This is a genomic window from Mycobacterium scrofulaceum, from assembly GCF_001667885.1.
Lineage (GTDB): Bacteria > Actinomycetota > Actinomycetes > Mycobacteriales > Mycobacteriaceae > Mycobacterium > Mycobacterium scrofulaceum_C.
The window spans coordinates 1-165,168 of sequence record NZ_LZJW01000087.1 but is presented as its reverse complement, the minus strand read 5'-3'; the positions used below and the strand labels follow the sequence as shown (position 1 = coordinate 165,168).

Below are 165,168 nucleotides of genomic sequence, written 5' to 3'. Positions count from 1 at the left end.
CGAAGGGCCCGAGCGGCCTGGAGGTGCTGGCCTCGGAAACCGACCCGGCCGTCTCGGAGGCGTTCAGCGCCGAGGACTACACCCGCGTCCTGGACGTGCTGGAGCGGTTCTACGGCCTGGTGCTCACCGACTGCGGCCCGGGGTTGCTGCACTCGGTGATGTCCTCGGTGCTCGAGAAGGCCGACGTTCTGGTCGTGGTGAGCTCGGGATCCATCGACGGGGCGCGCAGCGCGTCGGCGACGCTGGACTGGCTGGACGCGCACGGCCACGAGGAGATGGTGCGCAACTCGATCGCGGTGATCAACGGGGTGCGGTCGCGCACGGGCAAGGTCGACATGAACAAGGTGGTCGACCACTTCGCCCGCCGCTGCCGCGCGGTCCAGGTGGTGCCGTTCGACCCGCACCTCGAAGAGGGCGCCGAGATCGAGCTGGATCGGCTGAAGCGGTCGACGCGCGAGGCGCTCACCGAGCTGGCGGCCATCGTCGCCGACGGGTTTCCGGGGGATCAGCGCAACCCCGGGATCGCGTAACGCCTCAGCGGGGGTTGTTGTCCCCGTGGCCTAACCGCCGCAAGAACTCCGGATCGTCGTCGGGCCCGATCACGCGCGTCTTCGGCCGGTGGATTTGCGACCGCGCCGTACGCCAGCCAACGTAGATCAGCGTCCCCAAAATCAGGACGAGCAGCAGGTAGAGCACTCAACACCTCCTCGGACGAATATACCCGCGCCGTAGGCTCTCCCTGTGCCAGAAGGAGCCAGCGACAACAGCCCCGGGGACCGCGCGGACGAGGGCCGGGCGCCGGGCGCCGGCCGCCGGGTGATGATCGACGTCTCGCTCTACGCGGCGGCGCGGCTGCTGCTGGCGGTGGCGCTCGCCGCCGCCATCTACGGGGTGGCGCGCCTGATGGGGGTCAGCCAGTTCCCGATCGTGGTCGCCGCGTTGTTCGCGCTGATCATCGCGATGCCCCTGGGCATCTGGCTGTTCGGCCCGCTGCGCCGCCGCGCCACCGCATCGCTGGCGACGGCCGGCGAGCGCCGGCGCCGGGAGCGCGAACAATTGCGGGCCCGGCTGCACGGCGACCCGGCCCCCGACGAGCCCGCCACCGATCAGTAGTTGGGCATCCGCACGACCTGCGCGGCATAGCTGAGGCCCGCGCCGTAACCGATCAGGAGGGCCAGATCGCCCGGCTTGGCCGCCCCGGTCGCCAGCAGCTCGGCCATCGCCAGGGGGATGGAAGCCGCCGACGTGTTGCCGGTGTGCTCGATGTCGTTGGCGACGACCGCGTCCGGCCGCAGCTCCAGGCTCTTGGCCAGGACCTCGTTGATGCGGCTGTTGGCCTGATGGGGCACGAACACGTCGATCTCGTCGGGCCGCACACCCGCCGCGTCCATCGCCTGCCGGCCGACCTTGCCCATCTCGAACGCCGCCCACCGGAACACCGCGCTGCCCTCCAGCCGCAGGAACGGGCGGGGCCCGGTGGGGGCGTCCATGTAGTCGATCCAGTCGATGTCCTGCCGGATCGCCAGCGCCTGTTCGCCGTCGCTGCCCCAGACGGTCGGGCCGATGCCCTGGTCGGGCGTCTCGCCCACCACCACGCCCGCCGCGCCGTCCGCGAAGATGAAGCAGTTGGTGCGGTCCTGCATGTCCACCGTGGGGGACAGCTTCTCCGAACCGAGGACCAACACCGTGGCGGCGGTCCCGCCGCGGATCATGTCGGCCGCGACGCCCAGCGCGTAGCCGAAGCCGGCGCACCCGGCCGAGACGTCGAACGCGGGCACGCCCGTGGCACCCAAGGCGGCGGCGACGGCCGGGGCGCACGCCGGGGTCTGCAGGAAATGCGTGCTGGTCGCGACGATCACGCAGTCGATGTCGGAGGGGGTCAGCCCCGCGGTCGCGATCGCCTGCCGCCCGGCCTCGGTGGCCATCGATGCCGCGGATTCGTCGCGGGCCGCGAATCGGCGGGTTTTGATCCCGGTCCGGGAGAAGATCCACTCATCGGACGATTCGATGTTCTCGCATATCTCGTCGTTGGTGACGATCCGTTCGGGGCGATAGGCCCCGACGCTGAGCAATCCGATGTTTCTCGGTCCACTGGTCGCGGCGATCTGCTTCACTGCTGTCCCCGATCGGTGTTGTCCATGAACGGCCGTTGATCGCGGGCCGACCACCCATTGTTATCCGATCCATCGCCGGCGCTGGGCAGTACCGACACATCCGGGAAGTCAGCGGGCCAGCGCCAGGGCCGCCGCCACCGCGATCGCCCAGGCCACCATGGCCAGACCGGTGTCGCGCAGCACGGGAATCAGCTCCGGTCCGCCGCGCCCCGACCGCACCGGGCCCACCGCGCGCAGCGCCAGCGGCGTGGCCACGAATCCCACGGCGCACCACGGCGTCGCGGCCAACAGCACCAGAGTCAACACCCCGGCGGTCGCCAGCAGCGCCTGGTACAGGGTGCGGGTGCGGGCATCACCCAGCCGCACCGCCAGCGTGATCTTGCTCGATTGCGCGTCGGTCGGAATGTCTCGCAGGTTGTTGGCCACCAGCACCGACGACGACAGCGCCCCGATCGCCACCGCCAGCGTCAGCCCCACCCAGTCCACCCGCAGCGCCTGGGTGTACTCGGTGCCGAGCACGGCCACCAGCCCGAAGAAGACGAACACCGCGACCTCGCCGAAACCCGCGTAGCCGTAGGGTTTCGAGCCACCCGTGTACAGCCACGCGCCGGCGATGCACACCGCGCCGACGGCGATCAGCCACGGCGCGCTGACGAGCGCCAGGGCCACACCGGCGACCGCCCCGACCGTCAGGCTCGCCACCGCGGCGGCGAGCACCGCCCGCGGGGTGGCCAGCCGCGAGCCCACCAGGCGCATCGGGCCGGCCCGCTCGTCGTCGGTGCCGCGAACGCCGTCGGAGTAGTCGTTGGCGTAGTTGACCCCGACGGTCAGCGCGACCGCGACGGCCAGCGCCAGCAGCGCCTTCCACCACACCGCGGACCCCAGCCACGCCGCCGCGCCGGTGCCCGCGACCACCGGCGCCACCGCGTTGGGCAGCGTCCGCGGCCGCGCACCGGAGATCCACTGCCCGAAATTGGCCACGATGACATCCTGCCAGCACCCCATCCGGCGCCCTGCCCCCACGATCGGGTGCGGGCCATGCACCACAATGGTCGGATGCTCGGAGTCATCGGCGGCAGCGGCTTTTACACGTTTTTCGAGTCCGACACCCGCGCCGTCGACGTCGACACCCCGTACGGTCCGCCGAGCGCGCCGGTCACCGTCGGCGCCGTCGGGGGCCACGAGGTCGCGTTTCTGCCCCGGCACGGGACCAGCCACCAGTTCTCGGCGCACACCGTGCCGTACCGGGCCAACATGTGGGCCTTGCGCAAGCTCGGGGTGCGACGGGTCTTCGCGCCCTGCGCCGTCGGCAGCCTCGACCCCGCAAACGGTGCGGGCGCCGTCGTGGTGCCCGATCAGCTGGTCGATCGCACCAGCGGCCGCCCCGACACCTACTTCGATTCCGGCGGCATCCATGTCGACTTCGCCGACCCGTACTGCCCCAGCTTGCGCGCCGCGGTGACCGGCCTGCCGGGCGTGGTCGACGGCGGCACCATGGTGGTGATCCAGGGGCCGCGGTTTTCCACGCGGGCGGAAAGCCGGTGGTTCGCCTCGGCGGGCTTCTCGCTGGTGAACATGACGGGCTACCCGGAGGCGGTGCTGGCCCGGGAACTCGAAATGTGTTACGCCACAATTGCTTTGGTCACCGATCTGGATGCCGGGGTGTCGGCCGGTGAGGGTGTGACCGCCGTCGAGGTGTTCGCCGAATTCGAGAAGAACATCGGGGGATTCAAAAACCTGGTGCGCGAGGCGATCGGCCGGGTGGCCGGCGAGCGCAACTGCACGCACTGCCTGCCGCACACCGGGGTCACGCTGCCGGTCGAGCTGCCATGAGGGTGTTGCTCACCGGTGCGGCCGGTTTCATCGGTTCGCGGGTGGACGCGGCGCTGCGGGCGGCCGGCCACGACGTGATCGGCGTCGACGCGTTGCTGCCCGCGGCGCACGGCCCGAATCCCGTGCTGCCGCAAGGCTGTCACCGCGTCGACGTCCGCGACGCCGACGCGTTGGCGCCCCTGCTGGACGGGGTGGACCTGGTTTGTCATCAGGCGGCGATGGTCGGTGCGGGCGTGGACGCCGCCGATGCCCCCGCCTACGGCGGCCACAACGATTTCGCCACCACGGTGCTGCTGGCGCGGATGTTCGCCGCCGGGGTGCGCCGCCTGGTGCTGGCCTCGTCGATGGTGGTGTACGGGCAGGGCCGGTACCACTGCGGGCGGCACGGGGACGTCGACCCGCTGCCGCGGCGGCGCGAGGACCTCGACGCCGGGGTCTTCGAACACCGCTGCCCGATCGGGGGCGAGGAGCTGGCTTGGCGCCTCGTCGACGAGGACGCCGCGCTGCGGCCGCGCAGCCTGTACGCCGCCAGTAAGACGGCGCAGGAGCACTACGCATTGGCGTGGGCGGAGTCGACGGGCGGGTCGGTGGTGGCGCTGCGCTACCACAACGTCTACGGTCCCGGCATGCCGCGCGACACCCCCTATTCCGGGGTGGCGGCCATCTTCCGGTCGTCACTCGAAAAGGGCCAGCCGCCAAGGGTTTTCGAGGATGGCGGTCAGATGCGCGATTTCGTCCACGTCGACGACGTGGCCGCGGCCAACGTGGCGGCCACCCGGCACACGGACGGGTTCACCGCGGTCAACGTCTGTTCGGGGCGGCCGGTCTCGATCCTCGAGGTGGCGGGCGCGCTGTGCGATGCGCGCGGCGGATCGCTGGCACCGGTGATCACCGGCCAATACCGCAGCGGCGACGTGCGCCACATCGTCGCGGACCCCACCCGGGCGGCCGAGGTGCTGGGTTTCCGGGCGCGCATCGACCCGGCCGAGGGGCTGCGGGAGTTCGCGTTCGCCCCGCTGCGCTGAGCGTTCTACCCCTGTGGCGGCCGGTAGATCTTGGGTTTCTGCAGGGGAATCTGGCGCGTCGCGGAATCGTCGCCCCGAAAGATCCGGGGGCCGGTGCTGATCCGGGTGGTCGCCGCGGCCGACGGCGCGGTGGCGCGGCCCACCGGGACGCGCGGCCTCGGTCCGGCGGGAGCGCCGCCCGCCGGGGCGGCGGCCTTGCGGGCGGCACGGCGGCGGCGCAGGCGCCGGCCGCGCAGCTGCCCGGTGACGATCGCGGCTCCCAGGATGCAGAGCGCGAGGCCGCACAGGGCCACGTCGAAGGTGCTGGTGATCTGCTGGGCGAGGTTGTTGCCGTAGACCGGGTGCTGCGCCGGGGACGTCGGGGAGTCCGCGAACCGCGGTGCCAGCACCACGCCCACCACCACGCGCGCGACGCTCAGCGTGGCGACCAGCCCGCACAGCGACGAGATCAGCCGGGGGGAGCGGGCGGCGTCGGCCAGGTTGATACGCAGCCAGATCGCGAGAAGTGCGGTGGCCAGATCGAAACCGGCCAGCACCACGCTGTCGTAACGCGAGAAGGGGTAGTTCAGGCTCACGGAGACGAAGAGGTCGGTCATCCGCATCACCATCGACCCCAGGGCCCATACGGCGATGAGCAGCAAGCCGTTTCGGGCCGCCACCCGCCAGGCGCTCTCCTCGGCCCCGGTGGTGTTCCGGTGGCCGAACAGGGTGCGCGGCGCGAACACGGCCGCGGCCGCCGCCCACGCCAGGTAGCCCTCGAACCCGACCCCGGCGGTCGACGTGTTCTGCGCGATGCCGTGGAACGCGTCGATGTCGCGCCCCAGCGGCAGGATCCACACCAGGGTCCCGGCGACCAGCGTCGAGACTCCGAGCGCGACGGTGGCCAGCCGGGCTGACCTGGTGCTGCGGAGCAACCACCTGGCCGCCACCAGCACGGCCACCAGCGCCACCACGCCGTACACCACCGCCGTCACGATGACCGCGACGTTCTGTTTGCCGAATTCGGCTGCGCCGGCGGGGCTTTGCAGCGCGTAGCGCACCCGCCAGTACAGGTTGACGCCGAAGCTGAGCACCGCCAACACCATCGACGCGTAGCCGATGAAGCGGGCGGACCGCAGCCAGCCGGTGTGCTCGTCGCCCTCGGGAACCGGTCCCGAACGGGCGCCCACGCTCAGCGCTTGCGCGCTCAGCAGGCAGCCGGCGATGCCCACCCACGCCCCGGGCCCCACGCCGCCCGGCACGGTCACGGTGCCACCGAAGCGGACCGTCTCGAACACGTCGAACCCGACGAAGGCCAGCACCAGCAACACGTAGGGGATGTTGAGCGCCAGGCGCAGCCGGCCCGCCGTGGCCGGGTTGAACCGCGCTCCGGACGTCCGCCAGGAACCGGCCACCGCGACGGCGGCGAGGGACAGCACGGTCACCGCCAGCAACACGGCGAACAGGATCGGTTTGCTGCCGGGAATCCCCACGCCGAAGTACAGATTCCACGGCAGCAGCAGGGCGACGGCGAGCAGGGCGACGGCGGTCAGGTCGCTGACCAGGTGCCGGCGCCGCGTCGGATCAGGCGGTGTCGCCGGAGCGCTCGGGGCCGGGCGGACGATGCGGGTGGTCTCCTGCGCCTGTCCTCGAATGGGGCCGGTAGGCGCGTCGTCACTGCTCTGGCTCACCATGCCCCCCGCAAATCAAGGACGCGCAATATTCTTCGTTCGGACGCCGTGGCAGATTCCCTGGCGACCGTCCTGTCGTTCGAGAAGCTGGTTACGCTGCGCTATAGGCAAAGCTTGTCGCCCGAATAACGGATACTGCCAACGGTATCGCAAGTGTAATGATGCCGGGACATTGCTGGTCGTGGGGTGGCCAGCCGAAGGAGAACCGGGATGGACGTCGTGTTGGGGGTCGCGGTGACGGGCCCCGTCGCGCGCTTGGCGCTTGTCGGGCCGGGCGCCGACGTGATCGACCAGTCCGTCGTCGACCTGGAGGACAACCCGGTCGGCAAACTCACCGAGACGGTCGCCGGCACCAATCGCATTCTGGTGGAAGAGAACCACCGGCTGGTCGGCACCCGGGTGTGCTGGGGCGACGAGACGCTGGCGGGCCAGCTGCGGCAGGCGCTGGAAGGCTCCGGCGTCCCGAACGTCGCGGTGCTTTCCGAGTCACAGGCAGTGACCGCCCTGATGCGCGCGGCCGGTCGCCCCGGCGCCGCGCTGGTGATGGACGACGCGACGGCGACGCTGTCGGTGCCGGGTGCGGCCGATGACCAGGACGCGCCGCCGACCGTGCTGGCCCGGGAGGCCCTGGCCGGCGGCGACGCCACCGCCATGTTCAACACGATGATGGCCCAACTCAGCGCCCGGCCGGACGCCCCGGGCGAGGTGTACCTGGTGGGCGCTTCTCCCGAGCTGACCCAGGTCGCCGAGCAGTTCCGCGATGCGTCGACCATGCGGGTGCAGGTCGACGACGACCCGTCGTTCGCGCTCGCCCGGGGCGCGGCGATGGCCGCGGCCGCGCAGGCGGGATTGTCGGCCGGGGACGCGACGGCGATGGCTCCGGCGGTGGGGCTCACCGGCGACGAGACCGCGATGGCGCCGGCCGCGGGCCCCACCGGGGACGAGACGACGGTCGTGCCGCCGCCGGCCGCGGAGGAGCCGCAGCTGGCGTACTCGATGACCGAGGACGCCGAGCCGTTCGCGGGCGACGAGTACGACCCCGAATACGACGGATACGACGACTTCGACCAAACCGAGGCCATCCCCTCGCGGCTGAGCCGCCGGTCCCTGGTGGTCGGCAACGCCGTGATCGCCTTCGCGGTCATCGGTTTCGCGTCGCTGGCCGCCGCGGTGGCCATCGCGGTGCGTCCCACAGCGAGCCAACAGCCGGTGGTCGGCCACCAGAACGCCGCCCCAGGCAAATTCATGCCGTTGCTGCCGACGCAGCAGCAGGCGCCGGTGCCCCCGCCCCCGCCCGATCAACCCAACGCCGGTTTCCAGGGCGGCGTCATTCCGGACGCCAACGGTCTGCTCCCGGCCCAGGGCACAGCGCCCGGTGTCGGCGGGCCGGCCGCGCCGGCCGCGCCGGTGTCGCCCGGCACGCCCGGCTTCGTGCCCAACCCCGATCCGGGTGTGCCACTGCCGATCCCGGTCATCGTGCCGATCCCGATATATCCGCCGCCCCCGTACAACCCGCCGACGACCACAACACCGACCACGACCACGACCACCACGACGACGACCACGACCAGCACGACACCGACGACCGCGACACCCAGCACCACCACCACGACCACCACCGAGCCGACAACGACGACGCCGACGACCACGACGTCGCCGCACGTGATCACGACCACGACTCCGCCGACGAGCACCAAGGAGCCGTTCACGTCGACGCAACCCCCGACCACCGCGGCGCCGCCGAGCACCCACGAGAGCACGGCGGCACCGCCGCCGCACACACAGACCCAGCAGCCGCAAACCCAGCAGCCGCAGACGCTTGTCCCGCAGCAGCCGCACAGCCGTCACGGGTTCTGACCCGCCCATGCCCGACGCCGTCACGGTGGTGCTGCCCTGCCTGAACGAGGAGGAGTCGCTGCCGGCCGTGCTGGCGGCCATCCCCGCCGGGTATCGGGCCTTGGTGGTCGACAACAACAGCACCGACGACACGGCCGCGGTCGCGCGTCGGCACGGCGCCGAGGTCGTCGCCGAGCCGCGCGCCGGGTACGGCTCGGCGGTGCACGCGGGCGTGGAGGCCGCGACCACCCCGATCGTGGCGGTCATCGACGCCGACGGCTCGATGGACGCCGGTGACCTGCCCCGGCTGGTAGCCGCGCTCGAGCAGGGCGCCGACCTGGTGATCGGCCGGCGCCGGCCGGTCGCGGGTCTGCACTGGCCGTGGGTTGCCCGGGTCGGCACCGTGGTGATGAGCTGGCGGCTGCGCACCCGCCACGGATTGCCGGTGCACGACATCGCGCCGATGCGGGTGGCGCGGCGCGAGGCGCTGCTGAACCTCGGCGTCACCGACCGGCGATCGGGCTACCCGCTGGAGCTCTTGGTGCGCGCGGCGGCCGCCGGTTGGCGCGTGGTGGAGCTGGACGTCAGCTATGGTCCCCGCACCGGCGGCAAGTCGAAGGTCAGCGGTTCGCTGCGGGGCAGCGTCACCGCGATCCTGGACTTCTGGAAGGTGATCTCGTGACACTGCCGGTGACGCTGCTGGTGGTCGCCAAGGCGCCGGAGCCGGGCCGGGCCAAGACCCGGCTCGCGGCGACGGTGGGGGACCTGGTGGCCGCCGAGATCGCCGCGGCCGCGCTGCTGGACACCCTGGACGCGGTGGCCGCCGCCCCGGCGGCGAATCGGGTGGTGGCCATGACCGGCGATGTGGACGCCGCGGCCAACGCCGCCGAGATCCGGCAACGGCTGCAGACCTTCACGGTGATTCCCCAGCGCGGTGACGACTTCGCCGACCGGCTGGCCAACGCCCACGCCGACGCTGCCGACGGCTACCCGGTGGTGCAGATCGGGATGGACACCCCGCAGGTGACCGCCGACATGTTGACCGACTGCGCAAGCCGGCTGCGGGAGGCGGCGGCCGTGCTGGGCCCGGCCGTTGACGGCGGCTGGTGGGTGCTCGGTTTACGCAGCCCGGCGGCGGCCGAATGCCTGCGCACCGTGCCGATGTCGCAGCCGGACACCGGATTGCTGACGTACCGGGCGTTGCACGACATGGGAATTGAGCCCTACGCGGCGCCGCTGCTCGCCGACTTCGACTTCGCCGACGACGTCGCCGCCGTGCGGGCGGCCTGCCACCCGTCCAGCCGCTTCGCGGAGGTCACCCGCGCGGCGGGCCTGTAAGAACCGCGCCCGGTCACCAATTCGTGACGATGAGGGTGTTCAGCAGCACGGCCCCGGCGGCGTTGACCGCCAGCCACACCCGGTGTGACCGGACTTCCAGCAGCGCGGGCGCCGCCGTGAGCCAGACGGTGAAGGGCAGCCAGATCCGCTCCACCTCCGCCTTGCTCAGCATGCTCAGATCCGCGCACGCGATGGCGGCCAGCACGCCCAGCAGCAGCAGGTGAAACCCGGAGCGGCGACGGATGGCCGCCGCGTCGAACACCCGGCTGACACCGGCGACGCTGCCCAACCCGATCGCACAGACGACGGACGCCAGGTTGGCCCAGCCCCAGTACGGAAACGGGCGGTCCTTGGCGATGCCCTGCCAATAGCGTTGCTGCACAAGGTTGTAGCCGTCGAACCAGTAGAACCCCGCCACCGCGAAGGTGGACGCCACGGCCACGGCCGCCAGCGTCGCCGGGCCGAGCGCGCGCAGCGCTGCGCGCCAGTCGGCGGCCGAGGCCAGCACCGCCAGCGCTGGCAGGCCCATCAACATCAGGCCGTAGTTGCAGAACACGCCCCAGCCCAGCAGCAGCCCCGCTGCGGCGGCCACCCAGGCGGGGAAGCGGACCGGCCGGTGCACGGCCACGGCCAGCAGTGCGATGCCCCACGCCGCCACCCCGGCGAAGTAGCCGTCGGCGGACACCGCGACCCAGATCGCCGTCGGCGCCACCGCCACGAACGGCGCTGCGCGCCGCGCGGTCTGCTCGTCGGCCAGCGCGCGGACGGCGATGAGCACCGCGGCCGCCGCGCTGGAGCCGGCCAGCAGGCACAGCAGCCCCGCCCAGGCGCCCCCGTGCAGGCCGATCCGGTCCAGCCAGACGAACGTCAGCAGCGCTCCGGGCGGATGCCCGGAGACGTGGGTGGTCCAGGAGTTCGGTTGGTAGTCGACGATCCGGCTCGCGAACGTGCGCAGCGTGGCAGGGATGTCGGTGATACCGGGCACCTGCGACAGGTACTCGTCGCGGGTGGTCAGCCGGCCGGCGAAGCCGCGCTGCCAGCCGTCGATCATCGCCAGCGCGAAGGCCCACCCGCACGCGGTGGCCCACGTGCCCAGCGTCAGGAAGCGCCACGAAAGGCGTTGCGCCACAAGCGGTCCCCACGCCACCGCGGCGACCGCGATGGCGATGGCCGGCCCGGTGCCCCAGCTGGCGTGGATTTCCCAGGCGCCGAAGATCGGTGCGGCCCCGGTGTGCGTGCCGAACCGTTCCTGGCCGACGTCCGTGCGCGGGCGCACGCCCCAGTGCAGCCGGGGCAGCACGAACGCCGCGCCCACCAGCACCGCGCCGACCGCGACGGCCACCGACTCCCGACGTGCCACCCTCACGGTCGACCAGCCTATTGATCGGCCGAACCGGCGAACCGGCGCACCAACGCCGCCCGGTCGACCTTGCCGATGCCGCGCCGCGGCAGCGCGTCGACGACGTGCAGCTCGCGCGGCGCGGCGGTGGCGTCCAGGGCCGCCGCCACGTGCGCGCGCAGCACCTCCAACGGCGGCACCGGGTGGCCGTCGGCCACCACGATCGCGGCGACCACCCGCTGGCCCAGCCGGTCGTCGGGCAGGCCGAACACCGCGCAGTCCCCGACGGCGGGATGGGTGCCCAGCGCGGCCTCGACCAGTTGCGGCAGCACGGTCAACCCGCCGGTGCTGATCGCGTCGTCGGCGCGGCCCAGCACGGTCAGCACGCCCGCCTCGTCGACGGCGCCGAGGTCGTCGGTGCGGAACCAGCCCGGCTCGGCGAACGGGTCGGGTTCGACCGGGTTGCGGTAGCCCTTGGCCAGCGTCGCGCCGCCGAGGACGACGCGCCCGTCGGACGCCACCCGGACCAGGACGCCGCGCAGCGGCACGCCGTCATAGACGCAGCCGCCCGCCGTCTCGCTCATCCCGTAGGTGCGGACCACGGCGACGCCGGCCGCCGCGGCGGCGTCGAGCACGCCCTGCGGGGCCGGGCCGCCGCCGAGCAACACGGCGTCCAGTTCGGCGAGCGCGGCGGCGGCCGCCGGGTCGGTCAGCGCCTTGGCCAGCTGCGTGGCCACCAGCGACGTGTACCGCCGGCCCGGCCCCAATCGCCTTATCGCGCCGGGCAATTCGGTGACATCGAAGCCGGTGGCGACGTCCAGCTCGACGGGGCGCGAGCCGGCGAGCGCACTGCGCACCAGCACCTGCAGCCCGGCGATGTGATGGGGCGGCAGCGCCAGCAGCCAGCTGCCCGGACCGCCCAGGCGGTCGTGGGTGGCCGTCGCGCTGGCCGTCAGCGCGGCCGCGGTGAGCAGCGCCCCCTTGGGGGGGCCCGTGGTCCCCGAGGTCGTCACGACCAGGGCCACGTCGTCGTCGATGGTTTCACCGACCCGCAGCCCCGCCGCCAGCGCATCCGAGTCGGGCGCGAGGGCGACCAGAGCGGGGTCGCGCCCGTCCAGCACGCGTTCGAGGGCGGGTAACAGCGACGAGACGGCCGAGCCCGGCGGGACGGTGAGCGCGCGCAGTAGGGCTATGCGGGGTCCTCGACCTCGTCCGCGTCGTCGAACGGCCAGCCCTGGGCCGCCAGCCGCACCCGTACCCGCTCGACGTCGTCGGGCGAGGGCAGGTTGTCGGTGATCTGCGTGATCAGGACGCCGATGTCGACGTCGTCGAACTCGCCCCGGCTGATCAACTCGCAGGCGACGGCCTTGACCTCGTCGTTGGACAGCCGGCGGGCCAGCAGCGCGAGCACCGGGAAGGTGTCCGTCGGCGGCACGCCTTCGGGGTATCCCGCGCGCAGCCACGAGACGATCGAATTGAGAAATCCGTTCACGCTGTTCCAGCTCCCCCCGGTGTCCGGCTCGGTGACGCGGTGGGCATCACTCGATGCTACTTGGGCTTGGCTCCGAGGAAGGCGGTGCCGGTGTGGTGGGCGATGAAGTCCCGGGAGATGTACGCCAGGGCGAACGCGATGACCACGATCACCAGCGCATAGATCAGCCAGGCGAGCGCCAGTAGTGCCGGATTCTTCTGCGGTGAGCCGCCCTCGGTGCCGACCTGTCCGGCGCCGACCGCGTGGAACCGCAGCCCCAGGGCGAACAGCCCCGGCAAGGCGGCACCGGCCAGCATGGAGAAGATCAGGATCTTGAGGGAGGCCTGGTAGTTGAACCAGTCGCTGAAGTGACTCATCAAGCGTTCGCCTTCATCGTGGGGTCGTCGGAGTCGTACCGGCGAGAGGTGCCGCTGCCGTTCGTCGGGTGAACGTCAGTTGGCGGGTGGTGGTGGGCATCCTCGGCTTCGAGCCCGGCGGTCAGGTCGCCCTTCCATTCGGCGTTGACGTTCTTGTGGTCGACCTTGACCTTGCGCGACCGGATGTAGATGGTGGCGGAGACCGCGACCAGCATCGCGAAGCCGACGATAGCGCCGGGGTAGCCGCCGATGTAGTGCACGATCCAGTAGGTGACCGCGCCGACCAACCCGGCCAGCGGCAGCGTCACCAGCCAGGCGACGCCCATGCGGCCGGCGACGCCCCAGCGGACTTCGCCGCCGGGCTTGCCGAGCCCGCTGCCCAGCACCGAGCCGGTGCAGACCTGGGTGGTCGACAGCGCGTAGCCGAAGTGGGTGGACAGCAAAATCACCGCGGCCGAGGACGATTCGGCCGCCATGCCCTGCGGCGAGTTGATCTCGACCAGCCCCTTGCCCAGGGTGCGGATGATGCGCCAGCCCCCCAGGTAGGTGCCCGCCGCCATCGACACCGCGCAGGCCCCGATGACCCACAGCGGCGGCGCAGCGGTGCTCTTGCTGATCGACCCATAGGACATCAGGGCCAGGAAGATGACGCCCATCGTCTTCTGGGCGTCGCCGGTGCCGTGCGCCAGCGAGACCAGCGACGCCGAGCCCCACTGGCCGTACCGGAAGCCGGCCTCGGTGCGGCTGCTGTCGAGGCCCCGGGTGACCCGGTAGACCAGCCAGGTCGCGATGGCTCCGACCGCGATGGCCAGGATCGCGGCGACGACGGCGGGGATGAGCACGTGGGACACCAGGCCCTTCCAGATAACGCCGTGCCCGCCGACGGCCGCGATCGTGGCGCCGACGATGCCGCCGATCAGGGCGTGCGAGGAGCTCGAAGGGATGCCGAGGAGCCAGGTCAACAGGTTCCACACGATGCCGCCGACCAGGCCGGCGAAGACCAGCTCCAGCGTGACGATGTGCCCGTCGATCAAGCCCTTGGCGATCGTGGCGGCGACGGCGGTGGACATGAACGCGCCCACGAGATTGAGCACCGCGGACAGCGCGACGGCCGCCTTGGGCTTGAGCGCGCCGCTGGCGATGGAGGTCGCCATCGCGTTGCCGGTGTCGTGGAAGCCGTTCGTGAAATCGAAAGCCAGTGCCGTGATTACGACAATGATCAGAAGGAACAATTGGATGTTCACAGCGCCCGATTCTGGTGGTAGGGGGATTCCATTGTCGAATGCAGCGAGACCTGAATCGCGGGTGTATTTTGAGTCGTCGCCAGATGTTACCTCTCAGTTAACCGGAATTTCCCTGGCGTTCACCCCGGGTGTCGCGCCGAAGCGGGTGGTCGGGCGGGATCTGAACGAAGATCAGCGTGATTCCGTCCGGGTCGGTCACGTGCATTTCGTATAGGCCCCAGGGCTCTTGACGCGCCTCGCGGGCAATCGCCACGCCCCGGCTCCGCAACTCGGACTGGGTCGCCTCGATGTCGCGCACCTGGAGCCACAGGGCGCCGGGGAAGGGGCCCCGGGAGTGGTCCGGGGAGCCGTAGCCGGCCAGCTCCAGCAACGACTGCCCGGCGAAAAAGACTGTGCCCGCTCCGTATTCGCGGGCGATGGCTAATCCGATCTGGTCCCGGTAGAAGGCCAACGATTGCTCATAGTCCGCCGGCCGGAACAACATCCGGCTGGCCAGGATCTCCATGGTGTCGTGTCTATCACACGAGCCGCGCTCAGCTACTCCTCCGCGCGGTTGGGCTGGATGCTTTGCCGTTGCATGATCGCGTTGACCAAGCGGGGACCGAAGGTGTCCAGGGCCTTGGCGGCGATCGCCATCCGCGGCGCGATCCGCACCGGCCGGGTGCGGGCCGCCGTCAGCATCCATTCGGCGGCCTCCTCCGACGTGAGCGCCGGCATGCCCTCGTACGCCTTAGTGGGCGCGATCATCGGGGTCGCCACCAACGGGTAGTACAGCGTCGTCGAATGCACGCCCCGGTGGCCCCATTCGGTCTCCACGACGCGGCTGACCCCCGACAGCGCCGCCTTCGACGCGTTGTAGACCCCGAACAGCGGCGACGCCTCCGACAGCACCCCCCACGTGGAGACGTTGATGACGTGACCGTCGCCGCGCTCGAGCATTCCCGGCGCCAGCCCGCGGATAAGCCGCAGCGGCGCGTAGTAGTTGAGCGCGATGGTCCGCTCGACGTCGTGCCAGCGCTGAAGCGACTCGGCCAGCGGCCGCCGGATGGACCGGCCGGCGTTGTTGATCAGGATGTCCACCCCACCGAGGCGCTTCTCGACGTCGGCGACCAGCGCGTCGACGGCGTCCAGGTCGGAGATGTCGCACGGCAGGGCGAGCGCGCTGCCGCCCGCCGCGGTGATGCGTTGCGCGAGCGCGTCGAGCAGGTCCTCACGCCGGGCGACGACGGCCACCGTCGCGCCCTCGCGGGCCAGCAGCTCGGCCGCGGCCTCGCCGATGCCCGAGGACGCCCCGGTCAGCAGGATGCGCTTGCCGTCGAGGTCGACCGGCTTGATGGCGGGCCGGTTGACCAGCACCTGCGGGGCCATCGGCGGCCGCATGGTGGCCAGCACCAGCTGGTCGGTCAATCGGCGAAGGGGGCTCTTGCTCACGGGGGGAGTCTAGGGGCGGCCCCGGATCCCACGAGCGTCACGCCAGCGTGACGCCAGGCGCAAGGCGCTCAGAAGTAGCGGGGGAACCGGCTCCAGTCCGGCGGCCGCTTCTCCAGGAAGGCGTCGCGACCCTCGACGGCCTCGTCGGTCATGTACGCCAGCCGGGTGGCCTCGCCGGCGAACAGCTGCTGACCCACCAGCCCGTCGTCGAGCAGGTTGAAGGCGAACTTGAGCATCCGTTGCGCCTGGGGCGATTTGGCGTTGATCTCGGCCGCCCACTCGATCCCCGCCCGTTCCAGGTCGGCGTGGTCGATGACCGCGTTGACCGCGCCCATGTGGTGCATCTGCTCGGCGGTGTACGGGCGGCCGAGGAAGAAGATCTCGCGGGCGAACTTCTGGCCCACCTGACGCGCCAGGTACGCGCTGCCGTAGCCGCCGTCGAAGCTGCCGACGTCGGCGTCGGTCTGCTTGAACCGGGCGTGCTCGCGGCTGGCCAGGGTGAGGTCGCACACCACGTGCAGGCTGTGCCCGCCGCCGGCCGCCCACCCGTTGACCAGGCAGATGACCACCTTGGGCATGAACCGGATCAGCCGCTGCACCTCGAGGATGTGCAGCCGCCCGGCGCGGGCGGGGTCCACGGTGTCCGCCGTGTCGCCGCTCGCGTACTGGTAGCCGGAGCGCCCGCGGATGCGCTGATCGCCGCCCGAGCAGAACGCCCAGCCGCCGTCCCTGGGCGACGGCCCGTTGCCGGTCAGCAACACCACCCCGACGTCGGGCGACATCCGCGCGTGGTCGAGCACCCGGTACAGCTCGTCGACGGTGTGCGGGCGGAACGCGTTGCGCACCTCGGGGCGGTCGAACGCCACCCGGACCGTCGCGTCGCTGACGTGGCGGTGGTAGGTGATGTCGGTCAGGCCGTCGAAACCGTCCACGGGCCGCCAGGCCTGTGCGTCAAATGGGTTGTCAGTCAATGTTTTCGAACTCCTAAGCCGGGTCCAGGCGGAACACTGCGCAGCGGCCGGCCAGGGCCTCGAACTCCTCTGGGCGGCCCTCGGTCACCAGCCCCGCCCGCTTCATGAAGCCGACGCCCGTCGGCACCTCGGTGGGGAAGAGCCGCAGGATCGGCCGCGCGTCCTCGGGCGGCAGCTCCGCCATCCGCACCTTCTGGACGTGCCGGCCGCGCGCGATCGTCGCCTCACCGGCGGCCCGCGCGTTGGCCACCCAGTCCGCGCCCGGGAACCCCGCGACGACGTACTGCCGGCCGTCGACGGTCATGGGGGTCACCGGGGTCGAGCGCGGCGCGCCGGACTTGCGGCCGGCCACCGTCAGCACGACGGGGCTCTCGCCGCCGAAACTCATTCCCAGCCGCGACATCTGGATGAAGACCTTGTTGGCCGGCTTCAGCCACCACGGGGGCTTGATCGGTTTGCCGCTTCCCATACCCAGCGACGTTACCTCTGGAACGACTCCACGCTGTGGGGCTGGGGCTCGGTTGTGCCGATGGCGTCCAGCCGTTCCAGCGCGTCGGGATCCAGGGTGACGTCGCCCGCGCCGAGGTTTTCCTCGAGATGCCCGACGGATCGCGTGCCCGGGATCAGCAGCGTGTTCGGCGCGTGCGCCAGCAGCCACGCCAGGCCGACCTGGGCGCCGGTGACGCCGAGCCGGCCGGCGATCTCGGCCACCACCGGATGGTCGGCGACCTTGGGAAAGCCCGGCAGCGACGAGCCCAGCGGGAAGTAGGGCACCCACGCGATGCCCTGGTCCGCGCAGAGTTGCAGGGCGGCTTCCTGCGAGCGGTCGAGCAGGCTGTAGGAGTTCTGCACGCAAACGATGCCCGCCGGCAGCGCCCGCCGCACCACGTCGGCCGGCACGGCGCTGATGCCGATCGCACCGATCTTGCCCTCGTCGCGCAACGCGATCATCTCGGCAAGCTGGTCGTCGACGTCGACGTTCTGATCGCCCTCGGCGGCCACGCCGGGCCCGAGGTCCATGCGCCGCAGGTTGACCACGGGGACGCAGTCCAGGCCGAGCTGACGCAGGTCGTCCTCGACGGCGGCGCGCAGCTCGGCGGGCTTTTGCGCCGCCGCCAGCGGTATCGGCGCCTCGCCGGTGAAGCGCGCCCCGACCTTGCTGACGATGACGAGGTCGTCGGCGTAGGGGAACAGCGCCGCCCGGATCCGGCGGTTCACCTCACCGGGGCCGTAGAACGAGGCCGTGTCGATGTGGTTGACGCCGAGCTCGACCGCGCGGCGCAGCACCGCGGCCGCGTCCTCGACGGATGGGGCGTCGAACAGTTGCATCGCGCCGTAGCCGATGCGGGCGACGGTCGACCCGCCGATGCTGCCGGGTCCGCCGGGCCGTGGTGTGTTCGTCATGGTGCTCCCTCGTGTCACACTGGAGAAAATGCGGAGGATCCTCCGCTTATTGGAGCGTAGCAGAAACGGAGGTGCCTCCGCTTGGCTGAGGTCCGATCAGACGCGCGCCGGAATCGCGAGCGACTGCTCGACGTGGCGACGGCGGCGTTCGCCGCCGCCGACGGGCGATCGGTGTCGCTGGAGGCCATCGCGCGCGAGGCGGGCGTCGGGATCGGCACGCTGTACCGCCATTTCCCCAATCGGGAGGCGCTCGTCGAGGCGATCTACCGCGCCGAGCTCGCCGAGGTGGCCGCGGCCGCCGAACGGCTGCTCAAGCGGCATCGGCCCGAGGCGGCGCTGCGCCGCTGGATGGACCGCTACGCGTCATTCGTGGCCGCCAAGCGTGGCATGGCCGAGTCGCTGCAGGCGATCTTCGCCTCCGGAGCGATGCAGGCCGGCCAGACCCGCGAGAGCATCGTCGGCGCCGTCGACCTGCTGTTGCGGGCAGGCGCCGCGGACGGCAGCCTGCGCCCCGACGTGCAGGCCGACGACGTGGTGTCCAGCCTGATCGGCATCTTCCTGGCCAGCGGCTCGCCCGAGCAGACCGGCCGCATGCTCGACCTGCTGGTGGCCGGCATCGCCGCGCCCCGAACGTGAAACTGGTTTCACGCTCGACCTCGAGCGTGAAGTTAACTTCACACTCGGCGACACAAACTCAGCCGACCGCGCGGCCCGCGCCCTCCCAGAACCGCGCGCGCACGGCCTTCTTGTCGGGCTTGCCCAGCGCCGTCACCGGCACGGAGTCGACGACGATCACCTGCTTGGGTGACTGCACCGAACCCTTGCGTTCCTTGACGGCGGACTGGATCTCCACGGTCACGCGCGCCACCGACTCCTCGTCGGAGGGATGGTCGGGCCGCAGCACGATCACCGCGGTGACGGCCTCGCCCCACTTCTCGTCCGGCGTGCCGATCACGCACACCTGCGCGACGGCCGGGTGCTCGGCGACGACGTCCTCGACCTCGCGCGGGAACACGTTGAACCCGCCGGTGACGATCATGTCCTTGACCCGGTCGACGATGAACCAGAAGCCGTCCTCGTCCTCGCGGGCCATGTCACCGGTGTGCAGCCAGCCGTCCTTGAACGTCTTCGCGGTCTCCTCGGGCAGGTTCCAATAGCCGCCGCTCAAAAGCGGCCCGGACACGCAGATTTCGCCCACCTCGCCCTGGGGCACCGGCTTTCCGTCGGCGTCCAGCAGCGCCGTGCGGGCGAACAGGGTGGGCCGCCCGCAGGAGGTGAGCCGCTTTTCGTCATGGTCCTTCTTGGCCAGATACGAGATCACCATCGGGGCTTCGGACTGCCCGTAGTACTGGGCGAAGATCGGCCCGAAGCGGCGGATGGCCTCGGCCAGCCGCACCGGGTTCATTGCCGATGCGCCGTAATAGACCGTCTCCAGCGAGGACAGGTCGCGGGTGTGCGAATCGGGGTGGTCCATCAGCGCGTAGATCATCGACGGCACCAACATGGTCGCGGTGATCTTCTGCTCCTCGATCACCCGCAGCACCTCGGCCGGGTCGAACTTGGTCAGCACCACCAGCTCGCCGCCCTTGATGATCGTCGGCACGAAGAACGCCGCCCCGGCATGCGACAGCGGGGTGCACATCAGAAATCGCGGGTTCTCCGGCCACTCCCACTCCGCCAGCTGGATCGTGGTCATCGTGGTGATCGACTGCGCGGTGCCCAGCACACCCTTGGGCTTGCCGGTGGTGCCGCCGGTGTAGGCCATGCCGCCGATGTGATCGGGCGGAAGCTCGGCCGCCACCAACGGCTTCGGCGGATACTTCGCGGCCTCGGCCACTAGGTCCACCGCGGAATCGCCGAGCGCCTCGGGGACCGGGCCGATGGTGAGCACCTGCTTGAGCCCGGGGACCTTCTCCAGCAGGCCCAGCGCCCGCTCGACGAACATCGGGTTGGGGTCGATGATCAGCGACGTCACGCCGGCGTCGTTCAGCACGTAGGCGTGGTCGTCCAGGGAGCCCAGCGGGTGCAGCGCCACGCGCCGGTAGCCCTGGGTCTGGCCGGCGCCGATGATCATCAGCACCTCGGGCCGGTTCAGCGACAGCAGCCCGACGGTCGCGCCGGTGCCCGCACCCAGCGCCTCGAACGCCTGGATGTACTGGCTGATGCGCTCGGCGAGCTGTCCACCGGTCAGCGTGGTGTCGCCGAGATGCAGCACCGGCTTGTTCTTGTTGCGCTTGAGCGCACCGACGGTCAGGTGTCCGGAATGAATGGGATGGCGCAGCAACTCGTCACTCATGGCCCAAGACTAGAACGTGTTGCAGTTTTAGTCAGCCACCCCCTCGAAAGAGACGCCTAGGGGTCGGGCTGGGCGAGTATGCGCTGCCACCGTTGTCGCCCCCTCGGCGTGAGGCCGACGTCGCGGGTGTCGGGCCACTCCTCGATTTCCGTGATTGTCTGTTCGCACCATGCGATGACATTTCGGTAGAACTCGGCGATGAACGTCGCCTCGGGTTCCACGAGGTGAAGCCGTTCCGGAAAAGGTCCACCCGTGTGCAGGAGCTCTTCGATGAGCGCCTTGCCCTTGGCATGCATCTCGCGCGCCTCGCGCGCGGTGGCTTCGAGTGACTCGCGCAGGTCGTGCTTGGTTGCCTGGTCTCCGAGAAACAGCCGGAGGAATCCCTCGGCTTCGATCACCGGCACGGCGGGCCGGGTGCCGAACCAGTCCTCAAGTGCCGCACGGCCTTCCGGGGTGATGGTGTACCGAGTGCGTTGACGGCGACGGCCCTCGACTGTCTCGGCGTTGGCGTGACCGCGCTCGACGAGCCGCTTGAGCTCCGCGTACAGGTGAGCCTCCGACCGCGGCCAAAAGAAGTGCACGCCGCGTTTGATCTGGGCGACGATCTCGTACGCCGTCCACGATCTGATGCCGAGCAGACCGAGAAGCGCGAAAGATGTCGTGGTGGGGTTCGAGGCCATCCCTTGACAATACTCAATCCTGGAGTAATTTAACTCCAAACTGGAGTATGGAGGGCAGGATGACCGCCACCGACTACGTCGCGCTTGTCGACACCACCCGGGACGAACTGAGGGATCGCATCGGGCGGGCGCGGGACCGCTTCGACCGGTTGGTCCGCATCGCCGACCCGCATGCCCCCGTTCCCGGCTTGGACTGGACCGTTCAGCAGGTCGTCGCTCACGTGCTGTCGGTCGCGCACCGCTACCAGGCGTTTGCTGAGGGACGGGACTTCCGCCGCGCCGCCTACCCGCGCGAATTGGACGAAATCAACCGCGCCGAGCTCAACGCGTTGTTGGCGCCGGTCCGCGAAATCGCCGACCAGATCAGCGATCTCGCCCCCGTCATGGACGCGTTATTCGATACCTGCTCGAACGAGCTTGTGTACGAGGCCCATTGCGGCGCATTCGCGGACGGCATCACGCTGCAGACAAACTGGCTCGGTGAGTTGATCCTCCACGGGCGGGACGTCGCGCGGGCGACCAGGACCCCTTGGGAGGTTGAGGAACGCGACATGCTGCTCATCGCACGCGGTCTCATGCAGCTTGGCGAGGGGCCGGGATACGTGCGCGCGGGGTTGCCCGCCGGCACCGATGTCTGCGTCGCCTTCAAGCTCCCCGGTGCGCGCCCTTATGTGATCCGTATTCACGACGGTGCCGCGGAAATGCGCGGGCGCCGGCCCGCCGATCGCCCGGACGCCGTGCTCAGGATGCCCGCTTCGACATTGTGCGACATGCTCTACCAGCGCATCGGTCCGCTGACCGCTGCCCGCAGGGGCCTGATGATCGTCGGCGGGCGCCGGCCGTGGAAGGCACTCAAGCTGCAGTCCTGTTTCGAACGACTATGACACCCCGGATCACTAGGATCCCTGCACATGGCCGCCGCAGACCTCGTCGTCACCGGAACCGTACTGACCGTCGACGAAAAGCGGCCCACCGCCGAGGCGCTCGCCGTCGCCGACGGGCGCATCGTCGCCGTAGGCAGCCGCTCGGAAATCGAGGCGTACCTCGGCCCGGACACCCGGACCCTCGACCTCGGCGACGGCTGCGTCATGCCCGGATTCGTTGAGGCGCATGGTCATCCGCTGATGGAGGCCCTGGCGCTCTCGGACCGGATCGTCGACATCCGGCCCGTCACGCTGCCCGCCGCCGACGACGTCGTCGCCGCGGTGCGCCGCGAGGTCGCCGCCAGGGGAGCGGACGGCGCCTACCTGAACGGCTGGGACCCGCTGCTGCAGTCCGGGTTACCGCAGCCCACGCTGGCCTGGCTGGACGAGATCGCGCCGGACGGGCCGCTGATCATCATCCACAACTCCGGGCACAAGGCCTATTTCAATTCGCCCGCGGCCCGCCGCGCCGGCCTGACCCGCGACACCCCCGACCCCAAGGGCGCCCGGTACGGCCGCGACGCGCACGGCGAGCTGGACGGCACCGCCGAGGAGACCGGCGCGGTGTTCCCGTTGCTGGCCGGGGCCATCGCGCCCGGCGACTACCCGGAGATGCTGCTCGCCGAATGCGCGCGGCTCAACCGCGCCGGCCTGACCACCTGCTCGGAGATGGCGTTCGACCCGGCGTTCGGGCCGGTGGTCGCGCGGCTGCGCGACGAGCTGACGGTCCGGCTGCGCACCTACGAGATCTCCAACCCGCAGATGCGCACCGACGCCGCCCCGGGCCAGGGCGACGACATGCTGCGCCAGGTCGGCATCAAGATCTGGGTCGACGGCTCCCCGTGGGTCGGCAACATCGCCCTGTCCTTCCCGTACCTGGACACCGACGCCACCCGCACCATCGGCGTGCCGCCCGGTTCGTGCGGCCACGCCAACTACACCCGCGAACAGCTGAGCGAAATCGTCGGCGCCTACTTCCCGTTGGGCTGGCCGATGGCGTGCCACGTGCAGGGCGACGCCGGGGTGGACACCATCCTCGACGTCTACGAGGAGGCGCTCAAGCGCCACCCGCGCGAAGATCACCGGCTCCGGCTCGAGCACGTCGGCGCCATCCGGCCCGAGCAGCTGCAACGCGCCGCCGACCTCGGCGTCACCTGCAGCATCTTCGTGGACCAGATCCACTACTGGGGTGACATCATCGTGGACGGCCTGTTCGGTCCCGAACGCGGATCCCGTTGGATGCCAGCCGGTTCCGCGGTCGCCACCGGCATGCGCATCTCCTTGCACAACGACCCCCCGGTCACCCCCGAGGAGCCGTTGCGCAACATCAGCGTCGCGGTCACCCGGACTGCGCCCAGCGGCCGGGTGCTGGCGCCCGAGGAGCGGTTGACGGTCGACCAGGCGATCCGCGCACAGACCATCGACGCGGCGTGGCAGCTGTTCTCCGACGACGTGATCGGCTCGCTGGAGGTCGGCAAGTACGCCGACCTGGTGGTGCTGTCGGCCGACCCGCGGACCGTGCCGCCCGAGCAGATCGCCGACCTCGAGGTGCGCGCGACGTTCCTGGCGGGCCGCCAGGTCTACGGCCGGTGACGCCCACGCGCCCGCCCCGCCTGCAAGACCTGGTGGACCGCCTCCACGTGGTCGCGTTGCCAATGCGGGTGCGGTTCCGCGGCATCACGACCCGGGAGGTCGCGCTGATCGAGGGCCCCGCCGGCTGGGGGGAGTTCGGTGCCTTCCTGGAGTACGCGCCGCCCGAGGCCGCGCACTGGCTCGCCGCCGGCATCGAGGCCGCCTACCGCCCGCCGCCGCAGCCGCGGCGCGACCGCATCCCGATCAACGCCACCGTCCCGGCCGTCGACCCGGCCCGGGTGGGCGAGGTGCTGGCCCGGTTCCCCGGCGCCCGCACGGCCAAGGTGAAGGTCGCGGAGCCGGGTCAGACGCTCGCCGACGATGTCGACCGGGTCAACGCCGTGCGCGAACTCGTGCCGACCGTGCGGGTCGACGCCAACGGCGGCTGGAGCGTCGACGAGGCCGCCCGGGCCGCCCACGCCCTCACCGCCGACGGCCCGCTGGAATACCTCGAGCAACCGTGCGCGACCGTGGACGAACTCGCGGCGCTGCGTGCGCGGCCGGACATGCCGGACGTGCCGATCGCCGCCGACGAAAGCATCCGCAAGGCCGATGACCCGCTCGCGGTCGTGCGCGCCCGCGCCGCCGACATCGCGGTCCTCAAAGTCGCTCCGCTGGGCGGCATTTCGGCCATGCTGTCGATCGCCGCGCAGATCGACATCCCGGTGGTGGTCTCCAGCGCGATCGACTCGGCGGTGGGGATCGCGGCCGGGCTGGCCGCGGCGGCGGCCCTGCCGGTGTTGCGCCACGCCTGCGGACTGGGCACCGGCGGGTTGTTCGTCGACGACGTCGTCGACGTCGCCCCGCCCGTGGACGGCACCCTGGCGGTCGGGCCGGTGACCCCCGATCCGGCGCGGCTGCGGGCGCTGGCCGCGCCCCCGGAGCGGCGGCAGTGGTGGATCGACCGGGTCACGGCCTGCCACCCGCTCCTTGTACCGTCGTCCGAGTGATCAACCTGGCTTACGACGACCGCGGCTCCGGAGAGCCCGTGGTGTTCATCAGCGGCCACGGCGGCGCCGGGCGGACCTGGCACCCGTATCAGGTCCCCGCGTTCCTGGCGGCCGGCTACCGCGTCATCACGTTCGACAACCGCGGGATCGGCGCCACCGAGAATGCGCAGGGCTTCTCGACGCAGACCATGGTCGCCGACACCGCGGCGCTGATCGAAGGGCTGAACGCCGCCCCGGCCCGCGTCGTCGGCATGTCGATGGGCGCGTTCATCGCCCAGGAACTCATGCTGGCCCGCCCGGAACTGGTGCACTCGGCGGTGTTGATGGGCACCCGCGGCCGGATGGACAAGGCGCGCCAGTTTTTTCGCGACGCCGAGGCCGAGCTCTCCGACGCCGGGGTCCAGCTGCCGAACTCCTACGACGCGAAAATCCGCCTGCTGGAAAACTTTTCGCGCAAGACGCTCAACGACGACGTCGCCGTCGCCGACTGGATCGCGATGTTTTCCATGTGGCCGATCAAGTCCACCCCGGGCACGCGCTGCCAGCTGGACGTCGCCCCCTACACCAACCGGTTGCCGGCCTACCGCAGCATCGCGACCCCGGTGCTGGTGATCGGCTTCTCCGACGACGTGCTGACGCCGCCCTACCTGGGGCGCGAGGTCGCCGACGCGCTGCCCAACGGCCGGTACGTGCAGATCCCCGACGCAGGCCACCTCGGGTTCTTCGAGCGCCCCGACGCCGTCAACGACGCGGCGCTGAAGTTCTTCGCCAGCAACTAGGCCCGCGCCCCACGTCGGCTTTCCGGGCGAACCAGCCCGCCAACTCCACGTTCGGCCCCAGGTCGGGGGGTTGTGACAGGCTGTAGGAGTGAACCCCTCGACGACACAGGCCCGCGTCGTCGTTGACGAGCTGATTCGCGGCGGCGTCCGCGACGTGGTGCTGTGCCCCGGGTCGCGCAACGCGCCGCTGGCCTTCGCGCTGCACGACGCGGACCGCGCCGGCCGGATCCGGCTGCACGTCCGCATCGACGAGCGCACCGCCGGCTACCTGGCCATCGGGCTGGCGATCGCCGCCGGCGCCCCGGTGTGTGTCGCGATGACGTCGGGCACCGCCGTGGCCAACCTCGGGCCGGCCGTGGTGGAGGCCAACTACGCGCGGGTGCCGCTGATCGTGCTGTCGGCCAACCGGCCCTACGAGATGCTGGGCACCGGGGCCAACCAGACCATGGAGCAGCTCGGTTATTTCGGCACCCAGGTCCGCGCCGCCATCAGCCTGGGCCTGGCCGAGGACGCGCCCGAGCGCCTCGACGCCTTCAACGCCACGTGGCGGTCGGCCACTTGCCGAGTCCTGGCGGCCGCCACGGGATCTCGCACCGCCAACGCCGGCCCGGTGCAGTTCGACATCCCGCTGCGCGAACCGCTGGTGCCCGGTCCCGAACCCCAGGGCGCCGCTGTGCCGCAGGGGCGGCCCGGCGGGCGGCCGTGGACTTACACGCCGCCGGTCACGTTCGACCAGCCGTTGGACATCGACCTGTCGCCCGACACCATCGTCATCGCCGGGCACGGCGCGGGCGTGCACCCCAACCTTGCGCAGTTGCCGACGGTCGCCGAATCGACGGCGCCCGCCCCGGAAAATCCGCTGCATCCGCTGGCCCTGCCGCTGCTGCGCCCGAAGCAGGTGATCATGCTGGGGCGGCCCACCCTGCACCGCCCGGTGTCGGCGCTGCTGGCGGATCCTAAGGTGCCGGTGTACGCGTTGACCACCGGGCCGCGCTGGCCCGACGTCTCGGGCAACTCGCAGGCCACGGGGACGCGCGCGGTCACCACCGGAACCCCCAATCCGGCCTGGCTGAAGCGCTGCGCGGAGGTGAATCGGCACGCCAACGAGGCGGTGCGGGGCCAGCTCGAGGCGCACCCGCTGACCACCGGCTTGCACGTGGCGGCGGCCGTGGCGGACGCGCTGCGGCCCGGTGATCAGCTGGTCCTGGGGGCGTCCAACCCGGTCCGCGACGCGGCCCTGGTCGGCCTGGACACCCACGGCATCCGGGTCCGCTCCAACCGCGGGGTGGCCGGCATCGACGGCACGGTGTCCACCGCGATCGGGGCCGCGCTCGCCTACGAGGGGCGCACCGTCGCGCTGATCGGTGACCTGACGTTCGTGCACGACAGCTCCGGGCTGCTGATCGGGCCCACCGAGCCGACCCCGCGCCAGCTGACCATCGTGGTCTCCAACGACAACGGCGGAGGCATCTTCGAGCTGCTCGAGCAGGGTGACCCGCGGTTCTCCGACGTGTCGTCGCGAATCTTCGGAACGCCGCACGACGTCGACGTGGGTGCGCTGTGCCGCGCCTATCACGTCGAGAGCCGCCAGATCGAGGTCGACCAGCTCGGCGCGGCGCTCGACGAACCCGCGCCCGGTATGCGGGTGCTGGAGGTCAAGGCCGACCGGTCGTCGCTGCGGCAGCTGCATGCGGCCATCAAGGCGGCCCTTTGAGGATCTCGTGAACCAGCTGAAAAGGTTGCTGCACATACTGATTCATGGCCGCAGCGATAAGCCGCCCAACACCCGATCGCGGATCGCGTTGCGCTGGGCCCGCATTGCGGTGCTGATCGTGACCGGCCTGGTCACGCTGCAGTCGGTCTTGCTGGTCGCCGGCGCCTGGCGCGACGACCTTGCGATTCAACACAACATGGGGGTGGCGCAGGCCGAGGTGCTCAGCGCCGGGCCGCGCCGCTCCACCATCGAATTCGTCACACCCGAACGGGTCACGTATCGCCCGGAGCTCGGCGTGTTGTATCCGTCGCATCTGGCCACGGGCATGCGGATTTACATCGAGTACAACAAGAACGACCCCAATCTGGTTCGGGTGCAGCACCGCAACGCCGGGCTGGCCATCATCCCGGCCGGCTCCATTGCGGTGGTGTGCTGGCTGGTTGCCACCGTTCTCCTGGTAGTCCTGGCGGTGCTCGACAAGCTGCTGGATCGCAGGCCCGAGGCGAAGATCACACCCGCCTAGCTGGGGTTGGAACCGTCCGACCAGCAGATTTCGCGCGACGTATGCCCGCAGGCAACCTTCGCGACAGCCGGCGCTGACACCGTAGTGGTGTGCGCGTTGCCATCGTCGCCGAATCGTTCCTGCCGGAAGTTAATGGTGTCAGCAACTCGGTGCTCCGGGTACTCGAGCATTTGCGCCGGACCGGTCACGAAGCCCTCGTCATCGCCCCGGACACTCCGCCCGGTGTGATGCCGGCGGATCGCGTCCACGACGGAATCCGCGTGCATCGGGTTCCCTCGCGGATGTTTCCGAAGGTCACCACCCTGCCACTGGGCGTGCCGATGCCTCGGATGCTCAGCGTGCTGCGCGGATTCGACCCGCACGTGGTGCATTTGGCCTCGCCGGCTCTGTTGGGGTATGGCGGTGTCAAGGCGGCCCGCTGGCTCGGGGTGCCCACCGTCGCCGTGTATCAAACGGACGTACCGGGTTTCGCGGCGAGCTATGGCATCCCGATGACATCGCGGGCCGCGTGGGCCTGGTTCCGGCATCTGCACAGCCTGGCCGACCGCACCCTGGCACCGTCCACCGTGACAATGGAATCGCTTGTCGCACACAGGTTTCCGCGAGTTCACCACTGGGCGCGCGGCGTCGACGTGCTGCGGTTCGCCCCGTCGGGGCGAGACGAGGCGCTGCGGCGCCGTTGGTCACCGCAGGGCAAGTCGATCGTCGGCTTCGTGGGGCGCCTGGCTCCCGAGAAGCACGTCGAGCGGCTGATTCCGCTGGCGGCGCGCGACGACATACAACTCGTCATCGTCGGTGACGGCGTCGACCGACCCAAGCTGCAAAAGGCAATGCCGACAGCGGTTTTCACCGGCGCGCTGTACGGCGACGAACTCGCCGCGGCGTACGCCAGCATGGATGTCTTCGTGCATCCCGGCGAGCATGAGACGTTTTGCCAAGTCGTGCAGGAAGCGCTGGCGTCGGGGTTGCCGGTGATCGCCCCCGACGCCGGCGGCCCACGCGACCTCGTCACGCCGTGGCGCACCGGTTTGTTACTGGGCGTCGACGAGTTCGAGGCGAGGTTGCCCGCGGCCGTCACCCATTTGATCGACGAACGCCACCGTTACGCCCTGGCGGCCCGGCGCAGTGTGCTCGGCCGCAGTTGGCCGGTCATCTGTGACGAGCTGCTCGGCCACTACGAGGCGGTGCTGTCGCCGTTCGCCCGCAGGCGGATGTTCGCCAAGCGGTACGCGCAGGGCGGGTAGGCGGCGGCCGGCCCCACCAGCCTGGCAGCGGCCCTCGGCGGCCGGAAGCCAGCGCGTTTTCGGCCCAGCGGGCCGTTCTCCGGCCATTTTCTGGGTCGCGGGGTCAGAATGGGCCTGATAGGAGGGGCCCATATGTCGTCCCATTTGGAAGTCTGGAAGCCGTCGGGGCGGGAGCTGATCGCGCTGAGCGGCGAGCGAGTGACCCTCGGCAAGTCCTTGACCAATGCGGTGTCGTTAGAGCACGACCCGACCGTGTCGCGGGTGCACGCAGTTCTGGAGAATTTCGGGCAGGCCTGGTCGGTGCGGGACTTGGGTAGCCGCAACGGCACTTACGTCAACGGCGAAAGGATCGCTGCGGAACGGCTCCTGCGGTCGGGAGACGAATTGCGGTTGGGCAGTTCACGGTTGGTCTTCTGGATGACCAAAGGGGCTGACGATGCCCCGGGTGATCAGGAGACCGAAACCGGCAAGTCCATCCTGCGGCCGCCGCGGATGACCGCGCGCGAACTCGAGGTCCTCAAGGTTTTGTGCCGGCCCTTTGTCACCGATGACCCGTTTCCCGAGCCTGCATCGGTTCGTCGGATGGCGCAGGAACTGTTCGTCACGGAAGCGGCGGTCAAGCAACACTTGCAGCACCTGTACGACAAGTTCGGCATCACGGCGGAGGGAGATCGCCGAGTCCGGCTGGCCAACGCTGCCATTCGCCTGGGGGCCGTCAACCGTTCCATGCTGCGTGACCGCCGGTCGTAGCAGAAGTGAGAGCGCGGGAGCTACCGGGACCGGCCGTGTGACTTGGACAGTTCGTCGAGCAACCCGCCGCCCAGCATGGCGACGGCGTTGAGGGCACTGCGGCGGTATCCGTCGCAGGTGGGGCATGATTCGATATGGCGCGCAATGCGTTTCCGCATCAGGACGGTGAACTGGTGGTCCCAGCCGGACAGCTCCGCAGCCAGCTGCGGGCATCCGTGCTGGGAAGCGTGGCGGGCCACCAACAGTGCGCCCAGCGAGCGTTCGATGGTGTCGCGCAGTCGCTGCAGGACCTTCTTGGTGGAGTCGTAACTGATGCCCAGGACATGCGCGAGCTCGGTTCCGGTTGCGCCGTGGCGGTAGGCGAGCTCCAGCACCCGGCGGTCGCGCTCGCACAATCCGTCGGCCGCCTGGGTGATCAGTTGACGGAGTTCGTTCTGGGCCGTCAGCGTAAACGGTCCCGGACCGGTCGCCGCGTCATCGGGCAGTTCGTCACATGCGGCCTCGCGGCGGCGATCCGACAGGGTCCGCAGCGCGCTGCGGCGGGCGATGGCGTAGAGCCAGGGCCGCAGCTTGTCCGCGTCACGCAGCTTGGGCAGCTCCGTCGTGGCGGTGCAGAAGACGTCCTGCACGCAGTCGGAGGCGGCGTCGCGGTCACGCAGCATGCCGACGCAGTAGGCGTGCAGTGGGGCTGCGTAGCGGTTGTAGATGCCGGCCAGCGCCGCGCGATCACCGGCCGCCGCGGCCCGGGCGAGGTCCGCATCGCTGACGATGCGGTTGTTCGGCAGTGTGGTCATCGAAGTCATGACTGAAATGCTCGGCCATTATCGGGGATCGGGTAATTACCGTGGGGGCCAGTTTTCCGCTCCCGGAGGGGAAGGGTTTCCTACCCATTCGGTAAGGGTTCCGCTTGCGGCAAATCGAGTACCGGCGTACTGGAGACAGCCGGTGGGCACGGCGGGATCATCGGATCACCAAGGGTTTCCGAGCCGACACCCTGACGGCTCGGTGGTACAGAAAGGACTCGCAAGGATGGTCACGACGCGCGCGGAGGCGGCGGAGTACGTCAAGGATGCGGGAGGGTTGAAGCTCGTCGTCTACGGGGCCGACGGGCGCGAGGTCGCGGCGATGTTCGTGCAAGGGTCGGTGACGTATAACCCCGAGGAATCGACCTTCATCGCCGTCGCCGAGGACGGCCACCCGGTGGGCGAGCTGTTCGTCGACGAATCGGTCGATTACGACGAGAACATCGACGCCTTCGTCATTCGCACCGCTCGCTAGTCTCGGTGGTGTCGCGACGAGCGATGGCGAAGGCTCTGGCCATTAGGGGTGGGGCGCCGACGTCCGTCGCTCGCTACCCCTGGGCCAGCTCGGCGACGGGCTGCCATTCCTCCCAGGTGCGCAGCCGGCTCTCATAGTCGGCCTTGGCCGTCTGCAGCGGCGACGACCCGAAAAACACTCGCAGCGGCGGCTTTTCGGCGTCGACCACCTTCAGCAGCGCCGCGGCCGACGCCTCCGGATTGCCCGGGCTGGCCCAGCGCTTACTGCGCTCGGCCTGCACGGCGGCGCGGACTTCGTCGTAGGCCGGCAGCGGGTCGGCGTGCTTGGCCGAATCTCCGGCCCAGTCGGTGTCGAAGCCGCCCGGCTCGATCAGCGTGACGTGCACGCCGAACGGGGCGACCTCCTGGGCCAGCGCCTGCGAGAAGCCTTCCAGGGCCCACTTGGACGCGTGGTAGATGCCGACCAGCGGGAACGCGGAGATGCCGCCGATCGAGGACACCTGGATGATGTGGCCGCTGCCCTGCTCGCGCAGATACGGCAGCGCGGCCTGGGTGATCCACAGCGCCCCAAAGACGTTGGTCTCGATCTGATCCCGGGCGTCTTGTTCGGAGAGTTCCTCGACGAACCCGAATTGCCCGTAGCCGGCGTTGTTGACCACGATGTCCAGGCGGCCGAAGTGGTCGTGCGCCTGCTTGACCGCGGCGAAGTCGGCGTCCCGATCGGTGACGTCCAGACGGATCGGCAACAGCGCCTCGCCGTATTTCTCTTTCAAGTCCTCGAGCGAGGCGGTGTTGCGGGCCGTGGCGGCGACCTTGTCGCCGCGCTCCAGCGCCGCGATCGCCCATGCGCGTCCGAACCCTCGCGATGTCCCGGTGATAAACCAAACTTTTTCAGTCACGCAGTGTTGCAACGCCGCCGCCACCGCGTAATTCCCAGGCGGTAGCGTTTCCTTCGTGAGTCGCGCGGCGTTGGACAAGGACCCCCGGGATGTCGCGTCGATGTTCGACGGCGTCGCCCGCCGGTATGACGTGACCAACACCGTGCTGTCGCTGGGTCAGGACCGGTACTGGAGGAGCGCAACCCGGTCGGCGCTGGAGATTGGACCCGGCCAGCAGGTGCTGGACCTGGCCGCGGGCACCGCGGTGTCGACGGTCGAGCTGAGGAAATCGGGTGCGTGGTGCGTGGCGGCCGACTTCTCGGTCGGGATGCTCGCGGCGGGCGCCGCGCGCGACGTCCCGAAAGTCGCCGCCGACGCCACCCGACTGCCGTTCGGTGATGACGTATTCGATGCCGTCACAATCAGTTTCGGGTTGCGCAACGTCGTCGACCCGCAGGCGGCGCTGCGCGAGATGGCCCGCGTCACCCGGCCGGGCGGCCGATTGGTGGTGTGCGAATTCTCCACGCCGACCAATGGGCTGTTCGCCACCGCCTACAAGGAGTACCTGATGCGGGCGCTGCCGCGGGTGGCCCGCGCGGTGTCCAGCAATCCCGACGCCTACGTGTATCTCGCGGAGTCGATCAGGGCGTGGCCGGACCAGTCGCACCTGGCGCGCGACATCTCCCGGGCCGGGTGGGCGGCCGTGCGGTGGCGCAACCTGACCGGCGGCATCGTGGCATTACACGCGGCCTACAAGCCGCTGCGCTGAGAACGCGTTAGTGGGTGCCGGCCCGCTGAACGAAGCCGACCTGGTCGGGGCAGTAGTGGTCCACCGCGGCCCCGAGGAACTGGAACGCCTGGCCCTGGGTTGTGCCCCGCGGCAGGTTGTGCTGGATGAAGTTGGCCGACTTGTACGGGTCGCCGTCCACGCCGCGGCCGATCCGGTCGCAGGTGATTTTGCCCAGCCAGGCGAGCTGGTCCTGCGGCTGGTAGATGCCGAAGCCGTTGACCGTGTTCTTGAACGGGGCGTCGTAGTCGTTCGACGGCGGCGGCGAGGCCAGCGCCGGCGCGGCCAGCGCGACGGCGGCGGCGGCCAGGCCGCCGATAGTAGCCAGCTTCGTTCCCTTCATTAGCCGGACTATACACCGCTGTGTTGAAGCGCGCGGAAAATTGTTGACTCCCGCGACCCGGCCGGAAGCCTTTTCCTGCACGTCAACGCCTCAGCTGAACGGCACCCGGCGATCGATCAGCCGCGACAGCCGGCCGCCTCCGCGCCAGGCCCGCGCGACCCAGTCGGCGTCGTCGTCGGTGACCAGGTTGGCCATCACCCGGACGGCGATCGTCATCAGCTTGGGGGAGCGCATCGCGATCGGTCCGGTCGCGGGCAGGAAGCGCTGAAAGGTCAGCAGCAGCGCCAGCCGGCGCGCGACCGAGAATCCCCGGCCGTAGTGCTGCTGCAGCAGCGAGGGCCACACCCGCGACAAGTCTTGAGACAGGCCACGGCAGTCCAGCAGCTCGGCGGCCAGCCGTCCGGTCTCCATCCCGTAGTCGATGCCCTCCCCGTTGAGGGGGTTGACGCAGGCCGCGGCGTCGCCGATCAGCATCCAGTTGGGTCCGGCCACCCCGGACACCGCGCCGCCCATCGGCAACAGCGCCGACGACACGGCCCGCGGCGGCCCCGTGAAGCCCCATTCCTCGCGGCGCAGGTCGGTGTAATAGTCGATCAGCGGGCGCAGGGCCAGGTCGGCCGGCCGCTTCGACGTCGACAACGCTCCGACGCCGATGTTCACCTCGCCGTTGCCCAGCGGGAAGATCCAGCCGTAGCCGGGCAGCACCTTGTCGTCGGGTCCGCGCAGTTCCAGGTGCGACGTCAGCCACGGGTCGTCAGCGTGCGGGGTGGCCAGATACCCGCGCGCCGCGACGCCGTACACCGTCTCCTGGTGCCACCGCCGGCCCAGCTTGCGGCCCAGCGAAGACCGGGCTCCGTCGGCCACGATCAGCCGCCGGCATCCCACCTCCGAACCGTCGGCCAGCGTCAGCGACACCACTCGCCCAGACGAATCATGATGCACCGCAACGGCTTTGGTGCCCAACGTCATTCGCGCGCCGGAGTCCTCGGCGACTTTGCGGATCCGGTCGTCCAGCTCGAGTCGGGCCACCGCGCTGCCGGTCGAGGGGAACGAGGGTCCCGGCCAGTCGACTTGCACCTCGCCGCCGAACCCGCTCATCCGCAGGCCGCGATGCCGGATGCGGGTGTCCAGCCAGTCGCCCAGGCCGAGCCGTTCGCACTCGGCGACCGCGCGCGGCGTCAGCCCGTCACCGCAGGCCTTGTCCCGGGGGAAGCTGGCGGAGTCGATGACCAGCACGTCGTGGCCCGCGCGCGCCGCCCACGCGGCCGCGGCCGAACCGGCGGGTCCGGCGCCCACGACCACCAGGTCGGCTTTCGTCTCCACGCTCACCAGTATGTTGGTCGGGTGAGTACTCCGGCGACGGTGGTGGCGGGCATCGACTTCGGCGACCCCGCCTTCGCCGCCACGGTCCGCGACGGCGTCTGGCGCATCGAACAGCTGATGGACACCGAGCTGCGCAGCGCCGACGAGGTGATGACCGACTCGCTGACGCACCTGTTCAAGGCCGGCGGCAAGCGATTCCGGCCGCTGTTCACCGTCCTGTCCGCCCAGATCGGGCCGTCCCCCGACGCGCACGAGGTGACGATCGCCGGCTCGGTGATCGAGCTGGTGCACCTGGCCACGCTCTACCACGACGACGTGATGGACGAGGCGGAGGTGCGCCGCGGTGCGCCCACCGCGAACGTCCGCTGGGGGAACAACGTCGCGATCCTGGCCGGCGATTACCTGTTTGCCACCGCGTCGCGGTTGGTGTCGCGGCTCGGCCCCGAGGCGGTGCGGTTGATCGCCGAGACGTTCGCCCAACTGGTGACCGGGCAGATGCGGGAGACGCGCGGGCTGACGGGGCCGGCCGAGGGCGCCGACCCGATCGAGCACTACCTGAAGGTGGTGTACGAGAAGACCGCCTGCCTGATCGCCGCGGCGGGCCGGTTCGGCGCCATGTTCTCCGGCGCCGACGCCGAGCAGGTCGAGCGGCTCAGCCGGCTCGGCGGCATCGTGGGCACCGCCTTCCAGATCTCCGACGACATCATCGACATCGACAGCGATTCGCACGAGTCCGGCAAGCTGCCCGGCACCGACGTGCGCGAGGGCGTTCACACGCTGCCGATGGTCTACGCGCTGCGCGAACCCGGGCCGGACGCGGCGCGGCTGCGCGAGCTGCTGGCCGGGCCCATCGACGACGACGAGGCGGTGGCCGAGGCGCTGACGCTGTTGCGGGCGTCCCCGGGGATGGCCAGGGCCAAGCAGACGCTGGCCGAATACGCCGGGCAGGCGCGCGACGAGCTGGCCCTGCTGCCCGACGTCCCCGGCCGGCGGGCGCTGCAGACGCTGGTCGACTACACCATCAGCCGGCACGGGTAGCGCGTCGGGGAACCTTGGCCGCCGTTTCAGGCGTTCAATTAGCGATAGTTGATGGTCCAAGGAGGAACCGATGACCTGGCATCCCCATGCCAACAGGCTGAAGACCTTCGCCCTGTTGGTCGGTATGTCCGCGTTGATCGTGTTTGTGGGCTCGCTGTTCGGCAGGACGGCGATGTTCCTGGCGGTGCTGTTCGCCATCGGCATGAACGTCTACACGTACTACAACAGCGACAAGCTGGCACTGCGCGCGATGCACGCACAGCCGGTGTCCGAGCTGCAGGCCCCGGTGATGTACCGGATCGTGCGCGAGCTCGCGACCGCCGCGCACCAGCCGATGCCCCGGTTGTACATCAGCGACACCAACGCCCCCAACGCGTTCGCGACCGGCCGCAACCCCCGCAACGCCGCGGTGTGTTGCACCACCGGCATTTTGGGGATCCTCAACGAACGCGAGCTGCGCGCGGTCCTGGGTCACGAGTTATCCCACGTTTACAACCGCGACATCCTCATCTCCTGCATCGCCGGAGCGATGGCGTCGATCATCACCGCCCTGGCGAACATGGCCATGTGGGCGGGCATGTTCGGCGGCAACCGGGACGGCGAGAATCCCTTTGCGCTGCTGCTGGTTTCGCTGCTGGGCCCGATCGCCGCCACCGTGGTGCGGCTCGCGGTGTCACGGTCGCGTGAGTACCAGGCGGACGAATCGGGCGCGGTGTTGACGGGCGACCCCCTGGCCCTGGCGTCGGCCCTGCGCAAGATCTCGGGCGGTGTTCAGGCGGCCCCGCTGCCGCCGGAGCCGCAGTTGGCCAGCCAGGCGCACTTGATGATCGCCAACCCGTTCCGCGCGGGTGAGCGGATCGGTTCGCTGTTCTCGACGCACCCACCGATAGAGGACCGCATCCGCCGGCTGGAGGCGATGGCGCGGGGCTAGCCGAAGCATGATCGCTTCGCGGAATTTGATATCGCCCGCGATATCAAATTCGACGAGAGCCATATGGTTCCGGAGACAGCCGGGTTTCTGGGGATGAGTGACTCCCGGATTTGATATCGCCCGTGCTATCACATTGCGCGTGAACCACTACACCTACCGCGCCCAGTGGTTGCCCGACTACAGCGAATACCTCGGCGTCTGCGTCGAATTGCCGTACCTGAGGCGTGAGGCGCCGACAGCCTCCCAGGCCGTGGCGGCCATCGAGGAGGCCGTCGCTGAGCATGTCGAAGTGCTCCGCGCCTGCGGCGACGCCGTTCCAGAACCGCTTTCCGAGCGCCGCCACAGCGGGAGATTCCTGGTGCGAACCTCACCGGAGTTGCATGCCCGCCTCGCCCTGGAAGCCGGCGAGCAGGGGGTGCCGATGAACCAGTGGATCGTCCAAAAGCTCAGCGGGAGGGCTCCAAGCGACACCTTCGGGCTCTCCGGGTGGGATTGAGCACGCCACTCAGGCGGCGGCCTCGGGCCTTTGGGCTTCGATGACCGCACTCGGATCCTTGCGAGGGGCATGGCCCGTCTCGAACCTTCCGCGGATGTTGACGGTGCCGCCGTTCGCCTCGTGCTGGCGTTGCCAGTCGCTGATCGTCTGATGCGCCGCGTGGTCCAGGTAGTGCACCGAAACATCCACGGTGACAACCGTTCCGGTGGGAACCGACGCCAGCACCCGGGTGAGCCGCGGAAGCGCGAGGAACGTGCACGCGGCACCCTCGATCTGCACCCGCCACTCGTCGTCGACGGACGCGGCCTCCACCTTGGCCCGGATCACCCGCCAGCCGGTCAGCGCGATGGCCAGCGCCAGGCCGATCATCACCCCGTGCAGCAGGTTGAGGAAGACGACGCAGACGGCGGTCACCAGGTACACGGCGAGATCGCCGTGCTTCATCGCGGTTTCGATGTGCGCCGGCTTGAGCAGCTGCATGCCGATGACGATGAGCAGCCCGGCGAGCGCGGCGGTGGGGATTTCGTCGACCAGCCCGGCGAACGGGATGGTGAACAGCAGGATCCACACGCCGTGCAGGAAGGCCGAGGCGCGCGACTTGGCGCCGGCGTTGACGTTGGTCGAGCTGCGGACGATCACGCCGGTGACCGGGAGCCCGCCGATCGTGCCCGACACCATGTTGGCGGCGCCCTGCCCGAACAATTCGCGGTTGAAGTCGGTGCGGGGCCCGTTGTGCATCCGGTCGACCGACACCGCCGACAGCAGGCTTTCGACGCTGGCGATGAGCGCGACGGTGATCACGCCGATGGCGACCGCACTCCAGTCATCGTGGGGAATGTCGGGCAGTTGCAGCGCGTCCAGCGGCGAGCCCTCGAGGTCGATCCGGCGCACGTGGAACGGAAAGACGACCGATATCACCGTCACGACCACGATCGCGACCAGCGGGCCGGGAACGCGGCGCACCTTGGCGGGAACCCACCGCCAGCAGACGAGGATCGCGATCACCAGGGCGCCCAGGATGACCCCGGGCCGGTGCGCGCCGATGATCTGCCCCGGCAGCTCGATGACGTTGTGCCAGGCCGTGCTCTTGGATTTCCCGCCCAGCAACACATGCGCCTGCTGCAGCGCGATCGTGATGCCGATGCCGGCCAACATGGCGTGCACGACCACCGGCGAGATCGCCAGTGCCGCCCGCGCGACCCGGCTGAGTCCTAACAGCACCTGCAGTGCGCCCGCAGCGACAGTAATGAAACACGTTACGCCCCAACCGAAGTCAGAAACCAAGTCGGCCACCACCACCGTCAGACCGGCCGCCGGGCCGCTGACCTGTAGCGGTGACCCGCCGATCGCGCCGACCACGATGCCGCCGACGATGGCGGCGATCAGGCCGGCGAGCACCGGGGCGTTGGACGCGATCGCGATCCCCAGGGACAACGGGAGGGCGACCAGGAAGACGACCAGCGACGAAGGCAGGTCGTGCCGGATGATCGATCGCACCTTGTCTTTGCGTGAGCGCTCGCCCTGGTGAGGTTGGTTGCCGAGCCGTTCGATGTTTTGCATCGGTCGCTTCCCTCGTTAGGTGTTAGCGGGGGATGTTCCGATGTCCGCCCTTATTGTGCTTGATTACGTCGACGTAAACTCTTGGCGCACAAACGGTTACGACCCGGCCGGACCCACGCTGGCACGGCCGGGAATCCCTGGCTGCTGCATCGACGGTATTTTGCTGGCAAACGGAGGGTCAAGCGAACGGGCCGGGCCCATAGGGAATGCAAAGATTTGAATTACGCGGCGTCAGACCGCCACTTCAGAAGCCCGAACCGTGGACCTCGTGGCCGGGAACCTCGGCGATCAGCCCGTGGTAGGCCTGCTCGACGGTCGACCCGTGGTTGATCACCGCGTCGACCTCCCGGGCGATCGGCATGTTCAGGCCGAATTCGTTGGCGAACTCCATGATCACGCTGGCCGCCTTGACCCCTTCGGCCACCTGGTTCATCGACGCGATGATCTCGTCGATCGGCTTGCCGGCACCGAGTTGTTCGCCGACGTGACGGTTGCGGCTGCGCTGGCTGGTGCAGGTGACGATGAGGTCACCCAGGCCGGCCAGGCCGGGGAAGGTCTCGGGGTTGCCACCCAGGGCCACGCCGAGCTTGGTCATCTCGCGCAGCGCGCGGGCGATCACCAGCGCGCGGGTGTTCTCCCCGATGCCCAGCGAGTAGCCCATGCCGACGGAGATCGCGTAGACGTTCTTCAACGCGCCGGCCATCTCGACCCCGATGACGTCGTCGGTGGTGTAGACCCGGAAGCGTCGGGTGCGGAACAACCCCGAAAGCCGGGTCGCCAGGTGCTGGTCGGGCATGGCCAGCACCGCGGCGGCGGCGTAGCCCTCGCCGACCTCACGCGCGATGTTGGGCCCCGCCAGGATGCCCGCCGGGTGACCGGGCAGCACCTCCTCGATGATCTGCGACATCCGCATGTTGGTGCCCTGCTCGAGGCCCTTGACCAGTGAGACCACCGGCACCCAGGGCCGCAGTTCCTTGGCCAGCTCGCTCAGCACGCCCCGGAAACCGTGGGAGGGAACGCCCATGACGACGACGTCGGCGCAGTTGGCCGCCTCGGCGAAGTCGGTGGTGGCGCGCAGCGTGTCGCTGAGCACCACGTCGTTGCCGAGGTAGCGGCTGTTGCGGTGGTTTTCGTTGATGTCCTTCGCGGACTCCTCCGAACGCACCCACTGCAGCGTCGGTCCGCGGCGCGCACAGATGGACGCGACCGTGGTTCCCCAGGAACCGCCACCGAGGACAACGACGTTGGGTTCGCGCATCTGTGCTGCCATGGCGATCAGCGTATTGCCGACATCGAAGATTTAGAAGCAGTTCACCCGGCGAGTGCCCGGTCGGACGCCCGGCCGAACACCATCGCCTCCTCGATGCGGTCAAAGCGGTAGTCGATGGCGTCGGCCAGGTAGTTCTGCCGGACGTTCCACGGCCGCTTGGTTCCCGACTTCGGCAGCGCGTGCACCGAGCGCAGCACGTAGCCGGCGTTGATGTCCCACGACGGCTTCTCGGTCATCGGTTCGTTGCCGCGGTGCGGGTAGGCGTGTGTGTAGCCGTGAGCGGCCATGTGCGCCAGCAGTTTTGCGGTCGCCCGCGCGGTGATGTCGGCGCGCAGCGTCCACGACGCGTTGGTGTAGCCGACGCACCAGAACAGGTTCGGCACGTCCTCGAGCATGTGCGCCTTATAGACGAAGCGGTCGTTGGTCTTGATCTCGTTGCCGTCCAGGCTGATCGCGGTCCCGCCCAGGGCCTGCAGCTGCAGCCCGGTGGCGGTGACGATGATGTCGGCGTCGAGGTGCCCGCCGGATTTGAGCGCGATGCCCGTCGCGTCGAAATGGTCGATGTGGTCGGTGACCACGTCGGCGCGGCCGGTGCTGATGGCGTTGTACAGGTCGGCGTCGGGGATCAGGCACATCCGCTGGTCCCACGGGTTGTACCGCGGCTTGAAGTGGGTGTCGACGTCGTAGCCGGCGGGCAGGCTGCTGATCGCCTTGCGTCGCAGCAGCCACCGCACCAGCCCGGGCGCCTTGCGGGACAACGCGAAGAACACCGCCTCGGTCAGCGCGCTGTACATCCGGACAACCAGGTGGGCGGGCCTGCGCGGCAGCACTTTACGCGCGACGGCGGCGACTTTGCCGTATTTCGACGCCGAGATGAGATAGGTGGGCGAGCGCTGCAGCATGGTCACCTTCGCGGCCCGATCCGACAGCGAGGGGAGCAGGGTGACCGCGGTGGCCCCGCTGCCGATCACCACGATCCTCTTGCCGGTGTAATCCAGGTCTTCCGGCCAGTGCTGCGGATGCACCACGGTGCCGCCGAACGTTTCGATGCCGGGGAACTCGGGGGTGTAGCCCTCGTCGTAGTTGTAGTAGCCGCTGCCGAAGAACAGGAACCTGCCGCGGTAAAGCTTGCGTGCGCCGTCCTGTTCGACGGTCACCGTCCAGGTGTCGGTCGACGAATCCCAGTCGGCCGAGCGGACGTGGCTGTTGAAGCGGATGTGGCGATCGATGCCGTACTTGTGCGCGGTGGCGGCCAGGTATTCGCGGATGTGCACGCCGTCGGCCACGCCCTCCTTGCGGGTCCACGGCTCGAACGGAAAGGACAGCGTGAAAATGCTGCTGTCCGAGCGCACCCCGGGGTAGCGGAACAGGTCCCAGGTGCCGCCGATCCGCGCGCGCCGCTCCAGGATGGTGTAGGTCAGCTGTGGGTTGCGTTCGCTGATCCGGTAGGCCGCATCGATGCCGGAGATGCCGGCGCCGACGATGATGACGTCGGAGTAGTCGGCCTCGGTAGGGATCATCGTGGACCTCCGTTACGTCTACCTATTGTTCGCGAGCGTAACGCCACGGCGAAAATCGGCGCCCAATTTCGCCATGGCGTTACACGCGAGCCCTACCGGTAGTTGACGAACTGCAGCGCGACGTCCAGGTCGGCCTGCTTGAGCAGCGCCTGGACGGCCTGCAGGTCGTCCCGCTTCTTGCTGGTGACCCGGATCTCGTCGCCCTGGATCTGGGTCTTGACGCTCTTGGGTCCCTCGTCGCGAATCAGCTTGGTGATCTTCTTGGCGTTCTCGCTGCTGATGCCCTGCTTGATGGTGCCGCTGACCTTGTAGGTCTTGCCGGAGGCCTGCGGTTCGCCGGCGTCGAACGCCTTCATCGAGATGTCGCGGCGGATCAGCTTCTCCTTGAACACGTCGACGGCCGCCTTGACGCGTTCCTCGGTGGACGACGTCAGCTCGATTGCCTCGTCGCCCTTCCACGCGATAGTGGTGTCGGTGCCGCGGAAGTCGAAGCGAGTGGCCAGCTCCTTGGCGGCCTGGTTGAGTGCGTTGTCGACCTCTTGGCGCTCGACTTTGCTGACAATGTCGAACGATGAGTCCGCCATTCGATCCGTCCCTTCATCCGGTGATGGCCGTTTGTGCTTTGTCTACCCCCTCGTTGTAACCTGTCTGGCGGCAGGTTGCCCGAGCGGCCAATGGGAGCGGACTGTAAATCCGTCGCGAAAGCTTCACAGGTTCGAATCCTGTACCTGCCACCAAGCTTCACTCAGAGCGCGGGCTTCACGGCTTTCGGCTCGTCGATCCTGACGTCGCGGCCGGCGCCCGCCGACACGGTGGCGGCCTCGCCGCGAGCCAGCCCCACCGTCGCGACGATCACCAGCGCCGCGGCCACCGCCAACACCACCCAGTCGAAGCCGTGGGCGTCCAACGTCTCACCGAGCACGGTGATGCCGAGGACCGCGCCCACGATCGGCTTGGCGGCGATGATCGTCGGCAATGAGGCGGTCAACGCGCCCGCGCGGTACGCCGACTGGTGGATCACCATCCCGGCCGCCCCGCAGAACACCCAGCCGTACACCTCGGGTCTGGTCCACAACTGGTCTGGGTTGTGTTCGAGGATGTCGACGACGCCCTTCATCAGCACCGCGAAGACGGCCAGCAACGAACCGGCGACCGCCGCGAGCAGCAACGCCGCCACCGGGCGGTCCGACCAGATCCGGGCGCCGGCCATTGCCAAGAGCAGCGGCGGGGCTATGGCCAGGGCCACGATCAGCCATACGTGGGCAGCGGCGCGCTCCTGACCGCCCGCCGGCTGGCCGACCGCGATGACGACCACCAACGCCGCGGTGAGCACCACCGCCCACAGCCACTCCTGTCGGGTGACCGGGTGGCGGCTCATCCGCGCGTAGATCGGCAGCGCGAACAGCAGTGACGTCACCTGAAGCGACATCACCAACAGCACGGACCCCTGGTCCAGGGCGGCGGCCAGCAACACGTAGCTGGCGATGTCGCCGAGACCGCCCATCCACCACCGGGTATCGCGCAACAGCATGCCGAACAAGGCGAGGTGGCCGACGGGTTTGTCGGTGACCTCCTGCGCCGACCGCTGACGAACCACGTTGCCGACCGCCGACGCCAGCGCGGCGCACAGCGCAAGGATCGCCGCAATATCAGCCCTCGACATGCCACCAATCTAGTCGGGCTACGGCAAACCGCCCGCCGAGCGTTTTCATAGCGGGAAAGCAGTGCCCGTGAGCTGCTCGGACAGGTCCCACAGCGCCTTGGCGGTGCCCGCCCGCTTGGCCGGCCAGTTACGCCAGGTCGGCTGGGTGCGGCCGTATAGGCCGAAGCGCGGCCCGACGAACGTGTCCCCGGGCAGATCCTGCGAGACCGCGTAGAGCGTCTGCCTGGCCCCGAAGTCTGCGTCGGTGGACACGATCCGGTCGACGGCCAACACCGCCGCGTCGCCCAGCTTGCGTCCCGAGTTGCCCTGCAGGTTCGTGTGCGACCAGCCGGGGTGCGCGGCCAGCGCGCGCACCGGAGAACCTACCGCGTCCAGGCGCCGCTGCAGTTCGCTGGTGAAGAGCAGGTTGGCCAGCTTCGACTGGCTGTAGGCCAGCCACGCCGAATACGGGCGGGATTGAAAGTTCAGGTCTTTGAGACTGACGTAACCGAAGAGGTGCATCAGCGAGGACACCGTCACCACCCGGTCGGTGAGCCGGGGCAGCAGCAGGTTGGTCAACGCGAAGTGGCCGAGGTGATTGGTGCCGATCTGGCCCTCGAAGCCGTCGGCGGTCACCGCGTGTTGGGTGGCCATGATGCCGGCGTTGTTGACCAGCACGTCGACGGTCGCGATCTCGTCGGCGAAGCGCCGCACCGAGCCCAGGTCCTGCAGGTCGAGGTGGCGCACCTCGATGTCACCGGCCATCCGGTCGGCGGCGGCCTTGCCCTTCTCGGTGTTGCGCACGGCCAGGACGACGCGGGCGCCGACCCGGGCCAGTTCGCGGGCGGTCACTTCCCCCAGTCCGGCGTTGGCGCCGGTGATCACGACGGTGCGTCCGGCGAAGGAGGGTAGGTCTGCTGCGGTCCAACCAGGCATGCAGCCCACCCTAACTAGGTGATCCCACCCACCGGAACGCCGCAGGTATCGTGCGTGGGATGGCCGATGGAACTGGACGCCGCGGATGTATCTAGGGGTCATCGTCAATCCGCTCGCGCGCCGGAATCGGAAGGTGCGGGGCGACCGGGTCGCCGAGTTGCGCCGCATCGTCGGCCCGTGGGGCGAGGTCCACGAAACCTCCTCGATCGAGGAGCTGGGCAAGACCCTGGACCGGCTCCATCCGCGGGTCACGCATCTTGTCGGCGACGGCGGCGACGGCGCGCTGCACTGGTTGATCAATGAAATCGAGCGCTGCGAAGAAGATCCGGAACGCTGGCCGGCGTTCGTGCCGTCCAACGGCGGCAGCGTCAACGCCGTCGCGCGCAAGGCGCGGGTTCGCGGGCGGCCCGATGCCGTCGTCCGCGCGCTGGTGGCGGCCGCGCAGGCCGACCGGCCCCCGCCCGAAATCCGCTTGGACACCCTGCAACTCGACGGTGAGACGGCGGATGGCGCGGCGTTCCATCGCCTGTGTTTCGGGCTGGCGGCCGGGGGAGTCGGCAACCGGTTCTACGACATGTATTACGGAAAGCCCGACCACGGTCGGACCGAAGTCGCCCAGGTGATCGGTCGCTCCTTCCGTGATTACCTCGCTTCCAAGGTCGGCCTCGGCGGCGCGAAGTCGTCCAACTATGCGTCGGTGTTGTTCGCCCCGACGCGCGCCCGCGTCGTCATCGACGGCGAGGAGGTTCCGTCGCGCACGCACCGCGTGTTGCACGCGGGCGCGATCGACCTGCGGATCGGGGGGCCGTTCCGGCTTTTTCCGAAGGCCGAGAACCCCGGCGCGCTGCATTTCCAGGCCGGCGAGATACGGCCCTCGAGGATCGTGGTCCAACTGCCCGCGGCGCTCACCAGCGGCACGCTGCGTGGTCCCGGGGTGCGCGACGTCAACGGCCGCGAGATGACCATCGAGGCCGAGGGTGAGCCGCTGTCGCCGATCATCGACGGCGAACGGTTCGTCGGCATCACCCGGTTGGTGGCCCGGGCCGGCCCACGCATCCGGGTGGCGCAGCCGGGCTGACTTGGTGGCTCAGTAGGTCAGCAGCGGCTTAGTGGCTCACGTCACTTTATCGCCCTAAAAGAACCACCGTGGGGCCGCACATATTTGCCCTTTGCGGTGGGAATACGAAATGCACCCCGCATTGCGCCGAAGTAACCACGGAAGAAGTCCTGATAATTGGAAATACGTAACTCAGTATTCCCGAGTTTGCGCACCGTCTACCGAGGCAAAAGCGCTGGTGGAATGCCAAACTGAAATACTGATCTCCGTAGTGACGGATCTCATGATGTCCCGTGCGCGGCGGTAGTTAAGCCTATCCTGTGAGATTAATGTGCGGTGGTCGAAAATGGCCCTCCTCGCTTTGCTTGACGTCCAGCAGCGGCGCTACATTGGGTTATCAATTGATCCGAAAGTTCTTATCGCTCATAGTTGACCCGGAAGGGGGTGGCTCCTGCGATGGAGACGCTCATAGATCATCTGCACCTGCGCGAAGCCCAGACACCGGACAAGACCCTCTTCCGCTTCGTCGACGAAGAGGGCCGCGAACTGGAGCACTACACCTACCGGAGCTTCTCCGAGCGGACGCGCGAGCTGGCCGCGTACCTGTCGACCGAGGCCGGCCTGCGGCCGGGCGATCGGGCGCTGCTGGTCTACCCGCCCGGGCTGGAAATGATCGCGGCGTTTTACGCCTGCGCGCGCATAGGGGTGATCGCGGTGCCGGTCAGCCCGCCGCTGCCGATGTCGTTCGAGTCGGGGCTGGCCAAGCTGAGCTTCATCGCCCGGGACTGCCAGGCGAAGGCGGTGCTGTCGACCAAGCAGTTCGAGTACGACTACCGCCTGCTGCTCAATCATCTCGACGCCGGCTCGCCATGGGCCGACGCCCAGCGACCGCCGGAGCTGCCCTGGTTCGGCACCGACGGCACGCAGGAGTTCGGCGGCGCCCACGTCCCCGACACCCCGGGGCCGGTGCTGTTCCTGCAGTACACCTCCGGCTCCACCAGCGACCCGAAGGGCGTGGTGGTCAGCCACGCCAACGTCATCGCCAACGCCTCGGCCTTCGCGGGTGGCGAAGTGCTGGTGAGCTGGCTTCCGCAGCACCATGACATGGGCCTGATCTCCGCCTACCTGTTCATCCTGCTGGTCGGCGGCACCACGCACGCCATGTCGCCGCTGGACTTCCTCAAGCGGCCTTCGGCGTGGCTGCGGCTCATCAGCGACGTGCGCGCCACCCACACGCCCGTGCCCAACTTCGCGCTTGAGTTGTGCCTGCGCGAGGACAAGCTGCCCACCTCCGAACTGCACGGGATCGACCTGAGCAGCCTGGAGAGCATCGTCGTCGGCGCGGAACCGTTGCGCGCCAGCACCTTTGCGCGCTTTCGGCAGCGCTTCGCCCCCTACGGACTGGAGCCCAACGCGCTCACCGGCGCGTACGGCATGGCCGAGAACACCTTGATCGTCTCGCTTCGCGGGCGCCAGACGCTGGCGCTGAACAAGCGCGCGCTGGAGCGGAACCTCGCGCGGGTCGAGAAGGCTCAGCCGGAGAACAGCAACCAGGCGCCGGTGGTGAGCTGCGGCAAGCCGATCGACGGTAACGTGGTCCGCATCGTCGATCCCGAAACCGGCGAGGCCCTCGGGGAGGGCCGGGTCGGCGAGGTCTGGCTGGACGGCCCGTCCAAGGGCGGCGGCTACTGGAATCGCCCCGAACTCACCGCGGAGGCGTTCGCGGCCCGCATCGCCGGCGACGCCGAGCACAGCTATCTGCGAACCGGCGACCTCGGCTTCCTCTACGAGGGCGAGCTGTTCGTCTGCGGCCGCAGCAAGGATCTGATCATCGTGCGCGGCGTCAACTGCTACCCCTCCGACATCGAGGGCATCGTGGAGCGGTCGGCCCCCCAGGTCCGCGGCGGCTGCGTCGCCGCGTTCGCGGTCGAGCACGACGACCAGGAGGTCCTGACCGTGGTGGCCGAGGTGCGTGACGCCGACGCGCTGCCGGACGGCAAGGCGCTGGCGCGGGCCATCCGCCGGCACGGCCACATCGACCCGCACGCCATCGCCTTCGTGCCGCCGCACAGCATCCCCAAGACCACCTCGGGGAAGATCCGGCGGTCCTCGACGCGTCAGCTCTGGCTGGACGGCAAGCTGCCCGTCCTGTCGAGCTACACGCATCAGGCCCACCACTGGGCGGAGACCAACCCGGGCCCGCTGGACCGGTTCCGCAACCTGATCGAGAGCTACGACCTGACCGGGCAGGAGGACTGCTCGTTCGCGGATCTCGGCATCGATTCGCTGGCGCTCGCCGAGCTGCGCGCCGACCTGCAGGCCCTGCTGGAGGAACATGGCGCCGGGGAGCTGGCCGAGGAGGTCAACACGCGCCTGCTCCAGCGGCTCACGGTGGCCGAATTCTTCCGGCTGATGCGGCAATTCTGTGAGGAGTCCGGCCAGCCGCTCGATGCCCTGCGCCAGGCGCTGGACCAGATCGCGACGGAGTACGAGGCCTACGAGGTCGCCCGGATGCGGGCCGACGCCCAGCTGCCCCTGCCGGCACTGCCGCCGGCGCGGTCGGGCACGCCCAGTGACATCCTGCTGACGGGGGCGACCGGCTTCCTGGGGCCGTTCCTGGTCGCCAGCCTGCTCGGCCGGACGTCCCTCACCGTGCACGCGCTGATTCGCGCCACGGATTCCGCGCACGGCCTGGACCGCATCGTCGCGTCGCTGCGCCGGGCCCAGCTGTGGACCCCGGCCCTGGAAGCCGAGGTCCGGGCGCGGGTGCGCGTGGTCTGCGGCGACCTCGCCGAGCCGCAGCTCGGCATCGGCGAGGAGGGGTTCCGTCGCCTGGCCGAGAGCGTCGACGCCATCCTGCACAACGGCGCCCTGGTCAACTACGTGCGGACCTACGACGCCCTGCGCCCGGCCAACGTGATCGGGACGCACGAGCTGCTGCGCCTGGCGATGACCGCGCACCGCAAGACCTTCCACCTGGTCTCCAGCACCTTCATCTACGGGTGGAGCGTCAAGCCGGTGGTCGGGGAGTCCGACGCGAACCTGGAGATGAACGCCCTGGACTTCGGCTACTCGCAGACCAAGTGGGTGGCCGAGCAGCTGGCCTTCGCCGCCCAGCGGCAGGGGCTCGACGTGCGCGTCTTCCGGCCGTCGCTGATCTCGCCGACCGGCGCGGGCTTCGGCAGCGGAGACGACATCCTGGTGCGCACCGTGGCGTTCATGATCGAACATGGCATCGCCGCCAACGCCCTCAACCAGCTCAGCCTGCTGCCTGCGGACCTGATCGCCGATCACATCGTCGCGCTGATGGACCTGCCGGCCGACCAGGGCACCGTGTTCAACATGACCGCGGACGACTACTACAACCTGATGGACATCACCCGTGTCCTCTCCGAGCGCTACGGCTATCGCTTCGACTACCACGACATCCCGGAGTTCGCCGCCGAGATGAATCGTCGGTGCACGACGCGGGACCCGATCTACCCGCTGGTCGACTTCCTCACCCGGTCGGCGGACAAGATCGCGGCGATGCGGGACAAGCGCTACGGCAACTCCCAATACCAACGTGCGCGCGAGCTGGCCAAGGTCCGCCTGCGTGAGCCGGCGCTCACCGAGACGGTCGAGAATCTCGTCCGGTTCTTGCGCAGCGAGCGCCTGATCACCGAGGCTGAGGCGGAGGCGCAACGCAGTGCCTAACCGCGCGCGAACCACCTAGGGGGTCCACCATGTTCACCGTCGACGACCAGGCGACGGGCCCGCATGACGCCTCGCTCGACCACGAGCGGATCGTTCTGCAGGCGCGCGACGTCGAGTTCGACTGGGCGACGCTGCCGTTCTACTACGTGCCGAACGAGCCGTTCACCACGCACTTCTGCAACGTGCTGCACCTGCTGCTGCCCGCCGGCGAGGAGTTCATCGTCGACGCGTTCAAGAACGCGCTGCCGCTGATCAAGGACGATCAGCTCCGGCTGGACGTGCAGGGCTTCATCAGTCAGGAGGCCATGCACTCGCAGGCGCACTCCGGCGTGCTGGACCACTTCGCGGCCAAGGGTGTCGACGTCACGCCGTTCACCGACCAGATGGCCTGGCTGTTCTCCCAACTCATCGGCGACCGGCCCGGGTGGGGCCGGCGCCGCAGGCAGAGTTGGCTGCTCGAGCGGGTGTCGATGGTGGCGGCCCTCGAGCACTACACCGCCATCCTGGGCGAGTGGATCCTGGACACCCCGCAACACGACGCCTTCGGCACCGACCCGGTGATGCTCGACCTGCTGCGCTGGCACGGGGCCGAAGAGGTCGAGCACAAGGCGGTCGCGTTCGACACCATGAAGCACCTGCGCGGCGGCTACTGGCGCCAGGTGCGCACCCAGCTGTTGGTGACGCCGGCGTTGCTGTGGTTGTTCGTCCGGGGCGTGCGGTTCATGTACTCGGTCGACCCGTACCTGCCGCCGGGCACCAAACCCCGCTGGCGGGACTACTTCAGCGCGGCGCGGCGGGGCCTGGTGCCCGGGCCGTTCCAGTTCCTGCGGGTCATCGGCGCCTACTACACGCCCAGCTTCCATCCGTCCAAGCTCGGCGGGGTGGGCCGCGCGGTCGACTACCTGGCCCGCTCGCCCGCAGCCCGCGCGGCGCACTGAGCCTCGGGGGCAGGCGAATGACTCAGTCCAGCACCGTAACAGCGTCCGACGGCGTGTCACTGGCCGTTCACGCCCACTCGCAGATCGACCCGGGGCGCCCGACGATTCTGGCGATCCACGGCTACCCAGACAACCACCACGTGTGGGACGGTGTCGCCGACGCGCTCGGTGGGCGCTACAACTTCGTGGCCTTCGACGTCCGGGGCGCCGGCGACTCGTCGAAGCCGGCAAGGCGCACGGGATACCGGCTGCCGCAACTCATTTCGGACATCGGCGCGGTGATCGACAGTCTCGGGGTGAACGAGGTTCACCTGATCGCCCACGACTGGGGTTCCATCCAGGCCTGGGCGGCGGTCACCGACGAATCGGTGATGGGCAAGGTCGCCTCGTTCACGTCGATCTCCGGCCCGCACCTGAACTATGCGGGCAAGTTCCTGCGGTCGGCCCGCTCGCCCCGCGGCGTGTTCGACGTCCTCAAGCAGGCGGTCGCCTCCACCTACATCTGGTTTTTCTTGTGCCCGGGCGTGCCGGAGCTGGCGATCTGGTCCCGGGCGACCGTGGCGGTCTTCGCGGCGGTTGAACTGATCGGCCGACCGCGCGGGACCGGTCGGGGGCGCGCGGCGACCACCCGATCGACCCGCGACTATGTCAACGGGCTCAACCTCTACCGCGCCAACATGCCCGGGCCGTTCCTGGCGCCCGGCAAGGAACTGCCGCCGACCAAGGTCCCGGTGCAGGTGCTGGTGGCGCGGAGGGATTATTTCGTCTCGCCGCCCCTGCAGCGGTTCACCGGCGCGATACCGCCCCACGGCAGGGTCGTCGAGATCGCGGGCGGGCACTGGGTGGTGTCTTCCCATCCCGACGTCATCGCCCGGCTCACGAGCGAGTGGGTCGAGCAGACCACCGTTGGTCAGACCTAGGATAACCGCTGTGGCACAGACTATTTGGGGCAGCAGACCCGCCGATCTGTACGGTCGCCGCAAACGCGATCGCCTCTACACGGCGTTGTGGGGCGTGGGCACGCTCTTCGGGGGTTTGGCGTCGGCGTCGCGCTGGGACCCCTCGCGGGTGGTGCCGGTGCGGCGGACCACTGCCGCTGTGGTCACCAAGCGTGAACTGCTCACGCCCGACGTCGTCGCGCTGACGCTCGCCGACGCGCAGGGCGGGTTGCTGCCGTCGTGGACTCCCGGCGCGCACATCGACATTCGGCTGGCTTCGGGCCGCCGCCGGCAGTACTCACTGTGCGGTCCGCCCGGGCGGCGCACCGACTACCGCATCGCGGTGCGCCGGATCGCCGACGGCGGCGGCGGCTCGATCGAGATGCACGACACCTTCGACGTGGGCGACACGATCGAGTTCGAAGGCCCCCGCAACGCGTTCTATCTGGTCACCGACGAGCGCGAGGTGCTGTTCGTGATCGGCGGCATCGGCGTGACACCGATCCTGCCCATGATCTCGCTCGCCCAGCAACGCGGAATCGATTGGCGCGCGGTGTATGCCGGCCGGAGCCGGGAGTACATGCCGCTGCTCGACGAGGTGTTGGCGGTGGCGCCGGAGCGGGTGACCGTGTGGGCCGACGACGAACGCGGCCGCGTGCCCGCCGCCGGGGAACTGCTCGCCGATGCCGGGCCGACGACGGCCGTCTACGTATGCGGCCCGACCGCGATGCTGGAGTCGGTGCGCACGATGCGCGACCAACATGCCGACGCGCCACTGCATTACGAGCGATTCGGGCCGCCGCCCGTCGTCGACGGCGTCCCGTTCGAGCTTGAGCTCGCCCGCTCGCGACGCGTGCTCAGCGTGCCGGCGAACCGGTCGGCGCTGGACGTCATGCTCGACGGCGACCCGACGACCGCCTACTCCTGCCAGCAAGGGTTCTGCGGCACCTGCAAGGTGAAAGTGCTTGCCGGCGAGGTCGATCGCCGCGGGCGCGCCGCGGAGGGCGACGGCGAAATGCTGGTCTGCGTGTCGCGGGCCAACGGTGATCGCCTGGTCATCGACGCCTGACAACCGGCCTCAGGTCCAGGGGCCGGGGAAGTGGCCGTCCTGATCCTGCACCATCACGATGTCCTTGCAGTCGCCGTTGAGGGCCACGGCGTTCTCACCCCGGCATATCAACGTCCAGCCCGAGATCCGGGCGAACGGCCGGACCGACCAGGTGGTCGCGATCGGCTCGGTGGCGGGCAGCGCGAGGACGGCGAACGTGTTGTTGACGTTGGTGATGTAGAGGTGATCTTCGAAGAACGCCAGTTTGGAGATCGACATCTTCTTCGCGTCGTCACGCGTCTTCAGCAAGTCCCACTGCTGACTGCGTAGGTTCCACACGCCGAATCCGAACGTCGAACTGTCCGAGTCGTGGCCGTCGACAAACAATTTGCCGCCGGACAACGTCGCGGACAGCCCGCCGCCGGGAACGCGATCGGAGTCACCGACCTTGATGACGGCCTTCGCGTTCAGGTCGTAGAACATCGTCGACAGCACCGGCGGGTTGTAGGAATCCCAGTGCGTGATCTTCACCAATTTGTCCGGGCCATCGGACAATTCGGCGTCGACGCTGCGGATGTCGTTGTCCTGATAGATGGGCTCGCCGCCGGGCCGGCGCAGCTCGGCGCCCGACGTCTTCGCGGGGTCGGTGTTGCGTTGAAACGCCAGGACGTCCTGCCAGGCGCGACCAGACTGCGGATCGGTCCACGGCATCGACAGGTCACCGCCGGACAGGATGACGGTCCGGGGCGGCGAATTGGGGGAGTGCCCGTCGGTGAAGGCGTTGATCCACGCCACGCCCGACGCGGTCGAGGACAACGCCCAGTCCTTCGGGGCGGTCAGCTTGAGCTCCGGTGCCGGCGGCTGCAATTCCTTGGTCGCCAGCGGTTGGCCCGCCTTGAAGTCGTAGGCGTACGCGGTCGCCTTGGTGACCGCGGGTTGTTGGGCCTGGGCGGGTTTGACGGTCGTGACGAGGTAGACGACTCGCATGTCCTCCGCCGTGCCCGTCAGCGCGCAGATGGCGCCGGTGAGATTCTCACCGGCGGGAACCACCGGGAGGGCCGGCGCCACGTATTGCCCGGTCTTGGGATCGAATATTTTCGGGCGAATGTCGTCGAGTGCGGATTTGCTGTCGGAAAACTTTTCCGGGCACCCGAAGTACGCCGTGCCGCCATAACTTTTCCAGTCCTTCTCCAACGGACCGGTGATGGGCGCGGGTGCGGCGACGGCGCTGGGGGCGGATTTCGGCGAAGACGTCGAGGTGGTGGGCGTCGCTGCGGGAGGGGACGCGGTTTCCGAACACGACACGAGGGCCAGGCAGGCGACCAGTGCGGGCAGGGCAAGCCCGAATTTGGGCACAGTTTGCCCTGGAAACGCACGCATCGAAAACCCCCGTTAAGTTCGTGTAACCAGTGAGCGTAAAGCGGGCCGGGACCAACCGCGACTTGTGTCAGGCCGGTCTTCGTCACACCGGGCCCGCCGACCGGTTATCGGTCGAAGTCGATGGGCAGGCTCTTCGGGCCGCTCAGGCTCACCATCGGCTTCCACGGGACGGGCCCGGCGATGCGCGGGTTCAACAGCCGGCCCGCGAGGACGTTCAGCGCTTCGGCGATCTCGCGCCGGGCCAGGTTCGCGCCCAGGCAGTAGTGCACACCGCCGCCGAAGGTCAAGATGGGCGGGGCGTCCTCGCGGGTGATGTCGACGCGGTCCGGGTCGTCGTACACGGCGGGGTCGCGATTGGCGGCGGCGGTGTTCACCAGGACCATCGTCCCGGCGGGGAACAGGTAGCCGTCCAGCTCGGCGTCCTCGACGACCAGGCGCAGGGTGCCGCCCGCGATCGGCGAGTGGCGCATGGTCTCCTCGACCGCGGGCATCGCCAGCTCGGGCCGCTCCTTGAGCAGGTCCCATTGCTGCGGGTGCTCGCAGAGGACCTGCACCGACGCGGCGACCTGGTTGCGGGTGGTGTCGGTCCCGGCCAGCAGCAAGCCGCCCGCCATCATCCGCAGTTCGGCGGCGGTGAGCCGATCGCCGGGAAAGGTCGGGTCCTCGGCGCGGATCAGGTCGGAGAGCAGGTCGTCGGTCAGGCTGTGCCGCCGCCGCGCCACCATGTCGTCGACATAGTCGTCGAGCTCGCTCCAGGCCCGCATGACGACGGGCTCGACTTCCCGGATGTCGACGGTGAAGCTGAAGGCCTTGAAAACGTCGTCCGCCCAGGACGAAAACCGCTGCCAATCCTCGCGCGGGGCGCCGAGCAATGCGCAGATGATCGGCACCGGGTAGGGACGCGCGAGGTCGGCGACGACGTCGCAGCGTCCCGCGTCGATCACCTCATCGACGAGCCCGTTCATCACGTCGACCATGGTGTCGTGCAGCCGCAGGGTCGCGCGCGGGGTGAAGGCCTTGGACGTCAGGCTGCGCAGCCTGCGGTGCTCGTCGCCCTCCAGGCACAACAGGCTGTTGATCACCTTGTCCCACAACGGACCCGACGTCACGCCCTGGGCCAGCAGGTTGATCCCCGGCGGGATCTGGAATCGCGCATCGCGAAGCACCGAGCGGACCAGGTGGTAGGAGAGCACCTCCGGGCCGTGCGGCCCCATGGCGACCGGGGCATGCCGCTGCGCGGCCTGCAGGCGGGGATAGACCTCGGCGGGGGTTTCCTCGGGGTGGTACGCCAGCGTCGGCAGATCGGCGTCGAAAACGCTTGTGGGGACGGTACCGACGGCCATGACGGTCTCCTCGAGGCCGCGCGGGCAAAGGCGCTCGCGACAACTTTCACACAATGTATGACCGGCCTAGCGCGCTGTCAACGATAGCGGTGGCGCGGGTCGCCGCTCGCCATACGTCGGGCTAAAAATGTTTGGTCGCGGGAAGCGCGGCTACCCGTTCCTCATCGCACCGACCAATCGGCCGCCGATCAGCAGGACCGCGAACACGCCGCCGGTGATCCCCGAAATAAGCAGTGGCAGTTGGCCATTCGAACCCCACAGCGCACCGGCCCACAATCCGGCCACCAGCACGGCCAGCCCGACGCCGCCCTGAAACACGCCCTGCGCGCTGGCCTGATGCTCCTGGTCGACCAGCCCCGAGATCCACGCCTTGCCGACACCGTCGGTGCAGCCGGTGAACAGCCCGTAGGCGCCGATCAGCAGCCACGCCGTCACGGCGTCGGTGGTCAGCCCCAGCCCGATGTAGCCGACCGCGAAGAAGGCCAGCCCGATGCCGAACAACGCCGGCCTGCCGATGCGGTCGGCGAGCGACCCGGCCGGGTAACTGGACAGCGCGTACACCGCGTTGTAGCCGACGTACGCCAGGATCACCCCGACCACCGAGAGCCCAATTTCGTTGAGCCGCAACAACAACAGCGCGTCGGGAAAATTGACGACGCTGAAGGCCACCAGGAGTGCGGTCACCCGCCAGTACGGCCGCGGCAGCGAGCGCACACCCGCCCACATCGACCGCCGCCGCTCCCGCGGCGCCCGACGCCCGCGCTCGCGCACGGCGAAAACGAGCGCCACGGACAGGACGGCGGGCACGATGGCGACGTACAACAACGGGGTGATGCGGTGGTCCAGCAGCTCATAGCCCACCAGCCCGAGCAACGGACCGACGACGGCGCCGAAGGTGTCCATCGCGCGGTGGAAGCCGAAAACCCGGCCGCGAACGGCGTCGTCGACGTCGGCGACCAGCAGTGCGTCGCGCGGCGCGCCGCGAATGCCCTTGCCGAGCCGGTCGACGACGCGGCCCGCCAGCACCCCCGGCCACGCCGCGGCCATCGCGATGATGATCTTGCCGAGCGCGGCCATCCCGTAACCGGTGGCGATCAGCGGGCGCCGCGCGAATCTGTCGCCGAGTGGCCCGGACGCGAGCTTGGTCAAGGAGGCGGCACCCTCGGCCGCACCCTCGACCGCCCCCACCACCGAGGGCGGCGCACCCAGCACGGCCGTCAGATAGATCGGCAACAGCGGGTACAACAGCTCGCTGGCGGTGTCCTGCAGGAACGAGACGCCGGAGAGGACCCGCACGTTGCGGGTGAGCCAGTGCGGCCCCGCGTCGGTGTCAGTCTTGCGCACGCAGCCGCACCATCCGCGTCGTCGACGTCTCGTCCAACTCGACCACATCGGAGCGCGATCGCAGGAAATCGCTGAACGACCGGAACCCCAGCGACCGCTCGCTGAACGACGGGTCCATCCGCTTCATCTGCGCCTTCACCGCGGAGTTGTGCAGCCAGTCGACGTCGTCCCTTTCCAGGCCGATCTGCAGCGCGCGCGTCAGCAGCGCCGTGGCGGCGGCCTGGGGATCGGGCGGCTCCGGTTCCTCGGGTGGCGACTCCTTGGCGCGCCCGGAGCGCCGCTTGGCCGGCTTGGCGTCGGCGTCGGCGGCGTGCGGTTCGAGCGCGGGCACCCCCGGCAGGGAGTCATAGATGACGAACTCGTCGCAGGCCGCCGCCAACGCCCGGCTCGACGCGCCGGCCACCCCGATCCCCACCACGTAGCGGCCGAGCCGCTTGCAACGCTGGGCCAGCGGGATGTAGTCGGAGTCACCGGCCACGATCACCACGTGGGTGAGGTCGGGCAGCCGGAACATGTCCTCGACGGCGTCCACGGCCAGCCGGATGTCGGCGCCGTTCTTGCCGTAGGCCGCCGCGGGGAACAGCTGCACCAGGTCCACCGCGCGGGCGACCAGCTGCCCGCGGTACCCCGCGTTGATGTCGGCCGACCAGTCCGCGTAGGCGCGCGTGAGCACCAGCGTCCCGAACGACGACGCGAAGTCGAGGATGGCGCCGACGTCCACGGTGGCCCGGCCGAGCCGCTCCCCGTACTGCTCGAGCCCCTTCGCTTTGTCCCGCTGGAAGGAGTTTCGCCCGTGGACCTGGTCGTATCGCGAGATCACGATGTTGTCGAAGTCGAGGTAGACGGCCACGCGGGCCGCAACCGGTTCGGTCATGCACTAGATCATCGCTGAGGTCTGCGGCACGGCGGCGGCCGGAAGCGGTTTTCATCACAGATTCGCCCCGCCGGGGTCCTAAACGGCGCCGGAGCGGGTACACCGGGGCCATGAACGAGTTGAAGTTCCTCGAGCTGCACGGCGATCGGGTCGCCTACCGCGACGAGGGTGAAGGCGAGGTGCTGCTGCTCATCCACGGCATGGCGGGCAGCTCGGAGACGTGGCGGTCGATCATCCCGCCGCTGGCGAAGAAGTTCCGGGTCATCGCCCCGGACCTGCTCGGCCACGGCGAGTCGGCGAAGCCCCGTACCGACTACTCGCTGGGCGCGTTCGCGGTCTGGCTTCGTGACCTGCTCGACGAATTGGGCGTCAGCCAGGCCACCCTGGTCGGCCAGTCGCTCGGCGGCGGCGTCGCGATGCAGTTCGTCTACCAGCACCCCGACTACGCCAAGCGGTTGATCCTGATCAGCAGCGGCGGCCTGGGCCCCGACGTCGGCTGGGTGCTGCGGCTGCTGTCGGCGCCCGGAGCGGAACTGGTGTTGCCGATCATCGCGCCCAAGCCGGTGCTGTCGGTCGGCAACCGGCTGAGGTCGTGGCTGAAGAGCGCCGGCATCCAGTCGCCGCGGGGTGCCGAGCTGTGGAGCGCCTACTCGTCGCTGTCCGATGGCGAGACGCGGCAGTCGTTCCTGCGGACGCTGCGGTCGGTGGTGGACTACCGCGGCCAGGCGGTCAGCGCGCTCAGCAGGCTGCGGCTGCGGGAGAACCTGCCGGTCATGGCGATCTGGGGCGAGCGGGACGGCATCATCCCGGTCGATCACGCGTACGCCGCGCACGAGGCCCGCACCGACGCCCGGCTCGAAATCCTGCCCGATGTGGGCCACTTCGCACAGGTCGAGGCGCCGAACCAGGTGGTGGAGCTGATCGAAGACTTCATCGCGACCGGCGACCGCCACGAGACGGACAGCACCGAGCTGCGCATGTGAGCCGGAAGGCCGGCAAAGGCCTCCGCTTCAGCGCGCCGGCCGGTCGTAAAATCGGGGGCGATGCGCAAAGCCGCGCGTTCCACGCTCCCGCCGGGTCCGCCGTTGCCCCGGGTCATCCAGGCCGCGTTGATGCTGCACCGCGGTTCGCATTTCGTTGCCGCCTGCCGGCGTCGTTACGGGAGCGTGTTCACGCTGCGCGTCGCGGGAATGGGGACGCTGGTCTACTTGGGCGACCCGGCGGACATCAAGACCGTGTTCGCCGGCGACCCGCGCATTTTCCATGCCGGCCAAGCCAATTCGATACTCGGCGGGCTGTTGGGCGAGAGCTCGCTGTTGGTGATCGACGAAGACGTCCACCGGGATCGGCGCCGGCTGATGCTGCCGCCCTTTCATCGTGACGCCGTCGCCCGCCGGGCCGGCCTGATGGCCGACATCGCCGCCGCGAAGATCGCCGACTGGCCGGTGGGGAAAAGCTTCGCGGCCGCCCCCAAAATGTCGGAGATCACCCTCGAGGTGATTCTGCGGACGGTCATCGGCGCCACCGACCCGGCCCGGCTCGCGGCCCTGCGCGCGATCATGCCCCGGCTCCTCACCGTCGGCCCCTGGGCGACTCTGGCGCTGGCCAGGCCGGAGCTGCAGCGTTACCTGCCGTGGCGGGCGCTGCGTCGGCGAATGGCGGAGGCCGACCGCCTGCTCTGCGCCGAGATCGCCGAGCGCCGCGCCGACCCCGACCTGGCCGGGCGCACCGACGTGCTGGCCATGCTGGTCCGCGCCGACGAGGGCGCGCACCCGATGTCCGATCGGGAGCTGCGCGATCAGCTGATGACGTTGCTGGTGGCCGGGCACGACACCACCGCGAACGGGTTGTCCTGGGCGCTCGAGCGGCTGACCCGCCATCCGCCCGTGCTGGCCAAGGCCGTGGCCGCCGCCGAGGCCGCCGCCGCGGGCGATCCGGCCGGCGACGAGTACCTCGACGCGCTGGTGAAGGAGACGTTGCGGATCCGTCCGGTGGTCTTCGATGTGGGCCGGGTGCTCACCGAACCCGCCGACGTGGCCGGCTACCGGCTGCCGGCCGGCGTCATGGTGGCCCCCGGAATCGGGCTGGTGCACAGCGCCGCCGCGGTGTACCCGGATCCCGACCGATTCGACCCGGACCGCATGTTGGGCGCCACGCTCACCCCGACGACCTGGTTTCCGTTCGGTGGCGGCAACCGCCGCTGTCTGGGCGCCGGTTTCGCGACGGTCGAGATGCGCGTGGTGCTGCGCGAGATTCTGCGCCGGGTCGAGCTGTGCACCACGACCGCGGCCGATGAACGCCAGAGGCTGAAATTCGTTGTCCTGGTGCCACATCGCGGCGCCCGCATTCGCTTGCGGGCGATCAGGGACGCGCCCGCCGCGACGTCCGCCGCCGGGTCGGCGGCGCGCGAGCCGGCCGCCGTGGTCCCGGCTAGTGCGTCACCAGCGGTCGCGCGCCGCGGTAATCCACCTGCCAGTGCTTGATGCCGTTGATGAACGACGACCTCAACCGCTCGGGCTCGGCCAGCGGCGTCAGGTCGGGCACGTGGTCGGCGAGCGCGTTGAACATCAGGTCGATCGTCATGCGCGCGAGGTTCGCGCCGATGCAGTAATGCGCCCCGGTCCCGCCGAAGCCGACATGCGGGTTCGGGCTGCGCAGGACGTTGAAGGAGTACGGCTCGTCGAAGACGTCTTCGTCGAAGTTCGCCGAGCGGTAGAACAGCACCACCCGCTGGCCCTTGGTGATGCGGACGCCGCCGAGTTCGGTGTCCTCGAGCGCGGTGCGCTGGAAGGCCGTTATCGGTGTCGCCCAACGGATTATCTCGTCGGCCGCGGTCTTGGGTCGCCGCGCCTTGAACAGCTCCCACTGCGCCGGGTGGTCGGTGAAGGCCATCATGCCCTGCGTGATCGAGTTGCGTGTCGTCTCGTTGCCGGCGACGGCCAGCGTGACCACGAACATGCCGAACTCCGCCTCCGACAGGTGCTGCCCCTCGGCGTCGGCCCGGATCAGCGCGGTGACGATGTCTTGATCGTTCGGGCCGGGCTCTTCGCGCCTACGTGCGGCCAATTGCATTGCGTACCACATCAATTCACCGGCCGACGTCAACGCGTCGTTGCCCGCGAACTCCGGGTCGTCGCTGCCGATCATGTTGTTGGTCCAGTCGAACAACTTGTGGTAGTCCCCCTGCGGAACGCCGAGCAGTCCGCAGATGGCCTGCAGCGGTAATTCGCAGGCGACCTGGCGGACGAAGTCGCCCGAGCCGCTCGCGGCGGCCTCGGTCACGATGCGCCGCGCCCGCTCGGAAAGCTCGGCCCGCAGCCGCTCCACCGCGCGGGGCGTGAAGGCCCGCGAGACGATCTTGCGCAACCGGCTGTGCTGCGGGTCGTCCATCATGATCATCGACGCCCGCCCCGCCTCAATCTGGCCCGCGGCCAAGTCTTCTCGATAACGGGGCACGATCGACTTGCTGGCCGAGGAGAAGACGTCGCTGCGCAACGAGACGTCGCGGACGTCGCGGTGCTTGGTGACCACCCAGTAGCCGCCGTCGCCGAAGCCGCCCGCATCGGGCGCCTGCCGGTTCCACCAGATCGGTTCCGTGGCGCGCAGTTCGGCGAACTCCCGCACCGGCAGCCGGTGGGCGTAGATCTCGGGGTCGGTGAAATCGAAGCCCGGCGGCAGGTTCGGTGCGGCCATCGGATTCTCCTGGCGACTATTGGGATCGGTAGCAAACCCGACGTGTCCTACTGCCAGCACCATAAAGCCGAGCCTGGAAGAAAAGAAGCCTTTATGAAAATCACAGCGATAGTGGCGGGCGGCCTCGTCGCCGGCGCGCTGGCGACGGCCGGTTGCGCGCAGGCCGAGGTTGCCGCCGCGCCCGTCGGAAGCCGGGTCTACGCGTCGGCCCCCGCCCCGCCGGCCGATCCCGAGGCGGAGGTCGCGGAGTTGCAGTGGCAGGTGAACGACCTGCACGACAACTGGGACAACCTCACCCCGGCGGACCGCCAGCAACGGCTGAAGCAGCTGCAACAGCAGGCCACCACGGTGTCCAACGACGTGCAGAATCTGCCGCCCGCCCAACGGCCCGGCGTCGAAATGCGGCTGTTGCAAACCATGCTGGCGCTGTTCGACCTGGTGCGAAAGGCCCAGGGGCCCAACCAGCCGTGCTACTTCCCGGCGTGCCTGCCCGGCCTCTGAAACCCGTCGGTGTGAAACTCGGCCGCGGCGGTTTCGCGCCCGCCGAGGTTGGTGGCCGCGGTCACGATGGCCCGCTCGATCTGGCGCAGCGCGTGCACCGCGGTGAGGAGCCGGCGGGTGTCGGGCAGTGGTTGGCCCGCTGATCCGGCTTCGCCGTCCCGTTGCCGGGCCAGCGTTTCGGCGGCGTCGAGCTCGTCGGCCGCCGAGACCATGGTCGGCGCGCGGCCACTGCCGATGGCGGCGGCCAGCGCGTCGATGTTGGCCCGCGTCTGGGCCGCGGCGGCCGAGAACGCTTGGGCCAGTTCGAAGGTGAGCGCTTGCGAAACCATCGGCTCCTGGTATCGCTCGCTGCTGCGTGCCAGGCTGCGCCCGTACCGGTCGCACGCCGCGAAGATCCGCAGGGCCCGGCGAATGCTGCGCCGGCCCGCCAGGCCGGCGACGCCCGCCAGCAGCGGCTTGGCGGTGACGCGGAACTGCTGCAGATCCCGGTCCAGCTGACGTGCCTGCTCGGACGGGCTCCCGCTCGCCTCCGCACCGAACATCGCGGCGGTGGACGCCTCGACGAGCGCCGAGAGGCTGGCGAGGAACGTGCGGGTGTCGTCGCGGATCGCGGCCCGGGTGTGCGTCGGCAGCACCACGACGGCCACCGTGGCTCCGATGACCGCGCCGAGGGCGGTCTCTTCGATCCGCAACATCAACACGCCGAACGAGAATTGGCCGAGCAGGCCGTACAGCAGCGCCAGCATCGTGGTGATCCAGAAGGTCATCAGGCTGTAGGTGACCGTCATGAAATAGAAGGCGCAGAACAGGCAGACGAAGATGCCGGCGAGGGCGGCCGTCCTGTCGCCGGCCAGCAGCGTGGCCACCAGCACGCCGCAGGGCACCCCGAGCAGGGTGCCGAGCAGGCGTTGCCAGCCCTTGGTCAGGGTCTCACCCCACGAGTTGGTGCCGGCGAAGATGACGAACGCGGCGATCACCGCCCAGTACCAGCGAGCGGGTGACACCAGCTCGCCCGCGACGATGGCCAGCGACGCGGCGACGGCGACCTGGATGGCTTGCCGGGTGGTCGGCCGCAGGCCCCGCGCGGATGCTTGTTCGGCGGGCTCGGCGGGCGCCTCCGGCGGTGGGCCGTCGGCGGCCGGCGGCCGCTCGCTGTCCGCGCTCCCCAGGTTGCCCGCGGCGCCGGTCGCCGCGCGGTCGACGACGGCCCGCACGTCGGCGGTCGCTGTGGCGGCGTTGATGATCGCCAGGGCGAGGCGGCGCACGGCGGCGCCGCCCGGCTCCTCATCGGCGGCACCGCACTGCTCGTCGAGCAGCCGCTGCGCCCGGGCGGCGGCCTGCCGGAGGCCGTCGGGCTCGGGCAGGCGGATGGCCCGCGCCAGCCGGGCGAGCGCGTCGACGAGCGCGACCCGCGTCGGGGCGGGTATCGCGCCCGGGTGTTCCGACATCAGCGCCGCGGCCCGCCGGCCGGCCGTCGCCACCCACTCGATGGCCAGCTCGGCGTCCAGCAGCCAGGGGGCCAATTGCTCGGCGGTGACGCCCGGCCACAGCATGGCGGGGTCGGCCTTGTCCTCGATCTGCGCCTGCACCATCAGGGCGGTCTCGTTGAGCCGAGTGGTGCGCGCCCGCATGCGGCGCCGGCGCCGTTCGTCGAGGCGGCCGGTGCGGACGGCGTCGGCGGTCGTGTCGACGACGATCGCCATCCGCGCCCGCAACGCCCGGATGGTCGCCCGCAGCACGCGTTCCGGCCGATCGGGCATGACGTAGGTCGTCATCACGAACGTGCACACCGTGCCCACCGCGACCGCCCCGATCATCCAGGGCAGCTCCGAGACGCTCGCCCGCAGATACAGCGTGAAGAAGTAGCACATGAACGCGACCATGCCCAGCGCCCGGCCGCGCGCCCCGAAGCGGCGGATGTAGGCGGCGGTGAACACGACGAGCACGAACACCGCGTCGCTCACCACCTGATGGGGCGCGAGCGCCGCCGCGGCCGCGATCGACACGGCGGCGGGCAGGGGCAGCAGCGCCATGGTGATCCGCTGCTGCCGCGGGTCGGGCTCGTTGACCGATCGCGAGGCGACCATCGTGATCACGACGCCCAGCAACGCCACGGTCAGCGGCTGCCCCGTCGCCCGGGTCAGGGCGTAGAGGACCAGCAGGGAACAGCCGAGCGCGGCCGTCGTCCGCGTCGCCATGCGCAGCCGCAGCAGGCCCGGGTCGGAGCCGACCACCCAGTTGCGGCCCTGTTCGTACAAGTCGGTGATCGCGCGCCCCCCTTCTGGCCTGCTGAACGCATCATGGATTACCCGGCACAAGCTAGTCTTCGACATCGTGACAGCGCCGACGCGGGCCCGGCTGGCCGACGGCCGTGACCTGCTCTTCTTCGCGCTGCCCGGGCACCGTCCGGCGCCGGTCGAAGACCGCAGGCCGCTGCCGGCGCGCGACGCCCAGCGGTCCGAGCTGCGGTTCGACCAGACGACCGGGCAATGGGTGATCGTCGCCGCGCTGCGCCAGGACCGCACCTACAAACCGCCCCCCGACCAATGCCCGCTGTGCCCCGGCCCGACCGGGCTGACCAGCGAGGTGCCCGCGCCGGACTACGACGTGGTGGTCTTCGAAAACCGGTTTCCCAGCCTGTCCGGGTCCGGCCCGGCGCTCGCGCCCGCGGGTGACGGCTTCGTCTCCGCCCCGGGGCACGGCCGCAGCGAGGTGATCTGCTTCTCCAGCGATCACACCGGCTCCTTCGCCGGGCTGGACGCCGCGCACGCCCGGCTGGTCATCGAGGCGTGGCGGCACCGCACCGCCGACCTGTTGGCCGCGCCGGGCATTGAGCAGGTGTTCTGCTTCGAGAACCGCGGCGAGGAAATCGGGGTGACGTTGACCCACCCGCACGGCCAGATCTACGGCTACCCGTATCTGACGCCGCGCACCGCCGCCATGCTCGAGCGGGCCGGCGACCACCGAAAGCGCCACGGCACCAACCTCTTCGGCGACCTGCTCGCCGGCGAAATCGCCGACGGCAGCCGAATCGTCGCGCGCGATGCCCTGTTCACCGCGTTCGTGCCGTTCGCCGCGCGGTGGCCGGTCGAGGTGCACATCTACCCGAACAGGTTCGTGCGCAACATCGTCGAACTCGACGAGGAGGAACGGGACGGCTTCGCGCGGATGTACCTGGACATCCTGCGGCGATTCGACCGGATGTATTCCTCACCGCTGCCCTACATTTCGGCGCTACACCAGTACGCCGACACCGATGCCCAGGCCGACGGCTACTTCCACGCCGAGCTGATGTCGATCCGCCGCAGCGCCACCAAGCTCAAGTACCTGGCGGCCTCCGAATCCGCGATGGACGCGTTCATCAGCGATGTCACGCCCGAAAGCGTGGCCCGGCGGCTGCGCGAGCTCGGATGACCGTCCGCTACGCCGCGCCAGGGCGGATCAACCTGATCGGGGAGCACACCGACTACAACCTGGGGTTCGCCCTGCCGATCGCCCTTCCGCAGCGCACCGTGGTGACGTTCACGCCCGACGGCGGCGATGCCATCACCGTGGGCAGCGACCGCGCGGACGGTTCGGTGCGGATCGCGCTGGACACCGCCCCCGGCGACGTGTCCGGCTGGGCCACGTACGTGGCCGGCGTGGTGTGGGCGCTGCGGCAGGCTGGCCACCCGGTGCCCGGCGGCGCGATGCGCATCACGAGCGACGTGGAGATGGGGTCGGGCCTGTCCTCGTCGGCGGCGCTGGAGTGCGCGGCGCTGGGCGCGATCGCGACCGGCGCGGGTGTCCGCATCGACCGCATCGAGCAGGCGCGGCTGGCCCAGCGCGCCGAGAACGACTACGTCGGCGCCCCCACGGGCTTGCTTGACCAGCTGGCCGCGCTGTTCGGCCGGCCGGCGACGGCGCTGCTGATCGATTTCCGCGACCTGACGGTCGAGCCGGTGGTTTTCGACCCGGACGCCGCCGGTGTCGCGCTGCTGCTGATCGATTCCCGCGCCCGCCACAGTCATGCCGGCGGCGACTACGCCGCGCGCCGCGCGTCGTGCGAGCGGGCGGCCGCGGACCTCGGGGCGCCGTCGCTGCGCGAGATCGGTGACCGCGGGCCGTCGGACCTCGCCCCGGTCCGCGACCCCGTCGACGCCCGCCGCGCCCGCCACGTGCTGACCGAGAATCAGCGGGTCATCGATTGTGTTGCCGCCCTGAATGATTCAGACTTCGCCGAAGCCGGGCGGATCTTCTGTGCCTCGCACGCCTCCATGCGGGACGACTTCGAGATCACCACCGCACACATCGACCTGATCGCCGACACCGCGGCGCGGGCCGGCGCGCTGGGCGCGCGGATGACCGGCGGCGGGTTCGGCGGCTGTGTGATCGCACTGGTGTCGGCCGACCGTGCCGGCGCGGTCGGCGAGGCGGTGCGAGGGGCGGTACGCGACGCCGGTTTCGAGCAACCGGTCATCGCCCGAACCCGCGCGGCCGCCGGCGCGGGACCGTGCGATTGACCCGAGCCGGTCCGACACGGGCCGTTCCGTATTTCGCGGCCATAGCTGTAACGCGGCGCCGGATAGCTGTAACGTAACGGCTATGCCGGGGATGACGTGCGCGGTGTGCGGGGCGGGTTTCTCGGCCCGGGCCGATGCCGTCTACTGCTCGTCGGCCTGCCGGCAGAAGGCCCACCGCGTTCGAGCGGCGCGCCGCACGGCCGCGCTGCGGGAGACCCTGCGGCGCGGCGCGGCGACCGACGCCGGCGCGTCTTCGGCCGCCACCCGGTCGCTGCGGCTCTCGGTCGCCAGCTCCATGCAACGTTCGCGGCAGCAGGTCGACCGGTCGCGCGAACTATGCCGCGTGTCCGCGTTGCGGCTGCAGGAAAGCGACGCCATCCGGAAGGCGTCGCTCGAAGGGAGGGCGTGGTGGGCGGCAAAGTCGGAGACGGGGCGTGCGCTGTGGCGTGGGAATTAGACGGCCAGACGGCGGCGGTTGAGCAGGCCCTGGCCGGCGGCACGCCGCAGCGGGCCGGCTGGTTTCGCTTCTATTTCGAGGACCAGCGCTGGGAATGGTCCGACTCGGTCTACCGGATGCATGGCTACGAACCCGGGGCGGTGAGTCCCACGACGGAGCTGGTGATCGCTCACAAGCATCCGGCCGACCGCAACCAGGTGGCCGCCACCATCAACGACATGATCGAGCGTCGGCAGGCGTTCAGCACCAGGCACCGCATCGTCGACGCCCGCGGCAACACCCACGAGGTCGTCGTCGTCGGCGATCAGTTCTGCGACAGCGACGGCGAGGTCATCGGCACCCACGGCTTCTACGTGGACGTCACCACGACGCGCAGCCCCAAGCGCGAGGAGAAGATCAGCGAGCAGGTGGCCGAGATCGCCGAGCGCCGCGGCGCCATCGACCGGACCAAGGGGATGTTGATGCTGGTCTACGGCGTCGACGAGCTGGGGGCGTTCAACCTGCTCAAATCGTTGTCCCAGGTGCACAACATGAAGCTGGCCGTGCTCGCCGATCAGATCGCCAGGGACTTCTGCGAGGTGGGCAACGAGGTCATCGCGTCGCGCTCGCGGTTCGACCAGCGCCTGCTCAGCGCGCACCAGCGGGCGTCCGCCGCCGACGAGTAGCGGCTATCCGCTGGGCGTCAGGCGCACCGCTCCCAGGTGCATCCGGTCGACCGCCTCGGCGAACTCGTCGCGGGTCGGTATGCGGTGATCGCGAAACTTCAGCCCGATCATCCGTTGCGCGCGCTGGACGCCGTAGGACTCGGCGCAGCGCAGGAAGAGGTCGGACACGATGGCGCGGTCGCGGATGAGCTCGCCGCGCATCGCGGTCGTCTTGCCGTCGTAGACCACCTGAGCGGGCGCGCCGTCGCGAAAGTTCTGCTTCCAGGGCGCGCCGGTCAGTGCGTAGAGCTGACCGTCAATCACGTGGGCGCTCAACGGAATCGAGAACGGCCGGCCCGTTTTTCGCCCGGTAAAGCTCAGCACCATCAGCTGCTTGCGGGCGGGACCGGCGAGCGTGGTGCGCAGCAGGAAACCCAGCATCGGGTTGACGATGCGCATCAGCGCCGACGGTGGGTGTCCGGCGTCTATCGCATGCGACTGCTCTGCCATGCGCTTACCGTAAGGCCAATCGCGTGCCCGGCCTAGGGCCGAGGGGATGCCGTCGCGGAGGGATCTCCGCGACGGCAGCACGGTCCTCGGTCAGGGCGTGATGGTGGTCTGGTCGTCGATGATGTTGGTGGCGTCCATCAGCGGGCCCTGGTCGGCCTGCGGGCCCTCGGCGTTGAGCTGCAGCACGTACACCGCGCCCTGGCCGGGGATCACCACCGTCTTCTGCGCGATGACCCGGGTGGCGCCGTCCTTCTGATACGTGCCGCTGAGCTGCCAGGCCTGGAAACCGCCGAGCGTGGACGCCACACCGTCGCCGGTGCCCTGGTATCCGGGCAGGTTCTGCACCTCGCCCGGGGCGTACTGGATGATCTTCGCCGGGTCGACGTTGCCGGCCAGCTTGGAGAACAGCGCCGAGACCGTCGGCGGGTCGGCGGGATTGGTGGGCTGGGTCAAGACGATGCCGCCATACGACGTGCCCGCGTTCTGGTTGATCTGCCAGCCGTTGGGCACCGGCAGGTCGACGCTCGGGCCGGGATCACCGTGATGAATGGGGGTCTCGGTGATGTGGTTGTCCTTCACGTAGTCGGCGATGGTGTATTTGGCCTTCGCGGCCGGTGCCGCGCTGGTCGCCGACGACGTGGTGGACGTTGAGCTGGATGTGGTCGTCGATGTCGTCGATTGATTGCCGGATTTATGGTCGCCGCCGCAACCGACGAGCGCCAAACTGAGCGCCACGGAAATGGTTGCTGTTGTCAAATGTTTCATCGATCCAATCTCCCGAAAATTGGGGCCGGTACCAGCGCCGGCCACGCCGAGATGACAGTAGCCGAAATGGCACCCGGGTTTGCCGATATTTTTTTGAACTTTTCCGGCGGCGGTGCGATCGCCTAAGCAAATCGTTATGCAATTCGGCGGGAAAACGGCCACTCAATACACAGTTGTCCAGTAAGAGACAGGTATGCGGGCACGAAGGACCATCGTCGCGATTCTCGCGGCGTCGGTCGTCTTCATCGCGTTCATCGCCGCGGCGCCGCCGATGGCCTACGACGGCGAGCCCGCATTGGTGACCAACCCGGTCGACCATGTCGCCACGCTCATCGGCACCGGGACGGGCGGCCGGACGGTGGGGGAGATCAACAACTTCCCGGGCGCCACCGTCCCGTTCGGAATGGTGCAGTACTCACCGGACACCGTCGGCAACTACGCCGGGTACAACTACGACAACCCGCGGGCCAGCGGGTTCAGCATGACCCACGCCTCGGTCGGTTGCGCGGCATTCGGCGACATCTCAATGTTGCCGACCGGCAACGGAATTGGCATGCAACCGTGGAAGTCCTGGGAACGGATCGCCCACGACGACACCGAACAGGGCGTGCCGGGCTATTACACGGTGCGGTTCCCGGAGACCGGGGTGAAGGCCGAACTCACCGCCACGACGCGCACCGGTGTCGGCCGGTTCAGCTACCCGCGCAACGGCCGCCCCGCCGTGCTCCAGGTGCGTTCCGGCGCGTCGCTGGCGGGCAACTCGCGCGCGACCATCCAGATCGGCGAGGACAACACGACGATCACGGGCTGGGCCACCAGCGGCGGGTTCTGCGGCAAGAACAATGCGTACACGGTTTATTTCGCAATGAAATTCAACCAGCCGTTCACCGCTTACGGCGCATGGGACGGCTTCGCCGTTTATCCCGGCGCCCGCAGCGCGAATTCACCGTACAGCGGCGGGTACGTGCAATTCCCGCCCGGCGCGGTGCTCGAGGTGCGGACCGCGATCTCCTACGTCGGCATCGACGGCGCGCGAGCGAATTTGGCGGCCGAGGGTGGCGCGAGCTTCGACGACGTGCGCGGCGCGGCGTCGAGGGAATGGAACGCCAGCCTGTCCCGCGTCGCCGTCGCCGGCCGCAACCTGGACAACCTGAACACCTTCTACACCTCGCTGTACCGATCTCTGCTGCACCCCAACACCTTCAACGACGCGGACGGGCGCTACCTCGGGTTCGACGGCGCCGTCCACTCGGTGGCCGCGGGACGCACGCAGTACGCCAACTTCTCCGACTGGGACACCTACCGCTGCCTGGCGGCGTTGCAGGCGCTCCTTTTCCCCGACCGGGCGGCCGACATGGCGCAGTCGCTGGTGAACGACGCCGAGCAGAGCGGCGCGCTGCCGCGCTGGGCGTTCGCCAACGCCGCGACCGCGGAGATGAGTGGCGACAACGTGGTACCGCTCATCGTGAATTTGCACGCGTTCGGGGCGGAGGACTTCGACACCCGAACCGCGCTGCGCTACATGGTGAATGCGGCCACGAAGGGCGGGGTCGGACTCAACAAGTACGTCGAGCGGCCGGGCATCGCCACCTATCTGGAGCGCGGATACGCGCCCTTCACGCAGGAATTCGGTCTCGACGGCTGGATCGCCGACGCGTCGATCACGCTGGAATGGTCGGTCGACGACTTCGCGATCTCACGATTCGCGGACTGGCTCGGCGAGCAGGCCACGGCCGCCGAATTCCAAGCCCGGTCGCAGTATTGGCAGAACCTGTTCAACCCGAGCACCGGTTACGTCTCACCGCGCACCTGGACCGGATTCTTCCGCGACGGCCCGGGCTTCGTCGAGCCGCAGTCGAGTTTCGGCCAGATCGGCTACGACGAGGGCAACGCCGCGCAATACGTCTGGTGGGTGCCGCACAACGTCGCCGGCCTGGTGACCGCGCTCGGCGGCCGGGACGCGGTGGCCGAGCGCCTCGACGCCTTCACCGAGAAACTCAACGTCGGGCCGAACGAGCCCTACCTGTGGGCCGGCAACGAACCGGGGTTCGGGGTGCCGTGGCTGTACAACTACATCGGCCAGCCGTGGAAGGCCCAGCGCACGGTCGACCGGGTGCGCGGCCTCTTCGGCCCGACCCCCGACGGCGAGCCCGGCAACGACGACCTCGGCGCGATGGCCAGCTGGTATGTGTGGGCGGCGTTGGGCCTCTACCCGAGCACACCCGGGACGGCGATCCTCACCGTCGGCGCACCGCTTTTCGACCGCGCGGTGATCGCGCTCCCGGGCGGCAAAGCCATCCAAATCTCGGCGCCCGGCGCGTCCGGACCGTACCCCCTCAAGTACATCAGCGGCCTGCGCGTCGACGGCCGTGCCACCGATAACACGTGGCTGCCCGAGTCGTTCACCCGCACGGGTGGCGAACTGGCCCTCGCGCTGGCCGCCTACCCGGACAAACATTGGGGCACAAGCGAATCGTCGGCGCCGCCGTCCTTCGGCGCCGGCGGTTCGGCGATAACCGTGAACGTCCCCAACCCCGTCGTCACGATCGCACCGGGAAGCACGGGCACGGTGAGACTCGACGCGCAACGCATGGCCGGCGACGGTGGTTACGCGATCACCGGCGCCGCCTCGGACCGCGGAATCACCGTGACTCCCACGGCGGGCCAGTTCTCCGCCGACGGGTCGGCGACCGTCGATATTCCGATCGCGGTCGCACGGTCGGTGCCCGAGGAGTACTACCTGGTGAACCTGACCGCTACGGTAGGCGAAAGCGCACGCAGCTCAACGATTCTCGTGGTCGTGCAGGCCGGAAGCGAGTGAGTGCGCTCGACGCCCTCAGACCATCTCGTTCTTGGTCAGCCACCGCATGACCGGCCAGCCGACGAACACGGGCAGCCAGCAGGTCAGCACCCGGTAGAGCAGCACGGACGGCACACCGACGGCCGCCGGCACGCCGAAGGCGGCGAGGCCACCGATCAGCGCCGCCTCGACGGCGCCGACGCCGCCGGGTGTCGGCGCGGCGGAGGCCAGGGTCCCGCCGACCATCGTGACCACGGTGACGGTGACGAATGTCGTGCCGCCGCCGAAGGCTTCGACACTGGCCCACAGCGCCAGCGCGGCGCCCAAAGTCGTTCCCGCGCAACCGAGCAGGATCAGCGCCAGTCGCCGCGGCTCGCGGGCCAGCTTGACCAGGTCGCCCGTCACCTCGTTCAGCTTCGGGCGCACCTCGGTGGCCAGCCAGCGCCGCGACTTCGGCACGAACAGCAACGTGCCGAGGATGCCCAGCGCCACGCCGCCGATCAGGTACAGCATCGTGGCGCTCGGCACGAAGTGCGACAGGTGCATCGACGCGCCGGCGACCACGCTGAAGAAGATCAACAGCAACAGGTGCACGATCACCTGAACGGCCTGCTGCAGCGCGACGGCCGCGGTGGCTCGCATCGCCGACAGCCCACTCTTCTGCAGATATCGGGTGGACAGCGCGAGCCCGCCGACGCCGGCGGGCGTGGTGGTCGCGGCAAAAGTGTTGGCCACCTGGACGAATGACAGCCGCCAATAGTTGACCGTACCGTCGGTGCAGGCCCACAAAGCCGCGGCGGCGCCCAGGTACGTCAGGGCCGACACCGCCAGCCCGAGCAGCGCGTACCACCAGTTGGCGGACCTCAGCTGCGAGAAGAACGTGGGCGCGGTGCTGACGAAGGGATACGCGACATACACCAGCGCGCCGAAGAGCACCAGCTGAATCAGCTGGCTGCGGCTGAACCGGGTGATGGTCTCGGTCTTGATCTGGTCGGCGCCGGTCTGGCGCTTCACCTCCGCGCGGGCCGCCGAGATGACGGCGCCCGCATCCGAAACGGACTTTCGAATCGTCCGCGGCACAGCCACTTTCGTCAATCGGCGCGACGCGCTCAGGATGGCGTCCCGGTCGAACGCATCGATGGCCGCCGCCACCGCCGATTTGGGGTCATACAGCGCCGAGGTGGTCACGAGTAGCTGCGCGATGTCGGATTGCAGTTGGGCGTCGGTGGCGCCGTATTCGGCGTTGTGGAAGCCACCGAAGCGGACGGAGCCGGCATCGACGGTGATCTCGTTGCCGCGCAGATCGCCGTGGGCGATCTGCTGGTCGTTGAGGCTCCGCAATGCCTCCCACACCCGGCCCACGGGCGTCGACTGCGCGCAGCGATTGAGCGGCAGCCCGTGGGGCGGCTTGTGCGAGTAGAGAATCCAGCCGCGGTCGAGGGTGGCGACGGCGATCGTCGAGGTGTTGGCCAGGTCAACCTCGCCGATGGCGATCGTCATCAGCGCGCGGTGCTCGACGGCGCGGCGCATCGAGGCCACCAGCGGCGCGGTCTCGGTGTCACGCAGCCGCAGCTTGATCCAGAGTTGCCGCAGTGTGCCGCCGCTGCGCTGGTGCGGTCCGTACAGCTCGACGACCGCGGCGCCGTCGGGCTCCGCACATCCGGCCGAGAGGACGAGCGGCCCGCGGCCGGCGGGCCGGACCACGGTGAGCCGCGTGACCACGAACCCGCGCCTGGCCATCGCGCGCACCGCGGCCTCCAGCGGCACCTCGAGCGCGGGGGTCCCGACCACCAGCACCACCAGGGAGCCGACGAGCCAGCCGACCGCCAGGCCCAACAGGGCGCGGGCCGGCACGATGGCGCTGACCACCAGGTGGATCGGCACGAAGGCCAGCAGCAGCGCCCACCACCATCGCCGCCACCGCGCCGGCAACCACGGCCCCGAGACGGTCAGCACCGCCGCCAGCATGCCGATCCACCGCGGATCGTCGAGGAACTGGCCGAGCACGGTCTGCAGCCGTTCGGAGAGGTCGAAGTGCCAGCGCGGCGCCGAAAACCCGTTGCCGCCAATCGACAGCGGGAGCGCCGCCAGCACCGCGGCGGCCGCGTACGCCCCGAGCAGCTTCCACTGCCGGCCGACGATGAGGCCGATCAGGATCATGAACGGCAGGGCCAGGATCGCCACGCCGTAGGCGAGATACACCAGATCGGCCTGCCGCGGGGAGAGCACACCCACGATCTGCGAGATGGACTTTTCCAGCGCGTCCCACTGCGGCCGGGTGATCAGCGAACTCGTGATCACCACCGCGAGGAACGTCGCGCTCGCCGCGAGCCGCAGGATGTCGTTGGTGCGCCGGGTCAGCGGCTGCAGCAAGCTGCCGGAAACGCTGACCTCGCGCCCGTCGACTCGCATGGTGATCCTTCGGATCCGTTCGGCGCCGCAAACAATTGCCGCTTGCCGGCTCGCGGACAACTTAACCGGATAGCCGGTTGAGCGACAGCTCCCACCCATCCGGCGCGCGTACGGTCGAGTATGTAGGCGAACTATCGATTCGAGGGGACGCGCGTGGCCAGGACCGAGGACGACAGCTGGGAGATCACCGAGAGCGTGGGGGCGACGGCGCTGGGCGTGGCGGCGGCACGCGCCGCCGAGACCGACAGCGAGAACCCACTCATCTCCGACGAGTTCGCGCGGGTGTTCCTGCACGCCGCCGGCGAGGGCATGTGGAACTGGTTCGCCGCTCCCAACCTGCCCGACCAGATCGCCCAAGCCGAACCCGACCTGAAGCCGCGGATGCAGGGGATGGTCGACTACATGGCCGCGCGGACGGCGTTCTTCGACAAGTTCTTCACCGACGCCACCCGGGCCGGCGCGCGGCAGGTGGTGATTCTGGCCGCCGGCCTGGACTCGCGGGCCTGGCGCCTGGGGTGGCCCGACGGCACCACGGTCTACGAGCTGGACCAGCCGCGGGTGCTCGAGTGGAAGCTGTCGACGTTGCGGGACAACGGTGCCGAGCCGACCTGCCGCCTGGTGCCCGTCCCGGTCGATCTGCGCCACGACTGGCCGGCGGCCCTGCGGCAGGCCGGGTTTGACGCCTCGGCGCCCAGCGTCTGGTCGGCCGAGGGATTGCTGCCGTTCCTGCCGGCGGCCGCCCAGGAGCTGTTGTTCGAGCGGGTCCAGGCGCTCGCCGCCCCCGGCAGCCGAATCGCCGTGGAGGCGCCGGGCCCCGACTTCCTCGACGAGGCCGGCCGCGAGCGGCAGCGGCAGACGATGCAGCGCGTCCGCGACCTGATGGCCGAACTCGAACCGGAACGCGACATCCCCGACGTCGCGGACCTGTGGTACTTCGAGGAGCGCGAGGACGTCGGCGAATGGCTGTCCCGCCACGGCTGGGAGGTGGCGGTCACCCCGGCCGAGGAGCTGATGGCCAGCTACGACCGCAGGCCCCCGCAGGACATCGAGGGCGCCACACCCCAGACACTGTTCGTGGCGGCCGAACGGACCGAAAGGAATCAAAGCGCGAGATGAGCACAGCCAGAAGCGATGACGACAGCTGGGAGATCACCGAGAGCGTCGGGGCCACGGCGCTGGGCGTGGCGTCGGCGCGCGCCGCGGAGACGCGAAGCGAGAACCCGCTGATCTCCGACCCGTTCGCGCAGGTCTTCCTCGACGCCGCCGGCGACGGGGTGTGGAACTGGCACTCGGCCCCCCAGCTGCCGGACGAACTCATCGAGGCCGAACCCGAGTTACCGCTGCAGATGCAGGCGATGGTCGGCTACATGGCCTCGCGGACAGCGTTTTTCGACGAGTTCTTCCTCGCCGCGACGCGCGCCGGGATCCGCCAGGCGGTGATCCTGGCCTCTGGCCTGGACGCGCGGGCGTGGCGGCTGTCCTGGCCGGACGGCACGACGGTCTACGAGCTGGATCAGCCCCGGGTGCTGGACTTCAAATTGTCGACGCTGACCGAACACGGCGCGGAGCCGGCGTGCAACCGGATCGCGGTCCCGGTGGACCTGCGCCACGATTGGCCGACGGCGTTGCGCGAGGCCGGTTTTGACCCGTCGGCGCCCAGCGTGTGGTCCGCCGAGGGACTGATGCCGTACCTGCCGGCCGCCGCCCAGGAGCTGCTGTTCGACCGTGTGCACGGGCTCGCCGCCCCCGGCAGCCGGGTGGCCGTGGAGGCGCTGGGACCGAGATTCCTCGACCCGGAGTTCCGCGCGAAGCGCCGCGAGCGGATGGATCGGGTCCGCGCGCTGATGGCGCGGGTGGACCCGGGCCGGGAGGTGCCGAGGACCGACGAGCTGTGGTACTTCGAGGAGCGCGAGGACGTCGGCGACTGGTTCCGCCGCCATGGCTGGAGCGTGACGGTCACGCCGACCGACGAGCTGATGGCGGGATACGGGCGCACGGTGCCCGAGGAGGTCGCCGACGCCGTGCCGGGGAACCTGTTCGTGTCCGCGGAACGTCCGCGGGGCTAGCGGTGGGCGCGGCGAGCGACTCGACAACCCCATCAGCCTTAGCGCACCGCCCCAAGTAAGGAGCGCCCCGATGCGGGTATACCGATTCGACAACTCACGTGGACTCGACGGTCTCGAGATGAGTGACGAGCCCATGCCCGCCCCGCAACGCGGTGAACTGTTGCTCAAAATCCGGGCGGTGTCACTGAACTATCGCGACATCGCGATCCCGCTGGGGCGCTACGTGCGCGAGAGCAAGTCTGGCCTCGTGCCGTGCAGCGACGCTGCCGCCGAAGTGGCCCAGACCGGTGAAGGCGTTGATGACTACCGCCCGGGCGACCGCGTGGTAAGCGTCTTCCACCCCAGGTGGTTCGGCGGCCCGCTACCGGCGACGGCGAACTCCGACAGCTACGGCAGCGGGCAAGATGGCTGGCTCACCGAATACAAAGTGGTATCGCGGGAATCGGTGGTAGCCACGCCGGACGCCTTGACCGACGAACAGGCAGCGACACTGCCCTGCGCGGCCGTCACCGCCTGGAATGCGTTGGGCGGCCCCACGCCGATCCGCGCCGGCCAGACCGTGTTGACGCTCGGTTCGGGCGGTGTTTCCGTCTTTGCCCTGCAACTGGCCAAACTGCTGGGTGCTCGGGTCATCGCGACGACGTCGAGCCTCGAGAAAGCACAGGCCCTGACCACGTTGGGGGCCGACGATGTCATCAACTACCGCGACCACCCGCAGTGGAGTGAGCGGGTTCGCGCCCTGACCGACGGCCGTGGCGTCGATCGCGTCGTCGAAGTCGGCGGCCCCGCCACCATCGACCAGTCTCTACGGGCGGTCGGGATTGGCGGAGAGGTGACGCTGATCGGGTTCCTCAGTGAAGCCGACCCCGGCATCGATTATTTCCTCCTCAAGGGTGCCGGCGCGACAACCCGGTCGATCACGGTCGGGGACCGCAGCGATACGCAGGAGCTGGTGCGCGCAGTCGGCGCCACGGGTATGCAGCCGGTGATCGACCGGGTATTCGAATTCGATGACGCCGCAGCGGCATTCAACCGCCTGGCGGCAGGCGAGCATCTCGGCAAGATCGTCATCCGAGTGCGCTGACGGGCGTGGTGGGTCCCTTCCTGTCTCGAGCCGCTGACCGCGGGGAGGTTGTCATCTAGCGCTGCCGCCGCATTGCTCAGGTGCATCGTCGTCGCTGCCCCCTTCGTGGGCGCCGCGTGCGTGGGCGCGCCACCTCTGGAATCCGCGCCGGGCGGCGAACGCGCCGACGACGGCCGTCACGCACCACACGGCGATCGCCGCGTACGCCAACGGCGACGACCGGTTCCCGATCGACGCGCCCAGCGCGGTGTAGACGAATGCGCGCGGAACGGAACCGACGAACGATCCAATCACCATCTGCCACAAGGGGACTCCGAACGCCCCGAACGCGTAGGACGCCAGCGCATCGGAGATGCCCGGGACGAAGCGCTGGCCGACGACAGCCCACAGCCCGCGCCGCTCGATCAGCGCGTCGATGCGGTCGGCGCGCTTCGCACCCAGCAGCGCCCGGGCGCTGTCGCGCCCGGCCCGCCGGCCGATCAGGCTGGCCACGATCGCGGTGCCGACCGTCGCACCGAGCGTCACGAAGACGCCGAGGAGGGGACCGAACAGCAGCCCGCTGGCCGCGGCCAGGATCGAACCCGGCACGAACACGGCACCCAGCACGGCCGATGCCAGCACATAGGTCAGCGGCGCCGCCGGCCCCGTCGCGGAGACCACCCGCCGCAGCTCCTCCACGTGGACGACGCGCGCGATGGCCACCAGGTAGAACATCAGGAGCAGGAAGGCGACGAACACGGCGAGCCGCACGATATGGGCGCGCCGGGACGCGGGTTCGGGTGTCGGCGCGGAGCCGTCGCTGTTGTCCATGCTGACCGCGATTCTTCCGCACCGTGCGCGGTCGTCGTAGAGTGCCACACATCAGGGAGTCGCGGTCCCTGTGAGAGGCGTTCCCCGAAATGTCCGAGCACCCTGAGCCAGCGCGGGGCAAGCGGATCGTCGTCTGCCTCGACGGCACCGCCAACCAAATCGGGGCCGGCAACCTCACCAACGTCGCCAAGCTCTTCGAGATGCTGGACAAGGACGATCCGGCCGGGCAGCTCGCCTACTACGACCCCGGCGTCGGCACCTTGGCGCCCGCGTCGGCGCACTCGTCGCTGTCGCGCACGATCGACCTGCTGATCGAGAAGGCGTTCGGCCTGGGCCTGAAAGGCAATGTGGCGCAGGCCTACCGGTATGTGATGCAGCATTGGCGGCCGGGTGATGCGCTCTACATATTCGGCTTCAGCCGCGGCGCCTACACCGCGCGCGCGTTGGCCGGCATGTTGCTGCGGCCGGGATTGCTGCGGCCGGGCTCGGAGAACCTGCTGCCGTACGCGGTCGAAAAATACGCCATCAACCGCTATTTCACCCCGGACGAGTACGCCCGTTGGGCCGAGTTCGCCGGCGCGTTCTGCTGGCGTACCGAGGGCGAGCCGTTGTTTTCGACGGTGCGGCAGAACAGCCCGAATCAGGTCTGGCACCACGAGGTGCCGGTGGCGTATCTCGGTCTGTGGGACACCGTCAAGGCGGCCGGCTTCCTGCGGTTCGGCAACCTGCGCTGGCCCTACACGCGCTCGCTGCCCAACGTGGCGCGCATTCGCCACGCCGTCTCGATCGACGAACGCCGCCGTCCCTACCGCGAATACCTCGTCGAACGCCATCCGCGGGGGCTGGAGGAACGCTGGTTCGCAGGCGTGCACGCCGACGTCGGCGGCACGTTCATGCCCGACCACCGGCTCGCGACGATCGCGCTCAAGTGGGTCACCGACGGCATCGTCGGCGAACTGGCGCTCGATCCCGCCGCCTACCGGCGGCAGTGCGCGGTGACGGAGGACTTCGCCGACGCGCCGATCCACCACAACGGCAAGTTGTGGTACCTGGTCGGCTGCCGGCGCCGGCCCATGGGTCCCGACGCGCTGGTGCATCCGAGCGTGCTGGTGCGCCGTCGCGACAACCCGGGCTACTTGCCGAATCTGACCGACGAGGCGCAACGGCTCAGCGCCGACCCGACCGACTGGACGTCTCCCGCGTTGTGAAGGAGGAACCGCCATGGCACTCAGCTCGCTCACCGAGTTGGACCAATACAAGGCCGCGCCGTTTCCGCCCGGCTACCCCGAGGACACGCGGACGTTCTACAGTCCGGTCGATCGGGTGCACGAGGCGCTCAAGGCCTTGTTGACCTCGGCCAACAAAAGCATCGTGGTGGCGATGTACGGCTACGACGACGCCGAGTTGAATTCGGTGCTGCAGTCGGCGCTCAAGGACGAAAAGATGTATGTGCAAATGAGTCTCGACTCCACCCAGGCCGCGGGGAAGTCCGAGCGGGCCCTGCTGGCCCCGTGGCTCAACGACAAGATCGGCAACAGCATCGCGATCGGGCACAGCGAGAAGTCGGCGATCATGCACTTGAAGATGGTGATCATCGACGGCGTCGACGTCATCACCGGCTCGACCAACTGGTCCACCGGCGGAGAATCCAAGCAGGACAACCAACTCACCGTGATCCGGGACCCGTATGTGTGCGCGGAGGCGCGTTCGCGGATCGACATCATCCACGACGTCATGCTCAAGCAGATGGCCGCCGCGGCGCAATCCGGCGGTGCGCACTAGGGCGCGGCGCCGCCCGCAAACGATTGCAGCCGCTGGGCCAGTCCGGTCGCCCGCACCGCGCGGCGCTCGATCGCCGCCCGCACCGACGCCTCGGTACCCGACACCCGGACCTTGGCCTTCGCCCGGGTCACGGCGGTGTAGAACAACTCCCGGGTCAGTAGCCGCGAATCCTCCGGCGGCATCAGCACCGTCACCTCGTCGGCCTGGCTGCCCTGACTCTTGTGGATCGTCATCGCGTGCATGGTCTCGACGTCGGTGAGCCGGCTGGTCGCGAAGCGCAACGTTCCGGTGGCGCCGGCGATGACGGCCCGCAGCCCGTCGTCGCCGACCACGACCACCCCGGTGTCGCCGTTGTAGACCTTGAGCCCATAGTCGTTGGCCGTCACCAACAATGGCCGGCCCGCATACCACGCCGACGACGGCTGCTGACCCGTCTCCTCCGTGAGCCAGCGCTCCACCTGCCGATTCCAGTGCGACACCCCGTAGGGGCCGTGCCGGTGCGCGCACAGCAGCCGGTGCTCGTCGAGCGACGCCAGCGCCGCGTCGGTGGCGCCGAGGATCGCGGCCTCACGCACCCGCAGCGCGTGCGGGACCAGGACCGCGCGCAGCGCGTCGGTGGGACCGTCGGCGTCGAGCCATTCGATGTGCTCACCGCCGGCCCGCAGCAGCCCCATCACGCGGTCCGCGTCGCCCACCCGGATCGCTTCGGCCAACGCGCCGATCGACTCGCCGAATCGATGCGGGGTGCGCAGCGCCGCGACCCGCACGTCCGCTCGCGCCGTCAGCCCGTCGACCAGGTCGGCCAGCACCGCCCCGGCCTCCACCGAGGCCAGCTGGTCGGGATCGCCCACCAGGATCAGCCGGGTATCGGGCCGCACCGCCTCCAGCAGCCGGGCCATCATCGTCAGCGACACCATCGACGTCTCGTCGACGACGATCACGTCGTGCGGGAGCCGGTTGCCGCGATGGTGCTTGAACCGCACCGACGTATCCGGCCGCGAACCCAGCAGCCGGTGCAGCGTCGTCGCCGGCAGGCCCGCCAGCCGGCCGCGGTCCGCCGCGTCGAGCCTGCGCACCTCGGCGGCCACCGCCTCGGCGAGCCGGGCCGCGGCCTTACCGGTCGGCGCGGCCAGCGCGATCCGGGGCCGCGCCAGCCCGGCGCGCTCGGCCTGCCCGGCGAGCAGCGCCAGCAACCGCGCGACCGTGGTGGTCTTGCCGGTCCCGGGGCCACCCGTGAGCACGGTAACCGCTTGCGAGACGGCGATTTCCGCGGCCGCGCGTTGCTCTTCGTATCCCGGCGGGAAGAGTCGATCCGAATCCGGCGCGTCGCCCCGCGCGACGGGCGCGGAGAGCGCGAGCAGGTCGGCGCACACCTGCTCCTCCTCGAGCCAGTACCGGTCCAGGTACACCAGTTCGCCGAACAGCCGCAGCACCGGGGGTGACCCGAGCAGCGGGCTGGCGCGCACGGCGGCCATCCAGCCGGACGGGTCGGGCCACGGCAGGTCGGCGACGCCGACTTGCGCCGCCACCGCCCGCAGGTCCACGCACACCGAACCGCCGCGCAGCGCCCGCACCAGCAGCGCCACCGCCAACGCCACCTGCTCGTCCGGCTCGCCGGCGAGCGCCGTAAGCCGCTGCGCCACATGGACATCGGCGGCCTCGAACACGCCGGCATCGGTGTACGTCCGCAGCAGACCCTCGGCGGTGATCGCCTCCAGAGTCATGCGACGGCCCTCCCGTCGAGCAGGTCCGACAGCTCGGCGATCAACGACGAAGGCGGCCGCCAGCCGAACACCCCCGACGGATGACCGTCGACCACGGGCGTGGCCGCGCCACACATGCCGCGCACGAACAGGTAGAGAACACCGCCAAGATGCGCGTCGGGGTCGTAGCCCGGCAGGCGCCACCGCAGGAACCGGTGCAGGACAACGCTGTACAGCAGCGCCTGCAGCGGATAGTCCGAATGCAGCATCGCCTCGACCAAGCGCGGCCGGTCGTAATCGGCGGACGTCAACGGACGGTCCGGGTCCCCGAGCCAGTTGGTCTTGTAATCGACCACCACGTAGCGATGGCCCCCGGCTCCTTCGGGCACGCGCAACACGGCGTCCACCGAACCGGTCAGGTAGCCCCGCAACGGCTGCTCGCCGAGGGGGCGGCTTGACAGGCGGTCGGCGTAAGGCGCCAGCGCGTCGCCGGCTGGTAGGTGCGCTCGCAGCAACGCACCCATGTCCGCCAGCCGGATCTCGGGCGCGGCGGAACGCAGGTCGCCACCGGCGAGCGGGAATTCGAAATCCAGCTCGCGCAGTCGGTCCGGAAGCCCGATGCGCCGCAGCGTCAGGTTGCCGGCCAGCGGTCCCAGCGGCGTGTCGTGCATCGGCACCATGGCCGCCGCGAGCGCGTCGGGGGGCACGTCGACCGGCCACCACACCGAATGGGCGCGGACGTGCGCCTCCAGCTCGGCGGCCAGATCGGCGGCCAGCGGGTCGGCCGTCTCGAGCACGGCGTGCACCAGCGTGCCGAACTTCGCGCCCATCGGCAGGTCCGCCATCGGCGACGGCACCTCCGGCCCGGAAGCGTTCTGCGCCAATGGTATTTCGCCGGCCTCGTCGTCCAGCTCGGTGACCTCCGGCTCGCTGCTGACCCCGGCCTCCTCCGCGATCCGGATGAGGCCGGAGTAGGAGGTGCGCCGCCACCCGGTGTCGATGGCGCGGTGAAAGTGCCGGCTGTCGAGGTTGGTTGGCACCGGCTGCGGCGGCACGGACGGCGCGGCGGCCACCACCGACCGCTCGATCACCGGGCCGCCCGCGGCCTCCCATTCGCGCAAGCGGTCGAGGGCGTCGTCGTCGGAGATCTTCGCCGGCTCGCATCGGTCCGGCACGCACGGCTCTGCAGGCCGCCGGCCGCGCAGCAGCCGCGACAGCCCGCCGTTGGGTTCGTCGAACGCCGGTGACCACCACGCGATTACCTGCGACTGGGCCCGGGTCAGCGCCACATAGGTCAGCCGGCTGTCGTCGCTGGCGTCCTCCTTGCGGCCCAGTACCTCGACGGCCTTGAAGTCGGGGCTGTCCTTGCCGCCGATGTGCAGGCAGCGCACGCCCGTGTCGTGGAACAACACCACATCGCGGTCCTGGGTGTTGCGGTTGAACGCGAACGGCAGATACACGATCGGGTATTGCAGGCCCTTGCTCACGAACACCGTCATGATCTGCACGGCCGCCGCGTCGCTGTCCAGGCGCCGGTTGCGTTCGGGCGCGCCGGCGCGTTCCTCGCGCTGCCTGCGCAGCCAGTCGCGCAGCGCCGGCAGGCTGGAGCGCTCGCGGTGGGCGACGTCCTGCAGCAATTGCGCGATGTGGGCCAGGTCGGTCATGTGGCGTTCGCCGCCCTTGGCGGACAGCACCCGGTCGTCCATGCCGGAAAGCTGTGTGGCCTCGAAGATGGCGGCGACGCCGCGCTCGCGGGCGTGGCCGGCCCACTCCCGCAGGGTTTCCGCGACCCGGTCGGTCAGCGCGTCACCGCCGGCCGCCAGCGATTCCGCGGTCTCGCCGAAGAACATGGTGGCCGCGGCGGCGCGCACCATGCCGGGGCGGTGCGGTTGGTCGAACGCCTCCAGCAGGCAGAGCCAGTCTTCGGCCGCGTCCGAGCCGAAAACGTCGGAATCGCCGGTGTACACCGCCGGCACGCCCGCGTCGCACAGCGCCTGGTAGCAGGCGGCCGCGTCCTTGTGCTTCTCCACGATCACGGCGATGTCGCGGGCCCGCAGCGGCCTGCCCGCGAACGTCGCGCCGGCCGCCAGCAGGGCGCGGATGTCGCCGGCGAGGTCGGCGCCGATGTGGACGCGCAGCTCGTCGATCGGAAGATTCTGAATTCCGCTGCGCCCCAGCGTCGATCGCTGAACCACCCGCAATCGGAAGGGGTCGTTGTGCGGCGCGCCGGCGAGCCGGTGACCCCGATGGTAGGCGTCCACGTCGTCCACCACGATCGCGGGATCGCCGAGTTGGGCGCCGCGCAGCACCACCTGCAGGCGCTCGATGAGCGCCGCGTCGCTGCGCCAATTGGTGCCCAGCGTCTTCTTCTCACCCGCCGTCTCGGCCGCCCGCAGATACGTCACGATGTCGCCGCCACGAAACGCGTAGATGGCCTGCTTGGGATCACCGATCAGGATCAGCGTGGAGCGGCCGCTGAACGCGCGATCGATCACCTGCCACTGCACCGGGTCGGTGTCCTGGAACTCGTCGACCATGACGATCGGCCAGCGGTGGTGCATGCGCACCCGCGCGGGCGAATCGTCGGTGGCCAGCGCGTCGGCGAGCCGGCTCAGCAGGTCGTCGTAGTCGAGGACGCCCAGCCGGCGCTTGCGGGTGTCCAGCTCCGCGAGAACGTCTTTCGCGAATGCCACGCAGACGGCGGCACGTGAGCCGGGCTCGGGGTCCAACGGGCGCAGCTGCGTCGACGGGTTCTTGACGACCTCGCGCGCCAGGCGCAGCGCCTCGCGATAGGCCAGCGCCGGGTCGTCGCGCTCGCGACCGAAATGGGCGAGGTACAGATCGTCGACGATCTCGACGATCAACTCGTCCAGGCTTTCCAGCAGCGTGACGTTCGCGGTGGTGTCGCCGGCCACGCCGAGGGACTTCAGCACCAGCTGGCAGAACTGGTGGGTGGTGGCGATGGTCGCGGCATCGAAGCCCGCCAGGCCGTCGCGGAGCCGCTGCCTGCGCTCGGCCCGGTCCTGGTCCGTGCCGTCCAGCAGGTATGTCACCAACTCGTTGCCGCCGGCGGCCGACGGATCGTCGAAAGCCGCCACCGCCTCGACCATTTGACCGCGGACCCGTTCCCGCAACTCCTGGCTCGCGGCCCGGCCGAACGTGATCAGCAGCATCTGGTCCAGCGTCGCCAAGCCCTCGGCGAGGTAGCGGGTCACCAGGCCGGCCAGCGCGAACGTCTTGCCGGTGCCCGCGCTGGCCTGCAGCACCGTGGTCGACCGGTCGGCGGGCAGCGGGCCGAGCAGATCGAAGCGCTCCGTCACCTGACTCATCTCAGGGCTTCCTCTCGGCCCGCAGCATCGGCAGCCAGACCCGCGCGGCGTAGGCGCCCAACCGGGTGTCTTCGCCGTCGAACTCCTCACCGGGGCGCGCGGGCGCGATCAGGTCGGTCATCCGGGTGTTCTTGCCCCAGGCCCGCACGTGGGCCGGCTCCTCGTGCTCGTACTTCCACCGGTATTGGGCCTCGCGCAGCGGATCGTCGCCGCAATGCCGGGCGGCCGCCCACGCGTAGGACGTCTTGATGGGCAACGGAATCGGCTCCCGGCGGCCCGCGTCGTACACCGCCACCAGCTCGCGCAGCACCGCCAGGGCGTCGTCGTGAGGGCGTCCCAGCCCCTCCACCCGCGGGGTGGTGCCCCGTTTCAGGCGGCCGATGCACACCGCCGACCAGTCGCGGCCGGGATCGTGAGCGACCAAGGCCAGCAACGGAATCCACGACTCGAGCAGGTGCTTGCCGTCCAACTTGGAGTACGTCACCGACACCAGCCGCTCGCCGTAGACCGGCGACACCGTGCCCGTGAGCCGCCGCCCGGAGCCGAGATCGATGTCGACGTCATAGGCCCGGGCGTCGGCCCTGCGGTATTGCTGCGCCGCGGCCGCCAGCAGCGCGGCCTGGTCGCGGACCTCTGTCGCGGTGCGCCAGCCGAGTTGGCCGGGCGGCAAGGTGCCGCGCCGCCACTCGGCCTGCCGCGCATCGTCGGGTGTCCACCCGCGCAGGATGTCGCCCAGCATCCGGTCACCGACCGTCCACTCCTCGAGGGCATCCAGGTCGACGGGCATGGCGTCTTGCACGCCGTCGACATCCCGCGGCAGCGTGAAGTCCAGCGCGCGGAAGAAGCCCTTGACCGGATCCTTGAAGAAGCCGACCAGGTCGGCCAGGATGACGTCGTCGGCGGGCGGTGGCGGCAACGGCCCCGAGATGAACCGGGGCGCCTCGCCCCGTTCACCCGCGGCGACCCGGGCCGCCCGCAGCACCGTCGGGTCGAAGCTGAAGGGCACCTTCGGCACCAGCCTTCCCGGGATGACGTTGCGAATGTCGAAGGGCTGCAAGGGATGTTCGACCACGATTCGCGGGCGGATCTTCTCGCCCGAGACGGTCATGTCCAGCGTGTCCAACAGTTCGGCCAGCGGCACCGCCGGCGGGCGCGGTTGGCCCGAGTACTCGTTGGCCCCGGTGTAGGTGATGACCAGCTTCTCGGTGGCCGCGCCGATGGCGTCGAGCAGCAATTGCCGGTCCTCGGAACGGATGTCGCGCTCGCCGGTCATCGGGTCGCGCGCCAGCGCGTCGTCGCCGTCGACGACGCCGAGCCGCGGAAACACCCCGTCGTCGAGGCCGACGAGGCACACCACCCGGTGCGGCACCGAACGCATCGGGACCATCGTGCACACGGTCAGGGTGCCGGTGCGGAAGTTGGCCCGTGTCGGGCGTCCCGCGAGGCGTCCGTGCAGCAGCGCCCGGATGTCGGGCAGCCGCAGCGGGGTGTCCGCCCGCGGCCCGGCGTCGGCCAGCGTCGAGGCGAATTCCCGTTGCAGCTGGGCGGTCTGCCACAGGTCGGCGTCGTCCACGCGGGTCAACAGCTCGATCCCGTCGGCCAGCGCGGCCAGCCAGTCGCGCAGCGGCCTCGTTCCCGTCAGCGAGTCGACCACGCGCTGCAGCCGGGACACGAATTCGGCGAGCTGGCCGGCCAATTGGACGCGGTTGCTGCTCACATCGTCCAGCGGCAGCGTCGCGTCGATCCAGGCGTGCGAGTCGTCGGACATCGCCACGCCGGCCAGCACCCGATCGATGCCGAAACGCCAAGTATTGTGCACGAAGTCGACGTGGTAGGGCCGCCGGTGTTCCTGGTCGAACCCCCAGCGGATGTTCGCCTGGCGGACCCAGCGGGTGATGGCCTCCAGGTCGTCGTCGGTGAAACCGAAGCGGGCCCGCACCGGCGCGGCCTCGGCGAAGTCGAGCACCTCGCTGGCCGTCACCCGGCTGCCCGCCAGCGCCAGCAGCTGCGAGGCGACGCCGAGCAGCGGATTCGTTTGCAGCGGTGAGCGATCCGCGAGCCGCACCCGCAGCCGGTGCGCGGGATGCGCGCCGCGCACCACGTCGCCGAGCCCGAAGTCGGCGACGATCAGCGGCGCGTACGTCTCGATGTCCGGACACATCACCAGGATGTCGCGCGGCTCCAGCGTCGGGTCGTCTTGCAGCAGGCCCAGCAGCACCTCGCGCAGCACGTCGACCTGGCGTGCCGGCCCGTGGCAATTGTGCACCTGCACCGAGCGGTCGTCGTCGGCGAGCGTACGCCCTTGTGGCCGAACGGCATTCGCGGCGATGTCGGACTGCAGCCAGCCGAGCAGGGTGTCGGGCCGCTGCGCCGCGGGCAGGTACTCGTCGGTGTGCGGGCCGGCGGGCAGGCCGCGTTGCAGCTCGCGCAGGTCGCGCCCGAGCGTCGCCAGCAGCGGGTGGTTCACGGCGCGGTGGCCGGTGTCGGCGCGGCGTGGGATCGCCCCCCGGGCGCCGGCCAGCGCGCGCCAGAGTTCGTCGCTGGGATGCGGCAGCCACAGGTGCAGGTCGTGGTGGGCGGACAACGCGTCCAGCAGCTCCACGTCGGTGCGCGCCAACCGGGTGTGCCCGAACAGCGACAGCCGCTCCGGCAGGTCGGCCGGGCCTGTCCGGAGCCGGGTCACGGCCCGCTGATGGCGGACGTGCGGGGGATCGGCGGGCACCGCGGCCACCAGCGCCCGCCACAGCTCGGGCTGCCAGGCCAGGTCGGGGTCGAGGTCACTCGGGTCGCCGGCCAGCCAATCGGCGAGCAGCTCCGGACGCTGCCTGGCGTACGACGCGAACAGGCCGGCCAGCCGGCGCGCCACCGAGTAGCGGCGACCGCGGCGCAGCTCGGCCTCCGCCTCGGTCGACGCGAAGTGACCCAAATGCGTTGCCAGCGTGCGGCACCACGGTTCGTCCAGCGAGCAGTCGATCACAGCCAGCAGCGGCCACGCCATCGCGTCGGGTGACCACGGATCCTCGTCGGCCGTGCCGGTGAGTTCGGCGATCAGGGACGCCGGGTTGCGGAACGCGACTCCGGCGCACACCCCGTCACCGGCGCGGGAGCGGCCGAGCACATGCGACAGCCGCTGGCTGAGCCAGCGTTCAACGCCGCGCGCCGGCACCAGCACGAGTTCCTCGGTGAAGGGGTCGGTCGGTGGGTTGGCCAGCAGGGCGCCGAGGCCGTCGGCAAGGAGGTCGGTGCGTTCGGCACGGTGGAGATGAAGCGGCATCGCGGTGCCACGATAGCCCCGGACGCCGACAGGAGGGGGTTACTTGGCCAGCGTGAACTGGTTGATGTCGATGTAGCCGTCCCGGAACGCCTTGGCGCAACCGGTCAGGTACCTCATGTAGCGCTGGTAAACCTCTTCGGACTGGATCGCGACCGCCTCGCTGTGGCGGGCTTCCAGCGCCGCGGCCCACAGGTCCAGGGTGCGGGCGTAGTGCAGCTGCAGCGACTGCCTGCGGACCAGGTTGAACCCCATCTTCGACGCGTGGAACTCCACCATCTCGATCGGCGGCAGCTGACCGCCCGGGAAGATCTCGGTGGCGATGAAGTCGTTGAAGCTGGTCTGCTCCTCGGTCATCGGCAGGCCGTGCTCGACGATCTGCTCCGGTGTCAGCATGGTGATCGTGTGCAGCAGCATCACCCCGTCCTCGGGCAGGACGCGGTAGGCCTTCTGGAAGAAGTCGTCGTAGCGGTCGTAGCCGAAGTGCTCGAACGCGCCGATGGAGACGATCCGGTCGACGGGCTCGTCGAACTGCTCCCAGCCCTGCAGCAGCACCCGCCTGCTGTGCGTGGTGTTCATCGCGTCGAACATCTTCCGCACGTGCGCGGCCTGGTGCTGCGACAGGGTCAACCCGACCACGTCCACGTCGTATTTCTCGATCGCACGCCGCATCGTGCCGCCCCAGCCGCACCCGACGTCCAGCAGCGTCATCCCGGGCCGCAGGCCCAGCTTGCCCAGGGCGAGGTCCATCTTGCGCAGCTGCGCCTCTTCCAGCGGGATATCGCGCATCCGGTCGAAGTAGGCGCAGCTGTAGGTCATGGTGGGGTCGAGGAAAAGCCGGAAGAAGTCGTCGGACAGGTCATAGTGCGCCTGGACGTCCTCGAAGTGCGGCGTCAGGTTTTCAGTCATGCCGGCTACGCGCCTTTCTGATCCGGGGCCATTCAGCTGTACACGAGCCCGCGGCGCAGCTGGTTCACCATGGCTTCCCGGATGGGCCGGAATAAAACTTCTGCGGGCCCGTACGCGGGGAATTCCGACGACGTTACCCCCGTTTACCGGGCGTCAGCCCGAAACGAGGAGGAATGCATGGAGGCTTGGGACGCGATATGCGCGCGGCGCAACGTCCGGCAGTACACACCAGAGCCGGTTTCCGAAGGGGACCTCAACCGCATCGCCGAGGCCGGCTGGCGCGCGCCGTCGGCGAAGAACCGGCAGCCGTGGGACTTCGTCATCGTCACCGACCCCGAGCAGCTGCGGGAGCTGTCGACCGTCTGGCAGGGGGCCGGCCACATCGCCGCCGCGGCGGCCGCGATCGCGATCGTCGTGCCCGTGCCGCCCGATGAGCGCCGGGTGATCACCGACAACTACGACGTCGGCCAGGCCACGATGGCGATGATGATCGCGGCCACGGACCTGGGGATCGGCACGGGCCACTCGTCGGTGGGGGATCAGGAGAAGGCGCGCGCCATCCTGGGTGTCCCGGAGGACCGGCTGGTGGCCTTCCTGCTCGGCGTCGGGTATCCCGCCGACCGTCCGCTCACCCCGATCCGCAAGCCGAACCGGCGCCCGTTTTCCGAGGTGGTCCACCACGGACGTTGGTGAGCCGAAACGGCCGTAGGCTCGTCACCGTGCACGACCACCGGGGCGATTACGGAGTCGACGGCTCGTTCCACACCCTGTCCGCGCGTGGGCAGGCGATGGGCCTGGTCGCCCTGACCGGCGCGCTGGCCGGGTGGGCCGCGCTGGGCTGGGCGCGCGGCAAGCGGCTGACGGCCGCGCTGGCGGCCACGTCGGGCATCGGAATCGCTTCCAGCGCAACGCTTTACGCTTATGCGACGCGGGTCGGCAAGTTCGTGACGTGGACCGGGTGCTCGACGACCTTCACCTCACGGGCGATGAAACGGTACTCGACCTCGGCTGCGGGCGCGGCGCGGTGCTACTGGCCGCGGCCAAGCGGTTGCCGGGGGGCCGCGCGATCGGGGTGGACCTGTGGCACGCCGACCAGACCGACAACTCCCCGAAGGCCACCCTGGCCAACGCGGCGCTGGAGAACGTCGCCGATCGCATCGAGGTGCACACCGCCGACATGACCGCCCTACCGTTCGCCGACGAGAGCGTCGACGTGATCGTCAGCAACCTGGCGATCCACAACATCCCCACGCCGACGGGCCGGCGGACGGCCCTCGACGAGGCGGTGCGGGTGCTGCGCCCGGGCGGTCGGCTGGCCATCGCGGACCTTTGGGAGACCCGTCAACACGCCGCGCATTTGCGGGAGCTGGGTTGGCGAAACGTGCGGCGCCGCAACCTCGGATGGCGCATGTACTACGGCGGTCCGTGGTTTGCCACCCGGCTGGTCACCGCGACCAAGCCCTCGTGAGCGCCGGGCGGTCCCGAAGGTGCGCCGCGAGCGGCGCGTGCATGCTTGGGGGCTATGAACAGACATGAGATCACCGAGCAGATCGTCCTGTCTCGCCTGCGGCTCGGCCTGACCTGGCAACAGCTGGCCGACGCCATCGACAGGCCGGTGGTATGGACCACCGCGGCGCTGCTGGGCCAACACCCCATCCCCGCCGAGCTGGCAAGGGTGCTCGTGGACAAGCTCGACCTCGACGAGTCGGTGGTGCCCGTGCTGGCCGCGCCGCCGATGCGTGGCGGGCTGCCCACCGCGGTGCCGACCGACCCGACCATCTACCGCTTCTACGAGGCGCTGCAGGTCTACGGCGGTGCGATCAAGGAGCTGATCCACGAACAGTTCGGCGACGGCATCATGAGCGCGATCAACTTCAGCGTCGATCTGCAGAAGAAGTCACACCCGTCGGGTGATCGCGTCGTGGTGACCCTGGACGGTAAATTCCTTCCCTACCAATGCGTTTCGGCGGACGCCTGAATGCCGCCGGCCCCCAATCGGTAGGCCCGGTGCTCTGCGCCGGCACGCCGGGGCCGGTTCCGCCGAACCGGTGAAGTGACGACGCTTCGCGCGCGTGTCACACTGGCGTCGAGGAGGCGAAGGGAACGCGGTGGCGGCTTAACAGCTGCCACCGCGTTCGCCGTTCAGCTCAACAACATCTGCGGTGAGAGTTCCTTCAGCATCGCGTTGGCCCAGCGCATCTGCGCGCCTACAGGCCGAATTCGGCCTCGATGCCGTCGATCCCCGCGCGGATGGCCTTCAGTGCCTCGGCCCGGGCGCGCAGTTTGGTCGCGGCGTGGGCGTGCTGGCGCAGGCCGGCGAATTCGCGCGCGGCCTCCTCCGCGCGGCTCACCACCATCTCCGGCAGCACGATCTCGTCGACGAATCCGGCGGCCAGCGCCGTCTCACCGAAGAACGTCTTGGCCAGCCCGGCGGCCTGCTGGTACGCCGACTGCGTCAACCGCAGCTTCATGATCTCTAGGGCGGCGTACGGGATGACCATGCCGATCGCCACCTCGTTGGCCTGAATGTTGTAGGCGTGCGCGGCCACCCGGTGGTCGCCCGACGCCAGCAGGAACGCCCCCATCGCGATGGCGTGGCCGGTGCAGGCCATCACCACCGGCTTGGGATGCGACAACAGCCGGTAGGACAGCTCGAAGCCGCCGCGCAGCATGTCGATCGCCGGCTGCGCCTCGCCGGAGGTCAGGATCTTCAGATCGAACCCGCCGCTGAACACCCGCTCGTTGCCGGTGATCACCAGCGCCCCGGCGTTGTCCGCCTCGGCCCGGTCGATCGCCTCGCCCAGGGCCTGCTGCATCGTCGGGCCCAGGGCGTTGACCTTGCCGTCGTCCATCCGGATGACCGCGATGGAATCCTCGAGGCTGTAGTGAACCGGGCCGCTCATCAGTTGCTGGCTCCTTGCCGTCACGCCGGCTGGCTGTGGTGTTTGCCCAGGTCGTCCGGGGCCTCACTCCAGCGCAGGCTGACATCGGTGGGGTCGTCGAGCTGGCGGGTGCGCCAGCGGTCCTGCGTCTCCCGCACCGCGCCGTTGATCCGTTCGATCTCGCTGCGGAACACCTCGGGACGGGTTTCCTTGCTCGCGTAGTGGAAGTAGGTCAGCAGGCCGCGCAGCAGCTCCAGCTTCTGCTTCTCCCGCTTCGCCAGGTCGTGGGTGGTCATCAGCTCGATGCGCTGGACGGGCGGCAAGGAATCCCAGTCGAGCACCACCTGGGTTTCCAACGGAAGGCGGTCGTGTTCCCAGAACCGCCACCCGCGCGGGTGCTCCGGGGAGTCGAAGTAGCTGATGGTCCCGGTGAAGCGGGACTCGATGCCGCTGCCGATCTCGGCGCGGTCCAGCGCCGAGTCCCACACCATCCGCCACTCCTGGCCCGGCGCCAGGTACGGCAACTCGCGGGGAAGCCGGAGTTCGACGACGTCGGCGTAGCCGTCGGTCGCGCTCTCGTACTCGGCCACCGTCGGCGGGTTCACGAACGAGAACGTGATGTCGTACGCCGCGGTCTGACCGAAGTTCCTGACCACCAGTTCGATCACGTGCCAATCGGCGGGATGCGGTTCCATGAACATCGAGACCTGCGGGCGGGTCTGCTCCGCGGCCAGCCGACGGTTGCGGCTGATCTGCCGGTTGGTGAAGATCAGGGTGATGGCGGCGAGCGCGATCGCCGCCCATGCCGCCCACGCGATCCAGGTGCTGGATCCGACGTGTGTGATCCCGTGCCAGCTGTCCTGGATCCACCCCATGGAATCCACCCTCCGCTTATATCACAGGCCGGTTGCCGGCCCGTTGTGGTCGAGCGACCGTCAGCCGCCCATCAACATTCGCCATTGGGCGAGGTCCGCGGCGCGATACACGTAGTTGGAGCGCTTGACGTCCGACAGTGAAGCGCTCGGCTCCGCCGAATACCAGTGCCCCGGAAAGACCGTGGGGTCCCCGGGCAGGGTCGCGAGCCGCTGCAGGCTGCGGTACATCTCGTCGGAGTCCCCGCCGGGAAAGTCGGTGCGACCGCAGCCCTCCAGGAACAGCGTGTCACCGGCGACCAGGCGGCCGTCGAGCAGGAAGCACTGGCTGCCGGGCGTGTGGCCGGGCGTGTGCAGCAACTCGATCTCGATGTCGCCGATGCTGACCTTGTCGTGATCCTCGTGGGCGGTGAGGTCCCCGAGACTGATTCCGGTGACCCGCGAAACCCATTGCGCCTCATGAGTATTGACGTGCACCGGCACGGCCTTGCGGTCCAGCAGGTCGGCCAGGCCCTGCAGCGTGAAACCCATCATCGATCCACCGACGTGGTCGGGATGATGATGGGTCACCAGCACCCCGGACAGGTGCATGCCGTCGGCCTCGAGCGTGTCGATAAGGTCACCGGCCGCGTATGCGGGGTCGACCACCACGCAGTCGCCCGTTTGGCGGTCGCCGATCAGGTAGGCGAAGTTGCGCATCTGGGTCGCGACCATGTCGCCGGCGGCGAAGTCGCGGCCGGAGAGCAGTTGGCGAAAGTACAGCCGGTCCGTTGACACGTGACCAGACTAGGGCGTGCCCGAGCGGGGCCCGCAGCGCCGCCGCGAAGTTCGCCGGCCACCGTTCGCGAGCAGCGATTGTGTTCACGGCCGCTGGGTATTGTTGGCGCATGAGGAAGAAGGTCGAAATCGAGATCGACGTCGATCTGATCGACGAGGCGATCCGCCGCTTCCATTTGGCCGACGCCCGCGAGGCCGTCAATCTCGCATTGCGCACCCTGCTCAACGAGGCCGACGCCGACGAACCGGCCGAGGAGTACGACGAGTTCAGCGACCTCAGCGCGTGGCAGCCCCGGCCCGGCGGCGGCGCCGCCCCGTAGCGCCCATTGGTTTGGTCCGCTTGCGCGCCAGGCTGTACCCTCTTTTAGGCCCGCGGCAGCACGTCCGATTCGGGTGAACGGCCCCCTTAGCTCAGTCGGTAGAGCGTTTCCATGGTAAGGAAAAGGTCAACGGTTCGATTCCGTTAGGGGGCTCGGCGGACGCCGAGCAGGCGTGGGCGGCACTACCCCAAAAGGGGTGGCCAGAGGCGATGTAGCTCAGTCGGTTAGAGCGAACGACTCATAATCGTTAGGTCGCCGGTTCGAGTCCGGCCATCGCTACAACACAACAACGCGCAGTTTTTAGAGAGTTGAGAGAGAACCGTCATGGCTTCCAGTACCGACGTGCGGCCGAAGATCACCTTGGCCTGCGAGGTGTGCAAGCACCGCAACTACATCACCAAGAAGAACCGCCGGAACGACCCCGACCGCATGGAGCTGAAGAAGTTCTGCCCGAACTGTGGCAAGCACCAGGCCCACCGGGAAACCCGCTAGCGGCGCCCCACGACCGTTTATTCGCCACTGACTAGGTAGATTTTAGAGCCGTGCCGTTAAGCGAGAGCATCGTCGGGATGCATTACCGCTATCCCGACCATTACGTCGTGGAGCGGGAGAAGATCCGTGAGTACGCCGTCGCCGTGCAGAACGACGACGCGATGTTCATCGAGGAGAAGGCGGCCGCGGAGCTCGGCTATGGCGGCCTGCCCGCGCCGCTGACGTTCATCTGCGTGTTCGGCTACAAGGCGCAGTCGGCGTTCTTCAAGCACGCCAACGTTGCCGTCCAGGACGCGCAGATCGTGCAGGTCGACCAGGTGCTGAAGTTCATGGCGCCGATCGTGGCGGGCGACATACTGCACTGCGACGTCTACGTGGACTCGATGCGCGTTTCGCACGGCACCCAGATCATCGTGACCAAGAACATCATCACCAACGAGGCCGGTGATGTTGTGCAGGAGACCTACACGACCCTGGCGGGCCGTGCCGGTGAGGATGGAGAAGAGGGATTTTCTGATGCCACTGCGTGAGTTCAGCTCGGTGAAGGTGGGTGACCAGCTCCCGGAGCGGACCTACCCGCTGACCCGTCAGGATCTGGTGAATTACGCGGGCGTCTCGGGTGACCTGAACCCGATCCACTGGGACGACGAGATGGCCAAGGTCGTCGGGCTGGACACCGCGATCGCGCACGGCATGCTGACCATGGGCATCGGCGGCGGCTACGTCACCGCGTGGATCGGTGACCCCGGCGCCGTCACCGAGTACAACGTGCGGTTCACCGCGGTGGTGCCGGTGCCCAACGACGGCAAGGGCGCCGAGCTGGTCTTCAACGGCCGGGTGAAGTCGGCCGACCCGGAGACCAAGTCCGTGACCATCGCGTTGACGGCCACCACCGGCGGCAAGAAGATCTTCGGCAGGGCCATCGCGTCCGCGACCCTCGCATAGGTCCGGTCAATGGCACTGAAGACCGATATCCGCGGGATGATCTGGCGGTACCCGGACTACTTCGTCGTGGGGCGCGAACAACTCCGCCAGTTCGCGCAAGCCGTCAAGGACCGCCACCCGGCGCATTACAGCGAGGACGCGGCCGCCGAACTGGGTCACGACGCGATCCTGGCGCCGCTGACCTATGCGACGATCTTCGCCAAGCTGGTCCAGCTCGACTTCTTCCGCCACGTCGACATTGGCATGGAGACCCTGGTGATCGTCCAGGTCGACCAGCGGTTCGTGTTCTCCCGGCCGATCAAGGCCGGCGACAAGCTGTGGGCCCGGATGGACATCCACTCGGTCGACGAGCGGTTCGGCGCCGACATCGTGGTCACCAGGAACACCTGCACCGACGATGAGGGCCGGGTGGTCCTGCAGTCCTACACCACGTTGATGAGCCAGTACGCCGAGTCGGAGAACCTTAAATGGGACCCGGATTCCGGCCAGGTCGTCAGAACGGCGTAATTAGTATCTGGCTGGCGCGTCGATGTACACTCGGACCTCGGGGTTTTCCCAGCATTAGCGCGCTTTCCGGGATTCGAGCAATCGGAAGGCGCGCGTGTCATGTAAGCCCCGGTAGGTAAGCGCAGGTTGGCCTGCCAACCGCGAAGGGGCGTAGCTCAACTGGCAGAGCAGCGGTCTCCAAAACCGCAGGTTGCAGGTTCAAGTCCTGTCGCCCCTGCTGAACACGACGTCTGGCGACGATGCGGGCCTTTCCCGGCCCGGGGAGGAGCCGGACAAGAGATAGGGCGTGCCATGGTGGACACTGGAATAGTGGCCGTCCACCACGGGGCGGCCCGCGGGACACAAGCAAACTTAAGGAGCATGCGGTGAGCGACGAAGGCGATGCTGCCAACGACGCCACAAGCGACGGCGCTGACAGGGAGGACGACCGCGCGAGCGGCGGTCGGACCGCTGTGGTGACGCGGCCGCAGCGACCGACCGGCAAACGATCCCGGCAGCGAGCGGCCGACGCGGGCGAGGACGTCGACGTAGAGTCGGCGGACGAGGCCGAGGCCGCCAAGCAGGACAAGGGCGCCAAAGCCAAGAAGGCCACGAAGGGCAAGAAGCCGAAGAAGCCTGGAGACCGTTCGGCCAACCCGTTCGTCTTCGTCTTCAACTACCTCAAGCAGGTGGTTGCGGAGATGCGCAAGGTCATCTGGCCGAACCGCAAGCAGATGGTCACCTACACGTCGGTGGTGCTGGCGTTCCTGGCCTTCATGGTGGCGCTGGTCGGCCTCGCGGATTTCGGCCTCACCAAGCTCGTGCTGCTGGTGTTCGGCTGAGCGATAGATAGAGAGGACTGAAAACCGTGACTACCTTCGACGGTGACACGTCCGCGGGTGAAGCGGTCGACGTGGAAGAGCGCACCGAGGACGCTGAGACCACGGAAACCTCCGCGGCCGAAGCCCCCGAGGAGTCGACCGAAGAGGTCGACCCGGCGGCCGCGCTCAAGGCGGAGCTGCGCAGCAAGCCGGGTGACTGGTACGTGATCCACTCCTACGCGGGATACGAGAACAAGGTCAAAGCCAATCTCGAGACCCGCGTGCAGAACCTGGACGTCGGCGACTACATCTTCCAGGTCGAGGTGCCCACCGAAGAGGTCACCGAGATCAAGAACGGCCAGCGCAAGCAGGTCAACCGCAAGGTGCTGCCCGGCTACATCCTGGTGCGCATGGACCTGACCGACGACTCGTGGGCCGCGGTGCGCAACACCCCGGGCGTCACCGGGTTCGTCGGCGCGACGTCGCGGCCGTCGGCCCTGACGCTGGACGACGTGGTCAAGTTCCTGCTGCCGCGTGGCGCGACCAAGAAGGCCGCCAAGGGCGCGGCCACCACCGCCGCCGCCGCCGAGGCCGGCGGGCTGGAGCGGCCGGCCGTCGAGGTCGACTACGAGGTCGGCGAGTCGGTGACGGTCATGGACGGGCCGTTCGCCACGCTGCCCGCGACCATCAGCGAGGTCAACGGCGAACAGCAGAAGCTCAAGGTGCTGGTGTCGATCTTCGGCCGTGAGACGCCGGTCGAATTGACCTTCAGCCAAGTCTCGAAGATTTAGAACGTTAGTTAGGAAGGAACACCAACACCCATGGCCCCGAAGAAGAAAGTCGTTGGGCTGATCAAGCTGCAGATCGTGGCCGGGCAGGCCAACCCCGCCCCGCCGGTCGGACCCGCGCTCGGCCAGCACGGCGTCAACATCATGGAGTTCTGCAAGGCCTACAACGCCGCCACGGAGAACCAGCGCGGCCAGGTCATCCCGGTGGAGATCACGGTCTACGAGGACCGCAGCTTCACGTTCGCGCTCAAGACGCCGCCGGCGGCCAAGCTGCTGCTCAAGGCCGCGGGCGTGGGCAAGGGCTCGGCCGAGCCGCACAAGACCAAGGTGGCCAAGGTGACCTGGGACCAGGTTCGCGAGATCGCCGAGACGAAGAAGACCGACCTCAACGCCAACGACATCGACGCCGCCGCCAAGATCATCGCCGGGACCGCCCGGTCGATGGGCATCACCGTCGAATAGTTTCCGACACCGTGGGAGGGCCAGCTTCGGCCCGCTGCTTAACCACGACCCAACACCAGATTGGATGAATCAATGAGCAAGAACAGCAAGGCATACCGCGCCGCCGCCGAGAAGGTGGACCGCAACAACCTGTACAGCCCGCTGGAGGCGGCCAAGCTCGCCAAGGAGACCGCGTCGGCCAAGCAGGACGCGACCGTCGAGGTGGCGATCCGCCTCGGCGTCGACCCGCGCAAGGCGGACCAGATGGTCCGCGGCACGGTCAACCTGCCGCACGGCACCGGTAAGACCGCCCGCGTCGCGGTGTTCGCGGTCGGCGACAAGGCCGAGCAGGCCCAGGCCGCCGGCGCCGACATCGTCGGCAGCGACGACCTGATCGAGAAGATCCAGGGCGGCTTCCTGGACTTCGACGCCGCGATCGCGACGCCCGACCAGATGGCCAAGGTCGGGCGCATTGCCCGCGTCTTGGGCCCGCGCGGTCTGATGCCCAACCCCAAGACGGGCACCGTCACCCCGGACGTCGCCAAGGCCGTGGCCGACATCAAGGGCGGCAAGATCAACTTCCGCATCGACAAGCAGGCCAACCTGCACTTCGTCATCGGCAAGGCGTCCTTCGACGAGAAGGCCCTCGCGGAGAACTACGGCGCCGCCCTCGACGAGGTGCTGCGGCTCAAGCCGTCGGCCTCCAAGGGCCGTTACCTGAAGAAGATCACGGTGTCGACGACCACGGGCCCGGGCATCCCGGTGGACCCGTCCGTCACCCGGAACTTCGCCGAGGCCTGAGCCGCAGCAGGGCCGGCTACCCGCCGCACTCGGCGATGCGGCGCCGCAGGAACTCGCGGCCCGGCTCGGAACCGTTGACTGTCAACGCTTCTCGGTACCAGACGACGGCCTCGGCCGGCCTGCCCGCGCGCCGGAGCAGGTCGGCGCGCACCGTCGCGACGAGGTTGGAGCGGCTTAACCGGGCGTCGGGCGCCACCTCGTCCAGGGCGGCCAGGCCGGCGTCGGGACCGTCGCGGAAGCCGACCGCCAGGGCGCGGTTGGCGCGCACGACCGGCGAGTTGGTCAGCCGCAGCAAGCGGTCGTAGGCCGCGCAGATGGTGACCCAGTCCGTCCGCTCCCAGCTGGGCGCCGTCGCGTGCACCGCGGCGATCACTGCCTGCGCCAGGTAGGGGCCGCCCGATCCCTCGGCCAGCCGGAGCCGATCGAGCCCCCGGGCGATGCGGCCGCGGTCCCACCGGCGGCGGTCCTGGTCCTCGAGCGGGACCAGCATCCCGGCGTCGTCGACCCGGGTGGCCCGCCGCGAATCGTGCAGCAGCATCAGGGCGGCCAGCGCGTGGGCCTCGGGCTCCTGCGGCATCAGCGCGCACAGCTCCCCGGCGAGCCGGATCCCCTCGTCGCACAGTTCGTCGCGGATCGCCGACGGGCCGGCCGTCGACCAATACCCCTCGGTGAACACCGAATACACGCAACCCAGCACGTGCGGGGTGCGTTCGGGCAGCAGCTCGGCGGGCGGCACCCGCAGCGGAATGTTGGCGTGCCGAATCTTGCTCTTGGCGCGCGTGATCCGCTGGCCGATCGCGGCGTCGGTCTGCAGCAGCGCGCGGGCGATCTCGGTGACGGTCAACCCCGACACCAGCCGCAGCGTCAGCGCCAGTTGCGACTGGCGGTCCAGCGCGGGGTGCGCGCAGGTGAACATCATCCGCAGCTCGTCGTCGCGCACCGGCGACGGGTCGGTGTGTTCGGTGCGCGCCCGGATTTCGTCGACGTGATTTTTCAAGGCCGCCAATTCCTTTCCGGGGCGGACGGATTCGCGGCGCAGGCGATCCCGCGCCCGGTTGCGGGCGACGGTCACCAGCCATCCGCCGGGGTTGTCCGGCGGCCCGTCCCGGCCCCAGCTACGAAGCGCCTCGGCGCAGGCTTCCTGGACGGCGTCTTCGGCGATGGTGAGGTCGCCGGACCACCGCGCGAGCGCGGCGACGGCGGGCCCCCACTCCCGGCGAAAGACGCCGTCCAGGTCGGACACCGGCGACGCTCAGAGCCCCGAGAGCCCGGCCAGCTGCCGCACCTGCACCGTCGAGGCGGGGATCATCGACGCCAGCTTGACCGCCTCTTCGCGGTCCGCGGCGCTCAACAGGTAGATCCCGGTGGCGATCTCGGCGCCCTCCACGTAGGGCCCGTCGGTGATCAGCACCTCGCCGTCGCGCACCCGCACGGTCGTTGCCGTGGACCGATCGTGCAACGCGGCGCCGCCGATGATGTGATCGCCCGCGGCCGCATGCAGATCGGCGTGCTTTGCCGCCACCGCCTCCCACTCCGGCGTGCCCGGCGTGTGCGCCGATTCGGCCGGCTCCAGCAGCAGCGCGAGCCAGTCGTTGCCGGTCAGCTCGCGGGACAGCTCCACCGAGTGGACCGTGGGCCAGACCTCCACGGCACCGAACGTGGCGAGCGGGACGTCGCGCGCCAATGCCAGCGCCTCGTCGAGGTTCTCCGCTTCGAACAGGTAGAAGCCGCAGGCCACTTCCGCGGATTCGGCGAAGGGGCCGTCGGTGACCACCGGCGCATCCGGGCCGCCGGTGATGACCGCCGCCGCGGCGGCGGGCGCCAGGGCGTCCCCGGATTTGATCGCGGGGCCCGCCTTGGCGTGAAAGTTCCCCCAGGCGGCCATCGCGTCCGGGCTTTCGGGCGTGCGGTCCTGTTCCCTGCTGATCAATAGGGCGAAGTACTGCATCTCTCGTCACCTCCAGATAGCGAGCGAAGCCCCGTGCTCCACTCTCTACCCATCCGACGAACGACGCAGCCCTAATCCGACAGCGGCGGAGAAATCAGCTGACGGCTCCGGGCTTGAGGTAGGTCACCAGGCTGACGTCGAGTGCCTCGTCGGTGAAGTAGTGCTCGCACCCGCGCAGGTACTTGATGTAGCGGTTGTACACCTCTTCGGAGGTGACTTTGATGGCCTTGTCCTTGTTCGACTCGAGGGTGTCGCCCCAGATGTGCAGCGTCTTGATGTAGTGCGGCCGCAGTGAAAGCGGCTCGGGCACAACGAATCCCGCCTTCTCGCCGTGGTCGACCATCATCTGCGTGGACGGCAGGCGGCCACCCGGGAAGATCTCGGTGATGATGAACTTGATGAACCGCGCCGTCTCGAACGTCAGCTTCTTGCCGCGGGCGGCCAGGTCGTACGGGTGGTAGCTGACGCTGCTCTGCACGGTCATCCGACCGTCCTCGGGCATGATGTCGAACGTCCGCTTGAAGAAGTCGTCGTAGTTCTCGTGCCCGAAGTGCTCGAACGCCTCGATCGACACGATGCGGTCGACGGGCTCGGTGAAGTCCTCCCAGTTCTGCAGCCGGACCTCACGCGAACGGTCGCTGTCGATCGACGCCAACACCTGCTCGCAGCGGGCGTGCTGGTTCTTGGACAGGGTCAGGCCGATGACGTTGACGTCGAACCGCTCGACGGCGCGCTTCATGGTGGTGCCCCAACCGCAACCGATGTCCAGCAGGGTCATGCCCGGCTTGAGGTCCAGCTGGTCGAGGTTGAGGTCGATCTTGGCGTACTGCGCCTCTTCCAGCGTCATGTCGTCGCGGGCGAAGTACGCGCAGCTGTAGGTCCGCGTCGGGTCCTGGAACAGGGCGAAGAAGTCGTCGGAGACGTCGTAATGCGCCTGAATGTCCTCGGGAGCCGTCCGCGTCTTCGTCGGGCTAGTCGGTTGATCAGCCATTTTTCGTCTTGTTCTCCTGGATGGGGTTCGCCGCGTATTGCCCGCGGCGTGACGTGCAACGATACCGAAGTCTACTTTTCCAGCGTGAATTGGTTGCAGTCGATGTAGCCGGCGCGGAAAGCCCTGGCACAGCCGGTCAGGTATCTCATGTAGCGCTCGTAGACCTCCTCGGATTGGATATCGATCGCGTCGGCCCTGCGCGCCTGCAGGGCGCCGGCCCACAGGTCGAGGGTCCTGGCGAAGTCGGTTTGCAACGACTGGACGCGGGTGACCCGGAAGCCGGCCTTCGCCGCGTGTTCCTCGATCTTCTCGATCATCGGCAACCGGCCGCCCGGGAAGATCTCGGTCACGATGAACCGGATGAACCTGGCGACCTCCATCGTCAGCGGCAGGCCGCGCTCGATCACCTGCCTGCCGTGCAAACCGGTGATCGAGTGGAGCAGCATCACGCCGTCGCCGGGCAGCGAGGTGTGGGCGAACTTGAACAAGTCGTCGTAGCGGTGAAAGCCGAAGTGCTCCAACGCCTCGATGGTGACGATGCGGTCCACGGGCTCGCTGAACTCCGACCAGTCGCACAGCAGCGCCCGCCGCGAGCGGCCGGTGTCGATCCCGTCGAGCACCTCCTGGCAGTAGGCGTGCTGGTTTTTGGACAGCGTCAGCCCGACGACGTTGACGTCGTAGCGCTCCACGGCGCGTTTGAGCATCGAACCCCAGCCGCAGCCGACGTCGAGCAGCGTCATCCCCGGCTGGAGCCCGAGCTTGTCCAGCGTCAGGTCGAGCTTGGCGAGCTGCGCCTCCTGCAGGGTCATCTGCTCGCGGGGGAAATACGCGCAGCTGTAGGTCCGGGTCGGATCCTGGAACAGCGCGAAGAATTCGTTCGAGAGGTCGTAGTGCGCCCGCACGTCCTCCGAATTGGATCGCGTCCCTACAGCGCCGGCCGGGTTGTCAGACATCTGTCCTCCCCAGGGGCGGGCACGACAGAGGTGGCCGCCCACTCGGGGACGGTACTCGCCACGGATTCGAAACGCCGTATTTGCGCGCGCGTGCGCCGGAGTTTTTCCGGGCGGAGCGCTACTTGGTGAGCGTGTACTGCGCGACGTTCGAAATACCCTTGCGGAACAGGTCCGCGCAGCCGGTCAGGTAGCGCATGAAGCGGTCGTAGACCTCGACGGACTGGATGGCGATGGCCTCTTCGCGGTTGGCCTCCAGATTGGCCGCCCAGGTGTCCAGCGTCCGCGCGTAATGCGGCTGCAGGTATTGGATCTGCTCGATCGAGAAACCGCTGGCTTGCGCGAGGTCGACGATGTCGGGCTCGCCGCACATCTGCCCGCCAGGAAAGATTTCCTTGCCCAGGAAATGGAAGAAACGCAGATCCGACATCGTGATCTGAATGCCGCGATCCTTCCACGACGACTGCGGGTAGGTGAAAATGCTGTGCATCATCATCCGGCTGTTATCGGGCAGCGTCTTGTAGGCCCAATCCCAGAACGCGGGCCAGCGTTCCTTTTTGAAGGCGTCGAAGGCTTCGAAGCTGATGATCCGGTCGACCTGCTCGTCGAATTCCTCCCACCCCTGCAGCCGGGCCTCGGCCCGCCGCGTCGTGCCGAGGGCGGCCAGCCGCTCCTTGGTGCGGGCGTAATGGTTGCGGCTGAGCGTGATGCCGATGACGTTGACGTCGTATTTCTCCACGGCGCGGACCACGGCCCCGCCCCAGCCGCAACCGACGTCGAGCACCGTCATCCCCGGTTCGAGCTTCAGCTTGTCCAGCCCCAGGTCGAGCTTGGCCAGCTGCGCCTCTTCCAGCGTCATGTCGTCGTTCTTGTAGTAGGCGCAGGTGTACACCATGTTGGGGTCGAGGAACAGCGCGAAGAAGTCGTCTGAAATGTCGTAGGTTGCCTGCGACTCTTCGTAATACGGCTTCAGCTTGGCCATTGGTGGACCCACCTCCTTGGACAACCGTACAACCCGGCGACGTGGACTGAGATCGCAGGGGAAGCGTTTCGTTCGAGTGATTTTGGCTTAGCCGGCTTTGGCGAAGTTGGTCGTCAGCACGCCGATCACCTGATCCCACAACTGCTGTGGCAGATCATGGCCCATCCCGTCGAATAACACCAATCGAGCGCCGTCGATGGCCCCGGCCACCGCGCGGCCGCCGAAGGGCCGCATCAGCTTGTCGGCCCGGCCGTGGATCACCACGGTCGGCGCGGCGGTCCGCCGGTTGTAGCGCTTCAGGCTGCCGCTGCCCAGCACGGCGTCGAAATGCCGGGCGACGCCCCACGGGTAATAGCTGCGTTCGTAGCTTTCGATGGCCTCGGCCCGCAGCTGCTCCTCGGATGCCAGGTAGCGCCGGCTGCCGATGATCTTGCTGACCCGGATCGCGTTGTCGACGATCACGTCGCGCGGCGAGTTCGGCGCCGGGCCCTTGATGAGCGCCAGTAACTGGCGCGGCCCGGGCGGCGGCAGACCCGCCGAATTGTTGCTGGAGAAGATGACTCCGAGGGTCTTGGTCCGCTCGCGGAATCGTGCGGCGAAGATCTGGGCGATCATGCCGCCCATCGACGCGCCCACGATGTGCGCGTCCTCGATCCCCAGGTGATCCAGCACGGCCGCGGCGTCGTCGGCCATGTCCTCGAGCTTGTACGGCGCGTCGCTCGGCAGCCCCAGCCAGGAGCGGGCCAACCGCGTCACCAACGGCTGGCCGGTGCCGCGGTGCTGCGTCTTGCTCGACAGGCCGACGTCGCGGTTGTCGTACCGGATCACGCGCAGGCCGTGGCGGACCAGCCGCTCGCAGAAGGCGGTTCGCCACAGCACCAGCTGGGCGCCCAGCCCCATGATCAGCAGCACGGGCGGGTCGTCGATGTCGCCCATGTCCTCGTAGTAGAGCTTCAGGTCGCCCCTGGGATCGAAGACAGTGGCGTGCCCGGTGCGGACCTCCATCAGACCTCTTCGGATTGGTGCTCGCGGCTGACCTCGACCATGAAGTTCGCGAAGTATCCGGTCAGCTGGGGGTCGGACATCATCTGCCACTTGGGGGCCAGCAATTTCATGTACCGCTCGACGTAGAGGAACTGCTTGCCGATCAGCACCAGCTCGCGGGGCAGCTTGACGTCGTAGGCGTCGGCCAGCGCCGACAGCTGCCGCCCGATGTCGGCGTAGGACATGTCGCCCAGCGTCGACATGGTCAGCGGGGTGGCGAAGCGCTCCAGATCCTTGGCGGCCTGGGCCTCGGGCTTCATGGTGCCGACGGCGCCCATCAACACCACGATCTTGCCCGCCGCGGCGTGGTCCTTCTTGACCAGCAGTGCGTACACCAGCTCGCGCAGCAGCCAGCGGGTGCGCGGGTCGATGCGGCCCATGATCCCGAAGTCGAAGAACACGATGCGGCCCTGGTCGTCGACGTAGAGGTTGCCCGCGTGCAGGTCGCCGTGGAACAGGCCGTGCCGCAGGCCGCCCTCGAAGAGCGAGAACAGCAGCGCCTTGACCAGCTCCGTCCCGTCGAACCCGGCCTTGCGGATGGCGGCGACGTCGTCGATGCGGATGCCGTGCACCCGCTCCATCGTCAGCACCCGCTCGGAGGTGAAGTCCCAGTGCACCTGCGGCACCCGGATGTTGCGGCCCAGCGGCGAGGCGTGCAGGTGCGAGACCCACGCGTCCATCGACTGCGCCTCGAGGCGGAAGTTCAGCTCCTCGGCCAGGTTGTCGGAGAAGTCGGCGACCACGTCCTGCGCCGAGAGCCGGCGACCGAGCTTGGCCAGCTCGACGGCCTGGGCGAAGCGCTTGAGGATCTGCAGGTCGGCCGCGACCCGGCGGCGGATGCCCGGGCGCTGGATCTTGACGACGACCTCCTCGCCGGTGTGCAGCGTCGCGTAGTGCACCTGGGCGATGGACGCCGACGCGAACGGCGTCTCCTCCCATTTGGCGAACAGCTCGGCGGGGTCGCCGCCGAGCTCCTCGACGAGCAGCTTGTGCACCTCGTCGGTGTCCGCCGGCGGCACCCGGTCGAGCAGGCCGCGGAACTCGCGGGACAGCGATTCGCCGAACGCCCCGGGGCTGGACGCGATGATCTGCCCGAATTTCACGTACGTCGGGCCGAGGTCGGCGAAAGTCTGCGGGAGCTGCTTGATCACCTTCTGCTGCCACGGGCCCTTGCCCGGCAGCTTGGTGATGACGCGCGCGGCGGTGCGCGTTACTTGCCAACCGGTGACGGCCACCCGGGCCGCCTCGATCGGCAGCGGCACGCGGTCAAGCCTGGCCACGTCTCGATGCTTGGTAGAGCTCATTTAAAGCAGTCTGCCAAATCGGTGGTGTCAAGGCCCAATCCTCTAGCTCGGCCTCCAGGGTTGCACCCAGCCCTGGATCGCCCAGCCCTCCCGCGCCGCGATCAGCTCGTACATCGTGGCGCCGTCGATCGATTCGCGGACGATGTCGGCGTGCCCGGCGTGGCGGGCCAGCTCGTTGATGACGTGCAATATCACCCAGCGCACCGACCAGGCCTCCTGGTTCTTGGGGAACCACGGAATGTCCTTCGGCACGGGCACGGCGGCGTCGAGGTCCGCGGTCTTGACCAGTCGCAGCGACTCGGCGTTCTGTTCTTCGAACGCCCGGAGCAACCCGTCCAGCGTCTCGTCGGGCCTCATCACGTGCTGGTCGGCGAATTCCTGCGCGATCTGCTCGAACGGACGCGGGTCTTTCGGCGGCGCGCCCGGTGCGGCGGCGACGCGTCCCATCCAGCTGCGCTGCATCGCGGTCACGTGCTTGACCAGCCCACCGATCGACAGCGCGCTGACCGAAGGGGTGGACCGGGCCTGTTTGTCGGTGAGGCCGTGGCTGACCGCGAAGTACGCGCTCTGGTGGAATGCCAGGTACTCGTGCAGGGCGTTGCGTTCGTCGGCCACCGGCGGGGCGAGGGCGGGCATTAGCCGATCGTAGATGGCCGGCAGGCCGTAAAGTGCGGGGATGCAGCTGGTTTCGGCCCATTCGACCGAGCTGTTCGTCGGGCCGCCGGAGGCGCCGGTGCAGCTGGCGCGGGTGTCCGTCGCCGCGGTGGCCGAGCCCACGCCGATCCGCATCGACGGTGACGGCGTCAGCGGTGAGGCGGTTGCCGGGGCCGGCGACGAGCTGGTCGAGGTTCCCGTCCGGGTCGACCGCCCGGTCGCCGGGCAGCGGCGGGCGGTTCAGGCGGTGGCCGGCGGCGCCGCGCTGCCGTTCGAATTCGTCGTGGCCGAGCCCGGCTGGACCATGTTCATGGTCAGCCACTTCCACTACGACCCGGTGTGGTGGAACACCCAGGGCGCCTACACCAGCGAGTGGGTGGCGGACCCGCCTGGTCGGCAGACCAACAGCTTCGAACTGGTCCACGCGCACCTGGAGATGGCCCGTCGCGAGCCGGAGTACAAGTTCGTGCTGGCCGAGGTCGACTACCTCAAGCCGTACTGGGACACCCACCCCGAGGACCGCGCCGACCTGCGCCGCTTCCTTGCGCAGGGTCGGGTGGAGGTGATGGGCGGCACCTACAACGAACCCAACACCAACCTCACCAGCCCGGAGACCACGATCCGGAACCTGGTGCACGGCATGGGGTTTCAGCGTCACGTGCTGGGCGCGGACCCGGCCACCGCCTGGCAGCTCGACGTGTTCGGCCACGACCCCCAGTTCCCGGGGATGGCCGCCGACGCCGGGCTGACGTCGAGCTCGTGGGCCCGCGGCCCGCACCACCAGTGGGGCCCGGGCGCGGACGTCGACCGCATGCAGTTTCGCAGCGAATTCGAGTGGATCGCCCCGTCGGGCCGCGGCCTGCTGACCCACTACATGCCCGCGCACTACGGGGCGGGCTGGGGGATGGACTCGTCGGCCTCGCTCGCCGAAGCGGAGGACGCCACCTACGCGCTGTTCCGTCAGCTCAAGCGGGTCGCGCTGACGCGCAACGTGCTGCTGCCCGTCGGCACCGACTACACGCCCCCGAACAAGTGGGTCACCGCCATCCACCGCGACTGGGCCGCGCGCTACACGTGGCCACGCTTCGTGTGTGCGCTGCCGCGGGAGTTCTTCGCGGCCGTGCGCGCCGAGCTGGCCGAGCGCGGCCGCGTGCCGTCACCGCAGACCCGCGACATGAACCCGATCTACACCGGCAAGGACGTGTCCTACATCGACACCAAGCAGGCCAACCGGGCCGCGGAGAATGCCGTCCTGGAAGCCGAGCGGTTCGCCGTGTTCGCCGGGTTGACGGCCGGCGCCGAGTACCCGCAGGCCGCCCTGGCCAAGGCGTGGGTGCAGCTGGCCTACGGCGCGCACCACGACGCCATCACCGGGTCGGAGTCCGACCAGGTGTACCTCGACCTGCTGACCGGCTGGCGCGAGGCGTGGGAGCTGGGCCGCGCGACCCGCGACGCCTCGCTGGCGCTGCTGTCCCGGGCGCTGGGCGGCGACGTCGTGGTGTGGAATCCGCTGGCGCAGCAGCGCACCGACGTCGTCACCGCGCGGCTCGACGCGCCGCTCGAGGCCGGGGTGCGGGTCCTGGACGCCGACGGCAACGAGCTGCCCGCACTCGTCGAGGACGGGGGCCGGTCGGTCAGCTGGCTGGCGCGCGGCCTGCCGTCGCTGGGCTGGCGGGCCTACCGGCTCGTTCCCGGGGGCGGACCGGCCGGCTGGGAGGCGGTGCCGGGCCCCGCGATCGCCAACGGGCGCTACCGCCTCGAGGTCGACCCGGAGCGCGGCGGCGGAGTGGTTTCCCTGGTCCAGGACGGCCGGGAGCTGATCGCCGACGGCCGGGTGGGCAACGAGCTGGCCGTCTACGAGGAATACCCGTCGCACCCGACGCAGGGCGAGGGCCCGTGGCACCTGCTGCCCAGGGGGCCGGTGGTGTGCTCCTCGGAGTCGCCGGCCCGGGTGCAGGCCTACCGCGGACCGCTGGGGCAGCGGATCGTCGTCACCGGCCGGATCGGGGGGCTGCTGCGCTACACCCAGACCCTCACCCTGTGGCACGGCGTGCCGCGGGTGGACTGCCGTACCACCATCGACGAGTTCACCGGGGCCGACCGGCTGGTGCGGCTGCGCTGGCCCTGCCCGGTGCCGGGCGCCATGCCGGTCAGCGAGGTCGGCGACGCCGTCGTGGGACGGGGCTTCGCCCTGTTGCACGACGGGGACCGCTCGGTGGACACCGCGCAGCACCTGTGGACGCTGGACAACCCGGCCTACGGCTGGTTCGGCCTGTCGTCGGCGGCGCGCGTCCGGGTGGGCACCGCCGTGCGGGCGATCTCGGTGGCCGAGGTGGTCACCCCGGACGAGGCGGAGTCGGGGCCGCTGGCCCGCGAGCTGATGGTCGCGCTGGCGCGCGCCGGGGTGACGGCCACCTGCAGCGGCGCGGACAGGCCCCGCTACGGCGACCTCGACGTCGATTCCAACCTGCCCGACGTGCGGATCGCGCTGGGCGGACCGGCCCGCAACCCGTTCACCAGGGCGGTGCTGGCGCAGGCCGGTCCGGCGTACGCCGACGAACTCGACCGCCAGTTGGCGGCGACCGGCCGGGCCAGGCTCTGGGTGCCGGCCGCGACGCCGTTGGCGGCGGTGTGGCTGCCCGATGCGGACCTGCGCGCGCCGGCGGCGCTGCCGCTGCTGGTGATCGCCGGGCGCGACGAGGAGGACCTTTCCGCCGCGATCGCGGAGCTGGCCGACGACCTCGGCGACGCCGAAGTGCTCGTCACCCAGCGGGCGCCGGCGGGCATCGGCGAGTTCGACGACCGCACCGTCGCCCTGCTCAACCGCGGCGTGCCCAGCTTCGCCGTCGACGCCGAGGGCACCCTGCACACCGCGCTGATGCGCTCCTGCACCGGCTGGCCGTCGGGCATCTGGATCGACGAGCCGCGCCGCACCGCCCCGGACGGCTCGAACTTCCAGCTTCAACACTGGACGCACGCGTTCGACTACGCCCTGGTCTGCGACGACGGCGACTGGCGGCGCGCCGAAATCCCCAGCCGCAGCGCGCAGTTCGCCCACCCGCTGCTCGCCGTCACCGCGGGCGGCGCGGGCGGCGCGCCGCCCGGGACCGGATCCCTGCTGCGCGTCGAACCCGCGGGCCGGGTGCAGCTGGCCGCCCTGAAGGCGGCCGGCAACCCGCTCACGGCGGGCAGCGCCCGGCCGGTCGACCCCCGCTCGGTCGCGCTGCGCCTGGTCGAGACGACCGGGGCGGGGGCCGGCGTGGTGATCGGCTCGGACGTCGGCGAGCTCGCCGACGTCCGCGCGGCCGACCTGCTCGAAACCGCACGGCCCGGCCGCCCGCTCGAACTGCACGGCTACCAGGTGGCGACCGTGCTGGCCCGCTTCGATACGCCGCGCGCGCCGTCGGCGCCCGTCGCGCTGGCCCCGCACGCCGAAACCGCCCAGCCGTTGTACGCGCGCTACTGGCTGCACAACCGGGGCCCCGCCCCGCTGGGTGGCCTGCCGGCCGTCGCGCATCTGCACCCCGCGCGGGTGGCCGCCGAGCCGGGCGACGAGGTCGTGCTGCGCCTCACCGCGGTCAGCGACTGCAGCGATGCCACCCTGGCCGGCACCGTCACCCTGGTGTGCCCGCAGGGCTGGTCGGCCAAGCCCGACGAGCTGCCCCTCACGCTGCGCAGCGGCGACTTCCGCGAGACCGACGTGGCGGTGTCGGTGCCCGCCCGCGCCCGGCCGGGCCGGTACCCGGTCCGGGCCCAGCTCCGCATCACCGGCGACGAGGCCCCGGCCGCCTGGCGCCAGACGGTCGAGGACGTGTGCATCGTTGAGGTCGGCGCGGCCGGCGACGGGGAGCTGATCTACCTCGCCGAGGGGCCGGCCGACATCGAGGTGGCCGCCGGTGCCGCGGCGGCGCTGACCGTCACGGTCGGCAGCCGCGCCGGGGCGGACCTCGCCCTCGAGGCGCATCTGATCAGTCCGTGGGGCACGTGGGAGTGGCTGGGCCCCGCCGCGGCGGGCGCGGTCCTGCCCGCCCTCGGCGCCGCGGACCTCCGCTTCTCGGTGACCCCGCCGGCCTGGCTGGAGCCGGGCCAGTGGTGGGCCCTGGTCCGGGTCGGCTGCGCCGGCCGGCTGGTCTACACCCCGGCGGTCAAGGTGACCGTGACATGAGCGTGGTCGCGACGGTCGCGGGCGTTCCGGTCCCGGTCGACGAGGTGGACGCGGCCGAAATACGGCTGCGCGGCCGGCGGGGGGCGACCGCGCTGCCGGCCGGCGGCACCGCCGAGGGGCGTCAACTGCGGCGCTGGCTGACCCAGCTGATCGTGACCGAGCGGGTCGTCGCCGCCGAGGCCGAGGCCCGGGGCCTCAGCGGGCGGGGCGCGCCCAGCGAGCAGGAGCTGCTGCCCGACGCGACGGCCCGGCTGGAGCTCGGCAGCGTCGCGGCGGCGGTGCTGGCCGACCCCCGCGCGCGGGCGCTGTTCGCCGACGTCACCGCCGCGGTCCGCGTTTCCGACGAGGAGGTGGCCGCCTACCACGCCCGCAACCCGTTGCGGTTCGCCGAGCCGCGCCGGGATTCGGGCGGCTGGCGGGCCCCGCCCACGGCCGGGCCGCCGCTGGACGACGTGCGCTCGGCGATCGCCGCCCACCTGCGGGCAGCCGCGCGGCGCCGCGCCTTTCGGGTGTGGCTGGACGCGCGGCGGGCCGCGCTGGTGCGGCTCGCTCCCGGCTACGAGCATCCCGGCGACCCGCACCAACCCGACAACACCCACCGGCACTGACCGCGATGCTCACCCTCTGCCTGGACATCGGCGGCACCAAGATCGCCGCCGGCCTCGCCGATCCCGACGGCGCGCTGGTGCACACCGTCATCCGGCCCACGCCCGGCGGCGGCGCCGAGCAGGTGTGGGCCGTGGTCGAGGCGACGATCGCCGACGCGCTGCGTGCGGCCGACGGCGCGGTCGCCGCGGTGGGCATCGGGTCGGCCGGCCCCATCGACCTGGGCGCCGGAACCGTCAGCCCCGTCAACATCAAGGGCTGGCAACGCTTCCCGCTGCGCGACCGGGTGGCGGCCGCGGTGCCGGGCGCGCCGGTACGGCTCGGCGGCGACGGCCTGTGCATGGCGCTGGGGGAACACTGGCGCGGCGCGGGCCGCGGCGCGGATTTCCTGCTGGGCATGGTGGTGTCCACCGGGGTGGGCGGCGGGCTGGTGCTCGGCGGCGTTCCCTACACCGGCCGCACCGGCAACGCCGGCCACGTCGGGCACGTCGTGGTGGAGGACGGCGGCCCGCCCTGCGTGTGCGGCGGGCGCGGCTGCGTGGAGGCGATCGCGTCCGGGCCGTCCATGGTGCGCTGGGCCCGGGCCAACGGGTGGTCCGCCCCGCCCGCCGCCGGCGCCCGCGCCCTGGCCGCCGCGGCGGCGGCCGGGGACCCCTTGGCCCTGCGGGCATTTCGCCGGGGGGCCACCGCGCTCGCGGCGATGATCGCGTCGGTCGGCGCGGTCTGCGACCTGGACCTCGTCGTCATCGGGGGAGGAGTGGCCAACTCCGGTGGCCTGCTCTTCGATCCCCTGCGGGAGAAGCTGGCCGAATACGCCAGGCTGGACTTCCTGGCCGGTCTGCGGGTGGTGCCGGCCGAACTCGCCGGCGAGGCGGGCCTGGTCGGCGCGGCGCGACTGGCCGGCCTGCGCTGAGCGCCGGACGGCCGCCGTTTTGGCTGACGGGGAGGGGTCAGGCTATCCTGGTGCCCGATCCACCGAAGACCGTCGGTCACCGAGCAATCGGTTGAAGGTCCGGGAGCATCCCGGCGGCCCACGCAGGAGGACGAGGCAACAGCGCCGGCACGCGCCGGCGCGCAGTCACGCCCCGGCCGCATCCTGCGCCGGGGCGTTCGTCGTTCCAGCGGTGGTCACTGACGACACGTCGCATGGCTTTCACTTCAGGAGGTACGCATGGCCAGGGCTGACAAAGCCACCGCCGTTGCAGACATCGCCGAGCAGTTCAGGGAGGCGACCGCGACCCTGATCACTGAGTACCGCGGCTTGACCGTGGCCAACCTGGCCGAGCTGCGCCGGTCGCTCAGCGGCTCGGCGACCTATTCGGTGGCCAAGAACACGCTGATCAAGCGGGCGGCGTCCGAGGCCGGCGTCGAAGGCCTCGACGAGCTGTTCGCCGGGCCGACCGCGATCGCGTTCGTCACCGGCGAGCCGGTCGACGCCGCCAAGGCCATCAAGACCTTCGCCAAGGACAACAAGGCGCTGGTCATCAAGGGCGGCTACATGGACGGTCGCGCGCTGACCGTCGCCGAGGTCGAGCGCATTGCCGACCTGGAGTCGCGCGAGGTGCTGCTGGCCAAGCTGGCCGGCGCCATGAAGGGCAACCTCGCCAAGGCGGCCGGCCTGTTCAATGCTCCCGCCTCGCAGGTCGCTCGCCTCGCGGCCGCGCTGCAGGAAAAGAAGGCCGCAGAGACCCCCGCGACCCCCGCGGCCCCCGCGGCTCCCGAGGCTCCCGCCCCGGAGGCCGCGGCCCCCGAGGCCACCGAGGCGGCCCCAGAACCAGCTTCGGAAGCGCCCGCAGAGGCGCCGGAAACCCCGGCCGAAGCCGAATAAACCCCAACCGGAAATCAGGAAGGACCCACACACCATGGCGAAAATGTCTACCGACGACCTGCTTGACGCCTTCAAGGAAATGACCCTGTTGGAGCTCTCCGACTTCGTCAAGAAGTTCGAGGAGACCTTCGAGGTCACCGCGGCCGCCCCGGTCGCCGTCGCCGCGGCCGGCCCGGCCGCCGGTGGCGCCCCCGCCGAGGCCGCCGAGGAGCAGTCGGAGTTCGACGTCATCCTCGAGGCCGCCGGCGACAAGAAGATCGGCGTCATCAAGGTGGTCCGCGAGATCGTCTCCGGCCTGGGCCTCAAGGAGGCCAAGGACCTGGTCGACAGCGCGCCCAAGCCGCTGCTGGAGAAGGTCGCCAAGGAGGCCGCCGACGAGGCCAAGGCCAAGCTGGAGGCCGCCGGCGCCACCGTCACCGTCAAGTAGCTCCACGCCGAAAACCCCCCGGGACCGCCGTGTGCGGTCCCGGGGGTTTCGTCGTCCTCAGCGCCTGGAGTCCACCGACAGCGTGACGCGCTCGCTTGAATCACCCAGGGCCACAAGCAGATTGGTGAACATCGAGACGAGCACGGGCGCGACCGCCGCGCCGTCGTCGCCGTAGAACCCGGCCAGCTCCAGCATCACGAAGCCGTGCACCTGGGACCAGAACTGGGCCGCCGTGGCAACGATCGTCGGGTCGTCGTCCGGGGCACACGCGGTGATGCGGCCGGCGATTATCGACCGGCGCATGGCGCGGACCACGTGCGCGAAGCTCGGAATGTCGCGTTCGATCTCGGCCACCGTGAGGGTCAGGACGTTGCCCGCGGGGGCGTTGATGCCGTGCGCGCTGGTGCTGCCGAACATCAGCCGATACATGTGCGGGTGCTTGATGGCGTAGCGCCGGTAGGCCGCACCGATGACGAACAGGTCGGCGACCGGATCGTCCGTCTCCGGGACGGCCAGCGCGGCGTCGAACTGGCGCAGGCCCTCTTCGGCCACCTCGGCGATCAGGCCGCGCATCCCGCCGAAGTGCGTGTACAGGGCCATCGTCGACGTTCCGGCCGCGCCGGCGACCTTGCGGGTCTGCAGCGCATCGGGGCCGTTCTCGTGCAGCAGGTCGACGGCGGCGCGCAACATCTCGTCGCGGACGCTGCGCTGCCCTCGCGCCAATTCCGAAGTCATCGTTGCCATCCTCCCATCCGCGGCGTAGCGTCCCTATAACAGCGTCATATCAATGTTATAGGAGCTCAAAGATGACGGTCGCAGAAACCGCAGAAACTTCGAACCCGTATGTCGAGGGCCTGCTGGCGCCGGTGGCCGCCGAGGTGACCGCCACCGACCTCCCGGTCACCGGACACATCCCCGAACACCTCGACGGCCGCTACCTGCGCAACGGCCCCAACCCCGCCGAAGAGGTCGACCCGGCTACCTACCACTGGTTCAGCGGCGACGGGATGGTGCACGGCGTCGCGCTGAGCGGGGGCAGCGCCCGCTGGTACCGCAACCGCTGGGTGCGCAGCCTGTCGGTGTGCGCGGCCCTGGGCGAGCCGACCCCGGGCCGGCTCGACCCCCGGGCCGGCATGCTCTCGCTGGGCGCCAACACCAACGTCTTGACCCACGCCGGGCGCACCCTGGCGCTGGTCGAGGGCGGGGTGGCCAACTACGAGCTGACCGACGAGCTGGACACCGTCGGGACGTGCGACTTCGACGGCACGCTGGCCGGCGGCTACACCGCCCATCCGCACCGCGACCCGCGCACCGGCGAACTGCACGCCGTCTCCTACTCGTTCGCCCGCGGGCGGACCGTGCAGTACTCGGTGATCGACACCCGGGGGCGGGCCCGCCGGACGGTCGACATCGAGGTGTCGGGCTCGCCGATGATGCACGACTTCTCGCTGACCGAGAAGTACGTGGTCATCTACGACCTGCCGGTGACGTTCGACCCGGCGCAGGCGCTGCCGCAGGCCATGCCCCGCTGGCTCGGCCTGCCGGCGCGGCTGGCGATGCAGTCGCTGATCGGGCGCGTGCGGGTGCCTAGCCCGATCAACGCCATGATGAACCGCAGCCCCAAGCACTCCGACCGCATGCCGTACGCCTGGAACCCCGGCTACCCGGCGCGCATCGGCGTCATGCCCCGCGAGGGCGGAAATGCAGACATCCGCTGGTTCGAGATCGAGCCCTGCTACGTCTACCACCCCCTCAATGCCTACTCCGAGATGCGGGACGGCGCAGAGGTTTTGGTGCTCGACGTGGTGCGGTACTCGCGGATGTTCGACCGCGACCGGCGGGGGCCCGGCGAGACCCCCCCGACGCTGGACCGGTGGACCATCAACCTGGCGACCGGCGCGGTGGCCACCGAATGCCGCGACGATCAGCCGCAGGAGTTTCCGCGGATCAACGAGGACCGACTCGGCGTCCCGCACCGGTTCGGCTACACCGTCGGGGCGTACTTCGCCGGCGGCGCCTCCGCGTTGTACAAGCACGACTACGCCACCGGCGCCCGTGCGGTCGCGCCGCTCGATCCCGACCTTTTGCTCGGCGAGATGTCCTTTGTGCCCAACCCCGGCGCCGCCTCGGAACAACGCGCCGAGGACGACGGCGTCCTGATGGGTTACGGCTACCACCGCGGCCGAGGCGAGGGCCAGTTGGTGTTGCTGGACGCGGGGACCCTCGAGCCCGTGGCCACGGTGCATTTGCCGCAGCGGGTGCCGATGGGATTTCACGGCAATTGGGCGCCCACTGGCTAACGCGCGTCGAATAGGATCGAGGGGACCGGCGACGGCGGGATCTCAGGTCAGCCAATTTTTGCCGGCTGTGCCACGCAACCCTGATGCCGTTCAGCAAGCGTGCGCTACAGTGACTCATGCCACATAAAAGGGCAGGTGGCGGGCATGAGCGTCGACGGAAGGATCTCCCATGGGTGTCGCTATTGAGGTGAACGGCCTCACGAAGTCCTTCGGATCGTCGAGAATTTGGGAAGACGTGACCCTGGAGATCCCGGCCGGGGAGGTGAGCGTCCTGCTGGGGCCGTCGGGTACCGGCAAATCGGTGTTCCTGAAGTCCCTGATCGGTCTGCTGCGCCCCGAGCGCGGCTCGGTGGTGATCGACGGCACCGACATCCTGCAGTGCTCGGCCAAAGAGCTCTACGAGATCCGCACGCTGTTCGGCGTCATGTTCCAGGACGGTGCCCTGTTCGGTTCGATGAACCTGTTCGACAACGCCGCCTTCCCGCTGCGCGAGCACACCAAGAAGAAGGAAAGCGAGATCCGTGACATCGTCATGGAGAAGCTGCAGATGGTGGGTCTGGGTGGCGACGAGAAGAAGTTCCCCGGCGAGATCTCCGGCGGTATGCGCAAGCGCGCCAGCCTGGCCCGCGCGCTGGTGATGGACCCGCAGATCATCCTCTGCGACGAGCCCGACTCCGGTCTGGACCCGGTCCGCACCGCCTACCTGAGCCAGCTGATCCTCGACATCAACGCCCAGATCGACGCCACCGTCCTGATCGTCACGCACAACATCAACATCGCCCGCACCGTGCCGGACAACATGGGCATGCTGTTCCGGCGCAAGCTGGTCATGTTCGGTCCCCGCGAGGTGCTGCTGACCAGCGACGAGCCGGTGGTGCGGCAGTTCCTCAACGGCCGCCGCATCGGCCCCATCGGCATGTCCGAGGAAAAGGACGAGGCGACGATGGCCGAAGAGCAGGCCGCCCTCGAGGCCGGCCAGCACGCCGGCGGTGTGGAGGAGATCGAGGGCGTGCCGCCGCAGATCGTCGCGTCCCCCGGGATGCCCGAGCGCAAGGCCGTCGCCCGGCGCCAGGCGCGGGTGCGCGAGATCCTGCACACCCTGCCGCAGAAGGCGCAAGCCGCGATCATCGACGACATGGAGGGCACCCACAAGTACCGGGCGCACGAGGTCGGCGACTAGCGCGCCCGGCCGGAAAGTTCGCGATAACTTCGCGTAACTCGACGGCTCGCCCTCTTGACGACGGGCCGTAAACGGGCCAGTCTGTTGGGCAGCATGTATCCAGCGGAGAGTCGAGATGCCAGCCAGCGCCGATGTCCCTGGATGTCCTGTGCTGGACAGTTGAGGAATGCGCCGCCCTACGCTATTGTTGGACGTTGCGCTGGCTACCTCCTGCCCACCTCACCCGCCACCTGACACCGTGGTCTAAGCCTGAGCCCCCTGTAAGCGGCTTAGTTCTTTCATCGTGCGCGTGAGATCCGGACAGTTCGTCCGCCGGCCTAACCGACACAATTCGCGGCGAACGCAACCGGTGGTTCCGGTCTTCGTGAGTCGCACGAGGTGCTGGAAGGATGCATCTTGGCTGATTCCCGCCAGAGCAAAACGGATCGCCCACAAAGTTCCTCTAATGGAAGTTCCCTAAACGGCTCCGTCCCCGGAGCGCCCAACCGAGTTTCCTTCGCCAAGCTCCGCGAACCGCTTGAGGTTCCCGGCCTGCTCGACGTGCAGATCGACTCCTTCGAGTGGTTGATCGGCTCGCCGCGCTGGCGCGAGGCCGCCATCGAACGTGGCGAGCCCAGCCCGGTCGGCGGCCTCGAAGAGGTGCTGTACGAGCTTTCGCCGATCGAGGACTTCTCCGGCTCGATGTCGCTGTCGTTCTCCGACCCCCGTTTCGACGAGGTCAAGGCGCCGGTCGACGAGTGCAAAGACAAGGACATGACGTACGCGGCCCCGCTGTTCGTCACGGCCGAGTTCATCAACAACAACACCGGCGAGATCAAGAGCCAGACGGTGTTCATGGGTGACTTCCCGATGATGACGGAGAAGGGCACGTTCATCATCAACGGCACCGAGCGCGTGGTGGTCAGCCAGCTGGTCCGCTCGCCCGGTGTGTACTTCGACGAGACCATCGACAAGTCGACCGAGAAGCTGCTGCACAGCGTCAAGGTGATCCCCAGCCGCGGTGCGTGGCTGGAGTTCGACGTCGACAAGCGCGACACCGTCGGCGTGCGCATCGACCGCAAGCGCCGCCAGCCCGTCACCGTGCTGCTCAAGGCGCTGGGCTGGACCAACGAGCAGATCCACGAGCGGTTCGGCTTCTCCGAGATCATGATGGGCACACTGGAGAAGGACAACACGGCGGGCACCGACGAGGCGCTGCTGGACATCTACCGCAAGCTGCGGCCGGGCGAGCCGCCGACCAAGGAGTCCGCGCAGACCCTGCTGGAGAACCTGTTCTTCAAGGAGAAGCGCTACGACCTGGCCCGCGTCGGCCGCTACAAGGTCAACAAGAAGCTGGGCCTGCACGCCGGCGAGCCGATCACGTCGTCCACGCTGACCGAGGAAGACGTCGTCGCGACCATCGAATACCTGGTGCGCCTGCACCACGCCCGTACGGATGGCCAGGCCGCTGTCATGACTGTCCCCGGCGGCATCGAGGTGCCGGTGGAGACCGACGACATCGACCACTTCGGCAACCGGCGGCTGCGCACCGTCGGTGAGTTGATCCAGAACCAGATCCGGGTCGGCATGTCCCGGATGGAGCGCGTCGTCCGCGAGCGGATGACCACCCAGGACGTCGAGGCGATCACGCCGCAGACGCTGATCAACATCCGGCCGGTCGTCGCCGCGATCAAGGAGTTCTTCGGCACCAGCCAGCTCTCCCAGTTCATGGACCAGAACAACCCGCTGTCGGGTCTGACCCACAAGCGCCGCCTGTCGGCGCTGGGCCCAGGCGGTCTGTCCCGTGAGCGGGCCGGGCTGGAGGTCCGTGACGTGCACCCGTCGCACTACGGCCGGATGTGCCCGATCGAGACCCCGGAGGGTCCGAACATCGGTCTGATCGGCTCGCTGTCGGTGTACGCCCGGGTCAACCCGTTCGGCTTCATCGAGACGCCTTACCGCAAGGTGGTCGACGGTGTGGTCACCGACGAGATCCACTACCTGACCGCCGACGAGGAGGACCGCCACGTGGTGGCGCAGGCCAACTCGCCGATCGACGCGAAGGGCCGGTTCGAGGAGTCCCGCGTGCTGGTCCGCCGCAAGGCGGGCGAGGTCGAGTACGTGCCGTCGTCCGAGGTGGACTACATGGACGTGTCGCCGCGCCAGATGGTGTCGGTGGCCACCGCCATGATCCCGTTCCTCGAGCACGACGACGCCAACCGTGCCCTGATGGGCGCCAACATGCAGCGTCAGGCTGTTCCGCTGGTGCGCAGCGAGGCGCCGCTGGTGGGCACGGGCATGGAGCTGCGCGCGGCGATCGACGCCGGCGACGTCGTCGTCGCCGACAAGGCCGGGGTGATCGAGGAGGTCTCCGCCGACTACATCACCGTGATGGCCGACGACGGCACCCGGCACACCTACCGGATGCGCAAGTTCGAGCGGTCCAACCACGGCACCTGCGCCAACCAGTCGCCGATCGTGGACGCCGGGGACCGGGTCGAGGCCGGCCAGGTCATCGCCGACGGCCCCTGCACCGAGAACGGTGAGATGGCGCTGGGCAAGAACCTGCTGGTGGCGATCATGCCGTGGGAGGGTCACAACTACGAGGACGCGATCATCCTCTCCAACCGACTGGTTGAGGAGGACGTGCTCACCTCGATCCACATCGAGGAGCACGAGATCGACGCCCGCGACACCAAGCTGGGCGCCGAGGAGATCACCCGGGACATCCCGAACGTCTCCGACGAGGTGCTGGCCGACCTCGACGAGCGCGGCATCGTCCGCATCGGCGCCGAGGTGCGCGACGGCGACATCCTGGTCGGCAAGGTCACCCCGAAGGGTGAGACCGAGCTGACCCCGGAGGAGCGGCTGCTGCGGGCGATCTTCGGCGAGAAGGCCCGCGAGGTCCGCGACACCTCGCTGAAGGTGCCGCACGGCGAGTCCGGCAAGGTCATCGGCATCCGGGTGTTCTCCCGCGAGGACGACGACGAGCTGCCGGCCGGTGTCAACGAGCTGGTCCGCGTGTACGTGGCCCAGAAGCGCAAGATCTCCGACGGTGACAAGCTCGCCGGCCGGCACGGCAACAAGGGTGTGATCGGCAAGATCCTGCCCGTCGAGGACATGCCGTTCCTGCCGGACGGCACCCCGGTGGACATCATCCTGAACACGCACGGTGTTCCGCGACGGATGAACATCGGCCAGATCCTGGAGACCCACCTCGGGTGGGTGGCCAAGTCCGGCTGGAACATCGAGGGTTCGCCCGAGTGGGCGGCCAACCTGCCCAAGGAGCTGCAGAGCGCGGAGCCGAACGCCATCGTGTCGACGCCGGTGTTCGACGGCGCCCGGGAGGCGGAGCTGCAGGGCTTGCTGTCCTGCACGCTGCCCAACCGGGACAACGAGGTGATGGTGGACGGCGACGGCAAGGCGGTGCTCTTCGACGGCCGCAGCGGTGAGCCGTTCCCGTACCCGGTGACCGTTGGCTTCATGTACATCATGAAGCTGCACCACCTGGTGGACGACAAGATCCACGCCCGCTCCACCGGCCCGTACTCGATGATCACCCAGCAGCCGCTGGGCGGTAAGGCGCAGTTCGGTGGCCAGCGGTTCGGTGAGATGGAGTGCTGGGCCATGCAGGCCTACGGCGCGGCGTACACGCTGCAGGAGCTGTTGACCATCAAGTCCGACGACACGGTCGGCCGGGTCAAGGTGTATGAGGCGATCGTCAAGGGCGAGAACATCCCCGAGCCGGGGATCCCCGAGTCGTTCAAGGTGCTGCTCAAGGAGCTGCAGTCCCTGTGCCTGAACGTCGAGGTGCTCTCGTCGGACGGCGCGGCGATCGAACTGCGCGAAGGCGAGGACGAGGACCTGGAGCGGGCTGCGGCCAACCTGGGAATCAACTTGTCGCGCAACGAATCCGCCTCTGTTGAGGACCTGGCTTAATCACTTTTAGTTACTAAACCCGCAAGGGGAAAGGGAGTTACGTGCTCGACGTCAACTTCTTCGATGAACTCCGTATCGGCCTGGCCACCGCGGAGGACATCAGGCAATGGTCTTACGGCGAGGTCAAGAAGCCGGAGACGATCAACTACCGCACGCTGAAGCCGGAGAAGGACGGCCTGTTCTGCGAGAAGATCTTCGGACCGACTCGCGACTGGGAGTGCTACTGCGGCAAGTACAAGCGCGTCCGCTTCAAGGGCATCATCTGTGAGCGCTGCGGCGTCGAGGTGACCCGCGCCAAGGTGCGCCGCGAGCGGATGGGCCACATCGAGCTCGCCGCGCCGGTCACGCACATCTGGTACTTCAAGGGTGTGCCTTCCCGGTTGGGCTACCTGCTCGACCTCGCCCCGAAGGATCTCGAGAAGATCATCTACTTCGCGGCGTACGTGATCACGTCGGTCGACGACGAGATGCGGCACAACGAGCTGTCCACGCTCGAGGCCGAAATGATGGTGGAGCGCAAGGCCGTTGAGGACCAGCGCGACGCCGACCTGGAGGCCCGCGCGCAGAAGCTGGAGGCCGACCTGGCCGAGCTGGAGGCCGAGGGTGCCAAGGCCGACGCGCGCCGCAAGGTGCGCGACGGCGGTGAGCGGGAGATGCGCCAGCTGCGCGACCGCGCCCAGCGCGAGCTGGACCGGCTGGAGGACATCTGGAACACCTTCACCAAGCTGGCCCCCAAGCAGCTGATCGTCGACGAGAACCTCTACCGCGAGCTCGTCGACCGCTACGGCGAGTACTTCACCGGCGCGATGGGCGCGGAGTCGATCCAGAAGCTCATCGAGAACTTCGACATCGACGCCGAGGCCGACTCGCTGCGTGACGTCATCCGAAACGGCAAGGGGCAGAAGAAGCTTCGCGCCCTCAAGCGGCTGAAGGTGGTCGCCGCCTTCCAGCAGTCCGGCAACTCGCCGATGGGCATGGTGCTCGACGCGGTCCCGGTGATCCCGCCGGAGCTGCGCCCGATGGTGCAGCTCGACGGTGGCCGGTTCGCGACCAGCGACCTGAACGACCTGTACCGCCGGGTCATCAATCGCAACAACCGCCTCAAGAGGCTGATCGACCTCGGCGCGCCCGAGATCATCGTCAACAACGAGAAGCGGATGCTGCAGGAGTCCGTCGACGCGTTGTTCGACAACGGCCGCCGCGGCCGCCCGGTCACCGGGCCGGGCAACCGCCCGCTCAAGTCGCTGTCGGATCTGTTGAAGGGCAAGCAGGGTCGGTTCCGCCAGAACCTGCTCGGTAAGCGTGTCGACTACTCGGGCCGTTCGGTCATCGTGGTCGGCCCGCAGCTCAAGCTGCACCAGTGCGGTCTGCCCAAGCTGATGGCGCTCGAGCTGTTCAAGCCGTTCGTGATGAAGCGGCTCGTCGACCTCAACCACGCGCAGAACATCAAGAGCGCCAAGCGAATGGTGGAGCGGCAGCGTCCCCAGGTGTGGGACGTGCTGGAAGAGGTCATCGCCGAGCACCCGGTGCTGCTGAACCGGGCACCCACCCTGCACCGGCTGGGCATCCAGGCCTTCGAGCCGATGCTGGTGGAGGGCAAGGCCATTCAGCTGCACCCGTTGGTGTGTGAGGCGTTCAACGCCGACTTCGACGGTGACCAGATGGCGGTGCACCTGCCGCTGAGCGCCGAGGCGCAGGCCGAGGCCCGCATCCTGATGCTGTCGAGTAACAACATCCTGTCGCCCGCGTCCGGCCGTCCGTTGGCCATGCCGCGACTGGACATGGTGACCGGGTTGTACTTCCTGACCACCGAGGTCGACGGCGACAAGGGCGAATTCCAGCCCGCCGCAAAGGATCAGCCCGAGGTCGGGGTGTACTCCTCGCCGGCCGAGGCGATCATGGCCGCCGATCGCGGCGTCCTCTCGGTGCGGGCCAAGATCAAGGTGCGACTGACGCAGCTGCGTCCGCCGGCCGAGGTCGAGGCCGAGGTGTTCGGTGCCAACGGCTGGCAGCCGGGCGACGCCTGGATGGCGGAGACCACGCTGGGCCGGGTGCTGTTCAACGAGCTGCTGCCGGTGGGCTACCCGTTCGTGAACAAGCAGATGCACAAGAAGGTGCAGGCCGCGATCATCAACGACCTCGCCGAGCGTTACCCGATGATCGTGGTCGCGCAGACCGTCGACAAGCTCAAGGACGCCGGCTTCTACTGGGCCACCCGCAGCGGTGTCACCGTGTCGATGGCCGACGTGCTGGTCCCGCCGCGCAAGAAGGAGATCCTCGACCAGTACGAGGAGCGGGCCGAGAAGGTCGAAAAGCAGTTCCAGCGTGGCGCTTTGAACCACGACGAGCGCAACGAGGCGCTGGTGGAGATCTGGAAGGAAGCCACCGACGAGGTCGGTCAGGCGCTCCGCGAGCACTACCCGAGCGACAACCCGATCATCACGATCGTCGACTCGGGTGCCACGGGTAACTTCACCCAGACCCGGACGCTGGCCGGCATGAAGGGCCTGGTGACCAACCCGAAGGGTGAGTTCATCCCGCGTCCGGTCAAGTCGTCGTTCCGCGAGGGCCTGACCGTGCTGGAGTACTTCATCAACACGCACGGCGCCCGAAAGGGTCTGGCGGACACCGCGTTGCGTACCGCCGACTCGGGTTACCTGACCCGTCGTCTGGTGGACGTGAGCCAGGACGTCATCGTCCGCGAGCACGATTGCGAGACCGAGCGCGGCATCCTCGTCGAGCTCGCCGAGCGTCAGCCCGACGGCACCCTGATCCGTGACCCGTACATCGAAACCTCGGCCTACGCGCGGACTTTGGGCACCGACGCGGTCGACGAGGCGGGCAACGTCGTCGTCGCCCGCGGCGAGGACCTGGGTGACCCGGAGATCGACGCGCTGCTGGCGGCGGGCATCACGCAGGTCAAGGTGCGTTCGGTGCTGACGTGCACCACGGGCACCGGGGTGTGCGCGACCTGCTACGGGCGGTCGATGGCGACCGGCAAGCTGGTCGACATCGGCGAGGCGGTCGGCATCGTCGCCGCGCAGTCCATCGGTGAGCCGGGCACGCAGCTGACGATGCGTACCTTCCACCAGGGTGGTGTCGGTGAGGACATCACCGGCGGTCTGCCCCGTGTGCAGGAGCTGTTCGAGGCCCGCGTCCCGCGCGGCAAGGCGCCGATCGCCGACGTCACCGGGCGGGTGCAACTCGAGGAGGGCGAGCGCTTCTACAAGATCACCATCATTCCCGACGACGGGAGCGAGGAGGTCGTGTACGACAAGCTCTCCAAGCGGCAGCGGCTGCGCGTGTTCAAGCACGACGACGGTTCCGAGCGGGTGCTGTCCGACGGCGACCACGTCGAGGTGGGCCAGCAGCTGATGGAGGGTTCGGCCGACCCGCACGAGGTGCTGCGCGTGCAGGGCCCGCGCGAGGTGCAGATCCACCTGGTCCGCGAGGTCCAGGAGGTCTACCGCGCCCAGGGTGTGTCGATCCACGACAAGCACATCGAGGTGATCGTTCGCCAGATGCTGCGCCGCGTCACCATCATCGACTCGGGCTCGACGGAGTTCCTGCCCGGTTCGCTGATCGACCGCGCGGAGTTCGAGGCGGAGAACCGCCGGGTGGTGGCCGAGGGCGGCGAGCCCGCCGCCGGTCGCCCGGTGCTGATGGGTATCACGAAGGCGAGCCTCGCGACGGACTCGTGGCTGAGTGCGGCGTCGTTCCAGGAGACCACGCGAGTGCTGACCGATGCGGCGATCAACTGCCGCAGCGACAAGCTCAACGGTCTGAAGGAGAACGTGATCATCGGAAAGTTGATCCCGGCGGGTACCGGCATCAACCGGTACCGCAACATCCAGGTGCAGCCGACCGAGGAGGCCCGGGCCGCCGCGTACACGATCCCGTCCTACGAGGATCAGTACTACAGCCCGGACTTCGGCCAGGCCACCGGAGCCGCGGTTCCGCTGGACGACTACGGGTACTCCGACTACCGCTAGTCCACACAGAAAAAGCCCCGGGTCTCGGCCCGGGGCTTTTTCGTACCCGTTCGCACCCGACGCTCGCGTCGGCGGCCCTTACTACACTGGCGACGTGCTCATCGGTTCACACGTCCACAACGACGACCCGCTGGCCGCCGCCCAGGCGGACGGGGCCGACGTGGTGCAGTTCTTCCTCGGCAATCCGCAGAGCTGGAAGAAGCCGAAGCCCCGCGACGACGCCCCGACGCTCAAGGCCTCGGCCGTGCCGCTCTACGTCCACGCGCCGTACCTGATCAACGTGGCATCGGCGAACAACCGCATCCGCATCCCGTCGCGCAAGATCCTGCAGGACACCTGCGACGCGGCCGCGGAGATCGGCGCGACGGCCGTGATCGTGCACGGCGGCCACGCGGACGACGACGACATGGAGGCCGGGTTCCAGCGCTGGGTCAAGGCGCTGGACTACCTGGAATCCGACGTGCCCGTGTACCTGGAGAACACCGCGGGCGGCGACCACGCGATGGCCCGCTATTTCGACACCATCGGCAGACTCTGGGATCACATCGGCGACAAGGGAATCGGCTTCTGCCTGGACACCTGTCACGCCTGGGCCGCGGGTGAGGCGCTGGTCGACGCGGTCGACCGGATCAGGGCCCTGACCGGACGCATCGACCTGGTGCACTGCAACGACTCGAGGGACGCGGCGGGTTCGGGCGCCGACCGGCACGCCAACTTCGGTACCGGCCAGATCGATCCCGAGCTGCTCGTCGCGGTGGTCACGGCGGCCGACGCGCCCGTCATCTGTGAGACCGCCGACGAGGGACGCAAGGACGACATCGCGTTCCTGCGGGAAAAGACCGGCGGCTGAGACCCGGCCCGTGCTCGGTCGGCTCGCAACCCTCCTCGGGGTCGTCCTGCTGGTCGTGAGCTGTTCGCCGGCGCCGCCCTCGGGCTTCGTCACCGGGACCAGCCTGCACCACCTCGATGTCGGCGGACACGATCGCAGCTACCGGCTCTACGAGCCGGCGGGCAAACCGGCTTCGCCGCCGCTGGTCGTCGTGCTGCACGGCTATTCCGGGAGCGCCCGGCAGGTCGAAAGGGATTACGGCTGGGACGAATTGGCCGATTCGGCCAAGTTCGTCGTCGCCTACCCGGACGGTCTGGACCGTGCGTGGAACGTCGAGGGGGAGACGTGCTGCGGCCGGCCAGGACGGGAGGGCGTCGACGACGTCGCGTTCATCAGCGCGGTCGTCGCCGACGTCGCCAAGCACCTCGGCACCGACCCCGCCCGCATCTATGTCTCCGGTATGAGCAACGGCGGCATCATGTCCTACACGCTGGCGTGTGCCACCGACATCTTCGCCGCGATCGGTCCGGTCGCGGGCACGCAGCTGAACCGATGTCCCAATCCGCGTCCGACGTCGATCATGCACATTCACGGCACGGCGGACCGGCTGGTGCCCTACGGCGGTGGGCAGGGTTTCAGCGTCATCAACGGCCCTTCGGTACCCGACGTGAATGCGTTCTGGCGCAACGTCGATCAGTGCGCGAGCCCGTCCACCACCAGCAATGGCCCGATCACCACGTCGACGGCGGGGTGTGCCGGCGGCCGCGGCGTCACGCTCATCACGATCGAGGCGGGCGGGCACGAGTGGCCGCCGTTCGCCGCCCGCGACCTGTGGGAATTCTTCGCCGCGCACCCACGATGATGCCGTATTACAGCTCTTGTGCGGCTGTCGAAAAAATGTAACATGAGGGGCATGTCGGATACGCATGTCGTCACCAACCAGGTTCCTCCGCTGGAGAACTACAACCCCGCGACGTCCGCGGTGCTCGTCGAGGCCCTGATCCGCGAGGGCGGGGAATGGGGCCTGGACGAGGTGACCGAGGTGGGCGCGATCGCCGGTGGTCCCCAAGCCCAGCGGTGGGGCGAGCTCGCCGACCGCAATCGGCCCATCCTGCACACCCACGACAAGTACGGCCACCGGGTCGACGAGGTCGAGTACGACCCGGCCTATCACGAGCTGATGCGCACGGCGATCGCCAGCGGCATCCACGCGGCGCCGTGGGCCGACGAGCGCCAAGGCGCCCACGTGGTGCGGGCGGCCAAGATGTCGGTGTGGAACGTCGAGCCCGGCCACACCTGTCCGATCTCGATGACCTACGCCGTCGTCCCCGCGCTGCGCTACAACCCCGAACTCGCGGCGGTTTACGAGCCGCTGCTCACCAGTCGCGACTACGATCCCGAGCTCAAGCTGGCCACCACCAAACGCGGCATCACCGCCGGCATGTCGATGACCGAGAAACAGGGCGGATCCGACGTGCGCGCCGGCACCACGCAGGCCACCCCGAACGGTGACGGCAGCTACCGCCTGACCGGGCACAAGTGGTTCACCTCGGCCCCGATGTGCGACATCTTCCTGGTCCTCGCGCAGGCCCCGGGCGGGTTGTCCTGCTTCCTGCTGCCGCGCATCCTGCCCGACGGCAGTCGCAACCGCATGTTCCTGCAGCGGCTCAAGGACAAGCTCGGCAACCACGCCAACGCGTCCAGCGAGGTCGAATATGACGGCGCCACGGCGTGGCTGGTGGGCGAGGAGGGGCGTGGCGTCCCCACCATCATCGAGATGGTCAACCTGACCCGGCTGGACTGCACGCTGGGCAGCGCGACCAGCATGCGCACGGGCCTGACCCGCGCGATCCACCACGCGCAGCACCGAAAGGCGTTCGGCGCCTATTTGATCGACCAGCCGCTGATGCGCAATGTGCTCGCCGACCTGGCCGTCGAGGCCGAGGCCGCGACCATCGTCGCGATGCGGATGGCCGGCGCCACCGACAAGGCGTTGCGCGGCGACGAGCAGGAGGCGCTGCTGCGCCGCATCGGTCTGGCGGCCAGCAAGTACTGGGTGTGCAAGCGCGCCACCCCGCACGCCGCCGAGGCGCTGGAGTGCCTGGGCGGTAACGGCTACGTCGAGGATTCGGGCATGCCGCGACTGTTCCGTGAAGCGCCGCTGATGGGCATCTGGGAGGGCTCGGGCAACGTCAGTGCGCTGGATACGTTGCGCGCCATGGCAACCCGCCCCGAATGCGTCGAGGTCCTGTTCACCGAGCTGTCCGAGAGCGCCGCGGCCGACCCGCGATTGGGCGCTCACGCCGACCGGCTACGGGCCGATCTCTCCGACCTGGACACCATCGCGCACCGGGCCCGCAAGGTCGCCGAGGACATCTGTCTCGCGCTGCAGGGATCGCTGCTGGTGCGCCACGGGCACCCCGCGGTCGCCGAGGCCTTCCTGACCACCCGGCTCGACCGCCAGTGGGGCGGGGCCTACGGCACCATGCCCACGGGCCTGGATCTGGCCCCCATCCTGGAGCGTTCACTGGTAAAGGGCTGAGCCGCAACATGACTCACGCGATCAGGCCCGTCGACTTCGACAACCTGAAGACGATGACCTACGAGGTCACCGACCGGGTCGCCCGGATCACCTTCAACCGGCCGGAGAAGGGCAACGCGATCGTCGCGGACACCCCGCTGGAGCTCTCGGCGCTCGTCGAACGGGCCGACCTGGATCCCAACGTGCACGTGATCCTGGTGTCGGGCCGCGGCGAGGGCTTCTGCGCCGGTTTCGATTTGAGCGCGTACGCCGACCGCACCGGCTCGGCCGGTGGCACCGGCGGCTATGCGGGCACCGTGCTCAGCGGAAAGACCCAGGCGGTCAACCACTTACCCGATCAGCCGTGGGACCCGATGATCGACTACCAGATGATGAGCCGGTTCGTGCGTGGTTTCGCCAGCCTGATGCACGCCGACAAGCCGACGGTGGTCAAGATCCACGGCTACTGCGTGGCCGGCGGCACCGACATCGCGCTGCACGCCGACCAGGTGATCGCCGCCGCCGACGCCAAGATCGGCTACCCGCCGACCCGGGTGTGGGGCGTGCCGGCGGCGGGCCTGTGGGCGCACCGGCTGGGCGACCAGCGCGCCAAGCGCCTGCTGTTCACCGGCGACTGCATCACCGGCGCGCAGGCCGCCGAATGGGGCCTTGCGGTCGAGGCGCCGGATCCGAAGGACCTTGACGAGCGCACCGAGCGGCTGGTGCAGCGGATCGCCGCGGTGCCGGTCAACCAGCTGATCATGGTCAAGCTCGCGCTGAATTCGGCCCTGTTGCAACAGGGGGTGGCCACCAGCCGGATGGTCAGCACCGTGTTCGACGGTGTCGCCCGGCACACCCCGGAAGGCCACGCCTTCGTCGCCGACGCCACCGAACACGGCTTCCGGGAAGCGGTGCGGCACCGCGACGAGCCCTTCGGGGACTACGGCCGCCGCGCGTCACAGGTCTAACCCATGGCCCCCATGACGGCCCGATCGGTGGTGCTCAGCGTGCTGCTGGGGGCCCACCCCGCGCACGCGCGGGCCAGCGAATTGGTCAGGCTTACCGCGGATTTCGGCATCAAGGAGACGACCCTGCGGGTGGCGTTGACCCGCATGGTCGGCGCCGGTGACCTGATCCGCTCCGCCGACGGCTATCGGCTCTCCGATCGCCTGCTGGCCCGGCAGCGACGCCAGGACGACGCCATCGACCCACGGGTGCGCCCATGGGGCGGGGAGTGGGTCACGCTGATCGTGACCAGCGTGGGCGGCGACGCGCGCACCCGGGCCGCGCTGCGGAACACCATGCACGGCAAGCGCTTCGGTGAACTACGCGAGGGCGTGTGGATGCGCCCCGACAATCTGGAGCTGGACCTCGATCCCGAGATCGACGCCCGCGTGCGGGTCCTGCGGGCGCACGTCGACGACGCCGCCGAGCTCGCCGCCCAGCTGTGGGACCTGCCGGGGTGGGCCAGGGCCGGTAACCAGCTGCTCGACGAAATGTCCGCCGCGCCGGACATTCCCGCCCGGTTCGTGGTGGCCGCCGCGACGGTGCGACACCTGCTCACCGACCCCGTGCTGCCCGACGAACTGCTGCCCGCCGACTGGCCCGGCGCGCGGCTGCGTGCGGCCTACCATGACTTCGCCACTGAGCTGCTGCAGCGGCGGGAACCACTATTCGCGGAGGCAAAATGAGCGACGAAGTGCGCATCGAACGCAACGGCCCGGTGACGACGGTGATCCTGAACCGGCCGGCCGCCCGCAACGCCGTCAACGGCCCCACGGCCGCCGCGCTCTACGCGGCGTTCGACGAATTCGACCGCGACGACACCGCCTCGGTCGCCGTGTTGTGGGGAGACGGTGGAACCTTCTGTGCCGGCGCCGATTTGAAGGCCTTCGGCACGCCGGACGCCAACGCCGTGCACCGCACGGGCCCGGGCCCGATGGGGCCGACGCGAATGGTGTTGTCCAAGCCGGTGATCGCCGCCGTCAGCGGCTTCGCGGTCGCCGGGGGTCTGGAGTTGGCCGTCTGGTGCGACCTGCGGGTGGCCGAGGAGGACGCCGTGTTCGGCGTGTACTGCCGCCGCTGGGGAGTGCCGCTGATCGACGGCGGCACGGTGCGGCTGCCGCGGCTGATCGGACACAGCCGCGCGATGGACATGATCCTCACCGGCCGCGGCGTCAAGGCCGACGAAGCGCTCGCGATGGGTCTGGCCAACCGCGTCGTGCCCAACGGTCAGGCGCGGCAGGCGGCCGAGGAACTGGCGGCGCAGCTGGCCGCGCTGCCGCAGCAGTGCCTGCGGTCCGACCGGCTCTCGGCGCTACACCAATGGGGGACAACGGAATCCGAGGCAATCGACTTCGAATTCGCCAGCATCTCCCGCGTCGCCGCCGAAGCGAACGAAGGAGCGGGACGGTTCGCCGCGGGCGCGGGCAGGCACGGGGCTCCCGCAAGCTAGCTCGATCGGTTACGGTGCCAACCGCACCCGGCCGGGCGGCCCCGGCGGGGGCTCCGGATCGGCGCCGCCACTGCCGGGAGGGCCCCCCGGCGCGGGGGCGGCCGGCGGCCCCTGTTGCGGCCCAGGCTGCGGTGCCTGCTGCGGCGGCGGCGGTTGTTGCGGTGGAGACGGCGTCACGACCGGTCGGGGCGGCGCCAAGTTCTGTGCGGTGGGCGGCGGTGGCGGCGGCAGTTGGGGTGGCTCCGGCGGGGCGGTTTCCCCCACGGGCAACGCGCCGCAGCCCGCCAGGCAGACTTCGCCCGTCGGTGTCTGCGACGCGACGCCGATCACGTGCAACGCGGTGATCCGCGGCGCCGGCTCGGTCGCGCCGGGCAGGGCATTCGCCATGCCTTGGAGCGAAGCGATCTTCGGCTGATCGTTCGGGCAGTACGCCTCGACGGCGGCGGAGATGAAGCGCGCGATGGTGCGCGCGACGCGGTCGGCCGGGTAAGGGCCGCCGGACGAGTTGGCTTTGAACGCGCGTTCCCTCATGTCGTCGACCACGCCGTCCACCGGCATTCCGCCGTCGAGCTGGCGACAGACCCGATGGGCCGTGGCGATGAGGCTGGGCACGTTTTCGAGGGCGGGGATGCCCTTTTGGTCCAGCAGCGCCACGAACTGATCGTCGGGGTTGGGGTCGGCCGCCGCGGCGCCGTGGGGGAGCAGCACGACGCCGATCAGTACCGCGATGGCCGCGACCATTGCGCCGGCGCGAATGGTGGTACTGGTGAACATGCTGGGTTCCGTTCTGCCGGCATCATCATATGCCCGCGCCCCGCTCCAGGCACCTCGGCACCGCGCGGCGCGTTCAGGTGCCCGGCCGCGGCGGTCCCGGTATGAAATCGGTTGTGGCGCAACGGCGCCGCGCTGCCGCGTCCGGGAATTGCGCGAGACATAAACCATGGCGGCTCGACCCGGCGTGTCGTCGCCATGGTTTACGTGTCGCGTGAGGCCGGCCGGCGGTCAGCCGCCCTTGGTGATCGTGTTGCCCGAGCCAAGGTTGTCGACCTTGGGCGCTCCATCCTTGTAGGTGATGGTGTTGTTGAACCCGATCACGCTGATCCGGGTGTCCACCTTGTCCAGGGTGATCTTGTTGTTCGCGCCGCCGACCGTCACCGTCGCGCAGGAGCCGGTGATGGTGAGCGTGTTGTCCGAACCGCCCACGTTCAGCGACTTGCCGCTGGCGCAGTCAAGCGTCGCGGTGGTGCCCATCGACCCGTAGGTGAGCGTGTTGCCGATCTCGACCGACGCGGTGGTGCTGGCCCCGCCCGACTGCGTCGTGGTGGCCGCCCCGGCGCTTGTCGTCGTCGTCGGGCTGCTCTTGGTGGTCGTGCTGGAACCCGCGGGCGGGTTTGCCGTCGAGCTGCAGCCGGCCACCAACACGGCCGCGACGGCCGGGGCCACGGTGAGCGCGATCAGCCCCGAGGGGCGGTCAAAGATGCGGGCGGACAATGTTCCTCGATTCCCCTCGGTTGGATGGTGATGTGTTGCCGGGCCTAGCCGGGCACCTGCTGGAGCCGGTTGGTCATGCCCAGCTCGCGGCCGCGGTCCCAGAGGACCGGCGCGCCGTTGTGGAAGAACACCGTCTGGTCGTAGCCGTAGACGGTGATGTCGTGCGAGACCGAATCGGCGACGACCGTGTTGGACGAGCCCATCACCGTCACCGCGTAGCAGTTGCCCAGCGCCGTGACGTTGTTGAAGGAGCCGTTGACGAACAGCGTGGCGTCGTTGCAGTCCAGCGTCTGCTGGATGCCCTGGCCGACGATGTGGGTGTCGCCGTTCTTGGCGTGCGCGGCGGGGGAGGGGGTTGCGGCGACGGTGATGACACAGGTAGCCAGCGACCCGGCGACGGTCGTCCAGTGCACTGCGGGCCCCCTTTGTGACGGGAAATCAGCTGGACTGAGATTACGTCCATCCGGCCATGGCGGAAATAGTTTCGCGACCGGCGTCAACTAGAGTCATTAGTTAAGCATTCCGAACATCCCAAGCGAAGGGCCCGCCATGGCAGCTCAGCCCGAAACGCCGACGGCGGCCGGGCGCCCGCGCGCGGGGCGGACCGGCTCCCGCCCGGCCAAGCTGAGCCGCGAGGGCATCATCGACGGGGCGCTGACCTTCCTGGACCGGGAGGGCTGGGACGCCCTCACCATCAACGCGCTGGCGACGCAGCTGGGCACCAAGGGCCCGTCGCTCTACAACCACGTCGACAGCCTGGAGGACCTGCGCCGCGCCGTGCGGATCCGCGTCATCGACGACATCATCACGATGCTCAACAGGGTCGGCGAGGGCCGCGCCCGCGACGACGCGGTGCTGGTCATGGCGGGCGCCTACCGCAGCTACGCGCATCACCACCCCGGCCGGTACTCGGCGTTCACCCGGATGCCGCTGGGCGGCGACGACCCCGAATACACCGCGGCGACCCGGGGCGCGGCCGCCCCGGTGATCGCGGTGCTGTCCTCCTACGGTCTCGACGGCGACGAGGCCTTCTACGCGGCCCTGGAGTTCTGGTCCGCCCTGCACGGCTTCGTGCTGCTGGAGATGACCGGTGTCATGGACGACATCGACACCGACGCGCTGTTCTCGGACATGGTGCTGCGCCTGGCGGCGGGTCTGGAACGGCGCGTCACCCACGACGGCGCCCGGGGCTAGCTTTGATGGCGACGACCCGCTTCACCCGGCCGCGCCGGGCTCGCGATCGCCGCTGGGCTTCGATGGCGACGACCCGCTTCACCCGGCGGCGCCGGGCTCGCGATCACCGCTGGGCTTTGATGGCGACGACCCGCTTCACCCGGCGGCGCCGGGCTCGCGATCGTCGCTGGGCCGCCGCTTTGACCTGCGAGACCGCCGGCGGGTATTGTGGAGGCTCGTGCCTGGCGGCTTACGGCGCCTAACCGTAAGGAAGTGGATGCCGGGCGAATTCGCATGTCCACGATGCATCGGATCCCCCTCCGGTGCGCAACGCGTGCGACACACCCGGCCGCGGGGTAGTGCGACCGGGCATAACCGCAGTACGAAGACTTGAGAACCGCCGACAGACGCAAAACACGAACACAGAAAGCCGCCTAGATGCCAACCATTCAGCAGCTGGTCCGCAAGGGTCGCCGCGACAAGATCGCCAAGGTCAAGACCGCGGCCCTGAAGGGCAGCCCGCAGCGCCGTGGCGTATGCACTCGCGTGTACACCACCACCCCGAAGAAGCCGAACTCGGCGCTTCGGAAGGTCGCGCGCGTGAAGCTGACGAGCCAGGTCGAGGTCACCGCCTACATCCCGGGCGAGGGCCACAACCTGCAGGAGCACTCGATGGTGCTGGTGCGCGGTGGCCGAGTGAAGGACCTGCCCGGCGTGCGCTACAAGATCATCCGCGGTTCGCTCGACACCCAGGGCGTCAAGAACCGCAAGCAGGCCCGCAGCCGTTACGGCGCGAAGAAGGAGAAGAGCTAATGCCGCGCAAGGGGCCCGCGCCCAAGCGTCCGCTGGTCAACGACCCGGTCTACGGATCGCAGCTGGTCACCCAGCTGGTGAACAAAGTTCTGCTGCAGGGGAAGAAATCGCTGGCCGAGCGCATTGTTTATGGTGCGCTTGAGAACGCCCGGGAAAAGACAGGTACTGACCCCGTGATCACGCTCAAGCGTGCTCTCGACAACGTCAAGCCCGCGCTGGAAGTGCGCAGCCGCCGCGTCGGTGGTGCGACCTACCAGGTGCCGGTCGAGGTCCGTCCGGACCGGTCCACCACGCTGGCGCTGCGCTGGCTTGTCAGCTTCTCGCGGCAGCGCCGGGAGAAGACGATGGTCGAGCGGCTGGCGAACGAGATCCTGGACGCCAGCAACGGCCTGGGGGCCTCCGTCAAACGGCGCGAGGACACCCACAAGATGGCCGAGGCAAACCGCGCCTTCGCGCACTATCGCTGGTGATCACGCCGGCATAGTCGCCGGCGCGCACACGACAGCAACCAAGCAATCGAAAGAGTGGGAAGACTTCTGTGGCACAGAAGGACGTGCTGACCGACCTGACCAAGGTCCGCAACATCGGCATCATGGCGCACATCGACGCCGGCAAAACGACGACGACCGAGCGCATCCTCTACTACACCGGTATCAGCTACAAGATCGGTGAGGTGCACGACGGCGCCGCCACCATGGACTGGATGGAGCAGGAGCAGGAGCGGGGGATCACCATCACCTCCGCGGCTACCACCTGCTTCTGGAACGACAACCAGATCAACATCATCGACACCCCGGGCCACGTCGACTTCACCGTCGAGGTGGAGCGCAGCCTGCGCGTGCTCGACGGTGCCGTTGCCGTCTTCGACGGCAAGGAGGGCGTCGAGCCCCAGTCCGAGCAGGTGTGGCGGCAGGCCGACAAGTACGACGTCCCGCGGATCTGCTTCGTCAACAAGATGGACAAGATCGGCGCCGACTTCTACTTCTCGGTCCGCACCATGGAGGAGCGGCTGGGCGCCAACGTCATCCCGATCCAGCTGCCCGTCGGCTCCGAGGGCGACTTCTCCGGCGTCGTCGACCTGGTCGAGATGAAGGCCAAGGTGTGGAGCCCCGAGGCCAAGCTCGGCGAGAAGTACGACGTCGTCGACATCCCGGCCGACCTGCAGGAGAAGGCCGACGAGTACCGCACCAAGCTGCTCGAGGCCGTCGCCGAGACGGACGAGGCGCTTCTGGACAAGTACCTGGGCGGCGAGGAACTGACCGTCGAGGAGATCAAGGGCGCGATCCGCAAGCTGACCATCAGCTCGGAGGCGTACCCGGTCCTGTGCGGCAGCGCGTTCAAGAACAAGGGCGTCCAGCCGATGCTGGACGCGGTCATCGACTACCTGCCCTCGCCGCTGGACGTGCCCCCGGCCGTCGGCCACGCGCCGGGCAAGGAGGACGTCGAGGTCATCCGCAAGCCGTCGACCGACGAGCCGTTCGCCGCGCTGGCGTTCAAGGTGGCCACGCACCCGTTCTTCGGCAAGCTGACCTACGTCCGGGTCTACTCGGGCAAGGTCGACTCCGGCAGCCAGGTCATCAACTCCACGAAGGGCAAGAAGGAGCGGCTGGGCAAGCTGTTCCAGATGCACTCCAACAAGGAGAACCCGGTGGAGACCGCCTCGGCCGGTCACATCTACGCGGTGATCGGTCTGAAGGACACCACCACCGGTGACACCCTGAGCGACCCGAACGACCAGGTCGTCCTCGAGTCCATGACCTTCCCGGACCCGGTCATCGAGGTGGCCATCGAGCCCAAGACGAAGAGCGACCAGGAGAAGCTGTCGCTGTCGATCCAGAAGCTCGCCGAGGAGGACCCGACGTTCAAGGTGCACCTGGACCAGGAGACCGGCCAGACCGTGATCGGCGGGATGGGCGAGCTGCACCTGGACATCCTGGTGGACCGCATGCGCCGCGAGTTCAAGGTCGAGGCGAACGTCGGTAAGCCGCAGGTGGCCTACAAGGAGACCATCAAGCGCGCCGCGAACAACGTCGAGTTCACCCACAAGAAGCAGACGGGTGGCTCGGGCCAGTTCGCCAAGGTGATCATCAACCTCGAGCCGTTCACCGGCGAGGACGGTGCGACCTACGAGTTCGAGAACAAGGTCACCGGTGGCCGCATCCCCCGGGAGTACATCCCGTCGGTGGACGCCGGGGCGCAGGACGCCATGCAATACGGTGTGCTGGCCGGCTACCCGCTGGTGAACCTCAAGGTCACCCTGCTCGACGGCGCCTTCCACGAGGTCGACTCGTCCGAGATGGCGTTCAAGATCGCCGGTTCGCAGGTCCTGAAAAAGGCTGCGCAGCAAGCACAACCGGTGATCCTGGAACCGATCATGGCCGTCGAGGTCACCACGCCCGAGGACTACATGGGCGATGTGATCGGCGACCTGAACTCCCGCCGTGGCCAGATCCAGGCCATGGAGGAGCGGAGCGGTGCACGCGTCGTCAGGGCGCACGTGCCGCTGTCGGAGATGTTCGGCTACGTCGGCGACCTGAGGTCCAAGACCCAAGGCCGGGCGAACTACTCCATGGTGTTCGACTCGTACGCCGAAGTACCGGCCAACGTGTCGAAGGAGATCATCGCGAAGGCGACGGGTCAGTAAAAATCCCTGCGGAGTAATCTTGCCGGGTCATTGCAAAGCCTTGGGCGCGGCACAACTGAAAACACCAACACTGCTTTAACAAGCACCAACAAGTCCAGGAGGACAACGAAGTGGCGAAGGCGAAGTTCGAGCGGACGAAGCCGCACGTCAACATTGGGACCATCGGTCACGTTGACCACGGCAAGACGACGCTGACCGCGGCTATCACCAAGGTTCTGCACGACAAGTACCCGGACCTGAACGAGTCCCGCGCGTTCGACCAGATCGACAACGCGCCCGAGGAGCGTCAGCGCGGTATCACCATCAACATCTCCCACGTGGAGTACCAGACCGACAAGCGCCACTACGCGCACGTCGACGCCCCCGGTCACGCCGACTACATCAAGAACATGATCACCGGCGCCGCCCAGATGGACGGGGCGATCCTGGTGGTCGCCGCCACCGACGGCCCGATGCCGCAGACCCGCGAGCACGTGCTGCTGGCGCGTCAGGTCGGCGTGCCCTACATCCTGGTCGCGCTGAACAAGGCGGACATGGTCGACGACGAGGAGCTCCTCGAGCTCGTCGAGATGGAGGTCCGCGAGCTGCTGGCCGCCCAGGAGTTCGACGAGGACGCCCCCGTGGTGCGGGTCTCGGCGCTCAAGGCGCTCGAGGGTGACGCCAAGTGGGTCGAGTCCGTCGAGCAGCTGATGGAGGCCGTCGACGAGTCGATCCCGGACCCGGTCCGCGAGACCGACAAGCCGTTCCTGATGCCGGTGGAGGACGTCTTCACGATCACGGGTCGTGGCACGGTGGTCACCGGTCGCGTCGAGCGCGGCGTGATCAACGTGAACGAGGAAGTCGAGATCGTCGGCATCCGCCCCGCCAGCACCAAGACCACGGTCACCGGTGTGGAGATGTTCCGCAAGCTGCTGGACCAGGGCCAGGCCGGTGACAACGTCGGTCTGCTGCTCCGCGGTATCAAGCGCGAGGACGTCGAGCGCGGTCAGGTCGTCACGAAGCCCGGCACCACCACGCCGCACACCGAGTTCGAGGGCCAGGTCTACATCCTGTCCAAGGACGAGGGCGGCCGGCACACGCCGTTCTTCAACAACTACCGCCCGCAGTTCTACTTCCGCACCACCGACGTGACCGGTGTGGTGACGCTGCCGGAGGGCACCGAAATGGTGATGCCCGGTGACAACACCAACATCTCGGTCAAGCTGATCCAGCCCGTCGCCATGGACGAGGGTCTGCGGTTCGCGATCCGCGAGGGTGGCCGCACCGTGGGCGCCGGCCGGGTCGTCAAGATCATCAAGTAGGTCCAGTTCGCCATAGAGCCCGGATTGCCGAATGCGGCAATCCGGGCTTTATGCGTTTTACCGGGCCCGGCGCGGGCGGCTCCGCTACGATCCCCTGATAAGGGAGTCGGGGGAAGATGGCCGGGAGGTTGGATGTCCTTCGTTTTCACGACGCCTGAGTACGTCGCCGCAGCCGCGTCGGACCTCGCCAGGATCGGCTGGACGATCACGTCCGCCAACTCGATGGCGCTGGGCCCGACGTCGAACGTGCTGGCCCCGGGTGCCGACGAGGTGTCGGCCAGCATCGCGTCCCTGTTCGGCGCGCACTCCCAGGTCTACCAGGCGCTCAGCGCGCAAGCGGCGGCGTTCCACCAGCAGTTCGTCCAGCTGATGAACGGCGGCGCGGCGCAGTATCTTGCCACCGAGGCGGCCAACGCCTCGCCCCTGCAGAGTGCGGCGGCCCCCGCGTCGATGGCGGCGCAGCTACCCGCGGTGACGGCCGCGGGCGGTTCGGCGCCCGGCGTACCGGCGGGCCCCGTGGCCTCGGCGATCGCGCCCGCCTCGGCGCTCGCGGGCGCGCAGGCGCAGGCCGGCCAGACGGCGGCCGCGGCCACCGCGGGGCCGGCGGTGGTGGCACCGGCCACCACATCGGCGACGCCGGTGCGGATGGTGACGCCCGCCTACACCCCGGCCACCGCCCCCCAGCCCGCGGCGACGGCACCGACGCCGATGAACCCGCTCGCGACCACGCCGGCGCAGGTCGAGACGCCGCAGGCCGCGGCGGCCCCGGCGATGCCGGTGTCCACCGGCGGCACGCCGGTGAAAATGGTGTCGGCGCATTCGCCCGCCGCGGCGCCGCCCGCGGGGTCTTCGGAGCGCCCGGCGCCGACGGTCATCCCCAAGATCGACTGACGCCCGCCCGGTTTGCGCGTATGGCGCGCGCGGCGACAGCGCGGAAGCTAACCTGACACGAAAATCCCCAGCAAGGGTAAGGAGACACTCGTGTTGGCGCGCTATCTCAAGGCACAGTTGGTTGTTTTGCTGTGTGGCGGCCTGGTCGGGCCGATTTTCCTGGTCGTCTACTTCACCCTCGGACTCGGCAGCCTGCTGCAGTGGATGTTCTACGTCGGTCTGCTGATCACCGTCGCCGACGTGCTGATCGCACTGGCGTTGGCCAATTACGGCGCGAAGTCGTCGGCCAAGAACGCGGAGCTCGAGCAGAGCGGCGTGCTGGCGCTGGCCCAGATCACCGGGGTCACCGAGACGGGCACCTGGATCAACAACCAGCAGGTGGTGAAGGTGCACCTGCACATCGCGGGGCCCGGCTTCCTGCCGTTCGACAGCGAGGACCGGGTGATCGCCAGCGTGACCCGGCTCGGCAACCTGTCCGCCCGCAAGCTGGTAGTGCTCGTCAACCCCACCACCAACGAATACCGGATCGACTGGGAGCGAAGCGCTTTGGTCAACGGCCTGGTACCCGCGCAGTTCACCGTGGCCGAGGACAACAAGACCTACGACCTGAGCGGCCAGGCCGGCCCGCTGATGGAGATCCTGCAGATCCTCAAGGCCAACAACGTTCCGCTCAACCGGATGGTCGACATCCGGTCGAACCCGGCGCTGCGCCAACAGGTCCAGGCGGTGGTGCGCCGTGCGGCCGAACAACAGGCGCCCGCCGCGCAGCCCCAGCCGGCGACCGCCGGGGGGCCGGCACCGGTGGCGACGCCCCCGCAACCGTCGATCGCCGCGCGGCTGCAGGAACTCGAGACCCTGCGCGCCAGCGGAGCGCTGACCGACGAGGAATACAACAGCCGGCGGGCCCAGATCATCTCCGAAATCTGACCGCCGGGCGAGTTAGAACAGGTTTCAGTTTCGCTGCTAGCCTTGCCTCGTGGCTGATTCACTGCAAGGTCGGGTGGCATTCATCACCGGCGCCGCCCGCGCCCAGGGCCGCTCGCACGCGGTGCGGCTCGCCCGGGAAGGCGCCGACATCATCGCGCTCGACATCTGTGCGCCGGCGTCGAAGAGCCTGACCTACACACCGGCCACGCCGGAGGATCTGAGCGAGACCGTCCGGCTGGTGGAGGCCGAGGGCCGCAAGGTCTTGGCCCGCGAGGCCGATGTTCGCGACGACGCCGCGCTGCGCCAGCTGGTGGCCGACGGCGTCGAGCAATTCGGCCGGCTCGACGTCGTGGTGGCCAACGCCGGGGTCCTGAGCTGGGGCCGGCTCTGGGAGCTCACCGACGAGCAGTGGGACACCGTGATCGGGGTCAACCTGACCGGCACCTGGCGCACGCTGCGCGCCGCGGTGCCCGCGATGATCGAGGCGGGCAACGGCGGCTCGATCATCGTGGTCAGCTCGTCGGCGGGGCTGAAGGCCACGCCGGGCAACGGCCATTACTCGGCCAGCAAGCACGGCCTCACCGCGCTGACCAACACGCTGGCCATCGAGCTCGGCGAATACAACATTCGGGTCAACTCCATCCATCCCTACTCCGTCGATACCCCGATGATCGAGCCGGAGGCCATGATGGAGATATTTGCGCGCCACCCCAGCTTCGTGCACAGCTTCCCCCCGATGCCGTTGCAGCCCAACGGGTTCATGTCGCCCGACGAGGTGGCCGACGTGGTGGCGTGGCTAGCTGGCGACGGGTCGGCCACGGTGACGGGCACGCAGGTCCCCGTCGACAAGGGCGCATTGAAGTACTGATCGCCGATCGTGGTATGAACTCCACGTGACCGCGAGCAAAGGGATAGTGATCGTCGGTGGCGGTTTGGCCGCCGCCCGGACAGCCGAGCAACTCCGCCGAGCGGAGTACACCGGCCGCGTCACGATCATCAGCGACGAGGTGCATTTGCCCTACGATCGCCCGCCGCTGTCAAAAGAGGTGCTGCGCAAAGAGGTCGACGACGTCGCCCTCAAGCCCCGGGCGTGGTACGACGAGAACGACATCACCCTGCGGCTGGGCGCGGCGGCCACCGCCCTGGACACCGCGGCGCAGACCGTGACGCTGGCCGACGGGTCCGTGATCGGCTACGACGAACTCGTCATCGCGACCGGCTTGGTGCCGCGGCGCATCCCGACGCTGCCGGACCTCGAGGGCATCCGGGTGCTGCGCACGTTCGACCAGAGCATGGCGCTGCGCGAGCATGCGTCCTCCGCGCAGCGTGCCGTCGTCATCGGCGCCGGCTTCATCGGCTGCGAGGTGGCGGCGAGCCTGCGCAGCCTCGGCGTGGACGTCGTGTTGGTCGAGCCGCAACCGACGCCGTTGGCGTCGGTGCTCGGCGAGCGGATCGGCGAGCTCGTCGCTCGCCTGCACCGCGAGGAGGGGGTCGACGTCCGCCTCGGGGTCGGGGTCGCCGAGGTGCGCGGCGACGCGCGGGTGGACACGGTGGTGCTGACGGACGGCACCGAGCTGTCCGCCGGCCTGGTGGTCATCGGCATCGGGTCGCACCCCGCGACCGGCTGGCTCGAGGGCAGCGGCGTCGCGGTCGACAACGGCGTGCTCTGCGACGAGGCCGGGCGGACCAGCGCGCCCAACGTGTGGGCGCTCGGCGACGTCGCCTCCTGGCGCGACGCCACGGGACATCAAGCGCGCGTAGAACATTGGAGCAACGTCGCCGACCAGACCCGCGTCGTGGTGCCCGCGATGCTGGGGCAGGATGTGTCGTCGGCGGCCGTCGTCGTGCCCTACTTCTGGAGCGACCAGTACGACGTCAAGATCCAGTGCCTCGGCGAGCCGGAGGCCACCGACACCGTGCACCTCGTCGAGGACGACGGCCGCAAGTTCCTGGCCTACTACGAGCGCGACGGGGTGCTGGTGGGCGTGGTCGGCGGCGGGATGCCCGGCAAGGTCATGAAGGTGCGCGCGAAGATCGCCAACGGCGCACCCATTTCGGACGTGCTGGGCTGAGCCCTAACGCCACTGCACCGGCGGGCCGTGCGGGTGGCATTCGCCGAGAATTTCCAGTTCGCCGCCCGGCCAGCGACGCGCCCGCACCAGGAAGCGGATCGGCGCGTCGGGCGCGTCGCGGGCCGGCTCCAGCGTGAGGTGGACGAACGGTGACCGTTCGTCGGCCTGCTCGCCCAGCGCGCGGACCCTGGCGCGGACCGCGTCCCGCTCCTCGTGGGTCAGGTACTGCCACGTGATCGAGTGCCACAGCACCGTCAGCGCGCCCTCGGCGAGCGTCAGCCCGGCGACTGCGTCGGCCGCCGACAGGCGCTGCAGCCGCGCCGGCACCCGGCGGGCGACCTCGACGGCGCCCCGCAACCGCTCGAGCCGGGCCGTCTGGTCGGGCCAGACGTAGCTCAACACGGTGAGTTCCCCGTCGGCCGCGGTGACATCGATGGGTGCGATGTCGAACCCGTGCCGCTCGACGATCCGCACCCCGCCGTGGGGCGGCAGCGTGCCGCGCCACGCGTCCTCGATGGTCACGGGCGAATCGCCGGGGCCCCACTGGCCGTCGGTGAACCGGTAGCGGTAATGGTCGGCGCGCAGATTGAGTCCCGCGCTCGAGCCGATCTCGAAAAGCCTTATCGGCAAACCCGATTCGTCGTTGGCGCGCAGCAACCCACCGATCAGCGCGGCGGATCGGCCGACCTCGTTGGTCTGCGGCGGTTGCCGCAGGGCCGCGCGCAGCGCGTCGGCGTGTTCGGCCGCGACGCCCTCGATCTCCGGCCAGGCGGCCTCGGCGTCCCAGCTGCCCCCGGTGCTGGGGTACCACCGGCGCAGCAGCGGTGCCCGGCCGTCGAGCACCAACCGGTGCAACCCGCCGAGCAGACGCAGCGGCACCGCAAGCCGCGCGGGGTCCTCCTCGTGCCCGGACAGGATCGTTGCGAAGACGCCCCCGGACTCGACGTCGCGGGCCACCAGCTCGAAAAGCTCGCCGTACATGGGGGACCCGGAGCGGGCGCAGAACCGCCCCTGCGCGCGCAACGTGTGCAGCAGGTGGTCGGCGGTCACCGATCCAGCCTGTCCAGCCCGGCGCCGACGACGTCGAACGCGTTGCCCAGCGCGGTCGGCAGCGGCACGGACTCGTCGCCGAGCCAGTGCTCGTAGGCGGCCAGCGCGACCCCGAGCATCGTCCAGGCGGCCGTCTGGGGCAGCAGGTCCGTCGTCTTGCGGTCCGACCGGCGGGCCACGAAGCCGGCGATCACCTCGCGCCAGCCCGCGTACATCGTCATCGAATAGGCCTGCAGCTCGGCGGTTTGCAGGATGACGCGCATGCGCTGGCGGTGTCGCGCGGTCTCGGACTCGTCAAAGGTGTTGAACGCCAACAGCGCGTCGCGCAGCGCCCGGCCCAGCGGCACACGCGGATCGACGTCGTCGAGCAGGTCGCGCAGGCGCGCGAGGTGGGTGTCGAAGTCACCCCACGGGATGGCGTTCTTGGAGGCGTAGTAGCGGAACAGCGTTCGCCGGGAGATGCCCGCGGCCTGGGCGACGTCGTCGACGCTGACGTCGGCGAACCCGCGGGCGCTGAACAGCTCGATGGCGACGTCGGTGATGTGGTGCGGCGTGGTCGAGCGGCGACGGCCCACCCGCGGCTGCGGCACCATGACACCCGCCCTTCCATTTCGGCACTCGATGCCATATTCTGACGAAGCTTGTGACTCGATCCCCATCGTTGTCAAGAACCGACGAAAGGCAATGACCCGTGGACCACGAAACCGAGACCGAGACCCAACTCGTCACCGAGACCCTGGTCGAAGAGGTGTCCATCGACGGCATGTGCGGGGTGTACTGACCTCCGTGTTCGACCCCGACCGCGGCTGGCGGTTGCACCCGCAGGTGGCGGTTCGCCCCGAACCCTTCGGGGCGCTGCTCTACCACTTCGGCACCCGCAAGCTGTCCTTCCTGAAGAACCGCACCATCCTCACGGTGGTGCGGTCGCTGGCCGACCATGCCGACGTCCATTCCGCCTGCCGTGCGGCGGGCGTGGACGACGCGGGGGAGGCGCCCTATCTGCACGCGCTGGGCGTGTTGGCCGATTCGAAGATGTTGGTACCCCAGGAGGCCCCATGACAGCCACCGTGCCCCGGCTCATCGAGCAGTTCGAGAGCGGCCTGGACGCGCCCATCTGCCTGACGTGGGAGCTGACGTATGCGTGCAACCTGGCGTGCGTGCACTGTCTTTCGTCCTCGGGCAAACGCGATCCGCGAGAGCTTTCCACCCGTCAGTGCATGGACATCATCGACGAGCTGGAACGCATGCAGGTGTTCTACGTCAACATCGGCGGCGGGGAACCCACCGTCCGGCCCGACTTCTGGGAGCTGGTCGACTACGCCACGGCGCACCACGTCGGGGTGAAGTTCTCCACCAACGGCGTCCGCATCACCGAAGAGGTCGCCGCCCGGCTGGCCGCCAGCGACTACGTCGACGTGCAGATCTCGCTCGACGGCGCCACCGCGGAGGTCAACGACGCGGTCCGCGGTCCGGGATCCTTCGCCATGGCGGTGCGCGCGCTGGAGAACCTGGCGGCCGCCGGTTTCTCCGACGCGAAGATCTCCGTCGTGGTGACCCGGCACAACGTCGACCAGCTCGACGAATTCGCCGCTCTGGCAAGCCGTTACGGCGCCACCCTGCGGATCACCCGGCTGCGGCCCTCGGGACGCGGCGCGGATGTCTGGGAGGATCTGCACCCCACCGCCGCCCAGCAGGTCCAGCTGTATGAGTGGCTGGTGGCCAAGGGTGAGCGGGTGCTCACCGGCGACTCCTTCTTCCACCTGGCGCCGCTGGGCTCCTCCGGGGCGCTGGCCGGCCTGAACATGTGCGGCGCCGGCCGCGTGGTGTGCCTGATCGACCCGGTGGGCGACGTGTACGCCTGCCCGTTCGCCATCCACGACCGCTTCCTGGCCGGGAACGTGTTGACCGACAACGGGTTTGACAATGTCTGGAAGAACGCCCCGCTGTTTCGGGAGCTGCGCGAGCCGCAGTCGGCCGGCGCCTGCGGCAGCTGCGGGCACTACGACGCCTGCCGGGGCGGCTGCATGGCGGCGAAGTTCTTCACCGGCCTGCCGATGGATGGGCCGGACCCCGAGTGCGTGCAGGGCCACAGCGAGGCGGCACTTGCCCGCCGGCGCGAGACGCCGCGGCCCCGCGCCGACCACTCCCGGAAATCCGGCGGCCCCGTGCTCCTGAAACTGTCGCGGCCCCCCGCGCGCCTGTGCAACGAAAGCCCCGTGTAGACCATGGCCGGACAATGGTTCGAGACCGTCGCCATCGCGCAGGAACGCGCCAAACGGCGACTGCCCAAATCCGTCTATTCGTCCCTGATTTCCGCGAGCGAAAAAGGGGTCACGGTCGGCGACAATGTCGCGGCGTTCAGCGAACTCGGTTTCGCGCCCCACGTCGTCGGCGCCCAGGAAAAGCGTGACCTGTCGACCACCGTTATGGGTCAAGATATTTCACTGCCGGTGATCATTTCGCCCACCGGTGTCCAGGCGGTCGACCCCGACGGGGAAGTGGCCGTCGCGCGGGCCGCCGCGGCGCGCGGAACGGCGATGGGACTGTCTTCGTTCGCGAGCAAACCGATCGAGGAGGTCATCGCCGCCAACCCGAAGGTGTTCTTTCAGGTGTACTGGCTCGGTGGCCGGGACGCGATCGCCGAGCGGGTGGAACGGGCCCGCCAGGCCGGCGCGGTCGGTCTGATCGTCACCACCGACTGGACGTTCTCCCACGGCCGCGACTGGGGCAGCCCCCAGATCCCCGAGGAGATGAACCTGCGGACCATCCTGCGGCTGTCGCCGGAGGCGATCACGCGTCCGCGGTGGCTCTGGAAGTTCGGCAAAACCCTGCACCCGCCCGAGCTGCGGGTGCCCAACCAGGGTCGCCGCGGCGAGCCCGGCCCGCCGTTCTTCGCGGCCTACGGGGAGTGGATGGGCACGCCGCCCCCGACGTGGGAGGACATCGCCTGGCTGCGCGAACTGTGGGGTGGCCCGTTCATGCTGAAGGGCGTGATGCGCGTCGACGACGCGAAAAGGGCTGTGGACGCGGGGGTTTCGGCGATCTCGGTGTCCAACCACGGCGGCAACAACCTGGACGGCACGCCGGCGTCGATCCGGGCTCTGCCCGCGGTGGCCGCCGCGGTCGGCGATCAGGTTGAGGTGCTGCTCGACGGCGGCATCCGCCGCGGAAGCGACGTCGTCAAGGCGGTGGCGCTGGGCGCGCGCGCGGTGATGATCGGCCGGGCCTACCTGTGGGGCCTCGCGGCCGCCGGCCAAGCCGGCGTGGAGAACGTCCTCGACATCCTGCGCGGCGGCATCGACTCGGCGCTGATGGGGCTTGGCCACGGCGGCGTTCACGACCTCGGCCCGGATGACATCCTGGTGCCGCCCGGCTTCACCCGGGCGCTCGGTGTGCCGCCCGCCGGGGACGGCTGAGCAGCTAATACCGATATTCCGGGCAGATTTGTCCGGAATGATTGACGGCCCGCAAACCGTGGTACAAGCGTGGTGCCCGTGACGGACGAGCACAAATATCGAATGCCCGATGAACCACCCAGAAAAAAATAGTTTTCACCAGACAACAATTGGTGCACGCCAGGTGAATTCGTCCTACCATCACCGAGTGCCCGTACTCGGCGAATTAGCGGTGGCTACCTCGAGCCAGCTATCGGGCACTTCGCCGTCGATATTGATCCCGCTCGGGTCCACCGAACAGCACGGTCCGCACCTGCCGTTGGACACCGACACCCGCATCGCCACCGCGGTCGCGCGCGGCGCCCGCGCCGGCTTGCCGGGCGACTGGTGGGTGGCACCGGCCGTCGCCTACGGCGCCAGCGGCGAGCACCAGAGCTTCGCCGGAACGATCTCCATCGGTACCGAAGCCCTGACCGCGCTGCTGGTGGAGTACGGCCGGTCGGCCGCGGGCTGGGCCGGGCGCCTGGCCTTCGTCAACGGTCACGGCGGCAACACCGCCGCGCTGATCGCCGCCGTGACCCGGCTGCGGGCCGAGGGCCGCGACGCCGGCTGGTGCCCATGCCTGGCCGGCGGAGCCGACGCCCACGCCGGGCACACCGAAACCTCGCTGGTGCTGTACATCTCGCCCGAGGACGTGCTGACCGACCGGTGGCTGGCCGGCAACCGGGCGCCACTGCCCGAATTGCTGCCGTCGATGCGCCGCGGGGGAGTCGCCGCGGTCAGCCCGGTCGGCGTGCTGGGGGACCCGACCACCGCGACCGCCGCCGAGGGCAAGCGCATCCTCGACGAGATGGTGGACGGCTGTGTCCGTCGAGTGGCCCGCTGGTCGCCCGGGCGCGACGGAATGCTGACATGAGCGCACCCCGGCTGCCCGACGGCTTCGCCGTCCAGGTCGACCGCCGCGTCCGGGTGCTCGGCGACGGCTCGGCGCTGCTCGGTGGTTCGCCGACCCGGCTGCTGAAGCTGGCGCCCGCCGCACAGGACATGCTGTGCGACGGCCGGCTGAAGGTGCGCGACGACGTGAGCGCCCAGCTGGCCCGCACCCTGCTGGACGCCACGGTGGCGCATCCGCGGCCCGCTGGCGGCCCTTCGCACCACGACGTGACGGTCGTAATCCCGGTGCGGGACAACCTTTCCGGCGTGCGCCGCCTGGTGAGCTCGCTGCGCGGCCTGCGGGTCATCGTGGTGGACGACGGTTCCTTCCCGCCGATCGAGCCGGCCGACTTCGTCGGCGCGCACTGCGACGTCGAGGTGCTGCGGCACGCGCGCAGCAGGGGCCCGGCTGCCGCCCGCAACACCGGGCTGGCCGCCTGCACCACCGACTACGTCGCCTTCCTGGATTCCGACGTCGCGCCGCGCCGTGGGTGGCTGGAGGCGCTGCTCGGACATTTCTGCGACCCCACCGTCGCCCTGGTCGCGCCGCGCATCGTCGGTTTGTCGCACAGCGAGAACGTGGTGGCGCGGTACGAGGCGGTGCACTCCTCGCTCGATCTCGGCGAGCGGGAAGCGCCGGTGCTGCCCCACAGCACGGTGTCCTACGTGCCCAGCGCGGCGATCATCTGTCGCTGCGCGGCCCTGCGTGGGGTCGGCGGGTTCGACGAGACCCTGCAATCCGGCGAGGACGTCGACCTGTGCTGGCGGCTCATCGAGGCGGGCGCCCGGCTGCGTTACGAGCCCATCGCGCTGGTCGCCCACGACCACCGCACCGAACTGCGGGATTGGCTTGCGCGCAAGGCCTTCTACGGCGGCTCGGCGGCCCCGCTGTCCGTCCGTCACCCGGACAAGACGGCGCCGGTGGTGATCTCCGGCTGGGCGTTGATGACGTGGATCCTGATGGCGTTCGGGACCAGCCTGTCGCAGCTGGCGTCCGTCGTCGTCGCCGTCCTGACCGGTCGCCGGATCGCCAGGGCGATGCGGGGCGCCGAGACGTCGATCACCGACGTGGTGCTGATCGCGGGCCGGGGGCTGTGGTCCGCGGCGCTGCAGCTGGCGTCCGCCCTGTGCCGCCACTACTGGCCGCTCGCGCTGCTGGCCGCCATGGTGTCGCGACATTTCAGAAATGTCGTGCTGGTCGCGGCCGTCATGGACGGCGTGGTGGACTGGCTGCGCCGCCGCGACGCCGTCGGCGACGACGCCGAACCGATCGGCCTGCTGACCTACCTGTTGCTCAAGCGTGTCGACGACCTGGCATACGGGCTCGGACTGTGGTGGGGTGTGCTGCGGGAGCGCAACCTGCGCGCGCTGAAACCGCAGATTCGGAGCTAGCCGCCACCTTGATCCCGCACAGCGACGTGCTGATCGTCGGTGCCGGCAGCGCTGGATCGGTTGTTGCCGAACGTCTTTCCGTCGAGCCCCGCCGCTCGGTGACCGTGCTGGAGGCCGGGCCGGCCCTCGATGACCCCGGATTGCTCGCCCAGACGGCCAACGGATTGCAACTGCCGATCGGGGTGGGCAGCCCACTGGTGCGCCGCTACCAGACCGACCTCACCGACCGGCCCGTGCGCCGCCACCCGATCGTGCGCGGGGCCACGGTCGGCGGCTCGGGCGCGGTCAACGGCGGCTACTTCTGCCGCGGGCTGCCCCGCGACTTCGATCGACTGGGGCTGCCCGGCTGGGCCTTCGCCGATGTCCTCGCCAGTTTCCGCGCCATCGAGACCGACTTGGATTTCGGCGGCCCCGCCCACGGCGACAGCGGCCCCATTCGGGTTCGGCGCACCCATGAAATGACCGGGACCACAGAGCGTTTCATCGCCGCCGCGCGACGCGCCGGGTTCGCCTGGATCGAGGATTTGAACGACATTGGGCCCGAACCGGTTTCGGGAATGGGCGCCGTGCCGCTCAACATCGTCGACGGTGTGCGTACCGGATCGGGCGCCAGCTTTCTGCTTCCGGCCCTGAGCCGGCCGAACCTGACGCTGCACGCGCGGACGCGCGCGCAGCGGCTGCGATTCGCCGGGACGGCGGCCGTCGGTGTCGACGCGATCGGCCCGCACGGCCCGGTGACCGTCACCGCCGACCGGATCGTGTTGTGCGCCGGCGCCATCCAAACGGCGCAGCTGCTCATGCTCTCGGGCATCGGGCCGAGGGACGCGTTGCAGGCCGTCGGCGTGCCCGTGGTGGCCCCCCTGCCGGTTGGCGCATCGTTCAGCGATCACCCCGAATGGGTGTTGTCCACCGATTGGGCGGTGGCCCCCGGCCGGCCGGTGCTCGAGGTCGTCCTCAGCACCGCCGATGGCCTCGAGATCAGGCCCTACACGGGCGGATTCGTCGCCATGACCGGCGACGGCACCGCCGGCCACGCCGACTGGCCGCACATCGGCGTGGCGCTGATGCAGCCGCGGGCGCGCGGACGCATCACGCTGGCGTCGGCGGATCCCGACGCGGCGCCCCGCATCGAGCATCGGTATGACAGCGAGCCCGACGATGTCTCGGCACTGCGCCTCGGGGCGGAGATGGCCCGCGAATTGATCGGTGGGGCAACCGATATCGGCGCCCCGGTGTGGTCCACGTCGCAACACCTTTGCGGCACAACGCCGATGGGCCCCGACACCGACCCGAGGGCCGTCGTCGACCCGCGCTGCCGCGTGCACGGCATCGACAACCTGTGGGTGATCGACGGCTCGATCCTGCCCACCATCACCAGCCGCGGGCCGCACGCCACCATCGTGATGATCGGGCACCGGGCCGCGGAATTCGTTGATTGAGGTGGGGGCGGGCCCGGCGGTGAGGGCATGGGGCCCGCCCCCTGAGCGGTTGATGTTCATGCGGTCCACGTAGATGGCCACGACAAGTGGCTGTGCGCGCGCGGGTATGCGTCGCGCGAACGATGCGTCGCAATATTCGTGGACTGCACGACCGCCACCTCGCTTGTTCGACCTCCTTTCTCCTCGCCTGAAAAGAGTTCAGCGGCTTGGCATCACGCCCGCCGCGGAGGGGAACGCTCCCGCGCCCACACCAGGGAGACCGGCCAGCGAGTTCGGCGTCCGCGGGCGCGCGTCGAGAGCGCGGTGCCCGTCGGATCGGTGGACACGGTGGTTACCGCTCGGCGACGGCACCGCCGCGCCGAGGGCAATTCGCAGGTGGGGTGCCGGGCCGGCTCGCTCGCTCGCCGCAGGCGTATCCATTCGGCCTCCACGATCGCCGCCGCCTCGCTCAGCGCCGGGCAACCCGGCTCGACCACGGTCGTATCACCAATCAACACCACATCCACCTCGCGCTTACTTCAGAGATGACCTGTATCTGTCGATGTACATCCGGTGATACCAGAATCGGCGGCCGGTTTCAAGCACTCCCGGCGGCGGTGAGTCGGTTGAACCCGATGTCGGACAACGGCATTGGATTCGCTCCGAGCGGGTCAGCGGCGACGTCGGGCGAGCAGGCCGCGGACCGGCCGCAGCTGCCGGCCGTCGCGGCCGGGGGCCCAAATCCCGACCAGCATCGCGGCGACGGCGACGATCACGGCCATCGTGATCGTCGACGCGTGCAAGGCGGCCAGGAACGCGGTCTTGCTGGCCTCGGCGAGCTGGTGACCCTGGGGCCCCAGCCGGCCGGCGACCTCGACGGCCTTGGCCAGCGAATCGGTGGCGGGGCCGCGGACCGACTCGGGGAAATCCGCCAACTTCGGCGCGAGCTCGTGCGAATAGCGGCCGGCCAGAATGGAACCGGCCACCGCGATGCCCAGCGCGCCGCCCATCTCCCGGGAGGTGTCGTTCACCGCGGAGGCGACGCCCTGCTTCTCGTCGGACACCGCGCCCATGATCGCCGACGTCGTCGGTGCCGTGCAGATTCCGATGCCGGTGGCCAATATCAGTGTCGGCCAGGCGAATTCCAGATAGGAGGAGTGCAGATCCAGCCGGTACATGCAGGCGAAGCCGACCGCCATCAGCAGCGTGCCGATGAACAGCACAAGCCGCAGGCCGAGTTTGGGCACGTACCAGAACGACAGCGCCGAGAAAATGCCCAGCGGCACCATGAACGGGCCGAAGGAGATCGCCGTCGCCAAGGCCGAGTAGCCCATGATCTGCTGCACGTATTGCATGCCGATGTAGAAGAACCCGAACGTCGCGCCGAACAGGATGACGATCGCGGCGACGCCGGTGGCGAAATTGGGGTCGGCGAACAGCCGGACGTCCAGCAGCGGTTGGCGTCCGTGCCCGGCGAGCCGTAGCTCGGCGACGCCGAACGCCGCGGCGAGCGCCGCGCCCGCCGCGAGGCCGCCCCAGACCAGCGGGTCGCTCCAGCCGCGGGTCGGCGCCTCCAGGATCGCGGCCACGGCGATCGCCACGGCGGCGCCGATGAGGACCGCGCCCAGCGAATCGATCCGCGGCGCGCCGCTGTCCCGCGACGAGGAGACGGTGCACGCCAGCGCGAAGATCACCAGCCCGGCGGCACCCAGGGACCAGAAGATCGCGTGCCAATCCCAGAACCGCAGCAGCAGGCCCGAACCGATCATGCCGAGCACGCCGCCGGATCCGGCGGTGCCGGCCCAGATCCCGACCGCCTTGGTGCGGTCGTCCTTCGGGTAGGCGACGGTCAGCAGTGACAGCGTCGCCGGCATCACGAAGGCGGCACCGATCCCGGCCAGCGCCCGCCCGGCGATGATCTCCGCCGGGCTGTGCAGCATCGCGGGTGCCATCGAGCCGACCGAGAACACCACCAGCCCGATCAACAGCGCGCCCCGCCTGCCGTAGCGGTCACCGATCGCGCCCGCGGGCAACAGCAGGCACGCCAGGGCCACGGTGTAGCCGTCGACGACCCAGTTGAGCTGAGACTGGGTGGCGGAGGTGGCCACCGCCAGGTCCCCCAGCGCGGTATTCAACGCCGTCATCGACGCGACGACGAGCGCGACGCCCATGCACGCGACGGTCAGCGTCCAGTTCCGCGCTCGGGGGCTACCGCCGATGCTGACTCGATCAGTACGCTGGTCGGGCCGGGCCAGGGTTTCGACCATGATGCGCCTCCTCACGGTGGCGTTGGGAAGTTTCGAGACTACTGGTCTTGTAGGTAGACCGATAGTCTCGTTCCCAAACAGGGAGGTGGGTCACAATTACCGGCGGCACGACCGATCCCCGTCCAGCGCGCTCGCGGGCTCGTTTGCTCGAGGCCGCCACCACGCTGCTGCGATCCGGGGGCCCCAGCGCGGTGACCGTCGACGCGGTCACCCGTACCGCCAACGTGGCGAGGGCCACGCTGTATCGCCACTTCCCCAGCGGAAACGATCTGCTCGCAGCGGCTTTCAACACCCTCATCCCGGCGTCCCCGACTCCGCCCGCCGAGGGTTCGCTGCGGGATCGCCTGGTGGCGGTGGTCCTGGCCCAGGCCGAGTCGGTGGCTCAGGCGCCGGTGCTCATGACCGCCATGTCGTGGCTGGCGCTGGGTCGGGACCTGGACGAGATGCCCGAACCCCGCGACTCCGCCGTGAAGAGCACGGCGATCACGACGCTGCGTGAGCGCATCGCCCAGCAGTACGCCGCGCCGTTCGACGCCATCTTCGACAGCCCCGAGGCCGCCGAGCTGGGCGAGGTGGACCGGTCGCGGGCCATCGCGATGCTGATCGGGCCCATCGTGCTGGGCCGCCTGTCCACGCTTCCCGACTTCGATTACCGCGAGTGCGCGCTCGCCTCGGTCGACGGTTTCCTCTATGTTCAGCGCACACACAGCCGGGCGGCCGCGGCGAGCGTCGAACCGGCCGGTGCCTGAGGCCACCCGGGTGCCCTGAGACGCCGAAAGAACCAGGTCGGCGGCCTCCGCCCGGGATTTGGCCAATCCCATGATCTAGGGCATACTGTTCAGGTTGCCTTGGGCCAGGTTCGCGCCTGGTCGGGCATACGACCAGCGCCCACAACGGGCGCGTCCGGTCCCATCCTTGGAGCGCGACAATTTCGCCGCGGTCCAGGCTGCGTGAGGGTGACACACCCGACCGCGGGGGCCGGTGGACCACGACAGGTAAACAGCGGCGCAGTATCCGGCGCGACGCTCGATCGGCCACAGGTTGATCAGCGCGCTGGGAGCACCAGGTCCGGACACGGATTTTTGTAAGTGGAGTGAGGGTAGGAGAAGCGTGGCGGGACAGAAGATCCGCATCAGGCTCAAGGCCTACGACCATGAGGCCATCGACGCATCGGCGCGCAAAATCGTCGAGACCGTCGTCCGCACGGGTGCCAGTGTCGTAGGTCCGGTGCCGCTGCCGACTGAGAAGAACGTGTATTGCGTCATCCGCTCTCCGCATAAGTACAAGGACTCGCGGGAGCACTTCGAGATGCGTACTCACAAGCGGCTGATCGACATCCTCGACCCGACGCCGAAGACCGTCGACGCGCTGATGCGCATCGACCTTCCGGCCAGTGTCGACGTCAACATCCAGTAGGAGATCCAGAGCTCATGGCAAGAAAAGGCATTCTGGGTACCAAGCTGGGCATGACGCAGGTGTTCGACGAGAACAACCGGGTCGTCCCGGTGACGGTGGTCAAAGCAGGGCCCAATGTGGTCACCCGGATCCGCACACCCGAGCGCGACGGTTACAGCGCCGTGCAGCTGGCGTACGGGGAGATCAGCCCGCGCAAGGTGAACAAGCCGGTGACCGGGCAGTACAGCGCCGCGGGCGTCAACCCGCGCCGGCACCTCGCCGAGTTGCGGCTCGATGACGAGGCCGCCGCAAGCGAATACGAGGTCGGCCAGGAGCTGACGGCGGAGATCTTCGCCGACGGCGCCTACGTCGACGTGACCGGCACCTCCAAGGGGAAGGGCTTCGCCGGCACCATGAAGCGCCACGGCTTCCGCGGCCAGGGCGCCAGCCACGGTGCGCAGGCCGTCCACCGCCGGCCGGGTTCCATCGGTGGCTGCGCCACCCCCGCTCGGGTGTTCAAGGGCACCCGGATGGCGGGCCGGATGGGCAACGACCGGGTCACGGTGCAAAACCTGGTGGTGCACAAGGTCGATGCCGAGAACGGCGTGCTGTTGATCAAGGGCGCGGTCCCCGGCCGCACCGGTGGGCTCGTGGTGGTCCGCAGCGCGATCAAACGAGGTGAGAAGTAATGGCTGACTCGAGTGGCTCGAAGATCCTGAAGATCGACGTCAAGACGCCCGACGGCAAGGTCGAGGGCTCCGTCGAGTTGCCGGCCGAATTGTTCGACGCCCCGGCCAATATCGCGCTGATGCACCAGGTGGTGACCGCGCAGCGGGCGGCGGCGCGCCAGGGTACGCACTCGACGAAGACCCGCGGCGAGGTCAGCGGCGGTGGGCGGAAGCCGTACCGGCAGAAGGGAACCGGCCGCGCCCGTCAGGGTTCGACCCGGGCCCCGCAGTTCACCGGCGGTGGCGTCGTGCACGGCCCCAAGCCGCGCGACTACTCCCAGCGGACCCCGAAGAAGATGATCGTCGCGGCGTTGCGCGGCGCGTTGTCCGACCGGGCCCGCAACGGCCGGATCCACGCGGTCACCGAGCTGGTAACCGGCCAGACGCCGTCGACCAAGAGCGCCAAGGCGTTCCTGGGCACGCTGACCGATCGCAAGAAGGTGCTGATCGTGATCGGCCGCAGCGACGAGGCCGGCGCCAAGAGCGTGCGCAACCTGCCCGGCGTCCACATCCTGACGCCGGATCAGCTCAACACGTATGACGTGCTGCGCTCCGACGACGTGGTCTTCAGCGTCGAGGCCCTCAACGCCTACATCGGCGGCAACACGGCTAGCACCGAGGAGGTTTCGGCGTAGATGGCGACCATCACCGACCCCCGCGACATCATCCTGGCCCCGGTCATCTCCGAGAAGTCCTACGGGCTGCTGGATGAGAACGTGTACACCTTTGTGGTGCACCCCGATTCGAACAAGACGCAGATCAAGATCGCCATCGAGAAGATCTTCTCCGTCAAGGTCGCGTCGGTGAACACCGCGAACCGGCAGGGCAAGCGTAAGCGCACCAGGACCGGATACGGCAAGCGCAAGGGCACCAAGCGGGCCATCGTCACGCTGGCGCCGGGCAGTAAGCCGATCGACCTGTTCGGGGCCCCGGCCTAGTTAGAGGAAGACCTGATTAGACATGGCAATTCGTAAGTACAAGCCGACGAGCCCGGGCCGCCGTGGCTCCAGCGTGTCCGACTTCGCCGAGGTCACCCGGGCGGAGCCGGAGAAGTCGTTGGTGCGCCCGCTGCATGGCCACGGTGGCCGTAACGCGCACGGCCGCATCACCACCCGTCACAAGGGCGGCGGCCACAAGCGCGCCTACCGCGTGATCGACTTCCGTCGCAACGACAAGGACGGGGTCAACGCGAAGGTCGCGCACATCGAGTACGACCCCAACCGCACCGCCAACATCGCGCTGCTGCACTACCTGGACGGCGAGAAGCGTTACATCATCGCGCCGCAAGGCCTTTCGCAGGGTGACGTGGTCGAGTCGGGCGCGAACGCCGACATCAAGCCGGGCAACAACCTGCCGCTGCGCAACATCCCGGCCGGTACCGTGATCCACGCCGTGGAGCTGCGGCCGGGCGGTGGCGCCAAGCTGGCGCGGTCCGCCGGCTCGAGCATCCAGTTGCTCGGCAAGGAGGGCACCTACGCGTCGCTGCGTATGCCCAGCGGTGAGATCCGCCGCGTCGACGTGCGCTGCCGCGCCACGGTCGGCGAGGTGGGCAACGCCGAGCAGGCGAACATCAACTGGGGCAAGGCCGGCCGGATGCGGTGGAAGGGCAAGCGCCCCTCGGTCCGTGGTGTGGTCATGAACCCGGTGGACCACCCGCACGGTGGTGGTGAGGGTAAGACCTCCGGTGGCCGGCACCCGGTGAGCCCGTGGGGCAAGCCCGAGGGCCGCACCCGCCACCCGAACAAGGCCAGCAACAAACTCATCGTCCGGCGCCGGCGCACCGGCAAGAAGCACGGTCGCTAGGAACTCGAGGAGTAGCCAACCATGCCACGCAGCCTGAAGAAGGGCCCGTTCGTCGACGACCACCTGCTCAAGAAGGTGGACGCGCAGAACGAGAAGAACACCAAGCAGGTCATCAAGACCTGGTCCCGGCGTTCGACGATCATCCCGGACTTCATCGGCCACACCTTCGCCGTCCACGACGGGCGCAAGCACGTCCCGGTGTTCGTCACGGAGGCGATGGTCGGTCACAAGCTTGGTGAGTTCGCGCCGACGCGCACCTTCAAGGGACACATCAAGGACGACCGGAAGGCCAAACGGCGATGACCTCAACTGAATTCCCGTCGGCGGTCGCCAAGGCGCGGTTCGTGCGGGTCTCCCCGACGAAGGCGCGCCGGGTGATCGACCTGGTGCGCGGCCGGTCGGTGTCCGACGCGCTCGACATCCTGCGCTGGGCGCCCCAGGCCGCCAGCGAGCCGGTGGCCAAGGTGATCGCCAGCGCCGCCGCCAACGCGCAGAACAACAACGGGCTGGACCCGGCCACCCTGGTGGTTGCCACGGTCTACGCCGACGAGGGCCCGACCGCGAAGCGCATCCGCCCGCGCGCCCAGGGCCGGGCGTTCCGGATCCGCAAGCGCACCAGCCACATCACCGTGGTGGTGGAGAGCCGGCCGGCCAAGGACCAGCGCTCGGCGAAGTCGACGCGGGCCCGCCGCGCCGAGGCCAGCAAGGCCGCCGCGAAGGCGCCCGCCAAGAAGGCCGCGTCGAAGGCGCCGGCGAAGAAGGCACCCGCCAAGAAAGCCGCGGCGAAGTCCGCTCCGGCGAAGAAAACTACGTCTGAGACTTCTGAGGCGAAGGGAGGCTCAGACTAGTGGGCCAGAAGATCAACCCGCACGGCTTCCGGCTGGGCATCACCACGGACTGGAAGTCCCGCTGGTATGCCGACAAGCAGTACGCGGACTATGTCAAGGAAGACGTCGCGATCCGGCGGCTGCTGTCCACCGGTCTGGAGCGCGCCGGCATCGCCGACGTGGAGATCGAGCGCACCCGCGACCGGGTGCGGGTCGACATCCACACCGCGCGCCCCGGCATCGTGATCGGCCGCCGCGGCACCGAGGCCGACCGCATCCGCGCGGACCTGGAGAAGCTGACCGGCAAGCAGGTTCAGCTCAACATCCTCGAGGTCCGCAACCCCGAGTCGCAGGCCCAGCTGGTGGCGCAGGGCGTCGCCGAGCAGCTGAGCAACCGGGTGGCGTTCCGCCGTGCCATGCGTAAGGCCATCCAGTCGGCGATGCGCCAGCCCAACGTCAAGGGCATCCGGGTGCAGTGCTCGGGCCGCCTCGGCGGCGCGGAGATGAGCCGCTCGGAGTTCTACCGCGAGGGCCGAGTGCCGCTGCACACGCTGCGCGCCGACATCGACTACGGCCTGTACGAGGCCAAGACCACCTTCGGCCGGATCGGTGTGAAGGTGTGGATCTACAAGGGCGACATCGTCGGCGGGAAGCGGGAATTGGCCGCGGCCGCCCCGGCGGGCGCCGACCGCCCGCGCCGCGAGCGTCCGTCCGGCACCCGTCCCCGGCGCAGCGGTGCGTCGGGTACCACGGCGACCAGCACCGAGGCCGGCCGCGCCGCCGCGGGCGCCGAGGAGCAGGCCGCTGCGGCCGAGGCCCAGCCCGCCGAAGAACCGCAGAGCACGGAGAGCTGAATCATGTTGATTCCCCGCAGGGTTAAACACCGTAAGCAGCACCACCCCCGCCAGCGCGGCATCGCCAGCGGCGGCACGGCGGTGAACTTCGGTGACTACGGCATTCAGGCGCTCGAGCACGCCTACGTCACCAACCGGCAGATCGAGTCCGCCCGTATCGCCATCAACCGCCACATCAAGCGTGGTGGCAAGGTGTGGATCAACGTCTTCCCGGACCGTCCGCTGACCAAGAAGCCCGCCGAGACCCGCATGGGTTCGGGTAAGGGCTCCCCGGAATGGTGGGTGGTCAACGTCAAGCCGGGCCGCGTGCTGTTCGAGCTGAGCTACCCCAACGAGCAGGTGGCCCGGGCGGCCCTCACCCGTGCAATCCACAAGTTGCCGATCAAGGCACGCATCGTGACTCGAGAGGATCAGTTCTGATGGCAGTGGGAATTTCGCCTGGTGAACTGCGTGAGCTCACCGACGAGGAGCTGACCGAGCGTCTGCGCGAATCCAAGGAGGAGCTGTTCAACCTCCGCTTCCAGATGGCGACCGGGCAGCTGTCGAACAACCGCCGGCTGCGCACGGTGCGTCAGGAGATCGCGCGCGTCTACACGGTGTTGCGCGAACGAGAACTGGGCCTGGCTTCCGGGCCCGACGGTAAGGAATCGTGATGGCAGAAGCGAAGAAGGCGGCGCCGAAGGCTGCCGCGAAGGACGCCGGCTCGAAAGAGAAGGGCCCCAAGAACACTCCGGCCAACCCCAAGGTGCGTGGCCGGCGCAAGGTGCGCATCGGTTACGTGGTGAGTGACAAGATGCAGAAGACCATCGTCGTCGAGCTCGAAGACCGCGTGCGTCACCCGCTGTACGGAAAGATCATCCGTACCACCAAGAAGGTGAAGGCGCACGACGAGAACAGCACCGCCGGCATCGGCGACCGCGTCTCGCTGATGGAGACGCGCCCGACCTCGGCCACCAAACGGTGGCGGCTCGTCGAAATCCTGGAGAAGGCCAAGTAGCCGCGAAGCGACATCGAAACGCCCGGGTCCCGGTGGTCCCGGGCGTTTTGCTTTGCGGGGGGCGGCGGTCGGCGAAAAGCGATCGGAATTTTCGCCGCCGCGTTACTCTCGGCGCATGTCGCCTGACTCCCGCACCTTCGAGGGCAAGATCGAGCTGGATATCCGGGATTCCGAGCCGGACTGGGGCCCGTACGCCGCGCCGACGGCACCCGAGAACTCGCCCAACATCCTGTACTTGGTCTGGGACGACACCGGCATCGCGACCTGGGATTGTTTCGGCGGCCTGGTCGAGATGCCCGCGATGACCCGCATCGCCGAGCGGGGCGTCCGGCTGTCGCAGTTCCACACCACCGCGCTGTGCTCGCCGACCCGCGCGTCGCTGCTCACCGGCCGCAACGCCACCACGGTCGGCATGGCCACCATCGAAGAATTCACCGACGCGTTCCCCAACGCCAACGGCCGCATCCCGTTCGACACCGCGTTGCTCTCCGAGGTGCTCGCCGAGCGCGGCTACAACACGTACTGCGTCGGCAAGTGGCACCTGACGCCGCTCGAGGAGTCCAATCTGGCGTCGACGAAACGGCATTGGCCGACCTCGCGCGGCTTCGAGCGGTTCTACGGATTCATGGGCGGCGAGACCGACCAGTGGTATCCCGACCTGGTCTACGACAACCATCCGGTCAACCCGCCGGGCACACCGGAGGACGGCTACCACCTCTCGAAGGACCTGGCCGACAAGACCATCGAGTTCATCCGCGATGCCAAGGTGATCGCGCCGGACAAGCCGTGGTTCAGCTATGTGTGTCCGGGCGCCGGGCACGCGCCGCACCACGTCTTCTCCGAGTGGGCGGACCGCTACGCCGGCCGCTTCGACATGGGCTACGAACGGTACCGCGAGATCGTGCTGGAGAACCAGAAGTCGATGGGCATCGTGCCGCCCGACACCGAGCTGTCGCCGGTCAACCCGTATGCGGACGTGACCGGGCCGCAGGGGGAGCCGTGGCCGCTGCAGGACACGGTGCGGCCGTGGGACTCGCTGAACCCCGACGAGAAGAGGCTGTTCGCCCGCATGGCGGAGGTGTTCGCCGGCTTCCTGAGCTACACCGACGCCCAAATCGGCCGGATACTGGACTATTTGGAGGAATCCGGTCAGCTCGACAACACCATCATCGTGGTGATCTCCGACAACGGCGCCAGCGGCGAGGGCGGTCCCAACGGGTCGGTGAACGAGGGCAAGTTCTTCAACGGCTACATCGACACCGTCGAAGAAAGCATGAAGCTGTTCGACCACTTGGGCGGACCCGAGACCTACAACCATTACCCCATCGGCTGGGCGATGGCCTTCAACACCCCGTACAAGCTGTACAAGCGGTACGCCTCGCACGAGGGCGGCATTGCCGACACGGCCATCATCTCCTGGCCCAATGGTGTTGCGGCACATGGGGAAATTCGCGATCACTACGTCAACGTCTGTGACGTCACGCCGACCGTCTACGACCTGCTCGGCATGACGCCGCCCGAAACCGTCAGGGGGATTGCGCAGAAGCCGTTGGACGGCGTGAGTTTCAAAGCGGCCCTTGCTGATCCGGCCGCCGACACCGGGAAGCAGACCCAGTTCTACTCCATGCTCGGCACCCGTGGCATCTGGCATCGTGGCTGGTTCGCCAACACCGTCCACGCGGCGACGCCGGCCGGCTGGTCGCATTTCGACGCCGACCGTTGGGAGTTGTTCCACATCGAGGCCGACCGCAGCCAGTGCCACGACCTGGCCGCCGAGCACCCGGACAAATTGGAAGAACTCAAGGCGCTGTGGTTCTCCGAGGCCGCCAAATACAACGGGCTGCCGCTCTCGGACCTCAACATCATCGAGACGATGACGCGGCCCCGCCCGTACCTCGGCGGCAACCGCTCCAGCTACGTCTACTATCCGGACTGCGCGGACGTGGGCATCGGCGCCGCCGCCGAGATTCAGGGCCGGTCGTTCTCGCTGGTCGCCGAGGTCACCATCGATACCACCGGCGCGGAGGGCGTGCTGTTCAAGCAGGGCGGCGCGCACGGCGGGCACGTGCTGTTCATCCAGGACGGGCGGCTGCACTACGTCTACAACTTCCTGGGTGAGCGCCAGCAGGTGGTGTCCTCGTCGGGCGCGGTGCCGCTGGGCAAACACCTGCTCGGCGCGAGTTATTCGCGGACCGGCACCGTAGCCAACAGCCACACGCCGCTCGGCGATGTCACGTTGTTCATCGACGACGAGGTGGTCGGCACGCTGGCCGATGTGCAAACCCATCCCGGAACGTTCGGGCTCGCGGGCGCGGGAATCACCGTCGGGCGCAACGGCGGCTCAGCGGTATGCAGCCGCTACAAGGCCCCGTTCTCGTTCACCGGGGGCATCGTCGCGCAGGTCACCGTCGACCTGTCCGGCCGCCCCTACGTCGACGTGGAAACCGAGATTGCGCTTGCCTTTTCGCGCGACTGAAGTCGCGGCGCTGTTGGCGTTGGCGGTTCTCGCGGTGGGCTGTGAGAAGACCACCGCCGGCACGGCCACGGGCGGGGGCTCATCGTCGACGGTCGCCACGACCTCGACGACGCGGGTGCCCGACCCGGCCGCGCCGGTGCCCGGCGTCGAAACCACGCTGCCCGACCACATTCCGCCCAATGCGCTGGTGTGTTTCCCACCGCCGCCCGCCACCGGGTCGATGACCAAGGCGTCGGTCGCGGATCCGGCGGCGCCGGTGCTGACGGTCCCGCTGCCGGACGGCTGGCCGACGACCCCGGGCACCGGTGACGTCGCATTGACGGCGACCGGCCCCGACGGCATGTCGGCGCGGGTCAGCATCGCCCGCACGGACCTCGATCCCGGCGGGGCGTTCCTGCGCTACGCCACCGACTTGCGAACGGCCAGGCCGGGAATCAACGTCACCGTCACCGCCGCCCAGTTCTGCGGTTACAGCAGCCAGCTGCTCAGCGGCACCGGAGGCGGCGCCGGTGCAAACGACATCGCCGACCGGATCACCCATGTCTGGACGAACACCCAGACGTATTTGGTCGTCGTCCATCTGGAGGGGCCCGGCAAAGCGCCCGGCTTCGACGCGGCCAAATCCACCGTGATGCAGCAATTCGCGGTCATCATTCCCTGAAACTTGTCGTTTGCCCTGCTAGCATCTGGCCCGTGATGCCTCAATGACCGCCGGGCCTCCGGCGCCGCCCGCACCGCCAGCGCCGACCGGCTCCAGGGGCCGGCAAATCGCGATCGCCTTCGGCATCGTCGTCGCCGTCATCGTCATCTATGTGCTGTCGCTGATCGCCGTGCATCTGCTGGCCAAATCGGCGCCAGCCCTGCCGCCGGTGGATTTCAGCAAGCTCGAGGCCGAGGACAGCATCGTGCAGGTGCACCTCGAGAAGCTGGACACCGTCGCGAACCGGCTGACGGTGAACGTGCTTGTCTACCCGAAGGATTCGCTGTACGACAAGAACTTCGGTGTGCTGACCACCGACGCGGCGGTGCGGCTCTATCCGGAGAACGATCTGGGCGACTTGCAGTACCCGGTGGGGAAGGCGCCCGCGCAAGTCAGCACCGGGCTGGTCGCCCACGGCGATCCCGGTAACTGGCCATTCGACTCGTACAAGACGGAAGTCATCGCGGCCGACGTGTTCACCGGCACCGGTCAGAACCGCGAAAAGGTGCCCGCCCGTGTGGAAGTCACCGGAAAGCTGGACGGCTGGGACGCCACGGTGACGCGCGTCCACGACCCCGAAGACGCCAACCCCGACGTCCAGGACAACGTGATCATCACGTTGGAGAGGTCCAAGGGCCCGCTGATTTTCGACGTCGGCATCTGCCTGGTCCTGATCGCGTTGCCGGTGCTGGCGCTGTGGGTGGCGATCCCGATGGCGTTGGGCCGGACGACCTTCTTGCCGCCGCTGGGAACGTGGTTCGCGGCGTTGCTGTTCGCCGTCGTCCCGCTGCGCAACTTCCTGCCCGGATCCCCACCGCCGGGGTCGTGGATCGACCAGGCCATCGTGCTATGGGTGCTGATCGGGTTGGTTACCGCGATGTCCCTGTTCATCGTCGCCTGGTGGCGATCCCGCGAGCGGAAGAAGCCGACTTAGGCTCGGATCACTCGGAATTCGGCGCGTCGACGGAGCTGATCGCGTCGACGGCGCTCGAGACCCGGGACTGGAAGTCGGGCGACAGCGGGATGTAGCCGCTCTTCGCCAGCTCGACCTGCCCGGGCCCGATCGCCGCCTGGAGGAACGCCTTGACCGCCTTGGCCACGTCCAGGGTGGGGTATTTGGAGCAGACGATCTCGTAGGTGGCCAGCACGATCGGGTAGACGTCGGGCTGGGCGGGGTTGTAGAACGACGAGATGTCGAGCACCAGGTCGTTGCCGCTGCCGATGATCTTGGCGCCGGTGATGGTCTTGCCGACCGTGTCGGTGCCGATGCGCACCGGCCGCAACGACCTGCGGCTCGCCGGGGTTTTGATCTCGGCGGCGTAAAGCCCTTGCTGCAGTGCGAAAGACAGCTCGTTGTAGCTGATCGCGCCCTCGGTGGATTTCACCAGCGCCGCGGTGCCGTTGTTGCCCTGCGCGCCGGTGCCGACGCCGCCGTTGAAGGCCTTGCCGGTGCCCTTGTTCCAGGCCCCGCCGGACGCCGCCTGCAGGTAGGACTGGAAGTTGTCGGTGGTCCCGGACGCGTCGCTGCGATAGATGACGCGGATGTCCTCGGCCGGCATGGACGCGTTGAGCGCCGTGAGGGCCGGGTCATCCCAGCGCGTGATGGTGCCGTCGAAGATCTTGGCGATCGTCGACGCGTCGAGCACCAGCGAGTCGACCGAGCCCAGGTTGTACGTGATGGCCAGCGGGCCGAACACGACGGGCAGGTTCCAGGCGTCGGCGCCACCGCAGCGTTGTTTGGCCGCCGCGTACTGGTTTCCGGACAGGGGCGTGTCCGACCCGCCGAAATCCGTTTTGCCGGCGAGGAAGTCGCTGATCCCGGCGCCCGACCCGTTGGCCGTGTAGTTGAGGGTCTGCCCGGCGCACACCTTGCCGTAGGCCGCGACGAACTTTGTCATCGCGTTGGCCTGTGCGGTCGAGCCGCTGGCCGTCAGGGTTTGCTTGCCGCCGCAGTCCACCTTGGCGCCGGCGGCGTAGGCCAACGTCGGGTGTGGGTCGGCGCTGCATGCTGAGACGGCCACTGCCGCCGCAGCGAGCAGGCTGATGGCGGCCGCCGGTGGGGTGCGCTTCACGTTGGTTGGCTCCTGGGGACTCCGGATCGGGCCCGAACGGGCGACGACGCATCTGACGCCCGGCGGCGACGGCGAGCACTGGGGCGACTTGCCCCGTTTCGACACACGTCGAGACTTACCGCGATCCCGCCCGCCAAGCAAACAAACATCAGGTGAACGGGCCACCCCGGCCCGTGACTGCCCACGGCCGCTGCCGGTGCCGGTGAAGCACTTGGAGGTGGATTCGCTGGCGCGAAGGTCCCGTGCCCGGCCGAGCGGATAAATCGGCTGATCCACTCGATAATTGGGATTTGTCACCGGGAAGTGCAAAGTTCGCTACGATCTCTCTCGTGTCGCCTCAGGGCGGTGCATCGATCAATCTCTAACAAGGAGAATGATGGCCAGTCACGCGTCTCCGCCCCAGCAACAGCCCGTCGCGCCAGCAACCCCACCCCCCGCCGCCACGGCGACGGCGCCGTCCGCGGCGCCGGAGCGGAAGCCCAAGCGGCGCCTGATCGTCGGCATCGGCGCCCTGCTGGGCTTCGTGGTGCTCTACGTGTTATCGCTGTTCGGCTTCCACCTGCTGGCCAGGTCCGGGGAGGCTCTGAAACCGCCGGACCTGAACGCAACCAGCGACACGGTGGTGCTGGTCCGACTCGAGAAGCTGGACACCATCGCCAATCGCCTGACGGTGAAAGTGCTTGTCATTCCCGAAGATTCGATGTTCGACAAACGACTGGACGTGTTGAAGACCGACACCGCCGTCCGCATGGATCCGCCCAACGACCTGGGCGACCTGCAATACCCGGCGGGGAAGTCGCCGGCGCAGGTCGCCACTACGATCGAGGCGCACGGTGACCCCAACAACTGGCCGTTCGACTCCTACCGCACCGACACCCTCTCGGCGGATGTCCTCGTCGGCCAGGGCGACGCCCGGCAGTACATCCCGGCCCGGGTCGAGGTCGCGGGCGCGTTGGACGGCTGGGACGTGAGCGTCCAGCGCGTCGGCGAAGCCAGCCAGGAATCGGACCGGCCGGACAACGTGGTCATCACGCTGCACCGGGCCAAGGGTCCGCTGATCTTCGATCTCGGCATCTGCCTGGTCCTCTTCGCGCTGCCCGCGTTGGCGTTCGCGGTGGCCATCCAGATCGCGTTGGGCAGGCGCAAATTCGTGCCGCCGTTCGTGACGTGGTTCGCCGCGATGCTGTTCGCGGTCATACCCATCCGCAACTTCCTTCCCGGGTCGCCGCCGCCCGGGGCGTGGATCGACCAGGCGCTGGTGATCTGGGTGCTGCTCGCGCTGGTCGGGGCGATGGGGCTGTACATGCTCACGTGGTACCGCCAGTCCGACTGAGGCTCGTACCCTGAAAGGGTGCTCACCGAGCTGGTCGACCTACCCGGCGGATCGTTTCGCATGGGCTCGACCAGCTTCTACCCCGAAGAGGCGCCCATCCACACGGTGACCGTCGCGGCGTTCGCGGTGGAGCGGCACCCCGTGACCAACGAGCAGTTCGCCGAATTCGTCTCGGCCACAGGGTATGTGACCGTGGCCGAGCAGCCGATCGACCCGGCGCTGTACCCCGGCGCCAACCCGGCCGACCTGTGTCCCGGTGCCATGGTGTTCCGCCCCACGCCGGGCCCGGTCGACCTGCGGGACTGGCGGCAATGGTGGGAATGGGTGCCGGGCGCGAATTGGCGGCATCCGTTCGGCCCGGACAGCGACATCGCGGACCGGCCCGATCACCCGGTGGTGCAGGTGGCCTACCCCGACGCCGCCGCCTACGCGCGCTGGGCCGGCCGGCGGCTGCCGACCGAGGCCGAGTGGGAGTACGCGGCCCGTGGCGGAAGTGCCGACACGTACGCGTGGGGGGAGGAGCCGACCCCCTCCGGTCGACTAATGGCCAACACCTGGCAGGGCCGGTTCCCGTATCGCAACGACGGCGCCCTCGGCTGGGTGGGCACGTCGCCCGTCGGCACCTTTCCGCCCAACGGATTCGGCCTGCTCGACATGATCGGCAACGTCTGGGAATGGACCGCGACGGAGTTCTCCGCGCACCACCGGATCGGCGGACCCCCCAAATCCTGTTGCGCCCCGACGGGGCCGGCGGACCCCGGTGTCAGCCAGACCCTGAAGGGCGGATCGCACCTGTGCGCGCCGGAGTACTGCCACCGGTATCGCCCGGCCGCCCGATCGCCCCAGTCGCAGGACAGCGCGACCACCCACATCGGGTTTCGCTGCGTCGCGCAGCAAACGGACCCCGGTCGCGGCGACGCCGCCCAACGCTGAAGCGACGAACGGGTTGCCGCCGCATGGACGGCGGGTGACGAGGCGTTCGTCGGCGCGCACGGTGAGCACGAGTTCGCTAGCATCTGACCACGTGTGGCCCTCGACCAGCCCCGGATCACCCGTGGGTTGCCCATGACCGCCGCCGCCGCCGCGGCATCGGCCC

158 protein-coding genes, 4 tRNA genes and 1 pseudogene are annotated in these 165,168 nt (G+C 69.3%); 103 read left to right on the top strand and 60 right to left on the bottom strand.

Annotation, left to right across the window (positions count from 1 at the left end; translation table 11 throughout):
- On the top strand, window positions 1-530 hold a 530-nt coding region (locus tag A5681_RS13735), incomplete at its 5' end, for a MinD/ParA family ATP-binding protein (RefSeq protein ID WP_197498598.1).
- A 4-nt stretch (window positions 531-534) separates the two neighbouring features.
- Here A5681_RS13735 and A5681_RS27125 read toward each other — a convergent pair.
- Window positions 535-696, bottom strand: coding sequence for a hypothetical protein (locus A5681_RS27125; protein WP_156737970.1), 162 nt, complete (start codon window positions 694-696; stop codon window positions 535-537).
- A 123-nt stretch (window positions 697-819) separates the two neighbouring features.
- Between A5681_RS27125 and A5681_RS13730 the strand changes: the two genes are divergently transcribed.
- Complete coding sequence (locus A5681_RS13730; protein ID WP_067275296.1) at window positions 820-1,113, top strand: DUF4229 domain-containing protein; 294 nt, start codon at window positions 820-822, stop codon at window positions 1,111-1,113.
- Here A5681_RS13730 and fabH read toward each other — a convergent pair.
- Window positions 1,107-2,114 carry a beta-ketoacyl-ACP synthase III gene (gene fabH / locus A5681_RS13725; protein WP_067275246.1) on the bottom strand — a complete coding sequence of 336 codons (1,008 nt, stop codon included), beginning with the start codon at window positions 2,112-2,114 and terminating at the stop codon, window positions 1,107-1,109. The genes A5681_RS13730 and fabH overlap by 7 nt on opposite strands.
- Before the next feature lie 108 nt (window positions 2,115-2,222).
- Window positions 2,223-3,095: a 1,4-dihydroxy-2-naphthoate polyprenyltransferase gene (locus tag A5681_RS13720; protein ID WP_067275293.1), complete on the bottom strand. Its 873-nt coding sequence runs from the start codon at window positions 3,093-3,095 to the stop codon at window positions 2,223-2,225.
- A gap of 75 nt (window positions 3,096-3,170) precedes the next feature.
- On the opposite strand from A5681_RS13720, the gene A5681_RS13715 reads away from it, so the two are divergent.
- The gene (locus tag A5681_RS13715; RefSeq protein WP_067275243.1) at window positions 3,171-3,947 is read left to right on the top strand and encodes an S-methyl-5'-thioadenosine phosphorylase; all 777 of its coding nucleotides are present in this window, start codon (window positions 3,171-3,173) and stop codon (window positions 3,945-3,947) included.
- Window positions 3,944-4,972 (top strand): NAD-dependent epimerase/dehydratase family protein, encoded by a 1,029-nt coding sequence (locus A5681_RS13710; protein WP_067275241.1) that lies wholly within the window; start codon window positions 3,944-3,946, stop codon window positions 4,970-4,972. Before A5681_RS13715 ends, A5681_RS13710 begins: the two co-directional genes overlap by 4 nt.
- A 5-nt stretch (window positions 4,973-4,977) precedes the next feature.
- On the opposite strand, the gene A5681_RS13705 is transcribed toward A5681_RS13710, so the two are convergent.
- A complete protein-coding gene (locus A5681_RS13705) occupies window positions 4,978-6,645 on the bottom strand; it encodes a hypothetical protein (RefSeq protein ID WP_067275239.1) in 1,668 nt (555 codons plus the stop codon).
- A gap of 207 nt (window positions 6,646-6,852) precedes the next feature.
- Here A5681_RS13705 and A5681_RS27120 point away from each other — a divergent pair, with 207 nt between their 5' ends.
- Genes A5681_RS27120 through A5681_RS13690 form a run of 3 tightly spaced genes read left to right on the top strand, consistent with a single transcriptional unit; the run spans window position 6,853 to window position 9,816 of the window.
- A complete protein-coding gene (locus A5681_RS27120; RefSeq protein ID WP_067275237.1) occupies window positions 6,853-8,499 on the top strand; it encodes a hypothetical protein in 1,647 nt (548 codons plus the stop codon).
- Between the two features lie 7 nt (window positions 8,500-8,506).
- The gene (locus A5681_RS13695; protein WP_067275235.1) at window positions 8,507-9,160 is read left to right on the top strand and encodes a glycosyltransferase family 2 protein; all 654 of its coding nucleotides are present in this window, start codon (window positions 8,507-8,509) and stop codon (window positions 9,158-9,160) included.
- On the top strand, window positions 9,157-9,816 hold the full coding sequence (locus tag A5681_RS13690) for a TIGR04282 family arsenosugar biosynthesis glycosyltransferase (protein WP_067275232.1): 660 nt from the start codon (window positions 9,157-9,159) through the stop codon (window positions 9,814-9,816). Before A5681_RS13695 ends, A5681_RS13690 begins: the two co-directional genes overlap by 4 nt.
- A gap of 13 nt (window positions 9,817-9,829) precedes the next feature.
- On the opposite strand, the gene A5681_RS13685 is transcribed toward A5681_RS13690, so the two are convergent.
- From A5681_RS13685 to A5681_RS13640, 10 genes are all read right to left on the bottom strand, one after another.
- The gene (locus tag A5681_RS13685) at window positions 9,830-11,182 is read right to left on the bottom strand and encodes a hypothetical protein (protein WP_067275230.1); all 1,353 of its coding nucleotides are present in this window, start codon (window positions 11,180-11,182) and stop codon (window positions 9,830-9,832) included.
- Between the two features lie 11 nt (window positions 11,183-11,193).
- The gene (menE, locus tag A5681_RS13680) at window positions 11,194-12,297 is read right to left on the bottom strand and encodes an o-succinylbenzoate--CoA ligase (RefSeq protein ID WP_419866324.1); all 1,104 of its coding nucleotides are present in this window, start codon (window positions 12,295-12,297) and stop codon (window positions 11,194-11,196) included.
- A gap of 47 nt (window positions 12,298-12,344) precedes the next feature.
- The gene (locus A5681_RS13675) at window positions 12,345-12,647 is read right to left on the bottom strand and encodes a DUF3349 domain-containing protein (protein WP_067275226.1); all 303 of its coding nucleotides are present in this window, start codon (window positions 12,645-12,647) and stop codon (window positions 12,345-12,347) included.
- Between the two features lie 56 nt (window positions 12,648-12,703).
- Window positions 12,704-13,003, bottom strand: coding sequence for a hypothetical protein (locus A5681_RS13670; RefSeq protein ID WP_067275223.1), 300 nt, complete (start codon window positions 13,001-13,003; stop codon window positions 12,704-12,706).
- Window positions 13,003-14,247 (bottom strand): inorganic phosphate transporter, encoded by a 1,245-nt coding sequence (locus A5681_RS13665; RefSeq protein ID WP_067275221.1) that lies wholly within the window; start codon window positions 14,245-14,247, stop codon window positions 13,003-13,005. The genes A5681_RS13670 and A5681_RS13665 overlap by 1 nt, the downstream gene beginning before the upstream one ends.
- Window positions 14,248-14,344: 97 nt before the next feature.
- A complete protein-coding gene (locus A5681_RS13660; RefSeq protein WP_067275219.1) occupies window positions 14,345-14,752 on the bottom strand; it encodes a VOC family protein in 408 nt (135 codons plus the stop codon).
- A gap of 32 nt (window positions 14,753-14,784) precedes the next feature.
- A complete protein-coding gene (locus tag A5681_RS13655; RefSeq protein WP_067275216.1) occupies window positions 14,785-15,678 on the bottom strand; it encodes an SDR family oxidoreductase in 894 nt (297 codons plus the stop codon).
- A 68-nt stretch (window positions 15,679-15,746) separates the two neighbouring features.
- On the bottom strand, window positions 15,747-16,649 hold the full coding sequence (locus tag A5681_RS13650; RefSeq protein ID WP_067275213.1) for a 1,4-dihydroxy-2-naphthoyl-CoA synthase: 903 nt from the start codon (window positions 16,647-16,649) through the stop codon (window positions 15,747-15,749).
- Between the two features lie 13 nt (window positions 16,650-16,662).
- The gene (locus A5681_RS13645) at window positions 16,663-17,118 is read right to left on the bottom strand and encodes a nitroreductase family deazaflavin-dependent oxidoreductase (RefSeq protein ID WP_067275201.1); all 456 of its coding nucleotides are present in this window, start codon (window positions 17,116-17,118) and stop codon (window positions 16,663-16,665) included.
- Window positions 17,119-17,129: 11 nt separating this feature from the next.
- The gene (locus tag A5681_RS13640; protein ID WP_067275193.1) at window positions 17,130-18,053 is read right to left on the bottom strand and encodes an aldo/keto reductase; all 924 of its coding nucleotides are present in this window, start codon (window positions 18,051-18,053) and stop codon (window positions 17,130-17,132) included.
- An 81-nt stretch (window positions 18,054-18,134) separates the two neighbouring features.
- On the opposite strand from A5681_RS13640, the gene A5681_RS13635 reads away from it, so the two are divergent.
- On the top strand, window positions 18,135-18,689 hold the full coding sequence (locus tag A5681_RS13635) for a TetR/AcrR family transcriptional regulator (RefSeq protein ID WP_067275191.1): 555 nt from the start codon (window positions 18,135-18,137) through the stop codon (window positions 18,687-18,689).
- 58 nt (window positions 18,690-18,747) lie between these two features.
- On the opposite strand, the gene fadD8 is transcribed toward A5681_RS13635, so the two are convergent.
- Together fadD8 and A5681_RS13625 are read right to left on the bottom strand one after the other, a co-directional pair.
- Window positions 18,748-20,349: a fatty-acid--CoA ligase FadD8 gene (gene fadD8, locus A5681_RS13630; protein WP_067275186.1), complete on the bottom strand. Its 1,602-nt coding sequence runs from the start codon at window positions 20,347-20,349 to the stop codon at window positions 18,748-18,750.
- A 56-nt stretch (window positions 20,350-20,405) separates the two neighbouring features.
- A complete protein-coding gene (locus A5681_RS13625) occupies window positions 20,406-21,029 on the bottom strand; it encodes a PadR family transcriptional regulator (protein WP_067275185.1) in 624 nt (207 codons plus the stop codon).
- A 59-nt stretch (window positions 21,030-21,088) separates the two neighbouring features.
- Here A5681_RS13625 and A5681_RS13620 point away from each other — a divergent pair, with 59 nt between their 5' ends.
- The 8 genes from A5681_RS13620 to A5681_RS13585 all read left to right on the top strand — a co-directional run bounded on the left by A5681_RS13620 (window position 21,089) and on the right by A5681_RS13585 (window position 29,544).
- On the top strand, window positions 21,089-21,913 hold the full coding sequence (locus A5681_RS13620) for a maleylpyruvate isomerase N-terminal domain-containing protein (RefSeq protein WP_067275183.1): 825 nt from the start codon (window positions 21,089-21,091) through the stop codon (window positions 21,911-21,913).
- 27 nt (window positions 21,914-21,940) lie between these two features.
- Window positions 21,941-23,545: an amidohydrolase gene (locus A5681_RS13615; RefSeq protein ID WP_067275182.1), complete on the top strand. Its 1,605-nt coding sequence runs from the start codon at window positions 21,941-21,943 to the stop codon at window positions 23,543-23,545.
- A 62-nt stretch (window positions 23,546-23,607) separates the two neighbouring features.
- The gene (locus A5681_RS13610) at window positions 23,608-24,534 is read left to right on the top strand and encodes an o-succinylbenzoate synthase (protein ID WP_067275290.1); all 927 of its coding nucleotides are present in this window, start codon (window positions 23,608-23,610) and stop codon (window positions 24,532-24,534) included.
- The gene (locus A5681_RS13605) at window positions 24,531-25,313 is read left to right on the top strand and encodes an alpha/beta fold hydrolase (protein ID WP_067275181.1); all 783 of its coding nucleotides are present in this window, start codon (window positions 24,531-24,533) and stop codon (window positions 25,311-25,313) included. Before A5681_RS13610 ends, A5681_RS13605 begins: the two co-directional genes overlap by 4 nt.
- 88 nt (window positions 25,314-25,401) lie before the next feature.
- Window positions 25,402-27,027 carry a 2-succinyl-5-enolpyruvyl-6-hydroxy-3-cyclohexene-1-carboxylic-acid synthase gene (gene menD, locus A5681_RS13600; protein WP_067275180.1) on the top strand — a complete coding sequence of 542 codons (1,626 nt, stop codon included), beginning with the start codon at window positions 25,402-25,404 and terminating at the stop codon, window positions 27,025-27,027.
- Window positions 27,002-27,550, top strand: a complete 549-nt coding sequence (locus tag A5681_RS13595) for a DUF3592 domain-containing protein (protein WP_067275178.1) — start codon at window positions 27,002-27,004, stop codon at window positions 27,548-27,550. The genes menD and A5681_RS13595 overlap by 26 nt, the downstream gene beginning before the upstream one ends.
- 89 nt (window positions 27,551-27,639) lie before the next feature.
- Window positions 27,640-28,794: a glycosyltransferase family 4 protein gene (locus tag A5681_RS13590; protein WP_067275176.1), complete on the top strand. Its 1,155-nt coding sequence runs from the start codon at window positions 27,640-27,642 to the stop codon at window positions 28,792-28,794.
- 132 nt (window positions 28,795-28,926) lie between these two features.
- On the top strand, window positions 28,927-29,544 hold the full coding sequence (locus A5681_RS13585) for an FHA domain-containing protein (protein ID WP_067275174.1): 618 nt from the start codon (window positions 28,927-28,929) through the stop codon (window positions 29,542-29,544).
- A gap of 20 nt (window positions 29,545-29,564) precedes the next feature.
- Here the strand turns inward: A5681_RS13585 and A5681_RS13580 are convergent, their stop codons facing one another.
- On the bottom strand, window positions 29,565-30,347 hold the full coding sequence (locus A5681_RS13580) for an RNA polymerase sigma factor (RefSeq protein ID WP_067275171.1): 783 nt from the start codon (window positions 30,345-30,347) through the stop codon (window positions 29,565-29,567).
- 226 nt (window positions 30,348-30,573) lie between these two features.
- On the opposite strand from A5681_RS13580, the gene A5681_RS13575 reads away from it, so the two are divergent.
- The gene (locus A5681_RS13575; RefSeq protein WP_067275167.1) at window positions 30,574-30,822 is read left to right on the top strand and encodes a hypothetical protein; all 249 of its coding nucleotides are present in this window, start codon (window positions 30,574-30,576) and stop codon (window positions 30,820-30,822) included.
- 73 nt (window positions 30,823-30,895) lie between these two features.
- On the opposite strand, the gene A5681_RS13570 is transcribed toward A5681_RS13575, so the two are convergent.
- Window positions 30,896-31,720, bottom strand: coding sequence for an SDR family oxidoreductase (locus tag A5681_RS13570; protein ID WP_067275287.1), 825 nt, complete (start codon window positions 31,718-31,720; stop codon window positions 30,896-30,898).
- Window positions 31,721-31,775: 55 nt separating this feature from the next.
- On the opposite strand from A5681_RS13570, the gene A5681_RS13565 reads away from it, so the two are divergent.
- Window positions 31,776-32,468 carry a demethylmenaquinone methyltransferase gene (locus tag A5681_RS13565; RefSeq protein ID WP_067275164.1) on the top strand — a complete coding sequence of 231 codons (693 nt, stop codon included), beginning with the start codon at window positions 31,776-31,778 and terminating at the stop codon, window positions 32,466-32,468.
- A gap of 7 nt (window positions 32,469-32,475) precedes the next feature.
- On the opposite strand, the gene A5681_RS13560 is transcribed toward A5681_RS13565, so the two are convergent.
- Both A5681_RS13560 and menJ read right to left on the bottom strand, forming a co-directional pair.
- Window positions 32,476-32,829 (bottom strand): DUF732 domain-containing protein, encoded by a 354-nt coding sequence (locus A5681_RS13560; RefSeq protein ID WP_067275161.1) that lies wholly within the window; start codon window positions 32,827-32,829, stop codon window positions 32,476-32,478.
- Window positions 32,830-32,919: 90 nt separating this feature from the next.
- Complete coding sequence (gene menJ / locus A5681_RS13555) at window positions 32,920-34,158, bottom strand: menaquinone reductase (RefSeq protein ID WP_156737969.1); 1,239 nt, start codon at window positions 34,156-34,158, stop codon at window positions 32,920-32,922.
- Between the two features lie 15 nt (window positions 34,159-34,173).
- On the opposite strand from menJ, the gene grcC1 reads away from it, so the two are divergent.
- From grcC1 to A5681_RS13540, 3 genes are all read left to right on the top strand, one after another.
- Window positions 34,174-35,190: a nonaprenyl/(2E,6E)-farnesyl/geranylgeranyl diphosphat synthase gene (grcC1, locus tag A5681_RS13550; protein ID WP_067275280.1), complete on the top strand. Its 1,017-nt coding sequence runs from the start codon at window positions 34,174-34,176 to the stop codon at window positions 35,188-35,190.
- 70 nt (window positions 35,191-35,260) lie between these two features.
- On the top strand, window positions 35,261-36,121 hold the full coding sequence (gene htpX, locus A5681_RS13545; protein WP_067275159.1) for a zinc metalloprotease HtpX: 861 nt from the start codon (window positions 35,261-35,263) through the stop codon (window positions 36,119-36,121).
- A gap of 139 nt (window positions 36,122-36,260) precedes the next feature.
- Complete coding sequence (locus A5681_RS13540; protein ID WP_067275156.1) at window positions 36,261-36,617, top strand: type II toxin-antitoxin system HicB family antitoxin; 357 nt, start codon at window positions 36,261-36,263, stop codon at window positions 36,615-36,617.
- A 9-nt stretch (window positions 36,618-36,626) separates the two neighbouring features.
- Here A5681_RS13540 and A5681_RS13535 read toward each other — a convergent pair whose 3' ends face one another.
- The 4 genes from A5681_RS13535 to A5681_RS13520 all read right to left on the bottom strand — a co-directional run bounded on the left by A5681_RS13535 (window position 36,627) and on the right by A5681_RS13520 (window position 41,551).
- The gene (locus tag A5681_RS13535; RefSeq protein WP_067275155.1) at window positions 36,627-38,177 is read right to left on the bottom strand and encodes a SulP family inorganic anion transporter; all 1,551 of its coding nucleotides are present in this window, start codon (window positions 38,175-38,177) and stop codon (window positions 36,627-36,629) included.
- A 244-nt stretch (window positions 38,178-38,421) separates the two neighbouring features.
- Window positions 38,422-39,447, bottom strand: coding sequence for an NAD(P)H-dependent glycerol-3-phosphate dehydrogenase (locus A5681_RS13530; protein WP_067275151.1), 1,026 nt, complete (start codon window positions 39,445-39,447; stop codon window positions 38,422-38,424).
- 41 nt (window positions 39,448-39,488) lie between these two features.
- Window positions 39,489-40,967 carry a flavin-containing monooxygenase gene (locus A5681_RS13525; protein WP_067275149.1) on the bottom strand — a complete coding sequence of 493 codons (1,479 nt, stop codon included), beginning with the start codon at window positions 40,965-40,967 and terminating at the stop codon, window positions 39,489-39,491.
- A 92-nt stretch (window positions 40,968-41,059) separates the two neighbouring features.
- Entirely contained in the window at window positions 41,060-41,551 is a 492-nt protein-coding gene (locus A5681_RS13520) for a YajQ family cyclic di-GMP-binding protein (protein ID WP_067275139.1), read from the bottom strand.
- Window positions 41,552-41,620: 69 nt separating this feature from the next.
- Between A5681_RS13520 and A5681_RS13515 the strand changes: the two genes are divergently transcribed.
- Window positions 41,621-41,704 (top strand) — tRNA-Tyr (locus A5681_RS13515).
- A gap of 8 nt (window positions 41,705-41,712) precedes the next feature.
- On the opposite strand, the gene A5681_RS13510 is transcribed toward A5681_RS13515, so the two are convergent.
- The gene (locus A5681_RS13510; protein ID WP_067275132.1) at window positions 41,713-42,630 is read right to left on the bottom strand and encodes a DMT family transporter; all 918 of its coding nucleotides are present in this window, start codon (window positions 42,628-42,630) and stop codon (window positions 41,713-41,715) included.
- 45 nt (window positions 42,631-42,675) lie between these two features.
- Complete coding sequence (locus A5681_RS13505) at window positions 42,676-43,545, bottom strand: oxidoreductase (RefSeq protein ID WP_067275130.1); 870 nt, start codon at window positions 43,543-43,545, stop codon at window positions 42,676-42,678.
- Between the two features lie 85 nt (window positions 43,546-43,630).
- On the opposite strand from A5681_RS13505, the gene A5681_RS13500 reads away from it, so the two are divergent.
- From A5681_RS13500 to A5681_RS13480, 5 genes are all read left to right on the top strand, one after another.
- Window positions 43,631-44,623 (top strand): diacylglycerol kinase family protein, encoded by a 993-nt coding sequence (locus tag A5681_RS13500; RefSeq protein WP_067275126.1) that lies wholly within the window; start codon window positions 43,631-43,633, stop codon window positions 44,621-44,623.
- 435 nt (window positions 44,624-45,058) lie between these two features.
- Window positions 45,059-48,298, top strand: coding sequence for a thioester reductase domain-containing protein (locus A5681_RS13495; RefSeq protein WP_067275124.1), 3,240 nt, complete (start codon window positions 45,059-45,061; stop codon window positions 48,296-48,298).
- A gap of 29 nt (window positions 48,299-48,327) precedes the next feature.
- On the top strand, window positions 48,328-49,236 hold the full coding sequence (locus A5681_RS13490; RefSeq protein ID WP_067275122.1) for a metal-dependent hydrolase: 909 nt from the start codon (window positions 48,328-48,330) through the stop codon (window positions 49,234-49,236).
- Between the two features lie 17 nt (window positions 49,237-49,253).
- A complete protein-coding gene (locus A5681_RS13485; protein ID WP_067275119.1) occupies window positions 49,254-50,156 on the top strand; it encodes an alpha/beta fold hydrolase in 903 nt (300 codons plus the stop codon).
- A 10-nt stretch (window positions 50,157-50,166) separates the two neighbouring features.
- A complete protein-coding gene (locus A5681_RS13480) occupies window positions 50,167-51,243 on the top strand; it encodes a PDR/VanB family oxidoreductase (protein ID WP_067275117.1) in 1,077 nt (358 codons plus the stop codon).
- Between the two features lie 9 nt (window positions 51,244-51,252).
- Here A5681_RS13480 and A5681_RS13475 read toward each other — a convergent pair whose 3' ends face one another.
- The 4 genes from A5681_RS13475 to A5681_RS13460 all read right to left on the bottom strand — a co-directional run bounded on the left by A5681_RS13475 (window position 51,253) and on the right by A5681_RS13460 (window position 56,163).
- Window positions 51,253-52,602: a hypothetical protein gene (locus tag A5681_RS13475; protein ID WP_067275114.1), complete on the bottom strand. Its 1,350-nt coding sequence runs from the start codon at window positions 52,600-52,602 to the stop codon at window positions 51,253-51,255.
- Between the two features lie 104 nt (window positions 52,603-52,706).
- Window positions 52,707-53,945, bottom strand: coding sequence for a cytochrome P450 (locus tag A5681_RS13470; protein WP_067275112.1), 1,239 nt, complete (start codon window positions 53,943-53,945; stop codon window positions 52,707-52,709).
- 150 nt (window positions 53,946-54,095) lie between these two features.
- Entirely contained in the window at window positions 54,096-55,289 is a 1,194-nt protein-coding gene (locus tag A5681_RS13465) for an MFS transporter (RefSeq protein WP_067275107.1), read from the bottom strand.
- Window positions 55,276-56,163, bottom strand: coding sequence for an NYN domain-containing protein (locus A5681_RS13460; protein ID WP_067275090.1), 888 nt, complete (start codon window positions 56,161-56,163; stop codon window positions 55,276-55,278). The genes A5681_RS13465 and A5681_RS13460 overlap by 14 nt, the downstream gene beginning before the upstream one ends.
- Window positions 56,164-56,273: 110 nt before the next feature.
- On the opposite strand from A5681_RS13460, the gene A5681_RS13455 reads away from it, so the two are divergent.
- Window positions 56,274-57,146 carry an alpha/beta fold hydrolase gene (locus A5681_RS13455; protein WP_067275085.1) on the top strand — a complete coding sequence of 291 codons (873 nt, stop codon included), beginning with the start codon at window positions 56,274-56,276 and terminating at the stop codon, window positions 57,144-57,146.
- A gap of 60 nt (window positions 57,147-57,206) precedes the next feature.
- The gene (locus tag A5681_RS13450) at window positions 57,207-58,646 is read left to right on the top strand and encodes a cytochrome P450 (protein ID WP_082968346.1); all 1,440 of its coding nucleotides are present in this window, start codon (window positions 57,207-57,209) and stop codon (window positions 58,644-58,646) included.
- Here the strand turns inward: A5681_RS13450 and A5681_RS13445 are convergent.
- A complete protein-coding gene (locus tag A5681_RS13445; protein WP_067275082.1) occupies window positions 58,594-59,856 on the bottom strand; it encodes a cytochrome P450 in 1,263 nt (420 codons plus the stop codon). The two genes, A5681_RS13450 and A5681_RS13445, sit on opposite strands and share 53 nt — an antisense overlap.
- A 93-nt stretch (window positions 59,857-59,949) precedes the next feature.
- Between A5681_RS13445 and A5681_RS13440 the strand changes: the two genes are divergently transcribed.
- The gene (locus tag A5681_RS13440) at window positions 59,950-60,357 is read left to right on the top strand and encodes a hypothetical protein (protein WP_156737968.1); all 408 of its coding nucleotides are present in this window, start codon (window positions 59,950-59,952) and stop codon (window positions 60,355-60,357) included.
- Here A5681_RS13440 and A5681_RS13435 read toward each other — a convergent pair.
- Window positions 60,327-62,591, bottom strand: coding sequence for an FUSC family protein (locus A5681_RS13435; protein ID WP_082968352.1), 2,265 nt, complete (start codon window positions 62,589-62,591; stop codon window positions 60,327-60,329). The two genes, A5681_RS13440 and A5681_RS13435, sit on opposite strands and share 31 nt — an antisense overlap.
- A gap of 70 nt (window positions 62,592-62,661) precedes the next feature.
- Between A5681_RS13435 and galT the strand changes: the two genes are divergently transcribed.
- The 4 genes from galT (at window position 62,662) to A5681_RS13415 (ending at window position 65,981) form a co-directional block, all read left to right on the top strand.
- A complete protein-coding gene (galT, locus tag A5681_RS13430) occupies window positions 62,662-63,771 on the top strand; it encodes a galactose-1-phosphate uridylyltransferase (protein ID WP_067275274.1) in 1,110 nt (369 codons plus the stop codon).
- On the top strand, window positions 63,768-64,859 hold the full coding sequence (locus tag A5681_RS13425) for a galactokinase (RefSeq protein ID WP_067275067.1): 1,092 nt from the start codon (window positions 63,768-63,770) through the stop codon (window positions 64,857-64,859). Before galT ends, A5681_RS13425 begins: the two co-directional genes overlap by 4 nt.
- An 82-nt stretch (window positions 64,860-64,941) precedes the next feature.
- On the top strand, window positions 64,942-65,316 hold the full coding sequence (locus tag A5681_RS27720; protein ID WP_156737966.1) for a hypothetical protein: 375 nt from the start codon (window positions 64,942-64,944) through the stop codon (window positions 65,314-65,316).
- Window positions 65,301-65,981, top strand: coding sequence for a PAS and ANTAR domain-containing protein (locus tag A5681_RS13415; protein WP_067275061.1), 681 nt, complete (start codon window positions 65,301-65,303; stop codon window positions 65,979-65,981). The genes A5681_RS27720 and A5681_RS13415 overlap by 16 nt, the downstream gene beginning before the upstream one ends.
- Before the next feature lie 3 nt (window positions 65,982-65,984).
- Here A5681_RS13415 and A5681_RS13410 read toward each other — a convergent pair whose 3' ends face one another.
- Both A5681_RS13410 and A5681_RS13405 read right to left on the bottom strand, forming a co-directional pair.
- Window positions 65,985-66,470: a hypothetical protein gene (locus tag A5681_RS13410; RefSeq protein WP_067275058.1), complete on the bottom strand. Its 486-nt coding sequence runs from the start codon at window positions 66,468-66,470 to the stop codon at window positions 65,985-65,987.
- 90 nt (window positions 66,471-66,560) lie between these two features.
- Window positions 66,561-67,235, bottom strand: a complete 675-nt coding sequence (locus A5681_RS13405) for an LpqN/LpqT family lipoprotein (RefSeq protein ID WP_067275056.1) — start codon at window positions 67,233-67,235, stop codon at window positions 66,561-66,563.
- Window positions 67,236-67,428: 193 nt separating this feature from the next.
- On the opposite strand from A5681_RS13405, the gene A5681_RS13400 reads away from it, so the two are divergent.
- The gene (locus A5681_RS13400; protein ID WP_067275054.1) at window positions 67,429-70,056 is read left to right on the top strand and encodes a GH92 family glycosyl hydrolase; all 2,628 of its coding nucleotides are present in this window, start codon (window positions 67,429-67,431) and stop codon (window positions 70,054-70,056) included.
- A 15-nt stretch (window positions 70,057-70,071) separates the two neighbouring features.
- Here the strand turns inward: A5681_RS13400 and A5681_RS13395 are convergent, their stop codons facing one another.
- Window positions 70,072-72,447: a lysylphosphatidylglycerol synthase transmembrane domain-containing protein gene (locus A5681_RS13395; RefSeq protein WP_067275051.1), complete on the bottom strand. Its 2,376-nt coding sequence runs from the start codon at window positions 72,445-72,447 to the stop codon at window positions 70,072-70,074.
- A gap of 153 nt (window positions 72,448-72,600) precedes the next feature.
- On the opposite strand from A5681_RS13395, the gene A5681_RS13390 reads away from it, so the two are divergent.
- The 3 genes from A5681_RS13390 to A5681_RS13380 all read left to right on the top strand — a co-directional run bounded on the left by A5681_RS13390 (window position 72,601) and on the right by A5681_RS13380 (window position 75,597).
- Window positions 72,601-73,563 (top strand): class I SAM-dependent methyltransferase, encoded by a 963-nt coding sequence (locus A5681_RS13390; RefSeq protein ID WP_067275037.1) that lies wholly within the window; start codon window positions 72,601-72,603, stop codon window positions 73,561-73,563.
- Window positions 73,560-74,513 carry a class I SAM-dependent methyltransferase gene (locus A5681_RS13385; RefSeq protein WP_067275036.1) on the top strand — a complete coding sequence of 318 codons (954 nt, stop codon included), beginning with the start codon at window positions 73,560-73,562 and terminating at the stop codon, window positions 74,511-74,513. Before A5681_RS13390 ends, A5681_RS13385 begins: the two co-directional genes overlap by 4 nt.
- A gap of 118 nt (window positions 74,514-74,631) precedes the next feature.
- Entirely contained in the window at window positions 74,632-75,597 is a 966-nt protein-coding gene (locus A5681_RS13380) for a zinc-dependent alcohol dehydrogenase family protein (RefSeq protein ID WP_231996303.1), read from the top strand.
- Window positions 75,598-75,648: 51 nt separating this feature from the next.
- On the opposite strand, the gene A5681_RS13375 is transcribed toward A5681_RS13380, so the two are convergent.
- On the bottom strand, window positions 75,649-76,407 hold the full coding sequence (locus A5681_RS13375) for a TVP38/TMEM64 family protein (protein WP_067275029.1): 759 nt from the start codon (window positions 76,405-76,407) through the stop codon (window positions 75,649-75,651).
- Window positions 76,408-76,496: 89 nt separating this feature from the next.
- Between A5681_RS13375 and A5681_RS13370 the strand changes: the two genes are divergently transcribed.
- The gene (locus A5681_RS13370) at window positions 76,497-77,615 is read left to right on the top strand and encodes a DUF2235 domain-containing protein (protein WP_067275026.1); all 1,119 of its coding nucleotides are present in this window, start codon (window positions 76,497-76,499) and stop codon (window positions 77,613-77,615) included.
- 13 nt (window positions 77,616-77,628) lie between these two features.
- A complete protein-coding gene (locus tag A5681_RS13365) occupies window positions 77,629-78,189 on the top strand; it encodes a phospholipase D-like domain-containing protein (RefSeq protein ID WP_067275024.1) in 561 nt (186 codons plus the stop codon).
- Here A5681_RS13365 and recD read toward each other — a convergent pair.
- Genes recD through A5681_RS13345 form a run of 4 tightly spaced genes read right to left on the bottom strand, consistent with a single transcriptional unit; the run spans window position 78,186 to window position 87,401 of the window.
- Window positions 78,186-79,913, bottom strand: coding sequence for an exodeoxyribonuclease V subunit alpha (gene recD, locus A5681_RS13360; protein WP_067275021.1), 1,728 nt, complete (start codon window positions 79,911-79,913; stop codon window positions 78,186-78,188). The genes A5681_RS13365 and recD overlap by 4 nt on opposite strands.
- Window positions 79,910-83,221 carry an exodeoxyribonuclease V subunit beta gene (recB, locus tag A5681_RS13355; protein WP_067275018.1) on the bottom strand — a complete coding sequence of 1,104 codons (3,312 nt, stop codon included), beginning with the start codon at window positions 83,219-83,221 and terminating at the stop codon, window positions 79,910-79,912. The genes recD and recB overlap by 4 nt, the downstream gene beginning before the upstream one ends.
- A gap of 1 nt (window position 83,222) precedes the next feature.
- Window positions 83,223-86,495: an exodeoxyribonuclease V subunit gamma gene (gene recC, locus A5681_RS13350; RefSeq protein ID WP_067275016.1), complete on the bottom strand. Its 3,273-nt coding sequence runs from the start codon at window positions 86,493-86,495 to the stop codon at window positions 83,223-83,225.
- A 39-nt stretch (window positions 86,496-86,534) separates the two neighbouring features.
- Window positions 86,535-87,401 (bottom strand): cyclopropane mycolic acid synthase family methyltransferase, encoded by an 867-nt coding sequence (locus A5681_RS13345; RefSeq protein ID WP_067275014.1) that lies wholly within the window; start codon window positions 87,399-87,401, stop codon window positions 86,535-86,537.
- A gap of 177 nt (window positions 87,402-87,578) precedes the next feature.
- On the opposite strand from A5681_RS13345, the gene A5681_RS13340 reads away from it, so the two are divergent.
- The 3 genes and pseudogenes from A5681_RS13340 (at window position 87,579) to cynS (ending at window position 89,379) form a co-directional block, all read left to right on the top strand.
- Entirely contained in the window at window positions 87,579-88,094 is a 516-nt protein-coding gene (locus A5681_RS13340) for a nitroreductase family protein (protein WP_067275013.1), read from the top strand.
- A 26-nt stretch (window positions 88,095-88,120) separates the two neighbouring features.
- A pseudogene (locus A5681_RS13335) lies at window positions 88,121-88,869 on the top strand (class I SAM-dependent methyltransferase).
- A gap of 54 nt (window positions 88,870-88,923) precedes the next feature.
- Complete coding sequence (gene cynS, locus A5681_RS13330; RefSeq protein WP_067275011.1) at window positions 88,924-89,379, top strand: cyanase; 456 nt, start codon at window positions 88,924-88,926, stop codon at window positions 89,377-89,379.
- 229 nt (window positions 89,380-89,608) lie between these two features.
- Here cynS and A5681_RS13325 read toward each other — a convergent pair whose 3' ends face one another.
- The 3 genes from A5681_RS13325 to A5681_RS13315 are packed head-to-tail and all read right to left on the bottom strand — an operon-like array spanning window position 89,609 to window position 91,932.
- Window positions 89,609-90,304 (bottom strand): crotonase/enoyl-CoA hydratase family protein, encoded by a 696-nt coding sequence (locus A5681_RS13325; protein WP_067275008.1) that lies wholly within the window; start codon window positions 90,302-90,304, stop codon window positions 89,609-89,611.
- 20 nt (window positions 90,305-90,324) lie between these two features.
- Window positions 90,325-91,158: a hypothetical protein gene (locus A5681_RS13320; protein ID WP_067275005.1), complete on the bottom strand. Its 834-nt coding sequence runs from the start codon at window positions 91,156-91,158 to the stop codon at window positions 90,325-90,327.
- Window positions 91,159-91,218: 60 nt separating this feature from the next.
- Window positions 91,219-91,932, bottom strand: a complete 714-nt coding sequence (locus A5681_RS13315) for an MBL fold metallo-hydrolase (RefSeq protein ID WP_067275002.1) — start codon at window positions 91,930-91,932, stop codon at window positions 91,219-91,221.
- A 110-nt stretch (window positions 91,933-92,042) separates the two neighbouring features.
- Here A5681_RS13315 and A5681_RS13310 point away from each other — a divergent pair, with 110 nt between their 5' ends.
- The 12 genes from A5681_RS13310 (at window position 92,043) to rplA (ending at window position 97,026) form a co-directional block, all read left to right on the top strand.
- Window positions 92,043-92,252: a type II toxin-antitoxin system VapB family antitoxin gene (locus A5681_RS13310; protein ID WP_067275000.1), complete on the top strand. Its 210-nt coding sequence runs from the start codon at window positions 92,043-92,045 to the stop codon at window positions 92,250-92,252.
- 80 nt (window positions 92,253-92,332) lie between these two features.
- Window positions 92,333-92,405, top strand: a tRNA-Thr gene (locus A5681_RS13305).
- Between the two features lie 52 nt (window positions 92,406-92,457).
- A tRNA-Met gene (locus A5681_RS13300) sits at window positions 92,458-92,531 on the top strand.
- A gap of 45 nt (window positions 92,532-92,576) precedes the next feature.
- Complete coding sequence (rpmG, locus tag A5681_RS13295; RefSeq protein ID WP_007167776.1) at window positions 92,577-92,744, top strand: 50S ribosomal protein L33; 168 nt, start codon at window positions 92,577-92,579, stop codon at window positions 92,742-92,744.
- A 50-nt stretch (window positions 92,745-92,794) separates the two neighbouring features.
- Window positions 92,795-93,274, top strand: a complete 480-nt coding sequence (gene hadA / locus A5681_RS13290; protein WP_067274998.1) for a (3R)-hydroxyacyl-ACP dehydratase subunit HadA — start codon at window positions 92,795-92,797, stop codon at window positions 93,272-93,274.
- Window positions 93,261-93,689: a (3R)-hydroxyacyl-ACP dehydratase subunit HadB gene (gene hadB, locus A5681_RS13285; protein ID WP_067274995.1), complete on the top strand. Its 429-nt coding sequence runs from the start codon at window positions 93,261-93,263 to the stop codon at window positions 93,687-93,689. Before hadA ends, hadB begins: the two co-directional genes overlap by 14 nt.
- 9 nt (window positions 93,690-93,698) lie before the next feature.
- Window positions 93,699-94,196: a (3R)-hydroxyacyl-ACP dehydratase subunit HadC gene (gene hadC / locus A5681_RS13280; protein ID WP_067274991.1), complete on the top strand. Its 498-nt coding sequence runs from the start codon at window positions 93,699-93,701 to the stop codon at window positions 94,194-94,196.
- 144 nt (window positions 94,197-94,340) lie between these two features.
- Window positions 94,341-94,413 (top strand) — tRNA-Trp (locus A5681_RS13275).
- 148 nt (window positions 94,414-94,561) lie between these two features.
- Window positions 94,562-95,017, top strand: a complete 456-nt coding sequence (gene secE, locus A5681_RS13270; protein WP_067274988.1) for a preprotein translocase subunit SecE — start codon at window positions 94,562-94,564, stop codon at window positions 95,015-95,017.
- Between the two features lie 26 nt (window positions 95,018-95,043).
- Complete coding sequence (gene nusG / locus A5681_RS13265; RefSeq protein WP_067274985.1) at window positions 95,044-95,787, top strand: transcription termination/antitermination protein NusG; 744 nt, start codon at window positions 95,044-95,046, stop codon at window positions 95,785-95,787.
- Window positions 95,788-95,817: 30 nt separating this feature from the next.
- Window positions 95,818-96,246, top strand: coding sequence for a 50S ribosomal protein L11 (gene rplK / locus A5681_RS13260; protein ID WP_066952006.1), 429 nt, complete (start codon window positions 95,818-95,820; stop codon window positions 96,244-96,246).
- A 72-nt stretch (window positions 96,247-96,318) separates the two neighbouring features.
- Window positions 96,319-97,026 carry a 50S ribosomal protein L1 gene (rplA, locus tag A5681_RS13255; protein ID WP_007167783.1) on the top strand — a complete coding sequence of 236 codons (708 nt, stop codon included), beginning with the start codon at window positions 96,319-96,321 and terminating at the stop codon, window positions 97,024-97,026.
- A gap of 16 nt (window positions 97,027-97,042) precedes the next feature.
- Here the strand turns inward: rplA and A5681_RS13250 are convergent, their stop codons facing one another.
- From A5681_RS13250 to A5681_RS13215, 8 genes are all read right to left on the bottom strand, one after another.
- Window positions 97,043-98,269 carry an RNA polymerase sigma factor gene (locus tag A5681_RS13250; protein WP_067274982.1) on the bottom strand — a complete coding sequence of 409 codons (1,227 nt, stop codon included), beginning with the start codon at window positions 98,267-98,269 and terminating at the stop codon, window positions 97,043-97,045.
- Window positions 98,270-98,278: 9 nt separating this feature from the next.
- Complete coding sequence (locus A5681_RS13245) at window positions 98,279-98,974, bottom strand: YciI family protein (protein WP_067274979.1); 696 nt, start codon at window positions 98,972-98,974, stop codon at window positions 98,279-98,281.
- Between the two features lie 94 nt (window positions 98,975-99,068).
- On the bottom strand, window positions 99,069-99,965 hold the full coding sequence (mmaA4, locus tag A5681_RS13240) for a hydroxymycolate synthase MmaA4 (protein WP_067274975.1): 897 nt from the start codon (window positions 99,963-99,965) through the stop codon (window positions 99,069-99,071).
- A gap of 71 nt (window positions 99,966-100,036) precedes the next feature.
- Complete coding sequence (locus tag A5681_RS13235) at window positions 100,037-100,918, bottom strand: cyclopropane mycolic acid synthase family methyltransferase (RefSeq protein ID WP_067274972.1); 882 nt, start codon at window positions 100,916-100,918, stop codon at window positions 100,037-100,039.
- A 118-nt stretch (window positions 100,919-101,036) separates the two neighbouring features.
- Window positions 101,037-101,897: a cyclopropane mycolic acid synthase family methyltransferase gene (locus A5681_RS13230; RefSeq protein WP_067274969.1), complete on the bottom strand. Its 861-nt coding sequence runs from the start codon at window positions 101,895-101,897 to the stop codon at window positions 101,037-101,039.
- Window positions 101,898-101,984: 87 nt separating this feature from the next.
- Window positions 101,985-102,902 carry an alpha/beta fold hydrolase gene (locus A5681_RS13225; protein ID WP_067274967.1) on the bottom strand — a complete coding sequence of 306 codons (918 nt, stop codon included), beginning with the start codon at window positions 102,900-102,902 and terminating at the stop codon, window positions 101,985-101,987.
- Entirely contained in the window at window positions 102,902-104,245 is a 1,344-nt protein-coding gene (locus tag A5681_RS13220) for an ABC1 kinase family protein (RefSeq protein WP_067274964.1), read from the bottom strand. The genes A5681_RS13225 and A5681_RS13220 overlap by 1 nt, the downstream gene beginning before the upstream one ends.
- A gap of 42 nt (window positions 104,246-104,287) precedes the next feature.
- Window positions 104,288-104,860: a DinB family protein gene (locus A5681_RS13215; protein ID WP_067275272.1), complete on the bottom strand. Its 573-nt coding sequence runs from the start codon at window positions 104,858-104,860 to the stop codon at window positions 104,288-104,290.
- A 61-nt stretch (window positions 104,861-104,921) separates the two neighbouring features.
- Between A5681_RS13215 and A5681_RS13210 the strand changes: the two genes are divergently transcribed.
- The 5 genes from A5681_RS13210 to rplL all read left to right on the top strand — a co-directional run bounded on the left by A5681_RS13210 (window position 104,922) and on the right by rplL (window position 111,925).
- Window positions 104,922-109,064, top strand: a complete 4,143-nt coding sequence (locus A5681_RS13210; RefSeq protein ID WP_067274961.1) for an NEW3 domain-containing protein — start codon at window positions 104,922-104,924, stop codon at window positions 109,062-109,064.
- Entirely contained in the window at window positions 109,061-109,672 is a 612-nt protein-coding gene (locus A5681_RS13205) for a DUF7158 domain-containing protein (protein WP_067274958.1), read from the top strand. The genes A5681_RS13210 and A5681_RS13205 overlap by 4 nt, the downstream gene beginning before the upstream one ends.
- A 5-nt stretch (window positions 109,673-109,677) precedes the next feature.
- Window positions 109,678-110,583, top strand: coding sequence for an ROK family protein (locus A5681_RS13200; RefSeq protein ID WP_067274955.1), 906 nt, complete (start codon window positions 109,678-109,680; stop codon window positions 110,581-110,583).
- A gap of 258 nt (window positions 110,584-110,841) precedes the next feature.
- Window positions 110,842-111,498 carry a 50S ribosomal protein L10 gene (gene rplJ, locus A5681_RS13195; RefSeq protein ID WP_067274952.1) on the top strand — a complete coding sequence of 219 codons (657 nt, stop codon included), beginning with the start codon at window positions 110,842-110,844 and terminating at the stop codon, window positions 111,496-111,498.
- Window positions 111,499-111,532: 34 nt separating this feature from the next.
- The gene (rplL, locus tag A5681_RS13190; RefSeq protein ID WP_067274949.1) at window positions 111,533-111,925 is read left to right on the top strand and encodes a 50S ribosomal protein L7/L12; all 393 of its coding nucleotides are present in this window, start codon (window positions 111,533-111,535) and stop codon (window positions 111,923-111,925) included.
- A gap of 57 nt (window positions 111,926-111,982) precedes the next feature.
- Here the strand turns inward: rplL and A5681_RS13185 are convergent, their stop codons facing one another.
- Window positions 111,983-112,660 (bottom strand): TetR/AcrR family transcriptional regulator, encoded by a 678-nt coding sequence (locus tag A5681_RS13185; RefSeq protein ID WP_067275269.1) that lies wholly within the window; start codon window positions 112,658-112,660, stop codon window positions 111,983-111,985.
- Window positions 112,661-112,731: 71 nt separating this feature from the next.
- Here A5681_RS13185 and A5681_RS13180 point away from each other — a divergent pair, with 71 nt between their 5' ends.
- The 10 genes from A5681_RS13180 to A5681_RS13135 all read left to right on the top strand — a co-directional run bounded on the left by A5681_RS13180 (window position 112,732) and on the right by A5681_RS13135 (window position 129,120).
- Window positions 112,732-114,225 (top strand): carotenoid oxygenase family protein, encoded by a 1,494-nt coding sequence (locus tag A5681_RS13180; RefSeq protein ID WP_067274946.1) that lies wholly within the window; start codon window positions 112,732-112,734, stop codon window positions 114,223-114,225.
- Window positions 114,226-114,394: 169 nt separating this feature from the next.
- Window positions 114,395-115,405 (top strand): ABC transporter ATP-binding protein, encoded by a 1,011-nt coding sequence (locus A5681_RS13175; RefSeq protein ID WP_067274942.1) that lies wholly within the window; start codon window positions 114,395-114,397, stop codon window positions 115,403-115,405.
- A gap of 396 nt (window positions 115,406-115,801) precedes the next feature.
- Window positions 115,802-119,323 (top strand): DNA-directed RNA polymerase subunit beta, encoded by a 3,522-nt coding sequence (locus A5681_RS13170; RefSeq protein WP_156737965.1) that lies wholly within the window; start codon window positions 115,802-115,804, stop codon window positions 119,321-119,323.
- A 41-nt stretch (window positions 119,324-119,364) separates the two neighbouring features.
- Entirely contained in the window at window positions 119,365-123,315 is a 3,951-nt protein-coding gene (locus tag A5681_RS13165) for a DNA-directed RNA polymerase subunit beta' (protein WP_067274939.1), read from the top strand.
- 94 nt (window positions 123,316-123,409) lie between these two features.
- The gene (locus A5681_RS13160) at window positions 123,410-124,165 is read left to right on the top strand and encodes a deoxyribonuclease IV (protein ID WP_067274936.1); all 756 of its coding nucleotides are present in this window, start codon (window positions 123,410-123,412) and stop codon (window positions 124,163-124,165) included.
- Between the two features lie 10 nt (window positions 124,166-124,175).
- Window positions 124,176-125,006 carry an alpha/beta hydrolase family esterase gene (locus A5681_RS13155; protein ID WP_067274933.1) on the top strand — a complete coding sequence of 277 codons (831 nt, stop codon included), beginning with the start codon at window positions 124,176-124,178 and terminating at the stop codon, window positions 125,004-125,006.
- Between the two features lie 51 nt (window positions 125,007-125,057).
- Entirely contained in the window at window positions 125,058-126,686 is a 1,629-nt protein-coding gene (locus tag A5681_RS13150) for an acyl-CoA dehydrogenase family protein (RefSeq protein WP_067274930.1), read from the top strand.
- A gap of 8 nt (window positions 126,687-126,694) precedes the next feature.
- Window positions 126,695-127,633, top strand: a complete 939-nt coding sequence (locus A5681_RS13145) for a crotonase/enoyl-CoA hydratase family protein (RefSeq protein ID WP_067274927.1) — start codon at window positions 126,695-126,697, stop codon at window positions 127,631-127,633.
- 3 nt (window positions 127,634-127,636) lie between these two features.
- Complete coding sequence (locus A5681_RS13140) at window positions 127,637-128,356, top strand: PaaX family transcriptional regulator C-terminal domain-containing protein (RefSeq protein ID WP_067274924.1); 720 nt, start codon at window positions 127,637-127,639, stop codon at window positions 128,354-128,356.
- Window positions 128,353-129,120 carry a crotonase/enoyl-CoA hydratase family protein gene (locus A5681_RS13135; protein ID WP_067274921.1) on the top strand — a complete coding sequence of 256 codons (768 nt, stop codon included), beginning with the start codon at window positions 128,353-128,355 and terminating at the stop codon, window positions 129,118-129,120. The genes A5681_RS13140 and A5681_RS13135 overlap by 4 nt, the downstream gene beginning before the upstream one ends.
- Before the next feature lie 9 nt (window positions 129,121-129,129).
- Here the strand turns inward: A5681_RS13135 and A5681_RS13130 are convergent, their stop codons facing one another.
- From A5681_RS13130 to A5681_RS13120, 3 genes are all read right to left on the bottom strand, one after another.
- Entirely contained in the window at window positions 129,130-129,894 is a 765-nt protein-coding gene (locus A5681_RS13130) for a DUF732 domain-containing protein (protein ID WP_067274917.1), read from the bottom strand.
- Between the two features lie 228 nt (window positions 129,895-130,122).
- A complete protein-coding gene (locus A5681_RS13125) occupies window positions 130,123-130,578 on the bottom strand; it encodes a DUF3060 domain-containing protein (protein ID WP_419866323.1) in 456 nt (151 codons plus the stop codon).
- A 77-nt stretch (window positions 130,579-130,655) separates the two neighbouring features.
- Window positions 130,656-131,024 carry a DUF3060 domain-containing protein gene (locus A5681_RS13120; protein ID WP_067274914.1) on the bottom strand — a complete coding sequence of 123 codons (369 nt, stop codon included), beginning with the start codon at window positions 131,022-131,024 and terminating at the stop codon, window positions 130,656-130,658.
- 136 nt (window positions 131,025-131,160) lie between these two features.
- On the opposite strand from A5681_RS13120, the gene A5681_RS13115 reads away from it, so the two are divergent.
- The 9 genes from A5681_RS13115 to A5681_RS13075 all read left to right on the top strand — a co-directional run bounded on the left by A5681_RS13115 (window position 131,161) and on the right by A5681_RS13075 (window position 140,432).
- Window positions 131,161-131,805 carry a TetR/AcrR family transcriptional regulator gene (locus tag A5681_RS13115; protein WP_067274910.1) on the top strand — a complete coding sequence of 215 codons (645 nt, stop codon included), beginning with the start codon at window positions 131,161-131,163 and terminating at the stop codon, window positions 131,803-131,805.
- A 417-nt stretch (window positions 131,806-132,222) separates the two neighbouring features.
- The gene (gene rpsL, locus A5681_RS13110) at window positions 132,223-132,597 is read left to right on the top strand and encodes a 30S ribosomal protein S12 (protein ID WP_007167812.1); all 375 of its coding nucleotides are present in this window, start codon (window positions 132,223-132,225) and stop codon (window positions 132,595-132,597) included.
- Window positions 132,597-133,067: a 30S ribosomal protein S7 gene (rpsG, locus tag A5681_RS13105; RefSeq protein ID WP_067274907.1), complete on the top strand. Its 471-nt coding sequence runs from the start codon at window positions 132,597-132,599 to the stop codon at window positions 133,065-133,067. Before rpsL ends, rpsG begins: the two co-directional genes overlap by 1 nt.
- Before the next feature lie 68 nt (window positions 133,068-133,135).
- Window positions 133,136-135,241, top strand: coding sequence for an elongation factor G (gene fusA, locus A5681_RS13100; protein WP_082968344.1), 2,106 nt, complete (start codon window positions 133,136-133,138; stop codon window positions 135,239-135,241).
- A 110-nt stretch (window positions 135,242-135,351) separates the two neighbouring features.
- Window positions 135,352-136,542 carry an elongation factor Tu gene (gene tuf / locus A5681_RS13095; protein ID WP_007167815.1) on the top strand — a complete coding sequence of 397 codons (1,191 nt, stop codon included), beginning with the start codon at window positions 135,352-135,354 and terminating at the stop codon, window positions 136,540-136,542.
- A gap of 132 nt (window positions 136,543-136,674) precedes the next feature.
- Window positions 136,675-137,433, top strand: coding sequence for a PE family protein (locus A5681_RS27975; RefSeq protein WP_082968343.1), 759 nt, complete (start codon window positions 136,675-136,677; stop codon window positions 137,431-137,433).
- 90 nt (window positions 137,434-137,523) lie between these two features.
- Window positions 137,524-138,360, top strand: a complete 837-nt coding sequence (locus A5681_RS13085; protein ID WP_067274904.1) for an SHOCT domain-containing protein — start codon at window positions 137,524-137,526, stop codon at window positions 138,358-138,360.
- A 49-nt stretch (window positions 138,361-138,409) separates the two neighbouring features.
- Window positions 138,410-139,228, top strand: a complete 819-nt coding sequence (locus A5681_RS13080) for a mycofactocin-coupled SDR family oxidoreductase (RefSeq protein ID WP_082968342.1) — start codon at window positions 138,410-138,412, stop codon at window positions 139,226-139,228.
- A 25-nt stretch (window positions 139,229-139,253) separates the two neighbouring features.
- A complete protein-coding gene (locus A5681_RS13075; RefSeq protein ID WP_067274897.1) occupies window positions 139,254-140,432 on the top strand; it encodes an NAD(P)/FAD-dependent oxidoreductase in 1,179 nt (392 codons plus the stop codon).
- 3 nt (window positions 140,433-140,435) lie between these two features.
- Here the strand turns inward: A5681_RS13075 and A5681_RS13070 are convergent, their stop codons facing one another.
- Both A5681_RS13070 and mftR read right to left on the bottom strand, forming a co-directional pair.
- Window positions 140,436-141,482: a DUF2332 domain-containing protein gene (locus A5681_RS13070; protein ID WP_067274894.1), complete on the bottom strand. Its 1,047-nt coding sequence runs from the start codon at window positions 141,480-141,482 to the stop codon at window positions 140,436-140,438.
- A complete protein-coding gene (gene mftR, locus A5681_RS13065) occupies window positions 141,479-142,075 on the bottom strand; it encodes a mycofactocin system transcriptional regulator (RefSeq protein WP_197498595.1) in 597 nt (198 codons plus the stop codon). Before mftR ends, A5681_RS13070 begins: the two co-directional genes overlap by 4 nt.
- A gap of 98 nt (window positions 142,076-142,173) precedes the next feature.
- On the opposite strand from mftR, the gene mftA reads away from it, so the two are divergent.
- From mftA to mftG, 7 genes are all read left to right on the top strand, one after another.
- A complete protein-coding gene (gene mftA / locus A5681_RS13060; RefSeq protein WP_046186817.1) occupies window positions 142,174-142,263 on the top strand; it encodes a mycofactocin precursor MftA in 90 nt (29 codons plus the stop codon).
- The gene (mftB, locus tag A5681_RS13055) at window positions 142,248-142,541 is read left to right on the top strand and encodes a mycofactocin biosynthesis chaperone MftB (RefSeq protein WP_067274891.1); all 294 of its coding nucleotides are present in this window, start codon (window positions 142,248-142,250) and stop codon (window positions 142,539-142,541) included. Before mftA ends, mftB begins: the two co-directional genes overlap by 16 nt.
- A complete protein-coding gene (mftC, locus tag A5681_RS13050; RefSeq protein WP_067274887.1) occupies window positions 142,538-143,704 on the top strand; it encodes a mycofactocin radical SAM maturase in 1,167 nt (388 codons plus the stop codon). The genes mftB and mftC overlap by 4 nt, the downstream gene beginning before the upstream one ends.
- 3 nt (window positions 143,705-143,707) lie before the next feature.
- Entirely contained in the window at window positions 143,708-144,898 is a 1,191-nt protein-coding gene (gene mftD / locus A5681_RS13045) for a pre-mycofactocin synthase MftD (protein WP_067274884.1), read from the top strand.
- A 163-nt stretch (window positions 144,899-145,061) separates the two neighbouring features.
- Window positions 145,062-145,793, top strand: a complete 732-nt coding sequence (gene mftE, locus A5681_RS13040) for a mycofactocin biosynthesis peptidyl-dipeptidase MftE (RefSeq protein ID WP_067274880.1) — start codon at window positions 145,062-145,064, stop codon at window positions 145,791-145,793.
- On the top strand, window positions 145,790-147,202 hold the full coding sequence (gene mftF / locus A5681_RS13035; RefSeq protein ID WP_067274877.1) for a mycofactocin biosynthesis glycosyltransferase MftF: 1,413 nt from the start codon (window positions 145,790-145,792) through the stop codon (window positions 147,200-147,202). Before mftE ends, mftF begins: the two co-directional genes overlap by 4 nt.
- Before the next feature lie 8 nt (window positions 147,203-147,210).
- On the top strand, window positions 147,211-148,641 hold the full coding sequence (gene mftG, locus A5681_RS13030) for a mycofactocin system GMC family oxidoreductase MftG (protein WP_197498594.1): 1,431 nt from the start codon (window positions 147,211-147,213) through the stop codon (window positions 148,639-148,641).
- A 212-nt stretch (window positions 148,642-148,853) separates the two neighbouring features.
- On the opposite strand, the gene A5681_RS27115 is transcribed toward mftG, so the two are convergent.
- Both A5681_RS27115 and A5681_RS13025 read right to left on the bottom strand, forming a co-directional pair.
- Entirely contained in the window at window positions 148,854-149,138 is a 285-nt protein-coding gene (locus A5681_RS27115; RefSeq protein WP_156737964.1) for a hypothetical protein, read from the bottom strand.
- 153 nt (window positions 149,139-149,291) lie between these two features.
- Window positions 149,292-150,887 carry an MFS transporter gene (locus A5681_RS13025; protein ID WP_067274874.1) on the bottom strand — a complete coding sequence of 532 codons (1,596 nt, stop codon included), beginning with the start codon at window positions 150,885-150,887 and terminating at the stop codon, window positions 149,292-149,294.
- 143 nt (window positions 150,888-151,030) lie between these two features.
- Between A5681_RS13025 and A5681_RS13020 the strand changes: the two genes are divergently transcribed.
- The 15 genes from A5681_RS13020 to A5681_RS12950 all read left to right on the top strand — a co-directional run bounded on the left by A5681_RS13020 (window position 151,031) and on the right by A5681_RS12950 (window position 161,601).
- Complete coding sequence (locus A5681_RS13020) at window positions 151,031-151,636, top strand: TetR/AcrR family transcriptional regulator (protein ID WP_269454956.1); 606 nt, start codon at window positions 151,031-151,033, stop codon at window positions 151,634-151,636.
- A gap of 361 nt (window positions 151,637-151,997) precedes the next feature.
- Window positions 151,998-152,303, top strand: coding sequence for a 30S ribosomal protein S10 (gene rpsJ, locus A5681_RS13015; RefSeq protein ID WP_003873519.1), 306 nt, complete (start codon window positions 151,998-152,000; stop codon window positions 152,301-152,303).
- A 14-nt stretch (window positions 152,304-152,317) separates the two neighbouring features.
- Window positions 152,318-152,971 carry a 50S ribosomal protein L3 gene (rplC, locus tag A5681_RS13010; RefSeq protein ID WP_067274868.1) on the top strand — a complete coding sequence of 218 codons (654 nt, stop codon included), beginning with the start codon at window positions 152,318-152,320 and terminating at the stop codon, window positions 152,969-152,971.
- Window positions 152,971-153,645: a 50S ribosomal protein L4 gene (rplD, locus tag A5681_RS13005; RefSeq protein ID WP_067274864.1), complete on the top strand. Its 675-nt coding sequence runs from the start codon at window positions 152,971-152,973 to the stop codon at window positions 153,643-153,645. Before rplC ends, rplD begins: the two co-directional genes overlap by 1 nt.
- Window positions 153,646-153,948, top strand: coding sequence for a 50S ribosomal protein L23 (gene rplW, locus A5681_RS13000; RefSeq protein ID WP_046183668.1), 303 nt, complete (start codon window positions 153,646-153,648; stop codon window positions 153,946-153,948). It abuts the gene before it with no gap.
- Window positions 153,949-153,970: 22 nt separating this feature from the next.
- Window positions 153,971-154,813 carry a 50S ribosomal protein L2 gene (gene rplB / locus A5681_RS12995; RefSeq protein WP_067274860.1) on the top strand — a complete coding sequence of 281 codons (843 nt, stop codon included), beginning with the start codon at window positions 153,971-153,973 and terminating at the stop codon, window positions 154,811-154,813.
- A 21-nt stretch (window positions 154,814-154,834) separates the two neighbouring features.
- Window positions 154,835-155,116: a 30S ribosomal protein S19 gene (rpsS, locus tag A5681_RS12990; RefSeq protein WP_007167837.1), complete on the top strand. Its 282-nt coding sequence runs from the start codon at window positions 154,835-154,837 to the stop codon at window positions 155,114-155,116.
- Window positions 155,113-155,661, top strand: a complete 549-nt coding sequence (gene rplV / locus A5681_RS12985; RefSeq protein ID WP_067274857.1) for a 50S ribosomal protein L22 — start codon at window positions 155,113-155,115, stop codon at window positions 155,659-155,661. Before rpsS ends, rplV begins: the two co-directional genes overlap by 4 nt.
- On the top strand, window positions 155,661-156,494 hold the full coding sequence (gene rpsC, locus A5681_RS12980) for a 30S ribosomal protein S3 (RefSeq protein ID WP_067274853.1): 834 nt from the start codon (window positions 155,661-155,663) through the stop codon (window positions 156,492-156,494). The genes rplV and rpsC overlap by 1 nt, the downstream gene beginning before the upstream one ends.
- 3 nt (window positions 156,495-156,497) lie before the next feature.
- Window positions 156,498-156,914: a 50S ribosomal protein L16 gene (rplP, locus tag A5681_RS12975; protein WP_007167840.1), complete on the top strand. Its 417-nt coding sequence runs from the start codon at window positions 156,498-156,500 to the stop codon at window positions 156,912-156,914.
- Window positions 156,914-157,147, top strand: a complete 234-nt coding sequence (gene rpmC, locus A5681_RS12970) for a 50S ribosomal protein L29 (protein WP_067274850.1) — start codon at window positions 156,914-156,916, stop codon at window positions 157,145-157,147. Before rplP ends, rpmC begins: the two co-directional genes overlap by 1 nt.
- Entirely contained in the window at window positions 157,147-157,491 is a 345-nt protein-coding gene (gene rpsQ, locus A5681_RS12965; protein WP_067274845.1) for a 30S ribosomal protein S17, read from the top strand. The genes rpmC and rpsQ overlap by 1 nt, the downstream gene beginning before the upstream one ends.
- A 115-nt stretch (window positions 157,492-157,606) precedes the next feature.
- Entirely contained in the window at window positions 157,607-159,967 is a 2,361-nt protein-coding gene (locus A5681_RS12960; protein WP_067274843.1) for an arylsulfatase, read from the top strand.
- Window positions 159,948-160,628, top strand: a complete 681-nt coding sequence (locus A5681_RS27705; RefSeq protein WP_231996302.1) for a hypothetical protein — start codon at window positions 159,948-159,950, stop codon at window positions 160,626-160,628. The genes A5681_RS12960 and A5681_RS27705 overlap by 20 nt, the downstream gene beginning before the upstream one ends.
- 43 nt (window positions 160,629-160,671) lie before the next feature.
- On the top strand, window positions 160,672-161,601 hold the full coding sequence (locus A5681_RS12950) for a DUF4436 domain-containing protein (RefSeq protein WP_067274839.1): 930 nt from the start codon (window positions 160,672-160,674) through the stop codon (window positions 161,599-161,601).
- A 7-nt stretch (window positions 161,602-161,608) separates the two neighbouring features.
- On the opposite strand, the gene pstS is transcribed toward A5681_RS12950, so the two are convergent.
- The gene (pstS, locus tag A5681_RS12945) at window positions 161,609-162,739 is read right to left on the bottom strand and encodes a phosphate ABC transporter substrate-binding protein PstS (RefSeq protein WP_067274836.1); all 1,131 of its coding nucleotides are present in this window, start codon (window positions 162,737-162,739) and stop codon (window positions 161,609-161,611) included.
- A 376-nt stretch (window positions 162,740-163,115) separates the two neighbouring features.
- Between pstS and A5681_RS12940 the strand changes: the two genes are divergently transcribed.
- Both A5681_RS12940 and A5681_RS12935 read left to right on the top strand, forming a co-directional pair.
- Window positions 163,116-164,072 (top strand): DUF4436 domain-containing protein, encoded by a 957-nt coding sequence (locus A5681_RS12940; protein WP_067275248.1) that lies wholly within the window; start codon window positions 163,116-163,118, stop codon window positions 164,070-164,072.
- A gap of 18 nt (window positions 164,073-164,090) precedes the next feature.
- Window positions 164,091-165,005, top strand: coding sequence for a formylglycine-generating enzyme family protein (locus tag A5681_RS12935; RefSeq protein WP_067274834.1), 915 nt, complete (start codon window positions 164,091-164,093; stop codon window positions 165,003-165,005).
- The last annotated feature ends 163 nt before the right edge of the window (window positions 165,006-165,168 follow it).

Excerpts from the sequence above, each read along its gene's own strand:
- A5681_RS13730 (WP_067275296.1), top strand. The coding sequence starts at position 820 with ATGATCGACGTCTCGCTCTACGCGGCGGCGCGGCTGCTGCTGGCGGTG.
- A5681_RS13715 (WP_067275243.1), top strand. The coding sequence starts at position 3,171 with ATGCTCGGAGTCATCGGCGGCAGCGGCTTTTACACGTTTTTCGAGTCC.
- A5681_RS13710 (WP_067275241.1), top strand. The coding sequence starts at position 3,944 with ATGAGGGTGTTGCTCACCGGTGCGGCCGGTTTCATCGGTTCGCGGGTG.
- A5681_RS13705 (WP_067275239.1), bottom strand. The coding sequence starts at position 6,645 with ATGGTGAGCCAGAGCAGTGACGACGCGCCTACCGGCCCCATTCGAGGA.
- A5681_RS27120 (WP_067275237.1), top strand. The coding sequence starts at position 6,853 with ATGGACGTCGTGTTGGGGGTCGCGGTGACGGGCCCCGTCGCGCGCTTG.
- A5681_RS13695 (WP_067275235.1), top strand. The coding sequence starts at position 8,507 with ATGCCCGACGCCGTCACGGTGGTGCTGCCCTGCCTGAACGAGGAGGAG.
- A5681_RS13670 (WP_067275223.1), bottom strand. The coding sequence starts at position 13,003 with ATGAGTCACTTCAGCGACTGGTTCAACTACCAGGCCTCCCTCAAGATC.
- A5681_RS13660 (WP_067275219.1), bottom strand. The coding sequence starts at position 14,752 with ATGGAGATCCTGGCCAGCCGGATGTTGTTCCGGCCGGCGGACTATGAG.
- A5681_RS13645 (WP_067275201.1), bottom strand. The coding sequence starts at position 17,118 with ATGGGAAGCGGCAAACCGATCAAGCCCCCGTGGTGGCTGAAGCCGGCC.
- A5681_RS13640 (WP_067275193.1), bottom strand. The coding sequence starts at position 18,053 with ATGACGAACACACCACGGCCCGGCGGACCCGGCAGCATCGGCGGGTCG.
- fadD8 (WP_067275186.1), bottom strand. The coding sequence starts at position 20,349 with ATGAGTGACGAGTTGCTGCGCCATCCCATTCATTCCGGACACCTGACC.
- A5681_RS13625 (WP_067275185.1), bottom strand. The coding sequence starts at position 21,029 with ATGGCCTCGAACCCCACCACGACATCTTTCGCGCTTCTCGGTCTGCTC.
- A5681_RS13620 (WP_067275183.1), top strand. The coding sequence starts at position 21,089 with ATGACCGCCACCGACTACGTCGCGCTTGTCGACACCACCCGGGACGAA.
- A5681_RS13615 (WP_067275182.1), top strand. The coding sequence starts at position 21,941 with ATGGCCGCCGCAGACCTCGTCGTCACCGGAACCGTACTGACCGTCGAC.
- A5681_RS13610 (WP_067275290.1), top strand. The coding sequence starts at position 23,608 with ATGCGGGTGCGGTTCCGCGGCATCACGACCCGGGAGGTCGCGCTGATC.
- A5681_RS13595 (WP_067275178.1), top strand. The coding sequence starts at position 27,002 with ATGCGGCCATCAAGGCGGCCCTTTGAGGATCTCGTGAACCAGCTGAAA.
- A5681_RS13585 (WP_067275174.1), top strand. The coding sequence starts at position 28,927 with ATGTCGTCCCATTTGGAAGTCTGGAAGCCGTCGGGGCGGGAGCTGATC.
- A5681_RS13580 (WP_067275171.1), bottom strand. The coding sequence starts at position 30,347 with ATGACTTCGATGACCACACTGCCGAACAACCGCATCGTCAGCGATGCG.
- A5681_RS13575 (WP_067275167.1), top strand. The coding sequence starts at position 30,574 with ATGGTCACGACGCGCGCGGAGGCGGCGGAGTACGTCAAGGATGCGGGA.
- A5681_RS13560 (WP_067275161.1), bottom strand. The coding sequence starts at position 32,829 with ATGAAGGGAACGAAGCTGGCTACTATCGGCGGCCTGGCCGCCGCCGCC.
- htpX (WP_067275159.1), top strand. The coding sequence starts at position 35,261 with ATGACCTGGCATCCCCATGCCAACAGGCTGAAGACCTTCGCCCTGTTG.
- A5681_RS13535 (WP_067275155.1), bottom strand. The coding sequence starts at position 38,177 with ATGCAAAACATCGAACGGCTCGGCAACCAACCTCACCAGGGCGAGCGC.
- A5681_RS13530 (WP_067275151.1), bottom strand. The coding sequence starts at position 39,447 with ATGGCAGCACAGATGCGCGAACCCAACGTCGTTGTCCTCGGTGGCGGT.
- A5681_RS13525 (WP_067275149.1), bottom strand. The coding sequence starts at position 40,967 with ATGATCCCTACCGAGGCCGACTACTCCGACGTCATCATCGTCGGCGCC.
- A5681_RS13520 (WP_067275139.1), bottom strand. The coding sequence starts at position 41,551 with ATGGCGGACTCATCGTTCGACATTGTCAGCAAAGTCGAGCGCCAAGAG.
- A5681_RS13510 (WP_067275132.1), bottom strand. The coding sequence starts at position 42,630 with ATGTCGAGGGCTGATATTGCGGCGATCCTTGCGCTGTGCGCCGCGCTG.
- A5681_RS13505 (WP_067275130.1), bottom strand. The coding sequence starts at position 43,545 with ATGCCTGGTTGGACCGCAGCAGACCTACCCTCCTTCGCCGGACGCACC.
- A5681_RS13500 (WP_067275126.1), top strand. The coding sequence starts at position 43,631 with ATGTATCTAGGGGTCATCGTCAATCCGCTCGCGCGCCGGAATCGGAAG.
- A5681_RS13495 (WP_067275124.1), top strand. The coding sequence starts at position 45,059 with ATGGAGACGCTCATAGATCATCTGCACCTGCGCGAAGCCCAGACACCG.
- A5681_RS13490 (WP_067275122.1), top strand. The coding sequence starts at position 48,328 with ATGTTCACCGTCGACGACCAGGCGACGGGCCCGCATGACGCCTCGCTC.
- A5681_RS13485 (WP_067275119.1), top strand. The coding sequence starts at position 49,254 with ATGACTCAGTCCAGCACCGTAACAGCGTCCGACGGCGTGTCACTGGCC.
- A5681_RS13475 (WP_067275114.1), bottom strand. The coding sequence starts at position 52,602 with ATGCGTGCGTTTCCAGGGCAAACTGTGCCCAAATTCGGGCTTGCCCTG.
- A5681_RS13470 (WP_067275112.1), bottom strand. The coding sequence starts at position 53,945 with ATGGCCGTCGGTACCGTCCCCACAAGCGTTTTCGACGCCGATCTGCCG.
- A5681_RS13460 (WP_067275090.1), bottom strand. The coding sequence starts at position 56,163 with ATGACCGAACCGGTTGCGGCCCGCGTGGCCGTCTACCTCGACTTCGAC.
- A5681_RS13455 (WP_067275085.1), top strand. The coding sequence starts at position 56,274 with ATGAACGAGTTGAAGTTCCTCGAGCTGCACGGCGATCGGGTCGCCTAC.
- A5681_RS13450 (WP_082968346.1), top strand. The coding sequence starts at position 57,207 with ATGCGCAAAGCCGCGCGTTCCACGCTCCCGCCGGGTCCGCCGTTGCCC.
- A5681_RS13445 (WP_067275082.1), bottom strand. The coding sequence starts at position 59,856 with ATGGCCGCACCGAACCTGCCGCCGGGCTTCGATTTCACCGACCCCGAG.
- A5681_RS13440 (WP_156737968.1), top strand. The coding sequence starts at position 59,950 with ATGAAAATCACAGCGATAGTGGCGGGCGGCCTCGTCGCCGGCGCGCTG.
- A5681_RS13425 (WP_067275067.1), top strand. The coding sequence starts at position 63,768 with ATGACCGTCCGCTACGCCGCGCCAGGGCGGATCAACCTGATCGGGGAG.
- A5681_RS27720 (WP_156737966.1), top strand. The coding sequence starts at position 64,942 with ATGCCGGGGATGACGTGCGCGGTGTGCGGGGCGGGTTTCTCGGCCCGG.
- A5681_RS13410 (WP_067275058.1), bottom strand. The coding sequence starts at position 66,470 with ATGGCAGAGCAGTCGCATGCGATAGACGCCGGACACCCACCGTCGGCG.
- A5681_RS13405 (WP_067275056.1), bottom strand. The coding sequence starts at position 67,235 with ATGAAACATTTGACAACAGCAACCATTTCCGTGGCGCTCAGTTTGGCG.
- A5681_RS13400 (WP_067275054.1), top strand. The coding sequence starts at position 67,429 with ATGCGGGCACGAAGGACCATCGTCGCGATTCTCGCGGCGTCGGTCGTC.
- A5681_RS13395 (WP_067275051.1), bottom strand. The coding sequence starts at position 72,447 with ATGCGAGTCGACGGGCGCGAGGTCAGCGTTTCCGGCAGCTTGCTGCAG.
- A5681_RS13385 (WP_067275036.1), top strand. The coding sequence starts at position 73,560 with ATGAGCACAGCCAGAAGCGATGACGACAGCTGGGAGATCACCGAGAGC.
- A5681_RS13380 (WP_231996303.1), top strand. The coding sequence starts at position 74,632 with ATGAGTGACGAGCCCATGCCCGCCCCGCAACGCGGTGAACTGTTGCTC.
- A5681_RS13375 (WP_067275029.1), bottom strand. The coding sequence starts at position 76,407 with ATGGACAACAGCGACGGCTCCGCGCCGACACCCGAACCCGCGTCCCGG.
- A5681_RS13370 (WP_067275026.1), top strand. The coding sequence starts at position 76,497 with ATGTCCGAGCACCCTGAGCCAGCGCGGGGCAAGCGGATCGTCGTCTGC.
- A5681_RS13365 (WP_067275024.1), top strand. The coding sequence starts at position 77,629 with ATGGCACTCAGCTCGCTCACCGAGTTGGACCAATACAAGGCCGCGCCG.
- recD (WP_067275021.1), bottom strand. The coding sequence starts at position 79,913 with ATGACTCTGGAGGCGATCACCGCCGAGGGTCTGCTGCGGACGTACACC.
- recB (WP_067275018.1), bottom strand. The coding sequence starts at position 83,221 with ATGAGTCAGGTGACGGAGCGCTTCGATCTGCTCGGCCCGCTGCCCGCC.
- recC (WP_067275016.1), bottom strand. The coding sequence starts at position 86,495 with ATGCCGCTTCATCTCCACCGTGCCGAACGCACCGACCTCCTTGCCGAC.
- A5681_RS13345 (WP_067275014.1), bottom strand. The coding sequence starts at position 87,401 with ATGACTGAAAACCTGACGCCGCACTTCGAGGACGTCCAGGCGCACTAT.
- A5681_RS13340 (WP_067275013.1), top strand. The coding sequence starts at position 87,579 with ATGGAGGCTTGGGACGCGATATGCGCGCGGCGCAACGTCCGGCAGTAC.
- cynS (WP_067275011.1), top strand. The coding sequence starts at position 88,924 with ATGAACAGACATGAGATCACCGAGCAGATCGTCCTGTCTCGCCTGCGG.
- A5681_RS13325 (WP_067275008.1), bottom strand. The coding sequence starts at position 90,304 with ATGAGCGGCCCGGTTCACTACAGCCTCGAGGATTCCATCGCGGTCATC.
- A5681_RS13320 (WP_067275005.1), bottom strand. The coding sequence starts at position 91,158 with ATGGGGTGGATCCAGGACAGCTGGCACGGGATCACACACGTCGGATCC.
- A5681_RS13310 (WP_067275000.1), top strand. The coding sequence starts at position 92,043 with ATGAGGAAGAAGGTCGAAATCGAGATCGACGTCGATCTGATCGACGAG.
- rpmG (WP_007167776.1), top strand. The coding sequence starts at position 92,577 with ATGGCTTCCAGTACCGACGTGCGGCCGAAGATCACCTTGGCCTGCGAG.
- hadB (WP_067274995.1), top strand. The coding sequence starts at position 93,261 with ATGCCACTGCGTGAGTTCAGCTCGGTGAAGGTGGGTGACCAGCTCCCG.
- hadC (WP_067274991.1), top strand. The coding sequence starts at position 93,699 with ATGGCACTGAAGACCGATATCCGCGGGATGATCTGGCGGTACCCGGAC.
- rplK (WP_066952006.1), top strand. The coding sequence starts at position 95,818 with ATGGCCCCGAAGAAGAAAGTCGTTGGGCTGATCAAGCTGCAGATCGTG.
- rplA (WP_007167783.1), top strand. The coding sequence starts at position 96,319 with ATGAGCAAGAACAGCAAGGCATACCGCGCCGCCGCCGAGAAGGTGGAC.
- A5681_RS13245 (WP_067274979.1), bottom strand. The coding sequence starts at position 98,974 with ATGCAGTACTTCGCCCTATTGATCAGCAGGGAACAGGACCGCACGCCC.
- mmaA4 (WP_067274975.1), bottom strand. The coding sequence starts at position 99,965 with ATGGCTGATCAACCGACTAGCCCGACGAAGACGCGGACGGCTCCCGAG.
- A5681_RS13235 (WP_067274972.1), bottom strand. The coding sequence starts at position 100,918 with ATGTCTGACAACCCGGCCGGCGCTGTAGGGACGCGATCCAATTCGGAG.
- A5681_RS13230 (WP_067274969.1), bottom strand. The coding sequence starts at position 101,897 with ATGGCCAAGCTGAAGCCGTATTACGAAGAGTCGCAGGCAACCTACGAC.
- A5681_RS13225 (WP_067274967.1), bottom strand. The coding sequence starts at position 102,902 with ATGGAGGTCCGCACCGGGCACGCCACTGTCTTCGATCCCAGGGGCGAC.
- A5681_RS13220 (WP_067274964.1), bottom strand. The coding sequence starts at position 104,245 with ATGAGCTCTACCAAGCATCGAGACGTGGCCAGGCTTGACCGCGTGCCG.
- A5681_RS13210 (WP_067274961.1), top strand. The coding sequence starts at position 104,922 with ATGCAGCTGGTTTCGGCCCATTCGACCGAGCTGTTCGTCGGGCCGCCG.
- A5681_RS13205 (WP_067274958.1), top strand. The coding sequence starts at position 109,061 with ATGAGCGTGGTCGCGACGGTCGCGGGCGTTCCGGTCCCGGTCGACGAG.
- A5681_RS13200 (WP_067274955.1), top strand. The coding sequence starts at position 109,678 with ATGCTCACCCTCTGCCTGGACATCGGCGGCACCAAGATCGCCGCCGGC.
- rplJ (WP_067274952.1), top strand. The coding sequence starts at position 110,842 with ATGGCCAGGGCTGACAAAGCCACCGCCGTTGCAGACATCGCCGAGCAG.
- rplL (WP_067274949.1), top strand. The coding sequence starts at position 111,533 with ATGGCGAAAATGTCTACCGACGACCTGCTTGACGCCTTCAAGGAAATG.
- A5681_RS13185 (WP_067275269.1), bottom strand. The coding sequence starts at position 112,660 with ATGACTTCGGAATTGGCGCGAGGGCAGCGCAGCGTCCGCGACGAGATG.
- A5681_RS13180 (WP_067274946.1), top strand. The coding sequence starts at position 112,732 with ATGACGGTCGCAGAAACCGCAGAAACTTCGAACCCGTATGTCGAGGGC.
- A5681_RS13175 (WP_067274942.1), top strand. The coding sequence starts at position 114,395 with ATGGGTGTCGCTATTGAGGTGAACGGCCTCACGAAGTCCTTCGGATCG.
- A5681_RS13150 (WP_067274930.1), top strand. The coding sequence starts at position 125,058 with ATGTCGGATACGCATGTCGTCACCAACCAGGTTCCTCCGCTGGAGAAC.
- A5681_RS13145 (WP_067274927.1), top strand. The coding sequence starts at position 126,695 with ATGACTCACGCGATCAGGCCCGTCGACTTCGACAACCTGAAGACGATG.
- A5681_RS13140 (WP_067274924.1), top strand. The coding sequence starts at position 127,637 with ATGGCCCCCATGACGGCCCGATCGGTGGTGCTCAGCGTGCTGCTGGGG.
- A5681_RS13135 (WP_067274921.1), top strand. The coding sequence starts at position 128,353 with ATGAGCGACGAAGTGCGCATCGAACGCAACGGCCCGGTGACGACGGTG.
- A5681_RS13130 (WP_067274917.1), bottom strand. The coding sequence starts at position 129,894 with ATGTTCACCAGTACCACCATTCGCGCCGGCGCAATGGTCGCGGCCATC.
- A5681_RS13115 (WP_067274910.1), top strand. The coding sequence starts at position 131,161 with ATGGCAGCTCAGCCCGAAACGCCGACGGCGGCCGGGCGCCCGCGCGCG.
- rpsL (WP_007167812.1), top strand. The coding sequence starts at position 132,223 with ATGCCAACCATTCAGCAGCTGGTCCGCAAGGGTCGCCGCGACAAGATC.
- rpsG (WP_067274907.1), top strand. The coding sequence starts at position 132,597 with ATGCCGCGCAAGGGGCCCGCGCCCAAGCGTCCGCTGGTCAACGACCCG.
- A5681_RS27975 (WP_082968343.1), top strand. The coding sequence starts at position 136,675 with ATGTCCTTCGTTTTCACGACGCCTGAGTACGTCGCCGCAGCCGCGTCG.
- mftR (WP_197498595.1), bottom strand. The coding sequence starts at position 142,075 with ATGGTGCCGCAGCCGCGGGTGGGCCGTCGCCGCTCGACCACGCCGCAC.
- mftC (WP_067274887.1), top strand. The coding sequence starts at position 142,538 with ATGACAGCCACCGTGCCCCGGCTCATCGAGCAGTTCGAGAGCGGCCTG.
- mftD (WP_067274884.1), top strand. The coding sequence starts at position 143,708 with ATGGCCGGACAATGGTTCGAGACCGTCGCCATCGCGCAGGAACGCGCC.
- mftF (WP_067274877.1), top strand. The coding sequence starts at position 145,790 with ATGAGCGCACCCCGGCTGCCCGACGGCTTCGCCGTCCAGGTCGACCGC.
- A5681_RS13025 (WP_067274874.1), bottom strand. The coding sequence starts at position 150,887 with ATGGTCGAAACCCTGGCCCGGCCCGACCAGCGTACTGATCGAGTCAGC.
- rplC (WP_067274868.1), top strand. The coding sequence starts at position 152,318 with ATGGCAAGAAAAGGCATTCTGGGTACCAAGCTGGGCATGACGCAGGTG.
- rplD (WP_067274864.1), top strand. The coding sequence starts at position 152,971 with ATGGCTGACTCGAGTGGCTCGAAGATCCTGAAGATCGACGTCAAGACG.
- rplW (WP_046183668.1), top strand. The coding sequence starts at position 153,646 with ATGGCGACCATCACCGACCCCCGCGACATCATCCTGGCCCCGGTCATC.
- rplB (WP_067274860.1), top strand. The coding sequence starts at position 153,971 with ATGGCAATTCGTAAGTACAAGCCGACGAGCCCGGGCCGCCGTGGCTCC.
- rpsS (WP_007167837.1), top strand. The coding sequence starts at position 154,835 with ATGCCACGCAGCCTGAAGAAGGGCCCGTTCGTCGACGACCACCTGCTC.
- rplV (WP_067274857.1), top strand. The coding sequence starts at position 155,113 with ATGACCTCAACTGAATTCCCGTCGGCGGTCGCCAAGGCGCGGTTCGTG.
- rplP (WP_007167840.1), top strand. The coding sequence starts at position 156,498 with ATGTTGATTCCCCGCAGGGTTAAACACCGTAAGCAGCACCACCCCCGC.
- rpmC (WP_067274850.1), top strand. The coding sequence starts at position 156,914 with ATGGCAGTGGGAATTTCGCCTGGTGAACTGCGTGAGCTCACCGACGAG.
- rpsQ (WP_067274845.1), top strand. The coding sequence starts at position 157,147 with ATGGCAGAAGCGAAGAAGGCGGCGCCGAAGGCTGCCGCGAAGGACGCC.
- A5681_RS12960 (WP_067274843.1), top strand. The coding sequence starts at position 157,607 with ATGTCGCCTGACTCCCGCACCTTCGAGGGCAAGATCGAGCTGGATATC.
- A5681_RS12950 (WP_067274839.1), top strand. The coding sequence starts at position 160,672 with ATGACCGCCGGGCCTCCGGCGCCGCCCGCACCGCCAGCGCCGACCGGC.
- A5681_RS12940 (WP_067275248.1), top strand. The coding sequence starts at position 163,116 with ATGGCCAGTCACGCGTCTCCGCCCCAGCAACAGCCCGTCGCGCCAGCA.